198 protein-coding genes, 1 tRNA gene, 1 other RNA gene and 12 pseudogenes are annotated in these 204,381 nt (G+C 64.7%); 135 read left to right on the top strand and 77 right to left on the bottom strand.

The window, feature by feature from the left end; all coding sequences use genetic code 11:
* The first annotated feature begins 118 nt into the window (after positions 1-118).
* The 4 genes and pseudogenes from BAC01S_RS17900 to BAC01S_RS17885 all read left to right on the top strand — a co-directional run bounded on the left by BAC01S_RS17900 (position 119) and on the right by BAC01S_RS17885 (position 4,382).
* A complete protein-coding gene (locus tag BAC01S_RS17900; protein WP_027796015.1) occupies positions 119-754 on the top strand; it encodes a hypothetical protein in 636 nt (211 codons plus the stop codon).
* Positions 751-2,754 (top strand): annotated as a pseudogene (locus BAC01S_RS31670) (integrase). Before BAC01S_RS17900 ends, BAC01S_RS31670 begins: the two are co-directional and overlap by 4 nt.
* Positions 2,755-2,782: 28 nt before the next feature.
* Positions 2,783-3,763 carry an ATP-binding protein gene (locus tag BAC01S_RS17890; protein WP_027796014.1) on the top strand — a complete coding sequence of 327 codons (981 nt, stop codon included), beginning with the start codon at positions 2,783-2,785 and terminating at the stop codon, positions 3,761-3,763.
* Positions 3,729-4,382 (top strand): hypothetical protein, encoded by a 654-nt coding sequence (locus BAC01S_RS17885; protein WP_027796013.1) that lies wholly within the window; start codon positions 3,729-3,731, stop codon positions 4,380-4,382. Before BAC01S_RS17890 ends, BAC01S_RS17885 begins: the two co-directional genes overlap by 35 nt.
* 47 nt (positions 4,383-4,429) lie before the next feature.
* Here the strand turns inward: BAC01S_RS17885 and BAC01S_RS17880 are convergent, their stop codons facing one another.
* Positions 4,430-6,109 (bottom strand): phage integrase family protein, encoded by a 1,680-nt coding sequence (locus BAC01S_RS17880; RefSeq protein ID WP_027796012.1) that lies wholly within the window; start codon positions 6,107-6,109, stop codon positions 4,430-4,432.
* 288 nt (positions 6,110-6,397) lie between these two features.
* A complete protein-coding gene (locus BAC01S_RS17875; protein WP_043202616.1) occupies positions 6,398-7,132 on the bottom strand; it encodes an SDR family oxidoreductase in 735 nt (244 codons plus the stop codon).
* Positions 7,133-7,241: 109 nt separating this feature from the next.
* Here BAC01S_RS17875 and BAC01S_RS17870 point away from each other — a divergent pair, with 109 nt between their 5' ends.
* Complete coding sequence (locus BAC01S_RS17870; protein ID WP_027796010.1) at positions 7,242-8,147, top strand: LysR family transcriptional regulator; 906 nt, start codon at positions 7,242-7,244, stop codon at positions 8,145-8,147.
* 597 nt (positions 8,148-8,744) lie between these two features.
* Here the strand turns inward: BAC01S_RS17870 and BAC01S_RS34680 are convergent.
* Both BAC01S_RS34680 and hpnI read right to left on the bottom strand, forming a co-directional pair.
* Positions 8,745-8,897, bottom strand: a complete 153-nt coding sequence (locus BAC01S_RS34680) for a hypothetical protein (protein ID WP_218001707.1) — start codon at positions 8,895-8,897, stop codon at positions 8,745-8,747.
* A gap of 88 nt (positions 8,898-8,985) precedes the next feature.
* Positions 8,986-10,149 (bottom strand): bacteriohopanetetrol glucosamine biosynthesis glycosyltransferase HpnI, encoded by a 1,164-nt coding sequence (gene hpnI, locus BAC01S_RS33925; RefSeq protein ID WP_084168633.1) that lies wholly within the window; start codon positions 10,147-10,149, stop codon positions 8,986-8,988.
* 560 nt (positions 10,150-10,709) lie between these two features.
* On the opposite strand from hpnI, the gene BAC01S_RS33335 reads away from it, so the two are divergent.
* The 4 genes from BAC01S_RS33335 to BAC01S_RS17835 all read left to right on the top strand — a co-directional run bounded on the left by BAC01S_RS33335 (position 10,710) and on the right by BAC01S_RS17835 (position 15,434).
* Complete coding sequence (locus BAC01S_RS33335; protein ID WP_027796008.1) at positions 10,710-11,726, top strand: class I SAM-dependent methyltransferase; 1,017 nt, start codon at positions 10,710-10,712, stop codon at positions 11,724-11,726.
* A gap of 991 nt (positions 11,727-12,717) precedes the next feature.
* Positions 12,718-13,377: a response regulator gene (locus BAC01S_RS17845; protein WP_027796007.1), complete on the top strand. Its 660-nt coding sequence runs from the start codon at positions 12,718-12,720 to the stop codon at positions 13,375-13,377.
* Entirely contained in the window at positions 13,374-14,837 is a 1,464-nt protein-coding gene (locus BAC01S_RS17840; RefSeq protein ID WP_027796006.1) for an ATP-binding protein, read from the top strand. Before BAC01S_RS17845 ends, BAC01S_RS17840 begins: the two co-directional genes overlap by 4 nt.
* 69 nt (positions 14,838-14,906) lie before the next feature.
* Positions 14,907-15,434: a cytochrome b gene (locus tag BAC01S_RS17835; protein WP_027796005.1), complete on the top strand. Its 528-nt coding sequence runs from the start codon at positions 14,907-14,909 to the stop codon at positions 15,432-15,434.
* A 650-nt stretch (positions 15,435-16,084) separates the two neighbouring features.
* Here the strand turns inward: BAC01S_RS17835 and BAC01S_RS31660 are convergent.
* Positions 16,085-16,591 (bottom strand): plasmid pRiA4b ORF-3 family protein, encoded by a 507-nt coding sequence (locus BAC01S_RS31660; RefSeq protein ID WP_245616611.1) that lies wholly within the window; start codon positions 16,589-16,591, stop codon positions 16,085-16,087.
* Between the two features lie 16 nt (positions 16,592-16,607).
* Here BAC01S_RS31660 and BAC01S_RS34675 point away from each other — a divergent pair.
* Positions 16,608-16,716: pseudogene (locus BAC01S_RS34675) on the top strand (IS5/IS1182 family transposase); the annotation flags it as partial.
* A gap of 398 nt (positions 16,717-17,114) precedes the next feature.
* Positions 17,115-17,357 (top strand): hypothetical protein, encoded by a 243-nt coding sequence (locus BAC01S_RS33920; protein ID WP_084168635.1) that lies wholly within the window; start codon positions 17,115-17,117, stop codon positions 17,355-17,357.
* A 260-nt stretch (positions 17,358-17,617) separates the two neighbouring features.
* Here BAC01S_RS33920 and BAC01S_RS35615 read toward each other — a convergent pair.
* Positions 17,618-17,701, bottom strand: a pseudogene (locus BAC01S_RS35615) (oxidoreductase); the annotation flags it as partial.
* 11 nt (positions 17,702-17,712) lie between these two features.
* Here BAC01S_RS35615 and BAC01S_RS35610 point away from each other — a divergent pair.
* From BAC01S_RS35610 to BAC01S_RS17815, 3 genes and pseudogenes are all read left to right on the top strand, one after another.
* Positions 17,713-17,958: pseudogene (locus BAC01S_RS35610) on the top strand (phage late control D family protein); the annotation flags it as partial.
* 61 nt (positions 17,959-18,019) lie between these two features.
* Positions 18,020-18,274 (top strand): type II toxin-antitoxin system RelE family toxin, encoded by a 255-nt coding sequence (locus BAC01S_RS17820; protein WP_027796004.1) that lies wholly within the window; start codon positions 18,020-18,022, stop codon positions 18,272-18,274.
* Positions 18,258-18,587: a helix-turn-helix domain-containing protein gene (locus tag BAC01S_RS17815; protein ID WP_027796003.1), complete on the top strand. Its 330-nt coding sequence runs from the start codon at positions 18,258-18,260 to the stop codon at positions 18,585-18,587. Before BAC01S_RS17820 ends, BAC01S_RS17815 begins: the two co-directional genes overlap by 17 nt.
* A gap of 34 nt (positions 18,588-18,621) precedes the next feature.
* Here the strand turns inward: BAC01S_RS17815 and BAC01S_RS34665 are convergent, their stop codons facing one another.
* Positions 18,622-18,978 carry a hypothetical protein gene (locus tag BAC01S_RS34665; RefSeq protein WP_156954440.1) on the bottom strand — a complete coding sequence of 119 codons (357 nt, stop codon included), beginning with the start codon at positions 18,976-18,978 and terminating at the stop codon, positions 18,622-18,624.
* Positions 18,979-19,108: 130 nt separating this feature from the next.
* Here BAC01S_RS34665 and BAC01S_RS17810 point away from each other — a divergent pair, with 130 nt between their 5' ends.
* Both BAC01S_RS17810 and BAC01S_RS17805 read left to right on the top strand, forming a co-directional pair.
* Positions 19,109-19,462, top strand: a complete 354-nt coding sequence (locus BAC01S_RS17810) for an NUDIX hydrolase (RefSeq protein WP_027796002.1) — start codon at positions 19,109-19,111, stop codon at positions 19,460-19,462.
* Positions 19,463-19,475: 13 nt separating this feature from the next.
* Positions 19,476-19,748: a hypothetical protein gene (locus BAC01S_RS17805; protein WP_027796001.1), complete on the top strand. Its 273-nt coding sequence runs from the start codon at positions 19,476-19,478 to the stop codon at positions 19,746-19,748.
* A 446-nt stretch (positions 19,749-20,194) separates the two neighbouring features.
* Here BAC01S_RS17805 and BAC01S_RS17800 read toward each other — a convergent pair whose 3' ends face one another.
* Positions 20,195-21,220, bottom strand: coding sequence for an IS110 family RNA-guided transposase (locus BAC01S_RS17800; RefSeq protein WP_027796000.1), 1,026 nt, complete (start codon positions 21,218-21,220; stop codon positions 20,195-20,197).
* 159 nt (positions 21,221-21,379) lie between these two features.
* Between BAC01S_RS17800 and BAC01S_RS17795 the strand changes: the two are divergent.
* Positions 21,380-21,601, top strand: a pseudogene (locus tag BAC01S_RS17795) (helix-turn-helix domain-containing protein); the annotation flags it as partial.
* A 464-nt stretch (positions 21,602-22,065) separates the two neighbouring features.
* A complete protein-coding gene (locus BAC01S_RS31655; RefSeq protein WP_043202614.1) occupies positions 22,066-22,503 on the top strand; it encodes a hypothetical protein in 438 nt (145 codons plus the stop codon).
* Here BAC01S_RS31655 and BAC01S_RS17785 read toward each other — a convergent pair.
* From BAC01S_RS17785 to BAC01S_RS31650, 4 genes are all read right to left on the bottom strand, one after another.
* Positions 22,500-23,231 (bottom strand): hypothetical protein, encoded by a 732-nt coding sequence (locus BAC01S_RS17785; RefSeq protein ID WP_027795998.1) that lies wholly within the window; start codon positions 23,229-23,231, stop codon positions 22,500-22,502. The two genes, BAC01S_RS31655 and BAC01S_RS17785, sit on opposite strands and share 4 nt — an antisense overlap.
* A gap of 556 nt (positions 23,232-23,787) precedes the next feature.
* Positions 23,788-24,663 carry a lipid A biosynthesis lauroyl acyltransferase gene (locus BAC01S_RS17780; RefSeq protein ID WP_027795997.1) on the bottom strand — a complete coding sequence of 292 codons (876 nt, stop codon included), beginning with the start codon at positions 24,661-24,663 and terminating at the stop codon, positions 23,788-23,790.
* 205 nt (positions 24,664-24,868) lie between these two features.
* Complete coding sequence (locus BAC01S_RS17775; protein ID WP_156954439.1) at positions 24,869-25,357, bottom strand: hypothetical protein; 489 nt, start codon at positions 25,355-25,357, stop codon at positions 24,869-24,871.
* Between the two features lie 545 nt (positions 25,358-25,902).
* The gene (locus BAC01S_RS31650; RefSeq protein ID WP_052408769.1) at positions 25,903-26,829 is read right to left on the bottom strand and encodes a class I SAM-dependent methyltransferase; all 927 of its coding nucleotides are present in this window, start codon (positions 26,827-26,829) and stop codon (positions 25,903-25,905) included.
* Positions 26,830-27,037: 208 nt separating this feature from the next.
* Here BAC01S_RS31650 and BAC01S_RS33910 point away from each other — a divergent pair.
* The 4 genes and pseudogenes from BAC01S_RS33910 to BAC01S_RS33900 all read left to right on the top strand — a co-directional run.
* Positions 27,038-27,337 (top strand): annotated as a pseudogene (locus BAC01S_RS33910) (transposase); the annotation flags it as partial.
* A gap of 198 nt (positions 27,338-27,535) precedes the next feature.
* Positions 27,536-27,664 (top strand): annotated as a pseudogene (locus BAC01S_RS35815) (helix-turn-helix domain-containing protein); the annotation flags it as partial.
* Between the two features lie 167 nt (positions 27,665-27,831).
* Entirely contained in the window at positions 27,832-28,143 is a 312-nt protein-coding gene (locus tag BAC01S_RS31645) for an H-NS histone family protein (protein WP_043202610.1), read from the top strand.
* 28 nt (positions 28,144-28,171) lie between these two features.
* On the top strand, positions 28,172-28,519 hold the full coding sequence (locus BAC01S_RS33900; protein ID WP_084168631.1) for a DUF4148 domain-containing protein: 348 nt from the start codon (positions 28,172-28,174) through the stop codon (positions 28,517-28,519).
* A 222-nt stretch (positions 28,520-28,741) separates the two neighbouring features.
* Here the strand turns inward: BAC01S_RS33900 and arsH are convergent, their stop codons facing one another.
* From arsH to BAC01S_RS17735, 5 genes are read right to left on the bottom strand one after another with little or no spacing between them, the layout of a single operon-like run.
* On the bottom strand, positions 28,742-29,464 hold the full coding sequence (gene arsH / locus BAC01S_RS17755; protein WP_027795994.1) for an arsenical resistance protein ArsH: 723 nt from the start codon (positions 29,462-29,464) through the stop codon (positions 28,742-28,744).
* A gap of 30 nt (positions 29,465-29,494) precedes the next feature.
* Entirely contained in the window at positions 29,495-30,565 is a 1,071-nt protein-coding gene (gene arsB / locus BAC01S_RS17750; RefSeq protein WP_027795993.1) for an ACR3 family arsenite efflux transporter, read from the bottom strand.
* A 22-nt stretch (positions 30,566-30,587) separates the two neighbouring features.
* Positions 30,588-31,082, bottom strand: a complete 495-nt coding sequence (locus BAC01S_RS17745; protein ID WP_027795992.1) for an arsenate reductase ArsC — start codon at positions 31,080-31,082, stop codon at positions 30,588-30,590.
* 23 nt (positions 31,083-31,105) lie between these two features.
* Complete coding sequence (locus tag BAC01S_RS17740; RefSeq protein ID WP_027795991.1) at positions 31,106-31,582, bottom strand: ArsI/CadI family heavy metal resistance metalloenzyme; 477 nt, start codon at positions 31,580-31,582, stop codon at positions 31,106-31,108.
* 12 nt (positions 31,583-31,594) lie between these two features.
* Complete coding sequence (locus BAC01S_RS17735; RefSeq protein ID WP_027795990.1) at positions 31,595-31,918, bottom strand: ArsR/SmtB family transcription factor; 324 nt, start codon at positions 31,916-31,918, stop codon at positions 31,595-31,597.
* Positions 31,919-32,105: 187 nt separating this feature from the next.
* Here BAC01S_RS17735 and BAC01S_RS33895 point away from each other — a divergent pair, with 187 nt between their 5' ends.
* The 8 genes and pseudogenes from BAC01S_RS33895 to BAC01S_RS31640 all read left to right on the top strand — a co-directional run bounded on the left by BAC01S_RS33895 (position 32,106) and on the right by BAC01S_RS31640 (position 38,223).
* Complete coding sequence (locus tag BAC01S_RS33895; protein ID WP_028206235.1) at positions 32,106-32,378, top strand: metal/formaldehyde-sensitive transcriptional repressor; 273 nt, start codon at positions 32,106-32,108, stop codon at positions 32,376-32,378.
* Positions 32,379-32,387: 9 nt separating this feature from the next.
* Positions 32,388-33,677 (top strand): CDF family Co(II)/Ni(II) efflux transporter DmeF, encoded by a 1,290-nt coding sequence (dmeF, locus tag BAC01S_RS17725; protein ID WP_027795988.1) that lies wholly within the window; start codon positions 32,388-32,390, stop codon positions 33,675-33,677.
* A 3-nt stretch (positions 33,678-33,680) separates the two neighbouring features.
* Positions 33,681-33,875, top strand: a complete 195-nt coding sequence (locus BAC01S_RS33890; RefSeq protein WP_084168630.1) for a DUF1289 domain-containing protein — start codon at positions 33,681-33,683, stop codon at positions 33,873-33,875.
* A 398-nt stretch (positions 33,876-34,273) separates the two neighbouring features.
* On the top strand, positions 34,274-35,509 hold the full coding sequence (gene chrA / locus BAC01S_RS17720) for a chromate efflux transporter (protein ID WP_027795987.1): 1,236 nt from the start codon (positions 34,274-34,276) through the stop codon (positions 35,507-35,509).
* A gap of 81 nt (positions 35,510-35,590) precedes the next feature.
* Positions 35,591-35,890 carry a hypothetical protein gene (locus tag BAC01S_RS17715; protein ID WP_027795986.1) on the top strand — a complete coding sequence of 100 codons (300 nt, stop codon included), beginning with the start codon at positions 35,591-35,593 and terminating at the stop codon, positions 35,888-35,890.
* A gap of 359 nt (positions 35,891-36,249) precedes the next feature.
* Positions 36,250-36,552 carry a type II toxin-antitoxin system TacA family antitoxin gene (locus BAC01S_RS17710; RefSeq protein ID WP_027795985.1) on the top strand — a complete coding sequence of 101 codons (303 nt, stop codon included), beginning with the start codon at positions 36,250-36,252 and terminating at the stop codon, positions 36,550-36,552.
* On the top strand, positions 36,549-37,043 hold the full coding sequence (locus BAC01S_RS17705) for a GNAT family N-acetyltransferase (protein ID WP_043202608.1): 495 nt from the start codon (positions 36,549-36,551) through the stop codon (positions 37,041-37,043). The genes BAC01S_RS17710 and BAC01S_RS17705 overlap by 4 nt, the downstream gene beginning before the upstream one ends.
* 155 nt (positions 37,044-37,198) lie before the next feature.
* Positions 37,199-38,223: pseudogene (locus BAC01S_RS31640) on the top strand (IS110 family RNA-guided transposase).
* A gap of 727 nt (positions 38,224-38,950) precedes the next feature.
* On the opposite strand, the gene BAC01S_RS33885 reads toward BAC01S_RS31640, so the two are convergent.
* The 3 genes and pseudogenes from BAC01S_RS33885 to BAC01S_RS17690 form a co-directional block, all read right to left on the bottom strand.
* Positions 38,951-39,181, bottom strand: coding sequence for a helix-turn-helix domain-containing protein (locus BAC01S_RS33885; RefSeq protein ID WP_084168629.1), 231 nt, complete (start codon positions 39,179-39,181; stop codon positions 38,951-38,953).
* A 640-nt stretch (positions 39,182-39,821) separates the two neighbouring features.
* Positions 39,822-40,778, bottom strand: a pseudogene (locus tag BAC01S_RS31635) (YifB family Mg chelatase-like AAA ATPase); the annotation flags it as partial.
* Positions 40,779-40,909: 131 nt separating this feature from the next.
* Positions 40,910-41,167 (bottom strand): accessory factor UbiK family protein, encoded by a 258-nt coding sequence (locus BAC01S_RS17690; RefSeq protein ID WP_027795983.1) that lies wholly within the window; start codon positions 41,165-41,167, stop codon positions 40,910-40,912.
* A 522-nt stretch (positions 41,168-41,689) separates the two neighbouring features.
* Here BAC01S_RS17690 and BAC01S_RS17685 point away from each other — a divergent pair.
* The 7 genes from BAC01S_RS17685 (at position 41,690) to ptsP (BAC01S_RS17655) (ending at position 49,480) form a co-directional block, all read left to right on the top strand.
* Positions 41,690-42,028: a P-II family nitrogen regulator gene (locus tag BAC01S_RS17685; protein ID WP_027795982.1), complete on the top strand. Its 339-nt coding sequence runs from the start codon at positions 41,690-41,692 to the stop codon at positions 42,026-42,028.
* Positions 42,029-42,107: 79 nt separating this feature from the next.
* A complete protein-coding gene (locus BAC01S_RS17680; protein ID WP_027795981.1) occupies positions 42,108-43,601 on the top strand; it encodes an ammonium transporter in 1,494 nt (497 codons plus the stop codon).
* A gap of 335 nt (positions 43,602-43,936) precedes the next feature.
* A complete protein-coding gene (gene gshA / locus BAC01S_RS17675) occupies positions 43,937-45,226 on the top strand; it encodes a glutamate--cysteine ligase (RefSeq protein ID WP_027795980.1) in 1,290 nt (429 codons plus the stop codon).
* 105 nt (positions 45,227-45,331) lie between these two features.
* Positions 45,332-46,285: a glutathione synthase gene (gshB, locus tag BAC01S_RS17670; RefSeq protein WP_027795979.1), complete on the top strand. Its 954-nt coding sequence runs from the start codon at positions 45,332-45,334 to the stop codon at positions 46,283-46,285.
* Positions 46,286-46,657: 372 nt separating this feature from the next.
* Positions 46,658-47,146 (top strand): PTS sugar transporter subunit IIA, encoded by a 489-nt coding sequence (locus BAC01S_RS17665; protein WP_027795978.1) that lies wholly within the window; start codon positions 46,658-46,660, stop codon positions 47,144-47,146.
* A gap of 86 nt (positions 47,147-47,232) precedes the next feature.
* Entirely contained in the window at positions 47,233-47,502 is a 270-nt protein-coding gene (locus BAC01S_RS17660; RefSeq protein WP_027795977.1) for an HPr family phosphocarrier protein, read from the top strand.
* Positions 47,503-47,740: 238 nt separating this feature from the next.
* Positions 47,741-49,480: a phosphoenolpyruvate--protein phosphotransferase gene (gene ptsP / locus BAC01S_RS17655; protein ID WP_027795976.1), complete on the top strand. Its 1,740-nt coding sequence runs from the start codon at positions 47,741-47,743 to the stop codon at positions 49,478-49,480.
* A 73-nt stretch (positions 49,481-49,553) separates the two neighbouring features.
* Here ptsP (BAC01S_RS17655) and BAC01S_RS17650 read toward each other — a convergent pair whose 3' ends face one another.
* The 3 genes from BAC01S_RS17650 to gpmA form a co-directional block, all read right to left on the bottom strand.
* A complete protein-coding gene (locus tag BAC01S_RS17650) occupies positions 49,554-50,306 on the bottom strand; it encodes a HesA/MoeB/ThiF family protein (protein ID WP_027795975.1) in 753 nt (250 codons plus the stop codon).
* Positions 50,307-50,449: 143 nt separating this feature from the next.
* A complete protein-coding gene (locus BAC01S_RS17645; RefSeq protein WP_027795974.1) occupies positions 50,450-52,051 on the bottom strand; it encodes a S41 family peptidase in 1,602 nt (533 codons plus the stop codon).
* A gap of 280 nt (positions 52,052-52,331) precedes the next feature.
* Positions 52,332-53,078: a 2,3-diphosphoglycerate-dependent phosphoglycerate mutase gene (gpmA, locus tag BAC01S_RS17640; RefSeq protein ID WP_027795973.1), complete on the bottom strand. Its 747-nt coding sequence runs from the start codon at positions 53,076-53,078 to the stop codon at positions 52,332-52,334.
* Between the two features lie 197 nt (positions 53,079-53,275).
* Between gpmA and BAC01S_RS17635 the strand changes: the two genes are divergently transcribed.
* The 5 genes from BAC01S_RS17635 (at position 53,276) to BAC01S_RS17615 (ending at position 56,250) form a co-directional block, all read left to right on the top strand.
* Complete coding sequence (locus BAC01S_RS17635) at positions 53,276-53,701, top strand: rhodanese-like domain-containing protein (RefSeq protein ID WP_027795972.1); 426 nt, start codon at positions 53,276-53,278, stop codon at positions 53,699-53,701.
* Positions 53,698-53,961, top strand: a complete 264-nt coding sequence (gene grxC / locus BAC01S_RS17630) for a glutaredoxin 3 (protein WP_027795971.1) — start codon at positions 53,698-53,700, stop codon at positions 53,959-53,961. Before BAC01S_RS17635 ends, grxC begins: the two co-directional genes overlap by 4 nt.
* A gap of 228 nt (positions 53,962-54,189) precedes the next feature.
* Positions 54,190-54,657: a protein-export chaperone SecB gene (secB, locus tag BAC01S_RS17625; protein ID WP_027795970.1), complete on the top strand. Its 468-nt coding sequence runs from the start codon at positions 54,190-54,192 to the stop codon at positions 54,655-54,657.
* Between the two features lie 28 nt (positions 54,658-54,685).
* Entirely contained in the window at positions 54,686-55,684 is a 999-nt protein-coding gene (locus BAC01S_RS17620; protein ID WP_027795969.1) for an NAD(P)H-dependent glycerol-3-phosphate dehydrogenase, read from the top strand.
* A gap of 38 nt (positions 55,685-55,722) precedes the next feature.
* Entirely contained in the window at positions 55,723-56,250 is a 528-nt protein-coding gene (locus BAC01S_RS17615; protein ID WP_027795968.1) for an O-acetyl-ADP-ribose deacetylase, read from the top strand.
* A 72-nt stretch (positions 56,251-56,322) separates the two neighbouring features.
* On the opposite strand, the gene trmL is transcribed toward BAC01S_RS17615, so the two are convergent.
* Both trmL and BAC01S_RS17605 read right to left on the bottom strand, forming a co-directional pair.
* Positions 56,323-56,793 carry a tRNA (uridine(34)/cytosine(34)/5-carboxymethylaminomethyluridine(34)-2'-O)-methyltransferase TrmL gene (gene trmL, locus BAC01S_RS17610; protein WP_027795967.1) on the bottom strand — a complete coding sequence of 157 codons (471 nt, stop codon included), beginning with the start codon at positions 56,791-56,793 and terminating at the stop codon, positions 56,323-56,325.
* A 55-nt stretch (positions 56,794-56,848) separates the two neighbouring features.
* Positions 56,849-57,661 carry a ComF family protein gene (locus tag BAC01S_RS17605; protein ID WP_043202603.1) on the bottom strand — a complete coding sequence of 271 codons (813 nt, stop codon included), beginning with the start codon at positions 57,659-57,661 and terminating at the stop codon, positions 56,849-56,851.
* Positions 57,662-57,747: 86 nt separating this feature from the next.
* Here BAC01S_RS17605 and BAC01S_RS17600 point away from each other — a divergent pair, with 86 nt between their 5' ends.
* From BAC01S_RS17600 to BAC01S_RS17565, 8 genes and pseudogenes are all read left to right on the top strand, one after another.
* Entirely contained in the window at positions 57,748-58,713 is a 966-nt protein-coding gene (locus BAC01S_RS17600) for a methyltransferase domain-containing protein (RefSeq protein WP_027795965.1), read from the top strand.
* 280 nt (positions 58,714-58,993) lie between these two features.
* The gene (locus BAC01S_RS17595) at positions 58,994-59,470 is read left to right on the top strand and encodes a DUF2244 domain-containing protein (RefSeq protein ID WP_027795964.1); all 477 of its coding nucleotides are present in this window, start codon (positions 58,994-58,996) and stop codon (positions 59,468-59,470) included.
* Positions 59,471-59,563: 93 nt separating this feature from the next.
* Positions 59,564-60,901: pseudogene (coxB, locus tag BAC01S_RS31630) on the top strand (cytochrome c oxidase subunit II); the annotation flags it as partial.
* 75 nt (positions 60,902-60,976) lie between these two features.
* Entirely contained in the window at positions 60,977-62,587 is a 1,611-nt protein-coding gene (gene ctaD / locus BAC01S_RS17585; RefSeq protein WP_027795963.1) for a cytochrome c oxidase subunit I, read from the top strand.
* A 90-nt stretch (positions 62,588-62,677) separates the two neighbouring features.
* Complete coding sequence (locus BAC01S_RS35130; protein WP_027795962.1) at positions 62,678-62,818, top strand: cytochrome oxidase small assembly protein; 141 nt, start codon at positions 62,678-62,680, stop codon at positions 62,816-62,818.
* A gap of 53 nt (positions 62,819-62,871) precedes the next feature.
* Positions 62,872-63,441, top strand: coding sequence for a cytochrome c oxidase assembly protein (locus tag BAC01S_RS31625; RefSeq protein WP_043202601.1), 570 nt, complete (start codon positions 62,872-62,874; stop codon positions 63,439-63,441).
* A 6-nt stretch (positions 63,442-63,447) separates the two neighbouring features.
* A complete protein-coding gene (locus BAC01S_RS17570; RefSeq protein WP_043202600.1) occupies positions 63,448-63,660 on the top strand; it encodes a DUF2970 domain-containing protein in 213 nt (70 codons plus the stop codon).
* Positions 63,661-63,804: 144 nt separating this feature from the next.
* Positions 63,805-64,662 (top strand): cytochrome c oxidase subunit 3, encoded by an 858-nt coding sequence (locus tag BAC01S_RS17565; protein ID WP_027795960.1) that lies wholly within the window; start codon positions 63,805-63,807, stop codon positions 64,660-64,662.
* Between the two features lie 91 nt (positions 64,663-64,753).
* Here the strand turns inward: BAC01S_RS17565 and BAC01S_RS17560 are convergent, their stop codons facing one another.
* Complete coding sequence (locus tag BAC01S_RS17560) at positions 64,754-64,963, bottom strand: twin transmembrane helix small protein (protein WP_027795959.1); 210 nt, start codon at positions 64,961-64,963, stop codon at positions 64,754-64,756.
* A gap of 138 nt (positions 64,964-65,101) precedes the next feature.
* Here BAC01S_RS17560 and BAC01S_RS31620 point away from each other — a divergent pair, with 138 nt between their 5' ends.
* The 8 genes from BAC01S_RS31620 (at position 65,102) to BAC01S_RS17520 (ending at position 71,182) form a co-directional block, all read left to right on the top strand.
* Positions 65,102-65,851, top strand: a complete 750-nt coding sequence (locus BAC01S_RS31620) for an SURF1 family protein (protein WP_043202599.1) — start codon at positions 65,102-65,104, stop codon at positions 65,849-65,851.
* A gap of 146 nt (positions 65,852-65,997) precedes the next feature.
* Entirely contained in the window at positions 65,998-66,609 is a 612-nt protein-coding gene (locus BAC01S_RS17550) for an SCO family protein (protein ID WP_245616610.1), read from the top strand.
* Positions 66,610-66,646: 37 nt separating this feature from the next.
* Complete coding sequence (locus BAC01S_RS17545; protein WP_027795957.1) at positions 66,647-67,756, top strand: COX15/CtaA family protein; 1,110 nt, start codon at positions 66,647-66,649, stop codon at positions 67,754-67,756.
* Between the two features lie 9 nt (positions 67,757-67,765).
* Positions 67,766-68,671: a heme o synthase gene (gene cyoE / locus BAC01S_RS17540; protein WP_027795956.1), complete on the top strand. Its 906-nt coding sequence runs from the start codon at positions 67,766-67,768 to the stop codon at positions 68,669-68,671.
* Positions 68,672-68,696: 25 nt separating this feature from the next.
* Positions 68,697-69,326 carry an SCO family protein gene (locus BAC01S_RS17535; protein ID WP_027795955.1) on the top strand — a complete coding sequence of 210 codons (630 nt, stop codon included), beginning with the start codon at positions 68,697-68,699 and terminating at the stop codon, positions 69,324-69,326.
* Positions 69,327-69,484: 158 nt separating this feature from the next.
* Positions 69,485-70,297 (top strand): MetQ/NlpA family ABC transporter substrate-binding protein, encoded by an 813-nt coding sequence (locus tag BAC01S_RS17530; protein ID WP_027795954.1) that lies wholly within the window; start codon positions 69,485-69,487, stop codon positions 70,295-70,297.
* A 322-nt stretch (positions 70,298-70,619) separates the two neighbouring features.
* The gene (locus BAC01S_RS17525; RefSeq protein ID WP_245616609.1) at positions 70,620-70,871 is read left to right on the top strand and encodes a hypothetical protein; all 252 of its coding nucleotides are present in this window, start codon (positions 70,620-70,622) and stop codon (positions 70,869-70,871) included.
* Positions 70,868-71,182 (top strand): helix-turn-helix domain-containing protein, encoded by a 315-nt coding sequence (locus BAC01S_RS17520; protein WP_027795952.1) that lies wholly within the window; start codon positions 70,868-70,870, stop codon positions 71,180-71,182. The genes BAC01S_RS17525 and BAC01S_RS17520 overlap by 4 nt, the downstream gene beginning before the upstream one ends.
* 72 nt (positions 71,183-71,254) lie before the next feature.
* On the opposite strand, the gene BAC01S_RS31615 is transcribed toward BAC01S_RS17520, so the two are convergent.
* Complete coding sequence (locus BAC01S_RS31615) at positions 71,255-72,202, bottom strand: bifunctional helix-turn-helix transcriptional regulator/GNAT family N-acetyltransferase (protein WP_156954438.1); 948 nt, start codon at positions 72,200-72,202, stop codon at positions 71,255-71,257.
* A gap of 389 nt (positions 72,203-72,591) precedes the next feature.
* Here BAC01S_RS31615 and BAC01S_RS17510 point away from each other — a divergent pair, with 389 nt between their 5' ends.
* From BAC01S_RS17510 to nagE, 5 genes are all read left to right on the top strand, one after another.
* Complete coding sequence (locus tag BAC01S_RS17510; protein ID WP_027795951.1) at positions 72,592-73,326, top strand: GntR family transcriptional regulator; 735 nt, start codon at positions 72,592-72,594, stop codon at positions 73,324-73,326.
* Positions 73,327-73,413: 87 nt separating this feature from the next.
* Complete coding sequence (nagA, locus tag BAC01S_RS17505; protein ID WP_027795950.1) at positions 73,414-74,517, top strand: N-acetylglucosamine-6-phosphate deacetylase; 1,104 nt, start codon at positions 73,414-73,416, stop codon at positions 74,515-74,517.
* The gene (locus BAC01S_RS17500; RefSeq protein ID WP_027795949.1) at positions 74,510-75,517 is read left to right on the top strand and encodes an SIS domain-containing protein; all 1,008 of its coding nucleotides are present in this window, start codon (positions 74,510-74,512) and stop codon (positions 75,515-75,517) included. The genes nagA and BAC01S_RS17500 overlap by 8 nt, the downstream gene beginning before the upstream one ends.
* A gap of 12 nt (positions 75,518-75,529) precedes the next feature.
* Complete coding sequence (gene ptsP, locus BAC01S_RS17495; protein ID WP_156954437.1) at positions 75,530-78,145, top strand: phosphoenolpyruvate--protein phosphotransferase; 2,616 nt, start codon at positions 75,530-75,532, stop codon at positions 78,143-78,145.
* Between the two features lie 119 nt (positions 78,146-78,264).
* Positions 78,265-80,007 (top strand): N-acetylglucosamine-specific PTS transporter subunit IIBC, encoded by a 1,743-nt coding sequence (gene nagE / locus BAC01S_RS17490; protein ID WP_027795947.1) that lies wholly within the window; start codon positions 78,265-78,267, stop codon positions 80,005-80,007.
* A gap of 127 nt (positions 80,008-80,134) precedes the next feature.
* On the opposite strand, the gene cydX is transcribed toward nagE, so the two are convergent.
* The 5 genes from cydX to rpoH all read right to left on the bottom strand — a co-directional run bounded on the left by cydX (position 80,135) and on the right by rpoH (position 84,652).
* On the bottom strand, positions 80,135-80,251 hold the full coding sequence (gene cydX / locus BAC01S_RS33480) for a cytochrome bd-I oxidase subunit CydX (protein ID WP_062859422.1): 117 nt from the start codon (positions 80,249-80,251) through the stop codon (positions 80,135-80,137).
* Positions 80,252-80,276: 25 nt separating this feature from the next.
* A complete protein-coding gene (cydB, locus tag BAC01S_RS17480) occupies positions 80,277-81,413 on the bottom strand; it encodes a cytochrome d ubiquinol oxidase subunit II (protein ID WP_027795946.1) in 1,137 nt (378 codons plus the stop codon).
* Between the two features lie 54 nt (positions 81,414-81,467).
* Positions 81,468-83,057 (bottom strand): cytochrome ubiquinol oxidase subunit I, encoded by a 1,590-nt coding sequence (locus BAC01S_RS17475; protein WP_027795945.1) that lies wholly within the window; start codon positions 83,055-83,057, stop codon positions 81,468-81,470.
* Positions 83,047-83,346 carry a cytochrome oxidase putative small subunit CydP gene (gene cydP / locus BAC01S_RS31610; protein ID WP_043202597.1) on the bottom strand — a complete coding sequence of 100 codons (300 nt, stop codon included), beginning with the start codon at positions 83,344-83,346 and terminating at the stop codon, positions 83,047-83,049. Before cydP ends, BAC01S_RS17475 begins: the two co-directional genes overlap by 11 nt.
* 376 nt (positions 83,347-83,722) lie before the next feature.
* Positions 83,723-84,652 (bottom strand): RNA polymerase sigma factor RpoH, encoded by a 930-nt coding sequence (gene rpoH, locus BAC01S_RS17465; protein WP_407667939.1) that lies wholly within the window; start codon positions 84,650-84,652, stop codon positions 83,723-83,725.
* Positions 84,653-85,039: 387 nt separating this feature from the next.
* Here rpoH and BAC01S_RS17460 point away from each other — a divergent pair, with 387 nt between their 5' ends.
* Positions 85,040-85,423: a nuclear transport factor 2 family protein gene (locus BAC01S_RS17460; RefSeq protein ID WP_027795943.1), complete on the top strand. Its 384-nt coding sequence runs from the start codon at positions 85,040-85,042 to the stop codon at positions 85,421-85,423.
* A gap of 93 nt (positions 85,424-85,516) precedes the next feature.
* Here the strand turns inward: BAC01S_RS17460 and leuA are convergent, their stop codons facing one another.
* Positions 85,517-87,163: a 2-isopropylmalate synthase gene (leuA, locus tag BAC01S_RS17455; RefSeq protein WP_027795942.1), complete on the bottom strand. Its 1,647-nt coding sequence runs from the start codon at positions 87,161-87,163 to the stop codon at positions 85,517-85,519.
* A 17-nt stretch (positions 87,164-87,180) separates the two neighbouring features.
* Here leuA and BAC01S_RS34660 point away from each other — a divergent pair, with 17 nt between their 5' ends.
* The gene (locus BAC01S_RS34660) at positions 87,181-87,414 is read left to right on the top strand and encodes a hypothetical protein (RefSeq protein ID WP_156954436.1); all 234 of its coding nucleotides are present in this window, start codon (positions 87,181-87,183) and stop codon (positions 87,412-87,414) included.
* A 215-nt stretch (positions 87,415-87,629) separates the two neighbouring features.
* Here the strand turns inward: BAC01S_RS34660 and ybiB are convergent, their stop codons facing one another.
* The gene (gene ybiB / locus BAC01S_RS17445; RefSeq protein ID WP_027795940.1) at positions 87,630-88,592 is read right to left on the bottom strand and encodes a DNA-binding protein YbiB; all 963 of its coding nucleotides are present in this window, start codon (positions 88,590-88,592) and stop codon (positions 87,630-87,632) included.
* 278 nt (positions 88,593-88,870) lie between these two features.
* Here ybiB and BAC01S_RS17440 point away from each other — a divergent pair, with 278 nt between their 5' ends.
* Both BAC01S_RS17440 and maiA read left to right on the top strand, forming a co-directional pair.
* Positions 88,871-89,566, top strand: a complete 696-nt coding sequence (locus BAC01S_RS17440) for a fumarylacetoacetate hydrolase family protein (RefSeq protein ID WP_027795939.1) — start codon at positions 88,871-88,873, stop codon at positions 89,564-89,566.
* A gap of 38 nt (positions 89,567-89,604) precedes the next feature.
* The gene (gene maiA / locus BAC01S_RS17435; RefSeq protein WP_027795938.1) at positions 89,605-90,252 is read left to right on the top strand and encodes a maleylacetoacetate isomerase; all 648 of its coding nucleotides are present in this window, start codon (positions 89,605-89,607) and stop codon (positions 90,250-90,252) included.
* An 89-nt stretch (positions 90,253-90,341) separates the two neighbouring features.
* Here maiA and ftsY read toward each other — a convergent pair whose 3' ends face one another.
* A complete protein-coding gene (gene ftsY, locus BAC01S_RS17430) occupies positions 90,342-91,475 on the bottom strand; it encodes a signal recognition particle-docking protein FtsY (RefSeq protein ID WP_027795937.1) in 1,134 nt (377 codons plus the stop codon).
* A 233-nt stretch (positions 91,476-91,708) separates the two neighbouring features.
* Between ftsY and rsmD the strand changes: the two genes are divergently transcribed.
* Both rsmD and coaD read left to right on the top strand, forming a co-directional pair.
* Positions 91,709-92,347 carry a 16S rRNA (guanine(966)-N(2))-methyltransferase RsmD gene (rsmD, locus tag BAC01S_RS17425; protein WP_027795936.1) on the top strand — a complete coding sequence of 213 codons (639 nt, stop codon included), beginning with the start codon at positions 91,709-91,711 and terminating at the stop codon, positions 92,345-92,347.
* Positions 92,348-92,494: 147 nt separating this feature from the next.
* Positions 92,495-92,998: a pantetheine-phosphate adenylyltransferase gene (coaD, locus tag BAC01S_RS17420; protein ID WP_027795935.1), complete on the top strand. Its 504-nt coding sequence runs from the start codon at positions 92,495-92,497 to the stop codon at positions 92,996-92,998.
* A 90-nt stretch (positions 92,999-93,088) separates the two neighbouring features.
* Here the strand turns inward: coaD and BAC01S_RS17415 are convergent, their stop codons facing one another.
* Positions 93,089-93,436: a transcriptional regulator gene (locus BAC01S_RS17415; protein WP_027795934.1), complete on the bottom strand. Its 348-nt coding sequence runs from the start codon at positions 93,434-93,436 to the stop codon at positions 93,089-93,091.
* A 97-nt stretch (positions 93,437-93,533) separates the two neighbouring features.
* On the opposite strand from BAC01S_RS17415, the gene BAC01S_RS31605 reads away from it, so the two are divergent.
* On the top strand, positions 93,534-94,088 hold the full coding sequence (locus BAC01S_RS31605; protein WP_043202596.1) for an MASE1 domain-containing protein: 555 nt from the start codon (positions 93,534-93,536) through the stop codon (positions 94,086-94,088).
* Positions 94,089-94,261: 173 nt separating this feature from the next.
* Here the strand turns inward: BAC01S_RS31605 and BAC01S_RS17405 are convergent, their stop codons facing one another.
* Positions 94,262-94,828: a hypothetical protein gene (locus tag BAC01S_RS17405; RefSeq protein WP_156954435.1), complete on the bottom strand. Its 567-nt coding sequence runs from the start codon at positions 94,826-94,828 to the stop codon at positions 94,262-94,264.
* A gap of 591 nt (positions 94,829-95,419) precedes the next feature.
* Here BAC01S_RS17405 and BAC01S_RS17400 point away from each other — a divergent pair.
* Positions 95,420-95,677 (top strand): YfhL family 4Fe-4S dicluster ferredoxin, encoded by a 258-nt coding sequence (locus tag BAC01S_RS17400; RefSeq protein WP_027795932.1) that lies wholly within the window; start codon positions 95,420-95,422, stop codon positions 95,675-95,677.
* An 85-nt stretch (positions 95,678-95,762) separates the two neighbouring features.
* On the opposite strand, the gene hisC is transcribed toward BAC01S_RS17400, so the two are convergent.
* The 8 genes from hisC to BAC01S_RS17360 all read right to left on the bottom strand — a co-directional run bounded on the left by hisC (position 95,763) and on the right by BAC01S_RS17360 (position 103,116).
* Complete coding sequence (hisC, locus tag BAC01S_RS17395; RefSeq protein ID WP_027795931.1) at positions 95,763-96,830, bottom strand: histidinol-phosphate transaminase; 1,068 nt, start codon at positions 96,828-96,830, stop codon at positions 95,763-95,765.
* Between the two features lie 105 nt (positions 96,831-96,935).
* Positions 96,936-97,538, bottom strand: coding sequence for an aminoacyl-tRNA hydrolase (pth, locus tag BAC01S_RS17390; RefSeq protein ID WP_027795930.1), 603 nt, complete (start codon positions 97,536-97,538; stop codon positions 96,936-96,938).
* 159 nt (positions 97,539-97,697) lie between these two features.
* Positions 97,698-98,306, bottom strand: coding sequence for a 50S ribosomal protein L25/general stress protein Ctc (locus BAC01S_RS17385; RefSeq protein WP_027795929.1), 609 nt, complete (start codon positions 98,304-98,306; stop codon positions 97,698-97,700).
* 166 nt (positions 98,307-98,472) lie between these two features.
* Entirely contained in the window at positions 98,473-99,429 is a 957-nt protein-coding gene (locus BAC01S_RS17380) for a ribose-phosphate pyrophosphokinase (protein WP_027795928.1), read from the bottom strand.
* A 134-nt stretch (positions 99,430-99,563) separates the two neighbouring features.
* Positions 99,564-99,640 (bottom strand) — tRNA-Gln (locus BAC01S_RS17375).
* Between the two features lie 53 nt (positions 99,641-99,693).
* Complete coding sequence (ispE, locus tag BAC01S_RS17370) at positions 99,694-100,587, bottom strand: 4-(cytidine 5'-diphospho)-2-C-methyl-D-erythritol kinase (RefSeq protein ID WP_027795927.1); 894 nt, start codon at positions 100,585-100,587, stop codon at positions 99,694-99,696.
* A 25-nt stretch (positions 100,588-100,612) separates the two neighbouring features.
* Positions 100,613-101,266, bottom strand: a complete 654-nt coding sequence (gene lolB / locus BAC01S_RS17365; RefSeq protein WP_084168627.1) for a lipoprotein insertase outer membrane protein LolB — start codon at positions 101,264-101,266, stop codon at positions 100,613-100,615.
* A complete protein-coding gene (locus BAC01S_RS17360; RefSeq protein WP_027795925.1) occupies positions 101,266-103,116 on the bottom strand; it encodes a tetratricopeptide repeat protein in 1,851 nt (616 codons plus the stop codon). Before BAC01S_RS17360 ends, lolB begins: the two co-directional genes overlap by 1 nt.
* Positions 103,117-103,251: 135 nt before the next feature.
* Here BAC01S_RS17360 and mutM point away from each other — a divergent pair, with 135 nt between their 5' ends.
* Both mutM and mutY read left to right on the top strand, forming a co-directional pair.
* Entirely contained in the window at positions 103,252-104,082 is an 831-nt protein-coding gene (gene mutM, locus BAC01S_RS17355) for a bifunctional DNA-formamidopyrimidine glycosylase/DNA-(apurinic or apyrimidinic site) lyase (protein WP_027795924.1), read from the top strand.
* A 15-nt stretch (positions 104,083-104,097) separates the two neighbouring features.
* Entirely contained in the window at positions 104,098-105,228 is a 1,131-nt protein-coding gene (gene mutY, locus BAC01S_RS17350; RefSeq protein WP_084168626.1) for an A/G-specific adenine glycosylase, read from the top strand.
* A 33-nt stretch (positions 105,229-105,261) separates the two neighbouring features.
* Here the strand turns inward: mutY and BAC01S_RS17345 are convergent, their stop codons facing one another.
* The 11 genes from BAC01S_RS17345 to kdsD form a co-directional block, all read right to left on the bottom strand.
* Positions 105,262-105,897, bottom strand: coding sequence for an LON peptidase substrate-binding domain-containing protein (locus tag BAC01S_RS17345; RefSeq protein WP_027795922.1), 636 nt, complete (start codon positions 105,895-105,897; stop codon positions 105,262-105,264).
* 38 nt (positions 105,898-105,935) lie between these two features.
* Complete coding sequence (gene rapZ / locus BAC01S_RS17340; protein ID WP_027795921.1) at positions 105,936-106,829, bottom strand: RNase adapter RapZ; 894 nt, start codon at positions 106,827-106,829, stop codon at positions 105,936-105,938.
* 145 nt (positions 106,830-106,974) lie between these two features.
* Complete coding sequence (hprK, locus tag BAC01S_RS17335; protein ID WP_027795920.1) at positions 106,975-107,943, bottom strand: HPr(Ser) kinase/phosphatase; 969 nt, start codon at positions 107,941-107,943, stop codon at positions 106,975-106,977.
* A 123-nt stretch (positions 107,944-108,066) separates the two neighbouring features.
* Complete coding sequence (gene ptsN, locus BAC01S_RS17330; protein WP_027795919.1) at positions 108,067-108,522, bottom strand: PTS IIA-like nitrogen regulatory protein PtsN; 456 nt, start codon at positions 108,520-108,522, stop codon at positions 108,067-108,069.
* A 395-nt stretch (positions 108,523-108,917) separates the two neighbouring features.
* Complete coding sequence (gene hpf, locus BAC01S_RS17325) at positions 108,918-109,274, bottom strand: ribosome hibernation-promoting factor, HPF/YfiA family (RefSeq protein WP_027795918.1); 357 nt, start codon at positions 109,272-109,274, stop codon at positions 108,918-108,920.
* A gap of 175 nt (positions 109,275-109,449) precedes the next feature.
* The gene (locus tag BAC01S_RS17320; protein WP_027795917.1) at positions 109,450-110,967 is read right to left on the bottom strand and encodes an RNA polymerase factor sigma-54; all 1,518 of its coding nucleotides are present in this window, start codon (positions 110,965-110,967) and stop codon (positions 109,450-109,452) included.
* A 327-nt stretch (positions 110,968-111,294) separates the two neighbouring features.
* A complete protein-coding gene (lptB, locus tag BAC01S_RS17315; protein ID WP_027795916.1) occupies positions 111,295-112,086 on the bottom strand; it encodes an LPS export ABC transporter ATP-binding protein in 792 nt (263 codons plus the stop codon).
* Positions 112,083-112,784 (bottom strand): lipopolysaccharide transport periplasmic protein LptA, encoded by a 702-nt coding sequence (lptA, locus tag BAC01S_RS17310; RefSeq protein WP_027795915.1) that lies wholly within the window; start codon positions 112,782-112,784, stop codon positions 112,083-112,085. The genes lptB and lptA overlap by 4 nt, the downstream gene beginning before the upstream one ends.
* A gap of 31 nt (positions 112,785-112,815) precedes the next feature.
* On the bottom strand, positions 112,816-113,418 hold the full coding sequence (gene lptC / locus BAC01S_RS17305; protein WP_027795914.1) for an LPS export ABC transporter periplasmic protein LptC: 603 nt from the start codon (positions 113,416-113,418) through the stop codon (positions 112,816-112,818).
* Positions 113,415-113,975 carry a KdsC family phosphatase gene (locus BAC01S_RS17300; RefSeq protein ID WP_043202590.1) on the bottom strand — a complete coding sequence of 187 codons (561 nt, stop codon included), beginning with the start codon at positions 113,973-113,975 and terminating at the stop codon, positions 113,415-113,417. The genes lptC and BAC01S_RS17300 overlap by 4 nt, the downstream gene beginning before the upstream one ends.
* Positions 113,975-114,958 carry an arabinose 5-phosphate isomerase KdsD gene (gene kdsD / locus BAC01S_RS17295; protein WP_027795912.1) on the bottom strand — a complete coding sequence of 328 codons (984 nt, stop codon included), beginning with the start codon at positions 114,956-114,958 and terminating at the stop codon, positions 113,975-113,977. The genes BAC01S_RS17300 and kdsD overlap by 1 nt, the downstream gene beginning before the upstream one ends.
* Positions 114,959-115,223: 265 nt before the next feature.
* Here kdsD and BAC01S_RS17290 point away from each other — a divergent pair, with 265 nt between their 5' ends.
* From BAC01S_RS17290 to purU, 5 genes are all read left to right on the top strand, one after another.
* Complete coding sequence (locus BAC01S_RS17290; RefSeq protein ID WP_027795911.1) at positions 115,224-117,236, top strand: monovalent cation:proton antiporter family protein; 2,013 nt, start codon at positions 115,224-115,226, stop codon at positions 117,234-117,236.
* An 88-nt stretch (positions 117,237-117,324) separates the two neighbouring features.
* Positions 117,325-117,891 carry an adenine phosphoribosyltransferase gene (locus BAC01S_RS17285; RefSeq protein ID WP_027795910.1) on the top strand — a complete coding sequence of 189 codons (567 nt, stop codon included), beginning with the start codon at positions 117,325-117,327 and terminating at the stop codon, positions 117,889-117,891.
* 17 nt (positions 117,892-117,908) lie between these two features.
* A complete protein-coding gene (locus BAC01S_RS17280) occupies positions 117,909-118,523 on the top strand; it encodes a LysE family translocator (protein ID WP_027795909.1) in 615 nt (204 codons plus the stop codon).
* A gap of 6 nt (positions 118,524-118,529) precedes the next feature.
* Entirely contained in the window at positions 118,530-119,399 is an 870-nt protein-coding gene (locus BAC01S_RS17275; protein ID WP_027795908.1) for an NUDIX hydrolase, read from the top strand.
* 58 nt (positions 119,400-119,457) lie between these two features.
* The gene (gene purU, locus BAC01S_RS17270) at positions 119,458-120,327 is read left to right on the top strand and encodes a formyltetrahydrofolate deformylase (protein ID WP_027795907.1); all 870 of its coding nucleotides are present in this window, start codon (positions 119,458-119,460) and stop codon (positions 120,325-120,327) included.
* A gap of 84 nt (positions 120,328-120,411) precedes the next feature.
* On the opposite strand, the gene BAC01S_RS17265 is transcribed toward purU, so the two are convergent.
* Entirely contained in the window at positions 120,412-121,497 is a 1,086-nt protein-coding gene (locus tag BAC01S_RS17265; protein WP_027795906.1) for an AI-2E family transporter, read from the bottom strand.
* A 139-nt stretch (positions 121,498-121,636) separates the two neighbouring features.
* Complete coding sequence (gene uvrA / locus BAC01S_RS17260; RefSeq protein ID WP_027795905.1) at positions 121,637-124,540, bottom strand: excinuclease ABC subunit UvrA; 2,904 nt, start codon at positions 124,538-124,540, stop codon at positions 121,637-121,639.
* Positions 124,541-124,790: 250 nt separating this feature from the next.
* Here uvrA and BAC01S_RS17255 point away from each other — a divergent pair, with 250 nt between their 5' ends.
* The 6 genes from BAC01S_RS17255 (at position 124,791) to BAC01S_RS17230 (ending at position 133,117) form a co-directional block, all read left to right on the top strand.
* Positions 124,791-125,948, top strand: coding sequence for an MFS transporter (locus BAC01S_RS17255; RefSeq protein ID WP_027795904.1), 1,158 nt, complete (start codon positions 124,791-124,793; stop codon positions 125,946-125,948).
* Between the two features lie 106 nt (positions 125,949-126,054).
* The gene (locus BAC01S_RS17250) at positions 126,055-126,588 is read left to right on the top strand and encodes a single-stranded DNA-binding protein (protein WP_027795903.1); all 534 of its coding nucleotides are present in this window, start codon (positions 126,055-126,057) and stop codon (positions 126,586-126,588) included.
* Positions 126,589-126,797: 209 nt separating this feature from the next.
* Positions 126,798-127,460 (top strand): helix-turn-helix transcriptional regulator, encoded by a 663-nt coding sequence (locus tag BAC01S_RS17245; protein WP_043202586.1) that lies wholly within the window; start codon positions 126,798-126,800, stop codon positions 127,458-127,460.
* Positions 127,457-128,428: a threo-3-hydroxy-L-aspartate ammonia-lyase gene (locus BAC01S_RS17240; RefSeq protein ID WP_027795901.1), complete on the top strand. Its 972-nt coding sequence runs from the start codon at positions 127,457-127,459 to the stop codon at positions 128,426-128,428. Before BAC01S_RS17245 ends, BAC01S_RS17240 begins: the two co-directional genes overlap by 4 nt.
* Before the next feature lie 199 nt (positions 128,429-128,627).
* Positions 128,628-129,359 (top strand): aquaporin, encoded by a 732-nt coding sequence (locus BAC01S_RS17235; protein WP_043202584.1) that lies wholly within the window; start codon positions 128,628-128,630, stop codon positions 129,357-129,359.
* Positions 129,360-129,373: 14 nt separating this feature from the next.
* Positions 129,374-133,117 carry an ATP-binding protein gene (locus BAC01S_RS17230; protein ID WP_052408768.1) on the top strand — a complete coding sequence of 1,248 codons (3,744 nt, stop codon included), beginning with the start codon at positions 129,374-129,376 and terminating at the stop codon, positions 133,115-133,117.
* Between the two features lie 171 nt (positions 133,118-133,288).
* Here BAC01S_RS17230 and BAC01S_RS17225 read toward each other — a convergent pair whose 3' ends face one another.
* Positions 133,289-134,233: a LysR family transcriptional regulator gene (locus BAC01S_RS17225; protein ID WP_027795898.1), complete on the bottom strand. Its 945-nt coding sequence runs from the start codon at positions 134,231-134,233 to the stop codon at positions 133,289-133,291.
* 499 nt (positions 134,234-134,732) lie between these two features.
* Here BAC01S_RS17225 and BAC01S_RS17220 point away from each other — a divergent pair, with 499 nt between their 5' ends.
* The 3 genes from BAC01S_RS17220 to BAC01S_RS17210 all read left to right on the top strand — a co-directional run bounded on the left by BAC01S_RS17220 (position 134,733) and on the right by BAC01S_RS17210 (position 137,475).
* Positions 134,733-135,854, top strand: a complete 1,122-nt coding sequence (locus BAC01S_RS17220) for a porin (RefSeq protein WP_027795897.1) — start codon at positions 134,733-134,735, stop codon at positions 135,852-135,854.
* A 177-nt stretch (positions 135,855-136,031) separates the two neighbouring features.
* Complete coding sequence (locus BAC01S_RS17215) at positions 136,032-136,466, top strand: CHRD domain-containing protein (protein ID WP_027795896.1); 435 nt, start codon at positions 136,032-136,034, stop codon at positions 136,464-136,466.
* 43 nt (positions 136,467-136,509) lie between these two features.
* Positions 136,510-137,475, top strand: a complete 966-nt coding sequence (locus tag BAC01S_RS17210) for an alpha/beta hydrolase (RefSeq protein ID WP_027795895.1) — start codon at positions 136,510-136,512, stop codon at positions 137,473-137,475.
* Here BAC01S_RS17210 and BAC01S_RS17205 read toward each other — a convergent pair.
* Positions 137,445-138,314 carry an EcsC family protein gene (locus BAC01S_RS17205; protein WP_027795894.1) on the bottom strand — a complete coding sequence of 290 codons (870 nt, stop codon included), beginning with the start codon at positions 138,312-138,314 and terminating at the stop codon, positions 137,445-137,447. The two genes, BAC01S_RS17210 and BAC01S_RS17205, sit on opposite strands and share 31 nt — an antisense overlap.
* 96 nt (positions 138,315-138,410) lie before the next feature.
* Between BAC01S_RS17205 and BAC01S_RS17200 the strand changes: the two genes are divergently transcribed.
* Both BAC01S_RS17200 and BAC01S_RS17195 read left to right on the top strand, forming a co-directional pair.
* Positions 138,411-140,006, top strand: coding sequence for an MDR family MFS transporter (locus BAC01S_RS17200; protein ID WP_027795893.1), 1,596 nt, complete (start codon positions 138,411-138,413; stop codon positions 140,004-140,006).
* Between the two features lie 35 nt (positions 140,007-140,041).
* Complete coding sequence (locus BAC01S_RS17195) at positions 140,042-140,503, top strand: MarR family winged helix-turn-helix transcriptional regulator (RefSeq protein ID WP_027795892.1); 462 nt, start codon at positions 140,042-140,044, stop codon at positions 140,501-140,503.
* 32 nt (positions 140,504-140,535) lie between these two features.
* Here BAC01S_RS17195 and BAC01S_RS17190 read toward each other — a convergent pair whose 3' ends face one another.
* Positions 140,536-141,828 (bottom strand): amino acid deaminase, encoded by a 1,293-nt coding sequence (locus BAC01S_RS17190; protein WP_027795891.1) that lies wholly within the window; start codon positions 141,826-141,828, stop codon positions 140,536-140,538.
* Positions 141,829-141,934: 106 nt separating this feature from the next.
* Between BAC01S_RS17190 and BAC01S_RS17185 the strand changes: the two genes are divergently transcribed.
* The 14 genes from BAC01S_RS17185 to pyrF all read left to right on the top strand — a co-directional run bounded on the left by BAC01S_RS17185 (position 141,935) and on the right by pyrF (position 156,623).
* Positions 141,935-142,882, top strand: coding sequence for a MurR/RpiR family transcriptional regulator (locus BAC01S_RS17185; RefSeq protein ID WP_027795890.1), 948 nt, complete (start codon positions 141,935-141,937; stop codon positions 142,880-142,882).
* Between the two features lie 30 nt (positions 142,883-142,912).
* Positions 142,913-144,412, top strand: coding sequence for an N-acyl-D-amino-acid deacylase family protein (locus BAC01S_RS17180; RefSeq protein ID WP_027795889.1), 1,500 nt, complete (start codon positions 142,913-142,915; stop codon positions 144,410-144,412).
* 65 nt (positions 144,413-144,477) lie between these two features.
* A complete protein-coding gene (locus BAC01S_RS17175; RefSeq protein WP_027795888.1) occupies positions 144,478-144,867 on the top strand; it encodes a RidA family protein in 390 nt (129 codons plus the stop codon).
* Between the two features lie 417 nt (positions 144,868-145,284).
* Positions 145,285-146,214 carry an IclR family transcriptional regulator gene (locus tag BAC01S_RS17170; protein WP_027795887.1) on the top strand — a complete coding sequence of 310 codons (930 nt, stop codon included), beginning with the start codon at positions 145,285-145,287 and terminating at the stop codon, positions 146,212-146,214.
* 32 nt (positions 146,215-146,246) lie between these two features.
* Positions 146,247-147,275, top strand: coding sequence for a 2-dehydro-3-deoxygalactonokinase (locus BAC01S_RS31600; RefSeq protein ID WP_043202626.1), 1,029 nt, complete (start codon positions 146,247-146,249; stop codon positions 147,273-147,275).
* 48 nt (positions 147,276-147,323) lie between these two features.
* Positions 147,324-148,025 (top strand): 2-dehydro-3-deoxy-6-phosphogalactonate aldolase, encoded by a 702-nt coding sequence (locus tag BAC01S_RS17160; RefSeq protein ID WP_027795886.1) that lies wholly within the window; start codon positions 147,324-147,326, stop codon positions 148,023-148,025.
* On the top strand, positions 148,022-148,801 hold the full coding sequence (locus BAC01S_RS17155; protein WP_027795885.1) for an SDR family oxidoreductase: 780 nt from the start codon (positions 148,022-148,024) through the stop codon (positions 148,799-148,801). The genes BAC01S_RS17160 and BAC01S_RS17155 overlap by 4 nt, the downstream gene beginning before the upstream one ends.
* 150 nt (positions 148,802-148,951) lie before the next feature.
* On the top strand, positions 148,952-149,959 hold the full coding sequence (locus BAC01S_RS17150) for an arabinose ABC transporter substrate-binding protein (RefSeq protein ID WP_027795884.1): 1,008 nt from the start codon (positions 148,952-148,954) through the stop codon (positions 149,957-149,959).
* A 116-nt stretch (positions 149,960-150,075) separates the two neighbouring features.
* Positions 150,076-151,587, top strand: a complete 1,512-nt coding sequence (araG, locus tag BAC01S_RS17145; protein ID WP_027795883.1) for an L-arabinose ABC transporter ATP-binding protein AraG — start codon at positions 150,076-150,078, stop codon at positions 151,585-151,587.
* A 23-nt stretch (positions 151,588-151,610) separates the two neighbouring features.
* Positions 151,611-152,639, top strand: coding sequence for an L-arabinose ABC transporter permease AraH (gene araH / locus BAC01S_RS17140; RefSeq protein ID WP_027795882.1), 1,029 nt, complete (start codon positions 151,611-151,613; stop codon positions 152,637-152,639).
* A gap of 19 nt (positions 152,640-152,658) precedes the next feature.
* On the top strand, positions 152,659-153,459 hold the full coding sequence (locus BAC01S_RS17135; RefSeq protein ID WP_027795881.1) for an SDR family NAD(P)-dependent oxidoreductase: 801 nt from the start codon (positions 152,659-152,661) through the stop codon (positions 153,457-153,459).
* Entirely contained in the window at positions 153,456-154,358 is a 903-nt protein-coding gene (locus tag BAC01S_RS17130; protein ID WP_027795880.1) for an SMP-30/gluconolactonase/LRE family protein, read from the top strand. Before BAC01S_RS17135 ends, BAC01S_RS17130 begins: the two co-directional genes overlap by 4 nt.
* Before the next feature lie 240 nt (positions 154,359-154,598).
* Complete coding sequence (locus BAC01S_RS31595; protein ID WP_043202579.1) at positions 154,599-155,753, top strand: aldose 1-epimerase; 1,155 nt, start codon at positions 154,599-154,601, stop codon at positions 155,751-155,753.
* 54 nt (positions 155,754-155,807) lie between these two features.
* The gene (gene pyrF / locus BAC01S_RS17120; protein ID WP_027795879.1) at positions 155,808-156,623 is read left to right on the top strand and encodes an orotidine-5'-phosphate decarboxylase; all 816 of its coding nucleotides are present in this window, start codon (positions 155,808-155,810) and stop codon (positions 156,621-156,623) included.
* Positions 156,624-156,639: 16 nt separating this feature from the next.
* Here the strand turns inward: pyrF and BAC01S_RS17115 are convergent, their stop codons facing one another.
* The 4 genes from BAC01S_RS17115 to thiL are packed head-to-tail and all read right to left on the bottom strand — an operon-like array spanning position 156,640 to position 159,345.
* Positions 156,640-157,176, bottom strand: coding sequence for a cupin domain-containing protein (locus BAC01S_RS17115; RefSeq protein ID WP_027795878.1), 537 nt, complete (start codon positions 157,174-157,176; stop codon positions 156,640-156,642).
* Positions 157,177-157,230: 54 nt separating this feature from the next.
* Positions 157,231-157,731 carry a CinA family protein gene (locus BAC01S_RS17110; protein ID WP_027795877.1) on the bottom strand — a complete coding sequence of 167 codons (501 nt, stop codon included), beginning with the start codon at positions 157,729-157,731 and terminating at the stop codon, positions 157,231-157,233.
* 41 nt (positions 157,732-157,772) lie between these two features.
* Positions 157,773-158,348 carry a phosphatidylglycerophosphatase A family protein gene (locus BAC01S_RS31590; protein ID WP_027795876.1) on the bottom strand — a complete coding sequence of 192 codons (576 nt, stop codon included), beginning with the start codon at positions 158,346-158,348 and terminating at the stop codon, positions 157,773-157,775.
* Positions 158,338-159,345 (bottom strand): thiamine-phosphate kinase, encoded by a 1,008-nt coding sequence (thiL, locus tag BAC01S_RS17100; RefSeq protein ID WP_027795875.1) that lies wholly within the window; start codon positions 159,343-159,345, stop codon positions 158,338-158,340. The genes BAC01S_RS31590 and thiL overlap by 11 nt, the downstream gene beginning before the upstream one ends.
* A 201-nt stretch (positions 159,346-159,546) precedes the next feature.
* Between thiL and BAC01S_RS17095 the strand changes: the two genes are divergently transcribed.
* The 3 genes and pseudogenes from BAC01S_RS17095 to BAC01S_RS17085 all read left to right on the top strand — a co-directional run bounded on the left by BAC01S_RS17095 (position 159,547) and on the right by BAC01S_RS17085 (position 163,180).
* Positions 159,547-161,841 (top strand): NADP-dependent malic enzyme, encoded by a 2,295-nt coding sequence (locus BAC01S_RS17095; protein ID WP_027795874.1) that lies wholly within the window; start codon positions 159,547-159,549, stop codon positions 161,839-161,841.
* 444 nt (positions 161,842-162,285) lie between these two features.
* Positions 162,286-162,594: pseudogene (locus BAC01S_RS35870) on the top strand (ribonuclease); the annotation flags it as partial.
* A gap of 16 nt (positions 162,595-162,610) precedes the next feature.
* A complete protein-coding gene (locus BAC01S_RS17085; protein ID WP_027795872.1) occupies positions 162,611-163,180 on the top strand; it encodes a barstar family protein in 570 nt (189 codons plus the stop codon).
* A gap of 76 nt (positions 163,181-163,256) precedes the next feature.
* Here BAC01S_RS17085 and BAC01S_RS17080 read toward each other — a convergent pair whose 3' ends face one another.
* From BAC01S_RS17080 to speE, 3 genes are all read right to left on the bottom strand, one after another.
* Positions 163,257-163,997 (bottom strand): 16S rRNA (uracil(1498)-N(3))-methyltransferase, encoded by a 741-nt coding sequence (locus BAC01S_RS17080; RefSeq protein ID WP_027795871.1) that lies wholly within the window; start codon positions 163,995-163,997, stop codon positions 163,257-163,259.
* A 19-nt stretch (positions 163,998-164,016) separates the two neighbouring features.
* Positions 164,017-164,430 carry a VOC family protein gene (locus BAC01S_RS17075; RefSeq protein ID WP_027795870.1) on the bottom strand — a complete coding sequence of 138 codons (414 nt, stop codon included), beginning with the start codon at positions 164,428-164,430 and terminating at the stop codon, positions 164,017-164,019.
* Positions 164,431-164,535: 105 nt separating this feature from the next.
* Complete coding sequence (speE, locus tag BAC01S_RS17070; RefSeq protein WP_027795869.1) at positions 164,536-165,399, bottom strand: polyamine aminopropyltransferase; 864 nt, start codon at positions 165,397-165,399, stop codon at positions 164,536-164,538.
* Between the two features lie 406 nt (positions 165,400-165,805).
* On the opposite strand from speE, the gene tkt reads away from it, so the two are divergent.
* Positions 165,806-167,848 carry a transketolase gene (tkt, locus tag BAC01S_RS17065; protein WP_043202575.1) on the top strand — a complete coding sequence of 681 codons (2,043 nt, stop codon included), beginning with the start codon at positions 165,806-165,808 and terminating at the stop codon, positions 167,846-167,848.
* Positions 167,849-167,965: 117 nt separating this feature from the next.
* The gene (gap, locus tag BAC01S_RS17060; RefSeq protein WP_027795867.1) at positions 167,966-168,976 is read left to right on the top strand and encodes a type I glyceraldehyde-3-phosphate dehydrogenase; all 1,011 of its coding nucleotides are present in this window, start codon (positions 167,966-167,968) and stop codon (positions 168,974-168,976) included.
* A 67-nt stretch (positions 168,977-169,043) separates the two neighbouring features.
* Here the strand turns inward: gap and BAC01S_RS17055 are convergent, their stop codons facing one another.
* Positions 169,044-169,772 carry a FadR/GntR family transcriptional regulator gene (locus tag BAC01S_RS17055; protein WP_027795866.1) on the bottom strand — a complete coding sequence of 243 codons (729 nt, stop codon included), beginning with the start codon at positions 169,770-169,772 and terminating at the stop codon, positions 169,044-169,046.
* 233 nt (positions 169,773-170,005) lie between these two features.
* Here BAC01S_RS17055 and BAC01S_RS17050 point away from each other — a divergent pair, with 233 nt between their 5' ends.
* Both BAC01S_RS17050 and BAC01S_RS17045 read left to right on the top strand, forming a co-directional pair.
* Positions 170,006-171,340 carry a C4-dicarboxylate transporter DctA gene (locus tag BAC01S_RS17050; protein ID WP_027795865.1) on the top strand — a complete coding sequence of 445 codons (1,335 nt, stop codon included), beginning with the start codon at positions 170,006-170,008 and terminating at the stop codon, positions 171,338-171,340.
* A 26-nt stretch (positions 171,341-171,366) separates the two neighbouring features.
* Entirely contained in the window at positions 171,367-171,882 is a 516-nt protein-coding gene (locus BAC01S_RS17045; protein ID WP_027795864.1) for an ureidoglycolate lyase, read from the top strand.
* Positions 171,883-171,957: 75 nt separating this feature from the next.
* On the opposite strand, the gene fur is transcribed toward BAC01S_RS17045, so the two are convergent.
* Positions 171,958-172,386, bottom strand: a complete 429-nt coding sequence (fur, locus tag BAC01S_RS17040) for a ferric iron uptake transcriptional regulator (protein ID WP_027795863.1) — start codon at positions 172,384-172,386, stop codon at positions 171,958-171,960.
* Positions 172,387-172,521: 135 nt separating this feature from the next.
* Between fur and BAC01S_RS17035 the strand changes: the two genes are divergently transcribed.
* The 9 genes from BAC01S_RS17035 (at position 172,522) to BAC01S_RS16995 (ending at position 182,413) form a co-directional block, all read left to right on the top strand.
* Positions 172,522-173,466, top strand: coding sequence for an outer membrane protein assembly factor BamE (locus tag BAC01S_RS17035; RefSeq protein ID WP_027795862.1), 945 nt, complete (start codon positions 172,522-172,524; stop codon positions 173,464-173,466).
* 196 nt (positions 173,467-173,662) lie between these two features.
* Entirely contained in the window at positions 173,663-174,460 is a 798-nt protein-coding gene (gene dapB, locus BAC01S_RS17030; RefSeq protein ID WP_027795861.1) for a 4-hydroxy-tetrahydrodipicolinate reductase, read from the top strand.
* Between the two features lie 83 nt (positions 174,461-174,543).
* Positions 174,544-175,254, top strand: a complete 711-nt coding sequence (locus tag BAC01S_RS17025) for a MotA/TolQ/ExbB proton channel family protein (RefSeq protein WP_027795860.1) — start codon at positions 174,544-174,546, stop codon at positions 175,252-175,254.
* Positions 175,255-175,265: 11 nt separating this feature from the next.
* Positions 175,266-175,700: an ExbD/TolR family protein gene (locus BAC01S_RS17020; protein ID WP_027795859.1), complete on the top strand. Its 435-nt coding sequence runs from the start codon at positions 175,266-175,268 to the stop codon at positions 175,698-175,700.
* Between the two features lie 225 nt (positions 175,701-175,925).
* The gene (gene leuS / locus BAC01S_RS17015; RefSeq protein WP_027795858.1) at positions 175,926-178,520 is read left to right on the top strand and encodes a leucine--tRNA ligase; all 2,595 of its coding nucleotides are present in this window, start codon (positions 175,926-175,928) and stop codon (positions 178,518-178,520) included.
* Positions 178,521-178,602: 82 nt separating this feature from the next.
* Complete coding sequence (locus BAC01S_RS17010; RefSeq protein ID WP_027795857.1) at positions 178,603-179,154, top strand: LPS-assembly lipoprotein LptE; 552 nt, start codon at positions 178,603-178,605, stop codon at positions 179,152-179,154.
* Positions 179,155-179,182: 28 nt separating this feature from the next.
* Positions 179,183-180,376: a DNA polymerase III subunit delta gene (gene holA, locus BAC01S_RS17005; RefSeq protein ID WP_027795856.1), complete on the top strand. Its 1,194-nt coding sequence runs from the start codon at positions 179,183-179,185 to the stop codon at positions 180,374-180,376.
* A gap of 258 nt (positions 180,377-180,634) precedes the next feature.
* Positions 180,635-181,906, top strand: coding sequence for a glutamate-5-semialdehyde dehydrogenase (locus tag BAC01S_RS17000; protein WP_027795855.1), 1,272 nt, complete (start codon positions 180,635-180,637; stop codon positions 181,904-181,906).
* 84 nt (positions 181,907-181,990) lie between these two features.
* The gene (locus tag BAC01S_RS16995; RefSeq protein ID WP_027795854.1) at positions 181,991-182,413 is read left to right on the top strand and encodes a CopD family protein; all 423 of its coding nucleotides are present in this window, start codon (positions 181,991-181,993) and stop codon (positions 182,411-182,413) included.
* A gap of 33 nt (positions 182,414-182,446) precedes the next feature.
* On the opposite strand, the gene BAC01S_RS16990 is transcribed toward BAC01S_RS16995, so the two are convergent.
* Positions 182,447-182,899 carry a nuclear transport factor 2 family protein gene (locus tag BAC01S_RS16990; protein ID WP_027795853.1) on the bottom strand — a complete coding sequence of 151 codons (453 nt, stop codon included), beginning with the start codon at positions 182,897-182,899 and terminating at the stop codon, positions 182,447-182,449.
* A 207-nt stretch (positions 182,900-183,106) separates the two neighbouring features.
* Positions 183,107-183,955: a MurR/RpiR family transcriptional regulator gene (locus tag BAC01S_RS16985; RefSeq protein ID WP_027795852.1), complete on the bottom strand. Its 849-nt coding sequence runs from the start codon at positions 183,953-183,955 to the stop codon at positions 183,107-183,109.
* Positions 183,956-184,232: 277 nt separating this feature from the next.
* On the opposite strand from BAC01S_RS16985, the gene edd reads away from it, so the two are divergent.
* From edd to BAC01S_RS31585, 5 genes are all read left to right on the top strand, one after another.
* Complete coding sequence (edd, locus tag BAC01S_RS16980; protein ID WP_043202571.1) at positions 184,233-186,125, top strand: phosphogluconate dehydratase; 1,893 nt, start codon at positions 184,233-184,235, stop codon at positions 186,123-186,125.
* A 2-nt stretch (positions 186,126-186,127) separates the two neighbouring features.
* Positions 186,128-186,769, top strand: a complete 642-nt coding sequence (gene eda / locus BAC01S_RS16975; RefSeq protein WP_027795850.1) for a bifunctional 4-hydroxy-2-oxoglutarate aldolase/2-dehydro-3-deoxy-phosphogluconate aldolase — start codon at positions 186,128-186,130, stop codon at positions 186,767-186,769.
* A gap of 194 nt (positions 186,770-186,963) precedes the next feature.
* On the top strand, positions 186,964-188,325 hold the full coding sequence (locus BAC01S_RS16970) for a GntT/GntP/DsdX family permease (RefSeq protein ID WP_027795849.1): 1,362 nt from the start codon (positions 186,964-186,966) through the stop codon (positions 188,323-188,325).
* A 15-nt stretch (positions 188,326-188,340) separates the two neighbouring features.
* Complete coding sequence (locus BAC01S_RS16965) at positions 188,341-188,844, top strand: gluconokinase (protein ID WP_027795848.1); 504 nt, start codon at positions 188,341-188,343, stop codon at positions 188,842-188,844.
* 239 nt (positions 188,845-189,083) lie between these two features.
* Entirely contained in the window at positions 189,084-190,412 is a 1,329-nt protein-coding gene (locus tag BAC01S_RS31585; protein ID WP_043202570.1) for an MFS transporter, read from the top strand.
* An 83-nt stretch (positions 190,413-190,495) separates the two neighbouring features.
* Here the strand turns inward: BAC01S_RS31585 and purB are convergent, their stop codons facing one another.
* Positions 190,496-191,884, bottom strand: a complete 1,389-nt coding sequence (purB, locus tag BAC01S_RS16955) for an adenylosuccinate lyase (protein ID WP_027795847.1) — start codon at positions 191,882-191,884, stop codon at positions 190,496-190,498.
* Between the two features lie 234 nt (positions 191,885-192,118).
* On the opposite strand from purB, the gene BAC01S_RS16950 reads away from it, so the two are divergent.
* The 4 genes from BAC01S_RS16950 to BAC01S_RS16935 all read left to right on the top strand — a co-directional run bounded on the left by BAC01S_RS16950 (position 192,119) and on the right by BAC01S_RS16935 (position 196,499).
* Positions 192,119-193,093, top strand: coding sequence for a LysR family transcriptional regulator (locus BAC01S_RS16950; protein WP_027795846.1), 975 nt, complete (start codon positions 192,119-192,121; stop codon positions 193,091-193,093).
* A 164-nt stretch (positions 193,094-193,257) separates the two neighbouring features.
* Positions 193,258-194,544: a Glu/Leu/Phe/Val family dehydrogenase gene (locus BAC01S_RS16945; RefSeq protein WP_027795845.1), complete on the top strand. Its 1,287-nt coding sequence runs from the start codon at positions 193,258-193,260 to the stop codon at positions 194,542-194,544.
* Between the two features lie 239 nt (positions 194,545-194,783).
* Entirely contained in the window at positions 194,784-195,677 is an 894-nt protein-coding gene (locus BAC01S_RS16940; protein ID WP_027795844.1) for a glutamate/aspartate ABC transporter substrate-binding protein, read from the top strand.
* Positions 195,678-195,773: 96 nt separating this feature from the next.
* Positions 195,774-196,499, top strand: coding sequence for an amino acid ABC transporter ATP-binding protein (locus tag BAC01S_RS16935; RefSeq protein ID WP_027795843.1), 726 nt, complete (start codon positions 195,774-195,776; stop codon positions 196,497-196,499).
* Between the two features lie 24 nt (positions 196,500-196,523).
* Here the strand turns inward: BAC01S_RS16935 and BAC01S_RS16930 are convergent, their stop codons facing one another.
* Positions 196,524-197,447 (bottom strand): class II glutamine amidotransferase, encoded by a 924-nt coding sequence (locus BAC01S_RS16930; protein ID WP_084168622.1) that lies wholly within the window; start codon positions 197,445-197,447, stop codon positions 196,524-196,526.
* Between the two features lie 196 nt (positions 197,448-197,643).
* Between BAC01S_RS16930 and pyrC the strand changes: the two genes are divergently transcribed.
* The gene (pyrC, locus tag BAC01S_RS16925; RefSeq protein WP_027795841.1) at positions 197,644-198,699 is read left to right on the top strand and encodes a dihydroorotase; all 1,056 of its coding nucleotides are present in this window, start codon (positions 197,644-197,646) and stop codon (positions 198,697-198,699) included.
* 63 nt (positions 198,700-198,762) lie between these two features.
* On the opposite strand, the gene BAC01S_RS35600 is transcribed toward pyrC, so the two are convergent.
* Positions 198,763-199,065, bottom strand: a complete 303-nt coding sequence (locus tag BAC01S_RS35600; RefSeq protein WP_245616607.1) for a hypothetical protein — start codon at positions 199,063-199,065, stop codon at positions 198,763-198,765.
* Between BAC01S_RS35600 and BAC01S_RS16920 the strand changes: the two are divergent.
* Positions 198,979-199,539: pseudogene (locus tag BAC01S_RS16920) on the top strand (DUF3025 domain-containing protein); the annotation flags it as partial. The gene BAC01S_RS35600 and the pseudogene BAC01S_RS16920 sit on opposite strands and share 87 nt — an antisense overlap.
* Before the next feature lie 99 nt (positions 199,540-199,638).
* Positions 199,639-200,051: RNase P RNA component class A (rnpB, locus tag BAC01S_RS33340), an RNA gene on the top strand.
* A gap of 79 nt (positions 200,052-200,130) precedes the next feature.
* On the opposite strand, the gene BAC01S_RS16915 is transcribed toward rnpB, so the two are convergent.
* Positions 200,131-200,553 (bottom strand): OsmC family protein, encoded by a 423-nt coding sequence (locus tag BAC01S_RS16915; RefSeq protein ID WP_027795839.1) that lies wholly within the window; start codon positions 200,551-200,553, stop codon positions 200,131-200,133.
* A 636-nt stretch (positions 200,554-201,189) separates the two neighbouring features.
* On the opposite strand from BAC01S_RS16915, the gene rplM reads away from it, so the two are divergent.
* The 3 genes from rplM to erpA all read left to right on the top strand — a co-directional run bounded on the left by rplM (position 201,190) and on the right by erpA (position 202,587).
* Positions 201,190-201,618 carry a 50S ribosomal protein L13 gene (gene rplM / locus BAC01S_RS16910; RefSeq protein WP_027795838.1) on the top strand — a complete coding sequence of 143 codons (429 nt, stop codon included), beginning with the start codon at positions 201,190-201,192 and terminating at the stop codon, positions 201,616-201,618.
* A gap of 11 nt (positions 201,619-201,629) precedes the next feature.
* Positions 201,630-202,022, top strand: a complete 393-nt coding sequence (gene rpsI / locus BAC01S_RS16905; protein ID WP_027795837.1) for a 30S ribosomal protein S9 — start codon at positions 201,630-201,632, stop codon at positions 202,020-202,022.
* Positions 202,023-202,221: 199 nt separating this feature from the next.
* Positions 202,222-202,587 carry an iron-sulfur cluster insertion protein ErpA gene (gene erpA / locus BAC01S_RS16900; RefSeq protein ID WP_027795836.1) on the top strand — a complete coding sequence of 122 codons (366 nt, stop codon included), beginning with the start codon at positions 202,222-202,224 and terminating at the stop codon, positions 202,585-202,587.
* Positions 202,588-202,661: 74 nt separating this feature from the next.
* Here erpA and BAC01S_RS16895 read toward each other — a convergent pair whose 3' ends face one another.
* Positions 202,662-203,816: an anhydro-N-acetylmuramic acid kinase gene (locus BAC01S_RS16895; RefSeq protein ID WP_084168621.1), complete on the bottom strand. Its 1,155-nt coding sequence runs from the start codon at positions 203,814-203,816 to the stop codon at positions 202,662-202,664.
* A gap of 298 nt (positions 203,817-204,114) precedes the next feature.
* Here BAC01S_RS16895 and BAC01S_RS16890 point away from each other — a divergent pair.
* Positions 204,115-204,381: type II toxin-antitoxin system RelE/ParE family toxin (locus tag BAC01S_RS16890; protein WP_027796016.1), on the top strand; the 267-nt coding region annotated here is incomplete at its 3' end.

Below are 204,381 nucleotides of genomic sequence, written 5' to 3'. Positions count from 1 at the left end.
TTGGTGACACTTTTATTTACCTTTGAATCGCAATAAAAGCGTCAATTCGCATAAGTCCGCATTAAATTCGTCACTTCGCCTCCTAAACTTCGAATTCCGTCCGTAAGGTTCTGATCTTATGGAACATTCCCTTAAAATCGCGGAACCGGTCGCGCTGGCTCGGCCTCGCGGCGCTCGGCGCCTCGAGGCGTTCAGCCCGAAGCTCTCGCGACGAATGATCTTTTTCCGGCGTGTGGAGCTGGATCAGTGGATTCTGCTTGAGGCGGACCCCCGTGTGATCACATTCTGCGAACGCCCGGGCTACGTTGTCGTTGAGGACGAGAGGCGGCTCGCAGACTTCTGGGTTCGCTTTTCTGGTCGAAAAGAGTTAGTAATCCTTACTGATGTGGAACTCGAAAATCTGCCGGTGGTAACGCATCGCGATCTCGACGCCGCTACCCTGCCAGTCCGGACCGTTGCGTCAGCAGAGATCGCCGCAGCACAGGTATGGATCGAAAACTGGCAGCGTATGTTGCCGTACATCGTTGCGAACCGGGATCTCATGTCTGCAGCATTGTCCCGCGCGATCGAGCGCTTTCTGGCTCAACCGCACAGACTGCTTGAGGTTGAGCGGGAGTTTGCGACCGGCGATCTCGTGCTGGTGCGAGCCACGCTGTTTCGCCTGTTGCATGCCGGGAAAATCAATGCGCCGGAGTTGCGCACGCAGCCGCTTTCGTTGCTCACGACCTTTCTGATCGAAGGGGCGCATCCATGAATCGTCGCAAACCCGAACTGCAGGCGATCGATGTCTCGGCATGGCCGACCGTCGCTTACACGGAGTTCGATGACGAAACCCGGCGCGTTTTCGAATCGCGGATGCAGGCGATTCTGGGTTACGCCCGAGGCGACTCGCTCGTACAGATCGAGCAATCGACTGGCGTTGATCGACGCCAGCTCTATCGCGTCCTCGGAAGGGCTCTCTCTCCCCATCCAGACGGCAGACCATTCGGCTTCCGCGCCTTGGTCAGGTACGCAAGGATTACCGATTACGTCAGGTTGCGTGCTGTGGTGGTGCGTGGCGAACGTGGTAGTCGCGGCACAGTAGGTGCGTTTTCCCAGCTTCTGGAAGGCTATCCGACGCTTGCCGCGTGGCTGTTGCTGCAGGTGAAATAGCGTCGGGTGTTGCTTGGGCAGATAAATACGGACGGACATCTGCGCACGCGCCTGCGTGGCCTGCAGGCGCTGCATGACGGATTCCTGCGCCAGTGCCGCGAAGTAGGCCTGACTGCTGCGAACTACCCGTTCAACACTGCGGGGCACGCAATCCGTTCCCTGTCGCGCAGGGTGAAGGCGGAAATGCTGCGCGGATTCGGCACAGCCGCGCGAGCGGCAGGCGCATCGCACCTGAAGGGGCTGCCGCGCTTCGATGACGAGGTGAAGGTGGCGGCGACACGTCCCTACCAGGTGGTCGAATTCGACGGCCACCGGCTCGATATCTGCCTCAAGATCGTGGTGCGCGATCCGCTGGGGTTTGAACACGAATTCGAAATGGAACGTGTGTGGCTGCTGGTGATCATCGACGTATGCACACGCGTCGTTCTGGGCTATCACATTGTGCTTGCGAGCGAGTACAGCCGCTACGATGTCATCAAGACCATCGAAAACGCGCTTGAGCCGCATCGTCCGAAGAGCTTTTCGATCGCCGGCCTCGGCTACGGTGTGCACGAGGGCTTCGCGTCGCAGCTGATGCCGGAGCTCGCGTATGCTGTGTGGGAGCGGATGAAGCTCGACAACGCAAAGGCGAACCTGGCCGACGACACAATCAGGGCGCTTTGTGAATTTGTCGGGTGCCTTGTTGATGCGGGGCCGCGCCGCAGCCCGGACGAGCGACCTTATATCGAGCGATTTTTCGGCACCGTCGCCAGCCGCCTTTCGTCGCGCCTGCCTGGCTACACCGGCTCGCATCCGCGCGATCTGCGCCGGGCGCTGGCTGATCCAAAGGGCAATCTGCGTCTGTATGTCTCGCTCGGCGAGCTCGAAGAACTGGTTGAGTATTCGATCGCGAGCTACAACGGCACGCCGCACAGCGGACTGAACAATGCGACGCCGCTCGAAGCGATGGAATTCTTTGTTCGCGGACGGCAGACGATGGTGACGTGGCTTGCCGAGCATCACCGCCGGACGTTGTGTCTGATGCAATCGGCACGCCGTTGTCCTGTGCGTGCCTATCTCGACCAGGGCATTCGCCCCCACATCAATCTTCACGGCGTGCGCTACACCAGCATGGTTCTGGCGATCAGCACGCATCTGATCGGCCAGCGGCTGCTCGTCTACATGAACGCTGACGATCTGCGGTGCGTGCGCGCGTTTCTGCCCGATGGCACCGAACTTGGCGTACTCGATGCGCAAGGGGCGTGGCGGGTGGTGCCGCACAACCTCAAGCTGCGGCAGGAGATACGCAGGCAGAAAGGCCGACGGCGGACCGACGCTCCAGGCGGAGAAAATCCAATCGAAGCCTACGTGCAGCAAAAACTCGCACAGGCAAAGAAAACGCGCAAGGCGGCCTCGGAACTTGCCCACGCAGTGCGACTGCTTGCATCGGTGCCGACCGTGCGCACGCCGGCAGGGCCGACACGCGCATCGCAAACTCCGGAAACCCTGTCACCGGTCACGATGCCAACGCCCGCGGCAGTGGCGGCGGTCGTCGTCGACTCCGTGTCGATTGGGCCCGTCCATCCCAGAAAGCTCACGATCGGTACCGGCCAGGTCTTCTAACCCCAGCTCCTGTATCGGAGGCGTCATCATGTCAGTTGAAATTCCGCGGCCAGTCGATCCCTCGTTGCATCCGCTCGTCACCGGCAACTACCGCATTGCCACACCCGCCATCGAGGCTTTCTACGAACTCGTCGAGCGCTGCCTGCGCTACCGCATCATGGGCGCGCTGATTCACGGCCCGTCACGCATCGGCAAAACCCGGGCAATTGAATATGTCCGCCTGCTGCTGGCACGCAATCATCCGCGGATGACGAGTTACCACGCGCAGTGCGAGCACAAGCCGCGGCACGCGGAAGGCCCGTTCTTTGCCAATCTGCTCGAGGCCGTAGGCGACCCGGACCCCAATGCCGGGACGAATCCTTCAAAGCGCATGCGCCTGTCGCTGCGCATACGCGAGGCGGCCGCGCGTACCGGCAGCGGCACCGTATTGCTGTTTTGCGACGAGGCCCAGCGCTACAACGAGAACGAGTACGAATGGCTACGTGATGTTCATGACGCGCTGGACCGTCAGCAGATCAAGCTCTTTACGTTGCTCGTAGGCCAGCAGGAACTCCTCGCACAGAAGACGGCCTTGCAGCTCGCGGGCAAGACCCAGATTGTCGCGCGCCTGATGGTCGAGGAGTTGTCGTTCTACGGGAGCCGCAACGCGCAGGATGTTGCGACCTGTCTGAACGGATATGACCAGACCGCCTATCCGGAGGGTAGCGCGTGGAGCTTCACGCGCTTCTATGTCCCGCAGGCCTTTGACGCCGGGTACCGTCTGGTTGACGATGCCGACACACTCTGGCGTGCGTTCGAGGTCGCACACCACAAGGCCACGCTGCCCGGACGTCTGGAGCTGCCGATGGAATCGTTCGCGCGCGCGGTCGAGATCGTGCTCAAGGATAGCGAGACCACGGATGCGCCGGGTTACTGTCCGGCAGAAGCGCTGTGGGCCCACGCGGTCCGGCACTGCGGTTACGTCCAGTCCCGTCATGCGACCGGTCGCGTCCTCGTCGCCGCAGCGTAGTGCGGTGCCGCTCAAGGCACCGCGCTTTCCGATCCTCACGGTCGATGAGCGGAAGCTGACGCCTGCGCTGGGCTACCTCTTCAACAGGAAGTGGCTCGATCCGTACGAGTCTCTCATCTCGATACTGTGGAAGTTCGAGAAGGCGAACGCACTGCCGGGCCACGTGGTTGCGCGGTTGCTGGGGCCGGACGTCGATCCATACGAGGGTGTGGTGCCGCAGCTGGGTATCATCGATGTCGACCGGTTGCACGAGAGTCTTCGCGTGCCCGTAGAAACGCTGCGCGCGTCGCTGCTGCCTGCGATACCGCGCAGGCACTACAGCGGTGTCTTCCGCTTCTGCCGCCGTTGTGTTGCACACGGCTATCACACGGTGCTGCACCAGATGGAGAGTAACGAGCTGTGTCCCGCACACGCCCGCGTACTGGAATCGGCGTGCGAGACATGCGGCTACGAAGCGCCGTACCGCGTGAATGTGCGGCTCCTTGAAGCGCCATACCGTTGTGCGTATTGTCTGGCGAGTTATGGAGGCCCGGGGTGGACGCCAGGCCGGGATCCATGGATGACAGCGGAACATCGCAGGGCGTTCGCGCGGCAGTATTTCCAGCGGTATCTGGGATGAGCAGTGCCGGATAAGCGATGACCGGCACGGCATCCGCCCGGATGCGTTTATGCCGAAGGCCGCCGAACAAAGATCCGCTCAATCTGCCGTGTACGCTGAACTTCATCGTGATCGAGGTAGATTGAGGTGGTGGTGATCGATGCGTGTCGCAGGTTATCGTGCACGGTGGTCAGCGTGGCGCCGTTGGTCAGTGCATGGGTTGCGTGGGTGTGCCGCATCCAGTGCGGCGTCGCGCGACGCAGTTTCTGGACGAGCATCGGGTCGTCGGCCTCTATCACGTCGGCGGCCGTACGGAAGAACCGGCGCAGTATTTCCCTCAGGCGCGGCGTGGTGATGCTGCCGTTCATGTTGAGATGACTGATCAGCGGCGTATCCGGTGCCCACCGGTTGGCGCTCACCGGCAGACCACGTTGCATCAGGTACTGGTCGAGCGCAAAGCGCGCGAGCGGTGGCAGCACAACCTTGCCACCTTTCGCACCTTTGCCGGTGAGATGCAGCCACCGCTCACCGTGTGCGCCGTTGTGAATGTCACCGAGTGTGACGCCGACCAGCTCGGCCGCGCGCAGACCCGTTGCATAACCGAAATCGAGGAGAAAGCGCAGGCGCTGGGCAGCCGGCGTCGCCCAGCCATGCGACCACTCGAGGCCATCGGCGATGGTACGGACAAGCTCCCATTCGCCGGCCGTGAAGGCGCGCGAGACGTCCAGTTCGCCGACACGCTGCGCCCCCCGTACCTTTAGATCCGCGAACGGATTCGCCAGCACGTAGCGCTGCGCGATCAGCCACCGGAACATGGCGCGAAGCACCGACAGCGCATAGGCGATGGTATCCGGCGACATCGCGCCCGTGAACGGTCGCCACCCGGGGAACGATCGTGGCTGCGCTGGCCCGACCCAGCGGACTCGCGGAGCCGGATGACGCAGGAAGGCGCGATACGCCGGCGCGTCCTCGCTAGCCAGCGAGGACAGCGCCTTGCCGCGCTCAACAATCGCCCACAGCAGCAACCGTTCCGCTTCCCGGCGATAGGCACGCCGGGTTTCGGCCGCTTCGTGGCGTTCAAGCCAGGCATTGATTGCCTGCCAGTCGTTATCGGCCTCGAGGGCGCACAGCCGCTTCGGCGCGCGGAAGATGCCGGATGAACCGTCCACGTCGTGCGGAACGCGGATGCTTTCCCATGGTGTAACGGGGGAACCCGCTGCCATGACGACGAGGGCGCGGGCCCGCTCGGTGAGCGCGGGATGAGCGACAAAGAAGGCTTCGATTCGCCGGGCGCTGCGTTCACCGAGCCCGGGGATCGCGACCCACCACCGGCGGCGGCGGGGAACCCGGACAGTCAGGTCCGCTAACGTCCGGATGCCGTGCCGGTGCAGTACCGGAATGACCCGGGGTTGGAGCCAGGTTTCGACCGCATCGCTCACTAGCGGCTGCGGAACCGGAACTAACGGCAGGAGGTCGAGCGCCCGCATCGCGGCACCGCGATGACGGGTACGCTCGCCGTCCATGCATTGAAACGGCTCCGCGAGATCGGCGCGATGGCGGGTCAGAGCGAATCCGGCCACCTGCCGGCGAATGCGACCGATCGCACCGCGCGCGGAATGGCTGCCATCGAGCGCCTGCGGGCAATATCGCAGGATTGCGTCGCGCGCGCCGGCGCCGTCGTACCACGCGCGCAACGCGCAGAGGGAGGCGGTGCCGGGCAACGGCGGTGGGGTGGATGGGTTGGGCATCTCCCCAGTATAGGTAACAGGTTATGGGGTGGGCTGAGGTGAGGCTTGGTGTGACGCGTTTTCCAGGCTGCGTGTTTGAGCGAAAAACGCAGCTATGTCGCTAATATCTCTTAGCGAGAGGGCAGCACCTTACACGCACGTCTGCAGGGGAATGCGCCTGCGCATGGCGTGGCGGGTCGCGAAGCCAGAGCCGCTTTGCGACCCATAGCCGACGATCGACGAAGCGTGACGCCTTCGGTAGCTTTCAGGGCTTGGAGCGGTCATCGTTTTCTTCGAGCCTGTTACCGATCAGACCAGCACGCCACCGCCGTCCACAACGATGGTCTGTCCCGTAGCATAGCGATTGGTCATCAAATAGACGTACGTTTGCGCGAGGTCCTCAGCCTCGCCGACACGACCGACTGGCAATGCCACGCTACTTGCGGCGTAGAGCGCTTCGCGCTCAAATTCGGGCAAGTTATCCCATAGCGGCGTGCGCACCAAACCGGGACTCACGAGGTTGACGCGAATGGGCGCCAACTCCACCGCGAGTGCCCGTGTGAAACCTTCCATCGCGCTGCAGACGCTGGCGAGCGCCACCCAACCCGGTTGTGGCCGCAAGCTCGCAATACCGCTGGTCAACACCACCGAGCCGCCGGGACGGAGATACGGTGCCGCATATTTGACAGCGGCAATTGCGCCGAAGACTCGCACTTCGAAAATCTGGCGGACCGTAGCGAGGTCCATGTCGGCGAGCGCTCCGGTTCGCAACGAATCCCCCGCGCTGTAGACCAGATGGTCGAAGGCGCCGACTTGCCCGAACAGTGCGCGCACGGCGGGCTCGTGACTCAGATCGACCGTGTACCCCTTGACCCGGTCGCCGAGTCTCGCGACGGCTTCGGCGACTCGCTCACTGCGGGATGAAACAACGCTCACTGAGGCACCGGCTGCCAGCGCGGCCTGCGCCGTGGCAAGGCCGATTCCGGAGGTGCCGCCCAGCAGGACGACGTGTTGATGCTGAAGGTTCGTGCTTGCAATAGTCATGGTGAGTCCTCGCCGTGGATTGTGAGTGAAGCCATGACCCGAGTATTATTCTTTAGCCAGACTTGATAAACCCAGTATCTCTTCGAACACTCCTTAATAAGACTTGCGAATGGATCGATTCAACAGCATGGCGATATTTGCACGCGTGGTCGAGCGCGGCAGCTTTACCGCCGCGGCCGAAGGCAGCGGTATGACGCCCACGATGGTCGGCAACCATATCCGCGAGTTGGAGCGACGGCTCGAAGGCCGGCTGCTGAATCGCACCACGCGGCGTCAAAGCCTGACCGAACTCGGCAAGCGCTATCACTCGCGATGCCTCGAAATTCTGGCGCTGGTGGACTCCGCCGAACTGGACGCGCGAGAAATGCAGAGCAACCCGCGTGGCCGATTGCGGGTGAGTTGCCCGGTTATCTATGGCACGCGTGTGCTCGTACCGGCGCTTGCCGCGTACCTCGACCGCTACCCCGAGGTTCAGGTCGAACTGTCCCTTAACGATCGTTTCGTCGATCTGGCGGAAGAAGGTTTCGACGCTGCCATTCGCACAGGGGTACTGCCGGACTCGGGCTTGATTGCGCGGCCGTTGACCCATTCGCCGCGTATCGCCTGCGCATCACCGGCCTATCTGGCGCGCCACGGGCAGCCGCAGGTGCCCGCCGATCTGGCGCAGCACAACTGCCTCGCTTTTATGGTCGCGACCGGACCCGAACGTGAATGGCGTTTCTCACGTCCCGGCGGCAATGGCGTGGAGCGCATCGCGGTGCGCGGCCGTCTCGATGTCAATGGCGGCCTCGCGCTTCGCGAAGCCGCGCTCGTGGGACTGGGGGTGATTTTTCAACCTCAGGTAATGCTGCAGGAAGATCTGGATGCGGGTCGGCTCGTTCGTCTTTTTCCCGACTGGCCGGCGCAGACGTGGCCAATCCATGTGGTGCATTTGCCCGATGCGCGTATGCCACGGAAGCTGGCAAGTTTTATCGCCTTCGTCCAGGAAACGTTGGGGCACGACAGCGAACGGTAGACTAGCCATGTTGTGGGAAAGCGGCCTGTAGCGAGTCAGCAATGAGTTTCTGTGACGGTGTTGATGGTGGGTCTGGTCGATCACACGCCCAACACCCTCGGCTCACGAAGGTCCGCTGCTTGAGCGGAGCAGCCGCTCGAATGTCCGTGTGGAGGCGACGGCGAACGGCGGCAACTGGCCGATTATCGTCCGACGCATGTAGTGCAAGGTGACCCCACTCTGCTTTCCAATTCGAGCCGCTGCTGTCGTGGCTTCTTGGACGCAACGAGTCATCCGTCAGCCGGGAAGCGGCACGACGAAGGCGGTCGACGCAGGAATAACAGGAAGAGCCGACCCGTCACGACGAAGAATATGCCCGACCATCGTATTGCCCTTCGACCACTCTGGTATCTCTGGTTCAACAGGTCTTGGTTGAGATAGAAAACCATCGATTCGGACATGAAAAGTCGCGAAAGTTTTTGTCCACAAAAATCCGCGTGCGCGTTTGAGCCGAGAAACCTTTGAAAAATTCCGGGGTCAATGTCACACCCAGCCTTGGGACGGCAGCGGTCGATCACCGCATTGTCGAAACCAAGCTTAGCCAGATAGTAACTTCCCTCAAAATAGCACCTCACGTGTTTCGCTGTCGTCAAGCATCAGGATCAACTGGGCACGCCGCGTGTCCGCTGCACGCATCGTTTGGCTACGAGCCGCCGACAGCAATTGTTTGCGCTCAAGCGTGGTCAAGTTCATCATTTGCATGTGTTTCATTGAATACCAATTCGGGTGCTTTTTCAATGACGCAATGGACTAGTAGTACAACACCCCGGCATTGCCAACGTGAGCCGCCGCCTTGCATCTATTCCTCGCCGCGCAGCGCCGACAGCTTCCCGTCCCTGCTAACGCGAAAACGCACTCCGCGCCAAACTACGCTGGAAGGTCCAAAACTCGCGGCGTAAATCGAGAATTGAACGATTTCCCAGAGGACCAGCAGTGGCAACCTTAGTATTCCAGACGGTTTGCCTTCTAGTGCGTTGTCAACTTTCCAGATTAACAATATGCGTGCAAGGAGCGCAGCAAAAGTGAGTAACCAGGCTGACGTTTCGCCACCCGAGAAAATGGTAGCCAGCAGGGTGAGTGCGAGCGGATGCATCAGTACCGCACCGAGATGACCGGATCGATCCGCTGCGCGTATCGTGCGGCTCCACCGTAACTCGTGGCGGAATACCTTGGAAAAAGAATTCTCCACGCAGGCATGTTCTGTGACAATGGGCGGGACGGCAACACTGCCGCCAGTGCGTCGCACTGCCTCCCCAATGGCGTGATCTTCCGCAAGATGGTTTGAGAACTGCACCAGGCCACCAATACGTGTTAGCGTCTCACGGGTCATTGCCATCGACTGACCAAAGCATGGTCGTGCACGACCGATAGCGAGGCCCGTTATCACACCCGGTAGAAAATGGTAGTTCGTCGCAGCGCCCGAAAGGAGCGGCCAGAGACCCGCAGGGCTGAGGGCCCGATACGGTGTCGTTACGAGATCAATTCCCGGCTTCTGCAATGTCCCTATGACCTGACTGAGATAACTCCGCCCGACGCGCACGTCGCTGTCAGAGAAGCACAGCACCTCGTGCCTCGCATGCTCGAGCATATTGACGAGATTCGCAATCTTGCGGTTCGCCCCATAAAGTCGGCCATCAGCGACAACGGTAATGTCTGCGTGCGGATAACGGGTACGTACAGCGTTTACAGCGGCGAGTGCATCGTCGTTGGCATCGTGGACACCGAAGAGGAACTGGATCGGTCCGGGATAGTCCTGCTCAAAATGGCTCGCCAGGTGGCTTTCCAGTTCCCACTCGTTACCGTGCAATGGCTTGGCCAGCGTCACGCCTGGATAGTGCGCGGGGAACGACGCACGCCTGGCAAAAAAACGCCCCACGAGCATACCCGCCAATCCGGTATAAATAACGCTGAGCAACCCGCCAAGCTCGCAGAGGAATGTCAGTGCCTGAAGCAGTATATGCATGTCCCGTTCCAGCTATGCCAGGAAGAGCCGAACTTCATCCACAGGCCGGATATGGCCGCCAACGACCACGATGATCTGGCATAGAAACCACGATTACTCTCCGCCCTGTCCATTGCCCCCATACATTCTGCGCAGTCGTGTCGCGCCTTACCTACCATGCAAATGCGGCGCGAGCGCGCGCACTCGTATGGTTATCCAATTCAGCGGATACGACAGCAGACCTGGCTCCAGCCCACCCGAAGAAAAGCCTATGTTCCTGCGGCATTTTCTTGAAAATGTATCCGGCGGAACGCTGTCTGTGTCTTCCATGCAGCCGCGTACCGTCTCCACTCTGCATGTCGCTCCCGCAGCAGCCTGATCCTTCGGGGAACAACCCCGCAAATCTTATCAGGCCGGGATGAAGAACAGCTTAAGGACACCCTCAAAGGCGTGTCGCCTGCTGAACAACCGGGGGTAAACCTCGGCCTACGATGTGTGCGCCTTCAGCCTCGCTTCACTGCGCCAGACAACGCTTCACACATCTTGCACTGACTATCGCCAGTTCGTTCTGCCGGGGCCTCATGCGGGCTGCTCTTCTTATAAACCAGCCAACCGTTAAGGATTTCTTCAGAACGTCTCAGTACGATGTTCAGCCCGGCAACCGCTTTTACCGACACTCCTTTATTCTCGTGAGCGATACCCCCTCCGATATCTGGTCAAACTGGCTTCTTCGTGATCGCCATGGCGATGACACCGAGTACAGATCGCGACTGCGTGTCGAAATGACGGCATACGCCGATCGTGTGCTGAACTTTGCTCGTCTCAAGCCCCACATGAAACTCGCCGATATTGGCACTGGAGACGGTCTGGTGGCATTTCGCGCCATCGAACGTACCGGCGGAAAGCTAAATGTGACCATGACCGACATTTCTGCACCGATGCTGGCACACGCCGGCGCAAGAGCACACGTTCTTGGCGTGCACGATCAATGTGAATTCCTTCAGTGCCCCGCCGAAAAACTGGACGGCGTCGACGACGCTTCCGTCGATGCCGTCGTGATGCGCGCAGTGCTTGCATATGTCGCTGACAAACCCGCCGCGATGCGAGAGTTTTTCCGGATACTAAAACCCGGTGGCCGACTTGCAATGGCTGAGCCCGTCATTCGCGACGAAGCCCTTGAGGTCTGTGCCTTAAAACAGATCGTCGACGCGCGCATTGGAGACCCTCAAGATCCCTTTTTCGCACTGTTGCTGCGGTGCAGGGCAGCACAGTATCCTGACACGAAGGAGAAGATAAGTTCGCTTCCCATCACCAGTTACGGCGAACGGGATCTTGTACGATTTGCAGTCGATACTGGCTTTACGGATATCCATCTCGAATTGCATATCGACGTCCGTACCGAAGATTCGCCATCGTGGCAGACCTATTTGCATACCTCCCCTTACCCTGGGGCGCCGACGCTGAAATCAGTACTCGAAACACAATTTACGCTCGGGGAACGAGAGTTTCTGGAAGCGCGGTTACGCCCACTGGTCGAAAGCGGTCACCGGTTCGCTGCCGTTCGCATTGCTTATCTCACGGCACAACGACCACACTGATCGACATCTGATTACCTCAACTCTTCCGTAAGCCATGGGCTAACATGAAAAATCGCACTTGCAGGGCGAAATCTCCCCAACGGAGGCCGCCTGGCTCAGACAGCGGGCGATCGATCGCGTCGTTGCTCAACGACGCATGATTCCCCGTTTGACGGGGAGTTTCCACTTCTCCGCATCCGACGTCCGATCGCTGCGCCCCCACGGAGCCGCCAATTCCCCTTTCCATGCAAACTGGCGCGCGCTTGCTGCTGCAACATCGAGAACGTTCACACCAATCGGAGCCAGATTAGCCCAGCCGCCACGTTAAGCATAACTTAAGGAAAGTCAACCATAATCAGAAGGCGGATTCAATGTGCCCCGGCATCCTTCGACGCCGTGGACGTGGGGGAAATGTCATGAATCTCGTCCTTTCCAGCACGCTCGTCGCGTTCTCACTGATCATTCCGGGCGAATCGTTCGCCCACCCGCCCGCAATGCCGTCACTCAATGAGCGACCGCCGGCGCATCAGCTGGAACCCGCAGACCCCACCGCCCCGGCCCGAGGCGACCCAGCCGGAAACGGAAATCAGTCAATTGGTCGTGGCACCACGCCGAATTACCACGCCCGATCTGGAGAAAGTTCCGACTATGGAGGTGCCCCGGTTGGCTCTTCAGCATCTGGTAGTTCCTTCCCTAGCCACAATTGATCGCGCCCTCGCGGCGGGTTCCTTGTTAGACAATGACCATTCCAGGTCACGGCGCGATGAATGTGTAACGCGTGTTTCGGTTAAGCATCTCCACCATTCGGATCGCTGCCTTCTGGCCAACGCTAGCCGCCAAGCCGATCATTAATGCAGACACCCTAGACCGCCCCGCCATCGCTGAAGACAGCCTTAACTGAAAGCCCGTAGCCATGGTGTCGGGCGCTACTCCCGTTATCACCGGAATGCGATACAGTGAGAGATTGTTTGAAAGGCCGCCAGGGCGCAACGCTATGTCATCTGATTTGAGAATACGACTCCTTCTTGTCGAGGATGACGATCTGATCGGTAGTGGTGTGGAGGTCAGTCTGCGTCAGGCTGGCTATACCGTCGACTGGGTACGCGACGGCTACGCGGCCTCCATTTCGCTTATGACGACACGCTACGCCCTTGTGATCCTCGACCTTGGATTGCCCGGCAAGTCGGGAACGGAGTTGCTTCGCTCGCTCCGCGACGCAGGCGATGATACCCCGGTTCTCGTACTGACCGCTCGCGGCACCGTCGCCGATCGCGTCCGTGGACTTGACGCCGGCGCGGATGACTACCTGGCCAAGCCCTTTGAACTCTCCGAACTGCTGGCACGTTGCCGTGCCCTTGTACGCCGTTCACAGGGACGCCGCGGCGAAACGATAGTCTGGCGTGGTATTGCAATTGATCTTGTCGGCCATACAGTCACCCACAACGGCGTCCGAGTTGCATTGACCGCCAGGGAGTGGGCGATCCTCGTTCAACTCATCACACACCAGGGTATGCCACAGTCGCGCGCACGTCTCGAGGACAGCCTGTACGGCTGGCAGGAAAGCATTGAGAGCAACGCGATCGAGGTGCATGTCTCGAACCTGCGCAAGAAACTTGGAGCAGACCTGATCCGTACCGTGCGAGGCATCGGTTACGTTATCGAAAAACCATGATCTCGCTTTCGATACGCCATCGCCTGTCCTCGACGATTCTTTGCTGCGTCACGCTCGTTTGGCTAGTCGCAGTATATGGCTGCTTTCGCAATGCCTCCCGGGAGGTGCAGGAATGGGAAGACGCACGCCTCGTCGAGTACGCGGCATTGATCGTCCATCTGTCCCCGACCGACCTCAACCGCTTCGCACATTTCCCCCTTGACGCGCGCGTTGAGCTGGATGCGTCCGACGCCCGGCATGCACCCACCATCGATAGCGATCGGTTGCCTCGCGACATTCTGTTCGAGGTGCGCGACGCGAGCGGTGCAATTGTCACATCCAGCTTACCGCAAAGAATCGCGGCTATGGGTGGGCCGCGTGGGACATTCCGTGAACCGGTAACGCTCAGCGTCGATGGGACGCCCTGGCGTGCGTATGCGCTGGTGGATCGAGCATCGGGCCGTGCAGTTTGGGCAGTTGAACCATCCAATACCCGAAGTGACCTGGCGACCGGCACTGCTCATCAGATAGTCTGGCCGCTGATTGTCGCATTGCCCATCCTCGCTCTTCTTCTCTGGTATGCAATTGGCCGGAGCCTCGCACCGCTCAAAACACTGTCCACGACGATACGTGCCCGCGATGCGCAGTCGCTCGAACCCACTGGCATGGATAACGCACCCACCGAAGTTCGTGCGCTAGTCGATGCGCTGGACCGACTGTTGGCACAACTGAGGCAATCCATCGCTCGCGAACGTACGTTCACGTCCGACGCGGCACACGAACTGAAAACGCCGCTCGCAGCAATCAAGGTGCAGGCGCAGGTTGCGCTCGCCTCAGACAACCCGGAAACCCGCCGGCTAGCGATGAAACGAGTCGTTCAGGGCGTCGACCGGAGCGCCCGTCTCGCCGAACAGTTGCTGCTGCTTGCGCGGCTGGACGAATATGAACGTATCCCCGCGCAAGTCCTCGCGAGCGGTGAACTTATCAAGGATGCGGTTGATCGCCACATAGCACATGCGAGCGAGAAGGGTATCGACATCACAGTCGCGCTTGGCTCTGCAAAGGCCATTCGGGTCGACGCCGTGCTGTTCGGCATCCTACTCGACAACCTGATCGACAATGCGGTCAAATACGGAAATATAAATGGAAAGATCGCGGTGTCGACCTACGACTGCGGTACAACGCAATGCCTGGCAGTCCGCGACGATGGCCCCGGGGTTGCACGAGGTGAGTGCGCACGGCTGACCGACCGCTTCTTCCGCGGAACCGCCACTCAATCGCCCGGCAGTGGGCTAGGGCTTTCGATCGTCGAACGGATCACGCGGTACTTCGGTGGAACGCTGCGTTTCGAGCCAGGCCTGAGTGAAAGGGGGCTCGCTGTCGTCGTTGCGTTCCCTGCGCTGGATTCGCCGACCTCCGAGATGAAAAATGATTCTTTTGCGCGCGACGAAGCGCTCCGCGACATCAGGCATCCTCCTTAACCTTCTGTTAAGGACTCGCCCGTAGAATCGTTCCGATCGAATCAGGATTTCGTTGTCGAAGGAAAGACCATGCATACGACCATCCGATACAACACCGTGGCACGACTCCTCCACTGGCTTGTGGCAGCGCTTGTAGCCGGACAATTCGTGCTGGGGTGGAGCATGCCTGATGTTCGTCACGACACGCAACCCGTCGGGTTGATCGCATGGCATATCACAGCAGGAACGGCGTTACTCGCAGCCATGATTTTTCGTCTCCTCTGGCGCGTGACTCATCGTCCTCCGGCTGACGATCTCGCCCCGGTGTTACGGGCAATCTCACTGGCCACGCATTGGGCGCTTTACACATTGCTTTTCGTGGTCCCGATTCTCGGCTGGATCAACGCTTCCTCCCGCGCGTGGCAAATAGGCCTGTTCCGGGTGATCCCTCTGCCCGCTCTATCGCCAGTCGGTTGGTCGTTCGGCCGCGCGATGGGTGACGTACATGGATTCCTGGCGTGGGTATTGTTTATCCTCATTTTCGTCCACACCGCAGCGGCACTCCTGCATCGCTACGTACTCCGCGATCGCGTCATGCAACGAATGGCTCTCTGGTAGTGGCCAAGGAGTACCCAAAAGAATGCAGAGGCGGCGCCCGCAGACGATTCGAGCGGCCATCTACGGCCGGCGCACATAGCCACGAGCATCCCTGTGAAGTGCCTATGTGACTCCCGCTTCATAGCCGCGCGAACGCTCGGAGATACATTGACGGCTTTTGAGACATCTTAAGGGAGCATGACGCGGCCGGCACCGTAGCCGCTCCATAACCGCCGCCTCCGTTTTACTCGCGAGGCAACTCAATGATATTCAAACGCTTTGAGCAGGGCGACTGCGGTCTCGGTGGCGCCTTCGAAGTCGAGGCACTGGGCCTGCACGTTCGGCGACGACGGGACCGGGGTGCCATATGCAGCACGTCGATCTCAACGCTTTCGAGCGGGTCAGAGAATTGCCATAACTCTAAATAATAATTCAAAATTCCGAGCATCCGATGTAACAATAGATACCGCCAGAATGGGCATACTGTCAACGTTGCCGTCCCCGCGGCAGCGATTGTTCTCGTCGCCCCGGTATGGTCCCCGGGGTTTTTTTTGAATTGTTGAATCGGTACAAGAGCCATAGTGCGGTCGCAGGAAATAGCTCAGGGTGCCTTAAGCTTCCGGTGTTATCGTCTAGGAAGAGTAAGCGTCAATCCGAGGCCGTCTTGACGATCAGAACTTTACTTCCGAGAGCTGCTGATTCGCGAGCACGAGATCGAAGGCGGCGGGATCGAAGCTGCCGCCGCACCACTCAAGGAAGTGGTCGTGCTCTTCGTGACTCGGATCGGCGATCGCTTCGAGGAAATCGGCATATCTTGGCACTCCACCGACGTCTTCCGGTGGACACGCATTCCGCCCGTTTAGGCACAACGGCCGGCGCATATCTGGATCAGGCACGAGTGCCTTCTCGACTTTGATCCGATGCTGCCAGTTGTTACCGTAGTCGTAGATGTAGGTGAATGACTTCAGCCAGCCCAGCGCCTTCGCCAGCGTGACCCGTGCTTCATTGAGCATCGGTGGATCGCTCTGGAATCCGAAGTCATCAGGTTCACCATAGTTGGTTTCGCCGAAGACGAACTCGTGCAGATGCGCGCCTTCCCAGCCCATGGCCAGATGCAGCACGACATGCAGCTTGCCCAGCCGAATCGAGCCGGGAACGATGATTCGTCGCCAGATCACCGGCTTGATGTACTTCAGCTACAAGGGGCTGCTCAAGAACACGGCACAACTGTTCATTCTCGAACCTGGTGATCGCGCGAAACCGGCTGCGGCCGGTTCATGAGAGCAGTCCGTCATGCGTGTGAAAGATGCGGGAAATGACGCGCATCCTCGGACCAAACTTCTCCGAATGGGCGGTGCTTCGCTTCGGCATCCGACCGTTCCGCTCCAACACCCTCGCACGATCGCCTATTAATCAGGGAGTCCCTAGATTGCCGTCGCGTGGGGGCTGCGGGCAGACAATTACATATCAACTTTGAGTTGATCTTCTGCCTTGGCTAACGATTGGCGCAAGATTTCGTTCCGAGACCGCGACCGATCAGTTCTTGTCGCCGGCAGAGCGCGGGCTTTGTTGCGTCAGTATTTCGCGCGCTACCTGAGCAGCGTAATACAGTGTTTCGTAGATCTGCCTATTCCCTCCACCCTCGACTGCCGTTAACCGAAGTGAGCAGATACACATGCTCGCAACCTATAGGAGATGTACATGAGCGTTTCTTCTGTTGGCGACAACCAACAACTCCAGCTCCCGGTTCAGACCGCACACACACAAACGGCACAACGTGGCGCGACATCGCGGGAAGCTCGTGAAGTCGGTCCTGATGTCGATGGAGACGGCGACGATGCGGGCGCAAAGGCGGTCAAGGCAGCAGCTACGCAGCCGGTGGCATCGCCGAGCGTGAACAGCAGCGGCCAGCAAGTCGGGACGATCATCAACGTCAAGGCCTGAGCGGGCGATTCGTCTCAGCAACCGCAATCCCCAGCATGATGTTTCTCGCGGTCTGGACGCATCTTTTCCAAGTCTGCGTTGACGTGCACCAGGCCCACACACATGAGGTGTGGGCTGGCTTGGCTTGGGTCATCTGTGGATACCGCGTACCATACCGGCTTTTGGCATGGGCATCAGCAGCCTCATGGCGCCTGCGGCGCAAAAATCCTCGGACATCTCGAAAAAGACGCAGGCCGTGACGTGAAATCAAGGGCGCGGTTTCAAGCCAGCCCAAACGTTTTTCTTAGGCTTGTATCAACCGGTCCGGCAGGCATGAAGCGGCGCAATTTGCTCAGAAGAGAGGCCTAGCCTGTCCGCCGAAGCCGAATTCGCCCGCACGCAGCGCAGCCAGGCCACGCTCGCACGCGGGCAGGCGGAGATATTCCCCGAGCTGCCCGTTACGGTTTCCGGCTTCAAACCCGAAATCGACGAAACGCCCTGGCTTGTGAAGAAGGCGACGCACACGCTCGGCGACGGCGGATTTGTGACCGCGCTTGAGCTCGAAGTGTGCGACGACCCGACGACCGACAGGCATCGGTCGCATTTCCGGCGGCCGGCCTGAACCTTATAAAAAGTCGACCTCACCGATTGAAATAACTTATATTTGGCTTATAATGAAGCCGATGAACAAGATCAACTGGAGCCCAAAGGCCGCGAAGCAGGCGCGCAAGCTCGACCGCCCCGTGCGACTGCAGATTCTTGATGCCGTAGAAGGTCTGGCCACGATGCCCGATGTTTCGAACGTGAAGGCGCTCATCAACCACGAATACGGCTACCGGTTGAGGGTAGGGAACTACCGGGTCTTGTTCGACTGGGATGGGGCAATCAAGATCGTCGACATTCAGGAAGTAAGGAAACGCGATGAACGCACCTACTAACATTCAAACGATCATGGGACCGGATGGCAAGCCGGCCTTTGTCGTCATCCCGTATGCGGACTATGTGGCGCAGCACGCGCGCGACAGCGACCTGATCCCGCATGACGTTGTTCGCCGGACGCTGGCCGACGACGTGCCGCCGGCGCGGGCATGGCGCGAACACCTTGGCCTGACCCAGGCTGAAGTCGCGGCACGCCTTGGCGTGAGCCAATCGGCTTACGCGCAGCAGGAGGCGAGTGCACGCCTGCGGAAATCGTCGCGTGAGAAGATTGCGGCCGCGCTTGGCATCACGGCCGCGCAACTAGATTTCTGACGACAGCCGCTCGCAAGACAGCGTTCGCAGGCCGTCATCGTTCGCGGTTGCCGGACGGTAAGTCCGCGGAGGACCGCGACTTGCTGCGTGAGCGCGTGCAGCTTTCGGCGACGTGTTTGGCGGTGCGGGTGGCGATTTCCTGTAGCCCTGGCTCGATGTGGCGCGGCCAGTAGAGCAGGTGATGAAACCAAAGGCAGGCGCGACGTCGCCCGCACAACCATTTGACTGAGAACCCCTCGACAGGGAAGGTATCAAGCGAGCGGTAGCCGATCGCACAGACGCCAATACTCAGCCACGCCAGGGCGAGGACAAGTGTAGGAACGGAAAGCAGGCAAGCCACCGCGAAGCCTCCGATGGGCAGCCATATGTTGCATGAGGACCGGGTTTTCATCTGTGTTCTCTCCCTGAGTTGCAGACGCCCAGCGACGACATCGGAGCAGGGTCGGCCGAAGGCTAAAGTCCTGTGCCAAGGGACCATGCCTGATTAAAGGATAGGGCACCGAACGGGAGCAGGGAACGGGATGAGAGAAAGGGCGACCATCGTGTGCTTTCAACGCGACAAGGTGCTGCTTGTCGCACGGGGGCGATCGCGTTGGTCCTTGCCGGGTGGTACGATCAAGCGTTCAGAATCGCCGCTTGAGGCCGCCTACCGGGAACTTGAGGAAGAGACCACAATTGCCGGTCATGCGCTGGCCTATCTGTTCCAGTTCGGCGGGATCAACAAGCGCCATCATGTATTTTTCGCCGAACTCCCGCGGGACACGAGACCAGAACCACAAAACGAGATCGTGCAATGTCGCTGGTTTAAACCTGCGAAAATCTTGACGCTCGCGGCAAGCGTGCCGACGCACGAAATCGTTCGACTTTTGAAATGAATCGAGCCCCGAGATGATGCGGAGTTACGAATACCACGGCTATACACTCGAAGTCACTACCGAAACGGAATTCAAGACGCGGGCGTCCCAACCCCGGCCGACCGATTCGGGATTCGTCGCGGTAGTGAGGATATTTCGTGCGGGAGCGACAGTCGCCGCGTTTTCGCCATTGCGATTCGGTGAGGTCGCCGGCCGTCCATTCGCCACCGAGGCCGATGCGCTGATGGGTGGGTACAGCGCGGCGCGGAAGATCGTCGACGACCTCTTTGGTTCCGATGCCAATTAGCCTGCTGACAGCTGGATTAGGCTTTGTGGTACGCGGGTGGTCCGAGGTCGCTCCAGAGGCGGCCGGATCGCCAGGCCTTTGGCAGCTCGACGGCCAGCACGCGCCAGCGTGCCAGCACGTCGGCAAACGAGCCTTCGTGTTTCGCGCGTCGGATTTTCTCGACGACTCGCCATCCCCGGACATATTGCTCGAAGCTGCGCTGGTGTAGTGGCCAAGTTGTAATCTATGGCCAGCCCGAGATTTGCAACCTCTGGTTCTGACGTCTTCGTGGCTTGCGCAAATCTATCCGGAATCCATGTTCCGCGATGAAAACCGCACCGGACGATCCTCAAAATGTCGGCAGCTGCTGCGAGCTGTACAACTTATCAGGTTCTTCGTCCGGTCGCTGTGCCGTTGGACCATCAAACTTCCAGCCGTCGCAAAACCATGTTGGGTGAAACGGTGAATCAGTTCGCGGGCTCCAGGCGCGCGGCATCATAAGCAGCGTGTTTAGTCAGCACCGCCCAGGCGATCCGCGCGAGTTTGTTGGCGACCGCACAGGCCACCACGTTCGCGTGCCTTCGCGTCAGCATGGACCGGATCCACGCACCGAGCCTGTCCGTGCGCTGCTCTGCGCGTTGGATGACCGCACGGGCACCTTGCACGAGCAAGTGGCGTAGATGTTTGTCGCCTCGCTTGCTGATTCCGCACAGGACACTCCGTCCGCCGGTACTGTGTTGCCGGGGCACCAGTCCGATTGACGCTGCAAAGTTGCGACCGCCATCGAACTGCGCAACGTTGCCGACCTCTGATGCCAGCAGGCTTGCCGTAATGGCGCCGATGCCGGGGATGGACAGCAGCCGCGCGGCGTTCTCGTCTTCGCGAAGCTGTGACGTCAGATCACGTTCGATATCGTCAACCTGCTGGTCCAGGTAACGATAGTGGGAATGGAGCCGGTCGATCAACTGGACTAGCCGTGGCGGCAGATCGTGCAGAGCGAGCGCGTCGGGCAAACGACGCAGCGTAGCTCTGGACAGAGGAACAACAATGCCGAACTCAAGCAGGATGCCGTGGATCCGGTTGATCGTAGCCGTGCGTTCGGTGACCAGCCCCTCGCGCGCCCGGTGCAATGCTACCAGAAGCTGTTGCGCTTCCGTTCGCGGTTCAACGAAGCGCATCGCCGGCCGTGACGCCGCCTCGCAGATCGCTTCGGCGTCAATGTAATCGTTCTTGTTGCTCTTCACGAAAGGCCGTACGTATTGCGGCGAAACCAGCCGGGCAACGTGCCCCAGTTCGTTGAGCTTGCGAGCGAGCCAGTGCGATCCGGCACACGCTTCCATCACCACGGTAACCGCCTTGAGATTACTGAAGAACGGAAGCAACTGCGTGCGAGAAAGCTTCTTGCGGAACACCTCATGTCCCTTTGCATCCTGTGCATGCAGATGAAAGACGTGCTTGCCCAGATCGATGCCGATCAGCGTGACCTCGTTCATGACGCTCTCCTCTACCGTGGACCGACGTGCCTATCGTAGAACGGTCGCGGGGATCGGGCTGGCCATTTCATTATGTCCGCTTTTAGCTAGGTTCAAATGTCCGCTTTTGAGTTGATCGTACGCTGACCGGCCGCTGGAGATCCAGCACACGGAGCGTCGATGGCTGCAACAGAACGGATAACAATGACGATGCGCGAGCTGGACAGACTCAAGGTGATTCAGGACGTGGTGGATGGCAGGCTCAAGCCGTGGCGTGCAGCGCAGCGTCTCGAGCTGACGACACGGCAGATTCGCCGGCTCGTAGCGCAGCTGCGTGAACATGGACCCGAGGGCCTCGTGTCACGCAAGCGCTCGAGGCCCGGCAACAACCGGCTGGATGCGAGGACTCCGGCTTCTCGATTCATTGCGTGGGTCATTACAGCGTGCGCGTCATAACGACCACTGCCGGTTGCATTTCGCTCCGGACTCGCACCTCACTTCAAGGTTGTCCGGAATGCCCTGTCGGAAACTGGGAACCTGCGTGAACCTGGAGCGTCGGAATTCGATGGTACTACACAACGGTCCGACTGTTTGGGGGCGACTCCCCGACTTCACATATCTTCAAATTAATCTGATTGTCGGTACTGCGTTACCGGTACTTACATATTTAAAGGATATTGGACACACGACGAGCAGCCCCGTGGTTAGAATTTTCCTACAGGCTAGGTGCCTCCCGACACTAACCTCTCGCTCAATGCAACAAAGGGCCCCTGGAGAGCATCCGTCGCGCGGCGCGTGTAGTCGCGCATTTGCCTGGCTTACCTTTCTGCCAGGAAGCTGAACTTATTCCAACAAAGGAGCGTCAGATGGAACGCAAGATCGCAGGGCTGCTTGGGACACTGGCCGGCCTTGCCACCCTGGGAAGTGCGGGCGCACACGCGGCGGCCGATGTCGCCGCACCGCAGGCACCCTTGTCCGCGGCGTCCTATTCCGACCTGCTTCAACCCATTCCGAACGCCGTTGAAACGCTCAAAGCCCACAATGCGGAACTGGCTCAGCAATCGCACAGAACGTCACCCGAGTTGGAACAGGTGCAATGGGACCGTGGGGGCGAACATCACCATCACCATCATCACCATCACCATCACCATCACCACCACGGTTATTACGCGCCGGCACCCGAGTACTATCCGCCGCCGCCCGTGTACTACACCCCTCCGCCGCCGCCGCCCTACTACCATCATCACCACAACAACGCGGTGATCGTGCCTCCCGGTATCGGGGTGCAAATCTACGGCGATTAATCCTCCGTTGCCCGGTCCCGAGCCTTGGCGGCACCAAGAATCCTGCGGTAGGTACCATCAAAAACTGTATTTGTCGACGAAGTCCACTGCGTGTCCCGGCCCAACGTATCCCGGCTGGCGTGAATTCGCCTTGATTGCATTTCCCGCTCGGCCGCCTCCTCTGCGTTCATGGCCTCCAGCGTGACTTCTGGCTCGGCAGGCACAACACAGAGTTGCATGAATGGTTCGCCCGGACGGAACACGTGTACCCCACCCGGTGGCGGTGCCTTGAACACGACAAAATTGATCATCGGCCACCACGAAGTACGTAGCAGTGCCGGCACCGCAAGCGGTACGTCGCCGGCCTCGCTGAGGTAGAAACGCGGATGCGGTTCCGTACGCACTGCATAGCCCTCCGGCACCTTGACGTCCAGGAGTAATTGATAGGTATAGTAACCTTCGCCGAAAGGGCGAAATGGTGGCCAGTTCATTCCAGTTTCGGGGTTAGGATCACCGCCCCCCTCGAAGGCAAATTGACCATCACGGCGGCTGACGCGAACCTCACGGTCGTGAGGATAGAAGAGTTCAATCCCGTACTGCGCGCCCTCCACGAATGGTAAGCAATGCCAACCCTGCTCATGCGCGCCATTGCGCCGCGGCTCTTTTGTTCCGCCCCAGCCGGGGACTTCAATTCGTGTGCGTCGCGGCGACAGACGAGGTTGAAGTAGCCTGATTTTCACGTTAACCATGATGGTACTCTGGCAATAAGGAAATGGATTGACGCACAGCCACCGGAGCACGGCGCCGACCGCACGTCCTCCAATTTATATCATCTGGTTCGTGCGTCGCGTGATTGCGGGTTGATCGGACGTATTTTGGAGAACATGGACCGATCGCCTTCTAAAGCGTGAAGCGGGCCGCACCCGCTGTCGTTGCTGCGTCGTGCGCCGCCACTCTGTGGCTGTCGCACCGTCATACCCGAGGTTCGACTGATTGACATTAAATGAACGTCATCATTCGTCGAGAAACGGGACTGTCCCAACTCTTTAATCAGGAAGGAGAAACGCAGAGTGTGCGAACTCTTCCGTTGCGGCGGGGCATCAAAGCTACGGGCGGGTATGCGCACGGGAGCAAGGCTATAGATATGACTACTGCCACAACGAACCATGGTTCACGCACTATTAGGGCAATGCACCCTGCTACTAGCCCGCCCATGGTGCGCTCGGAGGTGTCGACACCGGAGTTATGAGATAAACAACCACTACCGGAGCTTAACAGGTCCCGAAAAATCCTTCTGCATAGCTATCAATATACCGAATCCATCCCCGCTGGTCGGTGCTTGAAACGTCGATGCACCCAGTAATACTGCTCTGGAAACCTAATGATCTGCTCCTCGAGAAACGCATTCATGCGTCGCGCGTCGACCTCGTCATTCCCCGACGGGAAATCTGCAAGTGCTTCGAAAATTGTCAGCTTGTACCCCTGATACTTCGGAAGCACCTCCGTCACGAACGGTACAACCCGCGCGCCGCCCAGTCTCGCCAGCCGCGAAACAGCCGTGAGTGTGCACGCGGGAACATCGAAAAAGGGCACAAAGACCGAACCGTCGACACCGTGGTCCATGTCCGCTGCAAGCATGACGGGCTTACCGGAACGCAGCAAGCCAACAATCTTTCGTGCACTGGTCGCGCGTTCAATCATTTCGGCGCCGAACCGACCACGTTGCCGCCTGGCCACATCGCATAAGACCGTGTTCGACATACGTGTGTACAGTGAGGCCACAGGGTAGCGGGTTGAGTAGAGCATGCAGCCCACCTCAATGCCTACAAAGTGAAAGCCCATGAAGATGGTGGGTGGTGCAACTTCGTCATCAAGATCGATCCTGCTCTCGATTTGCACGATGTCCCGCATCGACTGGGCATTGCCAAACCACTGAATGCCTCGCTCAAGATAGCTGCGAACAACATGGCGAAAATGAGCTCTCGCGAGTGCCCGACGCTCACCGCCGCTCTTCTCCGGGAAGCAGAGTTGCAGGTTCACATGGACGATGTGCTTGCGGCGGCTCGGCAGCGCATACAACGCCGTCCCGACGCCCACTCCGAGCCGCGCGACGAAGCCATAGGGAAGCACGGAAAGTGTGCGCAGCAACGTCACGATAAGCGCACGATTGAAATGTTTCAAAGCCCGTCCCCTATGGATGCCAAAGTTCCGAACGCTAGGTCATATACGACGCGGACGAGCCTCCTGTCCGTCGCTGTTGCATTCCCGTGCTTTCGCTCGAGTTCGACATGCCACAACCGAATCGAATATTTATCGAGTGCAAGACGACTGAACGGACGCAACTGGTCCGGACAATTTCGTCGAAGGCACTGCCACGAAAACCCACCTAGTCCCGGCCGACCCTCGTGTGCCGCCCGACCGGCTCGCTTGACCAACCAGAAAGGTTGACATGGAGCAGGACAAGCCTGCGCAACCTGCAGTCCTTTGAAACAGATACAGTGGGTACGGCACCGCTGTAAAAAGCCGCGTCCCGGTTTGCTAAAGCACGATCAAAGGCACGTCTGGCAACGATCTTTACCCACACGACCGAGGCCACGATCAGGGAAATAGCATAAAGCCTGAACGCCTCGGGTGGTTGAAATTCTGCCGACTCATTCGAAATCGTCGCCGAGACGAGGAAGATGATCAATTGGATGCAAATCGCCGCAAGCGAAGCCACGAAAAGATGGGTGCGGAAAATGCGAATCAACCTGGTACTCTTGTCGTAGCGCACGGATACTTTTCCTGATGCTTGTTCGACGACCAGGCGGCGCCGCCCAAATCCCGACAGCAACTCCCCGTTCGAAAAGTGCATTGGCAAAATGACTTTCGCCAACGCATGCCATTCGACAATAACACCGGGAGCTTAAGGGAGGCTGAGCCACGCCCTACAATCACGCTATTGTTTTCTTACAGCCCCATCGTTCATGTTGGCGCTCACATAGACAATTTCCGCGGACCACCCATCTTATATTCAGAAATCTCCTCGCCGGGCTTTTGCGGGCGGCCCCGTCCGCGCGCCCACCAAACTCTGACCAGACCGTTATGAAGACTGGCGCATCGAATCGGGACTGTCTCGGCATTGGTGTCAGTCCACGATATTGAGGCTTGCTATTGACTCGTCGATCCGCAAGGTGGCATGCGTCATGACAAAACGTACTGTCGCCCTGTTTGGTTCAATGGCGCCGATGCTCCACTGGCGCACGGCAGTCCTGGCTTGCTCAACTTGCCACCAGCTTTGCGTTGACACCGCCCGGCGTGGACGGAATGCAATCCCCGCGCAGACCGCCGGCTTCGTCAGAATTGCTTATCGCCTAGACACGCTACCAGATGACGAGCCGAGATCGCCTTCGCATTTGGGAGTCTGCTGCGGCGCAGTTGCTATGATTCAACTGGCTTTGTCGCACTCAGGAATGCAGTGCGTATCGCGAAGGATTGCCGGCCTGACGTGAGGAGCGGACGTAATGCCTGCTCTATTTGCTCCCCTTCTACCTTCGTGAACGTGCTGCGAAGCAATTCTTCAAGGGGCGGCGCCCACGGAAATGGCGGATTCTTCAGCAGGACTTCCCACGACGTGGTCGGCGAAGGACCGACGTCGATATGAAATTCCATGTGGATGTCGGTAAACCCGGCATCCATGGCATATCGAACCAGATCGCGTTCGTTGTAGTTGGTGACCGGATTTGCCGCAATTTCTTCCTCAGTGCCGGGAAGATGCGTGAGTTTCCAACGGTAAAGCAGACGGGAAATGTGGTCGTCCGTGCCGGCGGGAAGCGCGTCGACAACCTTCTTCAAGGCGAGGACGTCGAGCGCGTCGTCACGGCAGATGGGCTCGGCGATGGAAATTCGGCCGCCGGGTTTCACGACCCGGTAAAACTCCCGCAGCACAGCGAGTTTGTCGGGTAGATAGGCCAGTACCGCTCGAGTGGCAACAGCATCGACGCTTGCGTCCGCGATTCCCTCCAGCACCTCGGCGGAACATCGGGTAAAGGTGCACTGCCCCCGGATCCCGCATTGGGTCGCAGTGGCTTCGGCGTGTTGAAGCAACGCATCGGAAATGTCAATCAGAATCGTATGCAGGGAAGGGCCGACGCGGTCTATCGCTCGAAACGCAACGAGGCCATCGCCAGCACCAACGTCGACAAGCGTCATTCCGGCCTCAAGCCTTGCACCGTCGAGGACGCGATCGGCATATCGGCTGATATCTGCGCGGAAAATGCGCTCGTGTGCCGGATCGCCGGCAAACCGGTCGCGCAAAAGCCAATTGGCCCAGAGGTCAGGTTGTTCGTCTACTCGCGTGGGGTTCATCGATTGCGGGTCCGCTGGAATGCCTGAAAATTCGCTGGATAGGCCGATCCGATTCAGTACCGAAACGAAGCGAAGGTCGTTTGCAGATCTGGACTATATCGGCCAGACCTTATGGCAGCCTTAACAGGCTGCTGAAGCACCTGCGGTAACGTCATCGCAGCAGGCCCCTGAAGCGTTGGTGGAAGGCCCTCGGTTGCCCCTGGAGACCATGCGCAAGCGGTACCACTTCGTTCCGAAGTTGCATCCGTTGCGTTCGATCCGCGTGATGGCAAATGAAGCCCTGGCGAAGGTGGAGCGGTTATTTGCCGGGATGTACGAGGCCGACATCGAGGGTGGGCGACCGAGCATCGCACCGGAGAAGTTCCTGCGAATCATGCTGATCCAGATCCTTTACAGCGTCCGCTCGGAGCGTCAGCTCTCGGAGCAAGTGCAATACAAGTTGCTGTTTCGCTGGTTTATCGGCTTGAGCATGGATGACGAGGTCTGTGTGCCGACCGTCTTCACGAAGACCAGCCCCGGCGCTTACCTGAAAGTGTGGGAGCAGTCGCGGCCGCGGATCAACGCCGATTTCATCGGATTTGCGCGGAAAGCCTTGGCCTTCAGGCCGGGGATGGATAGCGCGGCGCGCAAAGCGTGCCCTTCTCCCGCTTGCTAAAGGCTACCTTGTTATAGGGGCCTCACACAAAACCATGTTACTTTGTGAGACATGGACATTAAGCGCGCGTACCGATTCCGGTTCTATCCGACGCCTGGGCAAGAAGTGATTCTTGCCCGGACGTTCGGTTGCGCTCGCTTTGCGTACAACCACATGCTCAGGCTTCGCACGGACGCCTGGTATCAGCGTCAGGAGTGCGTGGGTTATCACGAGACTTCCGCCGCGCTCACGGCGCTGAAAAAGACGCCCGAGCGCGCGTGGCTTAATGAAGTCAGTTCGCCGCTAGCGCCGTGCGTCCTTCCACCCAGGCTACACTACGGCCCTTTGGGCACAAACAATCGAAGGATATGTCGAGTTACAAGGAACTGCTTGCCGAGCGAGAGCATCTCGAGGAACAGCTTCAGGCCGCGTTTAAGATTGAGCGCGAAAATGTTCTCGAGGAAATCATGCGCAAGATGTCGGCCCACCGGATTACGCTCGACGAGATACGCGGCCGTCCCGCGGCGTCGCCCGGGCTTGCGGCGAAATATCGGGACCCCGCGACCGGGAATGAGTGGTCTGGTCGGGGCAGGCCGCCGCGGTGGATCACGGAGTCGCCGGATCGTTCGCGCTTCCTCGTGAAAACATCGGGCACTGCGCTCAGTAAAATCAAAGTGTGAAGGTTGTCCACGCACGCGGGTATCGGCCATGGAGAACTTCCTGAGAAGTCACTCGACGTTGACTGCGCTGGCGCTGCTGCTGACCGGGTGTGCCGCTGGCACTGCGTCACAAAGCGGGCCGCATCTGAGCCCAACGGAGTGCCACGATCTGGCAGCGCTCAGGAGCAACGCGCCGCCGACGATGGCGGAACACCAGAGCGAGCTCTCCGCCCTGAGGAAAGCAGGCTACGACCCGTCACCATGGAGTGACGACCCTTACTACCCAGAGGATATCCAGGCGGCAGAACGGCAGGTCGACTACTGGTTTAAAACGGAGTGCCCACAGGCTCAACGGGGCTCAGAAGCCACGGAGCCACCTGAAACACCAGCTTATTGAAAGATTTGGCCAAAGGTAGAGCGGTCAGTCCCTTGCCGCTGACTGCTGCGCAGGGCGGCCGGCAGTTGTCTTTCCGGTTAATGCGCATCGCATGATATCTACGCCAGAGGAGATCGCTGCGCTTCGTCGTCGGGCGGTGACCGGCCAGTTCCAGACATTGGCCCGTACTCTCAGGCCGACATTCGAACGTCCGCACCGCCACTGTCTTCGGACGCCATGGCGTCAGATACTGGCTTGGTTTACGCGCTTCATCAGTTCCTCGGCGCTCTCCTTGCGTTCGCTGTACCGGTCTACGAGGTACGGACCGATGTCGCGCGTCAGCAGCGTGAATTTGACCAGTTCCTCAATCACGTCAACGACGCGGTCGAAATAGGCTGAAGGTTTCATGCGGCCGGCTTCGTCGAACTCCATGAAGGCCTTGGCCACCGACGACTGGTTGGGGATGGTCAGCATGCGCATCCAGCGTCCGAGCACGCGCATCTGGTTGACGGCGTTGAACGACTGCGAGCCGCCGCTGACCTGCATCACGGCGAGCGTCTTGCCCTGGGTCGGCCGCACCGCCCCGACCGAAAGCGGAATCCAGTCGATCTGCGCCTTCATGATGCCGGTCATCGCGCCGTGCCGCTCCGGCGAGCACCAGACCATGCCTTCCGACCACAGCACCAGCTCGCGTAGCTCGGCAACCTTGGGATGGCTGTCCGGCGCGTCGTCCGGCAGCGGCAGGCCGCTCGGATTGAATGTGCGCACTTCGGCGCCCATCGCCGTGAGCAGGCGTGCGGCTTCTTCACTCAACAGGCGGCTGAACGAGCGGTCGCGCAGCGAACCATAGAGCAGCAGGATACGCGGCGGATGCGGCGACGCCTTTGCAGGCTGCAGGCGATTGATATCGGGCACGCGAAACAGCGCCGGGTCCACCTGCGGGAGGTCAGTCGTGAAATCGGACACGTTTGCCCTCTGTGATCATTTCTGTATTCCTCAGGCGCACTCGTACCAGTCCTTTGAGCGGTTGACGATGCGCACCACGAGCAGCATGACCGGCACCTCGATCAGCACGCCCACGACCGTCGCGAGCGCGGCCCCTGAGTTGAATCCGAACAGGCCGATTGCCGTGGCGACAGCCAGTTCGAAGAAGTTCGACGCGCCAATCAGCGCTGAGGGGCAGGCAATGTTGTGCTTTTCGCCAACCACGCGATTGAGCCCGTAGGCGAGCGCCGAATTGAAAAACACCTGGATCAGGATCGGCACGGCGAGCAGCACGATGACGAGCGGCTGCTTCAGGATGGCCTCGCCCTGGAACGCGAAGAGCAGCACCAGCGTCGCCAGCAACGCGGTGATGGACCATGGGCCGATCTTTGCCATCGCGGCATCGAACGCCGCCTGTCCCCTGGCAAGGAGCACCCGGCGCAGGATCTGCGCAAGGATGACCGGAATCACGATGTAGAGTACGACGGACGTGAGCAGCGTCGCCCACGGCACCGCGATCGCGGAAATGCCGAGCAGCAGGCCGACCAGCGGCGCAAAGGCGACCACCATGATGCTGTCGTTCAGCGCGACCTGGGAAAGCGTGAACAGCGGATCGCCACCGGTCAGCCGGCTCCAGACAAAGACCATCGCCGTACAGGGCGCGGCGGCAAGCAGGATCAGGCCCGCGACGTAACTGTCGAGTTGCTCTGCAGGCAGCATCGGCGCGAACAGGTGCTTGATGAAGAGCCATGCGAGCAATGCCATCGAGAACGGTTTGATCAGCCAGTTCACGACGAGCGTAACGCCGATGCCCTTAACGTGCTGACGCACCTCATGCAGCGAACCGAAGTCGACCTTGACGAGCATCGGGATGATCATCACCCAGATCAGCAGGCCGACCGACAGATTGACGTGCGCATATTCCATCCGGCCGATAGCCTGGAAGACCCCAGGCAGGACTTGCCCAAGCAGAATGCCGGAGACGATACACAGCGCGACCCAGACGGTCAGGTATCGCTCAAAGAAGCTGATGGCCGGTTTCGCGGCCGACTTCCCCGAAGCGGCAACATTGGGGGTGTTCATGGGGTGACTTGATGGAGAGGATTCAGCTCTGAAGGATGTCGTTTAGCGCCTGCTGCAGCTCGGTGTTGTCCAGACTTTCGAGTGGGAGCGTGAGCAGTTGCAGCATGCGGTAGCCGATCGCTTCGCGCGTGAGTTCGAATGCGTGCCGCTTGCCTTCATCGCCGCCCGGCGCGTTCGACGGATCGGCGTAGCCCCAGTGGACCTTGACAGGGCTGCCCGGCCAGAACGGACACTGTTCGGCCGCAGCGCTGTCGCAGACTGTGATGACGATGCGCATCTCGGGTGCACCGTCCTGCGCGAATTCATCCCAGCTTTTGCTGCGATAGCCTTCCGTATCAATACCGGCGCTCGTCAGCGCTTCGAGCGCGAACGGATTAATGCGTCCGCTCGGGGCGCTGCCCGCGCTGTACGCGCGGACGTCCTTGCCGAGCTTCTTCGCCCAGTGGTTCAGCATGCCCTCTGAGAGCACACTGCGCGCGGAATTGTGCGTGCAGAGAATGAGTACGTTCGTGGTCATGGTCTTGTCAGCGGGCAGCGTGATCAGCAACACGCCGAACCGGCAGGTTTCACAGGAATGCCAACGGGTTTCCCGCCTGGAGCACAGCAGGACGTTGCCGCTGCCGACGGCGATGCCTGCCTGCTCTCGCCATATACCGGAGCGCCGTCGAGCGTATGAAAGTGTTCCCAGGCAATACCCTGCGGATCGAGAACCCAGTGCTTGTCGCTGCGCGCATAGCAGCAGGTGGTTTCGCCCTGATCGAGCAGGGCCATGTCCGCGGCCTCAGCCCGCTTTGCGAGTTCGGCAAGCTCAGCCGCATCGTCAACCTGGAAGCCGAGGTGGTCCACACCGGCCTTCGTGCCGCGCGTTGAAATCGCAAAGTTCACGCGTGGATCGTCCAGCATCCATTTCGCGTAATCCGGCTCCACGCGCGCCGGTTCTGCGGCGAACAGCTTCGAATAGAACGCGATACTGGCTGCGAGGTCGCCAACGTGGACGTGGATGTGAAACCGCTTCATGGTGGCTCTCCTTCAGCATTTGCATGAGTCCGCGCCTGGCTCAAGGCAAGGTTGCCCCTGGCAGCAGTTTTCGGTCAGAAAGCCAAGCACCGCGCTCATCTGGTCATAGGCGGCCCGATAAATCAGGTTGCGCCCATCGCGCTCCTGCGTGACGAGCCCCGCGTGCATCAGCTCCTTCAGGTGAAAGGAGAGCGTCGCGTTCGGAACATCGAGCTGTTCCGCCATGGCGCCCGGCGTCAAGCCGGTTGGACCAGCGACGACCAGCATGCGAAATACACGCAGGCGTAGCTCGTGGGCGAGCGCCGCAAGGGCGCGGATAACGTCTTTATCTTCCATATTTCCAGTATAGTTGAAATGTTGTAGGGAAGCAAGCCGCTGCGGTAGCTCACCGGGGCAATGACGGCTACGGTCCGGTCTCGGCGTCGCACTTGCCGCGTTCTAAACTCATTCAGCTCAACGCAAACCTATACCCCCGTACCCTATCCAGGTTAATATAGCCCCCTACCGTATTCAGGGGTCAGCCGTGAGCCATACGATTCGCGAAAAACAGAAGCTGCTCAACCGTGTTCGTCGCATCAAGGGACAGGTTGAAGCCATCGAGCGCGCACTTGAAGAGGAACGCGGCTGCATGGATGTGCTTCAACTCATCACCAGTAGCCGTGGCGCGATGAACGGACTGCTTGCCGTGGTTCTTGAAGACCACATTCGAACGCATCTCGTCGACGCAGAGCCGGATGACGAGCACGGCAGCGGAACCGAGCAGTTGATCGAGGTAGTCCACAGCTACTTCAAGTAAGAGGAAACCATGAGCAACTTTGAAGACTCCGCTTTCGGTGCGGGGCACGATCACATCTTTCTGGGTGCTGCCCATGAAGACAACGAGCGCAGGACCTGGATGGTGATTGCGCTGTGCAGCGCGATGATGGTGGCGGAGATTGTCGGCGGCAGTCTATTTGGCTCGCTGGCGCTCGTCGCGGATGGCCTGCACATGTCGACCCATGCCGGGGCGATGCTGATCGCCGCTTTGGCGTACACCTACGCCCGCAGGCACGCGAGCGACAACCGCTTCGTGTTCGGTACCGGCAAGCTGGGCGACCTCGCCGGCTTTACCAGCGCCATCGTGCTCACCATGATCGCGCTGCTGATCGGGTACGAAGCCGTCTCGCGCTTTCTCTCGCCCGTGCCCATCCACTTCAGTCAGGCGATTCCCATCGCGATACTGGGTCTGCTGGTCAATCTTGCGAGCGTCTGGCTGCTGAGTGGCGACCACCATGGCCACAGTCATGGTCATGGGCATAGCCACGGTCACGATCATGGTCATGAAGACGAACACGGTCACGGGGACGAGGTGCATCGCATCGTCGGCAGCGCGGGCGTATTCGCCTTGTCTGTCTTTGAAGACGGCGTACCGCCTGTTTTTCGCATTACGCCTGAAACCGCTTCCTTGAAACCGAACGCCAATGCTGTTTCAGTTACGACGATCCGCCTCGACGGCACGCACCAGACCTTCGCGTTTGCTGATCGCGGTGGCTATCTGGAGTCGAAGGATGACATTCCCGAGCCACACGCATTCAGGGCGGTTGTCCGCCTGCCCGATGGTGAACATCAGATCGAGTTCGAGGAGCACGAGCACCATCACGACGATGCACAGGCGGCCGCTAACCGTGACCACAACATCCGCTCTGCCTACATTCACGTCATTGCCGACGCGGCAGTATCCGTGCTGGCGATCATCGGCCTGCTGTTGGCGCGTGCGTTTGGCTGGGTCTGGATGGACCCGGTTGCGGGCATAATCGGCGCACTGGTGATTGCGAACTGGTCGTGGGGCCTGATGCGCGATACGGGTCGCATTCTGCTCGACATGAATCTGGACAAGCGTATGGCCGAGAACGTCCGTCATGTCATCGAAGACAACGGCGACACCGTACTGGATCTCCATGTCTGGCGCGTCGGTCCGGGGCACATGAGCGCGATCGTTTCGGTGGCTACCCGTGAAGTACAGCGCAATCCGGGCTTCTACCGCTCAGCACTAAAGCGTTTTAAAGGACTGTCGCATGTGACGGTCGAAGTGAATCCCACGCCCGCCGTCGCCTGACCGATGGCACTCAAATCGCCTTGCATCGATGTATGCGCGTTCGATGGCAAAACCGGACTTTGCATCGGCTGCTTTCGGACGCGTGACGAAATCCGCAGCTGGAAGAAGCTGACGGACTATCGGCGACACCAGATCCTGAATGAGAAGTCCCGGCGACGAGCGAAGATGACGCAGGGGCGAACGGACGGCTCCGGTTGAAACCTCAAGTCGCGGGCGTGAGTGCCGACAGCGCTTGGGCATCCGCTTCGCGGCTTACCCCGGTCTGTTCGAGGGTGTCTGGTCAATGGCAGAAGCGGGTCCGATTGCGTGTCGTGGACGGGTCGGACACAAGCCGCAGTTCAGATACACCGATGACCGCGGGTTCATATGTCGGCAGTGACCAGAAAACAGCCCGTCGTTTCGCGCCGTTGATGTTGTGTCGTCAGCCCGCAGGCGTGCCGGTAAGATCCTGAGGTGTGTGGTCAGCGGCGATGTTATAAGACGCGGTTATCGTGCTGTCCACCGGTGGTGATGGATACATGGAGAACCGTTTGAACGCGGCCCGACTGACGAATGATCAGTCGCAGCAAGCCGCAATCACTGAATTTCAGGACCGTATGGAAACTGGCATGACCTCATCAAGCCGGGCCCAAAGCGGCACCGCGGCTGAAGTTTTTGCGGTCTTTCTCAGGCTGGGAGTGACTTGTTTCGGTGGCCCGATAGCGCACATTGGATACTTCCGCCGAGAGTTCGTCGAGCGTCGTCGATGGATCGATGACGAGACGTTCACGGACCTGGTCGGCCTATGCCAGTTTCTTCCTGGACCAGCCAGTAGCCAGGTTGGATTTTCCGTTGGTCTGCTCAGGGCAGGTTGGCTCGGCGGGCTTGCCGCCTGGTGTGGGTTCACGCTGCCCTCGGTCTTCCTGCTGCTCGCTTTCGCGGCAATTGCACCGAGCCTGGGTGGGCCGGTCGGCGAGGGGCTGATTCATGGTCTGAAACTCGTCGCTGTCGCTGTTGTGGCGCAAGCGGTGTGGGACATGGCCCGGCGCCTGTGTCCGGATCACCGCCGCGCCGCCATCGCGCTTGCTGCACTAGCCGTTCTCAGTGTCCTGACGACCGTGTACGCACAACTCATCGTGATCACCCTTGGCGCAGCAATCGGCTTCGTATTTTGCCAGGCGTCGGTATCGGCAGGCACGGTCGGCATTCGGCAACACGCTCATGAATTCCGTGTCTCCCGCACAGCGGGAGCTATAGCGCTGGTACTGTTCTGTGTATTGCTCTTTGGGCTTCCTGTACTGGCACACCTGGGCGCTGGCCATGCCATCAGCGTTTTCGAAGGCTTCTATCGCTCCGGCGCGCTCGTCTTCGGCGGCGGTCATGTCGTACTGCCGCTCCTGCAGCAGCAAACAGTGGCAACGGGCTGGGTATCGTCGAATGACTTTCTCGCTGGTTATGGCGCCGCCCAGGCAGTTCCAGGCCCCCTTTTCACATTCGCCGCCTTTCTAGGCTGGATTATGGCGGCGAAGCCGAATCACTGGGCCGGGGCGCTGCTTGCCACCGCAGGTATTTTTCTGCCAGGGCTGCTGCTCGTTGTTGCTGCGCTTCCGTACTGGCAAGCACTACGAGCCCGCCCGTCAATGGCGGCCGTCCTTTCGGGTGTAAACGCAACGGTCGTCGGGCTGCTGGCAACAGCCTTTTACTCGCCGGTTTGGACCAGTGCAATCCATTCCGGGATCGACTTTGCCATCGCAACGATTGGCTTTTTCATGTTGACGCGCTGGAAGATTCCGCCGCTTGCAGCCGTCATGATCTGTGCGCTGGCTGGCATTGCCGAGGCCGTACTGAAGTGATCTGCCCGAACCTCTGCGCTCGCAGATCAGGCGCAAGCCCCGCCGCCCCCACAGACGACCCTTGTAAGCCGATACCTGCCGTTGGAACTGCACCGACTCGACGGGCAGCGACGGGTCGATAGTCGCGAGGACAAGCCGGTCGCGCGCAGGATCAAGGGGGCGTCCAAGAACCGCGTCGGACAGGTGTTCGGCTGCCGCCTTCTGCTGGCGGACAAACTGATCCAAGGCCTTTGCCAGGGGCGATGTTTCGCCAGTGGTCAGTCCGACGGTACGCTTCACCTGTACGAGGACGACGCCATCGTCGCTCGTCCGGCAGTTTATGTCGTCGACGTCTTCTCCGCTCTGGGAGCGCAAGACAAGCAGACGGGTGTTCGGAGGTAGGTCAAATAGTGGGTGTGCGAGACGGCCGAGCAGAATACGAACGCAATACCAGGCGGCAACCAGGGTTTCATAGCCTCCGCCTGCCGCCTCTGCTCTACCCCCGGCGGATCCGCTCCTCGATGCCATACCTTGGTCCTTAATTTTGTCCCGAATCGTAGCTTCGCCGCAGTTTTATATACGGGTATCCGGATTCTGCTGTGGGTGACCGTAAGGTTAGGCTTCGCTGAAACGTCTCTCGACACCAGTACACGACCGTGTTCGGCATATCTTCCTCGCATTAGGCAAACTCGAACACATATATCGTATATACATTGTCGTTACGATGCACTATAATGCTTTCATTCGTGGAGGATCTTGTGATGACCAATACTCAAAAGTCTGCACCCAAAAATGAAGTCCGGGAGCCGCTTAACATCCGTATCCCTTTGGAAACGCGGCAGATCATCGATCGCGCTGCGGAGTCGAAAGGGCAAACCCGAACCGAGTTCATACTGAACGCGTCGCGGTCTGCGGCGGAAGAGGCGCTTCTTGACTCGGTGCTTTTCCAGGTCTCTCCCGAGGCGTTTCAGGCGTTTCTGGAGCGCCTTGATGCGCCCCCATCTCCTAATGAACGTTTGATTCGTCTCATGAATCGAGCGCCAGCTTGGGAGCGCGATGCGTGAGATTAAAAGCACCGGAACCTCTCACCGCTCAACACGAAGTCTCGGCATTCGATTCGCTAGAGCCGTCTCTTAACGATTGGTTGCGACGCAGGGCGCTGAAGAACCAGCAGAGCGGTGCGACGCGTACATACGTCGTTTGTGATGCATCTCGTGTCATTGGCTATTACGCGCTGGCTTCGGGCTCCGTGAGCAGCGTTGATGCCACGGGGCGAATCCGGCGCAATATGCCCGATCCCGTGCCGGTCGTGATCCTCGCCAGGATTGCGGTTGACCGGGATTGGCAAGGTCAGGGAATCGCTTCGGACATGATGCGTGATGCTGCCTTGCGTGTGTTGCAGGCGGCCGACATCATTGGCGTTCGCGGTATGCTCGCCCATGCTTTGACTGAGCGCGCTCGGCAGTTTTACATGAAACTGGCATTCGAGGTTTCTCCTCTTGATCCGATGACACTCATGATCGGCTTAACGGATTTGCGCGCTACGCTTCTGTAAGCACTTCGCCACGCTTCGGCAATCGATCAACCCGCAATACCCGCCCGCCGTATCTCCCTTGTGGAGGACGACGGGTTTTAATAAGATGGTCAGCCTGACCGAAACAGCCCGATCGGCTTACGCTGATTGGGCTGTTTCCTTTTTGGGGGATCATCATGGCCACCGTCTCGTTGATCGGAATCGATCTTGGCAAGCATTGCTTCCATTTGCACGCGCAGGATGCATCAGGCCGTATGGTGTTCCGCAAGAAGCTCACGCGTGGCCAGATGCTGACGCTGCTGGGCAATGTTCCTCACTGCACGGTGGTCATGGAAGCGTGCGCAGGGGCGCACGGGTCGCCAGGCGAATCGAGGCGCTGGGGCATCAGGCCAAGCTGATTTCGCCGCAGTTCGTCAAACCTTTCCTGCCCGGCAACAAGAACGATTTCGCCGATGCCCAGGCGATCTGCGAAGCCGCATCGCGCCCGAGCATGCGTTTCGTGAGTCCGCGCAACGAGACCCAACAAACCCTCTCGGCCTTGCACCGCGTGCGCGAGGCCCTGGTGCGTGAGCGCACCGGCACGGTCAATCAGATCCACGCGTTTCTGCTCGAGTTCGGTGTGAGTCTGTCCAGGGGGCCTGCCGTCATCGGCCGGTTGCCGGCCGTACTGGCAGAACACGATCTTCCCCCGCGGCTCATCGCGCTGCTCGAACGGCTGCAGGTTCACTTCAAGTACCTGGATGAGCAAATCGCCGAGATAGAACGCGAGCTGACGCTGCAACTGCGGGAGGACGAGCGCAGCCAGCGGCTGCTGGAGATTCCCGGCATCGGCCCCATCACAGCCAGCGTGTTGACCACCGAATTGGGCGATGCCCGGCAGTTCGCTTCGGCGCGCCAGTTCGCGGCGTCTGTCGGGCTGGTCCCGCGCCAGTACAGTACCGGCGGCAAGCCAACGCTGCTGGGCATCAGCAAGCGAGGAGACAAGAATCTGCGGCGGCTGTTGGTGCAATGCGCGCGGGCCATCATGCAACACATCGAACGACGCCACGACCAGTTGGGGGCGTGGGTGCGCAGCCTTCTGGGTCGACGGCACTCCAACGTGGTCGCCTGCGCTTTGGCCAACAAATTGGCGAGGATCGCCTGGGCCATCCTCGCCAGAGGGACACACTACCAAGGCGAACAGGCTGTTGCCGCAGCCTGACGCGCTGCGCCGCTTACGTTCCCGTTTTTACCCAGTCACTTCCTGGTTTTGCGACGCGAGATACGTGACGACATAAACGACTCAACGGCCGGGCAAGCAACCTGACCAATAAAACAGCGCTAGACGCTGAGGTTTTTTTGAGGTTTGCCCGGCGCGACTCTCATCATGGGGCGGGAACCTGTTCCCACGTCGACCCCGGATAGATTTGCGCACGTCCAATTTATGCCAACACTGTCCCGCTTGCAAAAGTCAGGCTGACCATAGATTTCTTTGGTGTGCGAGGTTGGGGCGTGACAGTACGCTCTACCTCGCGCGGAACACGATTGCGCCCCGGTTTGGGACGAAACCTTACGCAATCAGTTCCACCCACAGAAAAATCCGGAAACCCTTATATACTAAAGTGGGCATGTAGGATAGTCATGCTTGCCCAAGCAAGTGTGTAGAGCCTATGGTCGTCAAGCGATAACGCTCTCCCAACAGCGTGCTGCCCGTGCATGGTGTGCATCTCAATTCGACGTCCCAGCCTCAGACCCGGTAACAAACAGCTCCTTGGTTGCGTTGTCCGCCGTTTGGGGAAATCTGCCGCGCGGACGGCCATGGAACATTGCGGCACACAACCGCTCCAGGCCGAACCCGGGCCGAGAGCGAACCCTGCAAACGACCCACATCCGACCATACGGGCGCCCTGATAAAGGTCGTGCCCATTGGGCCCACCCGCCCAGACCGATCAGAAAAGGTCCGCTATCCTCACATCGAGCGCGTGCGCCAGCTTTTCGATATTGTCGATTGAGATGTTTCGTGCGCCACGCTCGACGTGAGCGAGGAAGGATCTGTCTAAGGCGCAGCGAGCAGCAAGTTCTTCTTGTGACCAACCACGCTCGGCGCGAAGGCGGCGCAAGCTGGACGCGAGTTGCTGTCTGGCGGAGATCGATGGTGAACTGGGCGCGGAAACCGACATCCGCGCAATGTTGGGTTTTGGGTGCTTTTCCGTCAGTAGCTTTTAAGTCACAATCGTCGACCTCTTCAGTATTACGACTTGGTTGAACGATATGTTTCTTACGCATGAGGATTGGCGGATACAAGACGCCTGCGCCGATCGACTGGCAAGACCCTTCCATCCCTGGAACTGCACGACCGCGACAAGTGCTGAGCCGATATTTCTGATAGCGTTGTCATTGAACCTCTCTTCCGAGGAATTTCGATTTGCTTTTGTGGCGGGAGTAGAGAAGTTCTTGGAACTTGCCACTGCGCCGGGCAGTCGCGTGGAATCCGTAAGCCACCTGTCCCTGTTTGGACATGGCGGAACGCCGCGTCTGGAACCGTTGGTTGAACTTCGTCGAATAACGCCTCGTTGGTTACCGGCCCAGCACCGGTACATGCGCGTAGATGGGCGATGGGACGCGCTTGAGCCTTGGCCGGTGGACGAAATCCTTCCGTTTGACAAGCAAACTGTCGTCTTTAGCTTGCTAAACGAGGCTCGCTACTGAGCCAGTGCCGTGGAAGTAATCCACAGGTTTGGTAGACGTCCTCCCCCGGCACCCCCTCCGATCGAAGAGAAATATTTCGAAGGACAGACAAACTGCACCACACCTAAGCCTAAGCTCGTCGAGAAAAAGCACGCCCAGATGCGCGAGCGTGATTTCGCCGGGCTGCGGCGGGTTGCGTCCGCCTACCAGCGCCGCCGCGCTCGACGAATGATGCGGAGCGCGAAACGGCCGCTGTCGCCACCGCTGCGGCGAGAAGCCGACCGGGCTCGCGGAGAGCAGCGCGGCCGAGGCCAGGGCCTCCGCGTCTGTCATGGGCGGCAGCAAACCGGGCAAGCGCGCCGCGAGCATCGATTTGCCCGCGCCTGGCGGTCCGACCATCAGCAGATGATGTCCGCCCGCGGCCGCGACTTCGAGCGCCCGTCGCGCGCCCCGCTGGCCGATCACGTCCGCCATGTCGGGCGGCGGCGCGGCATGGCCGGCCGGATCCAGGAGGCTCGCGCGCACCGGCGCCAGCCGCGCGCCTTCCTCACCCGCGAGATGCGCGCACAGCGAGCGCAGGTCGGCGGCGCCGAACACGTCGACGCCGGGCACGAGCGCGGCCTCCGTGGCGTTTTGCGCGGGCAGATAGAGTTCGGGCGACTTGCCCGCGGGACGGTCGGCGTCGTCCTGCCGCGCGCGCGCCGTGCCGCATGCCATGGCGAAGGCACCGCGCATGGGGCGCACGGCGCCGGTGAGCGAGAGCTCGCCCGCGAACTCGCGGTGGCCGAGCGAGCCGGCGGGAAGCTGTCCGCTCGCGGCCAGGATGCCTAGCGCGATCGGCAGGTCGAATCGTCCGGATTCCTTAGGAAGGTCGGCCGGTGCGAGGTTGACGGTGATGCGGCGCACCGGGAAATCGAAGCCGCAGTTCTGGAGCGCGGCGCGCACGCGTTCGCGGCTTTCGCGGACTTCGAGATCGGGCAGGCCGACGATGGAAAACGATGGCAGCCCGTTGGCGAGATGAACCTCGACGGTGACTTCCGGCGCGCGGCCGGCAGCCGGCGCGCGACTGCGCACCACGGCAAGCGACATGGGATTCTCCGAAAGACGGCGCCGCGAACAGGTAGATCCCGCATGCGCCAGGCGGATGAGGCTTGTGCCTCTTTACGGCTCCATTGCGGCCGCGCTACGGCTCGCTTGCAGTGAGTGCGCGCACCCGATGTTCAGGAGGACTGGCCAGTGACGGGCAGCTTCTGCTCCAGTTCGGCCACGCGGCGTTCCAGCTCTTCAAGGCGCTGGCGCGTGCGCACGAGCACCTGGGTCTGCGCGTCGAATTCCTCCCGCGTCACGAGTTCCAGCTTCGAAAAGCCTTGCGAAAGCATTGCGCGCACATTGCGTTCGACATCGCGCGCGGGCGAGTTCTTGAGCAGCTCGCTCACGCGGCTCTGCAGATCGTTGAATACGTCGTTCGGTTGCTTCATTCGATTCCCCTCTTTGCACAAAACCTGTGCAGATTTCATTTCACCTGTGCTTTGCGTCCGGTCATGAGCGAACTTGGTGCGCCGGCCCGTTGCCGCCGATGCCCGTGAGCGTGTCTGGTGCGTACCGCCGCAGATGGCCCCGCGCGGCGATTCGCGCGCCCTTGCACGAACGCCCCGGTGTTGCGCTGCGGCCCGTTGAATGGCCTTCGCAGCCGCACAGCCTGAAGACACTCTAGCAACGTTCCCGGCCCCTCGCCACCGCGCGCACGCCGCATTGGCCATCCGGCCAGGGCCCGCGCACCGGGCCTGTCGGCCACGCGGACCGGCATTGTCCCCGTCTTGCGCGATTCCTGCCACGAAGTTGTCGGAGGCGGCTTCATTCGGATTGGCACGGGTGTTGCTAATACTGCCCCGCGCACCGAACAGCGGTTGGCTTGCGGTGCGCCGGCTGCGCGTGACCCGCCCGCCCGGCGCCCGTTGCATATGCGAACAAAGGATTGGAGCAACCACAGCGAGGACTACATGAAACTCATTACAGCAATCATCAAGCCGTTCAAGCTCGATGAGGCGCGCGAGGCGTTGTCGGCCATAGGCGTCTCGGGGATCACCGTGACCGAGGTGAAGGGGTTTGGTCGCCAGAAGGGCCATACGGAGCTGTATCGCGGCGCGGAGTACGTCGTCGACTTTCTGCCGAAGGTGAAGATCGAGGCCGCCGTTTCGGACGACATCGTCGAGCAGGCCATCGAGGCGATCGAGCGCGCCGCCCGCACCGGCAAGATCGGCGACGGCAAGATCTTCGTGACGCCGATCGAACAAGTGATCCGCATCCGCACCGGCGAGACCGGCGCAGACGCGCTGTGATGGCACTTTGATGCATGGACCGGAGTCAGGGCGCCTAAAGCGCCGGCTCTGGCCGACAAAGAGACAAGAGGAAACCGAGATGCGCAAACTTTTGATGTCCTTGCTGATGGCCGGCTCGCTGCTGGCCGGCGGCGTCGGCGCCGCCCTGGCGGACGACGCTTCCGCGCCGGCCGCCGCATCGGCGCCCGCCGCCGCTGCGTCCGCGCCGGACGCTTCCGCCGCCACGGCGGCCCCGGCGGCTTCGGCACCCGCCGCCGACGCATCGGCCGCCACCGCGGCCAGCGCCCCCGCCGACGCATCGGCCGCCGCCGCTGCGCCGGCCGCTCCCACGGCGCCGTTCTCCGTCGACGCGTCGAAGATCAACTCCGGCGACACCGCCTGGATGCTGACCTCCACGGCGCTCGTGCTGTTCATGACGATCCCGGGTCTCGCGCTCTTCTACGGCGGCATGGTCCGCAAGAAGAACGTGCTCGCGACGCTCATGCAGAGCTTCGCGATCACCTGCGTCGTCACGGTGATCTGGACGGTGGTGGGCTACTCCCTCGCCTTCACGCCGGGCGGCGCGTTCATCGGCGGCTTCTCGCGCGTCTTCCTCGCCGGCATGAACTACATCCACGGCGACAAGGGCGTGACGCTCACCGTGAGCCACCTCGCGCCGACCATTCCGGAGACCGTGTACTTCGTCTATCAGATGACGTTCGCGATCATCACGCCGGCGCTGATCACGGGTGCGTTCGCCGACCGCATGAAGTTCTCGGCCATGCTCGTGTTCATGTCGCTGTGGTCGATCATCGTCTACTCGCCGATCGCGCACATGGTCTGGGAACCGACCGGCTGGCTCGCGGCCGCCGGCATCCTCGACTTCGCAGGCGGCACGGTGGTGCACATCAACGCAGGCATCGCCGGTCTCGTGTGCTGCCTCGTGCTCGGCAAGCGTGTCGGCTACGGCCGCGAAGTGATGGCGCCGCACAACCTCGTCCTCACGCTGATGGGCGCGGCCATGCTGTGGGTGGGCTGGTTCGGCTTCAACGCGGGTTCGGCAGTCGCAGCCGACGGCCGTGCCGGTTTCGCGATGCTGACGACGCAAGTCGCCACCGCCTGCGCGGCGCTCGGCTGGATGTTCGCGGAGTGGATCGCCAAGGGCAAGCCTTCGGTGCTCGGCATCGCCTCGGGCGCCGTCGCGGGTCTCGTGGCGGTCACGCCGGCTTCGGGTTTCGTCGGCGTGATGGGGGCGATCGTGATCGGCGTGGTGGCGGGCGTGGTCTGCTTCTGGTCGGCCACGTGGCTCAAGCACAAGTTCGGCTACGACGATTCGCTCGACGCGTTCGGCGTGCATGGTATCGGCGGCATCATCGGCGCGATCCTGACCGGCGTGTTCGCGGTCAAGGACATCAGCGGGCAGGATGCCAGCGTGCTCCTGCAATGCAAGGGCGTCCTGACGACGCTGATCTACAGCGGCGTGGTGAGCTTCATTCTGCTGAAGGTCATCGACATGGTGATGGGCCTGCGCGTCACGGAAGAAGAAGAGCGCGAAGGCCTCGACGTGATTCTCCACGGCGAGCGCGTGGAATAACGATCTGGACGCTTCCGGCATGGCCGGAGCGTCTCCTGCGGGGTATAGCAGTCTGCCAACAGCGCAACGAGTTCGGCCCGCCTTTCCGGCGGGCCTTTTTCTTTTTGGCGCGCAGCGAAGGCGGTAGGCGGGCGCGCCCATTGCGCACGCGGGCTCGCGCGGTCCAGAATGGAATGCCGAAGGCAAGGGCGCGGACCGGCCGGGGCATGCCGATTAACCCTCTGGTGCGTAAGGGATAAGCCGTCTTGCATCGGGCAGAATCGTCCCCAGATAGACTCCCGCTTTCCCTGCAATTCTTCTTTTCCTGCAATTTCTTAGTCCGCGAGTACGACTTTATGGTCCCGCATCTGGTTACGGCGTTGAACGGGCCGCTCCTCGAGCTGGAGCAGCGCATCCTCGACGCGACGCCGGCCATCGAACGCTGGTTCCGCCTCGAATGGCAGGAGCACACGCCGCCGTTCTATTGCTCGGCGGATCTGCGCAACGCCGGCTTCAAGCTCGCGCCGGTCGACACCAATCTTTTCCCCGGCGCGTTCAACTGCCTGCCGGAGGAAGTGCTGCCGCTCGCCGTGCAGGCCGCGATGGCCGCGATCGAGAAAATCTGCCCCGACGCGAAGAACCTGCTCGTGATTCCCGAGCAGCACACGCGCAATGCGTTCTATCTGGAGAACGTCGCGCGGCTCGCGACGATCATGCGCCAGGCGGGCCTGAACGTGCGCTTCGGCACGCTGGACGAAAACATCGCCGGGCCGGTCACCATCCCGCTCGCGGACGGCCAGAAGATCGTCGTGGAGCCGCTCGAGCGCACGGCGCGCCGCGTGGGCCTGAAGAACTTCGACCCGTGCTCGATTCTTCTGAACAACGACCTTTCCGCCGGCATTCCGCCCGTGCTCGAGAACCTGCACGAGCAGTATGTGCTGCCGCCGCTGCACGCGGGCTGGGCGGTGCGCCGCAAGTCCACCCATTTCTCGTGTTATGACGACGTCGCGAAGAAGTTCGCGAAGATGGTGGGCGTCGACCCGTGGATGATCAATCCGTACTTCGCACACGTGGAAGGCGTGGATTTCGAAGCGCGTATCGGCGAGGAGGCGCTCGCCACGGCTATCGACACCGTGCTCAAGAAGATCGCGAAGAAGTATCGCGAGTACGGCATCACCGAAAAGCCCTATGTCGTCATCAAGTCCGATGCGGGCACCGACGGCCGCGGCGTGATGACCGTGCACGACGCCTCGGAGGTCGCCGCGCTCACGAAGCGCGAACGTGCGAAGATGTCGGCGACGAAGGGCGGCCTCGAAGTGCATGACGTGATCGTGCAGGAAGGCGTCTATACGTTCGAGCGCATCGGCGACGAAGTGGCCGAGCCCGTGGTCTACATGATCGACCGCTACGTGGTGGGCGGCTTCTACCGCGCGCACGGCAGCCGCGAGCGCGACCAGAACCTGAACGCGCCGGGCATGCACTTCGTGCCGCTCGGCTTCGAGCACACGGCGCTGCCCGACACGCGCGCGAAGCCGGGCGCGGCGCCGCCGAACCGCTTCTACATGTACGGCGTGGTGGCGCGGCTCGGGCTGCTCGCGGCGTCGGTCGAGCTGGAAAAGACCGACCCCGAGGCGATCCAGGTGTGACGCGGGCGGGCTTTATGCCCGCTTTCGTGCCCGCCTTTGTGCTTTCGCGCGGATCTTTCGCATAACGGATAAACGGCGCCCGTTCGAGGGCGCAGCAGGGACGACATGGACATTCTTTTCATCGCCGATCCGCTCGAGCGGTTCAAGATCTACAAGGACTCGACCTACGCGATGATGGCCGAGGCCGCGCGGCGCGGCCACACGCTCCACGCGTGCGAGCCGCAGCACCTCGCCTGGGTGAACGGCAGGGTGGAAGCAGACGTGCGGCGCTTCGAGATCGTCGGCGAGCTGGCGAACCTGCATCGCGAGGAATGGTTCGTCGCGCAGAACGCGTCGCGTGAGCTGACCGGCTTCGACGCGGTCATCATGCGCAAGGACCCGCCGTTCGACATGGAGTACGTGACGTCCACGTGGCTGCTCGAAATCGCCGAGCGCGCGGGCGCGAAGATCTTCAACCGCCCGCAGTCGATTCGCGATCATTCGGAGAAGCTCGCGATCGGCGAGTTTCCGCAGTTCGTCGCACCCACGCTCGTCACGCGCAGCGCGGCGGGCCTGCGCGCGTTCCATGAAGAGCACCAGGATGTGATCCTCAAGCCGCTCGACGGCATGGGCGGCATGGGCGTGTTCCGCGTGAAGCCGGACGGCATGAACCTCGGCTCGATCATCGAGATGCTGAGCCACGACGGCGCGCGCAGCGTGATGGCGCAGAAGTTCATCCCCGAGATCAAGGAAGGCGACAAGCGCATCCTGCTGATCGGCGGCGAGCCGGTGCCGTACTCGCTCGCGCGCATTCCTCAGGGCAACGAAGTGCGCGGCAACCTGGCGGCGGGCGGCCTTGGCCGTGCGCAGCCGCTCACCGCCCGCGACATGGAGATCGCGAAGACGCTCGCGCCCGTGCTGGCGGCGCGCGGCTTGCTGCTGGTGGGGCTCGACGCGATCGGCGACTGGCTCACCGAAGTGAACGTCACGAGCCCGACCTGCTTTCGCGAGATCATGGACCAGACCGGCTTCGACGTGGCGGCGATGTTCGTCGATGCGCTGGAACGCGCGGCGGCTTGAATCGGGCGCGCCCGCCAACATCTAACCAATGGAATGGGGTAGCGGGGCCGCGGCGCTATGGCCATCGCGCGAGCAAAAGCTCTTCGCCCGCGCGAAAATGACCCTGCTACAATGCCGCGAACCCGCGTTCCGGGTAGGCCGGCGGGCGTCTGACAAGACGTTTACGGTACGGCCGCGCGGCGTGTGTTCCGACCCTGAAGGCCCACGGCTGGCCTCGGGATCGGCGCTGCCGGACGCGATCATGGGGATCGGCTCGGCCATCAACCGAGCCGTTTTGCAGTCAGGCTGAAATGAAACAACCCCCTCGCTCCCTTCGGGCGCTGCCCCCCGAGGGGGTGTCAGTACCCTTGGGGCGGCCCGGCGAGTACTGACATGGCAGGCATTCTGATCATCGCGCACGCACCGCTAGCCACCGCCCTACGCGACTGCATCGCGCACATCTACGGCGGCTGTCCGGCGCGCGTCGGCGCGCTCGACGTCCTTCCCGACAGCGACCCCACCGAGGTCGTCAGACAGGCCAATGCGGAAATCGAGCGGCTGCGCGAGGAAAACGGCGCGCTCGTTCTCACCGACATGTTCGGCGCGACGCCTTCGAACATCGCCTCGCGTCTCGCCACGTTACCGCAGGTGCGCGTGCTGGCGGGCGTGAACCTGCCGATGCTGGTGCGCGCCGTCTGCTACCGGACGACGCCGCTCGAAACCCTCGTCGAGAAGGCGCTGGCCGGCGCGAGCAACGGCATCCAGGCGATCGGCCCGGCCACGCCTGCGCCCGCAGCAACGGAGTGCGCCTGCGCGCCTACGCCATGCGCCGAAGCCGCGTCCGACTTCGCGGCGGGCAAGCTGAAACCGGCCGGCGCATAGCGCTCGCATCAGCGCGACTTCGTTTTTGTTCCTCGACCATTGACCGAACCCGTCTCACACCAACACACAGCGCCCGGATCGAACCTATGCTGCAACAAGAAACGACCATCGTGAACAAACTTGGCCTGCACGCGCGGGCGTCTGCGAAGCTGACCCAGCTGGCCGGCAACTTTCAGTCCGAAATCTGGATGAGCCGCAACGGCCGCCGGATCAACGCGAAGAGCATCATGGGCGTGATGATGCTGGCCGCGGGCATAGGCAGCACGGTTGTCATCGAAACCGAAGGCCCCGACGAAACCGAGGCCATGAGCGCGCTGCTCAAGCTCATTGCCGACAAGTTCGGCGAAGGCCAGTGATGCGCGTGCATCGCCCCTGAACGCCAAGACGCCGCGGCTTTGTCCGCGGCGTTTTTGTATGTGCGCACTACAGCCGGTATTCAAGCGAACGATCCGCGTGTTGCGCAGCAGCATGTCCTGGCCATTAACAGGACTTAATGAGCCAGGAGCGACGCACGGAATTTATAATCGCCATCGGGGTCTGAGAGAGCGCATTGCAGCGGTTTGCCGCGGCATCACATAACCAGAGGAGGTGCGCGTGCCGTTCACGCTGCATGGAATTCCCGTATCGCGCGGTATTGCCATTGGGCGAGCTTATCTGATCGCTCCGGCGGCGCTCGACGTCGACCATTATCTGGTCGAGCCCGACAAGATCGAGGCCGAGATCGAGCGCTTTCGCGCGGCGCTCGCCGTCGTCGAGCAGGAACTCGACGCGCTGCGCGCCGACCTCTCCGCCGACGCCCCTACCGAAATGGGCGCGTTCATCGGCGTGCACCTGATGATCCTGAAGGACGTGATGCTCGTCCAGGAGACCATCGACCTTATCCGCACCCGGCGCTTCAACGTGGAATGGGCGCTCACCGAGCAACTCGAGAGGCTCACGCGCCATTTCGACGAAGTCGAGGACGAATACCTGCGCGAGCGCAAGGCCGACATCGAGCAGGTGGTGGAGCGTGTGCTGAAGGCGCTGGCGGGCGCGTCGCCGGCGGTGCTGCACGGCAGTTGCGACGAGATGATCGTGGTCGCCCACGACATCGCGCCCGCCGACATGCTGCAGTTCAAGACCCAGACTTTCCAGGGCTTCGTCACCGACCTCGGCGGCCGCACCTCGCACACGGCGATCGTCGCGCGCAGCCTCGGCATCCCGGCGGCCGTCGGCGTGCAGCAGGCGAGCGCGCTGATCCGCCAGGACGACCTCATCATCGTCGACGGCGATCACGGTGTCGTGATCGTCGACCCCGCGCCGATCGTGCTCGAGGAGTACACCTGGCGCCAGAGCGAGATGGCGCTCGAGCGGCGCAAGCTTCAGCGCCTGAAGTTCTCGCCCACGCAGACGCTGTGCGGCACGAAGATCCAGCTCTACGCGAACATCGAACTGCCTGAGGACGCACAGGCGGCGCTCGACTCGGGCGCGACGGGTGTGGGCCTGTTCCGCACCGAGTTCCTGTTCATGAACCACAAGGACCGGTTGCCGGAGGAGGACGAGCAGTTCTTCGCCTACCGCCGCGCGGCCGAGCTCATGAACGGGCTGCCGGTGACGATCCGCACGATCGACGTGGGCGCGGACAAGCCTCTCGATTCGATGGGCGGGGGCGACGGCTACGAGACGGCGGCGAACCCGGCGCTGGGCCTGCGCGCGATCCGCTGGAGCCTCTCCGAACCGCAGATGTTCCTCACGCAGCTGCGCGCGATTCTGCGCGCTTCCGCGTTCGGCACGGTCAAGATGCTGATTCCGATGCTCGCGCACGCGCAGCAGATCGACCAGACGCTCGACCTGATCCGCGAGGCGAAGCGCCAGCTCGACGACGCGGGCCTCGCCTACGATCCGAACATTCAAGTGGGCGCGATGATCGAGATTCCGGCGGCGGCGCTCTCGCTGCCGATGTTCCTGCGGCGTCTGGACTTCCTCTCGATCGGCACGAACGACCTGATCCAGTACACGCTCGCGATCGATCGCGCCGACAACGCCGTCGCCGATCTTTACGACCCGCTGCATCCGGCCGTGCTGCAGTTGATCGCGCACACGCTGAACGAGGCCCGGCGCGCCGGCGTGCCGGTTTCGGTGTGCGGCGAGATGGCCGGCGACCCGACGCTCACGCGCCTGTTGCTCGGCATGGGGCTCACCGAGTTCTCGATGCATCCGAGCCAATTGCTCGTGGTGAAGCAGGAAATCTTGCGCTCGCAACTGAAGTCGCTGGAGAAGCCTGTGGCCGACGTGCTGGCCGCCTACGAACCGGAGGAGCTGCACGCGGCGCTCAGGCGCGTGGCCGAGGCCTGAAGCGGTCCTGTGCCATGAGAAACGCCCCGGCATGCCGGGGCGTTTGCGCTTGTGGCCGTTTCGATCGCGGGGTTCAGTGCCGCTCGCCGCAAACAGGGCAGTCGGGTTGCCGAGCAATGCGCATGGTGTTCCATTCCATGCGCAGCGAGTCGAGCATCATCAGCCTGCCGACGAGCGGCTCGCCGATGCCGCCAATCACGCGCAGCGCCTCGGCGGCCTGTATCGCGCCGATGATGCCCACCGTGGGCGCGAACACGCCCATCGTCGAGCAGGCCACTTCCTCGAACGGCTGATCCTCGGGGAACACGCAGGCGTAGCACGGCGAGGCCGGGTCGCGGAAGTCGAACGTGCTGATCTGGCCGTCGAAACGCAGCGCCGCGCCCGAAACGAGCGGCACGCCATGCTTCACACAGGCGCGGTTGATCGCATGGCGCGTCGCGAAGTTGTCGGTGCAGTCGAGCACGACCGTCGCGCCCGGCACATGCGCGTCGAGCCACGCGTCGTCGATGCGCGCCTGCACGGTGCTCACCTTCACCTCGGGATTCAGCCGCGCGATGGCGTCGCGGCCGGACTCGACCTTCGCCCGGCCCACCGAGGCCGTCTCGTGCATGATCTGACGCTGGAGGTTGGTGAGGTCGACCGTGTCGTTGTCGACGAGCGTGAGCGTACCCACGCCCGAGGCCGCCAGGTACATCGCGGCCGGCGAGCCGAGCCCGCCCGCGCCGACCACGATTGCGTGCGCGTCGAGAAAGCGCTGCTGCGCCTCGATGCCGATCTCGTCGACGAGGATATGGCGGGAATAGCGGAGGAGTTGATCGTCGTTCATCGCGATGCGCGGGGCGTTGAGCGCAGCGAGGAGACCGGAATCGCGCGCCGTGAAGTCGGTTTCGTTATTGTAGTCGCGCAAAGAGATCCGCTCCCGGCGCCCGCGTTATGCGCGGGTTTCGGGAGCGGGTGTTGCCACAGCGGTTACTTCGACTGCGAGGCCGGGGCGGGTGCGGAAGCCGCGGAGGCCGCCGACGCCGGAGCGGCAGCCGGAGCCGAGGCGCCCGGCACCGCCGATGCCGAAGGCTTCACGGCGATCGGCGCCGAAGCCGACTGCTCGGGCTTCTCCTGCGCGAGGCGGCGCTCCATCGGCGACTTCGATTCGGTCACCGGCTTGCCCTGCAGGACGTTCATGGCCTGCTGCAGCATGAAGTCGTCCGGCGTGCCGAAGTCGACCGGCTTGCGGTTGCGATCCTTCTCGCGCTGCTCGGGCGTCTTCTTGTCGTTCTGCTCTTCGAGCTGCTGGAGCATGTCCATGCGCTCCTGCTCGCGCGTTTCCTGTTCCTTCTTCTCGTTCGGATCCTGCGTGTTCGCAAGGTGGTTCGAGTAGTCCACTTCGCGCGTGACGAGCGCGTCGTCCGGATCGCCGTCCGAGTACTGGTCGACCGGGTAGTCAGGACGAATGCCCTTGTTCTGGATCGAGCGGCCGGTCGGCGTGTAGTAGTACGCCGTCGTCAGACGCAGCGCGGTGTCCGACGTGAGCGGCCGGACCGTCTGCACCGAGCCCTTGCCGAACGTCGTCTTGCCGACGATCAGCGCGCGCTTCTGGTCCTGCAGCGCACCGGCCACGATTTCCGAGGCCGACGCCGAGTAGGCATTGGTCAGCACGACCATCGGCACCGTCTTGAACTCGGCGGCTTCGTTCTTCAGCGGGTCGCCGTCGAACGAGGGCAGGCGGTAGTTCTCATAGGTGTCGCGATAGACCTGCTTCGAATCCGGGATCTGGCCGTTCGTCGAAACGACCACCGAGTCCGGCGGCAGGAACGCGCCCGCCACGCCCACGGCGCTTTGCAGCAGACCGCCGCCGTTGTTGCGCAGGTCGAGAATCAGGCCCTTGAGGTGCGGCTCCTGACGCGCGATGTCCTGCAGCTTGTCGGCGAGGTCCGGCACCGTGCGCTCCTGGAAGCTCGTGATGCGGATATAGGCATAGCCCGGCTGCAGCACCTTGGTCTTCACGCTCTGCACCTTGATGATGGCGCGCGTGATGGTGAGCGGGAAGGTGCGGTCGTCGGTCTTGCGGAAGATCGTGAGCGTGACCTTGGTGCCGGGGTCGCCGCGCATCTGCTTGACGGCCTGGTCGAGCGTCATGCCGCGCACGGGCTTGTCGTTGATGCGCGTGATCAGGTCGCCCGGACGGATGCCGGCGCGGAACGCGGGCGTGTCCTCGATCGGCGAGATGACCTTGATCAAGCCGTCTTCAGCCGAAATCTCGATGCCGAGACCCGCGAAGCGGCCCTTGGTCTGCTCCTGGAGCTCCTGGTAATCGGTCTTGTCGAGATACGACGAGTGCGGGTCGAGGCTCGAGACCATGCCCTTGATCGCGGAGATCAGCAGTTTCTTGTCGTCGACCGGCACGACGTAATCATGCTTGATCTGACCGAACACTTCGGCGAAGAGCCGCAGCTGGTCGAGCGGCAGCGGCTCGGTCGTGGTCTGCTGGGCCGAGGCGGAAATCTGCAGGGTGGCAAATACGCCGGTCGCAAGGCCAGCGGCAATCAGGCCGATGTTTTTCAGGTTCTTTCGCATAGAGATTGTTGCGTGCGGTCGAAAGGCGCGTGGCAGCGTCCAGTGGAAAAGCGACGGACAAGTATAACTGCACACTCGCCGGGGCTGTGCGTCGTGCGCGGAAGATGGGGGTTCGACAGCGAAGCGCGTGCCCGGTTCGCATGAACCTGGCTGCCAAGGCTTGTCTGGCGCGGCACTGACGCCGGGCTGGCAGTTTTGACAGTGAAGCCGGGGAAAAACGGCAAGAAAAAACGGAGGCGAGGTGAAACCGGGGGCAAGGCCCCCGGTTGGCAAGCGAGGCTCAGCCGGCCTTGCCCTGGTTCGCGACGGCGGCCTGCGCCTTCGCGATGGCTTCGGCGTCGCCCAGATAGTAGTGCGTGACGGGCTTGAGGTTCTCGTCCAGTTCGTAGACGAGCGGCACGCCGTTCGGGATGTTGAGGCCGACGATGTCGTCGTCCGAGATGTTGTCGAGGTACTTCACGAGCGCGCGGATCGAGTTGCCGTGCGCGGCGATCACGATCTTCTTGCCCGACTTGATGGCCGGCGCGATCGACTCGTTCCAGACCGGCAGCACGCGCGCCACGGTGTCCTTCAGGCACTCGGCGAGCGGCAGCTGCTCGCGCGGCACCTTCGCGTAGCGCGGGTCGTTGTACGAGGTGCGCGGGTCGGTGGGCTCGAGCGCGGGCGGCGGCGTGTCGTAGCTGCGGCGCCAGACGAGAACCTGCTCGTCGCCGTACTTCGCGGCGGTTTCGGCCTTGTTCAGGCCCGAAAGCGCGCCGTAATGACGCTCGTTCAGGCGCCACGAGTGCACGACCGGCAGGTACATTTCGTCCATCTGGTCCTGAACGAGCCAGAGCGTGCGGATCGCGCGCTTGAGCACCGACGTGTAGGCGATGTCGAAGGTGTAGCCGGACTCCTTGAGCAGGCGGCCGGCCTGCTGGGCTTCGCGGACGCCCTGTTCGGTGAGGTCGACGTCGACCCAGCCGGTGAAGCGGTTTTCCTTGTTCCACGTCGATTCGCCGTGGCGGATGAGTACGAGTTTGTACATGGGATGCCGGTCGGTAGTGAGGAAGCGGGTAGTCGGGTAATAGGGGACGGGGAGCCTTGATCCGTCCCGGCGGCCTTGGGGGTGACCCTTCGGCCCGGGCAGGGGCGCGCCACCCTCGCGACAAATGGTTATTTTATAATGACAAGATTGCCTGCTCCCGATTTCCCACGCTTTCTCATTTTTCCGGCGGATTTTCCGTGACGTTCTTTACCAATTACATCAACCTTGTACTCATCGCAATCGTCCTCATCTCGGGAGGGATGCTGCTGTGGCCGACGCTCAAGCGCGGCGGGCGCGGCGGCGTTTCCGCCGCCGAGGCGACGCAGCTCATCAACCGCCGCAACGCGGTGGTGATCGACCTGCGCTCCGCGGAGGACTTTGCGAAGGGGCATCTGCCTTCGGCCCGTCATCTCGAGTTTGCCGAGCTGGAGGCCAAGGTGGGCCAGTCCGTGAAGAACAAGAGCAACCCGGTGTTGCTGGTCTGCCAGACGGGCCAGCAGTCGCACAAGGCGCAGCGCCTCGTGAAGGACGCCGGTTTTGCCGAAGTCCATGTCCTGGACGGCGGCGTGAACGCCTGGCAGCAGGCCGGCATGCCGGTCGTGAAACAAGGAGGTTCGAAGTGAACAAGGTGGTCATGTACAGCACCCAGGTGTGCCCGTATTGCCAGATGGCCGAACGTCTTTTAAAGTCGCGCGGCGTCGAGCACATCGAGAAAGTGCTGATCGACCGGGATCCGGCCCGTCGCGAGGAAATGATGACCCGCACCGGCCGCCGGACCGTGCCGCAGGTTTTCGTCGGCGAGACGCATGTGGGCGGCTACGACGACCTCTCCGCGCTCGACCGCGCCGGCGGCCTGATGCCGCTGCTCGAAAAGGCGGCTTGAGGTCAGCCCGAGGCTGACTCGCACCTGGCCTGATTTTCGGGCGAAGCCGGCGCACGGGACCATCGTGGGACCGTTCGGGGCGCCGCAGGGCTTTTCGAGCCCGCGCAGACCTGCTTTCACGCAAGGCGGCTGCGCGGGCTTGTTGTCGTATGCGCTGTACCGTAGTTCGCTCTGTATTTGCTCTGTCGTTTGCTGCTGCAATCCATTTAATCAGGGAAGCCAATCACCATGTCTGACGAGAACAACCAGCCGTTCTTCAACATCCAGCGCATCTATCTCAAGGACATGTCGCTCGAGCAGCCGAATTCGCCGGCCATCTTTCTTGAGCAGGACATGCCTTCGGTCGAAGTGGAAGTCGACGTCAAGGCCGAGCGCCTCGCCGAATCCGTGTTCGAGATTCTCGTCACCGGCACGGTCACCGCGAAGGTGAAGGACAAGGTCGCGTTCCTGATCGAGGCCAAGCAGGCCGGTATTTTCGACATTCGCAACATTCCGGCCGAGCAGCTCGATCCGCTCGTCGGCATTGCGTGCCCGACGATCCTGTTCCCGTACCTGCGCTCGAATATCGCCGACGCGATCACGCGTGCCGGTTTCCCGCCGATCCATCTCGCCGAGATCAACTTCCAGGCGCTCTACGAGCAACGCCTGCAGCAGATCGCGCAGCAGGACGGCGCGCAAAGCAGCGCCACGCATTGACCCCAGCCCGCCGGTGCGGAGTATCGCAATGAAAGTCGCCGTTCTCGGCGCCGGCGCGTGGGGTACCGCGCTGGCCGGCCATCTGGCCCGTGCGCATGACACGGTGCTGTGGGCGCGCGATGCCGCGCTCATCGGCACCCTCGCCACGACCCACGAGAATGCCCGCTATCTGCCGGGCGTCTCGCTGCCGCGCAACCTCCACTACGAAACGGATCTCGCCGCCGCGCTCGACCACGCGTCGGGTGACGCGGCGCTCGTCGTCGTCGCGACGCCCGTAGCCGGGCTGCGCGCGCTCCTGCGCGCGATGCGTGACTTAGGCCGTGTGCCCGCGCATTTCGTCTGGCTCTGCAAGGGCTTCGAGGCCGAAACGCAGCTCATGCCGCACCAGGTCGTGGCCGCCGAGCTGCCCGATCACGCCAGCAACGGCGTGCTCTCGGGTCCGAGTTTTGCGCGCGAGGTCGGCCAGGGTCTGCCCGTTGCGCTGACCATATCGAGCACGTCCGCGGCGTGCCGCGAGCGCACCCTCGACGCGTTTCATCACCGCGCGATGCGCATCTACACCGGCGACGACGTGGTCGGCGTCGAGGTGGGCGGCGCGGTCAAGAACGTGCTGGCGATCGCGACAGGCATTTCGGACGGCCTCGGGCTCGGCCTGAACGCGCGCGCTGCGCTCATCACGCGCGGGCTCGCGGAGATGTCGCGGCTTGGCGTGACGCTGGGCGGCCGCGCGGAAACCTTTACGGGGCTGACGGGCCTCGGCGACCTCATTCTCACCGCCACGGGCGACCTGTCGCGCAATCGCACCGTGGGAATGCAGCTCGCGAGCGGCCGCACGCTCGACGACATCCTCGGCGCGCTCGGTCACGTCGCTGAAGGCGTGCGCTGTGCGCAGGCCGTATTGGCGATCGCGCGCGCGCACGGCATCGACATGCCGATTACCGAAGCGGTCTGCGCCGTGCTGTTCGACGGTGTTGCGCCGCGCGACGCCGTCAGCGCTTTGCTCAGGCGCGACGCCAAGGCGGAATAGGGCGCTTCGTCCGCGCTTCGCCCGACAGGAGGACGGACATGCTGACCATCGGAAACTGCCGGATCGAGTCGCGCGTGGTCGATATCACGACGCTCGCCGTCGATGCGATCGTCAACGCAGCGAATACCTCGCTGCTGGGCGGCGGCGTGGATGGCGCGATCCATCGCGCCGCCGGGCCGGACCTGCTGCGCGAGTGCGAGACGCTGGGCGGCTGCCCGACCGGCGACGCCAAAATCACCCGCGGCTACCGCCTTCCCGCGAAGCATGTGATCCATACCGTCGGTTCGGTCTGGCATGGCGGCGGCCATGACGAGGCGCGGCTGCTTGCGTCGTGCTATCGCCGCTCGCTCGAATGCGCCCGCGCGGCGGGCGTGCGCAGCATCGCGTTTCCGGCAATCAGTTGCGGCGTCTACCATTTCCCCGCCGATGACGCCGTGCTCATCGCTACCCGGACGGTGATCGACTTCCTGCTGGACTACGCCGAACTCGAGCACGTGACTTTCGCGTGCTTCGACGATGCGATGCATACGCGCTACCAGCGCGAACTCGCGGCGCGTTCGTCCTGATATTCGCGACATCCGAGACGACGCCATTCGATGCGTCGTCCATCATTTTTCTGACCATGCCGAAGGCGGCGCTCACTCGCCGCCTTCGAAGCCCGCTTGACGCCAGGCCTCGAACACGACGACCGCCACCGTGTTCGAGAGGTTCAGGCTGCGGTTGCCCGGACGCATCGGCAGGCGCACGCGTTGTTCATCCGGAATGCGCTCGAGCAGCGCCTCGGGCAGGCCGCGCGTTTCCGCGCCGAACACGAACCAGTCGCCGGGCACGAAGGCATGCGCGTGGAAGCGTCCCGAGCCGCGCGTCGTAAACGCGAACATCCGTGCCGGATCCGGCGACTCGGCGGCGAGAAAGGCGTCCCAGTCGCGATGCACGTGCATCTGCGCGTATTCGTGATAGTCGAGCCCCGCGCGCCGCATCTTCGCATCGTCGAGCGGGAAGCCTAGCGGCTCGATCAGGTGCAGCCGCGCACCCGTATTCGCGCACAGGCGAATGACGTTGCCGGTGTTCGGCGGAATTTCCGGTTCGACGAGAACGACATTGAACATGATGGGTGAGGCTCGTTGAGAAGCAACTGAAGCAATAAAGAATGAAGAGGCAGTATCAGTCCTTCGGCGTGCGCAGTGCGACGAAATTCGTCACGCGCCTCGCGCCGGCGGCTTTTAGCGTATGCGCGAGCGCGTCGAGCGTGGCGCCCGAGGTCATCACGTCGTCCACGATGCCCACGTGCAGGCCGCGCACCGGTCGGGTCAGCGCGAACGCGCGCGCGACATTGCGGCGGCGCGTGTCGCGGTCGAGCCGCGATTGCGCCGCGGTGTGCAGCACGCGGCGCACGAGCGTCGCATCCGTTTGCGTGCGCAGCGCGCGTCCAAGCGGCCGCGCGATCTGCCACGCCTGGTTGTAGCCGCGCTCGATCAGCCGTTCGCGCGAGAGCGGCACCGGCGCGATCACGTCGGGTCGGTCCGCGGGATCGAGCGTATCTTCGACCGCTCGCGCGAGTTGCTGTGCGAAGGCGGCGCCCAGCGCGAGGCGTGCGTGGAATTTCAGCCCGCGCGCGAGCAGGTCGAGTGGCGCACGGTAGTCGCCAAGCGCGATGGTCGCGTCGAACGCAGGCGGCGTCTCGCCGCACGCGCCGCAGCGGTAGCGCGGCCGCCCTGCCGCTCGCCGTGCGCCGGGAAGCGGAAGCGCGCAGACGGCGCAGCGCAGGCGCGGCTCGTTCCAGCAGCGCGCGTCGCAGGTCACGCACAGTGCCCCTGGCGACAAATTGCCGCATAATGAACACTGATTGGGCAGCACGAACTGGGCAAGCCGGGGCCACGCGGGTGTGATGAGAACCCGCAGGCTCTGACAGACGCGCAGGCGCAGCGAACGGTTTGCGCGAAGGACAGCGGGCGGCGGGGCGGACGGCGGCGGCATCGGCGGACGGCCCCGGATGAGGGCTCGCGTACTGAAAGGATGGGAGTGAGCGAGTATACTTCGCAGACTTCGCCAATACGACCGACATGTCCCCGTCTCCCGCCAGACCCGGCCGTCCGGCCTATGATTCCCGGCAACTGCGGCGCGTCTTCGACCGCCGCGCAGCGACCTTTCACGAGGTCGCGTTCCTGCCGCGCGAGATCGCCCAGCGCATGCGCGAGCGGCTCGACTACATCAAGCTGAATCCCGCAAGCGTGCTCGACGTGGGCTGCGGCCCCGGCGAAGACCTGCCCGCATTGCGTCAGCGTTTTCCCGAGGCGCCGGTCTTCGGCACCGACCTGTCGTTCGCCATGCTCCAGCGCGCGCTGCAGCACGACGCCGGCGACACGAGCTGGCGGCGCTTCCTCCCCGCATCCATCGGCCGGGCGCTCGGCGCACGCGGCCCGCGCTTCGCGCAGGCCGACTTCGGCGCGCTGCCGTTCGTGCACGGCGCCTTCGAATTGCTCTGGTCGAACCTCGCGCTGCACTGGCATCCGCGCCCGGATCTCGTGTTCGGCGAATGGCAGCGCGTGCTCAAGGCGAACGGCCTGCTGATGTTCAGCACGCTCGGTCCCGACACGCTCAAGGAGCTGCGCGGCGCATGGGCCGAGGTCGAGGCCGCGCACGGCGTGCCGACGCGCGCGCACGTCATCGATTTCGTCGACATGCACGACCTGGGCGACATGCTCGTCGAGAACGGTTTCGAGATCCCGGTGATGGATCAGGAAACGATCACCGTCACCTATCGCTCCGCCGACAAGCTGCTTGCCGACGTGCGCCGCTGGGGCGCGTATCCGTTCGAGCGCGAAACAGGCACCACGCATGCCGCGCGGCGCCTCTATCGCGCGCTCGCGGCCGCGCTGGAGGCGCGCCGCCGCGAGGACGGCACGATCCCGCTCACCTTCGAAATCATCTACGGACACGCGTGGAAAGCCGTGCCGCGCACGACCGCCGAGGGGCACGGCATCGTCAGGATCGAAGATATCGGGCGCGGCCCGGCAAGGAATCGATGACGTGGGAAGGGGGCTTCCGTTATGCCTGAAATTAGCGACGGAAATGCTTCCGAAAAAGTGAGTGAAGATCGTACAAAGCCTTGTCTGGCTTGGGTTTTCGGCTGATCAGGCCTTGCTTGTGGGTGTCGGGAGTTCGTGCCTATAATGCGTCAGTTTGTCGCACGGAGCGTCCCAGGTTCCGATGTGTCAAGCCCCGCGTCTACAGTGTTATGAGAGTTGTGCGACGCGCCGGGCAGCGATAGTCTGAGGTTGTTGCAGTGGTGTGCGGCAGGAGGTAGCGATGCAGACGTCCGATCTGCTGGCGAGTCCCGAGCCGGTCATCAAGGACTGGCTGATGAAGCGCAACTGTTCGGTCTCGCCCAGGCAATTCGTGTACTTCTTTGTGTCGCTGGCTTTCGTTTCCGTCACGATCGCCGTCTTGCTGTTGATCAACGGCGCCTGGCTGGTACTGCCGTTCACCGGTATCGATCTGTTGGTAGTAGGGGGCGCCTTCGCCGTCTATGCGCGCCACGCTGTCGATTACGAACGTATCAGGCTGTATCCGAACCGGCTGGTGATCGAACAGATGAGCGCCGACACGCTCTCCCAGTTCGAATTCAATCCCCGCTGGGTCCGGGTCGAGCCGGGCGCATCTTCACGCGACCCGGTGCGGCTCGTATCCCGCGGCCAGACGGTCGCTGTCGGGTTGTACCTGCCGCAATACCGGCGTGCGCAGTTCGCGCGGGAACTGCGCATGTGGCTCGCGTGCGGACCCTGAGCGGCACAGGCCGCGTAAGGGTTGTGCCTGGCTTCCCCGGCACGCGTCCTTTCGTGCGCGATCCGCAACCTTCCTGCGGGGTCGAGGGTTTGAATGGAAATCATGGGTAAGGAAGCTATGAAAACAATCAAGCGAGCCCTTTCGGGTGTGCTGGCATGTAGCGGACTCCTGTTCGCCGGCGCGGCCCTTGCGGTAGGAGACAGCCCGGGCGGCCCGGCGGTGAATGAAATCAACCTGCAGACGCCGGTGACGAAGATCGCCGAGGAGCTCTTCAGCCTCCACATGATGATGCTGCTCCTGTGCACCGTGATCTTTGTCGGTGTGTTCGGCGTCATGTTCTATTCGATCTTTGCGCACCGCAAATCGAAGGGCCACCAGGCCGCCCACTTCCACGAAAGCACCACCGTCGAAATCATCTGGACGATCGTGCCGTTCATCATCGTCGTGCTGATGGCGCTGCCCGCCACCAAAGCCGTCGTCGCGATGAAGGACACCTCCAACGCCGACCTCACCATCAAGGTCACGGGCTACCAGTGGAAATGGGGCTACGACTACGTGAAGGGGCCGGGCGAGGGCATCAACTTCTTCTCCACGCTCTCGACGCCGCGCGCCGAGGTGGACGGCCAGCAGCCGATTACTGACACCTATCTCCAGGAAGTCGATAACCCGCTCGTCGTGCCGGTCAACAAGAAGATCCGCATCATCACCACCGCGAACGACGTCGTGCACTCGTGGTACGTGCCCGCGTTCGGCGTGAAGCAGGACGCGATTCCGGGCTTCGTGCGCGACACGTGGTTCAAGGCGGAGAAGGTCGGCACCTTCCGCGGCTTCTGCACCGAGCTGTGCGGCAAGGAGCATGCGTTCATGCCGGTCGTGGTCGAAGTAGTCTCCGACGATGACTATGCAAAGTGGGTCGACACGCAGAAGGCGAAGATGGCCGCCGCCAACGACGACCCGAACAAGACCTACACGATCGCCGAGCTGAAGGAGCGCGGCGAGAAGGTCTACATGTCGAACTGCGCGGTCTGCCACCAGCCGACCGGCAAGGGCGCGGGCGCGTTCCCGGCGCTCGACGGCAGCAAGATCGTCAACGGGCCGCTCGCCGGTCACGTGAGCATCGTCCTGCACGGCAAGAACGCGATGCCTTCGTGGGCGCCGACGCTCAGCGACGTCGAGATCGCTTCGGTCATCACGTTCGAGCGCAACTCGTGGGGCAATCACACGGGCGACATCCTGCAGCCGCGCCAGGTGGCGGATGCGCGCAACGGCAAGATGCCCGAAGGCGGCGGCAGTCAGACGGCCAGTGCGGGCGCCGGTGCCGCGGCGAGCGGAGCAGCGGCGGCCAGCGGCGGCGCCGAAGCGAGCGGTGCCGCGGCAGCGAGCGACAACGCGGCAAGCGGTGCGGCGGCAAGCGGCGCCAATCCGGCGTCGGGGGCGTAGCAATCGGCCCGGCAGCCCGAGCTGTCGAGCAAGTGACATAAGCAGGATTCGCATCAGGAGAGACTCATGTCGAGCATCGGACACGATGTAGCGGGCCACGGTCACGTCCACGGTGAACACGCGCACGCAACGCCACACGGCTGGCGCCGCTGGTTGCTGGCCACCAACCATAAGGACATCGGGACGCTGTACCTGATCTTCTCGTTCGTGATGTTCCTTTCGGGCGGCGTGATGGCGCTCGGGATCCGTTCCGAGCTGTTCGAGCCGGGCCTGCAGATCATGCGTCCCGAGTTCTTCAACCAGCTCACCACGATGCACGGCCTGATCATGGTGTTCGGCGCGATCATGCCGGCCTTCGTGGGCTTCGCGAACTGGATGATCCCGCTGCAGATCGGCGCGCCGGACATGGCCTTCGCGCGCATGAACAACCTCAGCTTCTGGCTGCTGCCGGCCGCCGGTTGCCTGCTGGTCGGCTCGTTCTTCTCGCCGGGCGGCGCGACGGCAGCGGGCTGGACGCTCTACGCGCCGCTTTCCACGCAGATGGGCCCCGGCATGGACTTCGCGATCTTCGCGCTGCACATGATGGGCGCGTCGTCGATCATGGGCGGCATCAACATCGTCGTGACGATCCTGAACCTGCGCGCGCCGGGCATGACGCTCATGAAGATGCCGATGTTCGTGTGGACGTGGCTCATCACCGCGTACCTGCTGATTGCCGTGATGCCGGTGCTGGCGGGTGCGATCACGATGCTCCTGTTCGACCGCCACTTCGGCACGAGCTTCTTCAACGCGGCGGGCGGCGGCGACCCGGTCATGTACCAGCACATCTTCTGGTTCTTCGGGCACCCCGAGGTGTACATCATGATCCTGCCGGCGTTCGGGATCGTGTCGCAGGTGATTCCGGCGTTCTCGCGCAAGCCGCTCTTCGGCTATAGCTCGATGGTGTACGCCACGGCCTCCATCGCGATCCTCTCGTTCATGGTCTGGGCGCACCATATGTTCGCGACCGGCATGCCGGTCACCGGCCAGCTCTTCTTCATGTACGCGACCATGCTGATCGCCGTGCCGACGGGCGTGAAGGTGTTCAACTGGATTGCGACGATGTGGCGCGGTTCGCTCTCCTTCGAAACGCCGATGCTGTGGGCGGTAGGTTTCCTGATCGTGTTCACGTTCGGCGGCCTCTCGGGCCTCATGCTCGCGATGGCGCCGCTCGACATCCAGTATCACGGCACCTATTTCGTTGTCGCGCACTTCCATTACGTGCTGGTGGCGGGGTCGCTGTTCGCGCTGTTCTCGGGGTGGTACTACTGGTCGCCGAAATGGACTGGCTGGATGTACAACGAGACGCGCGGCAAGATCCACTTCTGGTGCTCGATGATCTTCTTCAATCTCGCGTTCCTGCCCATGCACTTCGTCGGCCTTGCCGGCATGCCGCGCCGCTATGCGGACTATCCGGCACAGTTCACGGACTGGAACCAGGTGATCACGATCGGCGCGTTCGGCTTCGGGCTTTCTCAGGTGTACTTCCTGTTTTTCGTGGCGCTGCCCGCGTACCGCGGCGGCGGCGAGCTCGAAGAGGCCGGCGACAAGCCGTGGGACGGCGCGACGGGCCTCGAGTGGACCGTGCCGAGCCCGGCTCCGTTCCACACCTTCGAGAACCCGCCGACGGTCGAGTGACGCGCCGGCAACCGACGCGGCTTCCCGGCCTGCGCAGGGCGCAAGGTCGGGAGGCCTGAACGAAAGCTTGCGGCAAACCGCCAGGGAAACATGATCCGGAATTCACCAAAAAGACGAACGCCCGAGGAGATCCGCGCGGGCAATCTGCGACTCGGCCTGATTCTGCTGGCCATCGTCGCCGCCTTTTTTGCGAGTGCCATCGTCAAGCAGGTGTATTTCGTGACGTACTGAGCGGCGGGCATTGCGCTGTTCCGTGTCGCGGGAGGACCGTTCGAGGAAGCCAGATGTCGACGCAAGGGGCAAGCGACCGCACACTCAACCGCTCGATGCTCATCAAGCTCGTTGTCGTGGCGTTCATGATGTTCGGCTTCGGTTTTGCGCTCGTGCCGATGTACCGCGCGATCTGCCAGGTCACCGGCATCAACAACCTGGTGCAGCGCGATACGACGGAACGCGAGGCGCGCAACACGCAGGTGGACATGAGCCGCACGGTGTCGGTGGAGTTCGACGCGAATGCGCGCGGGCTGCTCGCCTTCAAGCCGGAGCAGACGAGCCTCGACGTGCATCCGGGCGAGGTGATGACGGTGATGTACGACTTGTCGAATCGTGAAGGGCGCACGGTGACGGCGCAGGCAATCCCGAGCTACGCGCCGAAGCAGGCGACCGAGTACTTCCACAAGATCGAGTGCTTCTGCTTCACGCAGCAGACGCTGCAGGCGGGCGACGCGCGGCGCATGCCGGTGGTGTTCGTGATCGACCCGAAGCTGCCGAAGGACGTGAACACGATCACGCTGTCGTACACGTTCTTCGAGTTGAACAAGCCAGCCGCGGAGCGCGCCGGCGGCGGAACGTGAGGGACCATGAACGGCGAAGGCGATGGGGCGAAGAGGAAGGGCGGGGTGCTGCAGCTTTTCAAGGCAGTGGCATGGTCCTTTATGGGTATTCGCAAGCGCGCGGATCTCGAGGCGGATGCCGCGCAGCTGAACCCGATTGCGCTGATTGCGGCGGCGCTCATCGGCGCGGCGCTGTTCATCGGCGTGCTGTTGCTGATCGTGCATGCCGTGGTGGGATGACGTATGCGGGTGTTCGGCGCGACTTGCGTTCGGCAGGGCGCCAGGAATCGGGCCAGAAATCGGGTCAAGAATCGGGTCAAGAATCGGTAAGGAAGGCAGAGAGCCGGAATCTTTCCGGAGCAACTGGAAACTGGAGAATCAGGCATGAGCGGCCAAAACGATAGTCCGTACTACTTCATTCCCCATCCGTCGCGGCATCCCATCAGCGCGGCCGTCGGTCTTGTCGTCATGCTCGGATCGCTGGCGTCGTGGATCAACGGCGAGTCCTGGGGGCCGATCGGCGTGCTGGCCGGCCTGCTGTGGCTGCTCTTCACGCTCTGGCACTGGTTCGGCGACGCGATCTCCGAATCCGAAGGCGGCATGTACGGCAAGCGCGTGGACGTGTCGTACCGCTGGAGCATGAGCTGGTTCATCTTCTCCGAGGTGATGTTCTTCGGCGCGTTCTTCGGCGCGCTGTTCTACGCCCGCGAGATCGCCATGCATCAGCTCGGCAGCCTCGACTACAAGCTGATCTGGCCGGACTTCAGCGGCGTGTGGCCGAACACGGGGCCGGCGCAGCTCGTCTCGCAGTTCGCCTCGATGAAGCCCTACCCGGTGCCGACGATCAATACCGCGCTGCTGCTCTCCTCAGGCGCGACGCTCACCGTGGCGCACCACGCGCTGCGCGACGACCATCGCAGCAAGGCCATCGCGTGGATGGCGGCGACGATTGCGCTGGGCCTGTGCTTCCTGTGCCTGCAGGCCTTCGAATATATCCATGCGTACAACGAACTGAACCTCACGCTCGCCTCGGGCGTCTACGGCTCGACGTTCTTCCTGCTCACGGGCTTTCACGGCTTTCACGTGTTCCTCGGCGGCACGATGCTCACCGTGGTGATGGTGCGGCTGATACGCGGACACTTCACGGCCGACCATCACTTCGCGTTCGAAGGCGCCGCCTGGTACTGGCACTTCGTCGACGTGGTGTGGCTGGGTCTCTATGTTGTCGTGTACTGGCTTTGAGTTGCGACGCAACAAGCAGGAAGGCTGAATAACCGGGCGCCGCCGCCGACTCTGTCGGCGCGGCGCTTTCTTTTTGGTGCGCGGAGCGGCGTTATCGTCCGTATGGAATGCCGGTGGACTGGATCCACCCCATCCAATGCGCGAACAGGATGAAGAGAAAAAGCGAGATGGAGAGTCCCACGCGCGTTGCGAGCGACCAGACCATCCGCTTCGTGCGGCCGCGGTCGTGCATCATGAAGTAAAGCGCAGAAAACAGGCTCGCGATGATCAACGCGAACGCAATGGGAACGAGAATGTGCATGAAGTTCACGGAATCGGGCATGTCTGAAATCGCCTGTCTCATTATCGCACCGGTTGTGGCGGCAGGTGCGGGTGTGGGTGTGGGTGTGTGGGGACCGCTCGCCCTGGATGGCGATGTCGGCTGCATCGGGCGTGCCCGATGAAGTTCCGTCTCGTGCCTACGCTGCTGATCCTGCTCGTGATGGCGGTGACGATCCGCCTTGGCTTCTGGCAGCGCGATCGCGCCCATCAGAAGGAGGCGCTGCAGGCGCAGATCGAACGCTATGAGTCGGCGCCGCCGCAGACGGTGGGCGCGGCGCCGTTGCCGCTCGGGGCCATCGATTTCCATCGAGTGCGGGCCACCGGCACCTTCATGCCCAATCTTGTCGTTTATCTCGACAACCGGCCGTATGACGACCAGCCGGGCTTCTACGTCGTGATGCCGCTCAAGCTGCAAGGCGGCGGCTACGTACTGGTGAATCGCGGCTGGCTGCCGCGCAACATGGCCGATCGCACCACGATCGCACCCTACGACACGCCTGCCGGGCCAGTCACGGTGGAAGGCATTGCGCGCGCGGACGCCTCGCGCGCATTCGAACTGGGTGCCGGCGGCTCTGCACCGCATCAGAAGATACGGCAGAATCTCGGCGTCGCGTCCTACGCGGCGGAAACCGGGCTGCCGCTGCAGCCGTTCGTGATCCAGCAGTCCGGCTTCGCGCCGGCGGCCCAGGACGGCCTTGTGCGCGACTGGCCGGCGCCGACCACGGGCGTCGAGCGCAACTACGGCTACATGTTCCAGTGGTGGGGCATGGCTGCCGCAGCCCTCGGATTCGGCCTGTATGCGGCCCGCCGGGCTGCGACAAAAGAGCGCAGTCAGGCGGGCCCAGATCGAGCCCCGAAGGACGCCTGATGATGTGCCGCTGCGCAAGAGCGGTTCGCGCGTTCGCGACATCCGCGCTGCCTCGAGCGGCGCGCCAACCAGAGAAAGAGGTTCGAGCCGTGTCGACGCAAACTTCCCGCACACCGCCAGGCGGCCATGACGCCGGGCAGCGCCGGATGTCCGCGCCCGCCGGCGGCCGCCCGAGCGGCTCGTGGCGACGCGGGCGCTGGATGCTGCTCCTGATGATGGTCGTTTGCGCGGCGCCCATCGTGGTCTCGTACTTCATGTATTACGTCGTCAAGCCGAGGGGCGGCACGACCAACTATGGCGCCTTGATCGAGCCGCAGCGCCCGATTCCCGGGAGCCTCGTGGTCACCGGCGCGGACGGCCGCGCCGTGCCGCTCGCGACGCTGCGCGGGCGCTGGCTGATGATTTCCGTGGACGGCGGCGCGTGCGGCGAGCCTTGCGTGACGAAGCTCTACTTCATGCGTCAGATACGCGCGACGCAGGGCGAGGAGCGCGAGCGCGTCGTGACGGTCTGGCTGCGCACGGACGACGCGCCCGTCGCCGACGTCCTCAAGACGGCCTATCCGGACACGCGCATGCTGCGCGCCGACCCGGCCGCGCTCGCGCAATGGCTGCCGGCCACCGACACGACGAAGGACACCGACCACATCTATCTCGTCGATCCGAACGGCAACCTGATGATGCGTTTTCCGGCGCACCCGGATCCGTCGAAGGTCAAGAGCGACATTACGAAGCTGCTCAAATGGTCGCGGATCGGGTAAGGTGCGGCGCACGAATCCATTGGTGAAAAGGTAGGACATGTTCGTACTGGAACTCGGCCTGATCGGCTTGTGCATCGCGCTTCTCCCGCTCTCATGGGTGTGGGTGAAGGCCGACGACGGCAAGTTCCGCAAGCTCGTCTGGGTCACGACATTCTTGACGCTCGACCTCGTGATGTTCGGCGGCTTCACGCGCCTCACCGATTCGGGTCTCGGCTGCCCGGACTGGCCGGGCTGCTACGGCACGTCCTCGCCGTTCATCGCGCACGCGCAGATCGCGGCCGCGCATGCGCTGATGCCCACCGGCCCGGTCAGCATGAGCAAGGCCTGGATCGAGATGATCCACCGCTACTTCGCGATGGCGATCGGCGTGCTGATCATCGCGCAAACGGTCATCGCCTGGCGCGCGCGCATCAAGCGCCTGCCGTTGCACGTCTCGCCCTGGTGGCCCAGCGCGTTGCTCGGGCTGATCGTCGTGCAGGGCATCTTCGGCGCATGGACCGTGACGATGAAGCTGCAGCCGATCATCGTCACGACGCACCTGATGCTGGGTCTCACGCTGCTCGGCACGCTCGGCTGGCTCGCGGCGCGCATCACGCCGCTGCCCGCGCACGAGCCCGAAGCGGGGCGCTGGCGCGCGGCGGCGCTCGCGGCGCTCGCCCTGCTCGTCGCGCAGATCGCGCTGGGCGGCTGGGTCAGCACGAATTACGCGGTGCTTGCCTGCACGGACTTCCCCACCTGCAACGGCGCCTGGATTCCTCCGATGGACTTCCATCACGGCTTCCACCTGTGGCGCGCGCTCGGCATGGACGGCAATGGCGACGTCATCACCCAGGATGCGCTCGTCGCGATCCACTGGACCCACCGCACGTTTGCGCTCGTGGTGATCGCATATCTGGTATGGTTCGCCCTCAGATTGCGGCGCTTTGAATCGCTGCGGCGTCCCGCAAATGGGGTTCTGATCGTCGTGGCGATCCAGTTCCTCACCGGTCTCTCGAACATCGTGCTGCAATGGCCGCTGGCTATTGCGGTGGCCCATAACGGCGGCGCGGCGATCCTGTTGCTGCTGGTCGTCATGCTAAACTTTCGAATTGCTTATAGCCGCCCCGGCCGCGCCGTTGTAGCTGCGCGCGACGCCGCGCCGGCGTGATCCCTCGCCATGGAAAGTACAACCCTCTCCCATCCCCCGGGCAGCCGGATTTCCCAATACGCCGCCCTCACGAAGCCGCGCGTCACCCAGCTGGCGGTGTTTTGCGCGGTGATCGGCATGTTCCTCGCCGTGCCGGGCATGGTGCCCTGGAAGGTGCTGGTCGGCGGCACCGTCGGCATCTGGCTCACGGCCGGCGCCGCCTTTGCGATCAATTGCCTTGTCGAGCAGAAAGTGGACGCCATGATGCGCCGCACGGCCTGGCGCCCTTCGGCACGCGGCGAGATCACGAGCATGCAGATCCTGCTGTTCTCGGCCGTGCTGGGCGCCGCGGGCATGTGGACGCTCTACACGTTCACGAACGCGCTTACCATGTGGCTCACCTTCGGCACGTTCATCGGCTACGCGATCATCTATACGCTGCTGCTCAAGCCCACCACGCCGCAGAACATCGTGATCGGCGGCGCCTCGGGCGCCATGCCGCCCGCGCTCGGCTGGGCGGCCGTCACGGGCCATGTGCCCGGCGACGCCTGGATCCTCGTGCTGATCATCTTCGTCTGGACGCCGCCGCACTTCTGGTCGCTCGCGCTGTATCGTCGCGAGGACTACAAGAAGGCCGGTCTGCCCATGCTGCCCAACACGCACGGCGAAGCCTACACGCGCCTGTGCATCCTGCTCTACACCGTGGTCCTGTTCGCCGTCACGCTCATGCCGTTCATCTCGGGCATGAGTGGAGCACTCTACCTCGCGGCGGCGGTGCTGCTCGGCGCGGTGTTCCTCGCTTATGCCTGGAAGATCTATCGCGAGTACTCCGACGCATTGGCGCGCAAGACCTTCCGCTACTCGATCGTCTATCTTTCGCTGCTGTTCGCGGCGCTGCTCGTCGATCACTACGTTCACGCGCTGATCGGGGCTTGATGCCCGAGCGGCAATGATCCTTGCCATGACCCGTCAAACGCTTGCGCGCATTGGGCGCGCCACGATCGTTGCGCTCGCCACGGTCTGCGCCCTCGGCGGCACCGCGCTCGTCGCAGGCTGCGGCCAGCAGGCGCCGTCGTTCACGAACCTCGACATTACCGGCAACACGCAGTTCGGCAAGGACTTCTCGCTGCCCGACACGAACGGCACGATGCGCTCGCTCGCCGACTACAAGGGCAAAGTGGTCGTGCTGTTCTTCGGCTACACGCACTGTCCGGACGTTTGCCCGACCACGCTGGCGGAACTCTCGCAGGCGCTCCAGCAACTCGGGCCCGATGCGGCGAAGCGTGTCCAGGTGCTCTTCGTCACCGTCGACCCGGAGCGCGATACGTCGCCCATCCTGAGTCAGTACGTGAATGCGTTCAACCCGACGTTCGTGGGGCTGCGCCCCGCCGACGATGCCGAACTCAAGCAGGTCACGAAGGACTTCCGCGTCTATTACGCGAAGGTGCCGGGCACCACGCCCGGCAGCTATACGATGGACCACACCGCCGCGAGCTATGTGTTCGACCCGACCGGCAAGCTGCGCCTCTTCGCCCGCGACGGGCAGGGCGTGACGCCCTGGATTCACGATCTGAAGCTGCTGCTTGGCTGAACACTCAGTTGAACCGATCGAACGCGGCGGCATACCGGTATGCGATTTCATTATTTCGCGTAACCGCCGCTCTGTGAGAGCATTCCATCCCTCCGGCAACGGCACATAATGCCGTGCGAGCCGGCGATATCGAAATAACAGGCAGGAACATCACCTCCATGCAGCGCAGAAATCTTGTTAAGGCTCTCCTCGCCGGCTTTGCCGCCACCACGCTTCTCGCCAGCTTCGGCGCCCGCGCCGACGACCAGGTCATCAAGGTCGGTACTGTCTCGGGTCCGGACGCCGAAGTCTGGACCGTCGTCCAGAAGGTCGCGAAGCGCGAAGGCCTGAACGTCAAGGTCATCGAGTTCAACGACTATGTGCAGCCTAACGCGGCGCTCGACTCGGGCGATCTCGACGCCAACAGCTTCCAGACCGGGCCGTACCTCGACAGCCAGATCAAGCAGCGCGGCTACAAGCTCGTGAGCGCGGGTCTCACGTACATCTCGCCGATCGGCGTGTACTCGAAGAAGCTCAAGTCGCTGAACGACTTGCCGGCCGGTGCCAAGGTCGCGGTGCCGAACGATCCGTCGAACGAAAACCGTGCGCTGCTGCTCCTCCAGAGCAAGGGCGTGATCAAGCTGCGTGCCGGCGCGGGTACGAACGGTAATAATGCGACGCCGCTCGACGTGGCCGAGAATCCGAAGAAGGTGAAGATCGTCGAACTGGACGCCGCACAGCTTCCGCGCGCGCTCGGCGACGTGGACGCCGCCGTCATCAACACGAACTACGCGCTGGCAGCGGGCCTGCAGCCCACCAAGGACGCGATCGCGCTGGAAGACATTCACAGCCCCTACGCGAACCTGATCGCCGTGCGTGTCCAGGACAAGGACAAGCCCTGGGTGAAGAAGCTGGTGGCGGCCTATCAGTCGGAAGACGTGCGCCAGTTCATCAAGACCCAGTTCAAGGGCGCGATGGTGCCGTCGTTCTGATCGGTGCATCGGCATGCGGCTTATAGCCGCATGCCGGCTCGCAAAAGCAAAAGCCGCAGCCGTTGTGCCGCGGCTTTTGCTTTTGCGCAGCCAACACGGCCACTTTCCTGCGATACCTGAGTTGCAACATGTCGTTCTTTAACGTTGCTCAAGATCGCATGCACGGCAGCGTGCTAGATTGGCTCACCTTTTATTTATACGCAAGTAGCGTATAATTTTCTGTGAGCCGATGAGAGCCCTATTCGTTGAACTTTCCTTATTCCGCGAGCGTCGCCCAGATTACCTTGACGACGATGAATATCGTGAACTCCAGCAGGAGTTAATGAGCAATCCAGAAAAGGGCGATGTCATCAGGCACACAGGTGGTTTGCGCAAGGTGCGTAGCAAGGACTCCCGGCGGCAGAAAGGGAAGCGTGGCGGGCTTCGGGTGATCTACTACCATTGGGGCGAAGGCGCACAGTTCTGGATGTTCTTCATATACAACAAGGATGAGATGGACGATCTCTCCCATGATGAAGCGAAGGCGCTTGGTGCCATGCTGAGAGCCGAGATTGAAGAGAGGGCTGGCAAATGAGGAAAGGTCGCCTTTTTGATGCGCTCAAGCAGGGGTTCGACGATCTCGCGGCGGAGCGCAAAGGCAAGCTGACGTTGCGAACCGTTGCACTGGAAACACCGGACCCCGTCGACGTGACTGCGGAAGAAATCCGGACTGTCCGTGAATCGGCCAATGTGTCGCAGGCGGTCATGGCGCGCCGTCTGCGCGTCAACGTCCGTACCTGGCAAAACTGGGAGCAAGGCAAAGCGAGGCCGAACGCACAGGCTGCGGTGCTAATCAAACTCGTGGAGAAGCATCCGCAGACCCTGGATCTGCTTGCCGCGCTTTGATCAGATCAAACGCCTTGCACTAGCGAAAGCCCTCGGCGGAAGAGTCAAGCCTCCTGGGTGCTCAGCCCCACGTCATGCTGCGCACCGCGACGCCGTATCGTGAAGGCTGCGCGTCCAGCGTTCGGTGAGCGGGCCGGTGCCGCTATCCCCGGCAGGCACTAGCGAGAATCCGGCGCGCCCGGCCATGCGGCGCGCTTCGGGCAGATCGGGCGCCAGTTCGATATCGAGCGTTGCGTAGCCCGTGCGTCGTGCAAAGCCCACGCACTCGTCGAGCAACCGCGAGCCGATCCCCAGCCCGCGCATATGGTGCTCCACGAACAGCATCCGCACGCACGCGCGATGCTCGCCCGCGGCCACCACCAGGGCTCCGCCCACCGCATGGCCCTCCTGCTCGGCGATCCACGCGGTTTCGCGTACCGGGTCGTGTTTCATCGCGAAGGCGCCGATCGTATGGGCGGCGATCGCTTCGAACTGCACGCCCCAGTATTCTTCCCTCGCAAAGACCTGGGCAAGCCGGTGGACGATCCAGCCGAAGTCTCCCGGACGCGGTTCCCGCAGCGTGACGATACCTTGGGCTGTGGGGCCTCCAAGCAACCCCTGGACCATTCGAAGCGCCCGGATCAACTGTTCCTGTTCGGCCGGCGCGAGTCTCGCGAGCGCCGTCGCAATGCCGGCAATCGCAGCGGCATCGAGCGATGCGTATTCGGCTCGTCCCGCTTCGGTGAGGTTCAGCAGCGACTGGCGCGCGTCGGTTTCGCTCGGGCGCCGCGAGATCAGTTCGCGCTGCTCGAACCCGGCGAGGATCCGGCTCAGATAGCCGGTGTCTAGCGCGAGGTTGCGGGCGAGGCTCGCCGCCGTGTCGGCTTTGCCGCTGGCCAGCTCGTGGAGTACGCGCATTTCGGTGAGCGAATAGGCGCTTCGCGGCAGACGTTCGTGTTCAGCGTTCAGGTATTTCGCGTAGAAGCGATTGAACTGCAACACGGCCTCGGCGTGCCGCATGGCATCGGATTCGGTCGACAAGTCGCCCCCTTGCGATGTGGCTGATTGTTACCAAACAAGACTATAGGGGAACTCTATGGCGTGTGTTAGCACTATTTGGGATTTTCCGGTTTGGTTATGGAGTGGTATCACTTTGGTCTGGTTTATAGTCAGTCGGGCTATGGCTTTGGTCCTATTCCGAGATGTGATTGGGAGCGTCCAGGGTAAATCCCGATGTGGCAAGCCATCATAAATCTACTGAAGTGGAAGCCGTAACTCACTGATAATTAAGGAGTTTGATGCCGGCTAGCGGATTGTCGCCATTCTGTTGACTGGTATCATTGTGGTTATATAATGGGCTCGCTTTCGAAGCAGTCCAGCGCAGATGGCGCCTGGACGCCCCACGATCCCAGAACCCAGGCACAAGTCCCATGGAAACCCGTTGGTCTGCCCTGATGCCCGATGCGCGCAACGTGACGCCGCTCTATCTGCAGCTGGCGCGCAACCTTGCCACGGCTATCCATTGCGGCGTGTGGTCGGCCGGCGAGGCGCTGCCTTCGGAGCGCACGCTGTCGGACGCCATCGGCGTCTCGCGCATCACGGCGCGCAAGGCGATCGAACTGCTCGTGGAGCAGGGGTTGATCCGTCGTGCGCGCGGGGCAGGCAGCTTCATTACGCCGCGAGTCGAAGATCCGCTTTCGCGCCTCACCGGCTTCACGAAGAAGATGCAGCAGCGCGGTTTTACGCCGGACTCGGTCTGGCTTGCGCGCGAAGTGAGACCGGCGCACCGTGAGGAGATCGTGCAGCTTGGTCTCTCGCCGGGCGCCTCGGTCACGAGCCTGCGGCGCTTGCGCCGCGCGGACGGCATCGTGATGGCCGTGGAGCATTCGGCGCTGCCGGTATCGATCGTGCCCGACCCCGAGGCCATCGACGCTTCGCTCTACGCCTATCTCGAAGCGCGCGGCATGCCGGTAGTGCGCGCCCTGCAGCATTTCCGCGCGGTCAACGCGACCGGGGAGATCGCGGCGCTGATGGGCGTGGAGCCGCGCGCGGCGCTGCTCGTCATCACGCGCGTGGGTTTTTCCGCCGACCAGCACGCCATCGAACTGACCGATACCTACTGCCGCGACGGTTATTACGACTTCGTCGCCGAACTGCGCCAGTGAGGTGAACATGGCGCCACTGAACGAATCACACAGGCACGACCCCGACATGACGCCCCGCGCCTCGTCGCAACTCACCGGAAAACATTCATGCTGAGCGGAAACATACTCACTCCTGAAGGTTGGATCCTGGGCATGCTGTCGTTCGAGAACGGGCGCATCGCATCGATCTCGGGCAAGCCCGCCGATCCGGCGACGAACGACGCCCCCTACATCCTGCCGGGCTTCATCGACCTGCACGTGCACGGCGGCGGCGGCGCCGACGTGATGGAGGCGGGCGACGCCATCGAAACCATCACGCGCACGCACGCGCGCTTCGGCACGACGAGCCTGCTCGCCACCACGATGACCGCGCCGCGCGACGAGCTGATGAGCGTCGTGGCGGGGCTTGGCGACGTGGCGCGCATGCGCACGCCGGGCGGCTCGCGCGTGCTGGGCGTGCATCTGGAAGGTCCGTACATCAATCCCGGCAAGCTTGGCGCACAGCCCGACGCGGCTGTTTCGGCCGTGCTCGACGAGGTGCTCAAGTACCTCTCGATCGCGCCCATCCGCGTCGTGACCGTCGCGCCCGAAATCGCGGGCCACATCGAGATCATCGCGGAAATGGCGGCGCGCGGCGTGCGCGTGCAGCTCGGCCACTCGCTCGCGACCTACGACGACGGCGTCGCGGCACTGAAGCACGGCGCGCGCGGCTTCACGCACCTTTTCAATGCGATGTCGCCGCTGCATCACCGCAACCCCGGCCTCGTCGGCGCGGCGCTCGCGCACGCCGAGTACGCGGAGATCATTCCCGATCTGCTGCACGTGCATCCGGGCGCGATCCGTGCGGCCATGCGCGCGATTCCGCGCCTTTACGTGGTCACCGACAGCACCTCGGCAACCGGCATGCCCGACGGCGAATACCGCCTCGGCAGCCAGCACGTGACAAAGTGCCTCGGCGGCGTGCGCCTTGCCGATGGCACGCTTGCAGGCAGCACCCTGACCATGGATCAGGCGCTGCGCAACCTCGTTTCGCTCGGCTTTCCGATCGCCGACGTCTCCGCGCGCCTGTCGCGCTACGCTGCCGACTACCTCGGCATCGAGGATCGCGGCCGCCTTGCGCGCGGCGCGTGGGCCGACGTCGTCGTGTTCGATCGCGAGCTGGCCCTCACCGCGACCTATGTCGAAGGAGATTCGATTGTCGAATATGCTTAAAGAAGCGCTGGCCTCGGCCAGCGTCGTCGCCGCGCAGCTCGCGGACACCGCGCCTGTCGAGGCGCTGGCGCACCGGCTCCAGGCGGAGCCGCGCCAGGTCGCGCTCACCGTTGCACGCGGCAGCTCCGACCATGCGGCGAGCTATTTCGCCTCGCTCACGATGAGCCGCATCGGCGTGCCGGTCGCCTCGATCCCGATGTCGATCGCCACGCTTCAGCAGGCGCCTCTGCGCGTGCGGGGGCAGTTCGCTTTTGCTTTCTCCCAATCAGGCAGGAGTCCTGATCTCGTGGCCACGATGCGCGCGCTGCACGAGGCGGGAGCGCTCACGGCGGCGGCCGTCAATGTGCCCGGCTCGCCGCTCGCCGACGCCGCGGGCGTCGAGCTGCCGCTCCTCGCCGGGCCGGAGCTGAGCGTGGCCGCGACCAAGAGCTATATCGCGATGCTCTCGATGTCGGCGCAGCTGGTCGCGTTCTGGCAGCGCGACGCCGCGTTCGTGGACGCCCTGCGCGCGCTGCCCGACGCCCTTCACCGCGCGGGCTCGCTCGACTGGTCGAAGGCCGTGGACGAGCTGCGCAACGTCTCGCAGATGATCGTGATCGGCCGCGGCCCGGGCCTCGCCATCGCCCAGGAAGCGGCGCTCAAGCTCAAGGAAACCTCGGGCATCCAGGCCGAGGCGTTCTCGAGCGCCGAGGTGCGTCACGGCCCGATGGAGCTGATCGACCGCGATTACCCGCTGCTCGTGTTCGCCCCGCGCGGGCCGGAGCAGGCTGGTCTCGTCGAGTTCGCACGCGACATGACGAAGCGCGGCGCGCGCGTGCTGCTCGCCGCGCCCGCGGATGTGCCGGAGGCCACGCTGCCGCTCGTGACGACCGCCGACGCGGCGCTCGATCCGGTCGCCGCCATTCTTTCGTTCTACGTGATGGCGGCGGGTCTTGCCGCCGCGCGCGGCCGCAATCCCGACGAGCCGCGCTACCTGAACAAAGTCACCGAAACCCACTAGATTGGAAAGTTGATGGAACGCATCCAGGAGTCCCGCCTGATGAACCCGGATCAATCCGCCCCAGGCGACATCTCGCTTGTCGCGCCGCTTACCGGCCCGGTCGTGCCGCTCGCATTGGTGCCCGATCCCGTGTTTTCGGAAGGGCTGTTCGGCGACGGCATCGGCATCGACCCGTTGGTCGGCCGTCTCGTCGCGCCGTGCGACGGCGTCGTCATGCACCTTGCGCGCACCGGCCACGCCGTCACGCTGCAGACCGCCGAAGGCGCGCAGGTGCTCGTGCACATCGGCATCGACACGGTCGAGCTGAACGGCAAGGGCTTCGCGCCGAAGGTTCAGCAGGGCGCCGAGGTGCGGCGCGGCGACGTTTTGATCGAGTTTGACCTCGACGTAATTGCGTGCGAGGCGCCGAGCCTCGTTTCCGTCGTGGCGGTCGCGAATTCGGATGCGTTCGAAGTGGTGTCGCGCGCGCAGGCGGGCAAGGTCGAAGCCGGCGTGTCGCCGCTGCTTGTATTGCGCATGCGCGAGGGTGCGGAGGCCGCCGTCGCCCTGACGGCGGACCTCGTGGAGAACGAAGTGCGCAGGACCGTGACGCTCGAGCATGCGGGCGGCCTGCACGCGCGGCCCGCTGCGCGGGCGCGCGAGGCCGTGCGCGATTTCGAGGCACGTGTGGAGGTGCGGCACGGCGAACGGAAAGCGGCCATCCAGAGCGTGGTTGGCCTGCTCGCGCTGGGCGCGGGCGAGGGCGCGACGATCGAACTCGTCGGCACGGGCCGTGACGCGCAGCAGGCCGTCGATGCGGTTGCCAACGAGCTGACCCGCGAAGCGCCGGGCGAGGGCGGCGAAGCGCCCGCACGGCAGCTCTCGCCGGCACCGCGTGTCCCGGTGGCCGCGGCGCCTCAGACGGCGCCTGCCGCGGCAGGGAATGCGGCGCCCAATACGCTCGCCGGCGTGTGTGCCGCGCCCGGCGTCGCAGTCGGCACGCTGGTGCGTTGGGACGACGCTGAAATCGTGCCGCCCGAAGCGGCGAGCGGCACCCCGGCTGCCGAAAGCCGTGCGCTCGACAAGGCCATCGCCGCCGTCGACGCCGAGCTGAACCACACCGTGCGCGCCGCGTCGCAGCGCGGTGCGATCGGCGAGGCGGGCATCTTCACGATGCATCGCGTGCTGCTCGAAGACCCGACGCTCGTGGACGCCGCGCGCGACCTCGTGAGCCTTGGCAAGAGCGCGGGCTTCGCGTGGCGCGAGGCGATCCGCGCGCAGATCGCCGTGCTTGGCCAGATCGACGATCCGCTGCTGGCGGAGCGCGCCGCCGACTTGCGCGATATCGAAAAGCGCGTGCTGCGCGCGCTCGGGCTCTCGAACACGGCGGCACGCGTGCTGCCCGACGAAGCCGTGCTCGCCGCCGACGAATTCACGCCGTCCGATCTCGCCACGCTCGACCGCGCGCGCGTGACGGCGCTCGTGATGGCGCGCGGCGGCGCGACCTCGCACGCGGCGATCATCGCGCGCCAGGCGGGCATTCCGGCGCTTGTTGCAGTTGGCGACGCGCTGCACACGATCGCCGAAGGCGCACAGGTCGTCGTCAATGCGGGCGAAGGACGCCTCGCCTATGCGCCGACCGCGCTCGACGTCGAGCGTGCGCGCGCCGAGCGCCAGCGCTTGGCCGGCGTGCGCGAGGCGAACCGCCGCACGTCGCAGCAGGCGGCGGCGACGCGCGACGGCCGCGCCATCGAGATCGCGGCCAACATCGCCACGCTCGAAGACGCGAACACGGCCGTGGAGAACGGCGCCGATGCGGTGGGCCTGTTGCGCACCGAGCTCATGTTCATCCATCGTCAGGCGGCGCCGACGATCGAAGAGCATCGCCAGAGCTACCAGGCGATCGCCGAGGCGCTGGCCGGCCGCAGCGCGATCATCCGCACGCTCGACGTCGGCGCGGACAAGGAAGTCGATTACCTGACGCTGCCGCCCGAGCCGAATCCGGCGCTGGGCCTGCGCGGCATCCGCCTCGCACAGGTGCGCCCGGATCTGCTCGACGACCAGCTGCGCGCGCTCGTCGCCGTGAAGCCGGCGGGCGCCGTGCGCATCCTGCTGCCGATGGTCACCGACGTGGGCGAGCTGGTGCGCTTGCGCGAGCGTATCGAAACGTTCGCGGAGGAGGCGTGCCGCACCGAGCCGATCGAGATCGGCGTGATGATCGAGGTGCCTTCGGCTGCGCTGCTGGCCGACCAGCTCGCGCAGCACGCGGACTTCTTCTCGATCGGCACGAACGACCTCACGCAGTACACGCTCGCGATGGACCGCTGCCAGCCCGACCTTGCGGCGCAGGCGGACGGCCTGCACCCGGCCGTGCTGCGACTCGTCGCGGCGGCCGTGCAGGGCGCCGAAAAGCACGGCAAGTGGGTTGGCGTCTGCGGCGCGCTCGCCGGCGATCCGGTTGCCGTGCCGCTACTCGTCGGTCTCGGCGTGACCGAGCTGTCCGTCGACCCGGTATCGGTGCCTTCCATCAAGGCGCGCGTGCGCAATCTCGACTGGCAGCTGTGCCGCCAGCGCGCGCAGGACGCGCTCTCCCTCGAGTCGGCCCAGGCCGTGCGCGCCGTGAGCCGCTCGATCTGGCCGCTGGAATAACCCCCCGCTGAAAACACCATTAGATAAAAAACACGCCGGCGCGCGCGGTTTCACGCGCAAACCGGCGACTCTCATCACTCACTGACGTCACGAAAGAGACAGGGACTGGAGGCAGTTCAATGGATGGCAATCCGTTTCTCAAGATTCAAAGCCTCGGCCGCGCGCTGATGCTCCCGATCGCAGTGCTGCCGGTCGCCGGCCTGCTGCTGCGCTTCGGCCAGAGCGACATGCTCAATATCAAGATCATCGCCGACGCGGGCGGCGCGATCTTCGACAACCTGCCGCTCCTTTTCGCGATCGGCATCGCAGTCGGCTTCGCCAAGGACAACAACGGCGTGGCGGCCCTCGCGGGCGCACTCGGCTATCTGGTCGAGGTCGCCGTGATGAAGGACATCAACGACAAGCTCAACATGGGCGTCCTCTCCGGCGTCGTGGCGGGCATTGTCGCGGGCATGCTCTACAACCGCTTCAAGGACATCAAGCTGCCCGAGTTCCTGGCGTTCTTCGGCGGCAAACGCTTCGTGCCGATCATTACCGGGCTCGTGTGCGTGGTGCTCGGCATTGTGTTCGGCTACGGCTGGGGGCCGGTGCAGGGCGTGATCGACAGCGCGGGCCACTGGCTCACCACGGCAGGCGCGATCGGCACGTTCGTGTATGGCTTCCTGAACCGGCTGCTGCTCGTGACGGGCCTGCACCACATCCTCAACTCGCTCGTGTGGTTCGTGTTCGGCACGTTCACGCCGCCCGGCGGCGGCGCGGCCGTCACCGGCGACCTGCACCGCTTCTTTGCGGGCGATCCCACCGCGGGCAGCTTCATGGCGGGCTTTTTCCCGGTCATGATGTTCGGTCTGCCGGCGGCCTGCCTGGCAATGTTGCACGAGGCGCCGAAGGAGCGCCGCTCGATGGTCGCGGGCCTGCTGCTTTCGATGGCGCTTACCTCGTTCCTCACGGGCGTGACCGAGCCGATCGAGTTCACGTTCATGTTCCTCGCGCCGGTGCTGTACGGCATCCACGCGGTACTCACGGGCCTCTCGCTCGCGATCTGCTCGCTGCTGAACATCAAGCTCGGCTTCACGTTCTCCGCGGGCTTCATCGACTACGTGCTGAACTACGGGCTCTCGACGCACGGCTGGGAGGCCATTCCGCTCGGCGTTGCCTACGCGGTGGTCTACTACGCGCTGTTCCGCTTCTTCATCCGCCGTTTCAACCTGCCGACGCCGGGCCGCGAAGCCTCGAACGGCGACACCGCGCTCGCGTCTTCGATGTCGGGGGCCGCCGTGCCGGCGAACGCCGAAGGCACGTCGCGCGCGGCGCGCTATATCGACGCGCTCGGGGGTGCCGCGAACCTCAAGGTGGTCGATGCCTGCACGACGCGCCTGCGCCTTTCGGTGGCCGATCCGTCGAAGGTATCGGAGCCCGCGCTGAAGGTGATCGGTGCGCGCGGCGTGCTCAAGCGCGGCGGCGAGAGCGTGCAGGTGATCATCGGACCGGAAGCCGACATCATCGCCGACGAGATCCGCAGCGAGATCAAGCGCGGTGTTGGTGCGGCACCGCAGGCGCCGGCTCAGCCCGTGGTGTCCGCGCAACCCGCTTCGGCTACGGTTGCCGACGAAGGCGAACCGGGCCCGCTCGATCCGGATCCGTCGCGCTGGCTGGCGGCGCTGGGCGGCTCGGCCAACGTCGTGTCGCTCGATGTCGTGGCGGCAACGCGCCTGCGCGTGGTCGTGCGCGATGCGGCGGCGGTCGATCGCAAGAAGCTCGATGCGCTCGACGTCGTGTGGGTGTCGGCCGATACCATGCACATCGTGGTCGGCCGCGCCGCGCCGCGTTACGCGCAAATGCTCGCGCCGCAACCGGCGTAATGCTTGCCGTGCCGCGCTGTGGGCGCGGCGCGATCCACGCGAGCAAGAAAAATCGGCGCTGCTATCTGCAGCGCCGATTTTTTTATGCCTGTCTGCCTGCCCGCCGCTTGCGGCGGCGGCTCCGCCCTCAGTCCTTGCGGGCCGCGGCGACCGGCTTCTGCTGCTGCGAGTCGAGCCACATCACGTTGATGATGCCAAAGCTGAGCGCCGCGCCTATGCCGAGGATCCAGCTGAAATACCACATCGTTCAGACTCCTTCGAAATCGAAATTAGTAGAGCGAATTATGCTGTTCCTTGATCGCAGCGGCAGTGACCTTGCCGCGCATGACGCGGTAGGCCCAGGTCGTATAGGCCAGCACGATAGGCAGGAAGATGATCACGGCGACGAGCATGATCTCGAGCGTCGTCTTGCTGGAAGTCGAGTCCCACACCGTCAGGCTGCTGCGCGGATCGAGCGACGACGGCATGATGAACGGGAACATCGAGAAGCCCGCCGTGAGGATCACGCCGACGATCATGAGCCCGGTGGCGATGAACGCCGTTTTCTCCATGCGCGAACCCGCGAGCACGCAGGCGACGAGCCCGCCCGCAATGCCGAGCAGGGGCGCGACCGCCATCCACGGATACAGGCCGTAGTTCGTGAGCCAGAGGCCCTGGCCGGCTTCGACGCTCTTGAGCAGCGGGTTCGAGGGAGCGTCGAGCGGCGCCGGCGACGTGATCGTGTAGCCGCCGATCAGTGTCGCAACGAGCGCACCCGCCACGATGAAGAGCACGACCGCGAGAATCGAGGTGAGGCGCAGCGCCTTGCTCGCGCGTTGGGCAACCACGCCGTCGCTCTTGAGCTTGACGAAGGCGGCGCCGTGCGCGGTGAGCATCGTCAGGCTCACGAGGCCGCAGACGAGCGCGAACGGGTTGAGCAATTCCCAGAAGCTGCCGTGGTACGTCACGCGCAGGTCGGTGTCATAGGCGAAAGGCACGCCTTCGAGCAGGTTGCCGAACGCCACGCCGAACACGAGCGCGGGCACGAAACCGCCGACAAAAAGCGCCCAGTCCCAGGTGTTGCGCCACGTGGGATTGTCGCGTTTGCCGCGATAGTCGAAGCCTACCGGGCGGAAGAACAGCGCGAAGAGCACGAGCAGCATCGCGAAGTAGAAGCCCGAGAACGACGCCGCATACACCAGCGGCCACGCCGCGAACATCGCGCCGCCCGCGGTGATGAGCCAGACCTGGTTGCCTTCCCAGGTCGCGCCTACGGTGTTGATGACGATGCGGCGTTCGGCATCGGTCTTGCCGATGAAGGGCAGCAGCACGGCGGCGCCCATGTCGAAGCCGTCGGTGAGCGAGAAGCCGATCAGCAGCACGCCGATCAGCACCCACCAGATGAGCTTGAGGGTTGCGTAGTCCATGATTGTTTGTTCCTTGCTCGTCCTTGTGCGTAGCGATGGCCGGCGGCGCCGGGCTCAGGCGACGTGGCCGTTGCCGGCCGCCACGGTCGAACCCTGTTCGTGGAAGTAGCGTCCCGTATGCAGCGCGGACGGACCGAGGCGGGCGTACTTGAACATGAGCGTGATTTCGATGATGAAGAGCGCCGTGTAGAACACCACGAAGCCCGCGATGCTCAGCATCACGTCGCCGGGCGCGAGACTCGATGCGGAAAGATGCGTCGGCAGCACTTCGGCGATGGTCCATGGCTGGCGGCCGAGTTCGGCGACGACCCAGCCGAACTCGGCGGCGATCCACGGCAGCGGAATCGCCCACACGGCCCAACGCAGGAACCACGCGCGGCTCGGCTTGAGCAGCGAGCGTTGCGCGCAGAACCAGAAGGCCAGCACGAAGGTCGCGAGAAACAGAATGCCGAGACCCACCATCATGCGGAACGACCAGAATACGGGCGCAACGGGCGGAATCGCGCTTCTTGCGGCGGCCTTGATCTGCTCGGGCGTTGCGTCCACCACGTTCGGCGCGAACTGCTTCAGCAGCAGGCCGTAGCCCAGGTCGCCCTTGTGCGCGTCGAAAACGTCGCGCGTTTCGGTGTCGGCGGTGCCTTCCTTCATCTTCTGCAATGCGGCGTAGGCCAGCATGCCGTTGCGGATGCGCACTTCCGCGCGCCCGATGTGGTCCTTCAGGCCGATCACCGGTTCGTCGATCGAGCGCGTCGCGATGATGCCCATCAAGTAAGGAATCCGGATCGCATAGTCGGTTCGCTCTTCTTTTTGATTCGGCATGCCAAACAGTGTGAACGGCGCGGGCGCGGGAGCGGTGTCCCACTCGGCCTCGATGGCGGCGAGCTTGATCTGCTGCACTTCACCCGTGGTGTAGCCCGACTCGTCGCCGAGCACCAGCACGCATAGCGTCGAGGCGAGACCGAAGCCCGCGGCGATGGCGAACGAGCGCAGCGCGAAATCGACGTCGCGGCGGCGGATCAGATACCACGACGAAATGCCGAGCACGAACATCGAGGCGGTCACGTAACCCGCCGATACGGTATGCACGAACTTCACCTGCGCGACCGGGTTGAAGATCACCTGGAAGAGGCTCGTGAGCTCCATGCGCATGGTTTCGTAGTTGAACTCGGCGCCGACGGGGTTCTGCATCCAGCCGTTGGCGACGAGAATCCACAGTGCGGAGAGGTTCGAGCCGAGTGCGACGAAGAACGTCGTGATGAGGTGCTGACCCTTCGAGAGCCGGTTCCAGCCGAAGAAGAACAGCCCGACGAAGGTCGATTCGAGGAAGAACGCGGCGAGCCCTTCCACGGCGAGCGGCACGCCGAAGATGTCGCCCACGTAGTGCGAGTAGTACGACCAGTTGGTGCCGAACTGGAACTCCATGGTGAGGCCGGTGGTGACGCCCATCACGAAGTTGATGGCGAACAGCTTGCCCCAGAACTGCGTCATGTCCTTGTAGATCGGCTTGCCGGTCATCACGTAGACCGACTCCATGATGACGAGGAGCCACGAGAGGCCCAGCGTGAGCGGAACGAACAGGAAGTGATAGAGCGCTGTGATGGCGAACTGCAGCCGCGAGAGGTCGACGGTTTCGCTAATGGGCATTTTGGTCCCCCTGGGTATCGCTTCGATGGCCTTGATAGCCTTGATGCGGGTTCATCGCGGATGGCACGGACACCGAAAGAATGGCGCGTGCGACTTCCGCCGGCGGCATGTTCATGTTTTCGGCCTGCGGGTGGTTGAAGAATGCGTACTTGAGCGCCATCAGCAAGACGAGCTTGAAGGCGAGGACGAAGGCGATGTCGCGGGAGAAGGTTGGCCCGCGCGCCCAGCGCAGGAAGCGCGACCGCAGTGCGGACGGCGGCCGGGAAGGGGGATCGGATGTCGAGATCATGATGGATCGATGACTGCAGATTCTTCCAATGCTTCGTTATCCCGACCGGATGGCTTGGGTCACCCGGCGCTTCGGCACAACTGATGGACAAGAATTTTAAGATTGCGAGTCACGGGCATGCGACAGTCCGTGCGCGACATCCTGTCGCGAACGCATGCCATCCTGGTCAGTATCGCGATTTGATTTGCTCTAAGTCAACAAAGTGGGGGCAAATTAAAATGCGTTCCGCATCAGGGTCGGCATTTATATTAAGGAAAAATCTGTTGATATGAATTGAAGGCGGCTGCGGCGGTGACATCAGGCAAAGAAAAAGCCCCGCCTCCAGAGAGGACGGGGCTTGCGCATGCTAGCGAGCCGGGAGGCTCGGCGGGGGCGATTAGCTGTAGTCGGCGAGTGCCGTGCGCATCTTCTTCATCGCGCTCGCTTCGATCTGACGGATACGCTCGGCCGAGACGCCGAACTCGTCGGCCAGCTCATGCAGGGTCGAGCCGCCCGAGCCGTCGTCGGCCACATTCAGCCAGCGCGCTTCGATGATGCGGCGGCTGCGGGCGTCGAGTGCCTCTAGCGCGCTCGCGATACCGTCAGACTGCAGACGGTCGCGCTGACGCGAGGCCAGCACCGCGGTCGGTTCGCTGTGCGAATCGGCGAGCCAGGCGATGGGGGCGAACGACTCCTCGCCGTCCTCGGTCTGGCCTTCGAGCGCGATGTCGGCGCCGGACAGACGCGTCTCCATCTCCACGACTTCCTCGCGCTTCACGTTCAGTTCCTGTGCGAGGCCTTCGATTTCCTCGGGCGTGAACGACTGCAGGCCCTGCTTGTGGCTGCGCAGGTTGAAGAACAGCTTGCGCTGCGCCTTGGTCGTGGCGACCTTCACCATGCGCCAGTTGCGCAGGATGTATTCGTGGATCTCGGCCTTGATCCAGTGCATCGCATACGAAACGAGCCGGACGTTCTGCTCCGGGTCGAAGCGCTTCACGGCCTTCATCAGGCCGATGTTGCCTTCCTGGATCAGGTCGGCATGCGGCAGGCCGTAGCCCAGGTAGTTACGGGCGATCGAAACCACGAGGCGCAGGTGCGAGAGCACGAGGCGACGAGCGGATTCGAGATTGTTCTGTTCGCGAAACTCGGTCGCGAACTGGCGCTCCTCTTGCGGCGTCAACATGGGGATCCGGTTGACGGCCTGAATGTAGGCGTCGATATTGCCCAGCTGGCCGGGCAGCATCGATTGATTCGCGAGCGCCAGCACGCCTGCCCCCGCCGCCTTGGCCGGCGTCGGGCTCAGCGTACCAGGAAGGGTCATTGCCATTGCGTTGCTCACGTAGTGAACTCCTCTAGATCTTGCAAAAGTCGGACTGCGACTCCACGGTGGATGTTAGCACTCTGCTCCACCGAGTGCTAATACTTGGAGTCCGTAGGGACTTCAAGGTTCCATCGCTGCTATCGAAACATTTGTTTCGATAGATTTCGCTGGAAGCCAGGCTGGACGGGGCTGACAGCGGATGGCGAAGTGTCGCGCCGAAGAATGGCGAGTAAACCCTCTAGATGCGGCAATCAGACGCGTCGGGGCGCGCCGTTTTTGATCGCAAGTTTCCACGCGACCAAACCTGGTATAAATTTCAGCGAGACGCGTGCGGTACATCTTCTGCGCCGGTCCTTGCCAACATTGGGGCGGGCGCGCAAGGGGGCAAGGGTCATGGCGGCGAAAGTGATCGATGCGATTCGCGGGCTGGAGCGCGAACGGTTTCGTGCAATGGTGGAGGGCGACGGACCGTCGCTGAACGCCCTGCTGTCGGACAACGTGATCTTCGTCCATACGAACGGCAAACGCGAAACCAAACAGCAGTTCATCGACGCCATCACGGCCGGGCGCCGCCGCTACCGCCAGATCGAGATTCAGTCGCAGGATGTGCTGCCGGTTGGACGCGAGGCCTGCGTGGTGTCCGGGCGCGCGCTGATCGAGATGGAAGCCAATAATGGCGCGCTGCTGTTTCCCATTGCCTACACGGCCATCCAGACGCAGGAGGATGGCCGCTGGCGTTTGCTCGCATGGCAGGCGACGCGTTGTGCGCTCGAATAAGACCGGTTGGTCCCTTCTTCCGGCGCGTCTTGTGGACGCTCCGGGCTTACGCAGGCGGCCCGTTTTGCCGCCTGCGCCTGATCGCGCCTGGCTTCAGGCGGCGGCGCGGCGATCGACCTGAGGCCAGGCCGCGCGATTGACGCCGCTCACGACCGCGGCGACCGTTGCCTCTGCGGCGTCGTCGGCGACACCCACGCCATGGCGGATCGGCTGACCGCCCACGCGGCAGCCGACGAACACGGCGGTTGCGCCCTGCCCGGTGCGCGCGGTCTCAAACGACGTGATCTCGACCGTCGCATCCGCGGCCATCGCAATCGCCGCCGCAATCGCCTGTGCCTGGGCTTCGTGTCCGTCGGCGGCCGAGGGCGCCGCAATGTCACGGCCTTCCCAGCGCACGCGGCCCGCACCGGCGGGCATGGCCGGCCCGCTCGTCTCGAAGTACTCACGCGTGAAAAGGGCGCAGATCGCCTCGCCGGTGATTTCCTCGCCCGACGTGTCGGCGGCCGTCTGCACCGCGTGGCTGAACTCGATCTGCACGCGCCGCGGCGGCGTGAAGCCCATGCCGCGCTCGAGCAGATACGTCGCGCCGCCTTTGCCCGACTGGCTGTTCACGCGGATCACCGCGTCGTAGCTGCGGCCGAGATCGGCGGGGTCGATGGGGAGATAGGGCACTTCCCAGATCGCATCGGGTTTTTGCTGTGCGAGACCCTTGCGGATCGCGTCCTGGTGCGAGCCCGAGAACGCCGTGAACACGAGGTCGCCCGCGTACGGATGGCGCGGATGCACGGGCAGCTGGTTGCAGCGCTCGACCACGCGGCGCACGGCGTCGATGTCGGAGAAGTCGAGGCCCGGGTCGATACCCTGGGTGTAGAGGTTCATCGCGAGCGTCACGAGGTCGACGTTGCCGGTGCGCTCGCCGTTGCCGAAGAGGCAGCCTTCGATGCGATCCGCGCCCGCGAGCAGCGCCATCTCCGCGGCGGCGACGGCCGTGCCGCGGTCGTTGTGCGGATGCACCGAGAGGACGATGCTGTCACGGTACGCGAGATTGCGGTCCATCCACTCGATCTGGTCGGCGTAGACGTTGGGCATCGCGGCTTCGACGGTGGCGGGGAGATTCACGATCATCTTGTGATCGCGTGTCGGGCGCCAGGTCTGCGCGACGGCGTCGCAGACTTCGCGCGCGAACGTGAGCTCGGTCATGCTGAACGTTTCGGGCGAGTACTGGTAGATCCAGTGCGTTTGCGGCCGCGCGTCGGCGTGTTCGCGGATCATGCGCGTGCCGTCCACCGCGAGCGCCTTCACCTCTTCCCTGGACTGGCCAAACACGATCTTGCGGAACGACGGGCAGATCGCGTTGTAGAGGTGCACGATCGCGCGCGGCACGCCTTCGAGCGCCTCGAACGTGCGTGTGATGAGTTCCTCACGCGACTGCACGAGCACTTCGATCGTCACGTCGGCGGGAATGCGCTTTTCCTCGATCAGCTTGCGCACGAAATCGAAGTCGGTCTGCGAGGCCGACGGAAAGCCGACTTCGATTTCCTTGAAGCCGATCGCCACCAGCATCTCGAAGAACTCGGTCTTTTGCTCGATGCTCATCGGCTCGATGAGCGACTGGTTGCCGTCGCGCAGGTCGGTGCTCATCCAGATCGGCGCGCGCTCGACGGTGCGGGTGGGCCATCGGCGGCCGTTCAGGCGGATGGCGGGGAAGGGGCGGTACTTCTCGGCGGGATTACGCAACATGACGAGCCTCGTTCTTCATGAAGTCGTTTGCGATGGCGGTCGGCAGCGGGCGGCTGGCGGGCTGGCGACGAAGCACGATGCGCGAAACTTCCGGCGTTCGGGCGGCAACCACGAACGCGAAGAAGGCGGCCACGGTGGCGGCGGTAACCGGCGCGGCGAATGTGGACGTGAACGATGCCCATGCAACGTGCATTTTGACCCTCGCGACTCGTCCGAACGGTAAACGGACGAATACAGACGACTGGTTGTAGGGATACGGCGAGTTTTGGGGTACTGCGGGAACGGCTTGGGAGGACTGCCGACCGGGGAACCTCGCGGGGAGGTGGTCGCGCAGCGCTACGCCTGGCTTACGCTAGACGTAGCGATAGGGCCGCTAGTAGGCGGCCGGAGGTAATTCGGAGGGTGTTCGGGAAGGAACGCATAAGGGCCAATGTAAGGCAGGACGCCTCGGCCTGTCAACAGGCCGTCAGCGTCGGGCGATGTGCTTGATCGTCTCGACCTGCCGCGCGATCGCCTCGGGCACCGGTGCGTCGCCGCGCAGCACGGCGTCGATCCAGGCCGCGGTCGTCGGGGCGTCGCGGCCTTCCGGCAGCGCCACTTCGGGCGCATCGGGCGACGATCGTTCCGGCTCGACCAGCGTTTCGCAGATCCCGTCGTGCAGCCAGTCCACCTGGACCTGGCGGCGCGTGTCGGCAACCGCTTCGCCTTCCGTGCCGCGGGCGAGCAGCGCGCCGCCCGTTGCGGCATCGGGATGTGCCGCGAACAATGCGCTCAGGCTTTCGCGATAGGGCGGGTGCGTATAGTTCACGAGCCGCAGACCCGGCTGCACGAAGGGCTGCAGCAGCTTCACGAGCGTATGCGTGGAGTTGCGCACGCCCATGCGGGCGCGCAGCGCGAGCAGGCGGGCGAGCCGCGGCGCAAGCACTTCGATTGGCGCGAACGCAACGTGCTTCTGTGCAAGTTGCGCTTCAATGTCGGCGTGATCGCGGACGGCGGCGAAGTTCAGCGCCGCGAAGATTTCGGCGCTCGTCACGCGGCCCGGGTCGGTGCTTACGCCGTGCACCAGGGTCGGCACGCCCTCGCGCGCCAGCAGCAGGGCGAGCAGCGGCACGAGGTTCGGCTGCTTGCGGGCGCCGTTGTAGCTCGGGATCGAGACGGCGCGATAGTCGCCCGCGGGCGACGCCAGCGGCGCGAACGAGGCGTGCGCGGCAGCCAGCATCGCGGCCAGCTCCGCCGCGGTTTCGCCCTTCAGGCGGTAGGCGAGCAGCACCGCGCCGAGTTCGAGGTCGGACACACGGCCGTCGAGCATCGCGGCGTAGAGCGCCTGCGTGTCTTCCGCAGACAGCGCGCGCGCGCCGTTCGGGCCGCGGCCGATCTCCTTGATGAAACGGGCGCAGGAAAAGGTGTCGGCAGGAGCGGGAGCATTCATGGGGAGCGGCGTTCCAGGCGCCCGGCGTGCGCGCGGTGCGCGGCGGGCGGCAGTCGTGATGCATTACGGGGATGCGCCCAGTATCGCACGAGGCGCGCACGCGGGCGGAGCGCGGCGGTTCCGGTCGCGTGCGTGGTTCGTGGTGGTTCGTAGTTGCTACGCAGCGTGGGCGCGGCTCCGCGCGCTACACTCGCATTTCGCGCCGCCGCGGGATGCCCGTGCGGTCCGCGCAGTTCCGCGCCATCCCCGCGTCATTCTTCAAGCAGACGGAGAACCCCATGACTTACGTTTTCGAGCCGGCACAAGCATCGGTACCGGTGGCGGGCAGCGATCAGCGCTTCCCGGTGCGCCGCATCTATTGCGTGGGCCGCAACTACGAAGCTCACGCGCGCGAGATGGGCCACGATCCCGACCGCGAACCGCCATTCTTCTTCGCCAAGCCGGCCGATGCGATTCTCTACGTCGCCCCGGGCTCGACCGCCGAATTTCTGTATCCGTCGCAGTCGAAGAATGTGCACTTCGAGATGGAGCTCGTTGTCGCGATCGGCAAGGGCGGCAAGGATATCCCCGCCGCGAGCGCGCTGGAGCATGTCTATGGCTACGCGCCGGGTCTCGACATGACCCGCCGCGACCTGCAGGCCGAAGCGAAGAAGCTCGGCCGGCCGTGGGATACCGCGAAGGGCTTCGACCATTCGGCGCCGATCGGGCCGATCCAACCGGCCGAGCGGGTGGGCCAGATCGCGAAGGGCGCAATCTGGCTTTCGGTCAATGGCGAAGACAAGCAGCGCAGCGACGTTTCGCAGATGATCTGGCCGGTGGCGGACACGATTGCCTTCCTCTCGACGCTGTTCGAACTGAAAGCGGGCGACCTGATCTACACCGGCACGCCCGAGGGTGTCGGCGCCGTGGCGAAGGGCGACCTGATGCGTGGCGGCGTGGAGGGGATAGGCGAGATCATGCTGCGCGTGGTCTGATATCGGCACGAACCGTCATGAGCCTGGATGAGGAGAGCATGAAGCTTTACAGTTATTTCCGCAGTTCCGCGTCGTACCGCGTGCGTATCGCACTGAACCTGAAGAAGCTGTCGTACGAGTACGTGCCGGTGCATCTGGTGCGCGAGGGCGGCGAGCAACTGAAGCCGGCGTACCGGCAGATCAATCAGGACGGCATCGTGCCGACGCTGGTCGACGACGAGCAGAACCTGATCCAGCAGTCGCTCGCGATCATCGAGTACCTGGAGGAGACGCATCCCGAGCCGCCCCTGCTGCCGACCATGCCGGCCGATCGCGCGCATGTGCGCTCGCTGGCGCTGCAGGTGGCGTGCGAGATCCATCCGGTGGACAACCTGCGCGTGCTGCGGTACCTGAAGCACACACTGGGCGTCGACGACGCCGCGAAGGATGGCTGGTACCGTCACTGGATCGAGCTGGGTTTCGGCACGCTGGAGCAGCGCCTCGCGAGCGACGCGCGCACAGGCAAGCTTTGCTATGGCGACACCCCGACCATGGCCGATGCCTGTCTGATCCCGCAGGTGTTCAATGCGAACCGCTTCAACATCGACACGACACGCTACCCGACCATCCAGCGCATCTACGACCACGCCATGCAGATCGATGCCTTTGCGAAGGCCGCGCCGGGCGAGCAGCCGGATTCGGAGTGAATCGCGGCGCCGCTGCGGGCGCGCAGGCATGAAAAAGGGGCGTCGTTCGCAGGAACGACGCCCCTTTCATGTTGGGTCGGAACCGTTGCTCAGTTGCCGAGCAGAGCGTCCGCGAACTCTTCGGCGCTGAACGGCTGCAGGTCCTCCACCTTTTCGCCCACGCCGATGAAGTACACCGGCACCGGGCGCTGGCGCGCAATCGCAGCCAGGATGCCGCCCTTGGCGGTGCCGTCGAGCTTCGTGACGATGAGCCCGGTGAGGCCGAGCGCGTCGTCGAATGCCTTCACCTGCGCGAGCGCGTTCTGGCCCGTGTTCGCGTCGATCACGAGCAGCACCTCGTGCGGCGCGCCGTCGAACGCCTTGCCGATCACGCGCTTGACCTTCTTGATCTCGTCCATCAGATGTAGCTGGGTAGGCAGGCGGCCCGCGGTGTCGGCCATCACCACGTCGATGCCGCGGGCGCGCGCCGCGCTCACGGCGTCGAAGATCACCGCGGCCGGGTCGCCGCTTTCCTGCTGCACGACCGTCACGTTGTTGCGCTCGCCCCAGATTGCGAGCTGCTCGCGTGCGGCGGCGCGGAACGTGTCGCCGGCGGCCAGCAGCACCTTCTGGTCGAAGCGTTGCAAATGCTTGGCCAGCTTGCCGATGCTCGTGGTCTTGCCTGCGCCGTTCACGCCCGCGATCATCATCACGAGCGGCTGCGCGCGGCCCAGCATCAGCGATTTTTCGAGCGGCTGGAGCAGGTCGATCAGCAACTGGCGCAGCGCTTCCTTCACCTGCACGGCCTCGGTGAGACGCTCGGCGCGCACCTTCTGGCGCAGCGTCTCGAGCAGGTATTCGGTGGCGTCCACGCCGGCATCCGACATCAGGAGCGCCGTTTCCAGCTCCTCGTAGAGTTCGTCGTCGATCTTCGCGTTGACGAAGATGCTCGTGAGGTTCGAGCTCGTCTTCGCGAGGCCCGACTTCAGGCGCGTGAGCCACGACTGCTTCGCGGCAGGCTCCGGCACGGGCGGCGGGACGATTTCGGCTGCCGAATCGACCGAACCGGAAGACCCGGCGGCCGTGGAGGCGGTGCGTGCGGGCTCGTCAGCGATGGCTGGCGCCGCCGCGGGTGCGGTCTCTGCCGGCGCCGCGGTTTCGGCGGCTGCGGAATCCGCGGCTTCGCCCTCGGGCGCGTGCTCGTCGGCCTTGGAGCCCCGGAATCGTTTGAAGAAACTGAACATGATCTGGCGTGGTGGAAGCGCGTTGCGGGCCGGACCTCGGACGGCCCGGACGTCGGGGAAGTGGCGGCAACGCGCGAAAGAACACGGCATTTTATCAGGCGCCCCCGGCGGCGTCGTTGCGTTGGCCCCGGGGGCGCGCGGGCGGCCCTGTGGTAACGTTCGCGCATCAGGGGTGCGGCGCGTGCATGGCGCGCCGCCCGAACACCCGTAAGCCGCCACCAAAGAAAACACGCATGTCCCGTTCTTCGTCCCCGCACCCGCAAGGCGCGCGCACTGCCACGGCCGGCAAGGCTGCCCGCGGCGGCGGTGCTCACACGATCCGCATCATCGGCGGCGACTGGAAGCGCACGCCGCTGCCGGTGCTCGATCTGGACGGCCTGCGTCCCACGCCCGACCGCGTGCGCGAAACGCTCTTCAACTGGCTCGGCCAGCGGCTCGACGGCCTGCGCTGTCTCGATCTGTTCGCGGGCAGCGGCGCGCTCGGCTTCGAGGCCGCCTCGCGCGGCGCTGCGCGCGTCGTGATGGTCGAGCGCAACGCACGCGCCGCCGCGCAGTTACGCGCGAACCAGGCGCGCCTCGCGGCGCGCAGCATCGAAATCGCCGAAGCCGACGCGCTGCGTCTCGCGGCCAGTCTCGCGCCGGGCGCCTTCGACGTGGTGTTCCTCGACCCGCCGTTCGGCGAGCCCGCACTGCTCGTGCGCGCGCTGGAGGTTGCCGCGCCGCTCGTCGCACCGGATGGCTGGCTTTACGTGGAGTGCGGCGAGGATCTCGACCCGGCCGCGCAGCCGGCGCTGGCAGGCTGGAGCGTCGTGCGCGCGGGCAAGGCGGGTGCGGTCTTCTATCATTTGCTGCAGCGCGAAAATGAGGAATAATGCGCGTTTCATAACAAGCGGTGGACGGGTTGACCGTCACACGCTGCATGTGCCCGCACCGTGCCGGCCATGATCGGAGCGGTCCGGCGGCGCGTCGCGTGCGTTGCACGTATTGCGCCCCAATTCTGTTGAGAGAGGAGAAGCCTCATGGTAGTCGCCGTGTACCCCGGTACCTTCGATCCGCTCACGCGCGGCCACGAAGATCTCGTGCGGCGTGCGTCGAGTATTTTCGACACGCTGGTGGTGGGTGTTGCCGACAGCCGCAACAAGAAGCCCTTCTTCTCGCTCGACGAGCGGCTCGAGATTGCCCACGAGGTGCTCGGCCACTATCCGAACGTGCAGGTGATGAGCTTCAAGGGGCTTCTCAAGGATTTCGTCCGCACCAACAACGCGCGCGTGATCGTGCGCGGCTTGCGCGCCGTGTCGGACTTCGAATACGAGTTCCAGATGGCCGGTATGAACCGCTATCTGCTGCCGGACGTCGAGACGATGTTCATGACGCCTTCGGATCAATATCAGTTCATTTCGGGCACGATCGTGCGCGAAATCGCCCAACTGGGCGGCGACGTGAGCAAGTTCGTGTTTCCCTCGGTGGAAAAGCGCTTGCAGGACAAGGTGGCGTCGCTCTCCGCTCCCGTTACGAAGGCCTGAGCGCAGGGGCAAACTACGACGAAGCCCATGCGGTGAGCTTTCGGAACGGCTGATCGGCGTTGCCGGAGCAACAGGCAATACCAGGGGAAGTCAGGTGCTCCTGGCGGCCTTGGCGAACGCTTCGGCGAGCTTGTCGAAATGCTTGAGCGCGGCGGGCGTGAGTTCGATCTGCTTGCGTCGAGTGTCTTCGGTATCGCCAAGGGTCAGCCAGCCTTTTTCACGCATCGACTTGAGGCGGGCGTGCAGCGTGGCCGGTGAGCCGAGTTCGCTGCGGGCCATCATCTCGCGTACCGACAGCAGTTCATTGGCCTGTGCCATACGTGCGACGAGTTCGAGGATTTTTTCTTCGAGCGGATCGAGTGCAGGGAGCGAGGGCAGGCCGCGCAGCGCCTCGGCAAGTTGCAGAAACCGTAGGTAGATATCAGCAGGGCGGGTCATGGCTGGCTCGACGCTCCGGCGAATGGGAACGCTGCGGCGTGTGAGAACAGAATCGAATGCACTCGAATCATGCATCGAATCGGGGAATTGTACTGCAATGGGTAACTGGCGTTTGCGGCTGGCGTCGATTATCGGAACGGTCGCGGTCTTCGTGTTGTCGCTCTGGATTAATCAGGAAGTCTTCACGCACTCCGAGTTCGTGCGCGGCGTGAACTGGATCTATTTGCCGTCGGGCGTCAGGCTTTTTGCGACCTTGCTGCTGGGTGTCGATGGCGCCATCGGTTTGCTGGCGGCAAGCTGGCTGGTGGATTTTCTGTACTTCTTTCCTGACGATCCGATGCGGTCGATTGCGGGCGGCATCATTGCGACGGTTGCGCCTTATGCCGTTTATCGGATTGCCCGTGAGCAATACGGGTTGCAAGCTTCGCTGGCCAATCTCACGCCGAAGCGATTGCTTGTTCTGGCGCTGGCCTTTTCCGTTGCGAATCCGCTGCTGACGAATATCTGGCTGATGTTGTGCGGCAATACGACAAACATCGGCGAAAGATTCTTCGCCATGTTTGTAGGCGATCTATCCGGCGCAGTCATCGTGCTCTATACGATGAAGGCTCTACTGCCGCTCATTCCACGGCCAGGTAGCGCCAAGACGTGATTCGGCGCACAACGATCAGGCCGGCCTGGGTTCCCTTCAGGCTTGGGACGATTGAGCGTCAATGTTTGTGAAAGCGGACATCGGTGCAGCCGCCATCCGATCCTCGGGTTGAGTGAATTCGGGCTTCTTGTCCTGTCGTACCCGACCGAGCCGCTATCGAGTCGGCGAGGTAATCAGTCATTCCCCATTAACAAGTGTCGGCACTCATCGTCCCAGTTTGCAGGAGCGATGTTGTTGCATGCCTTGCGCTTTTCGTCTTCGGCATTCATTCGGTTTAGCAATTCTGTACGCGACGGCGTGGCACTTTGTTTGGAGTCTGTATTCGTACCGGACAATAAATTGCCGATACATCCAATAATTGTCAATGCAAAGAAGCTAATGGCAATCCACTTGCCAAAATCCTTGGTCCAGGCGTATGCGAGAACCAGTCCGGTGCCCAAAAGGATGGAAATGTTGATAGACCAACTGTCGGGTAACAGAAGTGCCAACCCTACGGTTGCAACGGCCTCCAGGAAAACGATGAAGATGAATTTTGTCACCGCTTCGTCAAACCCCGGAGTGCTTATTGCGGGCGTTTGCTGCGACATGATTTTGGTTTGCTTTTCAAGCAGATCATTCTGTCTGCATACGGGGCAGTCATTGTTTCCGCCGTTAAAGGCGGCACTATAGCCGCATGTCCAACACCGATACAAATAACTTCCATTGCTCAGCGTCTTTTCAAGATGCATCCGACCGGACATTCTTTCCCTCCTGGTTATTCAGGGTATAAAAAATATATCAATTTGCTAAATAAGCCGGAAACCGCTGGCTCTTGGCAGGCTAACGGCCAAGAGCCAGAAACTTTAGTGGATCACGACGATGAACCTCTAACGAATTACACAGATCTGATTTCTATTCCCAGAACTTCTTCCCATATCGAGGAGTTACCGTGTCCGGAACCGTATTTTCAAGGTCGTTGACGGCGCGCGCACATTGGGTCATGCGGAGGCTGGCCGGCAGGTTTGGGCTGCGCACTCAGCGTCAACGGTTTCTCTCAGGTCAATCGCTATTAAATTTATAACAATAGGGTCGCAAGCAAACGGCCGGGTTCATAGCTGGGTAACGACGAACTGGCGGAGAACTTGAGGGGTGGTGTTTACAAAATGTTACTGATGGCTGTGGGCGCGAGCTTGCCGGCGAGGGGGGATGAATAGCGTTTACCGGGAGTCTCCGGGCGGACCATGCGATCGATGCCCGTCGCCACCAATCAAGCGTCGATGTAGTCTTGCTCGACCACGCGGAAGGCTGAAAAGCTATAATGTATTGTTTTCTCTAGGAAAGTTGGTTCAAGCATGGCCCTGATGATTACCGACGAGTGCATCAACTGCGACGTTTGCGAGCCCGAGTGCCCGAACGACGCGATTTCGATGGGCCCGGAAATCTACCTGATCGATCCGAACAAGTGCACGGAGTGCGTCGGTCATTTCGACGAGCCGCAGTGCGTGCAGGTGTGTCCGGTAGAGTGCATTCCGCGCAATCCGGATCATCTGGAGTCGGCCGAGCAATTGCAGCAGAAGTATCATGCGCTGATGGCGGCGAAGAACGGCTGAAGCGCCTCGCTGCTGCATCAAGAAAAAACGCGCCTCATGGGGCGCGTTTTTATTTGCACATCCGGCCCGGTGATGGCCGGGTCTGCTACCCCAAAATGTCCTTGAGCGCGGCGACGAGCGTGTCGCATTCGGCGTCGGTGCCAACCGTGATGCGCAGATGCTGGCTGATGCGCGGCGCGTTGAAGTGGCGCACGAAGATCTCGCGCTCGCGCAGCTTCGCGCTAATGGCGGCCGCGTCGTGCGAAGGATGGCGAGCGAACACGAAGTTCGCAGCCGAGGACACGGTCTCGAAGCCTAGTTCCGCGAGCGCCGCCACGAGCCGGGTGCGGCTTGCCATGACGCGTGCGCTCGTCGTGCGTAGCCACTCGACGTCCTCATAGGCGGCCATGGCGGCCGCCTGCGCGAGGCGATCGAGCGGATACGAGTTGAAGCTGTCCTTCACGCGGTTGAGCGCCTCGATCAGATCGGCGTGGCCGAACGCGAAGCCCACACGCATGCCGGCAAGCGAGCGCGACTTCGAGGTCGTATGCACGACGAGCAGGTTCGGATAGCGACCGATCAGCTTGATCGCCGATTCCGCGCCGAAGTCTACATACGCCTCGTCCACGATCACCACCGACTCCGGGTTCGCCGTCACGAGCTTCTCGATCTGCACGAGCGGCAACGCATGGCCCGTGGGCGCGTTCGGGTTCGGGAAGATCACGCCGCCATTGGCCTGCGCGTAGTCCTCGACGCGGATCGCGAAGGCCTCGTCGAGCGGCACCGTGCGGTACTGCACGTCGTAGAGCCGCGCATAGGTCGGGTAGAAGCTGTACGTGATGTCGGGGAAGAGGATCGGCAGGTCGTGCTTGAGCAGGGCCTGGAACGCGTGCGCGAGCACTTCGTCCGAACCGTTGCCGACGAACACCTGATCGGCGCGCAGGCCGTGATGCTCGGCCACCGTTTCGCGCAGGCGCTTCGCGAGCGGATCCGGATAGCGGCGCAGCGATTCGGCATGCTCGCCCAGTTCGGCGCGGATCGCTTCCAGCACGCGCGGAGACGGCGGGTACGGGTTCTCGTTGGTGTTCAGTTTGACCGGCTTCGCGAGCGCGGGCTGTTCTCCCGGCACATACGGCACGAGACGGCCGACGATGTCACTCCAGTAACGACTCAAGACGCTCTCCTTGTCGACCGCAGTTAGCGCTTTAGCGCTTGCTCCGGTCCCATGCATGGTCGCAGCTACCACTTTAAACGGGCCGCGACGGCCCTTCGGCTAACCTCAACCGTTGCGGTGCAATTGCATCACCGCGCGTTCCGTTTCGCCTTTCACGAATGCCGGCATGACGGCGAGCGCGCGCTCGATCGAGGCGTCGATCACGTCCTGTTCTTCCTTGCGCGGCGGCTTGAGCACGAAGTTCGCGACGTCGGGCTTCGCGCCGGCGCGCGCGCCTTCGGGAATCAGATCGCGCGGATGGCCAATGCCGACGCGCAGGCGCCAGTATTGCTGCGTCGTGAGATGCGCGGAAATGTCCTTCAGGCCGTTATGGCCGCCGCTGCCGCCGCCGAGCTTGAGCTTGACGGTGCCGGGCGGCAGGTCGAGCTCGTCGTGCGCGACGAGAATCTCGTCGGGCAGGATCTTGAAGAAGTGCGCGAGCACCACGACCGACTGGCCCGAGCGGTTCATGTAGGTCTGCGGCTCGAGCAGGTGCACCTCCTCGCCATAGAGGCGCGCCTTTGCGTAGTGGCCGTGAAAGCGCCGCTCGTCACGCAGCGTCGTGCCCGCTTCGCGCGCGAGCTGATCCACCAGCCAGAAACCGGCGTTGTGCCGCGTCGCGGCGTATTCGGCGCCGGGATTGCCGAGTCCGACGATCAACCTGATCATTGTGGTGTCCCGCCTGCGTAAATCGTTGAATCGATCCGCAAGTGTACGGAAGAGTCCAAAAGAGTGCGAAAAAAAAACCGCCGGGGCGAACCGCGGCGGGTCACGTCGTCCGTTTCTTTGAAACGGATCGAGAGGATCGGCTCTTCGCCGCTGCTTTTTTTACTCGGCAGCGGGCGCTTCTTCGCCTTCAGCAGCCGCCACGGCGCCAGCCGGCACCGGTGCCGACACGACGACCGGGTTTTCCGATTCCACGTGCGGGACGAGCGTCACGCCGGCGGGCAGCGTGATGTCCTTGGCATGCAGCGACTGGCCAGCCTCGATCTTGGCGAGGTCGACTTCGAGGAATTCCGGCAGTGCGCTCGGCAGGCACTGGACTTCGATTTCAGCCAGAACGTGCGAGATGATCGCGCCACCCGTCTTGACGGCCGGGTTGGTTTCCTGGTTCATGAAGTGCAGCGGCACCTTCGTGTGGATCTTCTTGCTCGGATCGACGCGCTGGAAGTCCACGTGCAGCACGAGCTGACGGAACGGGTGGTATTGCACGTCGCGCAGCAGCACTTGCTGCGCCTTGCCGGCCACTTCGAGGTCGAGGATCGACGAGTGGAAGGCTTCCTTCTTCAGGGCGTGCCACAGCGCGTTGTGATCGAGTTCGATCAGTTGCGGCTCGGCGCCGACACCGTAAACGATGCCAGGGGTCTTGCCAGCATTGCGCAGGCGGCGGCTCGCACCCGTACCTTGCAGGTTACGCTCGAAAGCGATGACTTTCATTTGATTCTCCAATGCACTGCCCGCGACCAGGCAGTAAAACGGGGCCTTTTTGGCAATTGGCTTGCCTGAAGGCCCCCGACAATGCAGCGCGAAGCTACGTCCGCTCGCGCCGATTACGTGCAAAAGCGCGGCATTCTTGCGAACGCCGCGCTTTGCGCGTCAATTCTTAGCTTTCCGCGAAAAGCGACATCACCGAATCGCCCCGGCGGATGCGCGAGAACGTTTCGGCCAGCAGTCCCGCGCTCGTGAGCGAACGGATCTTGGCGCAGGCGCGTGCTTCTGCGCCCAGCGGAATCGTGTCCGTCACCACCAGTTCGTCGAGCGCCGAAGCGGCGATCCGCTCGCCCGCGCCACCCGAGAGCACCGGGTGCGTGGCGTAGGCGAACACCTTCTTCGCGCCGCGCTCCTTGAGCACCTGAGCTGCCTTGCAGAGGGTGCCCGCGGTGTCGACCATGTCGTCCATGATCACACAGGTGCGGCCTTCGACTTCACCGATGATGTTCATCACTTCGGCGACGTTCGCCTTCGGGCGACGCTTGTCGATTATCGCGAGGTCGCAGTTGAGCTGCTTCGCGAGCGCTCGCGCACGCACCACGCCGCCGACGTCCGGCGACACGACCAGCAGGTTCTCGTAGCTCTGCTTGCGCAGGTCGCCAAGCAGAACAGGCGTCGCGTAAATATTGTCGACGGGAATGTCGAAGAAGCCCTGAATCTGGTCGGCGTGCAGATCCATCGTGATGATCCGCTCGACGCCGGCGATTTCCAGCATGTTCGCCACGACTTTCGCCGAGATGGCGACGCGCGCCGAGCGCGGGCGGCGGTCCTGGCGGGCATAGCCGAAATAGGGGATGGCAGCGGTGATCCGGCCCGCGGATGCGCGCTTGAGCGCATCGACCATGATCATCAGTTCCATCAGGTTGTCGTTGGTCGGCGCACAGGTGGACTGCAGGACGAAGACGTCCTTGCCGCGCACGTTTTCCTGAATTTCGACCTGAATCTCACCGTCGGAGAAGCGGCTAACCATAGCCTTGCCGAGGGGAATACCGAGGATCTTGACGACTTCCTGTGCAAGCGCGGGATTTGCGTTGCCAGTAAAAACCATCAGGCCGTCATGGCTGCTCATCATGCACCTGCTGCGGACTTGGGAGGGCGAGAGGAACTACATGCGCTTTACGACGCGACCGGCAGCCATTGCGAGACGCTGCGCGAACCACTGAGAGCAATTGCGCTCGGCTGCGTTGTAAGCGCTGGAATATTTGGCAGGGGAGGAAGGACTCGAACCCTCGCATGCCGGAATCAAAATCCGGTGCCTTAACCAACTTGGCGACTCCCCTACACTTAACTTTGCGCTTCATTGAACGGGTAGGGCCGCCCAACGATGCTGAAACTATGCCGCGAAAGCGAAGAGTGGATGCATATCCAGACTCGAAGCGACTGCGCTGCGCCAGACACCCGGCAATTGCGCCTGTACCGCTTCCGCTTCGGCCCGACTGGCGAACGCTGCAAAAACGCTTGCGCCCGATCCGGTCATCCGCGCGGGTGCGATGCTATTCGAGACACTCTCAAACCATTCAAGCACCTGCGCTACTTCCGCGTATTTTTCTGCGACAACCGCTTGCATATCGTTCTGACCGAAGCTGTCCGGCCATCCGTTCTGCGCCGCATGCTGTGCAAGAAAGACTGCTATTGTGCAGGCCTTTGTGCCCCTTGTCAACGAGTTTTCCGAGAAAATCGCTGCGGTTGGAACATGTACCCGCGGCGTCACAACCAAAAAATGACGCGCGGGCAATTGTACCGCCTCGAGCGCCTCTCCAACACCCTCCGCGAACGCATTCTTCCCGAACACGAAGAACGGCACGTCGGCGCCCAGCTTCAGCGCAAGCGCCTGCAGTTCGGCGCGTGTCAGCTTGAGCTTCCACAGGCGGTTGAGCGCGAGCAGCGTGGTCGCCGCGTCCGAGCTGCCGCCGCCCAGGCCGGCGCCCATCGGCAGACGCTTTTCGATGTCGATCTCGACGCCTTCCTGCGTGCCCGTGTATTGCCTGAGCAGCGTGGCGGCGCGCACCGTGAGGTCCTGTTCCGCGGGAACGCCGTCCACTTCGGTCGTGCGCGCGATACGGCCGTCGTTGCGGCGCTTGAAGTGCAGCGTGTCGCCCCAGTCGAGCAACTGGAACACGGTCTGCAGGTCGTGATAGCCGTCCTGGCGGCGGCCCGTGATGTGAAGGAAGAGATTGAGTTTCGCGGGCGCGAGGCAGTCGCGCAGCGAGTCCTGGGTTTCGGTCATGATGCGGGTGGCGGGTGCGGCCAGTTTATTGGTCGAGCACGAGCTTGATTGCCATCGGCGGGTCTTCGCGCGTGAGGTTCACGCGCTTGACGCCGGTGGCGGGTGCGTCGGCATAGGCGAGATAGTTTATCGTCCACCCGTCCTGCTCGATCTGCGAGAGGCGCGACGGATCTTGCGGATCGGGCGTCGTGTGCGCGCGCGAAGTGGGCGCGACCGTCGGCTGCAGCCAGTAGCGCAGGCCCTCGACCGGCAGCGCGAAGCCAAGCGCCTGCTGCATCAGCGTTCCGACGTTGTCGGCGATGATGGGGTCACGGTTCGGCAGTTCGAGCGTCGCCTGCGCCGGCGACGACGTGATGATCGCAAGCGTCTGCCCGATCGGGTTGATCAACTGCAGCGTTACGGTCGAGTCGGTTTCGCGCCAGTCGAAATTGCCGTATGCATTGCGCTGTTGCCCGTTCTGATCGACGTACTGCGCCGCGAAGCGGCCGTGGTATGCACGGGTCGTCTGCGTGGTGAGCGAGGTTGTCGCGTTCGAGGTCGAGGGCTGATGCGGCGCCGTTGCGCAGCCCGCGAGCGCAAGCACGGCCGCCGCCGCCACACCGAGCGCCGGGCGCCGCAGGAAGCGGGCGCTGAACTGGGCCGGCGTAGCGGGGCGGAAGGTCGATCGGTTATCTGCCATCAGAGATCGTTCGTCTGTACCTGGAAGCGCTTGAGCGTCTTCAGGAGCGTGTCGTTGTCGGGTTCGAGCTTGAGGGCTTCGCGCCAGGCCTGGCGTGCGCCGCTCTGATCGCCGTTCTCCCACAGCACCTCGCCGAGGTGCGCGCCGATCTCGGCGTTCGGCTGCATGTCGTAGGCCTTGCGCAGCAGCTTGATGGCTTCGGCGTTGTCGCCAAGGCGGTACTTCACCCAGCCCACGCTGTCCAGGATGTAGGCGTCGTTCGGTGCGAGCGCCGACGCCTTCTCGACCAGCTTGTCCGCTTCCTGCAGGCGCAGGTTGCGGTCGGCGAGGGAGTAGCCGAGCGCGTTGTATGCCTGCGGATTGTCGGGCTGCGTCTTGATCAGCTTGCGCAACTGGGTTTCCATGACGTCGTAATGGCCGTTCTTCTCGGCGGACATCGCGTAGTCGTAGGTGAGATCGGGGTCGTCCGGAAAGTCCGTGACGGCCTTCGCGAGGCGCGCTTCCGCTTCCGGGTAGCGCTTTGCGTCGAACAGGATCGCGGCGTCCGTGCGCGCGATCAGCGCCTGGTCGCGCGGATCGTCCGTCTGGATGCTGGCGAGCTGGCGGCGCGCGTCGTCGACCTTGCCTTCCTTTTCGTAGATCTGCGCGCGCGTGATCTGCGCCGGAACGTACTGCTGGCTGTTCGGCTCGATCTTGTCGAGCCACTTCTGCGCCGTGGCGTCGTCCTTCTGCTCGATCGCAAGCTGCGCAAGGTAGATGTAGCCCTGGCCCGGGTCCGCGCCCGGCGTCTTTTCCGCGAGCTGCGTGTACTGCGTCAGGTTCTTTTGCGCGACGTCGTACTGCTTCTGCTGCACGGCGATGAGCGCGAGGGCCATATACGGCATCAGGTCGTTCGGGTTGTCCTTGCGCAGGATCTCGAACTGCTTCTGGGCGTCGTCGAGCCGGTCGGCCGCGAGGTAGGTCTGCGCGAGCGCGAGATGCCCCTCATGCGACTTCGGGTTCTGCTGCACGTATTTCTCGATTGCCGCGATGCCCTCGCTGCGCTCTTCCGGGCCCATCTGCGCGAGCATCAGCGCGGCGGGCAGGTAATCGGGCTTGATCGTGAGCGCCTGCTCGAACGACTTGCGCGCGCCGGGCACGTCGTCGGCCAGCAACTGCTGGCGGCCGACCGCGAGCTGTGCCTCGGGCCGGTCCATGTCGTTCTTGAGCAGATCTTTCAGCACGGTCAGGCCGCCGGCGCGGTTCGGGCCGCGCGAGAGCAGCAGTTGCAGCGAGACCACCGCGGCCCCGCGGCTGTCGGCCGGCACGTTCGCGAGTTCGCGCGCGAGCAGCGGCTCGGCGTCTTCGGGGCGGCCGGAGAGCACGAGCAGCGAGGCGTCCAGTTGCGCGGCACGCTCCGAATCGGGGGCGTACTGCTGCCAGAGCTGGGCCGCGTTCAGCGCGTCGGACGGACTTTGTGCCGCGAGCGCGACTTCCGTCGCGCGCTGCGCAAAGCGCGGATCGTGCGTGTCGCGCGCAAGCGCGAGGTAAGTCTGGTACGCGGGCGCCGGCTCGTCGCGCTGAAGCGCGATTTCCGCGGCCAGCACCTGGAAGACGATCTGGCTCGTCAGCGGGACGTCGGGCAGATCCTTCTTCTCGTTGGCGCTCACTTCTCCCAACATGTCCGGGATCGAGACGGAAGTGTCGTCTGTGTCCGGGGCCTGATTCTGCGCCCAGGCGTTCGGTGTGGTCAACGCCCAGGCCGCGAGCACCGCCGCGCCGATGAGACGGCGGGCGCCGATGGCGACGGGCAGGCGTGGCGCCACGGCGGACGGGCGCTTCGCAAACAGCTTTACGAAAGACAGTTCCATGGAATTCCGTCGAATGTTTCAGTCGATTGTAACGCGCTGGCTACAATACGCGCACAACGCACACACACCGATTATGCAAGTTGCAGACCAACCCGGCTCCGCCGCCCGGCCAGACGTTCAACACAAACGTTAGACATGCCAGAACTACCCGAAGTTGAAGTCACCCGCCGCGGTATCGAGCCGTGGGTCGCGGGCCGCCGCGTCGAGCGCGTGGACGTGCGCAACCCCGCGCTGCGCTGGCCCGTGCCGGGCTCGCTCGCGCGCGCGCTGCGCGGCCAGACGATCCGCTCCGTGGGACGGCGCGGCAAATATCTGCTGTTCGAGGTCGAGGACGGCTGGTTCATCGTCCATCTCGGGATGACGGGGACGCTGCGCGTGCTACGTAACCTGCCGAAGCCGCCCGCCGCCGAAAAGCACGACCATGTCGACTGGCTCTTCGACGAATTCACGCTGCGCTTTCGCGATCCGCGCCGTTTCGGCGCCGTGCTCTGGCATCCGCGCGAGGCGGGCGACGTGCTTGGCCATCCGCTCCTCGCGGGACTCGGCATCGAGCCGTTCATGCCGGCCTTCGACGGCGCGCTGCTCTATCGCGAGACGCGCGGCCGCAAGGTTGCCGTCAAGCAGGCGTTGCTGGCCGGCGATATCGTCGTCGGGGTTGGCAATATTTACGCGTCGGAGAGCCTCTTTCGCGCCGGCATCCGGCCGACCACGCCCGCGGGCCGCGTCTCGCTCGCGCGTTACGAATTGCTTGCGGACGCCGTGCGCGCCGTGCTCGCCTCGGCCATCGAGAAGGGCGGCAGCACGTTGCGCGACTTCGTCGGCAGCGACGGCAAGAGCGGTTATTTCCAGCTCGAATATTTCGTCTACGATCGCAAGGGCCAGCCGTGCCGCGTGTGCGGCACGCCGATCCGGCAGATCGTGCAGGGCCAGCGATCCACTTTTTTCTGTCCGCGCTGCCAGCGCTGAGCTTCCGGTTTCCCCATGTATCGTTCTTCGTCCACGTCCAACGCGCTGCCTGCCGGCATCTACCCGCCCGAATTGATCGAGAGCTTCGCGCCGCGCCTGATCGCATGGCAGCGCAAGCACGGCCGCCATGATCTGCCGTGGCAGAACACGCGCGATGCCTATCGCATCTGGCTCTCGGAAATCATGCTGCAGCAGACCCAGGTCGGCACCGTGATTCCGTACTATGCGCGCTTTCTCGAACGCTTTCCCACGGTCGAGGCGCTCGCGGCCGCACCGCTCGACGACGTGATGGCGCTGTGGGCCGGGCTCGGCTACTACACGCGTGCGCGCAATCTGCATCGCTGCGCGCAGGTCGTCGCGCAGGAGCACGGCGGCCGGTTTCCCTCGACGGTCGAGGGTCTCGCCGAGCTGCCCGGCATCGGCCGTTCGACGGCGGCGGCCATCGCGTCGTTCGCGTTCGGCGCGCGCGCGACGATCCTCGACGGCAACGTGAAGCGCGTGCTCGCACGCGTGTACGGCGTGGAGGGATTTCCGGGCGAGAAGCGCGTGGAGAACGCGATGTGGACGCTCGCCGAATCGATCGTGCCCGGCGCCGATGCGAGCGACGCGGACGTGAGCGCGTACACCCAGGGGCTCATGGACCTCGGCGCGACGCTGTGCGGGCGCGGCAAGCCCGACTGCGCGCGCTGCCCGTTCGCGGCCGACTGCGTGGCGAATACGACCGGGCGTCAGCGCGAACTGCCCGCGGCGCGTCCGAAGAAGACGGTGCCCACGCGCCGCACGTGGATGCTCGTGCTGCTCGACGGCGATGCCGTGATGCTCGAAAAGCGCCCGCCGACCGGCATCTGGGGCGGTCTCTGGAGCCTGCCCGAAGCCGCCGACGAGGCGGCGCTCGCCGAGCGTGCGCAATCGTTCGGCGGGGCGGGCCAGGCTTCGCCGCTCGCGCCGTTCTCGCATACGTTCACGCACTTCAAGCTTGATATCGAGCCGCGCGTGGTCGAACTTGCGCTCAAGGCGAGTTCGACATCGGCGCTGGAACTCAACGATGGGCAGACGGCATGGGTCCCGCTGCGCGAGATCGACGCGTTCGGTGTGCCCGCGCCCGTGCGCAAGCTGCTCGACGGATTGCGCGGTTCGCTGATCTGACGCCGGCGACGACGGGTTGGTGCGACGCGCGTATCAGAGCAGCTGATGCTGCTGCATGTAGTGATGCACGATGTCGATGCGCGTGCCGGCATCGGGCAGCTCCATCAGCTTCTGCCGCGCGCGCATTGCGATCGGCAGCACTTCGGCGAGACGGTTGGAGACCCACGAAGGATCGTCGAAGCGGAACGGTTCCGCGAACGGCACGCTGGCCGCGTCGCGTTCGCGGATCGTCGCGATGATGCGCTCGAGCACCTCCGCGCAGGCGCCGCAGCGCGCGAGCCGTTCCGTGCCTTCGAGCGGGATGTCCGCGGGCAGCGGTTCGGCCATGCCGACGAGAAGGCCGTCGGCTTCGCCACGGTGCGAGAGCAGCCGGAAGCGCTGCGTGCCGCGCGCGCGAACCAGCAGCATGCCGAAGCTTTCCGCGTCGCACTGCTCGATTTCGGCGAGACAGCCGATATCTTCGGGTACCGAAGGTTCATCGTGCTGCGCCACCTCGCCGCCGCTCTTGAGCAGGCACACGCCGAACGGCGTCTGCTCTCGCAGGCACTTGCTGACCATGTCCAGATAACGCGCTTCGAAGATCTTCAGCGGCAGCAGGCCGCCGGGGAAGAGCACCGTATGCAGCGGAAAGAGCGGCAAATCGGCGAGCACGGCAGGAGACGGGGACATGGCGGAGCGCTTTCGGTCAAGGCCCGCATGCGGGCCAGTTAGGCTATCAGCCGGGACGACTCCCCAACATCGAGTGGGGCGTCGCGGTGACGCACGATGACGTTCGATTCGCCCGCAAAGCGCGTGGCCAGGGTCTGGGCGATGTAGACCGAGCGGTGCTGGCCGCCCGTGCAGCCGATCGCGACGGTCAGATAGCTGCGGTTGTCCGCACGGAAATGCGGCAGCCACTTCGCGACGAACGCGTAGATGTCGTCGATCATTTCGTGAACGGCGGGCTGCGCGCGCAGGAAATCGATCACGGGTTGGTCGAGTCCCGTGAGCGGGCGCAAGCGCTGGTCGTAATGCGGATTGGGCAGCGTGCGCACGTCGAACACGAGATCCGCGTCGAGCGGCACGCCGCGCTTGAAGCCGAACGATTCGAAGGTGAGCATGAGCGAGCCGCGCTCGCCCTCCACGAATGCCTTCACCCATGCGCGCAATGCATTGGCGTTCAGATTGCTGGTGTCGACCTGGTGGCCGAACTCGGCAAGATTCGCGACGAGCTCGCGCTCGTGCTCGATGGCTTCCTCGAGCGACTTCAGCATGCCGACATTCGCGTCGTGCGCGGCCGACCCGGAAAGCGGGTGGCGGCGGCGCGTTTCGGAGAAGCGCTGGATCAGCGACTGCGTGCTCGCATTGAGGAACAGCACGCGCACGTCGTGCTGCCGCGCGAGGTCGCGCATCATCTCCGGCATTGCTTCGAACGACGAACTCGAGCGCGCGTCGATGGCGACGGCGAGGCGTTCGTAGCCGTCGTCGGAGAGATATTGGGCGAGTTGCGGCAGAAGGCGCGGGGGCAGGTTGTCGACGCAGAAGTAGCCGACGTCTTCGAGCGCGGTCAGCGCAACCGACTTGCCGGAACCCGAGATACCGGTGATCAGGATGATACGCATGGGGAAGTCGATGGACCTGATTAGCCCATCATAGCATCGGACCCGCCCGCAGGCGATGGCCGTCCGGGCAGGGAAAGCTACCTGGCAGAGGCGCAAACGCCCCTGCAGAAAGCGTGCGCGGCGCTTCCGCGCACCCGGCGCACTGTCAGATCAGCTTGCCTGGGAACTGGCTGTCCGGGTCCTGCATGGCAAGACGCTGGCGGTCCATGAAGTCGCGCAGCGTGTCGATGCCGCGCAGTTGCAGGATCGTGTTGCGCACGGCGGCCTCGACCAGCACCGCGAGGTTGCGGCCGGCCGCCACCTGGATCGTCACCTTGCTGATGGGCAGGCCCAGCACGTCCACGGTCTGGCTTTCGAGCGGCAGGCGCTGGAATTCGCCGTCCGGACGGCGCACGAGCTGGACGATGAGCTTGAGCTTCATCTTCCGGCGCACGGCGGTCTCACCGAAGATGGTCTTGATGTCGAGCAGGCCGAGGCCGCGCACTTCGAGCAGGTTCTGCAACAGCGGCGGGCAGCGGCCTTCGACGAAATCAGGGCCGAGGCGCACGAAGTCCACGGCATCGTCGGCAACGAGACCGTGGCCGCGGCTGATGAGTTCGAGACCGAGCTCGCTTTTGCCAAGGCCCGAATCGCCCGTGAGCAGCACGCCCATGCCGAGGATGTCGAGGAACACGCCATGCAGCGTCGCGCGCGGTGCGAGGATGCGCGACATGTAGAGGCGCAGGCTGTCGATGACGGTCGCCGCCGACATCGGCGTGGTGAAGAGCGGCGTGGACGAGCGCGTGCAGCGCAGGACCAGCTCGGGCGGCGCGGTCATGCCGTCCGCCACGACGAGGAACGGCGGCTCGAGGGCGATCAGCTCGGCCATGTGGCGCGAGCGGTCTTCGTCGGTCTGTCGCTGGTAGTAGTGGATTTCGGCGTCGCCGAGCACCTGGATGCGGTTCGGGTGGATCAGATTCAGGTGGCCGACGAGGTCCGCGCTTGCCGTGGCCGTCGCCACCGTCTCGGCCGAAAAGCCGCGTTCCCAGCCTTCGTGCCCCGTCAGCCAGCTGAGCTTCAGCGTGGTGGCGTTGTCGTCGAAGATGCTTTGGGCGTTGATGCTGGAAGTGTCCATGAGTCGGTGACTCCGCGAAGACTCGATTATGGGCCGCGACGTTTCTGGCCGCGCGCCGCGCGCTCGCTGCCGCGGCCGGCCAGGCTCCGTGCGAGGCCGTGCCGCGCGATATGGCCCGTTACATCAAGGTTGCCACTGGGTGAGCAGGCGATGCAACGTTTCGCGGTCCTGTTCCGTATGCAGACGCTCGCGCGTCTCGCGATCCGACAGCAATTGTGCGATCTCGGACAGGATTTCAAGATGCTGCTGCGTGGCCTGTTCGGGCACGAGCAGGAAGATGAGGAGCGAGACGGGCTGGCCGTCGGGCGCTTCGAATGCAATGGGCTCGGCGAGGCGCACGAAGGCGGCGAGCGGCTGCTTCAAGCCCTTGATGCGGCCATGCGGAATGGCGACGCCTTCACCGAGGCCGGTGGAGCCGAGGCGCTCGCGCGCGAACAGATTGTCGGTAACCGTGCTGCGGGCAATGCCGTTCTGGTTTTCGAAGATCAGTCCAGCTTGTTCGAAGACGCGCTTCTTGCTGGTGACGGACAGGCCGACGACGACGTTCTCGATGGGAAGTATTTTGGCTAAACGATTCATGTTGGCAGGCGAAAACGTGGCCTGAATGCTCCTCACCCCGGCAATTGGCGCGAAATCCGGCGCCTTGCTGCATGCCCCGAAGGCGCATGTGATTCTCGCGGCGAAGCCGGTGCCGGGACCGTGGGGACGTCACGCCCCGAAAACGACTGGACCATTATAGAACAAGCGTACGGACGGATGGTGCGATGCGCCATGCATCAGTGCAACCGGTAATGCCTGGTTGCACCAGGTTCCAAGGTTCGATGTCCTCTACACATGAAAAAGCCGCCCTTGCGAGGCGGCTCATGCCGCGTCAGGCCATATCGGGCCGGATCGTCTCCGCTTGCCGGCCACGCGTTGGCAACGCATGGGCCAATTGCGCCGAACCCGCACGCGAGCGCGGGTTCACGGGGAAATTACTGCGGGGGAATTTCGGCGGGAGGCGCGCTCTGATACTTCAGCGACTCGTGCTGGTGGCCTTGCACACGATCCTTGTGGCGGACGACCTGGCGGTCGAGCTTGTCGACCACGAGATCGATTGCGGCGTACATGTCGCCGTTTGCGCTCTCCACGAAAATGTCCTTGCCCTTCAGATGAAGGTTCACTTCAACCTTCTGTCTCTTATCCTTTTCCTTGTAGTTGTCGACCGAGAGGACCACATTGCCATCGATTACCTGATCGAAATGCCTTAGCACCCTGTCCAGTTTGGTGATCACATATTCTCGCAACGCTGGCGTTACTTCGAGATGGTGTCCACTGATCTTCAAGTTCATAGTGCAACTCCTGGCAAATAACCGCCTTACGCATCATGCGTGGCGACGCCGGTCGACTGGTGGAACCGCGTGAGGCTTCCCCGAAAAGGCCTGCGCGACGGACTACCTCGGCCGGCCTTCGCCGCCAGATGGCGCCGCGGCCGGAAAGTGCCCGTGCCGGCAAGCCGGCAACAGGCTAAAGAGACTTGCGCAGATTGACTGCCGGAATCTTGAGTGCCTCGCGATATTTCGCAACGGTGCGCCGCGCGACCACGAAGCCCTGTTCCGCCAGCAGTTCGGCTATGCGGCTGTCCGAAAGGGGGGATTTAGGGTTCTCGGCTCCTATCAATTGTTTGATGAGCGCGCGGATAGCCGTGGATGACGCCGCGCCCCCTGTGTCCGTTGATACGTGCGATCCGAAGAAGTATTTAAATTCAAGTGTCCCGAATGGAGTCAGCATGTACTTACCGCTTGTCACACGCGAGACAGTAGATTCGTGTAGGCCCAGCGTATCAGCAATCTCCCTCAAAACCAAGGGGCGCATGGCGATTTCGCCATGCACAAAAAAGTTCTTCTGGCGCTCGACGATGGCCTGCGCGACGCGCAGAATTGTCTCGAAGCGCTGCTGAATATTCTTGATGAGCCAGCGCGCTTCCTGCAGTTGCTGACGCAGCGAGCCGCTGCCAGGATCGCCCCGGTTGTTGCGCAGGATGTTCGCGTAAAGATGGTTGATGCGCAGCTTCGGCACGACTTCCGGGTTCAGCTCCGCATGCCAGTTCTGCCCCATCTTCCGGACGATGATGTCCGGCACCACGTAGTCCGCCTCGGCCTTGCCGTAGGCCGCGCCCGGAAACGGCTCCAGCGAGCGGATCAGCCCGTGCGCTTCGCGCAGTTCGTCGTCGCCCGTCTTCAGTTGCTTGCGCAACCGCGTGAAGTCGCGCGCGGCGAGCAGTTCCAGATGGTTCGACACGATCTCCAGCGCAAGCGTGCGCGTGGGCGTCGACTCGACGCGCAGCAGCTGGAGCTTGAGGCATTCCGATGCCGAGCGCGCGCCCACGCCGGCCGGGTCGAAGCTGTGCAGGAGCGCGAGGGCGGCGTTCAATTCGTCTTCGTCGACTTCGAGTTCTTCCGGAATGTCGGCGAGGATTTCGTCGCACGTTGCGCTCAGGTAGCCGTCGTCGTCGAGCGATTCGATCAGGAACGTGATGAGCGCGCGGTCGCGCGGGCTTGCCTGCGTCACGCGCAACTGCGCCATCAGGTGATCGCGCAGCGTGGTGGTGGATTCGTGGATTTGCAGCGGGGGAAGGTCGTCGTCGTCCGAGGCGCCGCCGGGGCGGCCGTAGTCGTCGAGATTCCACTGGCTGGCGTCGCCGTTCGCGTCGGCGCCAAGGCCGTCGTATTCGTCCACGCCTCGCGGTTCGCCGTCGCCGCCTTCGCTGCCGTTTGCCGGGGAGCTCGAAATCGCGGACGGGCCCTGCTGCGCCCCGTCGCCCGCCGGCGTGGGCGGTTGTGCGATGAGCGAGCCGTCGGCGGCGACGCGCAGCGGGCTCGCAATCCAGTCGTCGTCGTTCTCGAGCAGGGGGTTCTGCGAGATCGCCGTTGCCACTTCCTGCTGCAGTTCGAGCGTCGACAGCTGCAGGAGCCGGATGGACTGTTGCAGTTGCGGGGTCAGCGCAAGATGCTGCGAGAGGCGGAGTTGGAGGCTGGCTTTCATGGCAGTGTGCGATTCATTGTAAAGAGTTTGCCACGCCCGCGATACCACGCCAAATCCGCGAAAATACGCGTGCGCCGCGATGGTGCGGCCCCTAAATCATCGGCCGGGCAGGCCAGTCACCCCGGGCAGCGATGCAGCCTGCAAACCGGCCGCCAGGCACGGCACACGCACTGTCTGCTTGCACACCGGTTAGGCTTGTTTGTCCGCGCGTTGGCGCGTGCTCGCGGTGCACGGGCGCGCCGCGCGGGAAACAGGAGAGGGGGATTCGGGAATGCGCGGCGCATAGCCGTGCTGCGAGGGGACGCATGGTGCGCCGCCCCGCGCGGATTACATGCGGAAGTGTTCGCCGAGATAGACGCGGCGCACGCTCTCGTTCTCGATGATTTCGCCGGGCGCGCCGGCGGCAAGCACGGTGCCGTCGCTGATGATGTACGCGTGGTCGCAGATGCCGAGCGTTTCGCGAACGTTGTGGTCGGTAATCAGCACGCCGATGTTGCGTTGCTTCAGGAACTTCACGATCTTCTGGATTTCCAGCACCGCGATCGGATCGACGCCCGCGAACGGTTCGTCGAGCAGGATGAAGCTCGGGTCGGTCGCGAGCGCCCGCGCGATTTCCACGCGCCGCCGTTCGCCGCCGGACAGCGACAGGGCCGGGTTCTCGCGCAGGTGCGCGATCTGCAGCTCGTCCAGCAGGGCTTCGGCGCGTTCCGTGATGACGTCTTTCGAGAGCCGCTTGCCGTTCATGTCGACTTGCAGCTCCAGCACCGCGCGAATGTTTTCTTCGACGGTGAGCTTACGGAACACCGACGCTTCCTGCGGCAGGTACGACAGGCCGAGCGAAGCGCGCTTGTGGATGGGCAGGAGGCTGATGGACTGGCCGTCGAGGTCGATCTCGCCCGCGTCGAGCGGCACGAGGCCGACGATCATGTAGAACGACGTGGTCTTGCCGGCGCCGTTCGGCCCGAGCAGTCCGACCACCTCGCCGCTTTTCACGTCGAGCGAGACGTCCTTGACGACCGTGCGCGAGCCGTAGCGCTTCTTCAGGTTGCGCACGACGAGCGAGCTGGTCTTGCCGGCCAGTTGCCGGCCATGGCTTTGCGGAGCGGTCACGGCGTTCATTGCTGCGGCGCCCCCTGCAACGAGGTCGAAGGCGCGAGCGGCACCGAGGCGCCCGTGAGTGGCTGGGCGCCGCCGTTGCGCGGCGAGAGCATCGCACGCACGCGGCCCGTGGGGTTGCCGGGGCCCGCGACGTCCTTGCCGGCCTTCGCCGTATAGAAGTCGTTCTGGCCGTCGTAGGTGACGACGCTGCCGTGAACCGTGTCCATCACGGTCGAGAGGCCCTGCAGACGGCGCACCGTGGCGCGCGTGGTGAGCGTGGTCAGGTCCTGCTTGCCGTCGTAGTCGATGCGCTCGGCAGTGCCGTCGACGTATTCGTCGACGCCCTCGCGCTTCTGGCGGAAGTAGGCGAGGTTGGCGTCGGGCGTGTCCGGCGCCACCGTGCCGGTGGCGTACTGGTAGCCCTGCGGGTCCTGGGTCACCACGACCTTGTCGGCCTTGATCAGAATCGTGCCCTTCGTGGCGACCACGTGACCGGTGAAGATGGTCTCTTGCTTCAGATCGTCGTAGGTCATGTTGTCCGCTTCGATATTGAGCGGCTTGTCCTTGTCGGCGCGCTCGGCATGCGCGGCGGGCGCGTAGCCCGCGAGCGGCAGCGCCACGCAAAGCGTGGTCAGCGCGGCCAGCGCGCCGACAAGGGCGCTGCGCACGCGCGCGGCGCGCAGGGCGCCGGACGGAGGACGGGGATGCGATACGTTCATGCAGTCACGCCTGGATTGGACGGCCCGGGGTTCAGGACGAGCCGCCGGAGTCAGCCGGAGCGATCGCGCCACGGACGTTGCCGTAGAGCTTGATGACCCGGGTGACGTTGTTGTAGTTCATGCCGTTGGTGGCCGTCATGACCGACTGGCCGCGACGAAGTTTAACCGGCTTTTCGGTCAGGATCACATCGTCGTTCACGAGCACGTGGAAATGTTCGGAATCAGCCTGCATCTCGGGGTCGCCGGCCCCGGCCGCGCGCAGGATGCGCGCATGGTCGTACAGATCGACGATCGAGGCGTCGCTGTTCACCGTGCCGCGCAGGCCCGTAGCGGTGACGATCGGCTTGTCGGGCTGGAACGCCCGCACGGCCGGCAGCGTCAGGTCGCTGTTCTCGTCGTCCTCGTAATGGACCATGTGCGTCGCGGTGAGGCGGTATTGCGTCGCGCCGGACTGGTCGAGCTCGGACACCGAGAAGTTGTCGGCGAAATAGTCGGGCGTATGGGTGAGCGGACGCGGCGCTTCTTCCTGCTCGTGCGGCTTGACCGCCTGCAGCAGCCACCACGTGAAGAGCGCGAGCGCCGCCACGCAGACGAGCGGCACGAGCGAGGTAAGACTGAACTTCTGCGGGTTCATCGGGGCTCCGCGGCGTGCGGCGCGCAGGCGGCCGCAAGCATCGCGTCGTAGCGGTTCTGCGCGCGCAGGATCAGGTCGGTGGCCTCGCGCACGGCGCCGTGGCCGCCGCGCGCGGTGCAGACATAGTGGGCGCGCGCAAGCACCTCGGGGTGCGAGTTGGCCGGTGCCGCGGCGAAGCCGCACTGGAGCATTACGGCCAGATCGGGCCAGTCGTCGCCCATGTAGCCGCATTGCTCGGGCGTCATGCCCGTTTCGGCCAGCAGCTGCGCAAACGCGACGCGCTTGTCCTCCACGCCCTGATACAGATGCGTGATACGCAGTTCCTTCGCGCGCACCGCCACGATTTCCGAGCGGCGTCCCGTGATGATCGCCGTGTCGAGCCCGGCTTCGCGCAGAAGCTTCGCGCCGTGGCCGTCGAGCGAGTTGAACGCCTTCATGGTGTCGCCCGCGCCCGTGAACAGGAGGCCGCCGTCGGTCAGCACGCCGTCGACGTCGAAAATCATCAGACGCACGCGCGCCGCGCGCGCATTCGCGTCGAGTTCGGAGAGAGCCGCCATCAGATCACCTTCTTGGAGAACAGGTCGTGCATGTTGAGCGCGCCGATCAGCTTGCCGGCCGCGTCGGCCACCAGCAATTGATTGATGCGGTGGCGCTCCATCAGTTCCACGGCTTCGACCGCCAGATGGTCGGGGCCGATCGTGCGCGGGCCGCGCGTCATGACCGAGGTGATCGGCAGATCGCGGAAGTCGCCCACGCGCTCGAGCACGCGGCGCAGGTCGCCGTCGGTGAAGATGCCCGTTACCCGCTGGTCTTCGTCGACGATCGCCGTCATGCCCATGCGCTTGGCCGTGAGCTGGAACAGGGCGTCGCGCACCGTGGCGCTTTCGGGCACGGTCGGCATCTGCTCGCCCGTGCGCATCACGTCGCGCACGTAGGTGAGCAGGCGCCGGCCGAGCGCGCCGCCCGGATGCGAGCGCGCGAAGTCGTCGGCGCCGAAGCCGCGCGCGTCGAGCACGGCGACCGCGAGCGCATCGCCCAGCGCCAGCGCCGCCGTCGTGCTGGCGGTGGGCGCGAGGTTCAGCGAACAGGCTTCCTTTTCCACGCCCGCGTACAGGTGCACGTCTGAGAGCTGCGCGAGCGTGGAGCCCGGGCGTCCCGTCATGGCGACGAGCTTCGCGCCGATACGCTTCACGAGCGGCAGGATCGCAACCAGCTCTTCCGACTCGCCGGAGTTCGAAAGGGCCACGAAGACGTCTTCGGCCGTGACCATGCCGAGGTCGCCGTGACTGGCTTCGGCGGGGTGAACGAAGAAGGCCGGGGTGCCCGTGGAGGCCAGCGTGGCGGCCAGCTTGCGGGCAATGTGGCCCGATTTGCCGATGCCGGAAACGACCACGCGGCCACGGCAGCCAAGAATGAGATCGAGCGCGCTGACGAAGCTGTCGTCGAGCCGGTCGCGAAGCCCGCGCACGGCGTCAGCTTCGATGTCGAGCACGTCGCGAGCGAGCTTCAGCGCCCGGTCGCCATTGATTTTCGCTATCATTCGCGGAGTATAGCAAAGGCGTCTGCCCGCCGCGCCGGTACGCCCACGCTGGTACGCCCAGCCTGCAAGCCCCGGGCGGCCCTGCCGCCGGGCGCCTCGCGCGACTGCCGCGCCAACCGCGCCCACCTTACGGTGCTCCCTCGCAGCACTACCCATTCGCCCCGCTTTGCGCCGATCATGGACCGACCCGGCGCGGGCACGACGTACCTGCCGGTTTCGCCGGACGAACACGCTGCACACGCCACGCACGAGGACGCTTCACACGATGATCTCCCCGCTGGAAATGACGTTGTTCCTGCTGCTCGCCTCGGTGGTCGGCGTCGTGCTGTTCCGTTATCTGAACCTGCCGCCGATGCTCGGCTATCTGAGCGTGGGCATCCTCGTCGGGCCGCGCGCCCTCGGCATCGTGCCGGACACCCACGGCGCGCAGAATCTCGCCGAATTCGGCGTGGTGTTCCTGATGTTCTCGATCGGGCTGGAGTTTTCGCTCTCGAAGCTGCGGGCGATGCGCCGCGCGGTGTTCGGCCTCGGGCTCTCGCAGGTGCTGGGAACCATCGCCGTCGCGCTGCTGGTGGGGCTTGGGCTCGAACACTGGGTACATATCACCTGGCAGGCCTGCGTGGCGCTGGGCGGCGCGCTCGCCATGTCGTCCACGGCCATCGTCAGCAAGATGCTCGCGGAGCGGCTCGAGATCGAGTCGGAGCACGGCCGCAACATTCTCGGCGTGCTGCTGTTCCAGGATCTGGCCGTGGTGCCGCTCCTCATCGTGATCGCGGCGTTCGGCGGCGATTCGAAGTCGCTCGTGGAGTCGCTCGGGCTCGCCGCGCTCAAGATCGTGTTCGCGCTCGGCCTCCTGCTCATCGTCGGGCAGAAGTTCATGACGCGCTGGTTCAACGTCGTGGCGCGCCGCCGTTCGCAGGAGCTGTTCGTGCTGAATGTGCTGCTCGTCACGCTCGGCGCCGCGTTCATCACCGACAAATTCGGCCTCTCGCTCGCGCTCGGCGCGTTCATTGCCGGCATGCTGATCGCGGAAACGCCCTACAAGCATCAGGTGGAAGAGGACATCAAGCCGTTTCGCGACGTGCTGCTCGGGCTCTTCTTCGTGACGACCGGCATGCTGCTCAATCCGCACGTGATCTGGCAGCACCCGTTGATGGTGCTGGCCTTCCTGATCGGCCCGGTGGTCCTCAAGGCCGTCATGATCACGGCGCTCACGCGGCTCTTCGGGGCCTCGCCGGGCGTGGCGATGCGCACGGGCCTCGGGCTCGCGCAGGCGGGCGAATTCGGCTTCGTGCTGCTGAACCTCATCCTCGACAAGCATCTCGTCGATCCCACGCTGCTGCAGGCCATTCTCGCCGCGATGCTGCTTTCGATGCTCGCCGCGCCGTTCCTGATCCAGAACGCCGACCGCATCGTGCTGCGCCTGTCCTCGACCGAATGGATGCAGCAGTCGCTGATGATGACGCGCATCGCGACGCAGAGCCTCAAGCAGAGCGGCCACGTGATCGTATGCGGCTACGGCCGCGCCGGGCAGAACCTCGCGCGCATGCTCGAATACGAAGGGCTGTCGTACGTCGCGCTCGACCTCGACCCGGACCGCGTGGCGGCGGCGGCGGCGGCGGGCGAGTCGGTGGTGTTCGGCGACGCGGCGCGGCGCGAGTCGCTCGTCGCCGCCGGCATTCACCGCGCGGCGGCCGTGGCGATCACCTACGCGAACACGCCATCGGCGTTTCGCGTGCTGCATCACATCCACGAGCTGGAGCCGACGCTGCCCGTGATCGTGCGCACCGTCGACGACGCCGATCTCGAACGCCTGCTGGCCGCCGGCGCGACCGAGGTGATTCCGGAGATCGTGGAGGGCAGCCTGATGCTCGCCTCCCACATGCTGGTGCTGATGGGCGTGCCGATGCGGCGCGTGGTGCGCCGCGTGGAGGAACTGCGCGACGAGCGCTACAGCCTCCTGCGCGGCTACTTCCACGGCACGGACGATGTGGGCGAGGACGGTCACGAGCAGGTGCGGCTACAATCCGTACCGGTCGACGAACGCGCCGACGCCGTGGGCCGCACGCTCGCCGAGCTGGGGCTTGCCGAGATCGGCGTCGAGGTGACGGCGATCCGCCGGCACGGGATTCGCGGCGTCGAGCCCGATCCGTCGACGAAGCTGCGCGAAAACGACATCGTCGTGCTGCGCGGCCTGCCCGAGCAGCTGGCCGAGGCCGAGGAGCGGCTCTCGCTGCATCGCAGGGGCGGTGCGGGCGCTGGCGCATCGGCGGCCTGAGCGCGGCCGGCGGCCGGAGTCATCCTGCCCCAAAACCGTATCGCCTGTTTTTCATACCTGATCATTCCTGCGACTACCCGGAGAAATCATGTCCAACGCACCTGCGAACGCGCCCGCCGAAACCGCGCAGTTCGTGAAGAACCTGATCCGCACGGTGCCCGACTGGCCTCAGCCGGGAGTGCAGTTTCGCGATATCACGCCGCTCATCGGCGACGCGAAGGGCCTGCGGGTCCTGATCGATCTCTTCGTGGAGCGCTACGTGGACGCGAAGCTCGACTACATCGCGGGCCTCGACGCGCGCGGCTTCATCATCGGGCCGATCGTCGCGTATGAGCTGGGCGTGGGCTTCGTGCCGATCCGCAAGATCGGCAAGCTGCCGTACAAGACGGTTTCCGAGACCTACACGCTCGAATACGGCACCGCGACCGTCGAGATCCACGAGGACGCCTGCGGCAAGGGCGACCGCGTGGTGATCGTGGACGACCTGATCGCCACCGGCGGCACGATGCTGGCGGGCAAGCTGCTGCTGGAGCGGCTCGGCGCCACCGTCGTGGAAGGCGCGGCGATCATCGACCTGCCGGATCTGGGCGGCTCGAAGCTGCTCGCCGATTCGGGCCTTTCGCTCTATACCGTGACCTCCTTTGGCGGCCACTGATAGCGGAAACTGATCCCATGCCCAATTTCCTGCTCTTTCTCGCGACCTCGATCGCCATCACCTTCGCGCCCGGCCCGGACAACCTCCAGGTGCTCGCGCGCGGCATCTCGCAGGGCCGCGCCGCCGGTCTCGTCGCCGCGCTCGGCTTTGCCGCAGGCATCACGTTCCACACGACGCTCGCCGCACTCGGCATTGCCGCCGTGCTGCGCTCGTCCCCGGTGGCGTTCCAGATCCTCAAGCTCGCGGGCGCCGCGTACCTGATCTGGATCGGGGTGAAGGCGCTGCGCAGCCAGGGTCTCGCCACGGCCGGCGACCGTCCGCGTCAGCCGCTCTCTACAGTCTTTCGCCAGAGCGTGCTCGGCAACATGATGAACCCGAAGGTCACGCTCTTTTTCGTCGTGTTCCTGCCGCAGTTCGTCGATCCGCACGGCGCGCAGGCCGTGACGCTGCAGATGCTCGAACTGGGCCTGCTGTTCATGCTGCAGACGGTCGTGGTGTTTTCGATCTTCGGGCTGTGCGCCGGCACCATCGGCGGCTGGCTCAAGCGCCGGCCGCGCGCGGGCGTGTGGCTCGACCGCCTCGCGGGCATCACGTTCATCGCCATCGGCATCCGCGTCGCGCTGCGCGACTGATACGCCATGACTTTGCCCTGCATCACCGCCGCGCGCCGCTTCGACGTGAGCGTTCATCTGCCGTTCTGGATCGGCGCCGAACGCGTCGGCTGGATCCGCCAGGCCGACGCCCGGTTGCTGGCCCGCTGGCCCGACGTCTTCGAAATCGACGGCGCGGGCGTGGCCTTGTCGGCGAAATTCGACAACCCGACTGCGCGCAGCGCGGCGCTCGGCGCCGTGATCGGCGCGCTGGCCGCCGAAGGCCGCATTCCGGGCTGGCGCGACGAGACCTACGCGATCCGCAATGCCTTCGAAGCGCCGCCGCTCGCGTACATCGAACGCGCCGCGTCGCGCTTCTTCGGGACGATGACGTACGCGGTGCACCTGAACGGCGTCGTAGAATACGCCGGGTCTTCGTCCGGGTCTTCGTCATCCAGCGCTCCGCAGCTCTGGATCGCGCGCCGCAGCGAGACCAAGGCCACCGACCCGGGCATGCTCGATAACGTCGTTGCGGGCGGCATAGGTTGGGGCTTCGGGATCGAGGCCACGATCGTCAAGGAGTGCTGGGAAGAGGCGGGCATCGAAGCGGCGATCGCTTCGCGCGCCGTCCCGGGCCGCACGGCCCATGTGCTGCAGTCCTTGCCCGAAGGCACCCAGGCCGAGCAGATCTTCATCTACGATCTCGCGCTGCCCGAGGATTTCGTTCCGCACAATCAGGACGGCGAAGTGGGCGAGCACCGTCTCGCGCGCATCGACGAAGCGGCGCGCTGGATCGAGGAAGGCGCGATGACCGTGGACGCGAGCCTCGCGACGCTCGACTGCCTGCTGCGCCGCCGCTGGATCGACGAAGACGCGTGCGCGGGCATCGCCGCGATCTTCGAACCGCCGACGCTGTGAAAGGGCTCGGTTTTTTACGCTCAGCCCTGCTGAAGAATTGATGGGAGTTACCAGGGTCATGTCGACCGATCACAGCTTTATTCTGAAACTGTCGTGCGCCGACCGGCCCGGCATCGTTCACGCCGTCTCGGGCTTCCTGTTCGAGCGCGGCAGCAACATTCTCGACTCGGCGCAGTTCGGCGACAGCCACACGGGCGAGTTCTTCATGCGCGTCCACTTCCAGCAGGTGGGCGGCGATCCCGGCCTCGACGGCCTGCGCGAAACCTTCGCGCCGCTCGCGCAGGAGTTCGGCATGCGCTGGGAACTGCACGACGCGAACGTGAAGCCGCGCGTCGTCATCATGGTTTCGAAGATCGGCCACTGTCTGAACGATCTGCTGTTCCGCTACCGCACGGGACAGCTGCCGATCGAGATTCCGGCGATCATCTCGAATCACAAGGACTTCTATCAACTCGCGGCGAGCTACAACGTTCCGTTCCATCATTTCCCGCTGCTGAACGCCACGGACGAAGGCAAGGCCGCGCAGGAAGCGCGTGTGCTGGAAGTGGTGGAGAACGAGCGCGCCGACCTCGTGGTGCTCGCGCGCTACATGCAGATTCTCTCGCCGCAGCTCTGTGACGCACTGGCAGGCCGCGCGATCAACATCCATCATTCGTTCCTGCCGAGCTTCAAGGGCGCGAAGCCGTATTACCAGGCATTCGACCGCGGCGTGAAGCTGATTGGCGCGACGGCGCACTACGTGACGAGCCATCTGGACGAAGGCCCGATCATCGAGCAGGAAGTGGAGCGCGTGGATCACAGCATGACGCCGGACCAGCTTACGGCGATCGGCCGCGACGTGGAGTGCGTGACGCTCGCGCGCGCGGTGAAGTGGCATACGGAGCATCGCATCGTGCTCAATGGCCACAAGACGGTGGTGTTCCGTTAGGCTTGCGCGGCGCGTACAGGCGTAAAAACCGGCGTGAAAAAACCGGCTATCCGCAAGGAAGCCGGTTTTTTGTTGCGTGCGCCTTCAAACGAGGCGCAGGTAAATCAGTTCGCGCTTGATATACGCGTAGAAGATAGGCGCGGCGATCACGCCTTGAATGCCGAACGCGGCTTCCATCACGAGCATCGCAACGAGCAGCTCCCACGTGCGCGCCTCGATCTGTCCGCCGACGATGCGCGCGTTCAGGAAGTACTCGAGCTTGTGAATCACGATCAGGAACACGAGCGCAGTGACGGCGGCGGGCAGGCTCACGGTCAACGCGATGGCAACGATCAGCGTGTTCGAGATCAGGTTGCCGATCACGGGCAAAAGACCCACCACGAAGGTCACCACGACCAGCATCTTCGCGAGCGGCAGCGGCGCGTGGAAGATGGGCAGCGCGAGCAGCAGGAAAAGGCCGGTAAACACCGTGTTGATGGCCGAAATCTTCACCTGTGCGAAGACGATGCGGCGAAACGCGTCGGAGAAGCGCGCGACGCGTGTGACGAACGCGGTGGAGAGCGGCAGGCGCTGCGCGTTCTTCTGTGCGCCGACGGCGATGATGGCCCCGATGATCATGCCGATCACGATCCGCCCGAAGATGCGCGCCGCGTTCTTGCCACCCTGCTGGATCTGGTTGGCATGCTCGTGCATGAGCGTGAACGCCTTGAGCTTCATCTGGTCGACGTCCACGGGCAGATAGGCGGCCACGGCCTCGGGTATGCGGCCGCGCGCCTGGTCGACGAAGGCCATCATCTGGCCCATCACCTTCTGCACGCTCGGCACGTCGTCCTCGAAGTGCTCGATGACGCCGACGATGAGACCCGTGAGCACGCCCACGATCACGATCGAGAGCAGCACCACCGCCGCCCAGCGCGCCCGGTGGCTCGACATGCGCCGCTCGATGAGCGGCGAGATCGTATGGACGAGCTGGAACACGAGCGCCCCCGCGAGCAGTGCGCCGAGCAGGTTCAGTTGCAGTACCGCCCACATGCCGACGATGGCCGCGACGTAGCTGCCGATCTCGACGGCCGAGAGCTTCGGCAGGCTCATGTCGCTCGTCAGCCTGACCGGACGCGGCCTGAGGTCGCGCACCGGCTTGTCGTCGGTGGCTTCGTTGCGCTTGACCATAATTCCGTGTACCCGTTTTCAGACCCACGGGAAGCGCGCGATTTCCCTGCCGCGCGGCCTCCCTGTCGATCCACTGCTTCGTTCTTGCTGCCCGCGCGCGCTTTTGCGCGCGTTTCCCCCGGGCGACCCCGTTGTTGTGCTACCGGCCGACCGACGCCGTTGCCGCACTCGCCTCGCGCTTGAGCAGCGGCGCCAGGTAGCGGCCCGTGAAGCTCGCCTTCGACTTCGCCACCTGCTCGGGCGTGCCCTGGGCGACGATCTGGCCGCCGCCCGCGCCGCCCTCGGGGCCCATGTCCACGACCCAGTCGGCGGTTTTGATGACATCGAGATTATGCTCGATGATCACCACCGTGTTGCCCTGGTCGCGGAGCCGGTGGATCACCTCCAGCAGCAGGGCGATGTCGTGGAAGTGCAGGCCCGTGGTCGGCTCGTCGAGTATATACAGCGTGCGGCCGGTGTCGCGCTTCGAAAGTTCCAGCGAGAGCTTCACGCGCTGCGCCTCGCCGCCCGAGAGCGTGGTGGCCGACTGGCCGAGCCGGATGTAGCCGAGGCCCACGTCCAGCAGCGTCTTGAGCTTGCGCGCCACCACCGGCACCGCCTTGAAGAACTCGTAGGCGGCCTCGACCGTCATGTCGAGCACCTCGCTGATGTTCCTGCCCTTGTATTGGACCTCCAGCGTCTCGCGGTTGTAGCGCTTGCCGTGGCAGACGTCGCAGGGCACGTAGACATCGGGCAGGAAGTGCATCTCCACCTTCAGCACGCCGTCGCCCTGGCAGCTCTCGCAGCGGCCGCCCTTCACGTTGAACGAGAAGCGGCCCGGGTCGTAGCCGCGCTCCTTGGCTGCCGGCACGCCCGCGAACAGCTCGCGGATCGGCGTGAAGAGGCCCGTGTAGGTGGCCGGATTCGAGCGCGGCGTGCGGCCGATCGGCGACTGGTCGACGTTGATCACTTTGTCGAAGTGCTCCATGCCCTCGATCGCCTCGAACGGCGCGGGTTCCGCCGACGAACCGTACAGGTGCTGCGAGACGGCGTGGTAGAGCGTGTCGTTGATCAGCGTGGACTTGCCCGAGCCCGAAACGCCCGTCACGCAGGTGAGCAGGCCCACCGGCAGGTCGAGCGTCACGCGCTTGAGGTTGTTGCCGTAGGCCTCCACGATGCGCAGACGCCGCTCGTCGGCTTCCTTGCGCTCGTCGGGGTACTCGATGCGGCGCGCGCCGCTCAGGTACTGGCCCGTCATCGAAGCCGGGTCGTGCTCCACCTCTCCCGGCGTGCCCTGCGCAATCACCATGCCGCCGTGCTCGCCCGCGCCCGGTCCCATGTCGACGACGTAGTCGGCCATGCGGATCATGTCCTCGTCGTGCTCGACCACGATCACCGAGTTGCCGAGGTCGCGCAGATGCTTGAGCGTGGCGATGAGGCGGTCGTTGTCGCGCTGGTGCAGGCCGATCGACGGTTCGTCGAGCACGTACATCACACCGGTGAGGCCCGAGCCGATCTGCGAGGCGAGGCGGATGCGCTGCGCCTCGCCGCCCGAGAGCGTTTCGGCGCTGCGCTCGAGCGACAGATAGTCGAGGCCCACGTTGTTGAGGAACATGAGGCGCGCGACGATCTCCTTGACGACCTTGTCGGCGATCTCGCGCTTCGCGCCTTCGAGCCGCAGCGTCTGGAAGTAGCCGAGCGCGTCGCGCAGCGGCCAGCCGCTCACTTCGTAGATGGCGCGCGCGTCATCATTCGAGCCCGCATTTGAACCAATACGGACGAAACGCGCTTCGCGGCGCAGGCGCGTGCCCTCGCAATGCGGGCAGGGCTGGTTGTTCTGGTACTTCGCGAGCTCTTCGCGCACGGCTACCGAGTCGGTTTCGCGATAGCGGCGTTCAAGGTTCGGGATGATCCCTTCGAACACATGCTCGCGCACCGAGGTGCGCCCGCGCTCGTTGATGTACGAGAACGGGATTTCCTGCTTGCCCGAGCCGTAGAGCAGGATCTTGCGCACCTTCTCGGGCAGGTCCTCGAACGCGGTGTCGATGTCGAAGTCGTAGAACGCCGCAAGGCTCTGCAGCATCTGGAAATAGAACTGGTTGCGCCGGTCCCAGCCCTTCACGGCGCCCGCCGCGAGCGAGAGCGACGGGTGTGCCACCACGCGCTTCGGGTCGAAGAACGTGATCTGGCCGAGGCCGTCGCACTCGGGGCAGGCGCCCATCGGGTTGTTGAACGAGAAGAGGCGCGGTTCCAGCTCGGGAATCGAGTACGAGCAGATCGGGCACGCGAACTTCGAGCTGAACAGGTGCTCCTTGCCCGTATCCATTTCGAGCGCGATCGCGCGGCCTTCGGCGAGGCGCAGCGCCGTCTCGAACGATTCGGCGAGGCGCTGCTTCATGTCGGGCCGCACCTTCAGCCGGTCCACCACCACGTCGATCGTGTGGCGCTCGCTCTTCTTGAGCTTCGGCAGCGACTCCACCTCGTAAATCTTCGCCTCGCCTTCGTTGGCCGTGCCGCCGCCCGAGCGCACGCGAAAGCGCACGAAGCCCTGGGCCTGCATGTCGTCGAAGAGCTCGGCGTGCTCGCCCTTGCGGTCCACGACCACGGGCGCGAGGATCATGAGCCGGGTTTCCTCGGGCAGCGCGAGCGCGGCGTCCACCATCTGCGAGACGCTTTGCGCCTCCAGCGGAATCTCGTGATCGGGGCAGTAGGGCGTGCCCACGCGCGCATAGAGCAGACGCAGGTAGTCGTGGATTTCCGTGACCGTGCCGACCGTGGAGCGCGGATTGTGCGAGGTCGCTTTCTGCTCGATGGAAATGGCCGGCGACAGACCCTCGATCAGGTCGACGTCGGGCTTTTCCATCAGCTGCAGGAACTGGCGGGCGTAGGCCGAGAGGCTCTCCACGTAGCGCCGCTGGCCTTCCGCATAAAGGGTGTCGAACGCCAGCGACGACTTGCCCGAGCCCGAAAGCCCGGTGATCACCACGAGCTTGTGGCGCGGCAGGTCCAGATTGACGTTCTTCAGGTTGTGGGTTCGGGCCCCACGGATACGGATTTGTTCCATGAACCTGCGGGAGAAAGGGGGGCTAAACCTGCTACTATAACGACTTTTCCAGACCGCCGTTACGGCTTGCTGACGGTCTTCGAGGGCCTTCGAAGCAACAACGGAAGGCGCGAGAGCGGAGGCTTCGGGAGCGTCGCGCGGCCGTGAGCGCGCTGCGCAATGCGGCGGCGCCGCACCAGCACGCACGGGCAGCGGCGGTCCAATCAGAACACGTTCCCCGATGTCCAATCCGTCTGCCACCTCTACCCGCATGAGCGCGCCCGAGCGGCGTGCAACCCTGTCGCTCGCCTCGATCTTCGCGCTGCGCATGCTGGGCCTCTTCATGATCATGCCGGTGTTTTCGGTCTACGCGAAAACGATCCCCGGCGGCGAGAACGTGCTGCTCGTCGGCATCGCGCTCGGGGCATACGGCGTCACGCAGTCGCTCCTCTATATCTTCTACGGCTGGCTCTCCGACAAAATGGGCCGCAAGCCCGTGATCGCCGCCGGCCTCTTGATCTTCGCCATCGGCAGCTTCGTGGCGGCCGGCGCGCACGACATCACGTGGATCATCGTCGGCCGGGTGATCCAGGGCATGGGCGCGATTTCCTCCGCCGTCCTCGCGTTCATCGCCGACCTCACGGCCGAGGAGCACCGCACCAAGGCCATGGCGATGGTGGGCGGCTCGATCGGCATGTCGTTCGCCGTGGCGATCGTGGGCGCGCCGATCGTGTATCAATGGGTGGGCATGAGCGGGCTCTTCGCGCTCGTCGGCGTGTTCTCGATCCTGGCGGTGGGCGTGGTGCTGTGGGTGGTGCCCAATGCGCCGAAGCCCGTGCACGTGCGCGCGCCGTTCGCCGAGGTGCTGCACAACGTGGAGCTGCTGCGCCTGAACTTCGGCGTGCTCGTGCTGCATGCCACGCAGACAGCGCTCTTTCTCGTCGTGCCGCGCCTGCTGGTGGACGCGGGGCTGCCGGTGGCCTCGCACTGGAAGATCTATCTGCCGGTGATGGGTCTCTCGTTCGTGCTGATGGTTCCGGCCATCATTGCGGCCGAAAAGCGGGGCAAGATGAAGGCCGTGCTGCTCTCGGCCATTGGGCTTATCCTGATCGGCCAGCTGTTGCTCGGCTCGCTGACGCATACCATTACGGTTGTGGCAGCCGTGCTGTTCGTCTACTTCCTCGGGTTCAATATTCTGGAAGCGTCGCAGCCGTCGCTCGTCTCGAAGCTTGCGCCGGGTGCGCGCAAGGGCGCGGCCACGGGCGTGTACAACACGACGCAGTCCATCGGGCTTGCGCTCGGCGGCGTGGTGGGCGGCTGGCTGCTCAAGCACGACGGGGCGAGCGCCGTGTTCTACACGTGCTCTGGGCTCGTGTTGTGCTGGCTTATAATCGCGGCCAATATGAAGGCGCCGGTCAAACGCGCCTGAGATCGGTCGAACAGTTTTTGCGGAGGCGGTCTGCGCGCGGCGATGGCGGTTGCCCGCACGCGCGCCGCGCGGCCGCTCCTCGCAACGGAATCAACAGGAGAAATTCATGGCATCCGTGAACAAGGTCATTCTCGTCGGCAATCTCGGCGCCGACCCGGAAGTGCGCTATCTGCCGAGCGGCGATGCCGTGGCGAACATCCGCCTCGCTACGACCGACCGGTATAAGGACAAGGCCTCGGGCGAGTTCAAGGAAATGACCGAGTGGCACCGCGTGTCGTTCTTCGGGCGCCTCGCCGAGATCGTCTCGGAGTACCTCAAGAAGGGCTCGTCGGTGTACATCGAGGGCCGCATCCGCACGCGCAAGTGGCAGGCGCAGGACGGCACGGACCGTTACTCGACCGAAATCGTCGCGGACCAGATGCAGATGCTGGGCGGCCGCAGCGGCGGCGCCTCGATGGGCGGCGGCGACATGGGCGACGACGGCGGCTACAGCCGTCAGCCGGCCGAGCAGTCGCGCGGCGGCGGCCGTGCTTCGGGCGGCGGCGCTTCGCGTCCGAGCGGCGGTGGTGGCGGTAGCAGCCGTCCGAGCGCGCCGGCTGGCGGCGGCTTCGACGAAATGGACGACGATATTCCGTTCTGAGGAAAAACAGCCAGGCCTGGTCGAACAATCAGGCCTTTCGGCAACACCCCCCTGGCCCCGGATTTCACGCTGCAGGTACGCCTGCGCGATGCAGAATCCGGGGCTTTTGCTTTCATTAAGCCGCCAGAAGCGCGTCTTCCGCGTACCTCTTCCACGGCGCACATCGCCTCAAAATTGACATTTTGTCGCAAACCGTCAAAATGTCATTCATGACGAAATCGAAACCCGCAGCTCCGCATGCGAGCGAAAACGAGCTCCTCCTGCGTGAGGGCCGCAAGATCGTCGAGGCGCTTGGCCAGACGCTCGCGCCGCTCGTCGAGGTCGTGCTGCACGACCTCACGAAGCCGGAGCATTCGGTCGTGGCGATCGCGAACAATCTCTCGGGCCGTCAGGTCGGGGAGGCCGCCACCGAGATGGGGCTCGCGCGCATCACCGACCCCGGCTTTCCCGAGGTCGTGCCCAATTATCCGAACGCCTTTCCCGATGGCCGCCCGGTCAAGAGCACCTCGATCGGCCTGAAGAACAGCGCTGGCGAGTATGTCGCCGCGCTTTGCCTGAACATGGACGTGTCCCTGCTCGGCGCGGTGACGGCGGGCCTCGGGCAATTGATGCGCACCGACGCCGCCGCGCCCGTGCCCGAAACGCTCGGTTCGCGCACGAGCGACGACGTGCGCGCGGCGCTCGAGCGCTTCGCCGCGGCGCGCAACACCACGCCCATCGGCATGACGCTGGCGCAGCGCCGCGAAGCCGTGCGCGAACTGGCCGAAAGCGGCCTTCTCAACCTGCGCCACGCTCTTGCCGACGTGGCGCGTACACTGGGCGTCGCCCGTTCGACCGTCTACACCTACCTGCCCACGGAAGACCGATCATGAGCTCCTTGCCGATTTCCTTCGAAGACGTCGCCGCCGCGCACGAGCGCATTCGCGGCATTGCGCACCGCACGCCGGTGCTGACCTCGCGCACGGCCAACGAGCGCGTGGGGGCCGAGCTCTTCTTCAAGTGCGAGAGCTTCCAGCGCATGGGCGCGTTCAAGTTTCGCGGCGCCTACAACGCCATCGCGCAGTTCACGCCCGAGCAGAAGGCGGGCGGCGTCATCACGTTCTCGTCGGGCAACCACGCGCAGGCGATCGCGCTGTCGGCGAAGCTGCTCGGCGTGAAGGCCGTGATCGTGATGCCGAACGATGCTCCCGCCATCAAGGTCGAGGCGACGCGCGGCTACGGCGGCGAAGTCATCTTCTACGACCGCTATACCGAAGACCGCGAGGCGCTTGGCAAGCGGCTCGCGGCGGAGCGCGGCCTCACGCTGATTCCGCCGTATGACCATCCGCACGTGATGGCCGGCCAGGGCACGGCCGCGAAGGAACTCTTCGAAGAGGCGGGCGCGCTCGACATGCTGTTCGTGCCGCTCGGCGGCGGCGGGCTGCTGTCGGGCTGCGCGACGGCGGCGCACGCGCTCGCGCCCATGTGCACGGTGATCGGCGTGGAGCCCGAAGCCGGCAACGACGGCCAGCGCAGCCTGCAGACCGGCTCGATCGTCCATATCGACACGCCGAAGACGCTCGCGGATGGCGCGCAGACGCAGCATCTCGGTCAGTACACCTTTGCCGTGATCCGCGAGCGCGTGCCCGAGATCGTCACGGTGAGCGACGCCGAACTCGTCGAGACGATGAAGTTCTTCGCGAGCCGTATGAAGATCGTCGTCGAGCCGACGGGCTGTCTCGCGGCGGCGGCGGTGCTTTCGCAGAAGCTGGATGTGCGCGGCAAGCGCGTGGGGATCGTCGTGTCGGGCGGCAACGTCGATCTGCTGCGCTTTGCGGAACTGGTCGGCGCACCGGCATAAGGCGGGATCACCGACAAGTCCGTCGGACGTTACCGTACCGCGCATCCTGTCTATTCTCCTGCCTTTTAAGACTTGTCCTATCTGACGATGGGCAGGCGCTCACGATAATTCCAGATTCAGTAAGCGAATTGTCGTACGTCGTCACGCGAGCAGCGCGATTTCTGCCGGCCGGGGCGGCGCATGGCGCGGAGACGGAACGATGAAGCTCGGTATGCGGTTGGCAGTGGAAGGCGCAGGGACGGCGTGGCTCGTATTCGCGGGTTGCTCCAGCGCGGCGCTCAATGCCAGTATCCCGGCTCAGGGCTGGAGCATATTCGAGATGGCGGCCTCATTCGGGCTCGCGCTCGCGGCGGCCAGTTTCGCCGTAGGCCATGCGGCCGGCGCCCATTTCAACCCCGCTGTCACTGTCGGCTACACCGTCGCGCGGCGCTTTCCCGTGCGCGACCTGGCGCCCTACATCGCGGCGCAGACAACCGGTGCGATTGCCGGCGCCGCTCTGCTCGCATGGATCGTCAGCGGCCGGCCTGGGTTTGCGCTCTCCGTTTCGGAATTCGGCGCCAACGGCTACGACGAGCATTCGCCCTGCGACTACGCGTTCGGCGCCGTGCTCGTGGTGGAGTGCGCCTTGACGTTCATGTTCGTCTCGATGCACCTGCTCATGTCGGCTTCGCCCGAGCGGCGCAGGTCGGCGCCCGTGGCGTTGGGCATCGCGCTCACGGTGGTCTACCTCATCTGCATTCCCGTCAGCAATGGCGGTATCAATCCGGCGCGCTCGAGCGGCCCGGCGCTGTTTGTCGGCGACTGGGCGCTCGACCAGCTCTGGCTCTTCTGGGCCGCGCCGATGACGGGAGCGATCGGCGCGGGCCTGTGCCATCGTTACGCGCGGATGCGGCGCGCGGCGGCGCGGCTATCCGGCGACGCAGAAGCCTGACCGATACCGCACGGATGAAAGCGCTCTCGCGCGTGTCCGGTTACGCCTTGGCGGCGGCGTACTGGCGTCGTTCATTCGTAATCCTCATTGCACTGATGCTTGCCGCGGTGCTCGTGCCGGGTTCTGCGCGGGCGAGCGCTCCAGCCGGCGCGGCGAGCGCGTTGGCCACGGCCTCCATGGCGGGCGGGACGCCGCCATTTCCCCCGAAGCTGATTGTCGGCGTTGTTGCCGGCGGCTGGCCGCCGCTCGACGTGCTCGACGTGCTCGACGGCGGCGCGCTCAGCGGCTTCAGCGCCGACTATCTGCGTCTTGCCATCGGCGCTCCGGTGGAACTCGAGCCGCGCGTCTATCGCGACATGCCTGCGTTGCTCGACGGAGCCTGCGCCGGCGAGGTCGACGTGATCATGAGCCTTGCGCGTTCGCCGCTGCGAGAACGCTGTCTTGCGTTCACCGCGCCGTATCTGAGCGGCTCGACCGTCTTCGTCACGCGCGCGGGCAACGAGGGCGTTGTCACGGCGGCGCGGCGGCTCGGTCACGCGCGTCTTGCGGTCGAGCGAGGGTACGCGCTCGAGCCCATCCTGCGTGAACGTTTCCGGCTTGCCGACATTCGTGCCTATGCCAGTACGGACGAGGCGCTGCGGGCCGTCGCCACGGGGGCGGCGGATGTCTATGCCGGCTTCGCCCCGGTCGTGCGCTACCGCCTTTCGCTCGACGCTTTCCGGATGCTGCGCATCGCCTGCACGGAGCGCCTGCGCTTGCGTGATCTGCGCTTCGCCGTCCCGGCTTCGAAGCGCGTCCTGCGCGACCGGCTGAACATGGCGCTGGCCGGTGTGCGCCCCGCAGCCGCGAGCGGCATACGCGCGCGCTGGCTCGACGGCACGGTCGGGCTGGTGCCCGTAGCGCCCGCGTTCACGCTCAGCAGTGCCGAGCGCGCATGGCTGCAGGCGCTGCCGTCGTTGAAAGTCGGCGTCGACGCCGACTGGTCGCCGTTCAGCCTCATTGGCGGCGCGCAGCGCCCGGAAGGCATTGCGAATGACTACCTCGACTACCTTGGCAGTACGCTCGGCGTGGTGTTCGAGCGTGTGCCGGTTTCCGGCTGGGCGCGCGCGGCCGAGCCGTTTCGGCGCGGCGAGCTCGCGCTGCTCGCCACCTCCTTGCATGACGAAGTCGTTGGCGCAAACGCGGTGCTGACGCAACCGCTGGAACGCTATCCGCTCGTGCTCGTGGGCCGTCGCGACGAGCCGATGGCGCGCGGCATCGGCGATTTCTCGGGGCGGCGCATCGTGCTCGCGCCGCACACCCCCGGCGCTGCCCAGCTTGCCGCCGATCCACCCGCCGTGAGCACCGTGCGCGCGGCGAGTGTCGAAGCCGCGCTCTGGATGGTGGCTCACGACCAGGCGGACGTGGCCATCGGCAATGCGGCGGCGCTCGACCTGCCGCTCAGCCGTCAGTACGCCGGATCGCTCAAGGTGCTGGGCACGATAGCCGTCGACGACGCCGTGGGCTTCGCCGTGTGCCGCGACCTGGCACCGCTCGCGGCGCTCATCGACCGCGCGCTCGCGGCGATGCCGCCCGACGAGCGCCAGCAGATCCGCAACCGCTGGACGACGGGCGCCGCGGGCCACACCCAGCGCTGGAGCGTGAACGCGCTGCGTCTGTTGCCGTTCGTGATCGCATTCGGGGTCGTGCTGCTGGTCACGCTGCGCGCCTACGTTCTGCTTCAGCGCGAGATGCGCCGCCGCAGTCGCGCCGAGCAGACCATTGCGCGCGCACGCGATCTTGCCGAAGCGGCCTCGCGCGCGAAGGACGATTTCCTTGCGATGATGAGCCACGAGATCCGCACGCCGATGAACGGCGTGCTCGGCCTCGTGGAGGTGCTCGAGCGCACGCCCCTCAACGCCGACCAGACGCGGATGGTCGACATGGTGCATGAATCGGCAGGGGCGCTGCTGCAGATACTCGACGATCTGCTCGATTATTCGAAGATCCAGGCGGGGCGGCTCGCCATCGTCAGCGAGCCGTTCGAGGTGCGCGCGCTCGTCGACAACGCGGTCGGCCTGCTGGCGCAGCGTGCGCACGAGAAGGGCTTGAAGATGTTCGTGGATATCGGCTCCGAGGTGGCCGCGAGGCTGCGCGGCGACAGCGTGAGGCTGCGCCAGATCCTTTTCAACCTGCTGAGCAATGCGATCAAGTTCACGCCGGCGGGCGAGGTGAGCGTGAGCGTATCGGCCCTGCAGCCCGTCGGCGCGGCGTGTTCTTCACCGGCGCGCCAGCGTCTGGTGATCACGGTTGCCGATACGGGTATCGGCATTGCTCAGGATGCCCAGGTGCAATTGTTCGAGCCGTTCGTGCAGGCTGAGTCGTCGACGACGCGCCGCTTCGGCGGCACGGGGCTCGGCTTGACCATCTGCCGCCGGCTGGCGGCGCTGATGGGCGGCACGCTCGAGCTGGAAAGCGAGCTTGGGCGCGGGACGGCGCTCACGCTGCGGATCGAGTTGCCGATCGAGGCACGGTCGGCGCACGCGGACGGGTTGGTCGGCAAGCGCGCGCTGGTCCTGTGCGACGACGCGCGCGTGGCCGCCGCGCTGACTCATTTCGGCACGTCGCTTGGCATGCGGATGACGTGCATACCCGGCGACGTGCTTGGCGAATTCGCGGCACGACGCCAGGCATCATTCGCAGAACGAATCGATCTGATTCTTGCCTCCGACTCGTACGTATCCGGCTTGTCGAGGCTCGGGGCGCCCGTCATCAGCCTGACCGACAAGCCGAAGCCGACCGGCTACCGCATCGCGGAGAACGGCGTGCGCTTGAGCATGAATCCGCTTTCGTGGCGCGGGCTGAGCGCCGCCTGTGCGATGGCGCTGGCGGGACTGCCGGCCGCAGCTGCGTGTTCCGCGAGCGGCGCCGAGGCGGCGCACGTCGCGCCCGAACGCGAAAGGGAGCATGCGGCGGGCCGACTGATACTCGTTGCGGAGGATCATCCCGTGAATCAGGAACTGATCCGCCGTCAACTGGCGCTGCTCGGCTTTGCCTGCGACGTGGTCAACGATGGTGCCGAGGCGCTCGCGGCGATGGAGGAGAACCGCTATGGCTGCCTGATTACCGATTGCCATATGCCGAACCTGTCTGGCTACGATCTGGCGCGGCGCGTACGGGAGATCGAGCGCGAGCGGAACGGCGACCCGCGTCTGCCGATTCTCGCCATTACGGCGAGCACGGGGCCGGAAAGCCTCCAGCTGTGCCACGCCGCGGGCATGGACGACTGCCTCGTCAAGCCGACGCGTGTGGCGACGCTGCGCGAACACCTTGCACGCTGGTTCGGCGCCGGAGGGGCTCATCGCCCGCGAGGCGAAAGCGTCGTGGCCGCGCCGCGCGCCAACCCGGCGGCCGTTGCGCCGGCCGCCGCGCGCCATTCCGGTCCGCTCGATCTGGCGCGCATGATTCAGGTGTGGGGCAGCGAGGCGACCGTCAAGGCGTTGCTGGGATCGTTCGTTTCGGCGGTGCGCGACGATCTGGACGCGTTGCCGCCGCTGCTCGAACGAGTTGACATTGCGCGCATGCGCGAATGGCATCATCGCCTGGCCGGCGCGGTGGGGGTGCTTCACTATCCGGCGCTGCTCGCGCTCCTTGAGACTTATCGCCGCCACATGGATATCCACACGCCGGCGCAACTGCGCGAGGAGGGGCTCGCGCTGGTCCGCACCGGCCACGCCATGCTGGACGACATCGGGAAGCAGGCGGCCTTGCTGGCCTGACCGGCCGGTTTGCGGAGGGAAGCCGGTGGCGACGAGCGATGCGAAGGGCCAAAAAAAACGCGGCCGAAGCCGCGTTCAAAGTTGGAGACCCTTCGGTGAAGAGTCACTTCTCGCAATCCAAGCCTAATCACTATCCCGAAAAAGATCGAGGCAAAAACGGTCAATTGATTGTTACGAGAAATGTCGGGAATCTCGGTTCGCGGGCGTGACTGAGGCTCGCTGGCCACGGAACCAGTCGACGGTGAAGTCGACGAACGAGCGTGTCTTGGCCGGGACATGACGGCGGCCGGGGTAGACGAGCGAGAGTTCCTTGTCGGCATCGCGAATTTCGTAGCCGGCAAAAACGCGCACCACGGCGCCGCTCGCGAGGTCGGCTTCCACCTGATCCGAGGAAAGTATGGCGATGCCCATGCCCGCCAGCGCGGCATGACGCTGCATGACCGCGTCGTTGACCGTGTAGGCAGGCTCGACCTGGACCACTTCGCAGTTGCCCTCCGGCGTTTCGAACTGCCAATCGTTGCCGTGGATGTCCGCGGAAGGCGCCAGCAGCGTGTGCTGCGCGAGCTCGGCCGGACTGCGCGGTACGCCGCGTCGCGCGAGATAGGCGGGCGCGGCGACCGCGATCGGCGCGATCGTCACGAGCGGACGCCGGATCAGCGTGCCGCCGCTCACCTGGCGCGGGACGACGATGCCGGCGTCGAATCCCTCCTCGATCAGATCGACGGGCCGGTGCAACAGCGTGAGGCTCACGCGCACTTTCGGATGGGTTTCGAGAAAGCGCTGCAAGAGCGGCGTGAGGCGGTTCAGCGAAAACGATGCATGCGCCACGAGGCGCAAGGTGCCGGACGGTACGGATACGCCGTGCGCGATTTGCGCTTCGATGCGCTCCAGGTCGTCGAGCACTTGCCTGCAAGCCTCTGCATACGCGACGCCTGCTTCCGTCAGCGAGACGCTGCGCGTGTTGCGATTGACGAGGCGCGTGTCCAGATGGGCTTCCAGCAGCGCGACGTAGCGCGTGACCACCGCGTTCGAGAGATGGAGGCCGGCGGCGGCCCGGCCAAAGGAGCCGTGTTCGGCGACGCTCAGGAACACGCGCATCGCCTGGAGTTGATTCATCGACTTGGGTCGGATCGACATCGGATGGAAAGCTCTGATGCGCGCGGCGCCAGGCGGCGCGTCAAGAGGCGAAGGGGTAAAGAGATTGCACACGACGGATTGCGCAAGACGCTCGCGCGATTCGTGCCAGATAGTACCGATAGGCGACGTGGCCAAGGAATGGGACTCGTCCGAATCGATGGCTTATTTCGAAATTTTCGTGTTGGCTTGAGACAACGCTTTAACGGGATAGGGCGGCATGCCGCGCGATGGACAAAAAAGCGAGATAGTCCAGGAGCGTTGTGTGTCAAGCGAGTACCGGCTTTGTCAGCGGGCATTCGACTTATTCAAAAATGCTTTTGCCCCCACGCGTAGCGCCTCGCGGAGGAGGCTGCCGCCTAAACTTCGGGATGCAAATCAAAGCGGCGCCGTCCTGGCGCGGCAAGGACGAGGCAAGGCCGGCGCGAGTGCCGGGGCCGACATCCGGTTTTACCCAAGGGCTCAGCATCAAAGGAAGCATATGAAGAAGAAACTGGTTTTCGCGGCCGCAGCCGCAGCATTCGCATCGGCGTCGTACGCACAAAGCAGCGTGACGCTGTACGGTATCGTCGATGCCGGCATCACCTACACGACCAACGTCAACGGCCATAACAATTTCGCGGGAACGAGCGGCAACCTCGATGCAAGCCGCTGGGGCCTGCGCGGCGCCGAGGATCTGGGCGGCGGCCTGGCCGCGGTCTTCACGCTCGAAAGCGGCTTCGACGTCATGAACGGCCAGCAGAACGGCGGCCTGTTCAATCGCCAGTCGTTCGTCGGCCTGACGCAGAAAGACTCCGGCACGGTCACGCTCGGTCGCCAGTTCGACTCGATGATCGACTACGTCGGTCCGATGACGGCCGTCGGCAGCTGGGGCGGCACCTACACGGCGCACCTGATCGACAACGACGACCTCAACGGCACGTTCTCGCTCAACAACTCGATCAAGTACGCGAGCCCGAATCTTTCCGGCTTCCAGTTCGGCGGTCTCTATTCGTTCTCGAACCAGGCCGGCGGTTTTGCGAGCAACCGCGCGTACAGCGCCGGTATGAGCTACCAGTACGCCGGCCTGCACCTCGGTGTGGCCTACACGCAGATCAACGGCGTGGACGGCAACGCCGGCGGCTCGGTGCAGGGCTCGCCCCTCGTCAGCACGTTCGGCGCATCCATGGGCGCGGACGAACGTCAACGCAACTGGGGCCTCGGCGCAAGCTATGCCTACGGTCCGATGATCGGTGGCGTCGTGTTCACGCAGTCGCGTCTCGACGGCGCTGTCAGCGGCTCGGTGCGCTTCAACAACATCGAAGGCAACTTCCACTACAACCTGACGCCGGCCCTCGGCATCGGCGCGATGTATACGTACACGAACGCAAACGGCTCGATGCTCGATGCGAACGGCAGCAATTCGGCGCACTGGCACCAGTTCGCGCTGCAGGCGGACTACGCGCTCTCGAAGCGTACCGACGTCTATCTCGAAGGCGTCGGCATGTGGGGCGCCGGCCAGAACGCCGCGGGCATCACGCAGGTTGGCTACCAGAGCGACAACAACTTCTCGTCGAGCAAGAACCAGGGCATCGTTACCACGGGTATCCGCCATCGCTTCTAAAGCGATCCGGGCAGCACGTCGTAGCATGGAAGAGCGCCGCTTGCGGCGCTCTTTTTTTCGCTCCGCACGTTTGTCCCTGGCGAGGAGACAGCCGACGCTATCGCAAAATTTGCTCTAGCATGTGGGGGCGCCGCTTCGGATGGTCGACGCGACGTACCATGACAACGGAGAACTCCCATGATTGCACTTCGTCCGCTGCAGTTCGCTCTCGCCCTGTGTGTCCTCGCCTCAAGTGCCGCCTTTGCCGATACCGTCGCCCTCAAGGCCAATCTCCAGCCGTCCAGCGAAGTCCCGCCGCGCGTGAGCCACGGCCATGGCAAGCTCGACGCCACGTTCGACACGTCGTCGAAGCAGCTGCAATGGACGGTGACTTACGCCGACCTGTCAGGTCCCGTGACGGCTGCTCACTTCCACGGCCCCGCGCCTGTCGGGCAGAACGCGAAGGTGCAGGTGCCGATCGCGAAGTCCGACCTGGCAAGCCCGATGAAGGGATCGGCGCAGCTGGACGACAAGCAGGCTGCCGATCTCATGGCGGGTCAGTGGTACTTCAATATTCATACCGAGCAGAATCCGTCCGGGGAGATTCGCGGCCAGGTGCTGCCGTCGAATTGACGACGCGCGCCTGCGCGCAGGGGCTGCCCGTGGGGGCCGGTTGATGAGCTGGCAGAGCCGGCTGGTGTGCTGGTATCTGCGGCGCCGCTTTCTGCCCGCCACGCGCGAGCCGATCGATGTCGCTCGCGTGCGGGCGAATACCGCGAAGCGGGTGTGGTCGCCACAGCCGCCCACCGGTTTTCAGCTGCGTGAGCAATACGCCGCCAGCGACGCGCCTTTGCGCGGCGAGTGGCTCGTGCACGAGGCGGACGGGCGCCGTGAAGCGCGCACGATCCTCTATCTGCATGGCGGCGGTTACTACTTCTGCTCGCCGCAAACGCATCGCTCGATCACCTTCGGCCTCGCGCCGCGCGCCGAAGCCGACGTGTTCTCGCTCGACTATCGCCTCGCTCCCGAACACCCCTTTCCCGCCGCAATCGACGATGCGCTCGCCGCGTATCGCCAGTTGCTGGCGGCGGGACGCCCAGCGGCATCGATCGTGATTGCGGGGGATTCGGCGGGCGGCGGGCTCGCGCTCGCAACGCTCGTTGCGCTGCGCGATGCGGGCGATCCTTTGCCGGCCGGCGCGGTGCTCTATTCGCCGTGGACTGACCTGGCAACGACCGGCGCTTCATTTCGCGGCAACGACAGACGCGATCCGATGTTCTGCGGCGACGTGTTCGCGCGCGTCGCGCCGCTCTATCTTGGGGCAGCGAGCGCGACGCATCCGTATGCGTCGCCGGTCTATGCCGATCTGCGCGGCCTGCCGCCGCTCTTCCTGCTGGCGGGCAGCACGGAAACGCTGCTCGACGATACGCTGCGCGTAGCCGACCATGCGCGGGCCGCCGGCGTTGCAGTCGAATGCGAGGTCGCCCGCGGCCAGCCGCACGTTTGGCCCATCTATGCGCCGTTCGTGCCGGAGGCGCGCCGTGCGCTCGACGACACTGCGCGTTTCGTGCGCCGCGTCACGGGCACCGGCACGGCCGGCCCGCGCGGACCTCAGTCGAGCGAGACTTCGATCGCGTCGTAGGCGGCCTGCACGGCGGCTTCGCCGTAGCGCCGCTCGAGCCGCCGGATGGCGAAGTGGCCGTGGGCGACGTGCTGGAAGTGATCGATGAACACTGTGTTGACCATCGCGCCCAGCACGGCGCCGATCGCCGGAATCGACTTGGCGGCGACCTGCTCGCTGACCTGCACGGAGAAGCGCGTCGCGATGGTCTGCATGAGCTTGAGCAAAGCCGTCGAACCATGCGCGGCGAAGCCCTTCGTCGCCATCTCCGAGGACGCCTTCGACACCGCCTGCGCTAGCGCGCCGCGCACGACGAAATAGCCGAGGTCGGCTTCGTCGTCGGCCGCCGAGCGGCCTCCCATGCCGAATACCGTCAGGCATTGCAACTGCGTGTCGGGGTGGGCGAGATCCTCGCCCTCGCTGCGCGCGATGTCGCAGATCGAGCGGAACATCAGCGTGGTCGTCACGGGCAATTCCACCGGCAGCGCGAACAGACCGAACGCGCCGCCGGCCGCGCCGGTCGTGGCGACGGCGAACTTGTGCAGCAGGTTGCTGGGCCTCGCGGCCGGCGCGCCGGGTTCGCCGGCCAGGCCATTGCCCCCTTTGCCGAGCGTCTTGAGCGCGATCTGCAGGCACTTGCGCAGCGCGGCCTGAGTGGCTTCGTTGACCTTGTCGCCGGCGAGCGTCGGCAGCCGCGCGATCATCTTCTCGATCGGTGCGCCGACAATGGCCGCGAGCTTCATGCCGAGCGGCGGACTCTCGAGCTGGTGTTTCGCACGGCGCAGCGCTGCCAGATCGGCTTCGGACAGCGTTCCGGCGAGGCCAGCGAGGCTGGCGGCGGTGTCGGACTGTGGCCCCATAAATCTCCCGGCGAGAGTGGCGTTCGCCCAGTTTAGAGGATTGCGCCGTGCTATGATGGTCAATATTTGACGCGTCAACCGTTGCGGGATCAAAAAATGGCTGTTCATACCGCCGCCCACCACTCAAGCGGGCAGGTACTGCCGTTCCGGGAATCGCTGCTGGCAATGCTCGGCGTTTCCTTCGTGACCATGCTGGTCGCGCTCGATCAGACGGTCGTCGGCACCGCCTTGCCGACCATCGTGGCCGAATTGCGCGGATTCGAGCTTTACGCGTGGGTGGCCACGTCCTATCTGCTGACTTCGGTCATCACCGTCCCCATTTTTGGCCGGCTCGGCGATTATTACGGGCGCAAGCCGTTCGTGATCGCCTCCATCGTCGTCTTCACCGGCGCCTCCGTGCTCTGCGGCGCGGCCAACAGCATGCTGTTCCTCGTCCTCGCGCGCGGCCTGCAGGGCATCGGCGGCGGCATGCTGGTCGGCACCGCCTTTGCCTGCATTCCCGATCTCTTTCCCGATTCGGTCGTGAGGCTGCGCTGGCAGGTGCTCATGAGCTCCGCGTTCGGCATCGCCAACGCCGTTGGCCCGTCGCTCGGCGGGTTTCTCACGCAGTACTACGGCTGGCGTTCCGTCTTTTACGTGAATCTGCCGGTGGGGCTCCTTTCGCTCTTCTTCGTCTGGCGCTATCTGCCGCATTTGCGCCAGGTGGCGCACGAGGCGCGCATGCGGCTCGACTGGCCCGGCGCGCTCCTCATTGCGATTGCGCTCGGCAGCCTCCAGCTCTTCGTCGAAATGCTGCCGAAGCACGGCGTGGGGGTGTTCTCCGTGGCGCTCCTCGTCGTGGCCGTTGGGGCCGCTTGGGCGCTGTGGCGCTGGGAACTGCGCTGCCCGCAGGCCATTCTGCCCGTGGACATGTTCCGCAATCCGAGTCTCAATGCGCTCTTCACGCTGGCGGTGCTCGGCGGCTTCACGATGTTCTCGCTGCTTTTCTACGCGCCGCTGCTGTTCCAGGGCGGCTTCGGCATGTCGCCGAAGGAGGCGGGCGTCGTCATCACGCCGCTCGTCGTCTTCATCACGATCGGCAGCATCGCCAACGGGCGCATCGTTTCGCGCATCCGCAATCCGAATCTCATGCTCTACATCGGCTTCGCGATGATCGCGGCGGCCTGCTTCGCCGTGGTCGTCGCCACGCGCGGCACGCCGCGCTCGCTCCTGATGACGCTCATGATCGTCGGCGGTCTCGGGCTCGGTTTCGTGATGCCCAATCTCACCGTGTTCGCGCAGCAGACGGCGGGCCGCGAGCACCTGGGCATCGCCACGGCGCTGCTGCAGTCGCTGCGGATGATAGGCGGGATGATCGGCACGGCGCTGACCGGAACCCTCGTCACGCATCTCTATGCGAGCGGCGTGCGCAGCGCGCTCGACGCCGATCACGCCATGCACTGGCTGCCGCAGCTGGCCGACCCGCAGATCCTCATCAACCGCGACGCGCAGGCCACGCTGCTAGGCGACCTCGCGCACGCGGGGCACAACGGGGCGGCGCTGCTGGAGGCCGCCCGCGAGGCGCTGGTCGGCGCCATTCATCTGGGCATTGCCATGGCGGCGGCGATTGCGGTGGTGTCGATCTGGCAGACTCGCCGCGTGCCGCCCATCAAGCTGCACCGCAAGGTCGAGCCCGTTGTCCACGCGGACTGACACTGACACGGCCGGGCTCTCATTCGAAACACGACATGGATACACACGATCGCATTGCCATCGTCCAGCAGTTCGGACGGACTTATCGCACGTTCATGGCCGCGTTCGAGACCCAGGTGGGTCATCCGCTGCCGCGCTGGCGCATTCTGCTGGCGCTCTACGAACAGAACGGCGAGTCGTCGCAGAAGCGTCTGGTCGAGCGCCTGCGCGTGGATCCGGGCGCGCTCACGCGGCAATTGAAGGCGCTGGAGTCGCTGGGCTGGATCGAGCGCAGCGCCGACCCGCGCGACAACCGCATCACGAACGTCAAGCTTACCGAAGCGGGCCGCGCGGCCACGGAGGCAAGCCTGCCGCGCCGCAATGCATTCCTGAACCTGACGATGTCCCTGCCCGACGACGCGCTCGCCGCGCTCTCGGGCGCGCTGCGCATGATGGAAGCGCGCATCGGCGAGGCGTGCGCCGCACAGGCCGCAGCCGGGGAGAGCAGCGGCGCCTGAGCGCCCGTGCGCTCCCCTGAGTTTCCCTCGGCTCAGAAGAACGTCTCGATCACTTCCGTCACGCGATACGACGGATCGACCAGCAGCACCTGGCGCCATTTGTCGAACGTGAGGCACGGGTGCGAGATGTCGAAGGCGATCATGTCGCCCACCTCGATATCGGCGCCGGCCGGAATCTGCAGGTAGGCGTGCTGATCCATCATCTGGAACACTTCCCAGCCCTCGCTCGCCGCGATTTCGCGCGGCGGCGCCCCCTTTGCGCGATCGCGCGAAGGCCGGTAGTGGCGCGACGGCTCCGGAAAACCTGAATCGAATGCCGCGTCGCGCTTGCCGAAGCCGATGATCGCGCGCCCCGGCTCCGGAATCGACTGCACGTAGGCCCAGAGCTGCAACGCGGGCAGCAGTGCCTCGCCCATCTGGCGCGCCACCGGATTGCGCGTGAGGATCTGCGATTGCGCCTGCTTGTAGACGCCCACGTCGTGCGTTACGTAGCAGCCGGGCCGCAGCACGACGTCGATCACGCCGGCCTCCGACGCCGGCGCGAACTCCTCCGCGACCACGTCATACCAGGCCGACCCCGCGCCCGAGAGCAGCGCGGGCGTGCGCGCGAAGCGGCCTTGCGCGGCCAGCTCTTTCGTCACGTTGATGGCGTCGCGCAGGAACGTGCGCACCTCGCTCTCTTCCTTGAGGATGCCCTCGTAGATTTCGACGCCCGCGAGCTTGAGCGAATCGGGATAGCGCCCGATCGCCTCGACCACCGCGCGGCGCGTATCGGTGTCGCGCACGCCCGTGCGGCCGCGCGGCACGCCGAGCTCCAGCAGCACTTGCAGCGTGCGGCGCGCCGCGCGGAAGAATTCGCCCAGTTGCTCGGCGCCCTGCACCGAATCGACGAGGCAGAAGAATTCGAAATCGGGATCGGTCAGCAGCTCGGCGATCATCGTCATGTTGTGGCGGCCGACCAGCTGGTTCGCCATCAGCACGCGCGCAATGCCGCCGCGATAGGCGGCGCGCGTCTGGTGCGCCGTGGCGAGCGTGATGCCCCACGCGCCGGTCTCGATCTGGCGGCGAAAGAGCTGCGGCGCCATGGTCGTCTTGCCGTGCGGCGCGAGCTTCACGCCGTAGCGCGTGACGAAATCCTGCATCCACTTCAGGTTGTGCTCGACGCGGTCCGCATAGAGCACGGCGGCGGGCAGGCTCACGTCCTCGTCCAGCAGATTCCATTCGAGGCGCGCGGCGTCGACGAGCTGGATGCTCGTGCCCGGCACGTTGCCGAGACCCTTGCTGTTCGGATCGATCGTCGCGCCCTGATAGTTTGTAACTTTCATTTCCATTCGCTCCATTGCACTTCTGGCAGACGGTTTGGCATTGACCGCACGATGGTACACAAGTACCATCTCCGCGTGAATGTTATTTATTAACAGCGTCCGTTCGATGAATTCCGCTACCGAATCCGGCCGTTTCGATATCGTGACACGCATCGCAGGGCGTGTGCCCGAGTTGCGGCCGGCCGAACGCGAAGTCGCCGCGCTGATTCTCGACGATCTGGCGAGCGCCGCGCGTGCGAGCATCGGCGAGCTTGCGCAGCGCGCCGGCGTGAGCATCGCCTCGGTCACGCGCTTTGCCAAGGCCGTAGGCTGCGCGGACGTGCGCGAGCTGAAGCTGCGTCTCGCGCAGGCCGCGGCGGTGGGCGAGCGCTTCCTGCGCGGTGCGGCCGCGGGGTACGCGGGCGCGGCGGACGGTGCCGGCACGAAGGGCGCGGGGCGGCGCAGCAAGGGCGTAGCGTCCGAGTCGCTCGCCACGCGCGTCTACGACGAAATTCACGCGGCGCTCGCGCGCAATCACGAACTGCTGCGCGAGGCGCCGTTCGCCGAAGCGGCGGCCGCGCTGCGTGCCGCCCGCATGATCTACGTGTTCGGCATGGGCGGCGGTTCGACCGCGCTTGCCGACGAAATGCGCTTTCGCCTCGTGCGGCTCGGCCGTCCCGTCGCGTCGTATCAGGACAGTCTGCTGCAGCGCATGGTGGCGAGCACGATGTCGCCCGAGTGCGCGGTCGTCGCGCTCTCCGTGACGGGGCGCGTGCCCGAATTGATCGACAGTTGCCGCGTCGCGCGCGACTACGGCGCGAAGGTGATCGCGCTCACCGCGCCCGCTTCGCCGCTCGCCGCGCTCGCCGACTGCCTCGTGCCGATCGTCGCGAGCGAGACCGATTTCATCTACAAACCGTCGTCATCGCGTTACGCGATGATGATGGCGCTCGACGTGCTCGTGACCGAACTCGCGCTCGCGCAGCCCGAGGAAACCCGCGAGCTGCTGCGCCGCATGAAGCACACGCTCGACGCGCATCGCGGCGGCGGCGAGCGCCAGCCGCTCGGTGACTGACAAACAGGACGACAGAAGAGGGAGACCGCCATGCATTCGCACCCGGAAGCCGCCGACACGCTCATCGTCGGCGCCATGCTCTACGACGGCACCGGCGCGCCGCCCGTCGAACGCGACGTGGCGTTGCGCGAGGGCCGCATCGCGGCGATCGGCAATCTCTCGAACTGGCTGGCCGAAGAAGTGGTGGAGGCCAACGGGCGCGCGCTCGCGCCGGGCTTCATCGACGTCCATACCCACGACGACACCCACGTGATCCGCTCGCCGCAGATGCTGCCGAAGATCAGCCAGGGCGTGACGACGGTGATCGTCGGCAATTGCGGGATCAGCGCCTCGCCGGTGACGCTCAAAGGCGATCCGCCCGACCCGATGAATCTGCTTGGCGAGCGCGACGCGTTTCGCTACCCCACGTTCTCCGCGTATGTCGAAGCGGTCAACGCGGCGCGGCCGGCCGTGAACGTCGGTGCGCTGATCGGCCATACGGCGCTGCGCAACAACCACATGGACGACCTCAAGCGCGCCGCCACGGCGAGCGAGATCGCCGCCATGCGCGCGCAGCTCGAAGAGGCGCTCGCGCACGGCGCGCTGGGGCTTTCCACGGGGCTTGCCTACGGCTCGGCCTACGAGGCCTCCACCGAGGAAGTGGCCACGCTGGCCGAGCCGCTCGCCGCGGCGGGCGCGCTCTACACGACGCACATGCGCACGGAGTTCGACGCGATTCTCGACGCCATGAACGAGGCGTATCACATCGGCCGCCACGCGCGCGTGCCGGTGGTCATCTCGCACCTGAAGTGCGCGGGGCCTTCGAACTGGGGGCGCAGCGGCGAGGTGCTGGCGTCGCTCGAAGGCGCGCGCAAGTATCAGCCGGTGGGCTGCGACTGCTATCCGTACAGCCGCAGTTCGTCCACGCTCGACCTCAGGCAGGTGACGGGCGACATCGACATCACGATCACCTGGTCCACGCCGCACCCCGAGCAGGCCGGCAAGCTCGTCAAGGACATCGCGGCCGGGTGGGGCGTCTCGCAGCAGGAGGCCGCGAAGCGCCTGCAGCCCGCGGGCGCGGTGTATCACAACATGTCCGAGGACGACGTGCGCCGTATCCTCTCGCATCCGGCGACGATGGTGGGCTCGGACGGCCTGCCGAACGATCCGCTGCCGCATCCGCGGCTGTGGGGGGCGTTTCCGCGCGTGCTAGGACACTACGCGCGCGATGCGGCACTGATTCCGCTCGAAGAAGCGGTGCGCAAGATGACGGGCCTTTCGGCGCGCCGCTTCGGGCTGGACAAGCGCGGCGAAGTCCGCGTGGGCTGGCACGGCGACCTCGTGCTGTTCGATCCGGCAACGGTGCGCGATACGGCGACGTTCGAAGAGCCGCAGCAGGTGGCGCAAGGCATCGACGCGGTGTGGGTGAACGGCGTGCTGTCGTATTGCGACGGCACGCCGACCGGAACGCGGGCAGGCCATTTCGTTGCGCGGGGCGCGCGCCAGACAGGCGACACGCACGCGGCGCAAGCCGAACCCGCGGCATTCTGAGTCACGAATTTCGACCCCGGTGCGGCGCTTGCGCGGCGCGCCGAACGATCTACAAGGAGCAAACGATGAAACGAATTGGAGCGGAAGGCGGCAAGGGCCAGGGCGGCCAGCATTTGCCGTTCGCGCGCGCGGTGGAAGCCGACGGCTGGCTGTACGTATCCGGCCAGACGCCGATGGAAGGCGGCGAGGTGATCAACGGCGGCATCGTCGAGCAATCGCGCAAGGCCATCCAGAATCTGTTCGCTATCCTGAAGGAAGCGGGCTACGGCGCGGAGCACGTGGTGCGTTGCGGCGTCTGGCTCGACGACGCGCGCGACTTCCAGTCGTTCAACAAGGTGTTTCGCGAGTATTTCGGCGAGCATCCGCCGGCGCGTGCGTGCGTGCAGTCGAGCATGGTGGTGGACTGCAAGGTCGAGATCGACTGCGTGGCGTACAAGGCGCCGGCCGGCAAGTGACCGGTGGGCCCCGCGCAGGGGCTCGCAAGACGGCATGCCTGAAAGGCGGCCCTCGGACAACGAGGGCCGTTTTTTTTCGCCGTATCGGCACGCAAGGTCAACTCCCAATATATGAGCAGTACATTCACATATTGGAGATCAGGAAAAAACAGACCTACAATCCAGACCAACCGGCAGGCAGCGCCGCAAAACAACGGCGCCGCCCGGAACCCAGACCAGAATGAGCTGGCCGCGAGCGGCAAGCCACACAAGATTCGGAGACATCGTCATGATCGTGCAAGCGTTGGGCGCTATGCCGCTCACGTCCTACCGGGGCGCCTCCCCGCGCCGCTGCCTCCCGTCTCTCGGCAGCCGCGGCGCCTGAAGCCGCGTCGCACCGTTCCGGATCCGCTTCCACCGCTCATTCGTTGCCCTGCCATGAACAAAGCGATGTCCTCCAGCCTTGCCGCGCGTCTGCCCGACGACGCGCACGAAGCCGACAGCAAGCCCGCCGCCAGGAAGATCCGCGCCGGCTCCGACGAGATCGGCCTGCCCGCCACGCTGCTCGACGGCGCCTCGCAGGCCGGCACGCAGACGCTGCTGCGCGGTCTCGCCATCCTCGAAGCCGCCGCGGCCGGCGTGCGCGACCTGCGCTCGTTCGGCGCGGTGCTGGGCACGACGCGCAGCACGACGCATCGTCTCGTGTCCAGCCTCGTGCAGGCGCGCTATCTGCGCCAGGTGCAGGGCGGCTATCTGCTCGGTCCGAAGCTGATCGAACTGGGCACCATCGCGCTCGAACAGATGCCGCTCACGGCGGTCGCGCGCACGCATCTGGAGTCGCTCGCCGGCGAGACGCTCGACACGATTCACCTTGGCGTGCGTGACGGCGACGACGTGCTCTACATCGATAAGATTCCCGGCCAGCGCGGCCTCGAAATGCGCTCGCGCGTGGGCCACCGCATGCCGCTCGCCTCGACGGGCATTGGCAAGGCGATGATGCTCGACCTCGAGCCCACGTCGTGGCGCTCGCTGTTCGACGCTTCGCGCCAGGCGCTCGCCGGCGTGAGCTTCCGGCCCGACCACAGCCTCGATCCGGATACCTTCCTGAGGCGCATGACGAGCTATGCGGCAGGCGGCTATACGTTCGATCTCGAGGAGAACGAAATTTCCATCCGCTGCGTTGCGGCGCCGGTGCGCGACGCGTCGGGCGCGATCGTGGCCGCGCTTTCGGTGGCGAGCACGATTCCGTACATGCCGCTCGAACGCATGGACGAACTGATTCCCGTCGTGCAGCGCGAGGCCCGTGCGATTTCGCAGGAACTCGGCTGGCGCGCGCCGCAGCCTGCCGCGCGCAGGATCCGCCGATGAAGGCGCGCGAAAAAGATGCAACGGGAGGCGTAATGGGGGATGCAACGGTGGAGCAGGGCGCGCAGGAAACCGGCGTCGCCGCGCGCGCGGCGTTGATCGGGCTCGATTGGGGCACGACCTCGCTGCGCGCCTATCTGTTCGACGCCAACGGCGAAGTGCTCGCAACCCGCGTTTCGACGGCCGGAATCATGAATCTGCCGGTGCCGGCGGAAGAGGGCGGGTTCGACGAAGCATTCGACGAAGCCTGCGGCGTATGGCTCGCGGAGGCGCCCGCGCTGCCGGTGATCGCGGCCGGCATGGTGGGCAGCGCGCAGGGCTGGGTGCAGGCGCCCTACGTCGAGACACCGGCCAGCGTCGATGCGCTCGTGGCGGGTGTCGTCAGCGTCCGCACGGCGCGCGGCGCTTTGCTGACCGTCGTGCCGGGCGTGCTGGAGCAAGGCGCGTTGCCGAACGTCATGCGCGGCGAGGAAACCCAGGTTTTCGGCGCCTTGTCCGATCCGGCGGAAACCGATGCGCGGCAGACCGCGCTGATCGGGCTGCCCGGCACGCACGCCAAGTGGGTCGTGGTGGAGGGAGGCCGCATTGCGCGCTTTTACACCTTCATGACCGGCGAGGTCTACGCGGCGCTCACGGCACACACGATACTCGGCCGCACGATGAAGCGGCCCGTGGAGCCGGACACGTCGGCGTTCCTGCGCGGCATTACCGTGGCGCGCGAGCACGGCTGCGCCGGGCTGCTCGCGACGGCGTTCAGCTCGCGCACGCTCGGCCTCACGGGGCAGCTTTCGGCCGACGAACAACCCGACTACCTCTCGGGCGTCGTGATCGGTCATGAACTGCTGGGACTCGAAACCTCGCTGGCGCGGCGCGACGTGCCGCTTGCGGCCTGCGCGCCGCAGCTGATCGGCGCCGATGCGTTGTGCGAACGATATAAGCTCGCGCTCGAACAGTTCGGCTGCACGCGCGCGCGTCTCGTGCTGCAGGCGACCGAGCGCGGACTGTGGCACGTTGCCGTGAAGGCCGGCCTGATCGCGCAGTCGGCACAGCCCGCGCGGCGTTGAACCTGACCTGCGTGTTATGAGTCCAGACGGCGAACCTTGGAACACGATATGGAATCCGAACTGAATCTGCCTGCTCCCTATACGCCTCATGCCGGTTTCGTGACCGCATTCGGCGCGTGCCGGATGGTCGCGATCGTGCGCGGCATTACGCCCGCCGAAGCCGCCGACCACGGCCGCGCGCTCTACGAGGCCGGCTTCCGGCTGATCGAAGTGCCGCTGAATTCGCCCAAGCCGCTCGACAGCATCGCGGCCCTGCGCGCGGCGCTTCCCGCAGACACGATGATCGGCGCCGGCACGGTGCTTACCACCGAGCGCGTGCGAGACGTGAAGGCTGCGGGCGGCGAGCTGATCGTGATGCCGCACGCCGACGTCGACGTCGTGCTCGCGGCAAAGTTGCAGGGCATGGCGTGCGTGCCCGGTGTCGCGACGCCGACCGAGGCGTTCGCCGCGCTGAAGCACGGCGCGGACGCGCTGAAGATGTTCCCGGCCGAGCAGCTTGGGCCGGCCGTGACGAAGGCGTGGCGCGCGGTGATTCCGCTCGTCGTGCCGCTGCTGCCGGTGGGCGGCGTGAAGCCGGACAACATGGGGCCGCAGCTCGCGGCGGGCGCGAGCGGCTTCGGGCTCGGTTCGGCGCTGTACAAGCCGGGCCAGGACGCGGCCACGACGCGCGCGAACGCGCAGGCCTTCGTGGCGGGCTGGCAGGCGACGCAGGAAGCGGCCGCTCGCGCGGGCCGCGGAGCGGCGGCGTGAACCGGCTGGCTGGCAAGGTCGCGCTCGTGACCGGCGCCGGGCGCGGTATCGGCGCCGCGATCGCGCGGGCGTTCGCGGCCGAAGGCGCGGCCGTCGTGCTCGCGGAGCTCGACGGCGAAACCGCGCAAGCCACGGCGCGCGAGATCGCCGCGCAACATGGCACCGCGAAAGTGCTGGCGGTGCAGACCGACGTCACGCAAGCCGCGTCGGTGCGCGCGGCGGTGGACGCAGCCGCGCGCGCATTCGGTCCCGTGGACGTGCTGGTGAACAACGCAGGCATCAACGTATTCGCCGACCCGCTCGCCATGACCGATGACGACTGGCGGCGCTGCTTCGCGGTGGATCTGGACGGCGTGTGGAACGGCTGCCGCGCCGTGCTGCCGGGCATGGTCGAGCGCGGCGCCGGCAGCATCGTGAACATCGCGTCGACGCACGCGTTCCAGATCATCCCGGGCTGTTTTCCGTACCCGGTGGCGAAACATGGCGTGCTGGGCCTCACGCGCGCGCTCGGCATCGAATACGCGCCGAAGAACGTGCGCGTGAATGCGATCGCGCCGGGCTACGTCGAAACGCAGCTCACACGCGACTGGTGGGACTCGCAAGCCGATCCGGAAGCTGCGCGCGAAGCCACGCTGGCGCTGCCGCCGATGAAGCGCATCGGCCGCCCCGAGGAAGTGGCCATGACGGCGGTGTTCCTCGCTTCGGACGAGGCGCCGTTCATCAACGCGACCTGCATCACGATCGACGGCGGGCGCACCGCGCTCTATCACGATTGAAGCGAGAGATTGACGCGCGGGCTTCGAGGCATAGACAGGAATACGCAAGAATTCTCAGGAATCCGCCGACGCGCTGGCCGCGCGCCGCGGCGGGGAGAAGAACAAGCGGCCGACCCTTCCCGTGAACGAAGAAGACAGGAGACTGACAACATGCAACGACGCATCTTTCTGACGCTGATGGCTGCCGCGGTTGCTGCAAGCGCGACACTGGCAGAGGCGCCGGTCGCGAAGGCTGCAGACGAGGTAAAGATCGGCTTTCTCGTGAAGCAGCCCGAAGAGCCGTGGTTCCAGGACGAGTGGAAGTTCGCCGAGATGGCCGCCAAGAAGGATGGCTTCACGCTCGTGAAGATCGGCGCGCCGTCGGGCGAGAAGGTGATGAGCGCGATCGACAACCTGGCTGCGCAGAAGGCCCAGGGCTTCATCATCTGCACGCCTGACGTCAAGCTCGGACCGGGCATCGTGGCCAAGGCGAAGGCCGACAACCTCAAGATGATGACCGTGGACGACCGTCTTGTCGACGGTTCGGGCAAGCCGATCGAGTCGGTGCCGCACATGGGCATCTCCGCGTACAACATCGGCAAGCAGGTGGGCGAGGGCATTGCCGCCGAGATCAAGAAGCGCGGCTGGGACATGAAGGACGTGGGCGCGATCGACGTGACCTACGAGCAATTGCCGACCGCGCATGACCGCACGAGCGGCGCGACCGACGCGCTCGTGGCCGCGGGCTTCCCGAAGGCGAACATCATCGCCGCGCCGCAGGCCAAGACCGATACGGAAAACGCCTTCAACGCCGCCAACATCGCGCTCACGAAGAACCCGCAGTTCAAGCACTGGGTGGCCTACGGCCTGAACGACGAAGCCGTGCTGGGCGCCGTGCGCGCAGCGGAAGGCCGCGGCTTCAAGGCCGACAACATGATCGGCATCGGCATCGGCGGATCGGACTCGGCGTTGAACGAGTTCAAGAAGCCCGCGCCGACCGGCTTCTACGGCACCGTGATCATCAGCCCGAAGCGCCACGGCGAGGAAACCTCGGAACTGATGTACGCGTGGATCACGCAAGGCAAGGAACCGCCGCTGCTCACGCTGACGACCGGGATGCTGGCCACGCGCGACAACGTGAACCAGGTGCGCGAGCAGATGGGTCTCGCCGCGAAGTAAGCGCGTGAACCGCGCTTGAGTTGAGCGTTTCCCGCCGCCCGCCGCCGGCGCGCACCGCATGACCCCATGCGGGCGCGCCGGCTGTGAAGCGGCGTATCGAATGAGAGGAAACCGAAGTGTCAGCGACACTGCGTTTTGACAATATCGGCAAGGTGTTCCCGGGCGTGCGCGCGCTGGACGGCGTTTCGTTCGACGTGCATTCGGGCCAGGTGCACGGCCTCATGGGCGAGAACGGCGCGGGCAAGTCCACGCTGCTCAAGATCCTGGGCGGCGAGTATCAGCCGGACTCGGGCCGCATTCTCGTGGACGGCAACGAAGTGCGCTTTCCGGACGCTGCGGCGTCGATTGGCGCGGGTATCGCCGTGATCCACCAGGAACTGCAGTACGTGCCGGATCTGACCGTCGCCGAAAATCTGCTGCTGGGCGCGCTGCCGAATGCGCTGGGCTGGGTCAAGCGCGGCGAGGCGCGCAAGTTCGTGCGCGAGCGCTTGACGGCGATGGGCGTCGATCTCGATCCCGCCGCGAAGCTGCGCAAGCTCTCCATCGCGCAGCGCCAGATGGTGGAGATTTGCAAGGCACTCCTGCGCAACGCGCGCGTGATCGCACTCGACGAGCCCACGAGCTCGCTCTCGCACCGCGAGACCGAAGTGCTGTTCAAGCTCGTGCGCGAGCTGCGCGCCGATAACCGCGCGCTGATCTATATCTCGCACCGCATGGACGAGATCTACGAGCTGTGCGATGCCTGCACGATCTTCCGCGACGGCCGCAAGGTGGCCTCGCACGAAACGCTCGACGGCGTGAAGCGCGAGACGATCGTGGCCGAGATGGTGGGGCGCGAGATCAGCGACATCTACAACTACACGCCGCGCGAACTCGGCGACGTGCGCTTCGCGGTGCGCGGCGTGGAAGGTCATCCGCTTGCCGGGCCGGCGAGCTTCGAGGTGAAGGCGGGCGAGATCGTCGGCTTCTTCGGGCTCGTCGGCGCGGGGCGCAGCGAGCTCATGCAGCTCGTGTACGGCACGCACAAGCGCCGCGCCGGCGAGATCGTGCTGGACGGCAAGAGCATCAAGGTGAAGAGCGCCGGCGACGCGATCCGTCACGGCATCGTGCTGTGCCCCGAGGACCGCAAGGAGCAGGGCATCGTCGCGATGGCGTCGGTCTCCGAGAACATCAACATCAGCTGCCGCCGGCACTTCCTGCGCGCGGGCGTGTTTCTCGACCGCAAGAAGGAAGCCGAAACGGCCGACCGCTTCATCAAGCTCCTGAAGATCAAGACGCCGCATCGCCGCCAGAAGATCCGCTTTCTTTCGGGCGGCAACCAGCAGAAAGCCATCTTGTCGCGCTGGCTCGCGGAGCCGGAGCTGAAGGTCGTGATACTCGACGAGCCGACGCGCGGCATCGACGTCGGCGCGAAGCACGAAATCTACAACGTGATCTACCAGCTCGCGGCGCGCGGCTGCGCGATCGTGATGGTGTCATCGGAATTGCCCGAGGTGCTCGGCGTGTCGGACCGCATCGTCGTGATGCGCGAAGGCCGTATTTCGGGTGAGTTGCCGCGCAGCGCGGCGAGCGAACACGCGGTGCTGGACCTTGCGCTGCCGAAGCGCGAGCAGGCGTTGGCCGCATGAGTGGACGGGGAGGAGTGACTGAAATGCAAGCAAGAGAAAACCTGGCGGCCGAATCTGCGCAAACCACTGCGAAGACGGTTGCCGAAGCGCTGATACCGCAAGCCAGCGACAAGCAGAAGTGGTGGCAGCAGATCACGGAGTACAGCCTGATCGTGATCTTCGTGGTCATGTTCGTCGTGATGTCGCTGACCGTCGACCATTTCTTCTCGATCGAGAACATGCTGGGCCTTGCCCTCTCGGTCTCGCAGATCGGCATGGTGGCCTGCACGATGATGTTCTGTCTCGCCTCGCGCGACTTCGACCTTTCCGTGGGCTCGACGGTCGCGTTCGCGGGCGTGCTCTGCGCGATGGTGCTCAACGCGACGAACAACACGTTCATTGCGATGGCTGCGGCCGTGGCCGCGGGCGCCGCCATCGGCTTCGTCAACGGCGCGGTGATCGCTTACCTGCGGATCAACGCGCTGATCACCACGCTCGCCACGATGGAGATCGTGCGCGGCCTCGGCTTCATCGTCTCGCACGGGCAGGCCGTGGGCGTGTCGTCGGATACGTTCATCGCGCTCGGCAACCTGACGTTCTTCGGCGTTTCGCTGCCGATCTGGGTCACGCTCATCTGCTTCATCATGTTCGGCGTGATGCTCAATCACACGGTGTACGGCCGCAACACGCTCGCCATCGGCGGCAATCCCGAGGCCTCGCGCCTCGCGGGTATCAACGTCGAGCGCACGCGGGTCTGGATCTTCCTGATCCAGGGCGCGGTCACGGCGCTCGCCGGCGTGATCCTCGCTTCGCGCATCACCTCGGGCCAGCCGAACGCGGCCGAAGGCTTCGAGCTGAACGTGATTTCGGCTTGCGTGCTGGGCGGCGTCTCGCTGCTGGGCGGCCGCGCGACGATTTCGGGCGTGGTGATCGGCGTGCTGATCATGGGCACGGTCGAGAACGTGATGAACCTGCTCAACATCGACGCGTTCTATCAGTACCTCGTGCGCGGCGCGATCCTGCTGGCGGCCGTGCTGCTCGACCAGTTGAAGAACCGCGGCGCACGCGACTAACCACTAAGGAAGCCGAACCATGACGTCCCCCGCCAATGCCGTCGCACGCCACGCGCACGAACCGTATGCGCGCTACCCGAGCCTCGTCGACCGCGTCGTCCTCGTGACGGGCGGCGCGACCGGCATCGGCGCCTCGTTCGTCGAGCACTTCGCCGCGCAGGGCGCGCGCGTGGGCTTCTTCGACATCGACACGAGCGCGGGCGTGGCGCTCGCGGACTCGCTGGGCGACTCCCGCCACAAGCCGCTCTTCGTGACCTGCGACCTCACCGACATCGATGCGCTGCGTGCCGCCATCGCCGACGTGAAGGCGGCGCACGGCCCGATCCAGGTACTCCTGAACAATGCGGCGAACGATCGCCGTCACGCGCTCGCGGACGTTACGCCGCAATCGTTCGAAGAAGGCATCGCGGTGAACGTGCGGCACCAGCTCTTTGCCGCGCAGGCCGTTGCGGAGGACATGAAGGCCGCACACGCCGGCTCCATCATCAACATGGGATCGATCAGCTGGATGCTCAAGCAAGCCGACTTTCCGGTCTACACGATGTGCAAGTCGGCGGTGCAGGGCCTCACGCGCGGCCTCGCGAAGGATCTCGGGCGCTTCGGCATTCGCGTGAACACGCTCGTGCCGGGCTGGGTCATGACCGAGAAGCAGCGGCGCCTGTGGCTCACCGACGAAGGCCGCGAGTCGATCAAGCGCGGCCAGTGCATCGACGCCGAGCTGCTGCCCGAGGACCTCGCGCGCATGGCGCTCTTCCTCGCCGCCGACGACAGCCGCATGATCACGGCGCAGGATATTGTCGTGGACGGAGGCTGGGCATGAGCGCGGAAGGAGCGGCTACGGCCGAACTGGTCGTGCCGGCCCGGAACACCCTGGGCGAAGGGGCGACGTGGTGCGCGCGCAGCGGCCGCCTGTACTGGACCGATATCGAAGGCGCGCGCCTGTCGCGCTACGACCCGCGCGACGGTTCGCACGTGACATGGGAGATGCCCGAGCGGCTCGCGTGCTTTGCGCTTTGCGAGGACGAGGGCGTGCTGCTGCTTGGGCTGGCGTCGCGGCTCGCGTTCTTCGATCTCGCGACGGGGGCCATCGAAACGATCACGGAAGTCGAGCCCGGCGTGCCCACGCGCCTGAACGACGGACGCTGCGACCGCCAGGGCCGTTTCGTGTTCGGCACGAAGCACGAGGGCGAGCCGCTGCAGGCAATTGGCGGCTTCTACCGCCTCGATGCCGATCTGACGCTCGAGCGCCTGCCGTTGCCCGCGCCCGCGATCTCCAACAGCATTGCGTTCAGCCCGGACGGCGGGACGATGTACTACTGCGATTCGCCCACGCGCGAGATTCGCGCGTGCGACTACGGCGCGGACGGAACGATTGCAAACGACCGGGCGTTCACCACGCTCGCGGACGCGACCGGCGTACCCGACGGCTCGACCGTGGATGCCGAAGGCGGCCTCTGGAACGCGCAATGGGGCGGCGCGCGCGTGGTTCGTTACGGTGTCAATGGTTTGGAAACCGGGCGCGTAAAGATTCCCACAGCACAGCCTAGCTGCGTTACGCTCGGCGGTGCGCTGCTGGACACGCTGTACGTGACGAGCGCGCGGGCCGAAATGGACGAGGCCGCGCTCGCGGGCGACCCGGCTGCCGGCGGGGTGTTCGCGGCGAAGACCGGCCGCACGGGCCTGGCGGAACCGCTGTTTCGGGGCCGCCGCCGCGTTTGACGACATCCCCGCCATTGAATGCGGTACGTACTACAAACGAACGAACATTCGTTGTTCTCCGGCAACAGATGCAGTCGATCGGAAGTGTGCTGTTGGACTTGCCAGGATGACCCGAGGTAGAAGGGCGAATACAAGAAGCGGCCGCCGGTTTTCTCGCGTTGCGCGGCATCGGCAGGTTTGCGGTGAGCCGCCTCACGCGAATGTGGGGCGGCAATCAACATGCCTCTCCAGGAGCCACACATGAGCGTCGTCAATCCCGCCGTGCGTCGACCCACCCGTTCCAGCGCCGCTCGCGGCGCGACAGCCTCTCCCCTGCCTTCGCCGAGCTCCCCCGCCGCCGCGCGCCGCGCGCGGCTCGAAGCCGCCACGCATCCCGTTATGCCCGGCCCGAGCACGTCGGCGGTCGCGATCGGCGCGGCGGGCGTGAGCGATGTGGCCTGCGTGACGCTCGCGAACGCGTATCTCCGGCTCGATGTCGCCCCGCAGCTGGGCGGCGGGATCACGCGCTTCGACTGGCGCAGCGAAGGCGCGCTCGAACCGGTGTTTCGCCGCTGCGAGCACGTGAGCGCGCGCATGGATCCGAACGAGCTCGCGTGCTACCCGTTGCTGCCGTATTCGAACCGGATAGGCGAAGGCCGCTTTCACTTCGGCGGCCGCAATGTCGAAGTGCCGCGCAATCGCGCCGGCGAACCGATGCCGATTCACGGTGACGGCTGGCTCGCGCCATGGAGTATCGAAAGCGCCGAGCGCGAGCGCGTGCGGCTCGTGCTCGACCGCAGCGGGGGCGAGCCCTACGCCTATCGCGCGGCGCTGACCTACGCGCTCGAGGGCGCGACGCTCGCCATCATGCTCGAAGTGGAGAACACCGGCCGCGACGCATTGCCCTTCGGGCTCGGCGTGCATCCTTTCCTCGCGCGCGACGCCAGAACCGAGCTTTCCGCGCCGGCAAGCGGCGTGTGGCTTTCGGGCGAGGACTGGCTGCCGGTGCGCCACGTGCCCGCGCCGCCCGCCTGGCAGTTCGGCGTGGCGTATCCGCTGCCCGAGCAGCTTGTGAATCACGCGTTCAGCGGCTGGAGCGGGCGCGCCGCGGTGGTGTGGGAGCGCCGGCGGCTGTCTTTGTCGATTTACGCCAACACCGACTATTACGTGCTCTATACGCCGCCGGGCAAGGACTTCTTTTGCTTCGAGCCCGTCGATCATCCGATCAATGCGGTGAATCTGAGGGGCGGCGGCGATGCGAACGGCATGACCGTGCTCGCGCGGGGCGAGCGCCTCGTGCGTCGCTTCGCCTTCACGGTGGAGCGCCTCGACATGCGCGCGGCGGCGGGGCCGCACCGCCTCGGCGCGCGAGGCAGGGCGGGGGCGCGGGAAAGCAAGGCGGCGCGCGCCGGTTAAAATACGCGCCGTTTTCCTTTCTATCGCACAGGCGCTCGCCGCGAGCCTTTCATCATGACTTCCTTCACCCAGACCCTGAGCGCTGCCTGGCAGCGCACCGGCTCGCTGCTTTGCGTGGGCCTCGACCCCGAGCCTTCGAAGTTCCCGGCGGCGCTGGCCGGCCGCAGCGACGCGATTTTCGAGTTTTGCCGCGACATCGTCGATGCGACGGCTGCGTACGCATGCTCGTTCAAGCCGCAGATCGCCTACTTTGCCGCGCATCGGGCCGAAGACCAGCTCGAGGCGTTGATCGCGCACGTCCACGCAAAGCATCCGGGCCTGCCCGTGATTCTCGACGCCAAGCGTGGCGACATCGGCAGCACCGCCGAGCAGTACGCGCGCGAAGCCTTCGAGCGCTTCAAGGCCGACGCGGTGACGGTCAACCCCTATATGGGTTTCGACTCCATCGAGCCGTGGCTCGCCCACCCGGGCAAGGGCGTGATCGTGCTGTGCCGCACCTCGAATCCGGGCGGCTCCGACCTGCAGTTCCTCGCCGTGGACGGCAAGCCGCTGTACCAGGTCGTGGCCTCGCTGGCGGCGCAGAAGTGGAATGCGAGCGGCGAGCTTGGCCTCGTGGTGGGCGCGACGTTCCCGAAGGAGATCGAAGCGGTGCGCGAGATCGTGGGCGAGATGCCGCTCTTGATTCCCGGCATCGGCGCCCAGGGCGGCGACGTCGAGTCGACCGTGAAGGCCGGCCGCACGGCGAACGGCACGGGCATGCTGATCAATTCCTCGCGCGCGATCATCTACGCGAGCAAGGGCGAAGACTACGCGCAGGCGGCCGCAACGGCTGCCAAAGAGACGCGCGATCGCATCAACGCGTTCCGCTAACGCGCGCGGCGGCCGATCAGGCTTTCTTTGCCACGGCCGCGGGCTTCCCGAGCAACTCGATGATCGCCCGATGCAAGGGGAACTTCGCGGTCAGGGCATCGACGTCGGCAATCTCGAACTCGCTGAATTCGAAACCCGGCGCGACCGTGCAGCCGACGAGCGCCCAGGTGGACGGATCGCAGCAGCGCGCCGCGAACCAGTGGCCCGCGGGCACCATGGCCTGGAATACCGTGCCGGGATGATCGAGCGCGTGGCCCAGCTTGCGCGTGGAGAGCACGCCGCGCTCGTCGATCGAATGGATTTCGACGGGCGAGCCCGCGTAAAAATGCCAGAGCTCGTCGGAGCGGATGCGGTGCCACGCCGAATAGGCGCCGTCCGCAAGCAGGAAGTAGATGGCCGTGGACGCGGCGCGCGTGCCGTCGCTCGCCGGCGCATGTTCGCGCCGCACGAGCTTGTCCGACCGGTAGGTTTCGCTGTAGTAACCGCCTTCGGGATGCGGTTCGAGCCCGAAGTGGCGGATCAGTTCGTCGACTGCGGTGTTCGCGCTGGCCATGGCGGTGCCTCTCCTGTGCGTGTGCGCCGGCCGCCCAGTATGCCGCGTCCGCGCTTACCGTTCCTGTTCGTCGATCAGTGCGAGGAGCCCGCGCAGCGCGTGCGCTGCCGCCTGCACGCGAATCTGCTCGCGGTCGCCCTTGAAGACGAGCGTTTCGACGCTCGTGTGCAGGCGATTGCTCCAGCCGAACGACACCATGCCGACCGGCTTGTCGGGCGTGCCGCCGCCCGGTCCGGCCACGCCGGTGACCGAGAGCGAAACCTGTGCCCGGCTGTTGGAGAGCGCCCCTTCGGCCATCGCGCGCGCGACGGGCTCGCTGACGGCGCCATGCTTTTCGATCATCTCGGCGGGCACGCCGATCATTTCGCTCTTCGCCTGGTTCGAATAGGTGACGAAGCCGCGCTCGAACCAGCCGCTGCTGCCCGAGATGTCGGTGATCGCCGTGGCGATCATGCCGCCCGTGCACGATTCGGCGGTGGCGAGCATGATGCGGCTCTCGCGCAGCTTGTTGCCGACGCGGATGGCGAGTTGGTGGAGGACGGAATCGGTAGGCATTCTCGGGTAACCCGGTGAGCGTGAGGGGCGGGCGCGGCGGATCAGACCGACATGCGCCACAGCGCGATTACGAGCAGCGTGAAGAAGGCGGCGACGAGGTCGTCGAGCATGATGCCGAAGCCGCCCTTGAAGCGGCGCTCGACATAGCGGATCGGCGGCGGCTTGACCATGTCGAAGAAGCGGAACACGACGAACGCCAGCAGCTTGCCCTTGAAGTCGGCGGGCGTGACCATCAGCAGCACGAGCCAGAACGCGACGATCTCGTCCCAGACGATGGCGGACGGATCCTCGGCGCGCAGCTTTTTCGCGGTGAAGTCCGTGATGACGATGCCGGCGAAGTAGCCCACGAGGATCAGCAAACCCCAGTCGAGCACCGTGAGGTAGCGGTTCAGCACCTCGAACGACGCCCATGCAAAGAGCGTCCCGGCCGTGCCCGGCGCGATGCGTGAGAGCCCCGAGCCGAAGCCGAGCGAGAGGAGGTGGAGCGGGTGCGTCAGCATGAACGGCGCGTCGGCGCGGCGCGGACCCGCGGGGCGGGCCACGGGCGGCGCTGCGGCGGCCGGATGTCCGGCTGCGGACAGGTCGTCGGCGGGCGACGGCGTGGGGTCAGTCGGCATGGAAGTGGTCGAAGCCTTGCAGCGTCAGGTTGAGCGGCGCGCCGGAGCCGTCGTGCCACGCGAGGGTCGGCGCCGCGCGGGTCACATCGGCCGGGTCAAGGGAAGTTATTGTACCGATGCGCGTCACGCGCACGCCGGCCTGTTGCGCCGCTGCCTCGACGGCCCCGCGCACCGCGGGCGGCGCCGTGAAACAGAGCTCGTAGTCGTCGCCGCCCGCCAGCGTGCACTGGCGCTGCGTGGCAAGCGGCAGGCGCGCGAGCGCCGCCGAGCGCGGCAGCGCGTCGACGTCGATGCGCGCGCCGACCTTCGAGCGTTCGAGGATATGCAGCAGGTCGCCGGCGAGGCCGTCCGAGACATCGAGCGCCGCGCGCGCCACGCCGCGCAGCGCGAGCCCGAGCGCGATGCGCGGCTCGGGGTATTCCAGCGCGCGGCGCAACACGGCGGCATCGCCGGCGCTCACCTGGGCCATGCCGGGTTCGCCGCGCAGCACGCCCAGCCCCGCGCGCGCGTCGCCGGGCGTGCCGGAAACCCAGATGTCGTCGTCCGGTCGCGCGGCGTCGCGACGAAGTGCGACATCCTGACGCACGGAGCCGAACACCGTAATGCAGAGATTGAGCGGCCCCGCTGTCGTATCGCCGCCCATCAGCTCGCAATCGTAGCGGTCGGCCAGCTCGAAGAGTCCCGCGCTGAAGGCGGCAAGCCAGTCTTCGCGCGGCTTCGGCAAGGAAAACGCAAGGGTGAAGCCGAGCGGCGCGGCGCCCATCGCGGCGAGGTCCGAGAGGTTCACGGCGAGCGCCTTGTGGCCGAGCGCGTGCGGATCGACGTCGGGCAGGAAGTGGCGGCCTTCCACGAGCATGTCCGTCGAAATGGCCAGCATTTCGCCGGCGGGCGGCGCGATCAGCGCACAGTCGTCGCCGATGCCGAGCGCCGCGCGGCGCGTGTTCGCGCGGGCGCGCTTCGCGAAATACCGGTCGATCAGGGAGAACTCGGAAAGCATGTCGAAAGGGCGATGAGAAAACGATATGAAAGGACTCTGAAGCAGGCGTTCAAGCAGGCGTGGAGACACCCGCAAAAAGCGCGCTTTTCGCGCCATTTCAGTCGCGGCACCTACGCCCGAACTGAAAGGAATCGTCCCCGGAATTGGCGCTACAATGCGTTCGAGTAGCCATTCTAATCTCCCCCTCAGCCTCCCCCTCCCATGTCGAATCCCGCCACGAACAAACTCCGCGAAGCCGCCCTCGACTATCACGAATTCCCCACCCCCGGGAAGATCGCCATCGCGCCGACCAAGCAGATGATCAACCAGCGCGATCTGTCGCTGGCGTATTCGCCGGGCGTGGCGTTCGCGTGCGAGGCGATCGTCGAGAATCCGCTCAATGCCGCGCGCTTCACGGCGCGCAGCAATCTGGTGGGCGTCGTGTCGAACGGCACCGCGGTGCTGGGGCTTGGCAACATCGGGCCGCTTGCCTCCAAGCCGGTCATGGAAGGCAAGGCCGTGCTCTTCAAGAAGTTCGCCGGCATCGACGTGTTCGACATCGAGCTCAACGAGTCCGACCCGCACAAGCTCGTGGACGTGATCGCCGCGCTCGAACCCACCTTCGGCGGCATCAACCTCGAAGACATCAAGGCGCCGGATTGCTTCATCGTGGAGCGCGAGTGCCGCAAGCGCATGAAGATTCCCGTCTTTCACGACGACCAGCACGGCACGGCCATCGTCGTGGCGGCGGCGGTCACGAACGGCCTGAAGGTGGTCGGCAAGGACATCAAGGAAGTGAAGCTCGTGGCCTCGGGCGCGGGCGCCGCGGCGCTGGCGTGCCTCGACCTGCTCGTGGACCTGGGCCTGCCGCTGGAAAACATCATCGTCACGGATCTGGCGGGCGTGGTCTACAAGGGCCGCACGGAACTGATGGACCCGGACAAGGAGCGTTTCGCGCGCGAGACGAACGCGCGCACGCTTGCCGAAGTGATGGAAGGCGCCGACATTTTCCTCGGCCTTTCCGCGGGCGGCGTGCTCAAGCCCGAGATGGTCAAGCAGATGGGCGCGAAGCCGCTGATTCTCGCGCTCGCGAACCCCACGCCGGAAATCCTGCCCGAGCTCGCGCTCGGCGTGCGCCCGGACGCGGTGCTCGCCACGGGCCGCACCGATTACCCGAACCAGGTGAACAACGTGCTGTGCTTCCCGTTCATCTTCCGCGGCGCGCTCGACGTGGGCGCGACCACGGTCACGCGCGAGATGGAAATCGCAGCGGTGAACGCGATCGCGGAACTGGCGCGTCAGGAGCAGAGCGACGTGGTCGCGACGGCCTACGGCATCCAGGATCTGCAGTTCGGTCCCGAGTACCTGATCCCGAAGCCTTTCGATCCGCGCCTGATCGTCAAGATCGCGCCGGCCGTGGCAAAAGCGGCCATGGATTCGGGCGTCGCGACGCGGCCGATCGAAGACATGGACGCCTACCAGCAGCACCTGCAGCAATTCGTCTACCACAGCGGCACGACGATGAAGCCGATCTTCCAGCTCGCGCGTGCTGCCGCGCCGGAGAACAAGCGCATCGTGCTCGCCGAAGGCGAAGAGGAGCGCATCCTGCGCGCGGTGCAGATCATCGTCGACGAAAAGCTTGCGAAGCCGATCCTGATCGGCCGCCCGGCGGTGATCGAACAGCGCATCGCGCGCTGCGGCCTGCGTCTTGTCGCGGGGCAGGACTACACGGTCGTCAATACCGATCACGACGAGCGCTACCGCGAGTTCTGGCAGGCCTATGCGAAGCTCATGGCGCGCAAGGGCATCACGCAGCAGATGGCGAAGCTCGAAATGCGCCGCCGCACCACCTTGATCGGCGCGATGCTCGTGGAGAAGGGCGAGGCCGACGGCATGATCTGCGGCACGGTCAGCACGACGCACCGCCATCTGCACTTCATCGACCAGGTGATCGGCAAGAAGGAAGGCTGCAACGTGTACGGGGCGATGAACGGCCTCGTGCTGCCCAACCGCCAGATTTTCATCGTCGATACGCACGTGAACGTCGACCCGACGCCCGAGCAGCTCGCCGAAATCACGATCATGGCCGCCGAGGAAGTGCGCCGTTTCGGCATCGAGCCGAAAATCGCGCTGTGCTCGCACTCGAACTTCGGTTCGAGCAACGCGGCTTCCGCGCAGAAGATGCGCGACCTGCTCGAGATCCTCAAGGACCGCGCGCCCGACCTGCATGTGGACGGCGAGATGCACGGCGACGTCGCGCTCGACGCGAACCTGCGCAAGGAAATCCTGCCCGAGTCGACGCTCGAGGGCGACGCGAACCTGCTCATCATGCCGAACATCGACGCGGCGAACATTTCGTACAACCTGCTCAAGACGGCGGCGGGCAACAACATCGCGATCGGCCCGATCCTGCTGGGTGCGGCGAAGCCCGTGCATGTGCTGACGGCTTCGGCCACGGTGCGCCGCATCGTCAACATGGCGGCGCTGCTCGTTGCGGACGTGAACGCGGCGCGTTGATTTGCCGCATGGGGGCGCGGGTGTCGACTTCCGTCGATCGCGACCCCTGCGCGGCCCCCGCAGCGTGCCGAACCGGTCTATCCGGTCTTCGTTTGACAAACGTTCGCAATTGTAAAATTTACCAGTCCGGCACTTGTGTCCCGTCAATGAGCGGGTATGGTGGCCTGGCGAACGTTGCTTCCAGGGGGCTTTAGCGATACCCTTACACCTTTCATGGTCGTCGAACGCAGGAACCAACGAGCGGGAACCGGATAGATGGCGCGCATGGGGCTGCGTAAAAAGGTGGCTCGGACGGTACGCAACGTAGTGGCTGAGTCCACTGGCCTAAGTCATTGTTTTGGCAGTATTCGCAGGGTGGCGGCAGTCACGGCTCTTGCGGCACTGGCAACGGTTGCTTCCGCGGGTTTCGAGCAAGCCCAGGCGCGAAGCACGCCGTCAGCGCAGCCGGATTACGCCGCTGCCGGCATCGGAACGGTCGCCACGGCACAATTGCCGCCCGAAGCGGTCAATACGCTTGGCCTCATTGCGGCGGGCGGACCCTATCCGTACGAGAAGGACGGCGTCGTGTTCGGCAACTACGAGCGAATGTTGCCGTCCCATCGGCGCGGCTATTACCACGAATACACGGTGCCGACGCCCCACGCGCGCAATCGCGGCGCGAGGCGCATCGTTTGTGGCGGCCCGCTGCGGCGGACCGATAACTGCTATTACTCCGACGACCACTACGCCAGTTTTAAGCGAATTGTTGAATGACACCGGGAAGAGCGGCATGAGCGATAACGTCTACGCGCACGACCCGCGGGTCGCGAGCGATCTGTTCGCGTCCGGGGAGGGCAACCTGTTCCAGCGCGTCATGCAGATGCAGCATGACGGGCAACGCGAAACCGCGACCAGCGAAAGCAGTACGCTTGCACCTGCGCATTCATCCGATGAGGAAGGCATGAGCCTGTTCTCGACCGTGCGGCCGAATATCGTCCAGTCGATTCGCGCATTCCGCGTGCAGGATCTCCACGACGAAGCGCAACGTCTGCAGCAGCATTTCCTCTATGCATACTGCGCGACCGCACAGAGCAAGCAACAGGTGCTCGAAACCATTGCCACATCGTTTCTGTTTCCGAAGCATTTTGGCAAGAACTACGACGGGCTGTACGACTGCCTCACCGATCTGGTGCAGAAGGCCGGCGAGCAGCCGGGCTTCGTCGTCGTGCTCGACGGGCTGCCGATCGCCCAGAAGTTCGACAAGGACGGTCGCGAAACGCTGCTCGACGTGTTCCGCGAAGCCTCCGAATACTGGGCCGAGCGCAAGGTGCCGTTCCGCGTCTTTTATTCGTTCGCCTGACGCCTGTCGTCAGCAGTCCGTCGCATCCGCGCGACAGATTCGAGAGAGGCCCGCCTGCCGGCGGGCCTTGTCATTTTTACCAGCCGCCCCAGCGCGCGGCGAGTGCCGAGAGCACCGCGATGCCCGCCGTTTCGGTACGCAGCACGCGCGGCCCGAGCCCGACCGGGACGAAGCCGTTCTCCACGGCCGCCGCTTCCTCGGCCGACGAAAATCCGCCTTCCGGCCCGACCAGCACGGTCACTTCGCCCTTGGGCGGATCGTGCGGCAGCGTCGCGAACGGCGCGTTGGCGCGCGGCGAAAGAATGATGCGCAGCTCGCCGTCGGCGGGCGTGCGGGACAGGGCGGAGAGCCAGGTGCCGATCTCGCGCGCCGGCGCAACGTCCGGCAGACGGTTGCGGCCGCATTGTTCGCACGCCGATTGAACGATGCGCTGCCAGTGCGCCTGGCGCCGCACGGCGCGCTCGCCCGAAAGGCGCACGACGCTGCGCGAGGTCGTGAGCGGCACGAAGTTCGTTGCGCCCAGCTCGACGGCCTTTTCGATCAGCCAGTCCATCTTGTCGCTGCCGGCGATGCCCTGCGCGAGCGTGAGCCGGTAGGGCGGCTCGGTTTCGGCATCGCGAAAGGGCCCCACGCGCACCTTCGTGTCGCGGCGCTCCATCTCGACGATCTCCGCGCTGTATTCGCCGCCCGTGCCGTTGAAGAGCACGATGGCGTCGCCCGGCTGCAGGCGCAGCACCTGAACGTGGCGCGTGACCTCGTCGGGCAGCGTGACGACTTCGCCGGGTTCTAGCGGATTCTCGACGAAAAAGCGGGGCATAAGACTTGTTTTCATTGATTCATGACAGGTGGCGAGCCAGCGCCCAGCGGTAACCGTCGAGGTCTTCGACCTGCGCGAAACGGTCACCCCAGAACTGGTCCTGCGGCTCGCTCAGCGATTGGGCGCCGGCTCGAAGCGCGCGCGCATACACCGCGTCGACGTCGTCGACATAGAGATAAAAGGACTGCGGAGCCAGCGTTCCCGCGCTCTTCGGCGTGCGGGCCGTCGAGCCGAAGGCGCCCTCCGGGGCGAACATCACGATGAGCTGCTCGCGGTAGGTCATCTCGACATGCATGACGGCCCCGTCGTCTTCCACGCAGTCGCGCACGGCAAAACCGAAAGCCGCTTCAAAAAACGTCATGGCGGCGCGCGCGTCGCGCACCGTCAGGTACGGAGTGAGCCACGGCACGCCGGCGGGGCGGGGTGGGGTCATCGGGTTTCTCCATGTTGCGGTTGTGCGGTTCGGCGGGGGGCGCGGCGGACCGCTCGGGCGCCCGGGAAAACGCGCGAGTCCTAGGATTTTGCCCTACGGTATCGATCAAGGGGCCAGGATTCGGCTGAATTTATTGCGAGCCAGCAACGGGGCGGAGAAGAGCGCGGCGTGCAGGTCGGCTTCGTAGAAGCGCAGCCCTTCGATGCCGCGGGCCTTCATGCGCGCGCGCAGAGTGGCGGCATCCATCGCGGCCGGATCCGGACGATCGCTCGCCACGGCCATCAGCCACAGCGCGCCGTAGAGCGGCACGTAGGCGGCCAGCGGGCGCACGACCGCGAATGAGGCGGCCAGTCCCGTCAGCAGTCTTTCGACGCGCCCGGCGTGGTGCCAGGGGGAGCCCAGATGGAGCGAGATCAGCGCGTCGGCCGTCATTACGTGCTTCAGTTCGCCGTAGAACGCCGGCGTGTAGAGTCCGGCCGCCGGCGAATCGGGTGGGGTCAGGTCGAAAACGACGAGGTCGAAGCGTTCCTGCGTCCGCGCCACGAATGCCGCTGCGTCGCCGATCACGAGTTCCACGCGGGGATCGTCGAAGGCGCCGCCGCGCACCTGTGGCAGGTAATCGCCGGTCAGCCGCACGACGTCGGGGTCCAGTTCGGCAACGACAATGCGCTCGATGCCCGGATGCCCCAGCAGTTGCCGCGCCGCGCCGCCATCCCCGCCGCCCAGCACGAGCGCCTTGCGCGGTGCCGGATGCGTGAGCGCGGCCGGCTGCGTCATGCATTCGTGATAGACGAACTCGTCGCCGGCCGAAGTCATCGGCCGGCCGTCCAGCGTGAACAGGCAGCCGAGCTGCGGTGTGTCCCAGACCTCGATGTGCTGCCAGGCCGAATCGACACAGGCAAGACGGCGCGCGCCCGGAAAGCCGTAGACGGCGTCGGGGGCCGGATGGAAGAGGAGCGGGACGTTCACGGCTGGAGTGCGGGCGGCTTGGGATGGCTTGAGACGATGGGCGCCCGTGCTGTCCGGAAATTGGGCACGGCCGAATTATACGGGGGCGGCCCGCAGGCGCGGTTCGTGCTGTGCCTTGGGTTGGGCCGCGGGTTGCGTTCCGGTCGCTCCTGGGTTGTCCATCTGGCGCGCTGTCCCGAAAAGCCCCCGCGGAGCGCTCCGGGGCCGGGGGTTATCCGCGTGTTCTGCTAGAATAATGCGCTTTGCAGCCTCTTCCGTTTGCTCTGGCCGTACCGCGTCTCCCGGCGCCGCACCGTGCGCCGGAGCAGCCGTTTTGCCGAGCCTCCGGATCTCCCGCGCTGCTGTACGCGCCCACCGTTCTACCGGGCGTCTACACCGCTTTTTGCACTCGTTCCCCGGACTCGACATGACGACCTCGTCCTCTGCCTCCCCCGCAACCACCTCGTTGATGGCCAACGCGATCCGCGCGCTGTCCATGGACGCCGTTCAGCAAGCGAACTCCGGCCACCCCGGCATGCCGATGGGCATGGCCGAGATCGCGGTCGCGCTGTGGTCGCGGCATCTGCGCCACAACCCGACGAATCCGCACTGGAGCGATCGCGACCGTTTCGTGCTGTCGAACGGTCACGGCTCGATGCTGCTGTACTCGCTGCTGCATCTGACCGGCTACGACCTGCCGATGGAAGAGCTGAAGAACTTCCGCCAAATGCATTCGAAGACGCCGGGCCACCCGGAATACGGCATCACGCCGGGCGTCGAGACGACCACGGGCCCGCTCGGCCAGGGTCTCGCGAACGCCGTCGGCATGGCGCTGGCCGAAGCGCTGCTCGCGGCCGAGTTCAACAAGGCCGACGCGAAGATCGTCGATCACCACACCTATGTGTTCCTCGGCGACGGCTGCCTGATGGAAGGCATCTCGCACGAAGCCTGCTCGTTCGCCGGCACGCTCAAGCTCAACAAGCTGATCGCGCTGTACGACGACAACGGCATCTCGATCGACGGCGAGGTGGTCAACTGGTTCCACGACGACACGCCCAGGCGCTTCGAAGCCTATGGCTGGAACGTGATCCCGCACGTGGATGGCCAGAATGTCGAGGCGGTCGACGCCGCGATCAAGCAGGCGAAGGCCTCGGACAAGCCCACGCTCATCTGCTGCAAGACGCAGATCGGCCACGGCGCGCCGACCAAGGCGGGCGGCCACGACGTGCACGGCGCACCGCTCGGCGCGGAAGAAATCGCCAAATGGCGCGCGGCGTCGGGCTGGAAATGGGAGCCCTTCGTCGTGCCGCAGGAAGTCTACGCAGACTGGGACTCGAAGGCCACGGGCGCGAAGCTCGAAGCCGGGTGGAACGAAGCGTTCGCCGCCTACCGGTCGAAGTACCCGGCCGAAGCGGCCGAGTTCGAACGCCGCATGGCGCACCAACTGCCCGCCGACTGGGCGCAGAAGGCTGCCGCGATCGTCGCTGGCGCCGATTCGCGCAAGGAAACGGTTGCCACGCGCAAGGCGTCGCAGCAGGCCATCGAAGGCCTTGCCGCCGCGCTGCCCGAACTGCTCGGCGGCTCGGCCGACCTGACCGGCTCGAACCTCACCAACTGGAAGGCCTCGAAGCCCGTGCGCGCGGCCAAGGCCGGCGAGAGCGGCATCCAGTGGGGCAACCACGTCAACTACGGCGTGCGCGAGTTCGGCATGAGCGCCGCGCTCAACGGCCTTAACCTGCACGGCGGCTACAAGGCGTTCGGCGGCACGTTCCTCACGTTCTCCGACTACAGCCGCAACGCCCTGCGCGTGGCCGCGCTGATGAAGTGCCCATCGATCTTCGTGTTCACGCACGACTCGATCGGCCTTGGCGAAGACGGCCCGACGCACCAGTCGATCGAACAGGTCGCGAGCCTGCGCCTGATCCCGAACATGACGCTCTGGCGTCCGGCCGACACCGTCGAAACGGCGGTGGCCTGGACCGAGTCGATTACGCACCACGGTCCGTCGTCGCTCGTGTTCAGCCGTCAGAACCTCGCGTTCAACGAGCGCACCGACGCGCAGATCGCCAACATCGCCAAGGGCGGCTACGTCCTCAAGGACTGGAACGACGACATCCCGAGCCGCAAGATCATCCTGATCGCGACGGGCTCGGAAGTCGAACTGGCGGTGAAGGCCGTCGAGGCGCTGCAGCGCGAAGGCATTGGCGCACGCGTGGTTTCCATGCCGTCGACCAACGTGTTCGACCGGCAGGACGCCGAATACAAGGAGCGCGTGCTGCCGAAGGGTGTGCGCCGCGTGGCGATCGAAGCGGGCGTGACCGACTTCTGGCGCAAGTACGTGGGCCTTGAAGGCGGCGTGGTCGGCATCGACACGTTCGGCGAATCGGCCCCGGCCGGCGTGCTGTTCAAGCACTTCGGCTTCACGGTCGATCACGTTGTTGCGACGGCGAAGGCCGCTCTCGACAACTAAGCAGGCTTCGCGGGCCCGCCCGATGATGTCGATGCGGCGGGCTCATTGCCGTCTGTCCCGCGCCCCGCGTGCAGTCGGCACGGGTATCGGAATTTTTCAGCCATCAGGAGATAAACCATGACCATTCGCGTCGCTATCAACGGCTACGGCCGCATTGGCCGGAACACGCTTCGCGCGTTCTACGAGAACGGCAAGAAGCATGACATCCAGATCGTCGCGATCAACGACCTGGGTGACGCGAAGACCAACGCGCATCTGACGCAATACGACACGGCTCACGGCAAGTTCCCGGGCGAAGTGTCGGTGGACGGCGACTACCTCGTCGTCAACGGCGACAAGATCCGCGTGCTGGCCAACCGCAACCCGGCCGAACTGCCGTGGGGCGAACTGGGCGTCGACGTCGTGATGGAATGCACGGGCTTCTTCACGACCAAGGAAAAGGCGAGCGCGCACATCAAGGGCGGCGCGAAGAAGGTCATCATCTCGGCGCCGGGCGGCAAGGACGTCGACGCGACGATCGTCTACGGCGTGAACCATAACGTGCTGAAGGCATCGGACACGGTCATCTCGAACGCATCGTGCACGACCAACTGCCTCGCACCGCTCGTCAAGCCGCTGAACGACAAGATCGGCCTGGAAACGGGTCTGATGACCACGATCCACGCGTACACGAACGATCAGGTCCTGACCGACGTGTATCACGAAGACCTGCGCCGCGCGCGCTCGGCCACGCACAGCCAGATCCCGACCAAGACGGGCGCAGCTTCGGCCGTCGGTCTCGTGCTGCCGGAACTGAACGGCAAGCTGGACGGCTATGCCATTCGCGTTCCGACCATCAACGTGTCGATCGTCGACCTCTCGTTCATCGCCAGGCGCGACACGACGGTCGAAGAAGTCAACGCGATCATGAAGGAAGCCTCGGAAGGCGCGCTCAAGGGCATCCTGGGCTACAACGACGCACCGCTGGTTTCGATCGACTTCAACCACAACCCGGCTTCGTCGACGTTCGATGCGACGCTCACGAAGGTGTCGGGCCGTCTCGTGAAGGTGTCGAGCTGGTACGACAACGAGTGGGGCTTCTCGAACCGCATGCTGGACACGGCTGTCGCACTCGCGAACGCGAAGTAAGCACGCGCAGTCCTCGACCGCCACGCAATAGGGATGTTACGGAAAACCGCCCCACGGGGCGGTTTTTTTATGCCTGCTCCTCGTGCGCGCGAGGGGTGAGCGCGAGCGATGGCGGCGTCGGAAAGTACACCCCCGCGCGCTGCGCCGCGTTGGCGATATGCCGCTCGATCGCCTCGCCGGCTGCGGCGCAGTCGCGCGCCTTCAGCGCGGCGACGATCAGGCCGTGCTCGCGATGCGTCGAGAGCACGAGCTCGCGCCGGTAGAACGGCATGCGCTGGCTTTCCTTCATGATGTCGGCGCTGCTGCGCAGGATCGATTCGATAGCCGCATTGCCGGCGATGCTCACGATGCGCATGTGGAAGTCGAAGTCGAGCTGCGCGGCTTCGTCGAGTTCGTCGCAGGCGAGCGCTTCGCGCAGCGCGTCGAGATTCTGCTCCAGCCACGCCACGTCGCTGTCGCCGATCGCCAGCGCCGCCATGCGCGCAACGAAGCCTTCCAGCGCGTAGCGCATCTGGTAGGTGTCCGGCAGCGACGACTGGGCGGCGAAACGCCAGGGATGCGGGCTCGTGGCCTCCGCGCTCGTCACGTAGACGCCTTTGCCCGCCCGTATCGTCAGCATGCCTAACGCTTCGAGCGTGGAAAGCGCCTCGCGCAGGGACGCCCGGCTGATCGCCAGCTCTTCGGAGAGCTGGCGTTGCGCGGGCAGCAGACTGCCGACCGGGTAGAGGCCGCCTTCGATCCGCTCGCGGATCGTGGCGACGGCGGCGTCGGTGACGGTATGCGGAACGTTCTTCATGGCGACGGATCTCGCGTGGTCTGACCGGTATTGTAGTCGGCCGCCGCGCGGATGCGGTGCCCGCGCTTTGGGGTCATATGTGCCGGGAGTCCGAAGTCCCAAGGGCTGGGCCTCATGCCGCGGGTAAACACCCAACCTTTCTTCCTTGACGACGGTATATCGGCTTCCTACTATCGACCATAACATTACTGGTCAGACCAGTATGAACAGTTGGCCTGCAACCGGAGAAAGTCGTGTCGAAGTTCTTCAACTCGTTGTTCGGGCGCGTGATGATCGCGCTGGTTGTCGGGATCGCGGTCGGCGCGATATTTCCCCATTTCGCGCAGTCGCTGCGGCCGCTCGGCGACGGCTTTCTGAAACTGATCAAGATGGTCATCGGCCCCATCGTCTTCTGCGTGGTCGTGGGCGGCATGGCGCACGCCGGCGACCTGAAGAAGGTGGGCCGGGTGGGCCTGAAGTCGGTGGTCTATTTCGAGGCGATGACGACGGTCGCGCTCGTGATCGGCGCCGTTCTCGCCTGGCTGACGCGCCCGGGCGCCGGCATGAACGTCGATCTGCGCTCGCTCGACGCGGCTTCGCTCGCCAGCTACACCGAGCATGCGAAGAATCTCAAGGACACCGCAGCATTCCTGCTCAAGATCATTCCCGACACGGCGGTCGACGCCTTCGCGAAGGGCGACATCCTGCAGATCCTCGTGTTTTCGGTGCTGTTCGGCAGCGCGCTCTCGCTGCTCGGCCCGAAGGCGCAGCGCGTGAACAGCCTGATCGACGAACTGGGGCAGGTGTTCTTCCGCGTGATGGGCTTCATCATCAAGCTCGCGCCGCTCGGCGTGCTCGGCGCGGTCGCGTTCACCACGGGCACCTACGGCGTGGCGTCGCTCAAGCAGATCGGCATGCTCGTGGTGGTGTTCTACGCGAGCTGCTTCGTGTTCGTGGCGGTCGTGCTCGGCATCGTCATGCGGCTGGCAGGCTTCAGCCTCTTCAAGCTGATCCGCTACCTGCGCGAGGAGCTGTCGATCGTGCTCGGCACCGCCTCGTCGGACGCCGTGCTGCCGCAGATCATGCGCAAGCTCGAATGGATGGGCGTGAAGGATTCCACGGTGGGCCTCGTGATTCCCACCGGCTACTCGTTCAACCTCGACGGCTTTTCGATCTACCTCACGCTCGCGGTGATCTTCATCGCGCAGGCCACGAACACGCCGCTCTCGCTGCACGATCTCATCGTCGTCGTGCTGGTCTCGCTCGTGACCTCGAAGGGCGCGCACGGCATTCCGGGCTCGGCCATCGTGATTCTCGCCGCGACGCTCTCGGCCATTCCCGCGATTCCCGTGCTCGGCCTCGTGCTGATCCTGCCGGTGGACTGGTTCGTCGGCATCGCGCGTGCGCTGACCAACCTGATCGGCAACTGCGTCGCGACCGTCGTGGTCGCGGTCTGGGAGCACGACATCGACCGGGCCCGTGCGAAGCGCGTGCTCAACTTCGACGAGGGCTTCCTCTACGTGCCGGCCGGCGAGGGCGAGGGCGACGATCTCGCCGCAGCCGGCGGCAATCCCGCGCACGCCCTTTGATTCCCGGGCCATCCAGGAGACTGACCATGAAAATTCTGCGCATGGAACCGCTCACGCGCGAGGCGTTCGCACCGTTCGGCGACGTGATCGAAACCGCCGGCGCCCGGCATTTCCCGATCAACGGCGGCACGACCGAGCGTTACCACGATCTGGCCTCGATCGACGTCGGCGCCGCGGGCGGGCGCCCGATCGTGAACGTGTTTCGGGCCCAGCCGCGCGCGTGGCCCGTGGAGATCGCGATGATGGAGCGCCATCCGCTTGGCAGCCAGGCGTTCGTGCCGCTCGCGGGGGCCCGTTATGCCGTGGTCGTCGCGCCCGCGGGCGAATTCGATCCAGCCGGCTTGCGCGCGTTCTGGGCGGCAGAGGGGCAGGGCGTCAACTACGCACGCGGGGTCTGGCACCATCCGCTGCTGGCGTTCGGCGGCGTGAGCGACTTTCTCGTGGTCGACCGCGGCGGCAATGGCGAGCCCAACTGTGACGAGATCGCGCTCGTCGAGCCCTTGCACCTCGAGCGCGAGGCGCTGACCGAGGTGATCAGCTAGGCGGTCTTCTTCGCCGCTGAAAAGCAAAAACGCCACGGGCATCGCTGCCGTGGCGTTTTTTGCACTGGACCGCGCTTAGTGCTTGCGATGCGGGCAGTTTTCCTTCGTGCAGGCGCCGTAGAGCGCCAGCGCGTGTTCCTGAAGCTTGAAGCCGCGCTCGTTGGCGATCGATTGCTGGCGCTTCTCGATTTCGGGGTCGAAGAATTCCTCCACGAGCCCGCAGTCGAGACAAACGAGGTGATCGTGGTGGGTGCCTTCGTTCAGCTCGAACACGGCCTTGCCCGATTCGAAGTTGCTGCGCGTGAGGAGGCCCGCCTGCTCGAACTGCGTGAGCACGCGGTAGACGGTGGCAAGCCCGATGTCGAGCTCCTCGTTCAACAGGTTGCGGTACACGTCTTCGGCCGTCAGATGGCGCACCGGGCTGTGCTGAAAAATCTCCAGGATTTTGAGGCGAGGCAGCGTCGCCTTGAGTCCGATGTTCTTGAGATCGGCTGGATTGGTCATGACGATAAGTCCCTGGAGTACAATGCTAGGTTCTAATGTTAATGCGGTTTGCTGTTCCGGTCATCTTTGACAAAACTTTCACAGAAAACTTCGCAGAACTAGCGCGGCTTCGCGACAAGCCCGCACGGTGAGGAAATGATTCCAGAATCCAAAACGACCGGCCGGGGCGGCCGTCTTTCGAGCGCCCTGGCGTGCACACTGCTGGCCGCTGCGGCGCTTTCGGGGCTTTCGGGCTGCTCGACTTACGACAGCGCGACGCAGCGCATCGCGCAGAGCATCACACCGTATCGGATCACGATCGTCCAGGGCAACTTCGTTTCGAAGGAAGCCGCGTCGCAGATGAAGGTGGGCATGTCTCGCATCCAGGTGCGCCAGCTGCTCGGCACGCCGCTCCTGGCCGACATGTTCCACCAGAACCGCTGGGACTATATCTTCTATTTCAAGCGCGGCTCGACCTCCATCGTCCAGCAGCGTGATTTCGTCGTGCTGTTCGACGGCGATCAGGTCACGAGCTGGTCGGGCGGCGAAGATCTGCCGTCGAACCTCGAACTGCTCGCCGAAATCGACGGCGACCGCAGCGGCAAGAAGAAGGCCGCCGCGCCGGCGCCGACCTCCGCGGCCGTCGCGGCGTCCGCGGCTTCCGAGGCCGCCACGGCGGCGGTAGGCGCGACCGTTACCGACACGGCGCGCACGCCGACGTCCGAGCTGGGTGTGGGCGCCGCCGCGGCTGCATTGCCGGAGAGCCCGAACGCGCAGGCCGCGGCTGCCGCCAACCGCGCAACCGACGCCGTGCAGATGCCGACGGGCGGTACGCCTTCGGTGCGCGCGAACACGCCGCCTTCGTCGGTGCTGCCGCAGAACGTGGGCTCGATGCCCTCGCAGGTGCAGCTGCACCGCTCGCCGCCGCCGCAGTTCCAGGGCGTGCAATCGAACCCGGTTGGCCCGGCTCCGGGCGCCCAGGGCACGGGCGACGCGAACGCCGACCAGCTCCTGCCGTCGAAGAATACGCCGCTCACCGCCCCGCCGACCGTGCCGGCCGCGCCGGCAGGCGCTTCGGGCGCGACGGGAACGGGCGGCTGATCCGGCTGTCCATCGTTTTCAGACCCAGCGCGCAGCGCGCGCCGCCCGCATCGGGCGCGCGCTTCGTGTCCAGTCGGCGGCTTCGGGCCGCCGTGTTTTTTTTCGCAGCGCCGCTCGTGTCCGCCGGTGTCCGCTTGTGTCGTTGATACCGCTTGTGCCTGCCTGCGGGCGCTGCGCTTTCGTTCCGGGAAGACTCATGAAAATCGCAATCGCCGGAGCGTCGGGCCGCATGGGCCGGATGCTCATCGAAACCGTCCTGAATTCGCCTGACGTCACGCTTTCGGGCGCGCTCGTGCGCAAGGGCTTGGCCGCGATCGGACAGGATGCCGGCGCGTTTCTCGGCAAGGCCACCGGCGTGCCGATCACCGCCGACATCGACGCCGTGTTCGGGCAGAGCGATTGCCTGATCGACTTCACGCGTCCCGAAGGCACCCTCGTTCACCTCGACGCCGCAGAGCGGCACGGCGTGAAAATGGTGATCGGCACCACGGGTTTCGACGCGCAGCAAAAAGCGCGGCTCGCGAGCGCGGCGGAGAAGGTCGGCATCGTCTTTGCTGCGAACATGAGCGTGGGCGTGAACGTGACGCTCAAGCTGCTCGAATACGCGGCGCGCTTTTTCGCGACCGGCTACGACATCGAGATCGTCGAGGCGCATCACCGCCACAAGGTGGACGCGCCCTCGGGCACAGCGCTCGCAATGGGCGAGGCGGTGGCCCACGCGCTCGGACGCAGTCTCGACGATTGCGCCGTGTATGGCCGCCACGGCGTGACGGGCGAGCGCGATCCTTCCACGATCGGCTTTTCGGCGATTCGCGGCGGCGACATCGTCGGCGACCATACCGTTCTGTTCGCGGGCACCGGCGAGCGCATCGAGATCACGCACAAGTCGTCGAGCCGCCTGTCGTATGCGCAGGGCAGCGTGCGCGCCGCGAGCTTCCTGCAGGACAAGCCGCACGGGCTGTACGATATGCAGGACGTGCTGGGCCTGCGCTGAGCACGTCGAACCGAAGCCGGCGGGCGTTGCGACGTGCGCCGGCGGCATGGCAGAACAGCCGGAATACCGGATAGCGAGGTCAGATGGCAGCGGGTACCGGAATCGTCCACTATTTGCAGACAAGCGACGCCATCACGCACGCCGTGGCGTGGGTGTTGCTGGCGATGTCGGTCGCGAGCTGGTGCTTCCTGCTCGTGAAGAGCTGGGTGCTCGCGCGCGCGAAGCGCCAGGGGCCGCGCGCGGTCGCGCAGTTCTGGCAGGCGCGCACGCTGGCCGAAGGCGTCGCGCTGATGCGCCGCGCCGACCGCGAGCGCGTGTTCCTGCCGCTCGCCGAGGCGGCGCTCGCCGCCGCCGAGGCCGACACCTCCGGCGCGCTGCTCGCCAAGGTGGATCGCAGCGAGCGCGTGCTGCGCGCGCTGCGCGGAGCGCTTCAGGCGTCGCAGCGGCGGCTCGAGTTCGGCCAGGTGCTGCTCGCCTCGGTGGGCAGCACGGCGCCGTTCGTGGGCCTGCTCGGCACCGTCTGGGGCATCTATCACGCGCTCGGCAGCATCGCGGCAAGCGGCCAGGCGCAGATCGAGAACGTGGCCGGCCCGGTTGGCGAGGCGCTCATCATGACGGCGTTCGGCCTCGTCGTCGCGATTCCGGCGGTGCTCGCCTACAACGTGCTGGGGCGGCTCGCGCGCCAGCTCGGCGACGATCTCGACGGCTTCGCGCACGATCTGCACGCCTATGTCTGCCCGCCTGCCGGCGCGGCGGCGCGGCGCGAGGCGGCGCTCGAGTCGGATCCCGACTGAAGGACCATCCGATGGCATTCGGCGGACTCGAAAAGAAGCGCGACTCGGCGCCGATGGCGGAGATCAACATGACGCCGCTCATCGACGTCATGCTCGTGCTGCTCGTCATCTTCATCATTACCGCGCCGCTCTTCACGCACGCGATCCGGCTGGATTTGCCCCAGGTGGCCTCCGAGCCGGCGCGGCAGACGCCGCAGACCGTCACGCTCTCCATCGACGCGGCCGGCAAGCTCTACTGGGACGCGCAGCCGATCTCGCTCGACGAGTTGCGCGCGCGTTTCACGGCGGAGGGCAAGGCGCCCGAGGACGCGCAGCCGGACCTGCAATTGCGTGCCGCGCGCGAGACCCGCTACGAAGTCATTGCCCAGGTCATGGGCGCGGCCCAGCAGGCGGGCCTCGCGCGCATCGGCTTCGTCACGGAGCCGCCGCCGGCCGGCAAGCCTTGAGCGCGCCGCAGGCCGCTGCCTGCGTGCCCCGCCTCTTGTCCGCACCCGAACCCCCGCAAGGCGGAAAGGGCGGCCAACTCGACGGTATAATCAACGTTTCCCTGTAAAACGGGCCCAGAATAGCCACTGCCACCAGCCGGCGCGACGTGCTGCAGTACTGCATGCACGGCCGGCCTCGGTGCATCCGGCACCGAATCCGCCAGAATCCGCGTTCCCATCCACACCATGCTCGAAAAATACGTTCCCTCCGACGTCGAAGCCGCCGCGCAAGGCGAATGGCGCGACAGCGACGCTTACCGGACGGCCGAAAAGGCCGGCAAGCCCAAGTTCTATTGCGTCTCGATGCTGCCGTACCCGTCGGGCAAGCTGCACATGGGCCACGTGCGGAACTACACGATCAACGACGTGATGTACCGCTATCTGCGCATGAACGGCTACAACACGCTCATGCCGATGGGCTGGGACGCGTTCGGCATGCCCGCCGAAAACGCGGCGATGGCCAACGGCGTGCCGCCGGCGCAGTGGACCTACGACAACATCGCGTACATGAAGGGCCAGATGCAGTCGATGGGCCTCGCGATCGACTGGTCGCGCGAGATCGCCACCTGCAAGCCCGACTACTACAAGTGGAACCAGTGGTTCTTCCTGAAGATGCTGGAGAAGGGCATCGCTTACAAGAAGACCGGCACGGTGAACTGGGACCCGGTCGACCAGACCGTGCTCGCGAATGAGCAGGTGATCGACGGCCGCGGCTGGCGCTCGGGCGCGCTCGTGGAAAAGCGCGAAATCCCGATGTACTACCTGCGCATCACGCAGTACGCCGATGAACTGCTGAACGACCTCGAAGGCCTCGGCTGGCCCGAGCGCGTGAAGATCATGCAGCAGAACTGGATCGGCAAGAGCTTCGGCGTGAACTTCGGCTTCCCGTATGAACTCGACGGCGAGAAGAAGCTGCTGCGCGTGTTCACCACGCGCGCCGACACGATCATGGGCGTGACCTTCTGCGCGATCGCGGCCGAGCATCCGCTCGCCACGCGTCTCGCGCAAGACAAGCCGGAACTGCTGCCCTTCATCGAAGAATGCAAGCGCGGCGGCGTGGCCGAAGCCGACATGGCCACGATGGAAAAGAAGGGCATGGCCACGGGCTTCTTCGTCACGCATCCGCTGACGCAAGAGAAGGTCGAGGTGTGGATCGGCAACTACGTGCTCATGAGCTACGGCGAAGGCGCCGTGATGGGCGTGCCGGGCCATGACGAGCGCGACTTCGCGTTCGCGAAGAAATACGACCTGCCGATCAGGCAGGTCATTGCCGTGGAAGGCGAGATCTACTCGCTCGACGGCTGGCAGGAATGGTACGGCGACAAGGAACGCGCCGTGTGCGTGAATAGCGGCAAGTACGACGGTCTCGGCTACACGGCGGCCGTCGATGCGGTCGCGGCCGACCTCAAGGCGCACGGCTTCGGCGACAAGCAGGTCACATGGCGTCTGCGCGACTGGGGCATTTCGCGCCAGCGCTACTGGGGCACGCCGATCCCGATCATCCATTGCCCGAGCTGCGGCGACGTGCCGGTGCCGGAAGCCGACCTGCCGGTCGTGCTGCCGGAAGACCTCGTGCCGGACGGCACGGGCAACCCGCTCGCGAAGTCGGAAGCGTTCCTGAACTGCACCTGCCCGAAGTGCGGCGCGGCAGCGAAGCGCGAAACCGACACGATGGACACCTTCGTCGATTCGTCGTGGTACTTCTACCGCTACGCGGCGCCGGATGCGAAGACCATGGTGGACGAGCGCACCGACTACTGGATGCCGATGGACCAGTACATCGGCGGCATCGAGCACGCGATTCTTCACCTGCTGTATTCGCGCTTCTGGGCGAAGGTCTCGCGCGACCTCGGTCTCGTGAAGTTCGGCGAGCCCGCGAAGAACCTGCTCACGCAGGGCATGGTGCTCAACGAGACGTTCTATCGCGAAGACGCGTCGGGCAAGAAGACCTGGTACAACCCGGCCGACGTGACCGTCGTGCACGACGACAAGGGCCGACCGGTTGGCGCCACGCTCAATGGCGACGGCCAGGCCGTGGTGCTGGGCGGCGTCGAGAAGATGTCGAAGTCGAAGAACAACGGTGTCGATCCGCAGGTGCTGATCGACCAGTACGGCGCGGATACCGCGCGTCTGTTCACGATGTTCGCCGCACCGCCCGAGCAGCAGCTCGAATGGTCGGGCGCGGGCGTGGAAGGCGCGAGCCGCTTCCTGCGCCGCGTGTGGGCGTTCGGCTACGCGAATGCCGAGGCGATCAGGTCGCGCGCGAGCTTCGACGCGGCCACGGTCACGGACGTCGAAAAGGCCCTGCGCCGCGAAGTCTACGGCGTGCTCAAGCAGGCCGACTTCGACTATCAGCGCCTGCAGTACAACACCGTCGTTTCGGCGGCGATGAAGATGCTCAACGCCATTGAAGGCGCCAAGGGTGCCGGCGCGGGCGTGCAGCGCGAGACCTTCGGCGTGCTGCTGCGCGTGCTGTATCCGGTGGTGCCGCACCTCACGTTCCAGCTCTGGAAAGAGCTCGGTTATACCGAGGAATACGGCACGCTGCTCGACGCCCCCTGGCCGAAGGTCGACGAAAAGGCGCTGGAACAAGCCGAGATCGAACTCGTGCTGCAGGTGAACGGCAAGGTGCGCGGCGCCGTGACAGTCGCGAAGGACGCGGGCAAGGACGCGATCGAGGCGGCTGCGCTCGCGCACGAGATGTACGCGAAGTTTGCCGAGGGCCGCGCGCCGAAGAAGATCATCGTCGTGCCGGGCCGTCTCGTGAACGTGGTGGTCTGACGCGGCCTGATACGATGCGGCCGGGGCGGCGCACACCGCGCGACGCCCCGGCCCCGAACCTGTTGCGAACCCGGGAGCTCATGTGATTCGCAGATCGTTTCTGTTACTGGCAGGCAGCGCGCTGATGCTTTCGGCGTGCGGATTCCAGCTGCGCGGCGAGCAGAACTACGCGTTCAAGCGCCTTGCCATCGTCGGCGCGTCGCCGCCCGTCGCTGCGCGCCTGACGCGCATGATCGAAGGCGGCAGCGACTCGGTCGTCGTCCAGGCAACCTCCAATGCCGATGCCGTCCTGCACGTTTCCGAGGGGCGCGGCTTCAGTACGCTCACGATCAACTATCTGGGCGTGGTGGAGGAGTATCAGGTCAACTATTCGCTGAACTACTCGCTCACGGCGCCGGACGGTTCCATGCTGATCCGCCCGAGTACGATCTCGCTGAACCGCGCGATGACGTATAGCGACCAGTACTCCACGGCGAAAGTGAGCGAAGCGGACCTGCTCTTCGCGGACATGCAGAACGACGCCGTCGATCAGGTCACGCGCCGGCTGTCCGTCCTGAAGACGCTGCATCCGACGCCGGAGCAGGTCGTGCCGGGCGTCGCGCCGGGCGCGCCGCTGCCGCCGCCGCCGCTCTGATCCCCGTACTTCCGACCCGGCATCACCCATGCAACTGCGACTCGACGCACTCGAACCGCATCTCGCGAAGGGCCTGGCAGGCCTCTACGTCGTCTACGGCGACGAGCACCTGCTCGCCCAGGAAGCGTGCGACCGCATTCGCGCCGCCGCACGTGCGGCGGGCTTCACCGACCGTTCGGTGTTCACGGTCGAGCGCGGTTTCGACTGGAGCTCGCTCCTCGGCGCGAGCCAGTCGATGTCGCTCTTCGGCGACCGCCAGCTGGTCGAGTTGCGCATTCCATCGGGCAAGCCAGGCAAGGAAGGCGCCGAAGCGCTGAAAACCCTCGCCGCAGCGGCGAATCCCGATGTGCTCACGCTCGTCACGCTGCCGCGGCTCGACGCGGCCACGCAGAAGTCGGCTTGGTTCACGGCGCTCGCGGAGAGCGGCGTCGCGCTGAAGATCGATCCGGTCGAGCGCGCGCAACTGCCAAACTGGATCGGCCAGCGTCTCGCGCAGCAAGGGCAGCGTGTGGCGCCGGGCGAGGACGGGCGGCGCGCGCTGCAATTCGTCGCGGAACGCGTGGAAGGCAATCTGCTCGCGGCCCATCAGGAGATCCAGAAGCTCGGCCTCCTGTATCCCCAGGGCGTGCTCAGCTTCGAGCAGATTCACGACGCCGTGCTCAATGTCGCGCGCTACGACGTTTTCAAGCTCAACGAAGCGATGCTGACCGGCGACGTGGGCCGGCTTGCACGCATGCTCGACGGTTTGCGCGGCGAAGGCGAGGCTTCGGTGCTCGTGCTGTGGGCCGTGGTCGAAGAGATCCGCACGCTGCTGCGTATCAAGCGCGGCGTCGCCGCGGGCAAGCCGCTCGCCATGCTGCTGCGCGAGAACCGCGTCTGGGGGCCGCGCGAGCGGCTGATCGGCCCGGCGCTTTCGCGTCTCACGGAGGCGGTGCTCGAGCGCGGGCTGACGCTGGCGGCGCGGCTCGATCGCCAGGTGAAGGGACTCTCCGCGCAGGCGCGCGGCGAATGGCGCAACGCGCTGCCGCCCGATGCCTGGGACGGCCTCTTCGAGTTGGCCATGACCGTTGCCGCGCCGCGTGACGCGGGTGCGCCCGCGCGGCCGGGCGCAGGCGCGGCAGCCGGGACGGCGCGCGGCGCGGCCGGTTCGGCAAGCCGTGCCCAGCCAGCCGGCATGAGCAGCCGACCGCCGACCGCAGGGCCGACGCGCCGGCCGGGCTGAGCCGCCAAGGCTCGCCGGGCCTCGCTGCCGGCACCTGCTTCGAATCCGTGGGCGGCGTGCGTCGGCTGGCTGGCGGCGCCGCGTCCGCTGCGTCGTCTGCTATGTGGTTCGCTGTCTGGTCCCGCTGTTTGGTCCCGCCGTTTGGTCCTTAAGCCGGCCAGGCAGATCCGACGGACTGGCCTTACAATCCATGATTCCGCGCCTGCTTCAGATGAGGCACCCCTACGCCGGGCGCGACGCATCACACAAGACACCATGATGGATATCGACCAGTACATGACCGACCTGGGCCGCCGTGCCCGGCATGCCTCGCGCGCCATGGCACGGGCGTCGACCGCCGCGAAGAACGCCGCGCTGGAAGCCGTGGCGAAGGCCATCGAGCGCGACGCGCAAGCGCTCAAGGACGCGAATGCGCGCGACCTCGCGCGCGCGCGCGACAAGGGCCACGATGCGGCCTTCATCGACCGCCTCACGCTCTCGGACAAGGCGCTGAAAACGATGGTGGAAGGCCTGCGCCAGGTTGCGGCGCTGCCGGACCCCATCGGCGAGATCGGTAACCTCAAGTTTCGCCCGAGCGGCATCCAGGTGGGCCAGATGCGCGTGCCGCTGGGCGTGATCGGCATCATCTACGAATCTCGCCCGAACGTGACGATCGACGCGGCCGCGCTGTGCCTGAAGTCGGGCAACGCAACGATCCTGCGCGGCGGTTCCGAAGCGCTCGAATGCAATACGGCGCTCGCGAAGCTGATCGGCGAAGGGCTGGCGGCGGCGGGGCTGCCGCAGGACGCGGTGCAGGTGGTCGAAACCGCCGACCGCGCGGCGGTGGGCAAGTTGATCACGATGACGGAGCACGTGGACGTGATCGTGCCGCGCGGCGGCAAGAGCCTGATCGCGCGCCTGATGGCCGAGGCGCGCGTGCCGATGATCAAGCATCTGGACGGCATCTGCCACGTCTACGTGGACGACCGCGCCGACCTCGCGAAGGCGCTCAACGTCTGCGACAACGCCAAGACGCACCGCTACGGCACCTGCAACACGATGGAGACGCTGCTCGTCGCGCGCGGCATCGCGCATGACGTGCTGCCGCCGCTTGGCCGGCTCTATCGCGACAAGGACGTGGAACTGCGCGTGGATCCGTCTGCGCGCGCGATTCTGGCGGATGCGGGCGTGGGCCCGCTCGTCGACGCGACGGAGGAGGACTGGCGCACCGAATACCTGGCGCCGGTTCTGGCGATCAAGGTGGTGGACCACCTCGACGAGGCGGTCGAGCACATCAACGCCTACGGCTCGCACCATACCGACGCGATCGTCACCGAAGACCACGACCGCGCCATGCGCTTCCTGCGCGAGGTGGATTCGGCGAGCGTGATGGTGAATGCCTCGACGCGCTTCGCGGACGGCTTCGAATTCGGCCTCGGCGCCGAAATCGGCATTTCGAACGACAAACTGCACGCGCGCGGTCCGGTCGGCCTCGAAGGGCTGACTTCGCTGAAGTATGTGGTGCTCGGCCACGGCGAAGGCCGGCAATAGCCGCATGCGACGGCGCGGCCCCCAAGGAAAGCGGGGCGCGCCGCGCTACCTTGGCGCCCAACCGAACCTCAACAAGAACAAGGGATGTCGATGCTCTGGGTCAAGACGTTTCACATCGTACTGATCGCTTCGTGGTTTGCCGGCCTGTTCTACCTGCCGCGCATCTTCGTGAATCTCGCGATGGAAACGGAGCCCGCCGCGATCAAGCGCCTGCTCTTCATGGCTCGCAAGCTTTATCGCTTCATGACGCTGATCGCCGTGCCGGCGCTGCTGTGCGGCTTGTGGCTGTGGCTCGTGGTGGGCATCGGGCGCGGCCAGGGCTGGATCCATGCGAAGGTCGGCGTGGCGGTGCTGCTTGTGGCCTACCACGCGTACTGCGGCCGCCTGCTGAAGACCTTCGAGCGCGGCCAGAACCGTCGCTCGGACAAGTGGTATCGGCTGTTCAACGAACTGCCGGTTCTCGGCATGCTGGCGGCCGTGGCGCTGGTCGTGATCAAACCCTTCTGATCCCGTGCGGCTTCGCCTTGGCAGGCGCGGCGCTCAGGCCGAGTCCGTTCCCTTGCGAAGCATGCGCGCCGCCACGACCCGCCATCCTTCGCCGCGTTTCACGAACACATCGGTGAAGCGGTATTCGATCGCCTTGTAGCCGGCTGCCGGCGTATAGCGGTTGACGCCCGTTGCGACGGCCACGTCGCCCAGAACCTGCACGCGCACATCTTCCAGCACCTGCGAGCTGCCGGGCGGCAGCGGGGCCGCCGCCAGCAGATCCTGCTTGGTCCGGCGCACGTTGCCCGGAAATACTTCGAAGAACTTATCGTCCAGCAGGTCGTTGAGCACCGGGCGATCGCCGGTCGAGGCGGCATGGGTCCACTGTTGTTCGAGCAGTTCGACCTGAATCCTTTCGGAAACCGGGTTGTAGGTATCGTATCTGGCGGCGGCGAGCGCTGTCGTGGCGAGTCCGCCCGCGATGGCGAGAATCAGAATGCGTTTCATGAGAGTTCCTTCGACGAGCCCTCGAAACGTTGCGTTCGAGGGGAGGCGGGACGCGGTCCAGGGCAAGTCGGCGGATGTCTGGCAGTAGAGTGCGAGATGTGCGCGGATGGCACGACGCTGAAGCCGGGGATCTGTGTTCCCAATGCCTACACTCTAGTCGGCGTCGTTTCCTGCAGATATAGGAAAAGTTCGTAAAAGCTATCCGTCTCAGCCGATCGGATCGAGGCGCCGTCGGGCGATGATCTCTTTCGCGTCGGCGAGCTTTTCGGCCAATTCCGGCCCGCGCTGCAGCGCGACGCCCACGGCGAGGATGTCGCCGATCGCCAGATGCGAGGTGCGCGAGGTCATCGGCGAAAAGACGTCGGTGTCCTCGTCCACATTGGCGTGGAGGCCGACGGTCGCGAGGCGGGCGAGCGGCGAGGTGCCGTGCGTGATGGCAATCACTTTCGCGCCGCGCTCGAGCGCCGTGCGCGCCGCATCGACGATGTCGCGCGTGCGTCCGGTGTTCGAGATCGTGACGACCACGTCGCCGGGTCCGAGGAGTGCCGCCGACATCAAAAACGTCTGCGGGTCCGAATAAGCGACGCTCGGCATGCCGAGGCGGAAGAACTTGTGCTGCATGTCCTGCGCGGCGATGCCCGAGCCGCCTGCACCGTAAAACTCGATGCGCGACGCCTGCGCGAGCAGCGTGATGGCGTTGGCCAGCGCGTCGGCGGAAAGGTTGTTGCGCACCTGCAGCAGCGCGCCGATCGTGCGGTCGAGCACCTTGGCCGCGACACCCGGCACCGGCTCGTCGGGGCGCACGTCGCGATAGACGGCCGGCGGCAGGTCGGCCGCTACCGCCTGCGCGAGACGAATCTTGAACTCCCGGAAACCCGAGAACCCCAGCGCGTGGCAAAACCGCGCGATCGTCGGCTGGCTCACGCCCGCGCGCAGCGCAACCTCGGTCATCGAGAGGTCGAGCACCTCGCGGGGCGACTCGACCACGTAGTCGGCAAGCTTGCGCTCGGACGGGCGCAACTGCTCGCGCATGGCTTTCACCTGGGACAGCAGCATCGGGAAACTCGCACTATGCTGAAAGATCCGGGGACTATAGCGGATCGGAGGATATGTACAAAAACTACATTACGGTGGCCGAACTGGCAATGTATTCCTCGTCGCATAAGCGGAAACAGCGGGATTTTGCCGGATTTTACCGATATCCCCGAAGCGGCGACCAGGGCTAACCGGGATTGCGATCGTGTAGTTTTTCTACTAACATCGGCTCCAACGCTGACCGGACCGCCTGATCCGGCCCCCACAGTCCGCCGAGACGAAGAAGGAAGGAGATTCAATGGTGTCCCCGCATTCGCAGTTGATGAAGGTCACGCGGCGCGTGATCGAGCGCAGCAAGCCGACGCGTGAGGCCTATCTCGCGCGCGTGGCTGCGGCACAGGACCGGTTCCCGGCGCGCGGCGCGCTGTCCTGCGCGAATCTCGCGCACGGCTTCGCCGCCATCGAAGGCAAGGACAAGATCGCGATCAAGGCGGTGCGCGAGCCGAACATCGGCATCGTCTCGGCGTACAACGAGATGCTCTCGGCGCACGCGCCCTACAAGAATTACCCGGATCTCATCAAAGAGGCGGCCCGCGAGAACGGCGGCGTCGCGCAGTTCGCCGGCGGCGTGCCGGCGATGTGCGACGGCGTCACGCAGGGCAACGCCGGCATGGAGCTGTCGCTTTTCTCGCGCGAGGTGATCGCGATGAGCACGGCGGTCGCGCTCACGCACAACATGTTCGACGCGGCCCTGTGCCTCGGCATTTGCGACAAGATCGTGCCGGGCCTCGTGATCGGCGCGCTCCAGTTCGGCCATCTGCCTACGATCTTCGTGCCGGCGGGCCCGATGACGAGCGGCATCTCGAACGAAGCCAAGGCGAAGGTGCGCCAGCAGTTCGCGACCGGCGAATGCGGCCGCGACGCGCTGCTCGAATCCGAGGCGGCGGCCTACCACGGCCAGGGCACCTGCACGTTCTACGGCACCGCCAACAGCAACCAGATGCTGATGGAGGTGATGGGCCTGCATCTGCCGGGCTCGGCATTCATTCATCCGTACACGCCGCTGCGCGACGAACTCACGGCCGCGGCCGCGCGTCGCGTGCTCGACCTCACGGTGGAGCGCGGCAACTACACGCCCATCGGCCACGTGGTCGACGAAAAGGCGATCGTCAACGGCATCGTCGCGCTGCTGGCCACGGGCGGGTCGACCAATCACACGATGCACCTCGTCGCCATGGCGCGCGCGGCCGGCGTCCTGATCGACTGGGACGACTTCGACACGCTGTCGCAGGCCGTGCCGCTGCTCGCGCGTGTTTATCCGAACGGCAAGGCCGACGTGAACCACTTCCACGCGGCGGGCGGCGTTGCGTTCCTCGTGCGCGAGCTGCTCGACGGCGGCCTGCTGCACGAAGACGTGAAGACCGTGGCGGGCGAGGGCCTGCGCCATTACACGCAGGAGCCGAAGCTGCTGGACGGCAAGCTCACGTGGGTCGATGCGGTGGAAAAGAGCGCGGATGCGAACGTGCTGCGCGCGCTCGCCGAGCCGTTCCAGCCGGACGGCGGCCTGCGGCTCATGCAGGGGCGCCTTGGCCGCGGCGTGATCAAGGTTTCGGCGGTGGCGCCGGAGCGCCGCAAGGTGCGCGCACCGGCCGTCGTGTTCGATTCGCAGGAAGCCGTGCAGGAAGCGTTCGATGGCGGCCAGCTCGAGCGCGACTTCGTGGCCGTCGTGCGCTTCCAGGGCGCGCGCGCCAACGGCATGCCGGAGCTGCACCGTCTCACGCCGCTGCTCGGCGTGCTGCAGGACAAGGGCTTTCACGTCGCGCTCGTGACCGACGGCCGCATGTCGGGTGCGTCGGGCAAGGTGCCCGCCGTGATCCACGTCTCGCCCGAAACCTTGCTGCAAGGCCCGATCGGCAAGGTGCGCGACGGCGACATGATCGTGATCGACGCCGTGGAAGGCGTGCTCGACGTCGAAGTCGATGCCGCCGAGTGGGACGCACGCCCCGTCGCGCAGCCCGCGCACCAGGAAAGCAACGAGGTAGGCTTCGGGCGCGAACTGTTCGGCGTGTTCCGGGCCGCCGCCGCGCCCGCGGAACTCGGCGCCGGGGTGTTCGGGTCGCTCGTTGGCGAAACGGGCCACGCGCCGGTTGCCGCCGCACCGGTCAAAGCAACGCAACATCAAGGAGCATGAATATGGCAACAAAAACGGTAGCCGATATCGTTCGCCTCGGCCCGGTGATTCCGGTGCTCGCCTTCGATACCGCCGAGCAGGGCGAGCACGTCTCGCGTGCGCTGCACGCGGGCGGCGTCAAGGTGCTCGAAATCACGCTGCGCACGGCGGCCGGTCTCGAAGCGATCGAGCGCGCGGCGCAGATCGCGTCGGATATCGTGGTGGGCGTGGGCACGATCACGAAGCCCGAGCATTGCGCGCTCGCGAAGAAGGCCGGCGCGCAGTTCGGCGTGTCGCCCGGCCTCACGCGCGAGATGCACCAGGCTTCGCTCGACGCGGGCCTGCCGCTGCTGCCGGGTGTCATGACGCCGTCCGACATCATCACGGCGATGGAACTCGGTTACGAGATCGTCAAGTTCTTCCCGGCTGTGCCGGCGGGCGGCATCCCGATGCTGCAGGCCTTCCACGGCCCGTTCCCGACGCTCAAGTTCTGCCCGACGGGCGGCATCAGCGCCGAAACCGCGACGAACTTCCTCGCCCTGCCGAACGTGGTGTGCGTGGGCGGTTCGTGGCTTACGCCGAAGGCGGCCGTTGCCGCGCAGGATTGGGCGGAAGTGACGCGCCTCGCGCGCGCCGCAAGCGAGCTGTCGCGCCCGGCGCGCTGACGCGGACTGCGGACGGACTGCAAGACGAGCCGCGCGAGGTGCACGCCTCGCGCGGCTCATTTTTTACCCGCGCCGCCGCGAAAGCCGCTATAACCTCATTACCATGCCGGCCCGGTCGCCCTGCCGGGACCGGCGCGGTCCGCCCCGAGCCGCGGCGGACACGTTTCTAACAAATCCACCCGGAGAACAACCCCATGGGAGTGGCCCACGGCAGCATGCTGCTGATCTACGCGGTCATCGCGATCGCCGCGCTGATTCTCTTGATCACGCGCTTCAAGGTTTATCCGTTCCTCGTCCTGATCATCGTCTCGCTGCTGCTCGGCCTTGCCGTCGGCATGCCGATGGATCAGATCGTCAAGTCCTTCGAGACCGGCAACGGCAACACGCTCGGCCATATCGCCATCGTGGTCGGCCTCGGCACGATGCTCGGCAAGATGATGGCCGAGTCGGGCGGCGCCGAGCGCATCGCCACCACGCTGATTCGCTGGTTCGGCGAGAAGAACATCCACTGGGCGATGATGTTCGTCGCGATCATCGTCGGCCTGCCGGTGTTCTTCGAGGTCGGCTTCGTGCTGCTCATTCCTATTGCGTTCAACGTCGCGAAACGCACCGGCAAGTCGCTGCTGCTGGTCGGCCTGCCGATGGTCGCGGGCCTTTCGGTCGTGCACGGCCTGATTCCGCCGCACCCGGCCGCGCTGCTTGCCGTGCAGGCCTATCACGCCGATATCGGCAGGACCATTGCCTACGGCCTGATCGTGGGCATTCCGACCGCGATCGTCGCCGGCCCGCTGTTCGCGCTGCTCGTTCATCGCACGATCAAGCTGCCCGAGAACAATCCGCTTGCGGCGCAGTTCATCTCCGGCGTGAAGATCAAGGCCGATAGCGAACTGCCCAGCTTCGGCATCACGCTCTTCACGATCCTGCTGCCCGTGATCCTCATGCTGATCGGCAGCTGGGCCGACCTCGTGTTCGCGCCGAAGACGCTGCCCAACAACCTCCTGCATTTCGTCGGCACGTCCGACGTCGCGCTGCTGATCGCCGTGCTCGTGAGCTTCTGGACGTTTGGCGCGCAGCGCGGCTTCACGCGCGAGCAGATCCAGAAGTTCTGCGGCGACTGCCTCGCGCCGATCGCGGGCATTACGCTGATTGTCGGCGCGGGCGGCGGGTTCGGCCGCGTGCTGATGGACAGCGGCATTTCGAAGGAGATCGTCGGCGTGGCGCAGTCGGCGCATCTGTCGCCGCTCCTGTTCGGCTGGTTCGTCGCGGCGCTGATCCGTCTCGCGACGGGTTCGGCCACCGTTGCCATGACGACGGCCTGCGGCATTGTCGCGCCGGTCGCCGCCGCGGGCGGCATGGCGGTGCGCCCCGAACTGCTCGTGCTGGCGACGGGCTCGGGCTCGCTGATTTTTTCGCACGTCAACGACGGCGGTTTCTGGCTGATCAAGGAGTACTTCGGCATGACCGTCGGGCAGACGTTCAAGACGTGGTCGCTGTGCGAGACCATCATTTCGCTGCTGGGCCTGGGGCTGACTTTCGCCCTGGCGGCCGTGCTGTAACTGCTGGAGCATTCCATGATTCTGATCGCAATGGGTGTGTCGGGCGCGGGCAAGACCCGCATTGGCGAATTGCTGGCCGAGCGCCTGCACTGCGACTTCACCGACGGCGACGCTTTTCACAGCGAAGCCAACAAGAAGAAGATGCACGACGGCATTCCGCTCACCGACGATGACCGCTGGCCCTGGCTGCGCACGATCCGCGCGGCCATCGAGGAAAAGCAGCGCGCGCACGAGACGGCCGTGTTCACGTGTTCGTCGCTCAAGCGCTCGTACCGCGACGTCCTGCGCGGCACTGACCGCGACGTGTGCTTTGTCTATCTGAAGGGTTCGTTCGAGGTGCTGCACGAGCGTCTTGCCTCGCGCACGGGCCACTTCTTCGATCCGTCGCTGCTGCAAAGCCAGCTCGATACGCTCGAGGAGCCGGGGCAGGACGAGGCCATCACGGTGAGCATCGAACTCACGCCCGAGCAGATCGTCGATGAGGTGATGAGGCAGGTGGAGGCGCGCCGCGTGGGGTGAGCGCCGCGCGGTTCGCCGCCTGAAACAGGCAAACCCACAAAGCCCCGGCCTTCGTGCCGGGGCTTTTGCTTTGGGCGCACCGGTGCGGTTTGGCTTTGTTTTTGTCCATGGGTGGGCAATTTGTTAATATATGGAACAACGCAGCCTGGGTTCAGGAGATTGCGCCATAGTCCAGATATCTTCCCCGATGCGGAGGAGACGCTTTGCCTGCCACCCGAATCGGCCACGTCCGATACCTGATGTTGTTCCTCGTGTTCGCGGGAACGGTCATCAACTACGTGGACCGCGCCAATCTTTCCGTGGCCGCGCCGCTGCTCAAGCACGAATTCGCGCTGGGTCCGGTCGAGATCGGCCTGCTGTTTTCCGCTTATGCGTGGACGTACGTGATCGCCAATATTCCCGGCGGCTGGGTGGTCGACCGCTTCGGCTCGCGCGTCATGTATGCGCTCGCGGTGCTGGTCTGGTCCGCGTTCACGGTGGCCCAGGGCTGCGCCGGGCGTTATGCGACGATCTTCGGGCTGCGGCTGGGCGTTGGCGTGGCGGAAGCCCCAACGTTTCCGGTCAACAACCGCGTGGTGTCGATCTGGTTCACACAGCGCGAGCGCGGCACCGCGACGAGCGTCTATCTCGTCGGCCAGTACATCGGCATGGCGGCGCTCACGCCGGCGCTGTTCTGGATCGCGCATACCTTCGGCTGGCGGGCAATCTTCTATGCGACGGGCGCGGTTGGCGTTGTCTGGGCGGGCGTCTGGTATCTGCTGTATCGCGATCCCGAAGATTGCTCGTGGGTCAGCGAGGCCGAACTGGAGCACATCCGCAACGGCGGGGCCTTGGTCGGTTCGCGCCACGCGAGCGGCAAAGAGGCCGCTGCCGGAAGCGCGAAAGGTTCGACGTTCCCATGGCGCAAGCTGGTCATCGTGTTCCGCAACCGCCAGATCATCGCGATCTGCATGGGCAAGTTCGCGTCGCTTTCGTCGCTGTACTTCTTTCTGACGTGGTTTCCAAGCTATCTGATCAGCGAGCGCCATATGGCCGTGCTGAAGGCCGGCGGAGCGGCCGCCGTGCCGTTCATTGCGGCGTCGATCGGCGTGGTGGCGGGCGGGGCGCTCTCCGATTTCCTGCTGCGGCGTGGCGCGAGTGTGGGGGCCGCGCGCAAGACCCCGATCATCACGGGCCTCCTGCTCGTGCCCACCATGACGCTGTCGCTTCTCACCGACAGCAACGCGGTCGTCATTGCGATCATGTCGTTCGCGTTCTTCGCGCAGGGCGTGGCGTCCGCGTCCTGGTCGCTGATCGGCGATATCGCGCCCAGGAGCATGATCGGCATCACCGGCGGCGCCGTGAACTTCGCGGGCAACCTTTCAGGCATCGTCACGCCCATCGCGATCGGCTTCATCCTGCGCGAGACCGGTTCGTTTGGCTGGGCGCTCGGGCTCATCAGCGTGTTCGCCGTGATCGGCGCGCTGGCCTATACGTTCCTGCTAGGCGAAGTGAAGCGCATCGAGATTGGCGATGAGCCATCGGGCGAGGTTGCCGTGGACGAAGCCGCTAAGTCGACGCAGGACTGAAGCGGCGCGAACCGGTCCGGCCATAAGTGAAAAAGGCGCTCGACCTTGCGGTCGAGCGCCTTTTCTATCGTTGTGCGTCGTGCTTACGAGATGCGCTTCGCCAGCTCCGCGGCTTTGCCGACATACGACGCAGGCGTCATGTCGAGCAGACGCCGCTTGGCATCTTCAGGAATCGCGAGGCCGGCAACGAATGTCTGCAGCGCTTCGCGCGTAATGCCCTTGCCGCGCGTGAGTTCCTTCAGCTGCTCATACGGATTCTCGATGCCATAGCGGCGCATCACGGTTTGCACGGGCTCGGCCAGCACTTCCCAGGTCGCGTCGAGGTCGTCGTTCAGGCGCTGCGGGTTCACTTCGAGCTTGTCGAGACCGCGGATCAGCGCGTCGTACGCGAGCAGCGAGTAGCCAAAGGCCACGCCGATATTGCGCAGCACCGTCGAGTCGGTGAGGTCGCGCTGCCAGCGCGAAACTGGCAGCTTGTCGGCGAGGTGGCGCAGCGTGGCGTTGGCGAGGCCGAGGTTGCCTTCCGAGTTCTCGAAGTCGATCGGATTGACCTTGTGCGGCATCGTCGACGAGCCGATTTCGCCGGCCTTGGTCCTCTGCTTGAAGTAGCCGAGCGAGATATAACCCCACACGTCGCGGTCGAGGTCGAGCAGGATCGTGTTCGCGCGCGCGATCGCGTCGAACAGTTCCGCCATGTAGTCGTGCGGCTCGATCTGGATCGTGTACGGGTTGAAGGTGAGCTTCAGACGCTGTTCGACCACTTCCTTCGAGAACGCTTCCCAGTCGAATTCCGGGTAGGCCGAGAGGTGCGCATTGAAGTTGCCCACCGCGCCGTTCATCTTGCCGAGCAGCTCGACCTTCTCGACGCGCGCGATCGCCCGGGCAAGACGCGCCGCGACGTTGGCGATTTCCTTGCCGAGCGTCGTGGGGCTGGCGGGCTGGCCGTGCGTGCGCGAGAGCATGGGCTGGTCGGCGTGCGCGTGGGCGAGCTTCACGAGGCGCTCGTAGACCGAGCGCAGCGCCGGCAGGATCACGTGTTCGCGCGCGCCCGCGAGCATGAGGCCGTGCGAGGTGTTGTTGATGTCTTCCGAAGTGCAGGCGAAGTGGATGAATTCGCTTGCGCGCTCCAGTTCCGGCTGGCCCTTCACCGATTCCTTGAGCCAGTATTCGACGGCCTTCACGTCGTGGTTCGTCACGCGCTCGATGTCCTTGATGCGCGCGGCGTCGTGCGCCGTGAAGTTTTCGGCGAGCTTGAGCAGGAATTGCTCCGACGCCTCCGAGAAGCGCGGCACTTCCGCGAAGCCGGCGCGCGAGAGCGCGATCAGCCAGTGGATCTCGACCGTCACGCGGTTACGCATGAACGCGGCTTCCGAAAGCCAGTCGCGCAGGGCTTCGGTCTTCGAGGCGTAGCGGCCATCGAGCGGGGAGAGCGCGTTGAGCGCGAAGAGCGTATCGGGACGGGTATCGGACATGATGGGGACGTAACGCGGGAAGTTACGCTCGCTGAGATTAGACTCGAAAACGGTCGGCCTGGAGACGGCGGGAACCGCATATTTTATCACCTTGCCGACATGCGGCCGCCGGCGCGCCGACCTGCGCCACGCGGGCTTGCGGCGCCGCCCCGAGGGCGCCTTGGGCGTGCCGCCGCGCCGGTGCGTGGCGCTCTGGATAAAATGCCGACTTCACATCACTGACCGCCGACCCGCATGGAACTCAAATGGCTCGAAGACTTCGTTTCGCTCGCGGAAACGCATAGTTTCAGCCGTTCCGCCGAGCTGCGCCACGTCACGCAACCGGCGTTCTCGCGGCGCATCCAGGCACTCGAATCCTGGCTCGGCACGGAACTGATCGATCGTTCGGTCTATCCGACGCGCCTGACCGCCGCGGGCCAGGTGTTCTACGAGCAGGCGCTCGCCATGCTTTCGCAGTTCCACGAGGCGCGCACGCTGCTGCGCGGCCACACGGCCACACCGGCGGCGACCATCGAGTTCGCCGTGCCGCATACGATTTCGCTGACCTATTTCCCGCGCTGGCTGCAGCGCATCGAGGCGAAGCTGGGCCGCATTCACACGCGCCTGCGTGCGCTCAACGTGCACGACGCGGTGCTCTCGCTCGTCGAGGGCGGCTGCGATCTCGTGATGGGTTATCACCATCCCAGCCATCCGGTGACGCTCGATCCCGCGCGCTACGACACGCTCACGCTTGGCGTCGAACCCATCAGTCCGTATTCCGCGGTGCAGCGCGCCGGGCGCCCCCGTTACACGCTGCCGGGCACGGCGGACGCCCCCACGCCCTACCTTTCCTATACGCCGAACGCCTATCTCGGCCGCATGACCGAGGTGATCATTGCCAACGCACCGACACGGCTCCACCTCGACCGCGTCTACGAGACCGACATGGCCGAAGGGCTCAAGGCGATGACGCTGGCGGGACATGGCATCGCGTTTCTGCCGCATAGCGCGGTGGAGGATGCCGTGGCGCAGGGCCGACTGATCCGCCTCGACCGCGGCACGCGCGGCGCGCCGGAAGGGCAGTTCACGCTCGACATGGAAATCCGCCTCTATCGCGACAAGCTCGCCGTGCAGGGCGACGATGCGCGCCAGGCGCTCGTGCGCGAGCTATGGGACGCCGTGAGCGAGGAGCTTGCCGAGGTGGCGGCGCCCGACCGGCGGGCAAGCTGACGAAGCTGTAACCTGCGCGCACTCATTCCGCGCGGGGCCGCGACACGTTTTTTCGACTTCGGGAACGTTATGCACGAAAAGCATAACGGGATGATCAAACGGCATTGGATTTCACGTGGGCGTTTTCTCACAATTGCACCACTCATTCGATCGCCGGAGCGTTCATGTCTTCCCAAATGCAGTCGGTTCCTTCGTATCTCCATGCCGACAACCTCGGCCCCTGGGGCAACTATCTTCGTCAGGTCGACCGCGTGGCGCCGTATCTCGGCTCGCTCTCGCGCTGGCTCGAAACGCTCAAGCGTCCGAAGCGCATCCTGATCGTGGACGTGCCCATCGAGCTCGATAACGGCACCGTCGCGCACTTCGAAGGCTATCGTGTGCAGCACAACGTTTCGCGCGGTCCCGGCAAGGGCGGCGTGCGTTATCACCAGGACGTTACGCTCTCCGAAGTGATGGCGCTCTCGGCGTGGATGTCGGTGAAGAACGCGGCCGTGAACGTGCCGTACGGCGGTGCGAAGGGCGGTATCCGCGTCGATCCGCGCACGCTCTCGCGCGGTGAGCTCGAGCGCGTGACGCGCCGCTACACCAGCGAAATCGGCATCATCATCGGACCGAACACCGACATTCCTGCTCCGGACGTCAACACGAACGAGCAGATCATGGCGTGGATGATGGACACCTACTCGATGAACCAGGGCCAAACGGCCACGGGCGTCGTGACGGGCAAGCCCATCACGCTCGGCGGCTCGCTCGGCCGCCGCGAGGCAACGGGCCGCGGCGTGTTCGTGGTCGGCTGCGAAGCCGCGCGCCGCACGGGTCTCTCGGTCGAAGGCGCACGCATTGCCGTGCAGGGCTTCGGCAACGTGGGCGGCATCGCCGCGCGCCTGTTCCAGGAAGCGGGCGCGAAGGTCGTTGCCGTGCAGGATCACACCGGCTCGCTCCATAACGCGAACGGCATGAATGCGGCGGCGCTGCTGGAGCACGTCGCGAAGACGGGCGGCGTGGCGGGCTTTGCCGGCGCCGACGTGCTCGCGAACGACGAATTCTGGACCGTCGAGACCGACATCCTGATCCCGGCCGCGCTGGAAAACCAGATCACCGAGAAGAACGCGCCGAAGATCCGCACGAAGATCATCGTGGAAGGCGCGAACGGCCCGACCACGACGGCAGCCGACGACATTCTCCACGACAAGGGCATCCTCGTGATCCCCGACGTGGTGGCGAACGCGGGCGGCGTGACGGTTTCGTACTTTGAGTGGGTGCAGGACTTCTCGAGCTTCTTCTGGACCGAAGGAGAAATCAACGAGCGTCTGGAGCGCGTGATGCGCGAAGCGTTCGCGGCGGTCTGGCAGGTGGCGAGCGAGAACAAGGTTTCGGTGCGTACCGCGGCGTTCATCGTGGCGTGCAAGCGCATTCTGATGGCGCGCGAAATGCGCGGCCTGTACCCCTGATATCCCCCTGATCGACACGACGATCATGACAACGCGGGCGTGATAGCGCCCGCTACAGCGCAGTATCGGGAAGCGGACGGGACCTTGGCGGGGCCGTCCGCTTTTTTCATTGCCGGGCCTGGTGCAACGCGGGGTATTGCACGCGTGCGACATCGGGCAAACTGCGGGGAGCTTCCCTATTCTTTCAGATTGATTGCATTGACACACTGGCGCCGGTTCCCGCCAGGGAGAGCACAACGATGAAAATCAACAAGGCCGCGCTGGTTCTCGCGACCCTGGGTCTCGCCGCCGCAGGCGCGCACGCGCAGGACGCCGGCACGCTCAGGAAGATCAAGGACACGGGGAGTATCTCGCTCGGCTATCGCGAATCGTCGATTCCGTTTTCCTACTATGACGACAAGCAGAATGTGATCGGCTACTCGCAGGACTTCGCGCTGAAGATCGTGGCCGCCGTGCAAGCGAAGCTGAACATGCCGAACCTGAAGGTCAAGCTCGTGCCGATCACCTCGCAGAACCGCATCCCGCTCGTGCAGAACGGCACGGTGGACATCGAGTGCGGCTCGACCACGAACAACGCCGAGCGTCAGCAGCAGGCCGCCTTCTCGACCACGATCTTCGTGATCGGCACGCGCCTCATGACGAGAAAGGACTCGGGCATCAAGGACTTCGCGGACCTCAAGGGCAAGACCGTCGTGACGACGGCGGGCACGACGTCCGAGCGCTTGCTGCGCAAGATGAACCAGGACAGGAACATGGGCATGAGCATCATCAGCGCGAAGGACCATGGCGAGTCGTTCATGACGCTCTCGACGGGCCGCGCGACGGCGTTCATGATGGACGACGCGCTGCTCGCGGGCGAGCGCGCGAAGTCGAACACCCCGGGCGATTTCGTGATCGTGGGCACGCCGCAATCGCGTGAAGCGTACGGCTGCATGATGCGCAAGGACGATCCGGAATTCAGGAAGGTGGTGGACGAGGCTATTGCGAAGGTCGAGACCTCGGGTGAAGGCGATGCGATCTACAAGAAGTGGTTCGAGTCGCCCATTCCGCCGAAGGGCCTGAATCTGAACTTCCCGGAAAGCGACGACATGAAGGCATTGTTCAAGAATCCGAACGACAAGGCGATCGACTGAGGCCGGGTATGATTCGAAAATCATCCGCGCCTGCTATTTCGTGGCGTGCGTGGTCGCGTCGAGCCTCGGGAAAGGTTTTCAGGAAAAGGTCGCTAGATGATTTCAATTAAGAACGTGTCGAAGTGGTACGGCCAGTTTCAGGTGCTGACCGACTGCACGACCGAAGTGAAGAAGGGCGAAGTGGTGGTGGTGTGCGGGCCGTCGGGCTCGGGCAAGTCCACGCTCATCAAGACCGTCAATGGGCTCGAGCCGTTCCAGCAGGGCGAGATTCTCGTGAACGGGCAGTCGGTGGGCGACAAGAGGACCAATCTGTCGAAGCTGCGCGCGAAAGTGGGCATGGTGTTCCAGCACTTCGAGCTGTTCCCGCATCTTTCGATTGCCGAGAACCTCACGCTCGCGCAGATCAAGGTACTGGGCCGCAGCAAGGACGAGGCGACCGACAAGGGCCTCAAACTGCTGGACCGCGTGGGCCTGCGCTCGCAGGCGGACAAGTTTCCGGGTCAGCTCTCGGGCGGCCAGCAGCAGCGCGTGGCGATTGCGCGCGCGCTTTCCATGGATCCGGTCGCCATGCTGTTCGACGAGCCGACTTCGGCGCTCGACCCCGAGATGATCAACGAGGTGCTCGACGTCATGGTCGAACTCGCGCGGGAGGGCATGACGATGATGTGCGTGACGCACGAGATGGGTTTCGCGAAGAAGGTCGCGCACCGCGTGATCTTCATGGACCGCGGCCTCATCGTCGAGGACGATCGCAAGGACGACTTCTTCGCGAATCCGAAGTCGGATCGCGCGAAGGAATTTCTCGCGAAGATCCTGCACTAGGCGGCTGGCGCCCGCCGCCGCGCGCTACTCGCCCCAGGTCTGCAGCGCGGAGGCGGCTTCGGCATCCACGGTCTCGGCCGCGGATGGCGTGGCCGACAACCGGCAGGGCGCGCTCGCCGAGGCGTCCGTCGCCGGATTCTTCAGCTTGTCGAGCACCTTCTGCGGCACCGGCACGCTTGCCCGCGCGATCACGTCGCCGTTCTGGAACATCAGCAGATCGCCGGGCGCAAAGCGCGTCCAGACTTCGTTGTCGGTGAGCGGCGCGGTGGCGATCACGGCCACGCGATCTTCGGGCGTCGTGTATTTGGCGAAGTCGATCGAAACGTCGGCATCGACCAGATGCGCCGTCGAGAACGGCCAGCGGCGCACGAGATAGTAGAGATGCGTCGAGCAGTGCGCGAAGAGCGCCTGGCCGTTCGACATCAGGAAATTGAACACGCCGGACTGCGTGATCTCGCGCGTGAGCGACGCCAGTTCCGCGAAGAGCTCGGGAAGCGGCGGCTGGGAGCCCGGGAACGCCCGGCGCAAGCCCTGCAGCAGCGCGCAGAACGCCAGTTCGCTATCGGTCGTGCCGACCGGCTGATACACGCCCGACATGGCCGGGTTGAAGTCCTGCAGGTCGCCGTTGTGCGCGAAGATCCAGTGGCGGCCCCACAGCTCGCGCATGAACGGGTGGCAGTTCTCCAGCTGGATATGGCCCTGCGTAGCCTTGCGGATATGCGCGATGGTATTGCGCGACTTGATCGGGTAGCGCTTGACCATCTCGGCGATCGGCGAGCGCGCGGAGGCCTGATGGTCGATGAAGAGGCGGCAGGCCTTGTCTTCGAAGAACGCGATGCCCCAGCCGTCGGCGTGGTGATCGGTGACGCCGCCGCGCGCCGCGAATCCGGTGAAGGAGAACGTGACGTCCGTCGGCGCGGCGCAGTTCATTCCAAGAAGTTGGCACATGGCTAAAGCTTGATGCGGCGGGCTGAGCGGCCCGATGAACCGGTACAATGATGATTTTCCAAGCATATCACCGGGCTGCGCGCCGCCAATACGAATTTTGTCGGATGCTTTCCACACGGAGCGCGAAAGGGCCTGGTTGTCGCGCCGGCGCGACGATCTCCGCGCCACGCGCGCTTAGCTGCTGCAATCGAAACCCATGAACGCCTCTTCCCAGACCATCCTCACGCTGACCCGCCCCGACGACTGGCACCTGCACGTGCGCGATGGCGCCATGCTGGCGGCGGTGCTGCCGCATACCGCGCGCCAGTTCGGCCGCGCGATCATCATGCCGAACCTGAAGCCGCCGGTCACGACCACCGAACAGGCCGCCGCGTACCGCGATCGCATCCTGGCGGCGCTGCCCGAGGGCGCGCGCTTCGAGCCGCTGATGACGCTTTATCTGACCGACAACACGCCGCCCGACGAGATTCGCCGCGCGCGTGGAAGCGGCTTCGTGCATGGCGTGAAGCTGTATCCGGCGGGCGCAACGACGAACTCGGACGCCGGCGTGACCGATATCCGCAAGTGCGCGAAGACGCTGGAGGCCATGCAGGAAGCGGGCATGCCGCTCCTCGTGCACGGCGAGGTGACGAATCCCGACATCGATCTGTTCGACCGCGAGAAGGTGTTCATCGACCGCGTGATGACGCCGCTGCGCCGCGACTTCCCGGCATTGAAGGTGGTGTTCGAGCACATCACGACCAAGGACGCCGTCGACTACATTCGTGCCGATCATGCCGCCCCGGGTCTGCTCGGTGCGACGATCACGGCGCATCACCTGCTCTACAACCGCAACGCGATCTTCCAGGGCGGCATTCGTCCGCATTACTACTGCCTGCCGGTGCTCAAGCGCGAGACGCACCGCGTGGCGCTCGTCGAGGCGGCGACTTCGGGCGACGCGCGCTTCTTCCTCGGCACGGACAGCGCGCCGCATCCGAAGGGGCTGAAAGAGCACGCGTGCGGCTGCGCGGGCTGCTACACGGCGCTGCATGCGCTCGAGCTCTACGCCGAGGCATTCGACAACGCGGGCGCGCTCGACAAGCTCGAAGGTTTCGCGAGCTTCCACGGCGCGGACTTCTACGGCCTGCCGCGCAGCGCCGAAAAGGTGACGCTGCGCCGCGAGGCGTGGACGCTGCCGGCCGAGGTGACGGCGGGCGACGTGCCGGTCGTGCCGCTGCGCGGCGGCGAGACCATCGGCTGGCGCCTCGTCTGAGGGCGCGCGGTTGGGACGCCGCGCTTGTCGCGCTTGTCACGTTTGTCGCGTGTGGCACAGGTGTCACGTGAGGCGCACTTGCCGGGCGGTGCGGTGAAGCGCGCCGCACCGGGTTTTGCCGATATCGACTGGACCAGTCCCTGGTTCGCGCAGGTCGCGGAACGCGGCGCGCGCTGGCAGCGGGCCGCGCTGCGCAGCGCGGCAGACCAGCTGCGCGAGATGAACGCGGACGCCGCCGTCGCCGAAGTCACGACAGGGCGCGGGCAGCGCCTCGCCTTTATCCCGCAGGGCGAACTCCCGCCCGACACGGCTTACGAGGCCCATATCGCGGCCACCGGCCAGGTGCCGACGCGCCACAATCTGCACGACTTCTTCAATGCGCTCAGCTGGTTTCAGTTTCCGCGCATCAAGGCGGCATTGAGCGCGCGCGGCTCGGCGCTGGTCGATGCGCTAGGTGTCGGGCCCACGCGCGGCGGCACGCGTGACGCGCTCACCGTGTTCGACGAGAACGCCGTGCTGTTCGCCTGCGCCGATGCGGCGCTCGGCGCCGCACTGCGATCGTTCGACTGGAAGTCGCTCTTTGTCGACGGCCGGGCAGCATGGGGCGAGCGCTGCGAGGCCAACTGCTTCGGGCACGCGCTGCTGGAAAAACTCGTCACGCCGTACAAGGCGTGTACCGCGCACGCGTGGATCGTCGACGTGCCCGTCGACTACTTCTCGTGGACGCGCGCCGCACGCGACGCATTTCTCGACGCCACGGCGAGCCGGGCGTTACTGGAAGGCGGCGAATTCAACGGCCGGATGTTCGCGCCGCTGCCCGTGCTCGGCATACCCGGCTGGTGGCCTGAAAACGAAACTCCGTCGTTTTACGACGACCCGTTCGTGTTTCGCAGCGGGCGGCAGGCGCGTTCCGCGGCGGATGGTAAAATCGCGGTCAGCAAAGCAGGCCAGGCAGTCGCGGCTTCGGCGGTTTCGGCCGTTGGAGGCGAGGAAAGTCCGGACTCCACAGGGCAGGGTGATGGCTAACGGCCATCCGTGGCGACACGCGGAACAGGGCAACAGAGAACAGACCGCCGATGGCCCGGCTTCGGCCGGGATCAGGTAAGGGTGAAACGGTGCGGTAAGAGCGCACCGCGTCTGCGGTGACGTAGACGGCACGGCAACCTCCACCCGGAGCAATTCCAAGTAGGCTGGCTAGCATCTTCGAGATGCAGGACGGGGCCCCCGTCACGTCAGCGGGTAGGAAGCTTGAGCGCGTCAGCAATGGCGCGCCTAGAGGAATGGCTGCCACGCGCGGCGCGCCTTCGGACGCGGCGTGTGCACAGAATCCGGCTTATCGGCCTGCTTTGCCGCCTTATTTGTGCAAAAAGCCGGCGCGGTTCTTCGATGAACCGCGCCGGCTTTTTCTTTTCGCTGCCGAAATTGCGGGCGTCAAGCCGCGACGATCTCGAACGTATGCGTGATCTCGGCGGTCTTGCCGATCATGATCGACGCCGAGCAGTACTTGTCGTGCGACAGGTTGATCGCGCGCTCCACGGTAGCCGGGTTCAGATTCTTGCCCGTCACGGTGAAGTGGAAGTGGATCTTCGTGAAGACCTTCGGGTCTTCGCTGGCGCGTTCGGCCTTGAGCGTCACGCTGCAGCCGCTTACTTCCTGACGGCTCTTCTTCAGGATCAGGACCACATCGTAGGCAGTACAGCCGCCGGTGCCGAGCAGCACCATTTCCATCGGACGCGGCGCGAGATTGTGGCCGCCGCCTTCCGGTGCGCCGTCCATGTTGACGAGGTGACCGCTGCCCGTTTCGGCCGCGAACGCCATGCCGTCCTGTCCCATCCAGCTAACTTTGCATTCCATGTTTGTGCCTTTGCCACGGGTTCTTCGATTCAGACGGCATTGTAGCCCGCCTCTACTGGTATGTCCGGGGACGACGTGCCGGGCCGAATCTATGCATGGTGCTTGAATGTTGCGATGCGGCATCCGGGTGGCAGGGCAGTTTTCCCTGGCGGGAATAGGGGTTTTGCTCTAGTCACGATAGCTGCCTCGTTGGAGGCTGCTTTCCTGGTCTGCTGATTTTAAAGGGAATTATGGATATCGCTGCGCCGCACTTTTATTTCATATTGTGGCATTGCATTTCGTAATGCAGTTTCCCTTGCGTCGCACAAGGTCGATCCGTATAATTCGTCTTGTTGGTTGTCGTGCTTCACGACACCTCAGCATGTCTCCTCCACCCTCCTCCAAAAGGTGGATTAAGCCCGAACAAACGCGTTCGGGCTTTTTTTCGTCCGTAGCTTCGTCGCCAGCCCTCGCCTTGCCCCGTCAAGCGGAATTTTTGACGCGCGCCCAATTTTCCCTTTATAATCCTAGGTTCTCCGCATCCATGCCTGAGCGGGGACGGGGAAACCCGAACCAGGGAGAGCCTGCGCCGGCGCCAACGAGCGTCAACCTACAAGCAGGACCAAAACAGGGCATAGCATATTTTTTGGATCGATCATGAAGACTTTTTCCGCCAAGGCACATGAAGTGCAGCGCGAATGGTACGTGATTGACGCGACGGATAAGGTTCTCGGCCGTGTCGCCAGCGAAGTGGCACGCCGTCTTCGCGGCAAGCACAAGCCTGAGTTCACCCCGCACGTCGACACGGGTGATTTCATCATCATCATCAACGCCGGCAAGCTGAAGGTCACGGGCAACAAGACCACCGACAAGAAGTACTACCGTCACTCGGGCTATCCGGGCGGTATCTACGAAACGACGTTCGGCAAGATGCAAGAGCGCTTCCCGGGCCGCGCGCTCGAGAAGGCCGTGAAGGGCATGCTGCCGAAGGGCCCGCTCGGCTACGCGATGATCAAGAAGCTGAAGGTCTACGCAGACGCAACGCACCCGCACTCGGCTCAACAGCCGAAGGCGCTCGAGATCTAAGGGGAGCCCACATGATCGGTAACTGGAATTACGGTACGGGCCGCCGCAAGAGCGCCGTCGCTCGTGTCTTCATCAAGTCGGGCAAGGGCGAAATCGTCGTCAACGGCAAGCCCATCGCCGACTACTTCTCGCGCGAAACGTCGCTCATGATCGTTCGTCAACCGCTGGAGCTCACGAGCCACGGCACGACGTTCGACATCAAGGTGAACGTGACGGGCGGCGGCGAAACCGGCCAGGCCGGCGCGGTTCGCCACGGCATCACGCGCGCGCTGATCGACTACGACGCCACGCTCAAGCCGGCACTGTCGCAAGCTGGCTTCGTTACGCGTGACGCACGTGAAGTGGAACGTAAGAAGGTCGGTTTCCACAAGGCACGTCGCCGCAAGCAGTTCTCGAAGCGTTAATTTGCGTTTCGTGGCTGTGCGCTCCTCGCGGAAGCGCATGGCTGCTGCAAAAGCCGCCCTCGCAGCAATGCGTCGGGCGGTTTTTTCGTTTTGGCTTCGTCCGCGTCGGCGCAACGAGAAACCCTTGATTTTGTGGGCTTAAGCACGATGTCGGGAAGAGCCCTACAATAGCGGCTAGAAGCTTATTTGGAGAGTTCGCATGAGCGCTGTCACCGAAACCACCGTGACCGAAATGCCCGGTCCCTTCGTTTTCACCGAAGCAGCGGCTGACAAGGTCAAGCAACTGATCGACGAGGAAGGCAATCCGGAGCTGAAGCTGCGCGTGTTCGTGCAGGGCGGCGGCTGCTCGGGCTTCCAGTACGGATTCACGTTCGACGAAACGATCAACGAAGACGACACCGTGATGAACAGGAACGGCGTCCAGCTGCTGATCGACTCGATGAGCTATCAGTACCTCGTCGGCGCCGAGATCGACTACAAGGACGATCTGAACGGCGCGCAATTCGTCATCAAGAACCCGAACGCCACCACGACCTGCGGTTGCGGCTCGTCGTTCTCGGTCTGAGCGAAAACGTCATGGCTTAAAAAACGGGGCGCTAAGCCCCGTTTTTTATTGCCCCGGCAAACCTCGTGCGTGCTTCAGCGCGGATAGATCGCGCCCAGCACGCGGTCGCCCGCGGCACCGGTGACCGCGGGGAGATTGCCGGGTTCGCGCGCGGCGCAGCGCATGGCGAGCCACGCGAAAGCCAGCGGTTCGACCTGATGCGGCGGCACGCCCAGCGTGTCGGTGGTGGTAACCGGCACGCCGCTTACGCCTCCCGTTTCGAGCGCCTTTTGCAGTGCGGCCATCAGCACGGGGTTGCGCGCGCCGCCGCCGCACACGTACACGGCGCGGCAGTCCGAGGCATGGCGCTCGATCTCGCGGGCCACGCTCACGGCAGTCAGGCTGACCAGCGTCGCCTGGACGTCGGCCGGGGAGAGCGATTCGAAGCCTTTGAGCTTTTCATCGAGCCAGGCGGCGTTGAAGAGATCGCGCCCTGTGCTCTTGGGCGGCGGCTGCTCGAAAAACGGCTCGTCGAGCAGGGCGTTCAGGAGCGGCTGATGTGGCGTGCCGCTCGCGGCGAACTGGCCATTTTCGTCGTAGGGCTTGCCGAGATGCCGCTCGGCCCAGAGGTCGAGCAACGCGTTCGCGGGTCCGCAGTCGAAGCCGCGCACGGCGCCCGTGTTCCACAGGACCGTGATGTTGCTGATGCCCCCCAGATTGCAGACGACGCGCGTTTCGTCCTTCGAGCCGAACACCGTTGCATGAAATGCGGGCACGAGCGGCGCGCCCTGGCCGCCCGAGGCAACGTCGCGGCTGCGGAAGTCGGCGATCACGTCGATATGCGTGAGTTCGGCCAGCAGCGCCGGGTTCTGGATCTGCACCGTATAGCCCTTTTCGGGCCGATGCCGCACGGTTTGCCCGTGAGCGCCCATCGCACGGACGTCGTCCGGCGCGAGGCCGCCTGCGCGCAGCAGTTCGTGGCAACACACCGCGTAGCGCGCCGTGAGCGCATTCCCGGCCAGCGCTTCGCGCTCGATTTCGTTTTCGCCGGGCTGCTGTAGCGCGAAAAGGGCCTCTCGCAGGCCTTGCGCGAAACCGACGAACGCCTCGGCCAGCACGACCGGCCGTTGTCCTTTCCCGAAGCGCACGGCGATGCCGTCCACGCCGTCCATGCTCGTACCCGACATCAGACCGAAATACACACCGTCGGCCGCTGTGCCGCTATCCGTTTGCGCGTCGCGTGGTGCCACGTCGTGTCCCTCCCGTGAGTGCGAACGATTTGTCCTGCCGCAGATTATCGGTGCAATGACGTCAATCCGTAAGCCGAACGGCTAATTGGCGTCCCTCGGAGCCTGTGTGACCCTGCTTTTTAGCGCGCACTCGCGCGCGACGCTGAGAGTTGAGTCAGGTCAAACCAGGGCCGTAAGCCCGATTGACTGTAGCCTGCACCGATCGTATAGTGAGGCTATACGATATACAGGTGGGCGAAGAAGGACATCGACCTCGGCGAAGAGCAACCCATGCTGGATTGGCTTCGTTTGGGGAAACATGATCAAGTCGTGGAAACACAAAGGGCTCAAGGCGTTCTTCTTCACCGGCAACAAGGCAGGCATCCGGCCCGATCACGTGCCGCGTCTCGCACGCCAACTGGCCCGGCTCGACGTTGCCGAATCGCCGCAGGACATGAACGTGCCGGGCTGGCGATGCCACCGGCTCGAAGGCGCGCTTGCCACCCATTACGCGGTCAGGGTGAACGGCAACTGGCGGCTTATCTTCGCTTTCGAAGGGAGCGATGCCGTACTGGTCGACTACCAT

This window comes from Paraburkholderia acidipaludis NBRC 101816 (genome assembly GCF_000684975.1).
Lineage (GTDB): Bacteria > Pseudomonadota > Gammaproteobacteria > Burkholderiales > Burkholderiaceae > Paraburkholderia > Paraburkholderia acidipaludis.
Note: the sequence above shows the minus strand (reverse complement) of the source record. Positions and strands in the feature narration are given on the sequence as shown.

Coding starts and splice junctions, on each gene's coding strand:
- BAC01S_RS31645 (WP_043202610.1), top strand. CDS start 27,832: ATGTCGAGTTACAAGGAACTGCTTGCCGAGCGAGAGCATCTCGAGGAA.
- rplM (WP_027795838.1), top strand. CDS start 201,190: ATGAAGACTTTTTCCGCCAAGGCACATGAAGTGCAGCGCGAATGGTAC.
- ptsP (WP_156954437.1), top strand. CDS start 75,530: ATGGAACGCATCCAGGAGTCCCGCCTGATGAACCCGGATCAATCCGCC.
- BAC01S_RS17595 (WP_027795964.1), top strand. CDS start 58,994: ATGCAGACGTCCGATCTGCTGGCGAGTCCCGAGCCGGTCATCAAGGAC.
- BAC01S_RS16995 (WP_027795854.1), top strand. CDS start 181,991: ATGTCGATGCTCTGGGTCAAGACGTTTCACATCGTACTGATCGCTTCG.
- maiA (WP_027795938.1), top strand. CDS start 89,605: ATGAAGCTTTACAGTTATTTCCGCAGTTCCGCGTCGTACCGCGTGCGT.
- ybiB (WP_027795940.1), bottom strand. CDS start 88,592: ATGAATGCTCCCGCTCCTGCCGACACCTTTTCCTGCGCCCGTTTCATC.
- cydP (WP_043202597.1), bottom strand. CDS start 83,346: ATGATCTCGACATCCGATCCCCCTTCCCGGCCGCCGTCCGCACTGCGG.
- BAC01S_RS31600 (WP_043202626.1), top strand. CDS start 146,247: ATGGGGGATGCAACGGTGGAGCAGGGCGCGCAGGAAACCGGCGTCGCC.
- BAC01S_RS17035 (WP_027795862.1), top strand. CDS start 172,522: ATGATTCCAGAATCCAAAACGACCGGCCGGGGCGGCCGTCTTTCGAGC.
- BAC01S_RS16935 (WP_027795843.1), top strand. CDS start 195,774: ATGATTTCAATTAAGAACGTGTCGAAGTGGTACGGCCAGTTTCAGGTG.
- BAC01S_RS17250 (WP_027795903.1), top strand. CDS start 126,055: ATGGCATCCGTGAACAAGGTCATTCTCGTCGGCAATCTCGGCGCCGAC.
- BAC01S_RS16915 (WP_027795839.1), bottom strand. CDS start 200,553: ATGGAATGCAAAGTTAGCTGGATGGGACAGGACGGCATGGCGTTCGCG.
- ispE (WP_027795927.1), bottom strand. CDS start 100,587: ATGACCGAAACCCAGGACTCGCTGCGCGACTGCCTCGCGCCCGCGAAA.
- BAC01S_RS17285 (WP_027795910.1), top strand. CDS start 117,325: ATGTCCAACGCACCTGCGAACGCGCCCGCCGAAACCGCGCAGTTCGTG.
- BAC01S_RS16965 (WP_027795848.1), top strand. CDS start 188,341: ATGATTCTGATCGCAATGGGTGTGTCGGGCGCGGGCAAGACCCGCATT.
- BAC01S_RS17385 (WP_027795929.1), bottom strand. CDS start 98,306: ATGAAAGTCATCGCTTTCGAGCGTAACCTGCAAGGTACGGGTGCGAGC.
- BAC01S_RS17900 (WP_027796015.1), top strand. CDS start 119: ATGGAACATTCCCTTAAAATCGCGGAACCGGTCGCGCTGGCTCGGCCT.
- BAC01S_RS17170 (WP_027795887.1), top strand. CDS start 145,285: ATGAACAAAGCGATGTCCTCCAGCCTTGCCGCGCGTCTGCCCGACGAC.
- rpsI (WP_027795837.1), top strand. CDS start 201,630: ATGATCGGTAACTGGAATTACGGTACGGGCCGCCGCAAGAGCGCCGTC.
- eda (WP_027795850.1), top strand. CDS start 186,128: ATGGCAACAAAAACGGTAGCCGATATCGTTCGCCTCGGCCCGGTGATT.
- BAC01S_RS17185 (WP_027795890.1), top strand. CDS start 141,935: ATGAATTCCGCTACCGAATCCGGCCGTTTCGATATCGTGACACGCATC.
- BAC01S_RS17150 (WP_027795884.1), top strand. CDS start 148,952: ATGCAACGACGCATCTTTCTGACGCTGATGGCTGCCGCGGTTGCTGCA.
- BAC01S_RS17460 (WP_027795943.1), top strand. CDS start 85,040: ATGGCGGCGAAAGTGATCGATGCGATTCGCGGGCTGGAGCGCGAACGG.
- rapZ (WP_027795921.1), bottom strand. CDS start 106,829: ATGCGTATCATCCTGATCACCGGTATCTCGGGTTCCGGCAAGTCGGTT.
- hpnI (WP_084168633.1), bottom strand. CDS start 10,149: ATGCATATACTGCTTCAGGCACTGACATTCCTCTGCGAGCTTGGCGGG.
- BAC01S_RS31625 (WP_043202601.1), top strand. CDS start 62,872: ATGTCGACGCAAGGGGCAAGCGACCGCACACTCAACCGCTCGATGCTC.
- BAC01S_RS17690 (WP_027795983.1), bottom strand. CDS start 41,167: ATGAAGCAACCGAACGACGTATTCAACGATCTGCAGAGCCGCGTGAGC.
- BAC01S_RS17160 (WP_027795886.1), top strand. CDS start 147,324: ATGGAATCCGAACTGAATCTGCCTGCTCCCTATACGCCTCATGCCGGT.
- BAC01S_RS17245 (WP_043202586.1), top strand. CDS start 126,798: ATGACGAAATCGAAACCCGCAGCTCCGCATGCGAGCGAAAACGAGCTC.
- ptsN (WP_027795919.1), bottom strand. CDS start 108,522: ATGAATCGTTTAGCCAAAATACTTCCCATCGAGAACGTCGTCGTCGGC.
- BAC01S_RS17745 (WP_027795992.1), bottom strand. CDS start 31,082: ATGACCACGAACGTACTCATTCTCTGCACGCACAATTCCGCGCGCAGT.
- BAC01S_RS17525 (WP_245616609.1), top strand. CDS start 70,620: ATGAGCAATCCAGAAAAGGGCGATGTCATCAGGCACACAGGTGGTTTG.
- BAC01S_RS17300 (WP_043202590.1), bottom strand. CDS start 113,975: ATGGCGGCTCTCTCCGAACTCGACGCGAATGCGCGCGCGGCGCGCGTG.
- BAC01S_RS17785 (WP_027795998.1), bottom strand. CDS start 23,231: ATGGTTAACGTGAAAATCAGGCTACTTCAACCTCGTCTGTCGCCGCGA.
- nagA (WP_027795950.1), top strand. CDS start 73,414: ATGCTGAGCGGAAACATACTCACTCCTGAAGGTTGGATCCTGGGCATG.
- BAC01S_RS17130 (WP_027795880.1), top strand. CDS start 153,456: ATGAGCGCGGAAGGAGCGGCTACGGCCGAACTGGTCGTGCCGGCCCGG.
- BAC01S_RS17215 (WP_027795896.1), top strand. CDS start 136,032: ATGATTGCACTTCGTCCGCTGCAGTTCGCTCTCGCCCTGTGTGTCCTC.
- holA (WP_027795856.1), top strand. CDS start 179,183: ATGCAACTGCGACTCGACGCACTCGAACCGCATCTCGCGAAGGGCCTG.
- BAC01S_RS17835 (WP_027796005.1), top strand. CDS start 14,907: ATGCATACGACCATCCGATACAACACCGTGGCACGACTCCTCCACTGG.
- BAC01S_RS17280 (WP_027795909.1), top strand. CDS start 117,909: ATGCCCAATTTCCTGCTCTTTCTCGCGACCTCGATCGCCATCACCTTC.
- BAC01S_RS35130 (WP_027795962.1), top strand. CDS start 62,678: ATGATCCGGAATTCACCAAAAAGACGAACGCCCGAGGAGATCCGCGCG.
- BAC01S_RS17560 (WP_027795959.1), bottom strand. CDS start 64,963: ATGCACATTCTCGTTCCCATTGCGTTCGCGTTGATCATCGCGAGCCTG.
- BAC01S_RS17345 (WP_027795922.1), bottom strand. CDS start 105,897: ATGTCCCCGTCTCCTGCCGTGCTCGCCGATTTGCCGCTCTTTCCGCTG.
- gshB (WP_027795979.1), top strand. CDS start 45,332: ATGGACATTCTTTTCATCGCCGATCCGCTCGAGCGGTTCAAGATCTAC.
- chrA (WP_027795987.1), top strand. CDS start 34,274: ATGGAAACTGGCATGACCTCATCAAGCCGGGCCCAAAGCGGCACCGCG.
- BAC01S_RS17190 (WP_027795891.1), bottom strand. CDS start 141,828: ATGAAAGTTACAAACTATCAGGGCGCGACGATCGATCCGAACAGCAAG.
- BAC01S_RS17500 (WP_027795949.1), top strand. CDS start 74,510: ATGCTTAAAGAAGCGCTGGCCTCGGCCAGCGTCGTCGCCGCGCAGCTC.
- BAC01S_RS17055 (WP_027795866.1), bottom strand. CDS start 169,772: ATGAAGAACGTTCCGCATACCGTCACCGACGCCGCCGTCGCCACGATC.
- BAC01S_RS17660 (WP_027795977.1), top strand. CDS start 47,233: ATGCTGCAACAAGAAACGACCATCGTGAACAAACTTGGCCTGCACGCG.
- BAC01S_RS33885 (WP_084168629.1), bottom strand. CDS start 39,181: ATGTCGGTTTCCGCGCCCAGTTCACCATCGATCTCCGCCAGACAGCAA.
- BAC01S_RS17045 (WP_027795864.1), top strand. CDS start 171,367: ATGAAAATTCTGCGCATGGAACCGCTCACGCGCGAGGCGTTCGCACCG.
- BAC01S_RS31585 (WP_043202570.1), top strand. CDS start 189,084: ATGTTGTTCCTCGTGTTCGCGGGAACGGTCATCAACTACGTGGACCGC.
- gpmA (WP_027795973.1), bottom strand. CDS start 53,078: ATGTACAAACTCGTACTCATCCGCCACGGCGAATCGACGTGGAACAAG.
- BAC01S_RS17805 (WP_027796001.1), top strand. CDS start 19,476: ATGATGCGGAGTTACGAATACCACGGCTATACACTCGAAGTCACTACC.
- BAC01S_RS17620 (WP_027795969.1), top strand. CDS start 54,686: ATGAAAGTCGCCGTTCTCGGCGCCGGCGCGTGGGGTACCGCGCTGGCC.
- BAC01S_RS17085 (WP_027795872.1), top strand. CDS start 162,611: ATGAGCGATAACGTCTACGCGCACGACCCGCGGGTCGCGAGCGATCTG.
- BAC01S_RS17885 (WP_027796013.1), top strand. CDS start 3,729: ATGCGACCGGTCGCGTCCTCGTCGCCGCAGCGTAGTGCGGTGCCGCTC.
- nagE (WP_027795947.1), top strand. CDS start 78,265: ATGGATGGCAATCCGTTTCTCAAGATTCAAAGCCTCGGCCGCGCGCTG.
- BAC01S_RS17810 (WP_027796002.1), top strand. CDS start 19,109: ATGAGAGAAAGGGCGACCATCGTGTGCTTTCAACGCGACAAGGTGCTG.
- BAC01S_RS17535 (WP_027795955.1), top strand. CDS start 68,697: ATGACCCGTCAAACGCTTGCGCGCATTGGGCGCGCCACGATCGTTGCG.
- BAC01S_RS17570 (WP_043202600.1), top strand. CDS start 63,448: ATGAACGGCGAAGGCGATGGGGCGAAGAGGAAGGGCGGGGTGCTGCAG.
- BAC01S_RS17875 (WP_043202616.1), bottom strand. CDS start 7,132: ATGACTATTGCAAGCACGAACCTTCAGCATCAACACGTCGTCCTGCTG.
- BAC01S_RS16990 (WP_027795853.1), bottom strand. CDS start 182,899: ATGAAACGCATTCTGATTCTCGCCATCGCGGGCGGACTCGCCACGACA.
- secB (WP_027795970.1), top strand. CDS start 54,190: ATGTCTGACGAGAACAACCAGCCGTTCTTCAACATCCAGCGCATCTAT.
- BAC01S_RS31595 (WP_043202579.1), top strand. CDS start 154,599: ATGAGCGTCGTCAATCCCGCCGTGCGTCGACCCACCCGTTCCAGCGCC.
- hprK (WP_027795920.1), bottom strand. CDS start 107,943: ATGGACACTTCCAGCATCAACGCCCAAAGCATCTTCGACGACAACGCC.
- fur (WP_027795863.1), bottom strand. CDS start 172,386: ATGACCAATCCAGCCGATCTCAAGAACATCGGACTCAAGGCGACGCTG.
- BAC01S_RS17645 (WP_027795974.1), bottom strand. CDS start 52,051: ATGCGAAAGAACCTGAAAAACATCGGCCTGATTGCCGCTGGCCTTGCG.
- BAC01S_RS17195 (WP_027795892.1), top strand. CDS start 140,042: ATGGATACACACGATCGCATTGCCATCGTCCAGCAGTTCGGACGGACT.
- cydX (WP_062859422.1), bottom strand. CDS start 80,251: ATGTGGTATTTCAGCTGGATCCTCGGCATAGGCGCGGCGCTCAGCTTT.
- BAC01S_RS34660 (WP_156954436.1), top strand. CDS start 87,181: ATGAAGTCGTTTGCGATGGCGGTCGGCAGCGGGCGGCTGGCGGGCTGG.
- BAC01S_RS17650 (WP_027795975.1), bottom strand. CDS start 50,306: ATGAACGACGATCAACTCCTCCGCTATTCCCGCCATATCCTCGTCGAC.
- coaD (WP_027795935.1), top strand. CDS start 92,495: ATGGTAGTCGCCGTGTACCCCGGTACCTTCGATCCGCTCACGCGCGGC.
- BAC01S_RS17380 (WP_027795928.1), bottom strand. CDS start 99,429: ATGAGCAGCCATGACGGCCTGATGGTTTTTACTGGCAACGCAAATCCC.
- BAC01S_RS17510 (WP_027795951.1), top strand. CDS start 72,592: ATGGAAACCCGTTGGTCTGCCCTGATGCCCGATGCGCGCAACGTGACG.
- BAC01S_RS33890 (WP_084168630.1), top strand. CDS start 33,681: ATGGCACTCAAATCGCCTTGCATCGATGTATGCGCGTTCGATGGCAAA.
- tkt (WP_043202575.1), top strand. CDS start 165,806: ATGACGACCTCGTCCTCTGCCTCCCCCGCAACCACCTCGTTGATGGCC.
- BAC01S_RS17710 (WP_027795985.1), top strand. CDS start 36,250: ATGACCAATACTCAAAAGTCTGCACCCAAAAATGAAGTCCGGGAGCCG.
- BAC01S_RS17890 (WP_027796014.1), top strand. CDS start 2,783: ATGTCAGTTGAAATTCCGCGGCCAGTCGATCCCTCGTTGCATCCGCTC.
- BAC01S_RS17075 (WP_027795870.1), bottom strand. CDS start 164,430: ATGACCCCACCCCGCCCCGCCGGCGTGCCGTGGCTCACTCCGTACCTG.
- BAC01S_RS17115 (WP_027795878.1), bottom strand. CDS start 157,176: ATGGCCAGCGCGAACACCGCAGTCGACGAACTGATCCGCCACTTCGGG.
- araH (WP_027795882.1), top strand. CDS start 151,611: ATGCAAGCAAGAGAAAACCTGGCGGCCGAATCTGCGCAAACCACTGCG.
- BAC01S_RS16945 (WP_027795845.1), top strand. CDS start 193,258: ATGTCTTCCCAAATGCAGTCGGTTCCTTCGTATCTCCATGCCGACAAC.
- BAC01S_RS34665 (WP_156954440.1), bottom strand. CDS start 18,978: ATGAAAACCCGGTCCTCATGCAACATATGGCTGCCCATCGGAGGCTTC.
- BAC01S_RS17235 (WP_043202584.1), top strand. CDS start 128,628: ATGAAGCTCGGTATGCGGTTGGCAGTGGAAGGCGCAGGGACGGCGTGG.
- BAC01S_RS17290 (WP_027795911.1), top strand. CDS start 115,224: ATGATCTCCCCGCTGGAAATGACGTTGTTCCTGCTGCTCGCCTCGGTG.
- BAC01S_RS33920 (WP_084168635.1), top strand. CDS start 17,115: ATGAGCGTTTCTTCTGTTGGCGACAACCAACAACTCCAGCTCCCGGTT.
- erpA (WP_027795836.1), top strand. CDS start 202,222: ATGAGCGCTGTCACCGAAACCACCGTGACCGAAATGCCCGGTCCCTTC.
- gap (WP_027795867.1), top strand. CDS start 167,966: ATGACCATTCGCGTCGCTATCAACGGCTACGGCCGCATTGGCCGGAAC.
- BAC01S_RS17255 (WP_027795904.1), top strand. CDS start 124,791: ATGAGCGCGCCCGAGCGGCGTGCAACCCTGTCGCTCGCCTCGATCTTC.
- BAC01S_RS17175 (WP_027795888.1), top strand. CDS start 144,478: ATGAAACGAATTGGAGCGGAAGGCGGCAAGGGCCAGGGCGGCCAGCAT.
- BAC01S_RS17200 (WP_027795893.1), top strand. CDS start 138,411: ATGGCTGTTCATACCGCCGCCCACCACTCAAGCGGGCAGGTACTGCCG.
- lptA (WP_027795915.1), bottom strand. CDS start 112,784: ATGAACGTATCGCATCCCCGTCCTCCGTCCGGCGCCCTGCGCGCCGCG.
- BAC01S_RS17680 (WP_027795981.1), top strand. CDS start 42,108: ATGCGCAAACTTTTGATGTCCTTGCTGATGGCCGGCTCGCTGCTGGCC.
- ftsY (WP_027795937.1), bottom strand. CDS start 91,475: ATGTTCAGTTTCTTCAAACGATTCCGGGGCTCCAAGGCCGACGAGCAC.
- BAC01S_RS17205 (WP_027795894.1), bottom strand. CDS start 138,314: ATGGGGCCACAGTCCGACACCGCCGCCAGCCTCGCTGGCCTCGCCGGA.
- purU (WP_027795907.1), top strand. CDS start 119,458: ATGTCGACCGATCACAGCTTTATTCTGAAACTGTCGTGCGCCGACCGG.
- BAC01S_RS33335 (WP_027796008.1), top strand. CDS start 10,710: ATGCGGGCTGCTCTTCTTATAAACCAGCCAACCGTTAAGGATTTCTTC.
- BAC01S_RS17240 (WP_027795901.1), top strand. CDS start 127,457: ATGAGCTCCTTGCCGATTTCCTTCGAAGACGTCGCCGCCGCGCACGAG.
- leuA (WP_027795942.1), bottom strand. CDS start 87,163: ATGTTGCGTAATCCCGCCGAGAAGTACCGCCCCTTCCCCGCCATCCGC.
- cyoE (WP_027795956.1), top strand. CDS start 67,766: ATGGAAAGTACAACCCTCTCCCATCCCCCGGGCAGCCGGATTTCCCAA.
- dmeF (WP_027795988.1), top strand. CDS start 32,388: ATGAGCAACTTTGAAGACTCCGCTTTCGGTGCGGGGCACGATCACATC.
- BAC01S_RS17545 (WP_027795957.1), top strand. CDS start 66,647: ATGTTCGTACTGGAACTCGGCCTGATCGGCTTGTGCATCGCGCTTCTC.
- lptB (WP_027795916.1), bottom strand. CDS start 112,086: ATGAACGCCGTGACCGCTCCGCAAAGCCATGGCCGGCAACTGGCCGGC.
- BAC01S_RS17565 (WP_027795960.1), top strand. CDS start 63,805: ATGAGCGGCCAAAACGATAGTCCGTACTACTTCATTCCCCATCCGTCG.
- trmL (WP_027795967.1), bottom strand. CDS start 56,793: ATGTTCAATGTCGTTCTCGTCGAACCGGAAATTCCGCCGAACACCGGC.
- BAC01S_RS17110 (WP_027795877.1), bottom strand. CDS start 157,731: ATGCCTACCGATTCCGTCCTCCACCAACTCGCCATCCGCGTCGGCAAC.
- lptC (WP_027795914.1), bottom strand. CDS start 113,418: ATGAACCCGCAGAAGTTCAGTCTTACCTCGCTCGTGCCGCTCGTCTGC.
- lolB (WP_084168627.1), bottom strand. CDS start 101,266: ATGGCAGATAACCGATCGACCTTCCGCCCCGCTACGCCGGCCCAGTTC.
- BAC01S_RS17600 (WP_027795965.1), top strand. CDS start 57,748: ATGTCCCCGTCTCCCGCCAGACCCGGCCGTCCGGCCTATGATTCCCGG.
- BAC01S_RS17095 (WP_027795874.1), top strand. CDS start 159,547: ATGTCGAATCCCGCCACGAACAAACTCCGCGAAGCCGCCCTCGACTAT.
- BAC01S_RS16985 (WP_027795852.1), bottom strand. CDS start 183,955: ATGCTGCTGTCCCAGGTGAAAGCCATGCGCGAGCAGTTGCGCCCGTCC.
- BAC01S_RS17180 (WP_027795889.1), top strand. CDS start 142,913: ATGCATTCGCACCCGGAAGCCGCCGACACGCTCATCGTCGGCGCCATG.
- BAC01S_RS17405 (WP_156954435.1), bottom strand. CDS start 94,828: ATGTCCGGTCGGATGCATCTTGAAAAGACGCTGAGCAATGGAAGTTAT.
- pth (WP_027795930.1), bottom strand. CDS start 97,538: ATGATCAGGTTGATCGTCGGACTCGGCAATCCCGGCGCCGAATACGCC.
- BAC01S_RS17840 (WP_027796006.1), top strand. CDS start 13,374: ATGATCTCGCTTTCGATACGCCATCGCCTGTCCTCGACGATTCTTTGC.
- BAC01S_RS17225 (WP_027795898.1), bottom strand. CDS start 134,233: ATGAATCAACTCCAGGCGATGCGCGTGTTCCTGAGCGTCGCCGAACAC.
- BAC01S_RS17870 (WP_027796010.1), top strand. CDS start 7,242: ATGGATCGATTCAACAGCATGGCGATATTTGCACGCGTGGTCGAGCGC.
- pyrC (WP_027795841.1), top strand. CDS start 197,644: ATGAACGCCTCTTCCCAGACCATCCTCACGCTGACCCGCCCCGACGAC.
- thiL (WP_027795875.1), bottom strand. CDS start 159,345: ATGCTTTCCGAGTTCTCCCTGATCGACCGGTATTTCGCGAAGCGCGCC.
- BAC01S_RS17025 (WP_027795860.1), top strand. CDS start 174,544: ATGGCAGCGGGTACCGGAATCGTCCACTATTTGCAGACAAGCGACGCC.
- edd (WP_043202571.1), top strand. CDS start 184,233: ATGGTGTCCCCGCATTCGCAGTTGATGAAGGTCACGCGGCGCGTGATC.
- pyrF (WP_027795879.1), top strand. CDS start 155,808: ATGACTTCCTTCACCCAGACCCTGAGCGCTGCCTGGCAGCGCACCGGC.
- BAC01S_RS34680 (WP_218001707.1), bottom strand. CDS start 8,897: ATGAAACACATGCAAATGATGAACTTGACCACGCTTGAGCGCAAACAA.
- uvrA (WP_027795905.1), bottom strand. CDS start 124,540: ATGGAACAAATCCGTATCCGTGGGGCCCGAACCCACAACCTGAAGAAC.
- cydB (WP_027795946.1), bottom strand. CDS start 81,413: ATGGACTACGCAACCCTCAAGCTCATCTGGTGGGTGCTGATCGGCGTG.
- BAC01S_RS17800 (WP_027796000.1), bottom strand. CDS start 21,220: ATGAACGAGGTCACGCTGATCGGCATCGATCTGGGCAAGCACGTCTTT.
- dapB (WP_027795861.1), top strand. CDS start 173,663: ATGAAAATCGCAATCGCCGGAGCGTCGGGCCGCATGGGCCGGATGCTC.
- BAC01S_RS17520 (WP_027795952.1), top strand. CDS start 70,868: ATGAGGAAAGGTCGCCTTTTTGATGCGCTCAAGCAGGGGTTCGACGAT.
- arsB (WP_027795993.1), bottom strand. CDS start 30,565: ATGAACACCCCCAATGTTGCCGCTTCGGGGAAGTCGGCCGCGAAACCG.
- BAC01S_RS17415 (WP_027795934.1), bottom strand. CDS start 93,436: ATGACCCGCCCTGCTGATATCTACCTACGGTTTCTGCAACTTGCCGAG.
- BAC01S_RS16970 (WP_027795849.1), top strand. CDS start 186,964: ATGGGAGTGGCCCACGGCAGCATGCTGCTGATCTACGCGGTCATCGCG.
- BAC01S_RS17220 (WP_027795897.1), top strand. CDS start 134,733: ATGAAGAAGAAACTGGTTTTCGCGGCCGCAGCCGCAGCATTCGCATCG.
- mutY (WP_084168626.1), top strand. CDS start 104,098: ATGTATCGTTCTTCGTCCACGTCCAACGCGCTGCCTGCCGGCATCTAC.
- BAC01S_RS17685 (WP_027795982.1), top strand. CDS start 41,690: ATGAAACTCATTACAGCAATCATCAAGCCGTTCAAGCTCGATGAGGCG.
- BAC01S_RS17400 (WP_027795932.1), top strand. CDS start 95,420: ATGGCCCTGATGATTACCGACGAGTGCATCAACTGCGACGTTTGCGAG.
- BAC01S_RS17605 (WP_043202603.1), bottom strand. CDS start 57,661: ATGCCGCCGCCGTCCGCCCCGCCGCCCGCTGTCCTTCGCGCAAACCGT.
- BAC01S_RS17475 (WP_027795945.1), bottom strand. CDS start 83,057: ATGCCCATTAGCGAAACCGTCGACCTCTCGCGGCTGCAGTTCGCCATC.
- BAC01S_RS17740 (WP_027795991.1), bottom strand. CDS start 31,582: ATGAAGCGGTTTCACATCCACGTCCACGTTGGCGACCTCGCAGCCAGT.
- BAC01S_RS17020 (WP_027795859.1), top strand. CDS start 175,266: ATGGCATTCGGCGGACTCGAAAAGAAGCGCGACTCGGCGCCGATGGCG.
- BAC01S_RS31620 (WP_043202599.1), top strand. CDS start 65,102: ATGAAGTTCCGTCTCGTGCCTACGCTGCTGATCCTGCTCGTGATGGCG.
- BAC01S_RS17550 (WP_245616610.1), top strand. CDS start 65,998: ATGTCCGCGCCCGCCGGCGGCCGCCCGAGCGGCTCGTGGCGACGCGGG.
- gshA (WP_027795980.1), top strand. CDS start 43,937: ATGGTCCCGCATCTGGTTACGGCGTTGAACGGGCCGCTCCTCGAGCTG.
- BAC01S_RS31655 (WP_043202614.1), top strand. CDS start 22,066: ATGGAACGCAAGATCGCAGGGCTGCTTGGGACACTGGCCGGCCTTGCC.
- BAC01S_RS17665 (WP_027795978.1), top strand. CDS start 46,658: ATGGCAGGCATTCTGATCATCGCGCACGCACCGCTAGCCACCGCCCTA.
- ctaD (WP_027795963.1), top strand. CDS start 60,977: ATGTCGAGCATCGGACACGATGTAGCGGGCCACGGTCACGTCCACGGT.
- BAC01S_RS31650 (WP_052408769.1), bottom strand. CDS start 26,829: ATGAACCCCACGCGAGTAGACGAACAACCTGACCTCTGGGCCAATTGG.
- BAC01S_RS17265 (WP_027795906.1), bottom strand. CDS start 121,497: ATGGTCAAGCGCAACGAAGCCACCGACGACAAGCCGGTGCGCGACCTC.
- BAC01S_RS17880 (WP_027796012.1), bottom strand. CDS start 6,109: ATGCCCAACCCATCCACCCCACCGCCGTTGCCCGGCACCGCCTCCCTC.
- rsmD (WP_027795936.1), top strand. CDS start 91,709: ATGTCCCGTTCTTCGTCCCCGCACCCGCAAGGCGCGCGCACTGCCACG.
- BAC01S_RS16940 (WP_027795844.1), top strand. CDS start 194,784: ATGAAAATCAACAAGGCCGCGCTGGTTCTCGCGACCCTGGGTCTCGCC.
- BAC01S_RS17000 (WP_027795855.1), top strand. CDS start 180,635: ATGGATATCGACCAGTACATGACCGACCTGGGCCGCCGTGCCCGGCAT.
- BAC01S_RS16950 (WP_027795846.1), top strand. CDS start 192,119: ATGGAACTCAAATGGCTCGAAGACTTCGTTTCGCTCGCGGAAACGCAT.
- BAC01S_RS17820 (WP_027796004.1), top strand. CDS start 18,020: ATGAACAAGATCAACTGGAGCCCAAAGGCCGCGAAGCAGGCGCGCAAG.
- BAC01S_RS17530 (WP_027795954.1), top strand. CDS start 69,485: ATGCAGCGCAGAAATCTTGTTAAGGCTCTCCTCGCCGGCTTTGCCGCC.
- BAC01S_RS31605 (WP_043202596.1), top strand. CDS start 93,534: ATGGGTAACTGGCGTTTGCGGCTGGCGTCGATTATCGGAACGGTCGCG.
- BAC01S_RS17815 (WP_027796003.1), top strand. CDS start 18,258: ATGAACGCACCTACTAACATTCAAACGATCATGGGACCGGATGGCAAG.
- BAC01S_RS33900 (WP_084168631.1), top strand. CDS start 28,172: ATGGAGAACTTCCTGAGAAGTCACTCGACGTTGACTGCGCTGGCGCTG.
- BAC01S_RS17440 (WP_027795939.1), top strand. CDS start 88,871: ATGACTTACGTTTTCGAGCCGGCACAAGCATCGGTACCGGTGGCGGGC.
- BAC01S_RS17320 (WP_027795917.1), bottom strand. CDS start 110,967: ATGAAAGCCAGCCTCCAACTCCGCCTCTCGCAGCATCTTGCGCTGACC.
- BAC01S_RS17080 (WP_027795871.1), bottom strand. CDS start 163,997: ATGCCCCGCTTTTTCGTCGAGAATCCGCTAGAACCCGGCGAAGTCGTC.
- purB (WP_027795847.1), bottom strand. CDS start 191,884: ATGTCCGATACCCGTCCCGATACGCTCTTCGCGCTCAACGCGCTCTCC.
- hpf (WP_027795918.1), bottom strand. CDS start 109,274: ATGAACTTGAAGATCAGTGGACACCATCTCGAAGTAACGCCAGCGTTG.
- kdsD (WP_027795912.1), bottom strand. CDS start 114,958: ATGATAGCGAAAATCAATGGCGACCGGGCGCTGAAGCTCGCTCGCGAC.
- BAC01S_RS17615 (WP_027795968.1), top strand. CDS start 55,723: ATGCTGACCATCGGAAACTGCCGGATCGAGTCGCGCGTGGTCGATATC.
- rpoH (WP_407667939.1), bottom strand. CDS start 84,652: ATGGCAATGACCCTTCCTGGTACGCTGAGCCCGACGCCGGCCAAGGCG.
- BAC01S_RS31590 (WP_027795876.1), bottom strand. CDS start 158,348: ATGCCGACTGACCCCACGCCGTCGCCCGCCGACGACCTGTCCGCAGCC.
- mutM (WP_027795924.1), top strand. CDS start 103,252: ATGCCAGAACTACCCGAAGTTGAAGTCACCCGCCGCGGTATCGAGCCG.
- leuS (WP_027795858.1), top strand. CDS start 175,926: ATGCTCGAAAAATACGTTCCCTCCGACGTCGAAGCCGCCGCGCAAGGC.
- BAC01S_RS17735 (WP_027795990.1), bottom strand. CDS start 31,918: ATGGAAGATAAAGACGTTATCCGCGCCCTTGCGGCGCTCGCCCACGAG.
- BAC01S_RS17275 (WP_027795908.1), top strand. CDS start 118,530: ATGACTTTGCCCTGCATCACCGCCGCGCGCCGCTTCGACGTGAGCGTT.
- BAC01S_RS17135 (WP_027795881.1), top strand. CDS start 152,659: ATGACGTCCCCCGCCAATGCCGTCGCACGCCACGCGCACGAACCGTAT.
- BAC01S_RS17210 (WP_027795895.1), top strand. CDS start 136,510: ATGAGCTGGCAGAGCCGGCTGGTGTGCTGGTATCTGCGGCGCCGCTTT.
- BAC01S_RS17230 (WP_052408768.1), top strand. CDS start 129,374: ATGAAAGCGCTCTCGCGCGTGTCCGGTTACGCCTTGGCGGCGGCGTAC.
- BAC01S_RS16930 (WP_084168622.1), bottom strand. CDS start 197,447: ATGTGCCAACTTCTTGGAATGAACTGCGCCGCGCCGACGGACGTCACG.
- BAC01S_RS17360 (WP_027795925.1), bottom strand. CDS start 103,116: ATGGAACTGTCTTTCGTAAAGCTGTTTGCGAAGCGCCCGTCCGCCGTG.